The sequence below is a fragment of the Priestia sp. JNUCC 25 genome (assembly GCF_053667915.1).
The window spans coordinates 2,088,884-2,319,569 of record NZ_CM132211.1 but is presented as its reverse complement, the minus strand read 5'-3'; the positions used below and the strand labels follow the sequence as shown (position 1 = coordinate 2,319,569).

Here is a 230,686-nt window from a genome sequence, read left to right as displayed (position 1 = left end):
GAAACGTTGGATTTGCTTGATGCACAGCCTCAAACATTGGCTGTAAGCCTCCGTAGTAATGAAACGGCATATATATTCCTAAAAATAAGACGACAATAAAAATCATAATATCTTTAACAATAGCCGTCCACGCGGAACCATGTATGCCTGATATCATTAAGTAAACCGTTAGTGATATGGCTCCAATCCAAATGGCTGCGGTTGAAGAGATAGAGCCATAAGAAGCTTCAGATACAATAATACCTAAGCCTTTGAATTGTAAAATAATATAAGGAACAATTGCCAGCACCCCTGCGCATGAAACAACGATGCCTAGAAACGGGCTTTTGTATTTTGAAACAAAAAAATCCGGCTGAGACATGAGCTTATGTTTCTTCGCATATCGCCATATTTGCGGGCCGATCCAATACCCTAACACGTACGCTAAAGAAATATAGGCTAAAATATAAAACGCCGGCCCTCCTTTTCCATATGCCCAAGCGCTTCCTCCTAGAAACGTAAAAGTAGTATAGATTTCACCCGCCATCAAAAAGAAGACAAAAACAGTTCCAAAACCTCTGCCGCCTACGCTCCACTGTTCTAAATCCATTTTTTTGCCCCGCGTAGCTCGAATTCCAAGATAAATAGCTAAAAGTAAAAAACCAAAAATAATAATCAGAGCGGTATTCATTATTTATCTCCTCCTTTAACAGCAGGATCGAGCTTGTACACAATACCCATAATAAAAGACGTAAGGATTACCCACATAACAATCCAAAAGAGAAAAAAGGGCATCCCTAAAATAAACGGCTTCACTTTGTTAACAAAAGGCAATAAACCTAATATTCCTACAAACGGAAGCAGGCAAAGAAGATAAATTATTTTCATAGAACTCCTCCTTAATCAAACGGCTTAACAGTACTTATCTAAGGCTTCAACCATCTCATTATGTACTTCTCTTATTCTTCTCTTTACACCTCCATTCTTAAGCTAAACGAGACGTTTGGCATAGAAAACCGCCGTTTATTTGCTTCTTAGTATCTTCCATTTGTCCCCATGTGGAAAGAAGTTTGTAAGGCATGCTTACAAGATTTTGAATGCAGCAGAATATTATTTCATATACAGAATATAGACAAACAAAAAGAAACGGAACTGAGAGTAAAGGTCTCAGTTCCGTTTCGATCTAGCATTTCTATACTTTATTCTTCTTCTTTTTTCTTTACACCAAGCGAAGAGAGAGCTTGTTTTAAATGCCCAAACGTTTCAATTTTATTAAAACTAATTCCTACATTAACAGCTGTCTGAGCCATGTCAAGACTCACTCCTGACATAATCGCATGGATGCCTAGCAGCTGCAAAATGTTAATCAAATCAAAAAATTTGTGAGCGACATACGTATCTACATAATTTACACCCGATAAGTCAATGACTAGATGCCTTATATGTTTTTCTGCACACCTTTTTGGAACAACCTCGATAATAGAATCACCTTTGATTTCATCAATAAGCCCTACCAAAGGCAAGACCGCGATGTGATCTACAATTGGAATGACAGGAAAACTCGTTTCGTCGATTAGCTCTTGCTGAAGACTTATTTTTTGCCTTGTGATTTTATAATACTGTTCGGAGAATTCATTAATGAGTTTATCAAATGTTGTATGATAAACTTCGCTCCAAGACAGTATATCTTCTTTTGTAATAGATGAATGTATCAGACTATATGTTTTGACATACGTCCAAATAATTTTTCTTGTTTTGCTTAGCGCTTCTACTACCTCGTAAATCGGCGTATCAAATTTAATTCTGCTGTTTACTACTTCCGTCGTCCATTTCACCATACGTTGTTTAAAAATCTCTTGATCGTCAAGAAAGCCGCTCGCAATTGTTTCGATCGTATAAAGATGCTGCTCGCGCAGCTTTTTCTCAACTGAAGCGTCTGCGTCCTTTGAGTAAATCGATCCTTTAATATTACTTCTTTGGCGCAGCCATTCTTCACTGATAGAGGCTGAATTCTCTAAAATATATTCAAAAAGACGTTGATTTTGTTCACTCACTACTGTTTAACCTCCGTTCACTTTCTCCTTCTGTCCAATTACTTACAAAACGTACCTTATGATAAATTCATGCTTCATATTTTTTCCTCGTCCATCTCTATCATACACGATAACCGCTTTGCATACTTATAGAGAATTAGATATAAACAAGCAGGTATTTGATTATCTACATAGATAAACTGCCGTGTATGATGCAACTATCATTTATTTTCACATGAAAGGATGTTAATTGTATTGAAAAAATCAATTATTTTGTTGGGGATTCTCGCTACAAGTATTGGATTATCCGCTTGTTCAAACAATACAACAACTTCTTCTGCCACAAACTCTTCTGCACATTCAGGTCATGAACATCATAAAGCTGCAGTTGCTGACATTCGCGAAGAGACTCCAGGAGCAGATGTTTTACCACAGTTTTTGAAGAACCAGCCTAAAGATATGAAACTAGTTTATCTATCCGTTGCTAAAAATCGTGAACTACTTGAAAAAATCCCTTGCTACTGCGGATGTGGCATGGAAGCGAATCACAAAAATAGCTATGACTGCTTTATTTTTAAAAACAAAAGAAACGGAGCAGTTGTCTGGGATGATCATGGAACAAAATGCGGATTGTGTATAGAAATTGCAGCTAAAGCTATGCTCGACTATAACCGAGGCAAATCAATAAAAGATATTCGCAAAGACATCGATGAAAAATATAAAGAAGGCTATGCACAACCCACTCCCACTCCTTCCCTGTAGAACATTGGCAGTTTTTAAGTAAACATTCGCGACAGGTATATGTAAAAGTAGAAAATATCAAAAGCACGTTTTTTTAGCGTTTTGAAAGCTGATTCATCTTTGAAACAGCAAAAAACACTCAAATAACTATTTGAGTGTTTTTTGTATACTATTCTTTCACAAACTCTTTTGTACTTCTTACTGTATCAATCGGACGCACGAGCTTCTCAATTTCTGCACGTTTTGGCTCTAAAAACGGAGGCAGTGATAATTTTTCTCCGAGCGTTTCGTAAGGTTCATCTCCCATAAATCCTGGTCCATCTGTCGCAAATTCAAATAAAATTTGCGGAGCCACTCTTGCATACAACGATTCAAAGAAGTGACGATTCACATAACCAGAAGTATGGAAACCGAAGCTTGGCATTCGGTTAATCCACTCTTCAAGAGCCTGTCGATTTTCTACGCGAAAAGCAACGTGATGAACCGTTCCAAAACCTTGCTGAGCCTGCGGAAGTTTTTCATTGTGTTCTACTACTACTTGCGCCCCGTTTCCTCCTTCTCCTACTTCAAATAGGTGAAGATCTCCTTCTTGAGCAATCTCTTTAAATAAAAGGACTTTTTCCATCATTTCTTTAAAGTAATTAAACTCGGCAATACGAATAAAGATAGGACCGAGTCCCGTAATAGCGTATTGAAGAGGAACAGGGCCTTTTTGCCAAGGAGTGCCTGATTCAACTCCTTGATTTCCTTCATCGGAAATTAACTGATACTGCTGATCATCAAAATCAACAAACGAAAGCGTCTTTTTCCCAAATAGCTCTTGAATCCCCGTATACTTTACTTCTAAGCGATCAAAGCGCTTTACCCAATAGTCTAAAGCCTCATCATTTGGAACGCGGAAAGATGTTTTTGAAATTTCATTTGTTCCGTGAAAACCTTTTGGAATACCTGGAAAATCAAAAAAAGTCATGTCCGTTCCAGCGCTTCCTTTATCATCTGCAAAAAACAAATGATACGTTTGAATATCATCTTGATTGACCGTTTTTTTAACTAAGCGCATGCCTAACACATATGTGAAAAATTCATAATTCTTTTCTGCACTGCTTGTAATAGCCGTTACGTGGTGTATTCCTTTTAAGTGGTTCATTCTACATTCCTCCGGATAAATCGTCTAGTTTATTATTCGTCATTTATCTTTAATTTAAATATCTTTAATTAAAGATAATATACCATGATTAATTTTCCTTTGTCAATAAAGTATGGATGATCTCGGAAGGAAATATGTATATTTTTACATTTAACCAAAACATTATAAATGAGGGCGAGCTAAATCGGCAATAAAACATCGTATAAACAAAGAGCTTTTACAATTCAAAAGCTCTTTGTTTATTCTTTAATTTTCAATATGCTTGATTATAACTGCAGGATTGCCTCCGACTACCACGTTATCAGGAACATTTTTTGTCACAACGGCACCCGAAGCAATTACCGCATTGTTGCCTATTTTCACTCCAGGATTAATAACGGCTCTTCCCCCAATCCAGACGTTATTTCCTATTTCTACGCGTTTTCCAAACTCAGCTCCTGAAATTCTTTCAAGAGCATGCAAAGGATGAGTTGCTGTATAGATATGTACACCTGGTGCAAGAAAACAATTATCACCTATTCTTATTTCACATACATCTAAAAGTACGCAATCAAAGTTAGCATAAAAATTTTCTCCAACATGAATGTTAGAACCGTAGTCACAGCGGAAAGTAGGCTCTATGCAAAGAGAATTCCCCGTAGATCCAAACAGTTCTTTTAATAAGTTTGTACGTCTTTCTTCTTCCCTTTCTGTTGTTTGGTTATAAAGCCTTGTTAATCTTCGAGCGTTTTCACGTTCTTTTATTAATTGCAGATCAGCGGAAAGATATAATTCTCCATCCAGCATTTTTTGTTTTTCTGTTTTCATTTTGCATCCCCTTTTTTGTAGTTCCTTCTCTAACCTATACTGATTTATTCTCTTACACGATATCATGTTTTTAAACCTTTGTCCGGTATTCGCTGAGATTATCACCCACCAGGCAAACATTAGTTAATTTGATAACTCCCGGAAGCTAATTTTTTAATCCTTTTATGTAAAAGGAATAGTAAGAGAAACCTTCATCACATATACTATATAAATTTATATAAAAGGCAGGGATATCATGAAAGCACAGCGCTTGGTAGATGACCAAAAAGGAACATACAGCAAGGAGGTTCAGAAGCACTTTAAACTAAAAATAAATGGAAAAATTTACACACAACCCTCACCACAATCACCTTCCTCCCGCCCTATACAGAAGAAAAATCTTAAATACAAACCTCAAAATAAAGTTCTACGCACATACGATAAAAAAGATAAAACATTAAATGATACACAAGAAAAGCTCATAAAATCTGCAAAAACTAGATTAACTAAATATGAAAAGCTTCTATTAAGCAATCAGCTTTCAGAATCTGCGGCTCTTTACTCACCTTTTGGGTTAGAAGAGCTCGTACGAATGGCTAGTAGAGAGGAGTGAACGATTTGTGTTGGGTGAAAAAGTAATCATTGATACAAACATTTGGGCTTCACATGCGCTTAATTATCCAGAAGTTGTGGAATATATTAATGAACTTATTTCAAATAATGCGGAATTTTTAATGCCTACCGTTGTACAAATGGAACTTCTGTCGCATTGGGAAGTAGAAACAAATCCTCAAGTCAAAGCAGTAAAAAATCATTATATTTACGATATGACAGATAAAATTGTAGACGTTACAAGTGAAATTGCACAGCTAGCAGCTCAAATTCGCAGAAAAGCCAAAATAGAATCCAATAAAAAAATTAAAGGCCCGGATGCGATGATTGCCGCATCTGCTTTTATACATAATGCGAAACTGATTTCCAACAATAATAAAGATTTTGCTTGGATTACATTTAATTTCAGCTATCGAGGTCAACCATTATCTTATGTAAATCCTATTAAAGACACGATTGCTTACGCTTCTTTTATTAAAAGCTTTGAACTTCTCAACCTTCCCGATGCTGATAACTTACAAGAAAACGAGAAGGAAAGCTGATTTGTTTTTATTTTCAAAATACTCTTTGTCTCCCGCCTTTTTCAAATTAAAAGCTTGATGGGTACATACTCCAATTCTTTTTATGTTGAATACAGTAAAAAGCATAAAAATTTAGGCGGTGAAAAGAGTGAATTATCAATATTACCCAGAACAAGCTTTAGAAGAGTACCAATATGGCTATGATTATTATTCGAATCCCCATGAAACTGACGAAAGATTCCCTTATGGTTATTATCCATACCCTCGCCCACGTCCATTTTATCCTTACCCTTATCCTCGTCCTATTTATTACCATCCCCCTTACTTTTACCCTCGTCCTCGTCCGTTTTACCCACACCCAGTGTATTGGAGATAAAAAAAGAAGAGCGATCAGCTCTTCTTTTTTGTTTCTTGATATTTAGACATCTCTTCTTTAATAATGGTCACAAACGCTTCATTTTGCTCAATTTCAAAAACAGTAATAGCTTTTTCTAAGTAAGCTATTCCTTCTTTAAGCTCACCAAGCTGACAGAGTGCTTCTCCAATTTGATAGTGCAGTTCTCCTAATAAATAAAGCGTCTCATGCTGAATACAAAGCTCTAGTCCTGCTTGTGCATATTTAACCGACTTTTCATAACGTTCCATTTGCAAAAGCGCACGCGATAATCCGTATAAAATTCGAATTTTGACTAAAGGATCTTTTAACTTAGGAAGCAAAGCAATATGCTGCAATCCTTCCATAAACGTACTGAACGCTTTTTTTAAATGACCTTCTTCTTCATAAATAATGGCAATACTATTTAAAATAGCAATCTCTTTTTCTGAATAGAACTGTTCGCTCGTACGCGTGAACGCAATGGCTTTTTCCAATTTACGAAGCGCTTGTTCAAATTTATTTCCAATATAATAATCACATATGGCTTCGTGCCATAGGAAAAATTGTGCGTGAAAAGGATCTTGAAACATAGGATTATCTTTTTCTTTGTTCACCATATGTAACACGGTTTCATAATCGCGTTTTCGTATATAATGCCTAATGGTCGATTTAATTTCTTTTGAATAATCGTTGGGCGTTAGCTCTCCTGCTTCAAAGAAATAATTCATCGGAACCCCTAAGCGTTTCGATAAATGATAGAGAACTTCACTGCTTGCATGAATTTCACCTTGTTCAAATCGATGTAGCTCTTCTTCTGTACAAATTCCTTTTGATAACTCGACAGTTGTCATTTCCGCAATCTTTCGCAGATCTTGAATCAGCTGACCTACTTGTTTTTTATCATTCAAAAAATCACCTTACTTAAAACGTACAAACCCCGTTAAAACAACGTTCCGTTATAATATTGTAAGCCTATTGTACATTTAGATAGTTTTTTTATCAATAGAAATAAGAAAAAAATTCCAAGAAAAATTCTTCTAATTATATTGACGTCACACCTAACCCACTTAACCTTTATAAAATATCACCTTGAATTGATAAATTAATTCGACTAACTAATTTTTCTAAGTCCTTGATTAATTCATTAGGGGTGCAAGTATTATTCATTACGTTATTACATATCTTTAGAAGCTCAAGTTTAACTTCTATGTTAATTTCCTTTGATTTCAATTGCTCTTCCACAACAAACAGCCCCTTAATAAGTACATATTATCATAAAAAAGGATTTTTTTGTTATTATTTCATTTGTTTTTGCTTCAAATTTCTTTCCCTAACTTAAAATAAATTTCTTTTTACCTATATTATTTTTATGTATACTGAAAAAGAACTATACATCCAGAAGGAGGAAATTTAATTACATTCTTTACCGTAGATGCACTTTTAGAAAATAACTCTCACGTACTACAATATTATCAAACTGCTAGTCGACTATGGGACGAAATTTGGAATGATCCTCAAAGTGAGACATCTGAAGGTTTATCTCGTATTTTATCTAACCGACAGCTTACTTTTGAAGAACGGTGTGGCGGAAGACCACTAGGTCAAGAAGTTATCGTTTAGGTAGGGTTTGGTCAGTTGTACAGTCCGTACAATGGTTATACAGATGATAGTAGAGCTAAAGCTCATTTATTAAAAGAAGCTTTTAGACTCAACTATTGTAGTTTTGAAGTTAAAAGTTTAGCAGATGATGCTTCCAGTTCTTATGATGATGTGCTTTACATACTGATTGTAGATTGTCTATTGATAAACGTTTACTCCAATCCTCTTTCACTTCTATAAGGTGATGGACTATTTCAACAGGAGTAAGACTGCCTTCTTCAAGACAGACCTCGCATAAAGAGTTTAACCTCTTCTTCCTATTGCGTAATTTAATCCATGAAATACTAGAATAAAAGGCTTGTTCTTTCTTATCTACTCGCTGTTCTTTATACTCTCGATGAGCATCTTCCCTACCCTTATCACAATATGTATCATAAGTTAATTCTCTACATTCATTCCTCCGTGTTACATATCTTAGGACTCTTGCGAGGCACGCTGTGTTTTAACCACCCTTCCTGTTCCTTTTATTATTTAGCACATATTTCAATTTATGTAATTTAGACATAATAAAAAGCCACCCAATTTGAGCAGCTTAAACTTATAAAAATATTAACTTTTATTTCAGCTCTAAAAGTAAATAACTTAGCGCCCTATCTAATGCTTCAGATATAGTTTCAACCTCTTCAATCAACTCTGCGCCAGATTTCAAATGATAAGATAAACCCGTATCAAAAATTTTAATTCCACCAGCAACCTGATAGTTAGATTTTAAAACTTTCCTCAAGCTCAATACAGATCCTTGGATTTTAAAAGAAACTAAACAGTCTGGAAATGAAATTTCATTTTCCTCTTTATTAAAATTGACTTTAGGCTGTTGATTATCATTTAGCTTTACATTTAACATCTCAATGAAAGAACCAATAATATCTTGAATCAGTACCAGTTCGAAATGTTTTCCTGAAATTTTAGAAACATAAGCATTAATCCAATTTTTATCGACCATATCTATTACCACCTTTTGTCTATTCTATTCGACAAAAAGTTATTTATTCTTACCTTATTATTATTTTTTTTCTTCTGTAACCATAAACTGCACCACATTATTTAAATTGATATGCACTAGCTCTTTTTCATTCGAAACAAATTTTTCATGTTTTGTTATATGACTAATGACTTCTTTCTTTGATGTGGCTTCAAATTTTAATTCCTTTGTCCTGCCGTTTATAAATTCAAAAACAACTTTAAATTTAAGCATATGTGTATCACCTCTTCACCTACTAGTTCGACAAAGAATGACAAATCATCTGTTTTTAATAAAAAAGGACACTGATGAATCAGTATCCTTATGCTTATTACTTCAATAATAACTCCTGAAACTGAAAGGTATGGCAGGTCCCGAAATAGGCGACTGTCCTCCACCCCCAAGTTTTGGAGCCTTAGCAGGATACCCCAATGGATAATTCCCCCACCAACTGTCAACCTCACCACTAGAATTCAGTACATATCCAGTAGGACGTCCAAAGGAAGGCATAAAATAGGGGTAAAAAGTATAGTTAAAAGGCGTATAGAAATTAGAATAAAACATTTAATCACCTACTTTGTTTCAATTTGTAAAAAAGCCTTCATTAAAATATGAAAGCTTTTCTTTTATTGTGAATCATCGTTTTCAACAACTTTTTATTACTCGAACAAAATAAAAAGCCACTCTAATTTTTAGAGCGACTTAACGTTAAGTATTAAAATGTTGAATGCGTAAGCTCATTGTAAAAAACAACAACTTTAATTGTTTTTTCCTTTCTGAGTAAGCTTGTTTTGAATGCATAAAAGCAATCCAATTATTACCCCAGCAAATATAGTTAAAGCAATATATGGAGTCCAATCTCCATTAAATAAGGCTTCCATTACTACGAATATTACTACACAAACTATTACACTTGCTAGAATGTACAATAGGTTCTTCATTACACCATTCCTATATAACAATAAAATTCTAATGAGCTATAACAATAGTCATAGCTCATTGACTAACTAATTAATAGTAAAATAAAATCATTGGGGGTGTCATCTCTTTTTTAGAAAGATTCCCTCCCACACTAATGCTACTTATCTATACAAGTAGTCTTACTGTATTTTTTCACTTTTCTCAATTTTCATTATAAAATTAGCTAATTCAATATCAATAAAGGTTCGATTTAGAGCTGGTATGTCCCAAAATTGTTGATGGTAATCTGGTATATATACACTCCCGTCATATTGTGCTTTAATAACCCGTCGGAAATTCTCGCTTAGGCATTGCACAATGTAGGACTTTATGCCGTTTTCTACTATAACATTTAGCACTTTAAAATCTAATTGAATTCTCATTTTCTAATCACCAACTTTCTGCCTATAATTTCGACAAAAAGTGTAATAACCCTTCTCGCTATATGACTATGAGAATATTTTTATTCCACGCACTTGAAAGCAATTTGATAAGCTTCATACTTGGTTAATCCTTGTAAACTCATTAAGTACTCAGCCAACATTATTCTTTGATTATGAGTTAAAGGTTCATCATCTTCTTCATTGATACGTAAGAACTCTTCGTTACTAATTTCTCCATCTAATATTTTTTGGTAAAGTTCATCGGTCATTATTTAATAGTCACCCTTTCTAAATTTGAACATACTAAAAAGCACCTGAATTGAAACGATACTTCCCTGATTTTATTAACTGTATCTATGATGTTCTAATTTAACAACATTATTAATATTATTTATGTAATTGATCTTAAAGGAGATGATATCAGTGATTGAATATACAGGCTGGCAATTTTATGATGACTATACAGAAATTTATGGTAGAAACTATTTAACTCATCATGTTGGCTCAATGCTGGTGCCGGTTTCAAGAATAAAAGGCTTAACTCATGACAACGTTTTGTCTGAAGAAAAGTTAAGTCGTCTTCTTAAATCAATAGAAACTCACGGATATGTAACAACTGGTTCCTCTCACATGGATATTAACCTAACATTATTTCCTAATGGTGAGTTTTGCGTTGGTAATGGAGGTAATCATAGACCATACTTAGCAAAAAAACTAGGTATAACTATTATTAGAGCAATTGTAGATGTATGTATCCCACTTGACCTTTTAACAGATGAACAAATTCTACATTTTGAGTCCCTAAATCCTTATGATTTACCTAATAACCCAGAATTAAAAGATGTAGCATATGCCCTAGAACTAATGCCTAGCCAACAACTTGCTAAACAAACTATTATTCATATTCGCTGAGCACCAAAACAAGTGATTTTTGTTGTTAAACAAAATAAAAAGCCACTCTAATTGAGTGACTCTTTACTTGTTATCATTTGTCTTTTACTTCCGTAGGCACATAATCTAAAAGTATTGATATTATCATATTGAAATGCCATGGAGTAAGGTTATCTCCATTATTATCTTTTAATTCGTTAGTTAATTTCTCTAAGGTTTCAGTCCACATCGGTGAATTATTCCTTTGCTTAGCCTCTTCTGCTAAGTGTTCTACAACATTTAGTGCTTTGTAATACTCATTATCCTTAGCACTGATATAATAATCCTTTTGTTCATAGGGCATTATCCTACACAACCCTTTCGTAATTTTTAATTATCTATGGGCATACCTAGGAAAATCGTTTAAAACTATGTAATCTCCACATTGCAATCAATTCTTAATTCTTCCACTGTAGCTTCTACTTCATCAATGTCATCAACATTATGATCATAATCCAAGCAAATCTCTCTTATCTGAAATTTACTAGCTAAAGCATCCATACTAGAATGTTGTCCTATAGTTTTTGGAGTTAATTCTACTAATCTAAATTTCTTCGATTTTGTATTTTGAAAAGTTACTGACCGCTTATCGAAATCAACGTCTCGTTTCTTCAAATATAAAGTTTCATCTACCCTTCCTAATGTGTCTAGCAATGTATGTAAAAGCACATATGATCTAAATTGAGCATAATAACTCTTATTAAAGGAATTAAAAATTCGCTTTATTTCATCTACCGTCAATGTTTCAACCTTATGTTTTTGGAACTTTACATTACGAATTTCATTAAAGACATTTTCTTTCAGCACTTCTTCACGTTTCAAAATATTAAAAGCAGCACGTGCTTTTTGAAGGTAGTTATTTACACTAGTTGGCTTCCCCCCCTTCTTTGCAACTTGCTTAAATTTACTACTTGTATCAGATTTTTCGTGAAGCAACCAATTAATAAAATCCCTAGCGTCATTTAAAGTGATATCATCTACTCTTGTATCTTTTTCAAAGAATGCAATTAAATCATTAAAAACGAGATTATATTGATTTAAAGTGGATTGAGCCATACCTTCTAAAGTTTTAATTTTAATAATTTTCTCTTTAGCTTCTTCAAGATTTATTTGAGCTACTTTTGCTCCCTTTCTTATTCGCTTTGCACACAAAAAGGCAACCCCCTTTGAATATGGAAGTTGCCTTAACAGTTTAGGTAGTTTTTTTATTATGGACAAATTTCAGTCTTAGTGACTATTTACTTACCCTCTAAAAACCCTATTATATCAACGTTTATCAAGTATTTTTTGAAAAGGAATCAGCTGACCTACTTGTTTTTTATCATTCGAAAAATCACCTTATTTAATGTAAACAAATGTTTTTATCCTACTTTTCTACTATACTCCAAACAAAATGACTTTAAAAGAGATAATGGGCTATTTTTTGAAACTATTGTCAATCTTTTCTCCCTATTAATAAAGAAAAACAGCACATCCATGTGCTGCTTCTCCCAAGTTCATATAATTTATGACACTATATATCTTTGCGCCTTAAATAGAGTCAAATACTTGACGCAGTTGAGCTGCGCTTTTATTGATCGCCTGCTGAGCGAGTGGGACAAATTCATGAAACCCTAAAAACCCGTGAATCATTGTTTCATAATTTTCATAGGTGACGGGGACACCGTGATTTTTTAATGCGTCCGCGTAGTCTTTTCCGCTATCTCTTAAAGGATCATACTGTGCTGTAATAATGGTAGCGCTTGGTAGACTCGATAAATCTTCTAGTAATACCGGAGCGTTATAAGGATGCTGTTCTTCTTCTTTATTATTTAAGTACTGAAGGCGAAACCAATCCATGAGATCTTTTGAAAGGAAATATCCTTCCGCATTTTCTTTCATAGAGGCAGGGTGCTGATTTTTAAATCCTAAAGATGGATAAATAAGCAGCTGATGAACAATGGATGGACCTTGTCTTTCTTTTGCTAAAATGCTCACAACCGCAGCAAGGTTGCCACCGGCACTGTCCCCACCGACGGCAATTTTATTTGAATCGATATTTAACTGAGACGCATGAGCTGAAATCCAATCCAAGGCTTCATAGGCATCGTTTACTGCAGCGGGAAATTTATCTTCAGGAGCAAGACGATAATCAACAGACACCACAATACAGTTTGCTCCATTTGCATACGACCTGCATATAGAGTCATGAGTATCCAAGCTTCCTAATACCCAGCCTCCTCCGTGATAATAAACAAGAGCGGGAAATGGCCCTGTTCCTTCAGGTTCATACACTCGTATAGTGAGCGTACGTTCATTTAATTCAATGTCTTTATTATAAACTTTTTTAACTGCTTCTTTGGAAGGAGTTAAAGACATCTTTTCCATTTCTCTCAGCTGCGGGGGTGTAACGTCCTCTAAAGAAGGACGGGGCATTTCATTATATTGATTTAGAAATATTTGAATATGCGGATCTAACGGCATTCTTCTTCTCTCTCCTTTCAAGGTAACTCTATATGTAATGATGAATGAAATTTCAGAAAAAATCCAATATATTGTCTTCTCGGCAGGCTTTTGTTTGTTTTAATTAAAAATGGGTATAACAATTAAATAAAGAGGATGATATTCGTATATATTTTATTCTCACCTATATAAATATAAATACGTACAAAGGAGGCACACTGATGATTATTGTTTATATAAGCTTAGCTGTTGTTTTGGCATCACTTGCGTATCTTATTTACGCAGGCGTATCATTTAATAAAAAAATCAAGCCAACTGTGAACTCTGTAAATGCCACTTCTCAACATCTGCAAAACGAAACTGATCATATCAAAGAAAAAACAAATCATTTAAAAGTAACACAAGCAGCTATTAAAACCGATGTACAGTACAAAAAAGATTCGGTCAAATATACAGCCAACTCATTTAAACAGCTTGTTAATAGCTTTAAACGTTGAAAAAGGAAACCTCTATAAAGGTTTCCTTTTTTATTACATCGCCTGAGACGTATCTTTAGGAGGTGCAGCCGTTTTGTTTCGGTGATAAATAGCGTTAATCTCTCCTCCAATAACGAGAATTAACCCCGTTAAAAATAGCCAAAGCATCAGAACAATCACGCCTCCTAAGCTTCCATAAGTAGCAGAATAATTGCCAAAGTTGCTTACGTAAAATGAGAACCCTAAAGATGTTAGCTGCCATAGTAGCGTAGCAGCGAGTGCTCCGGGCCATACATGAGCAAAAGGAAATGTTTTGTTTGGCGCTAATCTGTATAATACGGATAAAACAAGTACCATAATGCCGACACCAACAATCCAGCGTAGAATATTTAAAACCACTGTTGTACCTGAAGGGAGAGAAAACCATTCGCTTATCCAATTCAACAAAACTCCTCCGAACACTGGTAAAAGAAGCGATACAACAATTGTTACAATTAATCCAATTGTTAAAAGAATGGACAGACCTCTTACTTTAATAAACGAGCGCTGTTCTTTCACGTCGTAGGCTTGGTTCATTGCACGGATAAAGGCGTTCATACCGTTTGAAGCGGACCAAATGGTTCCTAAAATCCCTACAGTCAGTAACCCCCCGTTTGGTTGGCTTACAAATTGAGCTACGTTATCTTTAAAGATTGCAGCCGTTTCTCCCGGCATAACGCTTTGAAGAAGATCGATTGCCTCTTCCGGTTTAATAGATAGATACGGAACAATCGATATCAGTAAAATAAGCATAGGGAATAATGATAGCATATAATAATAGGCTTGCTCAGCCGCTAGTCCCGTTGCTTGGTCTTCTTGAATTTCTTTACCAAGACTTTTTCCAAATGATAATAGCTTTTTCATGATAAACCTCTACTTTCTCTTTTTTTGTTCTTTTCCCATTTTATGCACTTTTCAACCTTGAAAGTGGAGAATTTCAAGCAAAATCTCCACTCAAACGACCAAGAGAAAGTAGAATGATGTTTTCTACACAAAAAAAGTTCCAGCTCAAAAGAGCCAGAACTTTTCATCAAAGTGTTTATGTAGAGCAGACTAGCGAATGTGTCCTTGTGCACCGCTTAATTGCTGTTGCGCCATTGCAACAAGATGCTTCGTCATTTCTCCACCAACAGAACCATTTGCGCGAGCCGTTTGTTCCGCGCCAAGCTGAACGTTAAGTCTCCCCGCAATTTCCGTTTTTAATTGATCAAGAAGCTGTTCAGCACCTTGAACTAAAATAGGATTACGATTTGCCATGTTTATCACTCCTTTCCTTCAACAGCTTATATAGGTTAATGTTCCTTTCACTTGAAATTTTATACAACATTCCTCAAAAAAAGATCCCTGGCTATCGCCGAGATCTTTTTTCTTTTTAAGCTTTTTTACACTCGTTCCAGAGGCATTGTGCAGCAGCGGAAAGAACCGCCGGACTTAATAATTTCAGATATATCAACTTCAATTACTTCATAGCCTCGTTTCCTTAACTCTTCATTCACTTCTGTATTCATTGGCAGGCTGATCACCCGCTGATTACCGATTGATAATACATTGGTTCCCATCGTAAACTGCTCTTCTTCTGTTACTTCAATTAAGTCATATTTCATGCGAAGTAAATTTAATTCTTTCTCATGTAAAGCTGGTGAAAATACGAGCGCTTCTGTAGGTGATAAAATATTTAACACACAATCAAGATGAAGGTAAGATCGGTCAATAGGAATCGGAACAACCTCATACGTTGGAAGCAGCTCTTGGATATGCTCCACACCTTCTCTACTTGTACGGTCGCTGAGCGCAATAAAAATAGCTTGTCCATCAATCAGCACATCTCCACCTTCAATGGGATGGTCCGGTACCTGATGGGAAGGAATACCTTGCTGCTGCAGCCACTCTGCTAGCACTTGTTCTTCTCCACTTCGAATTTCGCTGCCCATTTTCGTGACAATAATGGTATCTCCGAGCGTATAGCCAATATCCCGCGTAAATACTTGTTCTGGAAATGGCTCTTGTGCAGATAGCCCGATGACTTCCACTCCTTCTTTTTGAAGACATTCGACAAATTGACGGTGTTGCTTTGAAGCCAAGCTCTCATCAATATTTTCGTCCGCATAGTGCTTTTGTGTTTCATTAATAATTTCTTCAATTTTCATATATGTAGGTGGGCAAACAATCACACGCTTTAATGTATCATACTCATTTTTACACCCATAACTATTCGTCATTTTAGCTGGCTGTTTCATGTGCATCTTTTTAAATCCCCCTTCGTGCATTTATGTACAGTGTTCCCTAAATCTCCTGAAACATAAACACGATTTTGCTGAGGAAACACCCCTGCTTCTCTGTATAAAAACTTTTTCAGGCAAGAAAAACAAAAAAACACAATACTTCTTCTAATTACAATAACTGTTAGTATAAAATAGTCTAGTAACTGTACAAAAAATTGGAGGTTAATATGAATAAAGTAGCGAACGCATTATATGCGAGCAGGAAAATTTTATTAATACTATGGATCATCCTAATTGTCGGATTTGGCTTTTATGCGGCTAAGCTTCCTTCTGTGCTGGGAGGAAACGGATTTGAAATGAAAGGAATCTATAAAGATACCGAGCAGCTTTTAGTTGATAAATTTGATGTTAGTGAAGCTCAGGTTATCGTTTTGTTTTTAAAAAAAGACGGAGTTTCTGACTCGAAATTCCAGCAAACGATCGCTCAGTATATGCAAAAGGCAAAGGACAAATCAGACGCGTCGAAAGTTGACATACCAACGGCTTCTAACAAGATGATAAAAGGAAGCACAGCGTATGGAATTATCCACTTTAATCACGATGATGGAACGATGGATAAACGAGTGGAAAAGATCAGAACTCTTTCGGCTGAAGAAAAAGAAGTTAGTGTAAAATTAACCGGTGGTCCTATTATTGAAAAAGATATGAATACAGCAAGCCAAGCTGATTTAGCAAAAGCGGAAGCCATTGGCATTCCTGTTGCTTTAGTTGTGCTTCTTCTAGCTTTTGGCGGCGTGGTAGCCGCTGCAATTCCTCTTATGATAGGAATTGTAACCGTTGTTACTACCATGGGCGTTGTCTATTTCTTTCATCCGTACACAGAGCTATCCATCTTTATTTTAAATGTGATTCCAATGATTGGATTAGCTCTTAGTATTGACTTTGCCCTTTTATTTATTAATCGCTTTAAAGAAGAAATTCAAACAAAATCGGTAGAACAAGCAATCAAAATTACCATTCAAACAGCGGGACGCTCGGTCATATTCTCAGGATTATGCGTATTTATTGGATTAGCGGGAATGCTGTTTATTCAAGTGGATATTTTCCAAAACGTCGCTCTTGGAGGAATGGCTGTTGTTTTTATTGCTGTGTTTTCAGCTCTTACGCTTCTTCCTTCCATATTGGCTATATTAGGTACACGCATTAATCGTTTACGCATCTTAAAAGTCAGTGAACAAGGCGGTCAGTCTAGGTGGCGTTCATTCGCTACATTTGTCATGAAAAAGCCTGTAACTATGACGATTGTTTCTCTTATCATTTTGTTAGTAGCACTTATTCCCGTTCGAGACATGCATCTAGAGATACCGTCTTCAGAAGCGCTCCCAACAAAATACGAGTCCCGTCAAGCTTTTGACACATATAACGATACGTTTATAAATAAAAATACGGCAGACATTTATTTTGTGCTAGAAGCTAAGCAAGATATGCTGAATGAAAAGCCTTTAACAAATGCCTTTACTTTTATAAAACAATTAAAAGAAGATTCGTTAGTTAAGCAAGTCGATTCTATTTCTACCGCTTTAAACGTAAAATCGAGTGATCAGCTTCAAGCTATGCTGGAAAACCCGCAGATAAGTGCGCAGACAAAGCCAGCTGTAGATTCGTTCATTAACGGACATTATATGCTCATAAAAGCTACGCTAGATACAGACCAAAATTCAGATCAAGCAAAAGATTTTGTTCGAAAATGGAAAGACAAACGTTCACCTTTCACCGTTCATATTGGCGGCTATCCAAAATTTGAACAAGAAATATTCGATGAAATTTATGAAAAAGCTCCCTATGGTTTGGCTCTTGTTTTATTTTCAACGTATGTCATTTTAATGATTGCTTTTCGTTCCGTACTCATTCCTTTAAAGGCTATCATTATGAATATTTTAAGCTTAACAGCTACGTTTGGTTTACTTGTATGGCTATTTCAAAATGGACATTTAGGTCTTACCGAATCTAATATTGCTTTAGTACTGCCAGTCTTTGTTTTCGGCCTTGTATTTGGGCTTAGCATGGACTACGAAGTCTTTTTAATTTCGCGCATTCACGAAGTGTACCATCAAACCCGCGATAATAATGTGGCAACCGTAGAAGGCTTAGCTTCCACTAGTAAAATCATTACGAGCGCTGCTTTAATCATGATTGTGATTACAGGAGCCTTTGCTTTTACAGACGTAACTCCTGTTAAACAAATGGGTGTAGGAATTGCTTTAGCTATATTTATCGATGCAACGATTGTCAGAATGCTTCTTGTCCCTTCTCTTATGAAATTGCTTGGAGATGCCAACTGGTGGTTTTTCACTAAAAAACGCGATAAGTCCAGTTCCAACGAACAGTTAAAATCCTAATAAAAAACCCGCTCACTTGAGCGGGCTTTTTATTGAAGATTTCTTTATCGACTTAATTTAGCAAAAGCGATAATACCTTCTTCGTCGTCTAATTCCAGTTCTAGTCCTGCTGCGTATGGGTCTACGTTCATTTCCGTATCCAGCCAAAAGCGCAGCGCTTCAATAATGTTCAAAGTAATATGAACCTGCTTACGATCATGTACGTATGACTCTGCTGAAAAACCGTAGTCATCATCATACATTAGCTCAATCTCTACTTCTTGAGGCTGAACTTGTTTTTTTTCCGCGATATACAAACACATCGCATTGATAATATCTTGTTCAGAAATTTTTATTGTCTCCAAGATTTCACTTCCTCATTTTTACGCTTGTTGCTACGTACGCTTTGGAATAACTTTACTACAAGAAGAATTAAAGCTACAATCACAAGCATGTTTACCATAAAGCCTAAAATTGGGCCTAATGGTCCTAAGCTAGATAGTAAGCTTCCGAATAATAAGCCCGCAATTCCTCCCATTAAAAGACCTTTCATTAAGCCGCCACGCTTTGAGCTAGCCGCTGTACTCTTAGATGATGAATTTTTAGACGTATTGTTTTGCTTAACTGAATTACTGTTATTGTTTTTAAATAAGCTTGATTGGTTATTGCTTCCGCTGTCAAAAGAGCGCTTTCCTGATTTATACCCTTTTGCGCTTGCTACGTTTGAACCGTCATGAATAAGTGATCCACCGACTGGTGAAAACACAACCGCTAATGCAATAAATGCGGCCAATAATTTTTTTACCATTGTTTTCCCTCCACTAAATGACTAACGTCACATATGTTTTTTCATATATGATTTCCATATATGTTCCTACGTTTCATCATACCAAAAGGTTTCACTTTTTTATATAAAAATGCATCAAGCTCCATCAAATGTTCATAGGATTAAACTTTTGCATGTATTTTGCTACCTTCGCCTTTATTACTAATTAAAGGATATAGGTGCTTATATGACGAATACCATACGAGAAACAGTGCCTCAAAGATATAATAAAATTCATTAAAAATTGGCTTTGGAAGCTTCTAACGCTGTACATTTGCAGTTAATTGATGGTCAATGCTTCACGTTATCTACTTGCCCTTTCATAAATAAGAGCTTTCTCTTATATGAATATGTATAGATAGACTAAAGTTAAAAAGGAGAGATACGATGTTGAATGAACAGCTCCCATTATCAACAGCAAATTTATCAGATGCAATGGAAGGTGCAAACCACTTAGACTTTTCTATTAAGCCATTGCAGCGTCATTACAAACTATTTGGGCCGGCTCTTACCGTAGATACGCCTGCTGGTAATAATTACTCAGTGCTTGAAGCGATTCGACTAGCGGAGCCCGGAAGCGTGCTCGTCATTGATGGAAAAAGCTACTGTAACCGTGCCTTAGCAGGAGATTTCGTAGTAGCCATGGCGAAGCTTGTTGGAATAAGCGGTATTGTACTAGATGGTGTTATACGAGATCAGGAAGACATGGAAAAGCTTAATTTCCCTGTATTTTGTAAGGGCTCTACGATCGCAGCAAGCAGCAAAAAAGAAAAAGGAAAGGTAAACGAGATCATTTCCTGCGGGGGCGTGAAGATCCGTCCTGGGGATCTTATTGCAGGTGACGACGGTGGAGTCATTGTCATTCCAAAGGAGGAAGTCGAAGAAGTATTAGCAAAAGCACAGGAAAAGTGGCAAAAAGATAAAGACAGAGAAAATGAAGTATTAGTTAGCAAAGAAACGGTATATACGTATTTAGATAACGCCTTAAAATAAAAGACCTCCGCTTGGAGGTCTTTTATTTGTCATATTGTAAAAATTCTAATCGATTTCCGAACGGGTCGTGGACAAAAAAACGCTCTCTCCCTGCAATAGGCTCTTCTTCAGAAAGAACGCAGCCCGAATGTGCCAACTTACGTCTAAGCGTCTTGATATCTTCCACGACAAAAGCTGGATGCGCTTTTTTAGCAGGTATGTAGTCATCTTGAATACTGATATGCACTTCTTGAGTTCCACATTGAAACCATATGCCGCCTCTGTGCCTTAAATTTTCCGGCTTAAGAACAGTTTTCATTCCTAAAAGATTTTCATAAAAATTTCTTGCTTCTTGCTCGCATCCTTCTGGACCAAGAAGCTGAACATGATCAATTCCTAGAAACATCCACAAACCCCTTTCAAAAAACGTCTTCCTAAAAGTTATTAATCAATGACTCTAGGATTATGAATAACCTGCAGTTCTTTTACAGCTTGCTTCATTTCGCTTTTGCAAATTGGACAAGTTGGCTGATCTCCGCTTTTAAAGTTATCTCGAACCCAGCAATTACACGTATCTGATGTACATTCCCAAACTTTTGTTTCTTCAATAACAGCCGGCTCTAAATTTTTACGATTATACATACACATCGTCTCCTTTAAACAGTACTTTTTAAGTGGATAATAAATGAAGATTAACTTAGCGTGTAAATGTGGTAAATGGTGCAAGATAAAGTGATACTATACATCCGTAAATCAATCTTTGAGGAATACATACGGCGTCTTGAAAGACTAAAATAAAAATGAAGTTATAACAAAGCAGATAGCAGTTGCTTTTCTTAAAACAACGGGATAGTCTGAAAAGAACAAAAATGAAGATCACAAAAATTATATATTTTACTATTATAACAGAGTTTATATTTTTTTACAAATCAGCTTCCATTTACTTATTTTGCTTTTCATAAAAAAAAGCGAGCACATGATTAGGCTCGCTTTTTTTCTTATCGAGTTTGTCCGTTTCCACTCATAATGTATTTAATTGTCGTAAGCGCAGGAAGTCCCATTGGACCGCGTGCATGAAGCTTTTGAGTTGAGATCCCAATTTCAGCTCCAAATCCTAAAGCTCCTCCGTCAGTAAAACGCGTAGATGCATTATGATACAGTGCCGCTGCATCCACTAAAGACATGAAGCGTGAAACGGCTTGTTCATCTTCTGAAATGATGGCTTCAGAGTGTTTTGTTCCATATGTTTCGATATGGTCAATCGCTTCATCCACACTCTCTACTACTTTCATTGCGATTGCTAAGCGCAAATACTCTTCAGCCCAGTCTTTTTCAGCCGCTGGTTTTGCTCCAGGAATTTCACCTACTGTCGCTTTGTCACCATATACTTCAATATTATGATCATTGAATGCTTGAATCAATTCTTCTTTATGAGAATCGAGCCAGTTCTTGTGTACAAGAACCGTTTCTGCTGCGTTACACACCGCTGGTCGATCTGTTTTTGCATTAATCAGAATCGGAATAGCCTTCTTAACGTCAGCTTGTTCATCGATATAAATATGGCAGTTTCCGACTCCCGTTTCTAACACGGGAACCGTTGCGTTATTGACCACCGCTTGAATCAATGAAGCCCCTCCGCGCGGAATTAGCACGTCAATATGCTCTTTCATTGTAAATAATTCTTGCGTAGCCGCACGATCTGTACTTGAAATAAACTGTACCGCTTCTTTAGGAATTGGCGTTTCATCAAGAGCTTTATGAATAATGTCCACGATAGCTTGGTTAGATGAAATAGCTGAAGAGCCGCCTTTTAACACAATGGCATTTCCAGATTTCAACGCTAGCCCTGTTGCATCTACCGTGACGTTTGGACGTGCTTCATAAATCATTCCGATAACGCCAAGAGGCACGCGTACTTGCTTTACATCTAGACCGTTATCCAATTTCCAGCTTGATAAGATATCTCCTGTTGGATCGTCTAGCTCAGCAACTTCACGAAGGCCATTAGCAAATTCTTTTACACGTTCCGCTGAAAGAGCAAGGCGATCCATCAGCGCTTCGTCAAACCCTTTTTCTTTACCGTTTTTTAAGTCTACTTCATTTGCTTTTAAAATATACTCCGTGTTGTTTTCAAGTGTAGAGGCAATCGTTAACAGCGCATCATTTTTTTGTTCTGTTGTTAGTAAACTTAATTTCTTAGCTGCTTTTTTTGCTGAAATAGCTTGTTCTTCTACTGAATACTTTTCATTTGTTTGTAACACCAAATCACTCCTGGATTCGTTTTAGTTTTGTTTGATTTTAAAGTGTGAGGCATAAGAGGTAAATGCAATCATGCAAAGAAAAGGAAGGGCTCCTTTTCTTTACAGCATGTTTGCTTACAAACCGACCGGTACTGGAATTTCTAAGTGACACACTAGACCTTCGCTGTCTACAATCGGTTGATCAATTGGCTCATTCAGTGCAAGTTCATCAGATGAATAATTTGTCACGCCAAGAGCCAGCTCATTTTCGTCTTTATCTAGAATACGTACAACTGCTCGTTCACTAAAGTGGCCTTTAATATATTTAACATGCTCGCGAAGTAAAGGCTCTTTATCTTCAATAATTGCACGTTTCGCCGCATCTTCGACTACTATTTCCCCTTCAGGACCAGAGTTAAACGCAATCCACTGCTTTTTCTGATTAAGGTTCGCAGAATCATCTTCAGATTCAAAATACGTTCCTGTTGCATCTCCGTCAACCGCTTGTGTTAAAATGTTTGGCACGCCGGCTCTTCCTAAAAATGCTGGAATTCCTGACGCCATAGCGATTTTGAACGCGTCAATTTTCGAGCGCATACCGCCTGTTCCAACTGAACTTCCTGAATCTCCTGCAGATTCTTCGATTTCTTGCGTGATTTCCCCTACGTGAGGAACTAATTTTGCATTTGGATCCTGGCGAGGGTCCGCGCTGTATAAGCCATCGATATCCGATAAAATAATAAGCAGGTCGGAATCTACTAGTCCAGCAACTTTAGCTGAAAGTGTATCATTATCGCCAAATTTTAATCGATTGATGGTTACCGTGTCGTTTTCATTGACAATTGGCACAATGCCGCGTTCTAACAGCACGTTAATTGTATTTCGTGCATTGTTGTAACGATTTTCGTCTGAAAAATCGTCTCTTGTAATTAAGATTTGAGAAGCAACGTATCCATGTGATAGAAACAGTTCTGAATAAGCTTCCATTAACAGTCCTTGACCGATTGAGGCAGCTGCTTGTTTTTCAGGTAAAGAGCTAGGTCGCTCTAAGCAGCCAAGCTTGCGGTACCCTGCAGCTACAGCTCCTGATGAAACCAACAGCACTTCATGACCGCTATCTTTTAAGTCTACGACTTGATCGACAAGGCGCTCGAGCTTCCGTCTGCTGATTTCGCCGTGTGAACTTGTTAATGAACTACTTCCAATTTTAATTACAACCCGCTTCTTATTGTCGGGACTCATCAAATCACTCCTAGTGTGTTCTGTATGTTTTCTTGTTTATGATTTATTTTTTGTGGTGAGGAATTCACGAAGAAGATAAGTGACGAATTAATTAGTACTTGCCACTTTTTGTAGTTGAGCACTCATTTCTTTTGAACGCTTTGATGCTCCTTTGACTGCTTGCATCATTGCTTCTCCGCCGCCGTGTTTAGCTAAGGCGTCTAAACCAGCTGCTGTTGTACCGTTTGGAGACGTCACATTTTCACGAAGCTCCGTCGGCGTTTCATCTCTTTCCATCATCATTCTTGCTGCACCGTAAATGGTTTGGGCGCCAATTTCACGTGCTAGCTCAGGATCGAGACCTTCTTCTTTAGCTGCTTTTTCGATATGCTCCATAAGGAAATAAAAATAAGCGGGTCCACTTCCGGCAATTCCTGTGAAAATGTCCATTTGTGGCTCATCAATCACGTATACTTTTCCGATTGCAGAAAGCAGCTCTTTTGCTGTTAGCACAGCATCCATTGCAGCATATTGACCTGGAGATATAGCCGTTGCTGATTGCTGAATCATACTTGATGTATTCGGCATCACTCGAATGACCTGCTGTTCATCATGCAATAACTCTTCCATGTAAGAAGACGAAATCCCTGCAAGAACAGATAGGACAAGCTGGTCTTTGTTGATTTGAGGCTTTAATTCGTTTAATGCCTCTTCAGCGCCTTTTGGCTTCATCGCTAGAATAAAAACATCAATGTCATCTGTTTTCAGCTCGCTGCGCTTTACTGCTGTGATACCATATCTATTTTCAAGTTCATGCAGTCGCGCATCATTGCTTCGATTTGTTACGATAATATTTTCAGCAGGTAATTTCTTTGCATTGACCATACCGGAAATCATCGCTTCAGCCATTGATCCAGCACCTAAAAAAGCAACTTTTTGTTTTTGATCCATCAAATCTCCCCTGTCATTTGTTCGTATTTTTGTTCTCGTTTCTTTCAACGGTTCCTATAGTAACATGCTGAAAAAGAGTGTCAAGTTGGATTTAACCGTTTTTTTCCTCCTTGAGCGTATAACGTTATGCATATGTAAGCGTAAACAAAACTTTTTTAAATATTTTTTTCTGCAAAAAAAAACGATTTTTTTTATAAAAATACGTTTATATAAAGAAAATCGGGGCATATTATATAGTTTGGACTTTTAAATTTTTTTGCAAAAAATAGAGGAATTTTGAAAACGTTATTTGAACAATATAATAGGTTTGCTAAAATGAACCTATGTACCAGCATCTTGGTTTTTTTTGAAAAAATTTACTTTTGATGTAAACCACGCTGTGCTGTCGACATTAAAATAGACAAAACGACATACAATCTAATCTACGAAGTGTCTAAACATTATTGGAGGTTCTATTATGAAGAACAACTCGTTTTCTACAGTTCCATCGTCTACAGAAGGAATAGAGAAACAGGATTTACACGTTGTGGGAATTGGCGCTTCTGCCGGAGGGTTAGAAGCTATTGAGCAGTTTTTCGCTAATATGCCTTCACCAAATGGAATGGCGTTTATTATTGTGCAGCACCTTTCCTCTAAATATAAAAGCTTTATGCCAGAACTTTTAGCAAAAAAAACAGGAATGAATATCAAACTGACACAAGACGGGATGACTTTACAAGAAGACACAATTTATTTAAATCCTCCCCATCATTATGTGACCGTTGTTGATCATACTCTTCGCCTTCGTCCTTATGAAGAAAATGATCAGGTAAAGTATCCGATTGACGCCTTTTTTCATTCTCTGGCTGCTGCAAAAAAACACCGGTGCACAGCCATTATTTTATCGGGAAAAGGAAATGATGGAACAGGAGGAGCAAAAACGATACGAGAGTATGGCGGAACTGTACTTGTACAAGATGAAAGCACAGCAAAGTACAGAGATATGCCCCTAAGCGCTATTGATGCACACCTTGCTGATTATATTCTATCTCCTGCTGATATGCCTGACCTTGTGCAAACGCATGTCAGCCAAACTGAATTTACATATAATGAAGAAACGCTGCAATACATTTATTCATTAATAAAGAAGAAAACAGGCATCGACTTCTCTATGTACAAAAAAAACACGGTGCTGCGACGACTTGAAAAGAGAATGGCTTTACTCGATCCGCCCTCTCAAACGATGGAAGAATACCGGGACTATTTATGTAAAGAAGCCGAAGAAATCGTCGAACTGCAGCGAGACTTGCTGATTGGAGTGACACAATTTCTTAGAGATAAAGAAGCATTCTCTATTATTGAAGAACAAGTCATCCCTCAATTAGTTGAAAGAAAGATTCATAGTCAAGAAGATGAAATCCGCATCTGGGTAGCAGGTTGTTCTACTGGTCAAGAAGCATATACATTAGCTATTTTGCTTCATGACTACTTATCAACAATCAACCGTTATTTCGATGTCCGAATCTTTGCTACGGACATCGATCGTCATGCAATCAAAAGAGCTAGTCAAGGTATTTATGAAGAAGCGGAAGTTCATTCCTTCTCAGCAGCTCAGATTAATGAATATTTTGAGCAAACAAAACACGGGAGTTATCAAGTAAAAAAAACAATCCGCAAAATGATTGTTTTTGCCCCCCATAATATAGGAAAAGACTCGCCTTTTGTAAACGTTGATTTAATTAGCTGCCGAAATATGATGATTTACTTCCAAGCTGAACTGCAGCAGCGCATTCTGTCTCTTTTTCATTTTTCTTTGACAGAAGAAGGCGTACTTTTTTTAGGCCCTAGCGAAACAACGGGAAACTTGTCTGATTTGTTCCGCCCTATCAACAGTAAGTGGAAAATATTTAAGCGTTCCGGACAGCCCAGCCGACAAATTACGGGAGCTTTTAATCTTTCAAAATCCAACTTGCATGAAGGTGATTTTTCTAGCGTGCCGCTGCCAAGTCAACTTTATAAGCCTCTTCCTTCGCTTAAATTAGATGAGATGTATCAGTCAATGATTGATCACTTTATGAGCCCTTGTCTCGTATTAAATGAATACAACGAAGTAATATTTTGTTCAAAAGAAGCGACTCAGCTTATTAACGTTCCTGTAGGGAAAATTAATTATACAATTTTCAAAATGGTTCCTGTTCACGTCTCTTTAGCCATTGGAGCAGCTATTAAACGCGTAAAAGAGCAAGGTATGAGCGTATGCTGTCAGCACATTGAGTTTGTCATAAACAACGTGCAGCGCCGCTTTAATATTACGATATCTGCTCTTCCAACAAATCACTCTCTTTACTTACTTATGTTTGATGAACAGACAGATAGTGCCATTATTGATAAGGGAGAGCCCATGTTTCTTAATCAAACAAGCTCTATTAGTGAGCTTGTAGTAGATTTAGAGCAAGAGCTTCATTATACGCAGCAGCATTTGCAAACGACGATTGAAGAGCTAGAAACAGCAAATGAGGAGCTAAAGTCCACGAATGAAGAACTGATTGCTTCCAACGAAGAGCTGCAGTCCACAAATGAAGAATTGCAGTCTGTTAATGAAGAGTTAATTAGTGTTAACAACCAGTATGAGCGAAAGATTGAAGAATTAACGGACTTAAACAACGATATCGATAATTTATTAATCAGCACAACTATTGCTACCATCTTTTTAGACGAGCAGCTGAATATTAAATTATTTACGCCGGAAACGAAAACAGTGATCAACGTTCTTCATCAAGATATCGGAAGACCTTTCTTTCATATTTCGCATAACTTTAGATATGACCATCTAATCGAGGACGCAATGCATGTTTTAAGAACAAATAACACCCTTCAAAAAGAAATTCAAAGCTACGATAACCAATGGTACAGCATGAAAATGATGCCTTATCGTACAAATGAGAATTTAATTAACGGTGTAGTTATTACGTTTATTAATATTACAGAAATTAAACGGTCAAATGAAGAATTGGCTATTACATCATTTGCAGTTGCTCACAGTCCTACGGGCATTTTTATTACCGATCATCAAGGTAAAATTAAGTACATTAATCAAAAGTTCATGGAACAAAAGCATGCGCCGCAGGAAGTATTTGGTTTACACCTTTATGACTTATATACAAAAAAGCTGGGGGTTAAAAGATTCCCTAAGATTTGGAATGAAGTATACAGAGGAGAAAAATGGAACGGAGAAATTTCCTACGTTCAAGAAGGCGGAGAAACCGTTTGGGAACAGTTAGCCTTAATGCCTGTTAAAAATGATCAGGATGAAATCATCCATTACATTGGGTTAAGCGAAGACATTTCACAGCGCAAACAGTCGGAAATGATGCTCAAAAATTCAGAGATGCTGTCAGCACTTGGACAGCTGGCTGCTGGCATTGCCCATGAAATACGAAACCCTCTTACATCATTAAAGGGCTTTTTACAGCTTATGATGCAAGAAGAAACGTATAAAAAAGAATATATGGATGTCATGATGTCCGAGTTTAACCGCTTAGAACTGATCATTAGCGAACTGCTCATTCTAGCCAAACCCGAAGTCGTAAAATATGAAAATAAACAGATAAATTTAATTCTTCAGGACGTATGTACGCTGCTGCATACACAGGCCATTCTTAAAAACATTACTATTTCAACAGATTTTGAAGAAAAATTACCTGTTGTTCATTGTATTGAAAAAGATATGAAACAAGTATTTATCAACATGGTGAAAAATTCTATTGAAGCGATGGATGACCCCGGGTCTATTCTGGTGGTATCTAAATTTGATCCAGATACAAATCAAGTAGTCGTCCAAGTGATAGATGAAGGAAAAGGCATGCCGAAAGATCGATTAACACGAATTAGCGAGCCTTTCTATACAACAAAAGAAAAAGGAACAGGATTAGGATTGATGGTGAGTCACAAAATCATTAGTAATCATAAAGGAAGCATTTCGTATGATAGTGAAGAAGGAAAAGGAACAACGGTAGAAATCCGATTGCCGCTTTCTTAATGTACTTTGTTCTTCTGCCTTAAACATTCAAGCTCCTGATTAATTACATCTTGGATGTCAAACAAATGTGTAGAGACCAATTCAATATATTCTCCTTTTCCTGCTTCAATTACGTCGGAGCGGATAATACTTAGGAGGTCTTGAATGGTTAGCACATTTGTTTTCATTTCTCGAAAATGACGCTGAAGATCAACTAGTTGCATTTTTTTCGCCGTTTCTACATCTGTTTCCCTGACTGAAAAATCTTGGTTCACTTGTGATGAGTCTTGCATAAGCATAGAGCGAAACTGTTGAAGAGTTGATTGAACACTCGTCATATGCTCATGAATAGGATAGCAGAAAACAGCGTGCAGCGAATGATAGGCTTCAGGCTTAAAATGAAAATCAAAAAGAGCAACCGGGTTAGAAAACGTGCGCATATTTACTTCGATTTGCACTTCTTCCTTTCCCTGGAGTGCTCTTTTTACTTTTTCTTGGCTGTCTTCATCAACTAGATCTAAAAAGTTCTGAACAGGCGGGAAATTTTTCGTGACGCTTGGTGTAAATTCAATTATTTCGTTGTCTTTATTGAGTAAAAACATTGGAACCGGAATGTGTTGAATCGGCAAACTGATCATATTTCTTCCCCCATTGCTAACATTTTATCTTGCGTCGAACTTTCTTTATTGTTGATTAGAAGCCAGTCTTTAAAAGCTTGAATATGATTAATGAATATGGTTCTTGAAGATCCTGAAGCCGACAAATCGTGCTTGTTGAGAAGCCTGCTGCCCACTAATACAAGAGGACTTTGCGGCATGTTTTCAATCTCAGCAATGTATTTTTGTAAATCAGGCAGCAAATGCACTTGTGAGACAGATAAGCACACTACATCAGGGTCCCTTCTTTCAATGCTTTTTAGAGCAAACGGCAGCGGCAAGTTTGCTCCTAAATTTTTAACTTCCCATCCCTGTTCTCTCATAAGTCCTGCAATCATTTTAATACCTAAGTAATGCTCTTCTCCTTCAATGCAAAAAAGAAGTGCTCGATGGCGCTGAAGCAATTGATGCTGTGACAGCTGAAAGCGAGTTAACACATAGTCACAGGTTGCAGTAGCCAGATGCTCGTCCGCGACTGAAATTTTATTTTCTTGCCACCTTTTCCCTATCTCGTACATTGCTTCTGTCAGAAACGTGTATACGTCAGTTGAAGAATGGCCTTCTTCTATATATATAGCAATGAGCAACCAGCTTTTTTGAACGTTTCCTTCTAGCAAACAATCAGCTAAAGCCGCTATATTACGAGAATAAACGATAAGATCACGCCCTTTTCCTAAAGTTACAATAAATCTCTAGGCAAAACTTCCTTTTTGCACGATGGACAACATGCGTAGACGCCTTTATTTTCATCATACTCTACGTTCATTGGCTGCTTGCATGCTTTACATACAGCATGTACGTAGTTTAAATATTTTTCCACTAATAAACGTGTTGCCCCACTTGTTTTCCCGCAATAATAGCAAATAAACCTTACTTTTCCTTTTTTTGTTATCTCTACTTCTCGCATATGCTGACAAGATTCACAGCGATCCCAGCTGCGAAGGTAATTGTTCAAAGAATATTGTGGTTTATTTGTTTCTATATACATTTTCGTTTCTTGATTTCTTGTTTTATCTTCGGTAAAGTCAATTGACCGAATAAGCTGTTTAGCGCCTAGCTTTGATTCAATTCTAGCTGCCATAAATGCTTCATTCTTTCCGCCATAAGGCATATTGATCCATATAGTGGATTCATCGATGATAAGCAGTGACATCGGAACAGCAGATGAAATGACATGAGCACCGTCAATTCGAACTTCTGTTGGTTCACGAGTAAGAACGGTCACTTCACCTTTAAACGAATTTAACACATCCCGTATTTCTTGAGGAACGAGGGAAGCATAAGGAATACACAACAAAATCTGCTGCCGAGCTTGATATAAGTCTTTTTTTAACTGATTGCTGTTCGATGGATGGTACCAAATCAATTTAGGATGCTGAATGACTTCTTTTAAAAACTGCTGAGGTTGGTATACTTTTTGATTTTCGTTAAAGTGGTTGACCAACTTCCATAACGCTCGCTCCTTTGGTACACGCTGCTGGGCAAACGACTCGTCTGAAAGCATAATAAATTTTCCTTTTGAACGCGTCACCGCCACATTTACCAATCGATCGCTATTTTCATTTGTTAAAAGTAACCCTGGTTTTGACTGCGGCTTTGTATCGACCGTATCAAAAATCATGATATCTCGTTCCGCGCCTTGAAATTTGTGTACGGTTGCTGCAATTATACCGCTAGCTGGTTCAATATCTTGAAGAAATGCGTTGATCAATTTAGCTTGGGACTTATAAGGAGTTACATAGCCAAGAGTAGCTGAAGAAGCTTTGCGTGCCCGCAGCATCAAACTTACCGCCAAAACAGCCGTTATCACATTGTAACGTGAGCCGGAAGTGACATCTCGCATAGCGGAAGAATGCAAATGACCAATGTTAAGCATAAACGCTGCTTCATGAGCAAACGGCCGGCTGCCTGCTACCACTTCTCGACTTGTTGTGACAGATGGATGATCTGCTACTCGATTGCCGTAAATATAGCGATTTGTAAAAGCTGAGATATCTTTATGCATTCTTCTTTGCTTCGTCAGCATAAAAAGATGCGGGTGTATCTCACCGCTTTCTACTTGCTCTACAAGACCCGTCTGCTCAAATAAATCTCGCTGCAGCCACTTCTTCACTTCAGCATGAGAAGATTGAGATACCGGGGGAAGCTGTTTAAAATCGCCGCATACGACAATTCGTTTTCCTAACGTAGCTGCAAAAGCAATTTGCGGTGCATATGCCATGCTAATTTCATCTACCACAACCATATCAAATTCACTTTGATAAAGTAATCGGTCAATAGCCGCTTTTGATAAAGTAGTGCCTACAATATACGCTTGATCAAAAACATTTTTCTCCGCTTCAATCCACTTGTTACGAAGGGCGTTTAGCTTTTTGTTAACTTGCTGAAGCTGGTGAGCTCTATTGGGATACCTGCTTAAGTAAACTCGTTCTTCTTGTAGATCACGCATCTCCTGAGCTAAATCCGGATCATCTTCTCCAATGACTTCTTCTACTTTTATATTTTCTAAGCCGCTGCTTTTTGTTGCTCCGTATCGAATGAGTTTTCCTTTTTTCCAAGCTTCTTTCTTTTTTAACTGACGCGCAGTTTCTTGCAGCAAACCGTCCACCGCTGCATTACTGTGAGATAATAAAAGGATCCGCTTTGATTTCCGGTAATAGCTTGCCGCGATTTTGGATAGCGTATATGTTTTTCCAGTTCCAGGAGGACCCCAAATATACGTAGTACGGTTATAACGTGCTCGCAGCAACACTTCATGAAGAGCGTTCTTAGACGTATACTCCTTATGACGAACAGGACTATCACCTCCCATAAGACGTTTGATTCTTACTATTTTTTGCTTGTAATCTTTTGCTTCCGTGAGTCTATCAATGAGAGCCTGCAATAATTCCCATGGTTCGTTATATATATCGAGTTCGTCTACTTCTTGTCCAATAAATGCATCTATTTTAAGGTACAAATCAAATCCTTCTGTTCCGATAACTTCTCCTTTACTTTCTTTATGCTGGTGGACAAGGCGTACCTGAGCTCCATCAAAAAGGTATAAATCGGCTGTGCGTTCAAACCGGTAAAGATACGCATCTCCCTGCTGCCCTAAGTACTCTCCTTTTCCTACCGTATACTTTTCTCCGCCGTGTTTCTTCATATAATTAATCTCAATTGAAAGTGCGCGCACCCATGCTTTTAAATATGAAGAGATAGAGCGTTTTTCCATAGATGTCTAACTCCCTTTTTATCCGTTCATTTCTAACTTGTCTATTCTATCATGTCATTTGAATATAGCATAGCTTCTTTCCTTTTCATTTTTATAAAAGTAGAATACCTTTTTTACTATTCTATCTCTATAGACAAATTAAGACTTTTTTCATCATAATCGTAAAAAAAACGCGTTTTTTCTATATCTTTAGACGTATTGTTACAAACTTGTAATATAAAACCCACCATTTTGTCATGAGTTTGTTACATATTGCTGATAGAATAAGAGACAACTATTGGAAATAAAGGAGAAATATTAGATGAAAAAACACATTTTTACATTAGGGGCCACAGCTTTAGTATCAATTGGAATTGCAGACGCAGCATCTGCTGACACAGACACGCATAAAGTAAAAGCTGGAGAAACGTTATTCAGCATCTCACAGCAGCATAATGTAACAGTTGAAGACTTAAAAAAGTGGAACGGTCTTTCTTCCACATTAATTTATGCAAACCAAACATTACAAATTGGATCTACATCTACTGACTCTCCATCTAGTTCAACTCCAACTACGACATCTTCAAATCATACATATACAGTAAAATCAGGCGACACGCTTTATCGTATCGCTAAAAACAACGGTACTTCTGTACAGCAGCTAAAAGAGTGGAATAACTTATCTAGTCATTTAATTTATGTGAATCAAGTACTAAAAATAAGCGGAACAGGAACTGTTTCATCATCACCTTCAGCACCTGTACAAGAAAAAACAAACGAAACGCAAGCATCCCCGGCTCCCAGTAAAAGTTACAAAGTTCAGCCTGGAGATACAATGTGGAGCATAGCACAGCGCCACGGCATTTCAATTTCTCAATTAAAACAATGGAATAACTTATCGTCTAATACGATTTACATTAATCAAGTGCTACAAGTAGGCGGACAAGCTGCAGCTCAGGCGAAACCATCAACACCGTCAACTTCAGCACCGTCAACTTCAACGCCGGCACCTGCTCCAGCGCAAGAAAGCAAGTCGGTTTCAAAAGAGATTACGGTTGAAGCAACAGCTTATACTGCTTACTGTGCGGGCTGCAGTGGAATCACTGCTACAGGCATCGACCTAAGGTCAAATCCTAATCGAAAAGTAATTGCAGTGGATCCTCGCGTGATTCCATTAGGTTCTCGCGTATACGTAGAAGGTTACGGAGAAGCAATTGCTGGAGATACTGGTGGTGCCATTAAAGGTACTCGCGTTGATTTATTTATGGCATCTCAAAGCTCAGCTTTAAATTGGGGACGCAAAACGGTAAAACTTCAAATTTTAGATTAATCCCTAAAAGCAGAAGCGTGTTAGTCGCTTCTGCTTTTTAATTTTTTTTCAAACATAATCATATCGATAGCTTGCAAGCCATTCTCGTAAATGGGTGGAACGTACTGCAAAAAGAAATTCTTTTTGACACCACTTTGATAAAAGCCTGCCTTTTTATAAAATGCTATGTTTTCAAGGCTGGAGTCCGCTGTTCCTACAATCATTTTAGAATAATGGTTACACTCATACAATGCTTCTAACTTTTTAATGACTTTGCTGCCGATTCCTTTTCCTCTGTATGCTTTTTTTAAACCAATATTCTTTACTTCTACTGCCGATTCCTCTTCATCGGTGAGGCACTGCACAACCCCTATCTCCTTCTTTTCATACACAATGGTAAATAAGGAACCTTCATTTATATACGACTTCACTACTTTTTCGTCTTCATCCCCTATTAATAGCAGGTTCAAATAGGAAGCGCGCCTGTCTTTGTGGATTTCAATAAGGTCGATACTCATTTTCATCCTCCAAAAAATAAGTCAATAATATTGCTGCCTCTTGAAGATGATTTATTATATAGCTCTGAATACCCGCAGCTCGTGCAATATACCACCGTAAATTGATTGTGCTGAACGTCTAAGTATCTAGACAGCCCCGTTCCCGTTGTAGCAATTTCTTTTGTTTTTGCTTCTGTATGTCCGCATTTTACACAACCGTTTTTCCCCATTGTCATACTCCTTTATAAATAAAATAATTTCTTATTTATATAAACGGACAGAAAAGGAAAAAGTTTCATTTAATTGATAAATAAAGGAAAGTAAGAAACCGCATCTCCAACAGAAGATGCGGTTTCTTACTTTTAATATCAACGTTCTAACTGTACACTCGATTTCTATGACAGCATTTCTCTTTTCATAATTTCAACGTTTTTTTGATGACATTGTGCGGTGAAATCAGAGGGAAACGCCAGTTTATCATTTAGCTTATCGAGCGCTTCTTTACTGTTTTCTTTCACTGCCGCTTGCAGTTCATCTAAATAAGAGCTGGCCATCTCCACTCGTCTTTGAATTTCAACTCGGTGATGTGTCGTTTTCCCGTGCCCGGGAACTAGCGTTAGATTTTGGTAATTAGCTAAAATGTGTCGCGCAGTGGCAAGCGTGTCGCGGTAATCTTTTACACTTTCATATATGTACGGATATTCAAAATCCGATAAATAATCCCCTGCAATCCATATCGAATCATCGACAATCATAAATAGGCCATCGTTTGTATGACCTTTTGCAAAATAACAGGTAATGGATGTTTCGCCTAAAGTAATATGCTGTTCATTTTCGGTTACAACAATATCTAACTCTGGGAATATAATATCATGAGATCTTTTTATATAATAGTCATGATCAAACTGCTTAATCATTTGAACTTTTTCTTCTTTGTCCGGGTGATGTTCTAAAAATTTGCTGCCGATAAAGGTGGCATTTAATTCTAAGAAAGCGCCATACCCAATGACGTGATCAAAATCTCCGTGAGTAAAAAACACATACAGTTTGCGATGATTTAAGATCTCTTGAACATGCTGCTTAATTTCATTAATTTCGTGAGGAAGCCATGTTGGATCAACAACAATGACACAGTTTTTTGTTTCGATTACTGCAGATGTTGTTTGAAATAGCGCGCTTTCAAAAACCGTCATTTGCTCCGTTTTATATTGAATCATGAGAACAGCTCCTTATTTTTTCTATCACCTTTATTATAGCGGAAATAGAAAGATAAGGGCGCGTATGACGGTTTATAAAACGAAACTATGCAAGATGTGATAAAATGCGGAACCAGCCAAACAATGAAATCCAAATAGGAATACTAAATAAGGTTCCCCAAAATAAACCTTTCAAAAAGTTCCCTTGATTCATTCTGATATTCCTCACCTTCATCGTATGTTGGTTCTTAGTCTAGCGCAGCTTAATGAAATTTTAGTGAAAAATAAAAAAAGAAGCAGTTGCTTCTTTTTTTATTTATTATAAAATTGATGATCGTACTTAATTTTCGGCAGCTCGCGTACTTCCTGCGACATTTCTGTTCCGCACATCGGACAGTTATAATCAACTGTAACAAAATCTTCTCTCATCCACCCATTACATGATTCAGATTGACACGCATATACAGTCGTATCCATCATTTGATCTACTTCTTCTTCTACGGCTTTTTTTGCAAAATACATGTACACAGCTCCCTTTTTTTCTTAGTATATGTAAAATTCCCATTTTTTATTTACAGCTTGATTACTTTTTCATCCGGCGTTATTGGACACCACTATTTAATTGTGTATAATTGAATAAAAAGCAATAGACTGGAGGCAACATGAATGGAACAACTTTATAAGCAGCTGCAGCTGGAAAATCAGCTTTGTTTCTCAATTTACGCCACGTCTCGAGAAATTACAAAGGTTTACAAGCCGCTGCTCGATAAATTAGGAGTAACCTATCCGCAGTATTTAGCCCTTCTTGTTTTATGGGAACATGAAACACTCAGCGTGAAAAAAATGGGCGAACTTCTGTATTTGGATTCAGGCACCCTTACTCCTATGCTAAAAAGAATGCAGGATCAAGAATTAGTGATTCGTCAGCGTTCTCATGAAGATGAACGCGTTGTTTTTATTAGTTTAACCGAAAAAGGAAAAAAATTACGTGATAAAGCTTGTCATATTCCAGAAGAAGTTTTTAGTATGACGAATAAGTCACAGAGAGAATTAGAAAAGCTGAAAGAAACGCTGCAGGAGTTATTGCAATCACTGCATACGTACAATCAAAAATAGACCATATAAAATTGCACATAAAAAAAACGCCTGGATTCAAGAGAAATCCAGGCGTTTTTTATTTACTCAGCCGTTGTATTTAACGTTACGTTAACATTTCCACGCGTTGCTTTAGAATACGGGCAGAATTGATGTGCATCTTCTACTAGCTTCTCAGCTACTTCTTGTGAAACGCCTTTAATATGAGCGTTTAACACCACTCCAATTTTAAAGCCATCATCAGTGTGGTCTTTTAGTAGACTTACCTCTGCAGTAATAGACGAATCAATGTCTTTTTTTTGTTTCTTAGCAATTAAATTTAAAGCACCGTCAAAACAAGCAGAATATCCTGCTGCAAACAGCTGCTCGGGATTTGTTCCTTCTTCTTTGTTATTTGGAGAAGGATTTACAAGGGTTAAATCAATAATACCATCATCTGATTTGACTCGACCATCTCGGCCTCCTACCGCTGTTGCTTTAGATGTAAATAGTACGTCTGACATAAGATCACCTCATAGATTATTATATGTAATTTCATTGCAGACAATCAAAAAAGTCGCAATCAAATTCATTTTGTAATCACTTTGATTACCGTGATAGTAATGTATTCCCCCTTCTATAATGAGTGTAAACCTATTATTTTATACAAAAAAAGAGAGTTACCTCTCTTTTTTTCCTCTTTGTTTTTTTAAACCGCTTTGAATAATGTTATCTCCATATTTTTCACGCAAACTTTCGACCGCTTTGTATAAAGGCTCTTTTTTTGCTTGCTCTCCATATGTAAACAAATCTAACTGTTCTTCTTCCTGAACATGTTGGCTCACTTGAAGAGCAGCTACGCCTAATAAACGAATTGGTTCTCCGTTCCAATGCTTTTGAAATAATACCCCACTGTAATGAAAAAGATCATTTGGCTCGCTAATTGCTTTTGAAATAGTTTGGCTTCGAGTAATGGTTTTAAAATCACTGTATCGTATCGTTAGTTGAATCGTTTTGCTTACAACTTTTTTCGCTTTCATACGAGAGCTTACAGAATGCGATAGTTTATTTAAAATAGGGAGAACTTCATGTTCATCTACTGCATTTTGAGATAGCGTCGTAGAGTTTCCAATAGATTTAAACTGTGATTGGCGATCAGGGTTCACCTGTCGATCATCTTGGCCCCATGCTCGTTCTTTCATAACTTCTCCTTTTATTCCGAGAGTTTGTTTAAGAAGACCGGGAGCGGCTTTTGCTAGATCACCGATGGTCACGATCTTAATCGCATTTAGCTTCTCAGCTGTTTTTTTACCGATTCCGTGCATTTCCTCTACGGCTTTTGGCCAAAGAACTGTTTGGACATCTCTTTTTCGAAGGACGGTAATCCCTAAAGGTTTTTGCATATCACTTGCCGTTTTGGCTAAAAATTTATTCGGCGCGATTCCAATTGACACAGGAATTTGCAGCGTCTGTATTAAATGCTGCTGAATGGACTTTGCTATGTCAAGAGGAGAGCCTAATTCAGCACAGTTTGTAATATCCAAATAGCCTTCATCAATTGAAGCGGGCTCTAAAAGAGGTGAAATGGTTACTAAATAATCAAACATGTTTTTGGACATTTGGCGATATAATGGAAAATTAGGTTTTATAACAACCAGCTCGGGGCATTTTCTTTTCGCTTCCCAAAGAGGCATAGGCGCATATACTCCGCGTTTACGAGCAATATAGTTACAGGTTACAACAATTCCTCTTCGTTCCTTTGGATTGCCAGCAATAGCAAGAGGCTTATCTTTGAGCGTATGATCATGTGCGGTTTCAACAGATGCATAAAAAGCATTGGCATCAATATGAAGAATAACTTTGCCGTTTTTAGGGTACATCATTTTCATACTATCACCTCTTTCTGTATAATTAATCCCCGAAAGAAGAACGTACATTCTTATTTATTATAACTCTTTTTTCCTAAATTGTGCGCACCTATACTTTATTTTTATTTTGAGCGAACACTGTGTGTCACTCTCTCGTATTCTAATGAAGAAAGGAGGAAGAAAACGTGATTGATCAGCTTATCGGAGCCATTAACCAATTAGGCTACGGATATTTCTTTTTTATCATTTTAGTCGGAGCCAACCTTACTCCTATTCCTGACCCGGTATATATTATGCTTGCAGGCAGCCAGGCTACGTCTCCATCCGTTCAGTATATTCCAGCTTTTATACTTACCTACAGCGGCATGATGATTAGCTTGTATCTTAAGTTTTTGATAGCCAGTCTTTTTTCAGCTCAGGCGCTTGCGCTATTAAAACGCCCGCGATGGGAAAAGAATGTCATGAAAGTTGAGCGAACGATTCAAGAATATGGATCTCACGCCATCATCGCAAGCTACTTTTTACCAGGAATGCGACATGTGATGCCTTTTTTTCTCGGAGCAAGCGGAATGAAGCATCGGCATTATATTAAAGTCTCATTTTCCTTCGGTTTTATTTGGACGCTCGCTTTATTTATTTTCGGTTCCTTTTTTAATACGACATCTTCTTATACTGATGTGATTGAGATCACTTTAGCTTTTTGTGCGATCAGTTTGATTATCTATGCCGTCCAAAGAAGAAAAATACGAAAAAAACAGCAGTAGTTTGTGTAAAAAGTGCTTTTTCACAAACTGCTGCTGTTTCATTTATATTAAATGACTTCATTATACCCCTTTACAAAGTACTTGCGCGCGCGGTAAAGAGCTGATTTTAACGTAGTCATCTGCATATTTAATAACTCGGCAATTTCTTCATATTTAAACCCTAATCCGTATTTTAATAGAAGCAAATTGCGATACTTAGGATTCAATTGATTTAAAATCGCCTGACATTCAGCCGCTTCTTCATTTCTGAGCACCTGCTGAATAGGCGTATACATAACGGGTTCTTCTTTGTAAGAAGACGTATAGCGGTCTTTCACTATTTTACGCCTTCCTAAATCACACCGTTTATTTAATGCGACGCGAAACATCCAAGCTTTTATTTTTTCAGGATCGACCATTTCTTGTTTTTCTAAATATTTTAATGCTACTTCTTGCGTAATATCTTCGGCGTCTTGTCTATTCACACCATTTTTTAATAAATAAGCCAGCACCTGATTTAAATAATCTTGCAATTCCTCGCCGCACATAATAAGTTCTCCCTTGCTATTTTAGTTTTTCTTTTAGTTCTGTTGGAATCGTGTTAGCATCAAACATTTGAACTTCAGGACTTGAATTTTTATAACGGAAAACAACTATATAATCCCCTTGTTCTTGAATGGTTGTATGCGAAAGAAAATGATCGATTTGTTTGGAATCTTTAATAGTTAACGCACCTTTTCTTTTAGTTAGAATAGAGGGCATGTCTACCCATGCGTTCTGAAGAATTTCGTGATCTTTATTCTTTAAAACTACAATATTTGAAACGTCTTCTGGCATCACTCGAGCACTTTCAAACATTTTTTCATGCTTGAGCCACTTTTCAACTTCTTTATATGATTTCTCAAAAGGTATGGAGTCTACACTTCGTCCATTTCCATCCATAAAGTCAATGCTAGACCAGCTTTGTTGGTTACTCTGAGTATGCTCATACGTTTGATTTTGTATGGATTTTCTTATTGCCTGTTTCAAATCTTCAATTTTGTTTGGATCTTTAATTACAATAGGTTCGCCGCTTTTATACATCACATTAATTTGAACTTCTTTTACATACCTCATATTTTTATTATCACGTTCTAAAATATAAAAAGAATGATTTTTGTACTCAGGTGTTTCTATAATTCGTTTATAAAAAGCTTTATAATCAGCTTCCCTTACCGCATATTGTCGAACAACTTTTTTATCATTTTTTAAATTATAAGCAAAAGTTATTTCACGAGCATCTCCAGACTGTATTTCTCTTTTAGAAATATTAGGCTGATCTTTTATAATTTGTTTATGCAATGCTCGTATAAAATTAACGGTATTTTTATCAGAATAATAGTAAGGTGGTCTATAATAGTCACCATTCTCTGGATCATGACTTTTAGGGTTATCTGTCAAGGAGTAATCATCTTCATCAAAATATACAGATTGAATATTTTCTTGATTTGGTAAGTAACTAGAGTAACCAAAAACATCCACTTTCAAGCCTATACCTATAATGATGGCTGCTGCCACAAACAATAAGTAGCCCTTCCATTTATCAAACACACGCCATGTTTTAGCTAAAATCATATGTCCAAGGATATACCCTAATAAAGATCCAAAAACATAACCAAAAATAAGCCATTTAAAAGAATCCTTGATCTCTCCGAAGTACATCCCCCATAATAATAATGAGCACGTCGTCAGTCCATAGATAAAGATAGGTTTTAACCAATTAAAAGCGATTGCATGCGTAGCGATTTCTAAACTTCTCTTTTGATATGCAATAAATGCAATAAAACAAAGTGCACAAGCTACAATTGCATATATTACTAGACTTAGATAACTTTCTTTTCCACTATCTAACAGATCCATAATATGGATAAAAGGAACCAAATCTTGTAAATTTCTCCCTGAATAATATGTTGTAGCAAACCCATACCAATAAAACTTAACATTCATAATAAAAAACTGAATGAGCGCAGCCGGAAGAATGAATAATATATATATAAACGCACCTTGCAGTATTGACATACCTGTGAACATACCTGCAAATACGGCTCCAGAAAAAACAAAGATATTCAAAATAATAGTATCAATAGCCCATCGTAGAATTAATTTTAGCGTATATAAATCGTCAACATTTACTGAATCTTTAATAAGAAAAAGAACGATGGCTGAAATAATAACAGGTAAAACTAATGATACAATTCCTAATAATACGTTTTGCCAAAATAGCACACCTCTGCTTATTGGTAAGCTATGAATATAATCAGCGGCTGATTTTGTTTGGATATATCTAAATAAAAAGATAGCTAGCACCACAGGAACAGTAAACATAAACAAAAATTGAAGGCTTCCAACAACTTCAAAAAGAGTCTTTAACTTTTCTGTATACATTCCATTTTCGTTAACTTCACCTGTATACCTCAGAACAATTTGAAGTGGCAAAATAAATAAAAGAACAAGTGTATATAAAGCACCAATCCATCCCACGTTTCTCATGGATTGAATCCACATGCCGCGGTTAAACGATGATGTTTTCGATTGCATAACCCACATCCCCCATTTCATAAATAAAGATTTCTTCTAGCGTAAGTGGCAAGATGTCAAAAATTAAAGGCTTATACGATCGAACTTTGTTGACTAAATGATTTTCTTTTCCTCGAACAATACAAAGCAAGACGCTTCCTCGTTTTTCTTGATATAAAATGTCTAGCGTGTCATAAAGCGCTAGCGGCACATCTCCTTCAAATGCAACTTGAATTTTGTGCACGTCTGATTTTAAATCATCCAGCTCTTTTTCAATTAATAATTGACCGTGATGCAAAATGCCTACATGATCACAAAGATCTTCCACTTCTCGCAAGTTATGTGATGAAATTAAGATCGTCATTTCCCGTTCTGCCACGTCTTGAACAAGAAGGTTTTTAATTTTTTGACGCATTACCGCATCTAACCCATCGAGCGGCTCATCTAAGATAAGTACATCAGGCATAGCAGACAGCGCTAACCAAAAACCTACTTGACGCTGCATTCCCTTGGACATTCTGTGTACCTTTTTATGTAATTGAATTGGGAAAGCTTCTTTTAATTTTTGAAACCGCTCTTCGTTCCAAGTCGGGTAGACACTTCTATAAAAAGACGCTAATTGCTTAATCGTTGTTTGAGGGAAAAAATAAAGAGAATCTGGCATAAAAATAAGACGTTCTTTTAAGCCAACGTTTTCAAATACTTCCTCGCCGTCTATTGCGATTTTCCCGTGATCTTGCTTGTAAATACCTGCAATGATTTTTAATAGCGTTGTTTTCCCTGCCCCGTTGGAGCCAAGCAGTCCGTAAATAGATCCTTTTTTTATAGAAAGCGTGACGTCCCTTAGAGCTTCCATTTCTTCAAACTCTTTTTTTATCGCCTTCAGTTCAATCACTATCGCTTCCCCCTTTTACTGCTTTTTCAGCCTGTGAGATAAGTGATAGAATTTCATCTTTATCCATCCCTAAATACATAGCTTCTGCCAACAGCCTTACTAATTCTTCTTTCATCTTTTTCACCTTCTCGTTATTTAGTGTATCAACTTGAGGCGTTACAAAACTTCCTTTGCCTGGAACTGAATAAATATAATTTTGATGTTCTAGTTCACGATATGCTTTTTGAATTGTATTTGGATTAATTGTTAATTCTTTTGCTAGCAGTCGAACAGATGGAAGCTTTTGATCGGCCTTAAAGACTTCATGAATAATAAGTTCTTTCAATTTATCTACTAATTGCTCGTATATCGGCTTGCGACTACGAATATCTAAATCAAACATAGTCTGCCTCCCTTCATTTACCAAAAATCATGATGTGTGTACTATGTGTATTAACTGTATTACTTATCGTATTACAGTTAATATTATAATATGTTTTTTGGAAAAAACAAGTACTTTTTTTACTTTTGTTACAAAAAGATGACAAAAAAGTGTTTAGTAGCTTTATAGATGAAATGTAAATAACTAGATTAACTTCTGAAAATAGCTTGTACTGCTTTCGTTATAAATCTTTAAGCCAGCACCTTATTTTACTGTTTTAACCAAGTGCCTCTAGTTATTACAATAGCAATGTTTTATAATGTTTATAATTAATTTTTTTAATATAAAAGGAGCCATACTCTATGTACTATGATGCGTTAAAGACGTTTGTTTCTGTTGTAGAAGAGCAAAGCTTTACAAAAGCTGCGGAAAAGTTAATGATTTCACAGCCAAGCGTAAGCGTACACATCAAAAATCTTGAAAAAGAATTTCAAACTTCCCTGTTCCTGCGTTCACCTAAAATGTTAAAAATCACACCCAGCGGCGAAATTTTATACGATCGTGCTAAACAAATGATTCAGATATATGAGCATACGAAACGAGATATTTATGAACATCATCACCGTGTCAAAGGAATGCTAACGATTGGCGCCAGTTTCACGATTGGCGAATATATTCTCCCTTCATTTTTAGCAAAGCTTCGTGAACAATATCCTGATATTGATGTAGAAGTGACTATCGGTAATACAAAGGAAATCGCTCAGCTTGTTCGTCATTTCAAAGTAGATGTAGGGCTTATTGAAGGACACACGGAAGAATCCGACTTACATATTCAGTCCTTTATGGACGATGAACTTGCTATCGTTGCGTCAGTGGATCACCCTTTAGCTCAGCTTAAAAAAGTAGAAATTGATGATTTACAAAATCAGCGGTGGGTAGCGCGTGAAAAAGGCTCTGGAACAAGAGAATATTTAGATCACGTTCTAATGTCCAACGGTTTAAAAATGAAAAGCATGCTAACGATCAGCAGCAATCAAGGAATTAAAGAAGCCATTGTTCACGATTTAGGAATGTCTGTGCTGTCACTTTGCGCTATTAAAGAAGATGTAGAACAAAAGCACCTATCGATTCTCAACGTTAACACCGCTCCTTTTAAGCGCCGTTTCTCTTATATCTATCCTGCTAACAGTGCTCATAAAAAAGTAGCCGAGCTTTTTATTCAGCTTTTAAACTAAAAAAAGACTTTCCACGCTGAGTGGAAAGTCTTTTTAAATCAATAGCCATACATGTCTTTGCATTCTTTTTTAGTGAACATGCGTCTGCTGAGCCGGCATTTTTGACAAACGAACAGCTAGGAAAAAGGCTGTTGTAAGAAACACACCAATTAAAGCAATAACACCTTTCCAGCCGTACGCACTCCAGCATAATCCAGCCACTGTCCCGCCAACACTTGATCCTGCATAGTAAAAAAACAAATACAAAGACGAAGCCTGAGCCTTGTCATGAGTGGCTCTTCTTCCCACCCAGCTGCTTGCGATGGAATGACTTCCGAAAAAGCCAAAAGTCAGCAGCAATAGCCCGGTAATTTTTATCCATAAAACTGGATGCAGCGTAACGATGGAACCTATAAGCGTAACAGCAATCGTACATAACAGCACTTTTTTCCGGCCGTATCGATCCGCCAGCGTCCCCATCCAGACCGAGCTGAATACTCCCACAAAAAAAATAACAAAAATAAAACTTACAAGCGTATGATTCCAAGAATACGGAGGAGCGGATAAAGCGTATCCAATATAATTGTATAAAGCTACGTTACTCCCAAGCAGCGCAAAACCAATAGCAAAAAGACAAAGCATCCCTTTATCTTGAAGATGACTGCGAAGAGAGCCGGTAAGCTGACGAAGTTCAAAAGATCGTGAAGTGAAGTTTTGTGAATCTGGCAAGTTCATAAAAAAAACAAAGGTGGCTAATAAACTGATTGCGCTTACAACATCAAGAGCTACGGACCAGTTGAAATATTCCGTGAGCACCCCTGTCATAAGCCTTCCCGCCACGCCTCCAAAGGCGTTGCCGCTTATATAAATCCCCATCGCTTTTCCTAAACTCCCTGGTTCAATTTCTTCTCCTAAGTAAGCCATGGCCACGGAAGGCAGCCCTGCTAAAACGATTCCTTGAATGACGCGAAAGACTAACAGCGTTTCAAAGGTAGAGCTAAATGCTGTCATGATGCATAGCAATGACGCAAAAATTAACGATAGACCCATCAGTTTCTTTCGTCCCCACACTTCTGATAAAGAACCTAAAAAAAGCATACTAACCGCTAGCGTAATGGTTGTTAACGAAAGCGACAAGCTGGCAAACGCCGGGGATATCCCGAATTCTCTAGAAAATTCGGGTAAAATGGCCTGTGTACAATATAAAATCGAAAATGTGTTGAAGCCTGCTGCAAAAAGCGCAACATTTGTTTTGCGAAAAGCTGATGTTCCAATTACGGTATAACTCACAGTTGGTCACTTCCTTTTTTCTCTAAAAAAAGCATATCACGGTTTTTTTATTCTGTATAATTCATTATGTAAATCGTTTTCATGCATTTCGGTAATGAGTAAAGTGAAAATAGGAATGGACAACAGCCTGAGTATTTTCAAACGACTGTATGCAAGACTGTTATACTTTCTCGTTTTACACACATTAAAAAAGTTGAGCCAGTTTTTCATGGCTCAACTTTTTTAATCTAACACATAAGATGCTAATACTTTTTGCACGTCGTAAATGTTTTTATCTTTACGAAATTCTTTTGAAATCGGTGCACTAGAACCCGATACCCAAATATTTAATTCCGCATCTAAATCAAATGTTCCAGCCGTTTCTACGCTAAAATGGGTAATCGTCTTATAAGGAATGGAATGATAATCTGTTTTCTTTCCCGTCACTCCTTGCTTATCAACGATAATTAAGCGTTTCGTCGTAAACACCATTAAATCGCGAATGACTTTATACGCTTGTTCCACTCGCTCGTTGGCAATTAAGATATTTTGTAAGTCTTTTTCAGTGCCTCTTATATCTGCTTCTGATGCATTTCCTAATAGTCCATCTAATATACCCATGCTGATCACTCCTTTATATCTACACTACCGCATTTTGTTCTGTCTGGAAACCCAAAACGTTTTTTTAATGAATTAATTTACTTTCACGCGCTTTTTTTGTTAATTTTGCACTCGTTTTACTAAGAGGCTTATGAAGAAAAATGCCAACGAGCAGCACGCCTAGCCAAATGCAAAGAAGCACCGTAACGTCTTTTCTGACAATATCCGCTAACATGCCTCCTACAACTTCTCTCATCATGCTTATTGCATACGTAAATGGTAAAAATGGATTGATTGCTTGAAAAAAAGCAGGCACGACTTGAATCGGAAATGTACCGCCTGCAGCGGAAAGCTGAAGCACAAGTAAAACAATCGCCATTGCTTTTCCTGCATTGCCAAATATCGCAACAAGCGTATATACAATCGTCATAAATACGAAGCTGCACAGCAAGCCTAAAAAGATAAAAGGTACTTTATCTACGACATACGTTTTGATTAAAAATAAATCCCCTAGCGTCACAATAAAAGCTTGCACGAGAGCAATAGACAAAAACGTTAAAAGTCTTCCAAGATAGACCTCATAGCTTTTGAATCGCTCTTCATCCGCTACTTCTACGCTTAAAATCGAAACTAACAGCAAAGCTCCGACCCACAAGCAAAGCGTTGTATAAAACGGCGACATAGCTGAGCCGTAGTTCGGAATCGGGTAAAGTCTTTCTTCTTTTAAAAGAACCGGCTTAGCAAAAAAGTCACTTTCTTTTTGCACATCATTCTTTAGCAAATTAATAATATCTTCAATATTTTCTTTTTGCTGAAATTCTCGTATTTTATCCGCTATATTGTGCACGTTTTGTTCGATTCGCGGAAAGTCTTTTGCTATTTTCCCAAGCTCCTGTTGTCCAAGCAAAATGCCACTGGCTGTTTTAGACAGGACGTTAGAAACATCCGGCATGCTTTTATTGGCTTCATCAAGCAGTGAGTTTGCGCTTGCCGTTTTATCCTTTCCTTCTTTGATTGCTTGTTCAACAGCAGGCACAATCGTAGAAGAATATGAGTTCGTTAACGCATTTAATCTAGAAACAGCTTGATCGGTGCGAGAGCTGAACCTATCAAGTACGCTTTGATTTGGAACATCCCCATTCTTTGTTTGTTGCTGCAGACTGTTTACATCCGAAAGCTGCTGCTGTAAAAGCGTATTTACATCCTTTACGTCATTAATAACAGGTGAAAGAACTTTTTGTTGAGATAACGCATTTAAATCTGTAAGAAGTGTAAGAATCTCTCCTGTGTCAGCAATTTGTTTTGTTAACTGCTCTTTTAGCTGTTCCGCTGCTGCGCTGACTTCAGCCGGTTTTATATCTTTTTCCATCAGCTGATTCTTCAATTCTTGAACCCGGAGAGCTCGTTGCTGAACCCGATGCAGCGTTTCGTTGATCGTTGGTTCAGCGTTTTTTAAAACTTCATCGCTTTTAGTTAAAAAAGTGTTTAGCTGCTGAGTCATCTGTGCGCCGTCAGCTGTTAATCTCTCTACTTCAGGAAGAGCAGCCTGGGCTTTTGATACAATAGCTCCAGCTTTTTGAGTGGTGTCATTCGCTTCATTAATTACTTTTTTGATTTCAGGAAGACGATTTTCAAGTTCAAAAATCCGCTGTTCAACTTGTTGAATGGTCGGCAAATCCCGCTGCAGTGTAATACCTAGTTCGTTAAACACTGAAAAAATGGCTCCATTCGCTGTTTTGACGAATTTTTCACTGATCTGTTGTGTTAAGCTGCTGGCTCCTTTGCTTGTAATTTTAGGCGCCACTGCGTTTATTTTTTCGTTCACTTTGTAAATAATGACCGGTTTTTCCAAACGATCTTGAAGAACGGTACCAAGCTTTTGTGAAAAATCTTTTGGAATAACAATACTTGCATAATAGTCACCGTGCTTTACTCCGTGATCAGCTTTTTCTTTGGAGACAAACGTCCATCCAAGCGTTTTATTTTTTTTTAATGTTGCAATAATATCTTTTCCCACATTTACGTGCTGCCCTCTTATCGTAGAACCTTCGTCTTCGCTTGTTACTGCAATGGCAATACCTTCAGTCCGCCCGTATGGATCCCAAGATGCTTTTATATTAAACCATGCGTAAAAAGACGGCAGAATCATAAGCGTCAGCACAATGATAATCATCGCCCAATTGGTGAAAATTCTTTTTAAATCCCTTGTATAAATATAAACAGTATTTTTCATATGTCCCACCCAGTTTTATTGTTACAAGTTAGCTTATCCATGTTCGAAGAAACATATTTCTGATACTATAGAAAAAGTTAGATATGGTTTTACTAGAAAGGATGATGAACATGACAGAAAGACTTTATTATAGCAACCCCTACATAAAAACGTGGAAAACTGAAGTGATAGAGACACGCTCTCTTTCAAATGGCTACGCATTAACGTTAAAACAAACCGCTTTTTATCCAGAAGGCGGCGGACAGCCGTCTGACTACGGTAATATTGCCGGAATCGACGTGAAAGATGTGTATGAAGAAAATGGAGAAGTATATCATATCGTCAATACGCTCCCTGCACAAACGAACGTCACATGTGAAATTAACTGGCATCGCCGCTTTGATCACATGCAGCAGCATAGCGGCCAGCACTTACTTTCGGCTCTATTAATCGATACATATGATATTCACACCGTTAGCTTTCATTTAGGTAACGAAGCAGTCTCTATCGATCTGAATGTACCTCAATTATCTCATGAGCAGTTATTACACATTGAAAAAGTTTTAAATGACGCTATTTACAGCAACCGTCACATTAAAACGTACGAAGTGAAGAAAGAAGAGTTACATACTCTTGCGCTTCGCAAAGTGCCCGATCTAGAAGACGAAGTGGTACGCATCGTGGAAATTGAAGGCATTGATGTTTCTGCCTGCTGCGGTACTCATGTAAACCAAATTGGAGAGCTTGGCCTTATTAAACTTACGAAAACAGAAAAGCAGCGCGGTAATACACGCCTCTTTTTTAAATGCGGTATGCGTGCATTAGCTGATTATCAGCAGTCTCAAGAAATCGTAGCAGAACTTAGCAATAAATTCAGCACAAGCCGTGAATTAGTTGTAGAACGCATTAAAAAATTGGAGACTGAACAAAAAGAGCTGCAAAAACAACTAGAAGAATTAAAAAATGAAAATGCAGCTTATTTAGCAAGTGAATTAGAAAGCAAAAAAGAAGGTTCATTTCTGTACCATCACTTTGAAAACCGCACACTAAAAGATGTGCAAGCCTTGACAAAGCAGCTTCTTCAAACACCTGATACGACGCTTCTTTTTTCTTTTTCAAGTGATCAAAAAGTTTTGCTGGCTCACAGCGGCAGTGGGGTCAAATGCGGAGAACTTTATAAAGAGCTGCTTCCACTTTACCATGGAAAAGGCGGCGGCGGACCAAAACAAGCCCAAGCCAGCTTTTCATCTTCTGAAAATATGAACGCATTTATTAGCGCAGTAAAAGAAAAAATAACTGAAGCATAACAAAAAGCCTGTCTTTAAAAAGACAGGCTTTTTCCACTTAATCAGCTTACTAAATAGCCAATTAATAAGCCAATTGATAAAGTAAATCCAAAAAACGTATTTGTTTGCGCGGTTGCTTTCATCGCAATAAGCTCTCCGCGTACAAATGCTTGTACGGCTTGAATTGGCTTAGGTGCACTAAGAAACACTAAGAAAATCCAAGGGCTAATATCGAAGAATACCACTAATGCAACGGTCCAAATATACGCAATGCCAAACAAAGCAGCTAAAAATCTAATCGCATTTTTAGAACCTAATAAAATTGCTAGGGTACGTCGTCCGCCTTTTGTATCTTCTTCTATATCACGAATGTTGTTAGACAAATTAATCGCACCTACTAAAATCGCAATCGGAAGTGATACAAAGATGCTTTCAGACGTTACAGTATTAGTTTGAATAAAAAATGAAATCAATACGAACATGGCGCCCATGCAAAGACCTGAAAATAATTCTCCAAACGGCGTATACGCAATCGGAAGCGGTCCGCCCGTATACAAATAACCAATCGCCATACCTACTAATCCAACTAAAGCAAGCCACCAGCTGCTGTTTGCACATATATATACACCTAAAATAAGAGCAATTCCATAAGAAATCAGTGCTAAATTTAATACCGTTTTCGGTTTCATGCCGTGTCTGACGATGGCTCCTCCGATACCTACAGAGTCTTCTGTGTCTAAGCCGCGTTTAAAATCATAGTACTCGTTAAATAAGTTCGTCGCAATTTGAATCCACAAACATGAAAAAAGCATCGCAAGAAACATCCAAACGTTCACATGGCCATAAAACATGGCTAGAACTGTTCCAATTAAAACCGGTACAAACGATGCTGTTAGCGTATGAGGACGGGTTAATTGCCACAAAATCTTCCCTTTACTGTACTGCTCGGCTGCAGCTTTGTTTTCTTTGTTATGACTTGTCATCATCCTCTTCCCTTCTATTACGAACCGTATCTCTATTTAAAAGTGCTGCTTTTAACATAACGAATGATAGCAAACTTACTCTAATACAATACACGTCCGCCCAACAAAAAAAATCACGGAACTCTTTAAAATATCAGTTCCACTCTATATGATAATAATTTATTGCTCTTTTTACAAGATGACCGCTTATACATTTCCGATTTTTTTCTACAAAAATCTGCTTTGACGCAGAAATTCATAAGAAAAAGATAAAAAGCCTATCCGAAAAATAAGGTTGAGACATAAAGAAATGAATCTAATCTAAAGACGAGTAAATGGGATGCATGAGCTGAACCGCTTGTTACACCGCAGTTGATTTCCATGCAAGGCTTCGCTTTCCGCGGGCGGCCGCTGAGCCTCCTCGCCACTTATGCTTTTCCCGCACGAGCCTTAGCCTTGCCCTCCAATCAACTGCTAGAAGAAACGAAACAGATGAAACCTACGTTCACCATAATAAAAAAACGAATCACTAATCAAACATGTTGATCAATGGTTCGTTTTTCACTTCGGCTAAAATACTTTTGTCCCAGCCTCTTCCTTCAACTAACATACGTTTATACAAGCCTCTTTTTTATCACTACATCTTATTAATTAAAATCGTCGTCTCCATACCTTCTGCGGAATCTTTTATGAAAACACGAATCGCATATCGCATGATCATGATTCCAAGGAAGGTCTTTAGAACACGCACTGCATGTTCTTTTAAATTTTTTCATATCTTTTCTTAATACGTTATGGATTTTATCTGTAAGCTCTTCTCGGACACGTTCCCAGTAAATAGCTTCTGGCCTTCTGTCCATTCGATATAGAAATAAAAGATGCAGGCCAATTGCTTTATAAGACAGCTCTAATTTTTCCAGTGAACCTTCTATCATCCGTGGTTCAGGTAACTCTTCTCTGTTAACAATCGCATTCATGCTGGCAACCCACTGCTTTTTCAAGGAGCTTTCTTTTGCTGAAAACGGCAGCTGCAAGTAGCCGTATAAATCAACAATGGGCATTTTCGCCTCAATCAGCGTGTCTTTCACTTCCTCATAAAGCTCACGTTCTTGTGCCAGGTTTGATTTTTGTGTACCTTTTGGATTTTTAAATTTAGCCCACATGTCAAAAAACGTTCCGAGGTCATGATAATATTCTTTAAATCTTCTTAGCATATCTGAAGTAGGCGCAATTGAAAATTTACTGATTTGCTCGTCTGTTGAAAATAACAGTTCTCTCATTTGCTTTGCATCTTTAGCGAATGCAACTTCTCCTACATTATAGAGACCCTTCCTTCCAGCACGACCTGCAATCTGCTTTAACTCTTGAGAAGTCAACAATCTCCTCTTTTGTCCGTCAAACTTCATGTTTTCTAAAAGGACAATTCGTCTAATTGGAAGATTTAACCCCATTCCAATCGCATCTGTAGACACAATGACATTTGTTTCTCTATTAATGAACTGCTCAATTTGTTTTCTTCTCGTTTCAGGCGGCATACTTCCATAAATCACGCTAACTTTGTGACCATCTTTTTCTAGCTTAGCCGCTGTCTGGAGCACTTTCTTACGCGAGAAAACAATTAAAGCATCTGCGGGTTTTACTTGTTCAATTTTGAACCTTCGAAGATCTACTTTTAAAGGTATATCTCTTTCGTACTCATGAATTTCTGAGATCACACCGTCTAACATCTCTTCTAACATACTTCGAATACTTAAACTCCCGATAACATGAACTTGTTTGGCATTGGCTCGAGTGATGGCTTTATACCATGAAAATCCTCGGTCTCTGTCTTGAATCATTTGTGCTTCATCAATTACGGTTACATCGCCATGTTCTAATTCACTAAACATCTCTACGGTACCGGCCATATGCTGAGCGTCTTCAACAATCTTTTCTTCTTCACCTGTTTTTAACGAACAAGGGACTCTGTCTTTGTTCAGCTTTTCAAAAACTTCTAAAGCTAACAGGCGAAGCGGCGCTAAGTAACTACCCGAAGCAGCTTTTTTTAATGATTTTAATGCCGTATACGTTTTTCCTGTGTTTGTATCACCGAGATGAAGGATGTATTCCGTTTCTTTTCTTGGGTCCATTTCGTATTCTGCACCAAAAATATAATTTAACTGTCGCTGTTCTTCTTCGATAAGCTTTTTCTTTTCCTCACGTTCACGTTCTTGTTGTAATCGTCTTTCTTCCAGTTGCTGTTGATATCTCTCTTGATGCTCTTCAATCGTCAAGTTGTGATCTGAAATTTCTAGTACATCAGAAAGCTTTTCTTCTACAAGCATTTTTTTATATTCATAGACCAAATCCGATAAATCACTTCTAAGTGCTTTTATAATATCCATTCGTGTTACCGAAGCATTTGTATAAGATTTATATTCTTCTTTAAATGAAGCAGGAAGGTCATCCATAATCATAGTTGGAATAATTTCATAAATCTTATCGGTGATAAATACCTCGTATACATCTTCATACGTTTCAAACAAGATAATCGTTGAATATCTGTCTAATTCTGAGCTTACGCCGCCGGTGAGCTCTTGAAAAAAGTCATTAACCGTTTCATAATCATGACGTGTTAAATCGCCGTTTGCTATTAATTCATCTTCAAGCTCAGTATGCGGCGCATAGTTTTCAATATACTTTGAGTTTGTTTTAATGTCTTTTGACAGCTGATGGGAAAGCTGTTCTCTTATATGTAGGTAATACAGCCCTTTGTTTACTTCCAAAATAGGAGCTGCTTCTAAGTTTAACTGTAATTGATATCTAGCTTTTCGATCATTAATACTTTGCTGTCGTTCCTTCTCTTTTCTTTCTTCTTCTTTTTCGGCAAATTCAGCTCTTGCTTCTCCGTATAGAGATAGCCACTCCGCTTTATTGCCCTTTCCGTATTGCTCTTCTAGCCAAGAAAAAGCATTAAACTCTATACCTTTTCTCGTTTCTTTAGCAAATAACTTATCTATAGCTTGAGGTTTATACCCTTTCACCTCGAAGCCTTTCTCTGTTAAATATGACTTTCTGCTTTTTTTAGATACAGAAGAAACAACTGCTTTTCTCCACGTAGTCCCCCAGGCCTTTTTAATAAAAGAGTGCCTGTCTGTTAAATAAGTCTCAAAATCCGGACATTCGTCTTGTTCACCTATTACGTTTTTTATATCCTTTAGTAATGTATGTTTAGTTTTTTCAATGGCACTGCTTTGAATAGTCTCTAATTCGAGCATAAAATTCTCCTTTGGAAAGTTTTCCTACATTTATTATAGGAAAGACCCCTGACAGAATCAAATACATGTTATTACTTTATTTTAGCTAGATCAAGAACCTCTCTTCTTCCTGCTTTTGCTTATTTCTTAGCTATTTTTAACACAAAAAGCTCCTTTAAATAGGAGCTTTTTGATTATTTTTGATAATTCAGTCTATTTAAAATTATATTAAGCATTTCTGTCGATTCCCTTTGAGTAAGGGATTGAGAGCTGCGAAAGTTTGGTTAACAATACATGCAAAACACCTGTAAATAAAAAAGCTAAGATTGTTGCGCCTGTGGCTAGCGGGTGAACGTACGTAAAATAGTAGGCAAATACAGCCCCCACTATGTAAGATACATACACACGAAGGTTAAAGCCTTTTGTATACCAGTATAGTTTATTTTCTTTTTCTAAAATAGCTGAAACGTCATAGTGTTTTCGGCAAATGATATAATAATCAACAAGAACAATCGCAATAATAGGAATAAATAATACGCCGATCATAAGCAAAAAGCTTTGAAAATTTGTCATTAACCATTCTTTTAATAAAGAACCTAGAACTGTGACAACTCCCATGGTTAGTGCCGGTATCCAGAACCTCTGCTTTGGAAAAATAGATAAATAAGACATTGTCGCGCTATACAATACCATTACGTTGGTTGACAGCACCGATAAAAAAATTACGATGGCAGCTACTAACCCTAACAGCGGGCTATATGCACCAATTAAATTTACCGGGTCATACGTTTGCGTCATATTTCCGAGAATTGAAAAGCCAGAAACCGTTGCCCCTAACCCCATCGCAATTAGAGTTGCGACGTTATACCCTAAATAAGTTCCCGCAATGCCCGTTTTTTCAGATTTACAGTTTCGGTTATAATCGCAAACAATGGGAATCCACGTAAAAGCTGTAGCTACTACAATATCAAAAGCTAACATTCCTGTAATACCAGGATTTTCGCTTGCTTTCATTTGAATTAATTTTGCTGCATCAAATTCGATAAACAAATAGCTAAACACAACGGTTGCTAAAATGACCATAAGCGTAGCTACTAATTTTTCCGTTGCTTCAATGCCTTTATGTCCGTATATAGAAATAGCTACTACCAACACTTGAGTAAGAATTGTAAATAGATTGATATTGCTGTAACCTGTCAAAAAGGTAACGGCATGATTTAAACTTAGCCCTGCCATGTAGGCTTGAATCCAGGCCCAGCCGATTAATGTAATAAGATTAACAGCAGCAGGAAGCATAGCTCCTCTTTGCCCAAAAGCTGGTCTCATCAAAACCATGGTTGGAAGACCGGTTCGAGTTCCGATATTCCCCATCAACACGAGCGGTATGGCACCAACTAAAGAGCCAAGCACAATAATAAATAATGCCTTTAAAAAGGTCATATCGGGTACAAACAGCATTCCGGTAAAAACGGTCGTTACTACCACATTGGCTCCTATCCACATGGAAAATGTAGAGAAGAAGCCCATACTTCTTTTATTCATTGCAATCGGCTGCACATCATCATGGGCGAGACCACTTTTTGTTGTCATTCCTTTTCCACCTTTCACTTTTATTGATACCAATTGGCTCGAGCTAGCTTGGAGTTTGTATTCACATGTTTTGTTTCAGTAAAAGCAGCTAATCCTGATGGACCTAACTCCCGCCCAATGCCGCTTTCTTTAAAGCCGCCCCACGCCGTTTCAATATGAGGCGTATGGTAGCCGTTGATCCAAATCGTTCCCGCTTGAAGATGTTCAGCAACTCGCTCTGCTTTCATTAAATCATTCGTTAAAATTCCTGCAGCTAAACCAAATCTCGTGCCGTTGGCAAGTACTATGGCTTCTTCTTCACTTGAAAAAGATTGAACGGTAATGACGGGACCGAATATTTCTTCTTGTACGACTTTCATATGCTGCTCCACATCGACGAGCACAGCCGGCTTTATATAGTTTCCACCTTCGCAGTCAATTAACGTTCCTCCTGTTAATAAATTCGCTCCTTCTTCTTGACCTAACTTGATAAAATCCTGTATTTTGTTCAGATGCTCCGTGCTAATAACCGGACCCATCTCCGTTTCTTCTCTTAAGGGGTTACCAATTTTTATAGCAGCAACAGCCTCCATAAGAGCAGAAAGAAACGGCTTATAAATAGCTTCATCTACGAGTATACGCGATGAAGCTACACACACTTGTCCTTGGTTAAAAAATGAGCCAAATATTGTCCAGTCTACTGCAATATCAATTTCACTGTCTTCAAAAATAAGAAGCGGAGATTTCCCTCCCAGTTCAAGCGAAACTCTTTTCATCTCTTTTGCGCACTGCTGATAAATACGTTTGCCTGTTTCTGATCCTCCTGTAAAAGAGACTTTAGCTACGTCTTTGTGTTCAACCAACGCACTTCCCACTTCACCGTCTCCTGTAAGTAAATTAAACACACCTTCTGGTATACCAGCTTTTTCACATAATGAAGCTAACTTTAAAAAAGAAAGTGGCGTTAATTCTGAAGGCTTAAACACCACCGTGTTTCCAGCTGCTAAGGCAGGAGCCAGCTTCCACATGCCAAGCAGCAAAGGGAAATTCCAAGGAACGATTAGCGCGCATACGCCGATAGGTTCTTGAATGATTTTACTGTTTGTATCGTCGAACATGTCCTTTGTCCACGGCTGATTTTCTTCTATTAAATTTGCGTAATATTTTAAACAATTAATCGTATCTTCAATATCTAACTGCGCTTCTTTTATCGGTTTGCCAGTATTTAATGTTTCTGTTTCAGCGAATATATTCGCTTCATTTTCTAATAGATTTGCTAGTTTCGTAAGCACCTCTACACGCAGTGACTTATTTTTCTTCCATTCACTCTGTTCAAAAGCCTGTTTCGCTTTACCTACCGCTTCCTCTACTTGTTGAAGCGACGAATCAAACACTTCCGCTATGATCTTATTGGTCGCTGGATTGAATATTTCTCTTTTACATGGTTTTGCTCGCTTTTTATCTACTGTTACATTTACTTGCTCGTTCATAGTCAAACACTCCCTATAGAGAACTCTTATATAAAAGTGGGAAGATAATAGTACCTTCCCACTTTTACTGTCTTCTTTATATTCAGTCGCGTGCTTTTACTAACAGCGCTTCTTCTTCTTTTGCTTTTTTTCTTAACGCAATAAGCGTGATAAATTCATAAACAATATTAGCGGCCGCTGCTGCTGTAATTTGTCCATGGTCATAAGCTGGCAGTACTTCTACTAAATCAAACCCGACAAAATTAATATTTGTTAACCCACGAACGAATTGAAGCGCATCGTCAATACTTGCACCCGATACTTCAGGCGTTCCTGTTCCCGGCGCGTAAACTGGATCTAAAAAGTCAATGTCAAACGATAAAAATACGGGTCCTTCTCCTACACGCTCATGAATAATTTCTAGCATTTTTTCAACGCCCAGTTTTTTATATTCATTTGTCGTATACAGAGCTAGACCTAAGTTCTTTGCATCTTCTAAATCTTCAATTCCGTACAGACCGCCTCGCATACCGATTTGAATCGAACGCGACACGTTAATTAGCCCTTCTTCAATTGCTCGTCTAAATACCGTACCGTGATTGTATTTTTGTTCAAAATAGCTATCCCACGTATCAGAATGAGCATCAAACTGTAAAAGCGCTACCGGCCCGTGCTTTTTCGCGATGGCACGAAGTTCGCCGAGCGTCATCGAATGATCACCGCCTAGTGAAATAGGAATAATTCCTTCATTCACAACCGGCGTTAACCCTTCTTCAATTTTTTTATATGTTTCTAAAATATATCCCGGAACAACTGACAAATCGCCGTAGTCAACGCCTGAAATGTAATCAAAAATATTAATCTTTTGTTCTGGGTTATACGGGCGAAGCAAAATGGAGAAATCTCGAATAGCTTCCGGTCCAAAACGTGCTCCTGTTCGAAAAGATTGACCTGAATCAAACGGAATACCCGTGACAATAAAATCCATTTCCGAATTTACTTGTTCTACATACGGAAGTCTCATAAATGTTCGAGGTCCGCAAAAACGCGGAGATTCAAATGAATTTTTCGGCTGATATTTTGGCATGATTTATTCCTCCTAATGGGTTTCATTCATTAGCGCCGTGTCAACATGTTAGATACTGACGCTTTTTATTTAGATACTTTTTATTAATGCAAAATGCATGCCAATTTTTATCGTCTTATTTCGTGCAATTATGGACGATTTTTAATTCATAATAGAATCAAAACAAAAAAACTGATTCAGTACGGAATCAGTTAATTCATTTTGAATTAAATTTTCTTTATTTAATATTGTACTTTCGTAAACGTCTTACAACCGTAGGCTGACTAATTCCTAATGCATTTGCCATTTCATACGTTGTTTGACACTGTCGATAAGCACGAATCAGCCAGTTTTTCTCCACTTCTGCAAGTGCTTGCTGAAGGGTCATTCCCTGAGAGGTTAACGTATCAAGAGTCTCCCATTCTTCTTTATCACTTTTGATCTTTTCTGTATAAAACGGCACGTCTTTAGGCGAGATGCTGTTTTCATCCGTTGTTAACACAAGGCGTTCAATTGTATTTTCTAGCTCGCGCACATTTCCGGGCCACGGATGTTCAACCAATATATCTAATGCTTCTGCATGAAAAAATTTCTTCATTTTATATTTTTCATTTTGTTTATGTAACACATGATAAAGCAGTGCCGCGATGTCTTCTTTTCGCTCGCGAAGCGGAGGAATAGTAATCGGAATAACGTGTAACCGATAAAATAAATCTTCGCGAAATGTTCCTTTTTTGACCATTTCCTCAAGCGGCTGATTTGTTGCTACAATCAGCCTGAAGTTTACGTATTTGGCTCGTTCACTTCCAATTTTGGTGACTGTTTTTTCTTGTAGCACTTTTAACAGCTTCACTTGCATATCAAGAGGCAGCTCTCCTATTTCATCTAAAAAAAGCGTGCCGTTATGAGCTAATTCAACCTTTCCTATTTTCCCTTTTGTACTTGCACCTGTAAAAGATCCTGCTTCGTATCCAAACATTTCAGATTCAAACAAACTAGCTGGAATGGCTCCGCAGTTGATTTCAATAAACGGCTCTTCTTTTCGTTCACTTCCATAATGTAAAGCACGCGCAAAAGCCGTTTTACCAACACCCGATTCACCTAGCAACACAACCGTTGCATCGCTGTCTGCCACGCGATTAATAATGGACCATACCTTTTTCATCGCTTGACTTCGTATGACCATCTCATTTGACTGCTGTTCCCGAAGCTCTTCCATTTCTAGCTGATATGTTTTCATTTTCACTTCGAGCTGCTGATAATCTTCTTTTAAGCGCTGAAGCTCTGTTAAATCATGTGAAAAGCTAATTACTCTTTTCATACACTGATATTCATCATACACGGGAATACCGGTTGCCATTACAACTTTACCCGTTTCTGTTTTTTGCATCAGCTGTACTTCTTTCTTTTTCTTTAACACTTCAATCGTAACGGAAGGTGAAAATATCCCGCGGTCTTGCAATTCGTATACTGTTTGTCCGACCAACTCTGGCACGTCATACCCGTATATATCACGGCAGTTTTGACTCGCTCGTAAAATACACCCTTTTTCATCAGTGATAACGATATTGTCGTTAGAAGCATGCAAAATAGCTTCAAGCTCTCGTTCAATCATCTCAGTGCAGTACTCCTTTTTATTTAATCTGATTTTTCAAATATTTATATCTTCTATTTTATCAGTAAACTCCCTTATTCAACATAAAAAAGCTCCTTAAATAGGAGCTTTTTGTTTAAGACAGCTGCTTCATTTTTTGTTTAAACAGCGCTACTTTAATCATAAAATAGGTAATGTTTTCAGGTAATTCTTCTTTGATTGGTTTTAACTTTTCATCGCCTACTGAGAAAGCAGCTTCTAAAATAAGCTGTTCGTCCTCCTCTGAAAGAAAAGGTGACCAGTCAATTTCTTTTTCTTCTTCTGCGCATTTAAACAAATGATTTTCAATGGTAATGCGGCTCAATTCACGTTCTGCAGCAATTTCATCTAACGATTTTCCTTGCTGAAATAGCTCATACGTCATTAAGTGAGAGCCTTCTTTTGATGAAGCTCTTGCTTTTTTCGGAGCAGGGGAAGATACTTCTCGCTTTCGATCTGGATGTTTCTCACAAAACTGTTTGATTTCAGTCGTGAATCGTTCTCCGTATCGCTCTTGTTTTTGTTCTCCGACTCCTTTTACAGTGGCGAACTGTTCAAGAGTTACCGGAAGTTTTGCGCACATATCATGAAGAGTATCGTCTGAGAAAATAACAAAAGGAGGCACGCCCGCTTCGTCTGCCAGCTGCTTTCGAACGGAACGCAAATGAGCAAACAGCTCGTCGTCTTGGACAATTTGCTTCACTTCCATTTGTTCTTTTCTCATCACTTTTTCCGTGCCGAGAAGCACACCTTTTCCTTTCGCTGCTACTGATAAAGTAGGAAATGATCCTTGTCCTACTAAAATAAACTGCTCTGAAATCAAATACTCAATAAAATCGCTCACTTCTTTAGCCGACCGGTCGCTCATGACGCCGTACGTTTTCAGCTTGTCAAAACCAAAATCAACTACTTTTTTATTTCGTGAACCCGTTAATACTTGAGCAATCATCATTTTACCGAAACGTTCGCCCATACGAATCATACAAGATAATACTTTTTGCGTATCGACCGTTACGTCTATTTCCACACGATCATCCGTACAGTTGCTGCAGCGGCCGCACTCATGCGCTTCACTTTCTCCAAAATAATGAAGAATATACGCTTGCAAGCAGCCTTCTGTATGACAGTAGTTCACCATATTTTGCAGCTTTTCAAGATCTTGAATCTGCTTTTTAGGATTTGACGTTGACTGTTCAATCAAAAAGCGCTGCACGCGAATATCTTGAGGAGAATAAAGGACGATACACTCACTTGGAAGTCCGTCACGACCAGCACGTCCTGCTTCTTGATAATAGCTTTCCATATTTTTCGGAAGCTGATAGTGAAGAACAAAGCGAATATTTGATTTGTCAATCCCCATTCCGAAGGCAGAGGTAGCCACCATCACCTGCACATCATCTTGCAGAAAGCGGTTCTGCTCTTCGTCACGGCTGTTCCCATTCATACCAGCATGATATTTTGATACATTAACTCCTGACTTTTGTAATCTAGCATGAAGCTCTTCAACATCTTTACGCGTAGCGGCATAAATGATTCCTGCTTCTTGGTCATTTTTACGGATATACTGCTCGATATAGCTGATTCGATCCTGGCCTTTTACCACAGCGAACGATAAATTTTCACGTTCAAATCCCGTCATCACCGTGTACTCTTCATTAATATGAAGAGCTCGACAAATATCTTCACGCACTTGAGGCGTCGCCGTAGCCGTCAGCCCCATCACAATCGGAGCGTTAGACAGCTTGCTGATCAGTTCGTTGATGCGTAAGTAACTCGGTCTAAAATCATGACCCCACTGTGAAATACAGTGCGCTTCATCTACCGCTACAAGCGGGATAGGAAGCATTTGAAGCTGCTCTAAAAACTGCGGAGACTCCAGTCGTTCCGGCGCTACATAAAGCAACTTATATTCGCCAAGTGCGACTTCTTCTAAGCGCTGCTGTACCTCCGTGTGAGTCAGCGAGCTGTTAATATACGTGGCCGGAATACCAGCTGCATTCAGCGTGTCCACTTGGTCTTTCATCAAGGAAATTAACGGAGAAATCACCAGTGTTGTACCTTCTAATAATAATGAAGGGATTTGATAACAAAGTGATTTTCCTCCTCCTGTTGGCATAATACAAGCGGTATTGTGCCCTTCTAAAACATAACGAATCGACTCTTCCTGTCCTTTTCGAAACGAATCATAGCCAAAATAGGACTGTAAATGTGTTAAAGCTTGTTCAAACTGCAAAATAGCGTCCTCCTTTAAAATAAGTAGAAATAGTAGTTGAGGGATCTATCGGAAGGAATTAAAACGTAGGGTTTTATTTTACCAAATCTTAAAAGAAGTTGCACAGAATTCGTTGATTTAAGGTTATAGCAAAAATGATAAGCGAAAAGCCCTCAATTTATAACTCTCTTTCCTATTACAAACAGTTTACAAACAGTCTTTTTATGTATGTCAGGACTCCTTTCCTAAAAATCTTTCCCCATTCCATTCTTTTTTCCTGTATACTTAAGAATAGGAAAGAGGTGCTTATCACGAGACATCCTGTAGAAACGATTTATTATTTAGAAAATCCACAGCGTAATATTTCAACATATGCTTCCACAACTCAGTTAACGGTTGAGTCTGTTGTGAAAGATGTGTTTGGTGTTGCTTGCGTAGCAGATATTAAAATTATGCTCCAATATAATAAAGAATTCCGCAAAAGTATTAGTCAATTACACAATGCAATGGACGATGATCTTACGTTAGAAATGGTTTTTCGAGTTGCTTCAAAAGAAGATTTGCTTCGTTTTAAAAAAAGTTTACTTGAAAGTAGTTTAGATGACGCAGAAACGTCAATAGACTGTCCATTCAGCGCAACCATTCAATTACAAGATGGTCGATATACATGGAACGAGTCTACTTCTGTTTATGAAAAACAAAAAGAACGTCTTTCATCTTAAATTTCTCATGTATGCAAAAAGCCTGGATCTTAGCTGTTTAAGATCCAGGCTTTTTGCAGTTTGTACTGTACCTTAAAAGGTCAAAAAAAAAAAAACGATGCAGGAAAAAGGCTAACTAAAGCTTCTTCCCGCTTATCCTTCACCAGATTCTCCTTAAAAATAAAAGCGTTTTTCCTTGTTCTTCTATATTAGGCTTTTTAACTCAATTTCATGAAATAGGTTTTATCTCTTCCAATAACGTGTATACACAAAACAAGGAGATAAGTTACTTAAGCTTCTCTTCATTACTCAACGTATTCAAGAAAGTTGTCTATCATACAAGGAGGTTTTTTGAAATGGTAAATGTAAAAGTAGTTGAAAATGGCGTACAGGCAAAAGATACAATTGAACAATTTTTGCGTGAAGGATTTACAAAAGACGAAGTTTATTTACTTGCACACCATCAAGATCGCTCCGAGGATTTAACAGCTGCAACAAATACAAACAACATCGGTCTTTCTGAACAAGGTGTTTTTGATGCGATTGCGAATGTATTTCGTTCTCGAGGAGACGAGCTTCGTGCCAAGATGCGTTCATTAGGATTATCACAGCCGGAAGCTGAACGCTATGAAGAAGAATTAGATCACGGTAAAGTCATCGTCGTTGCATCAAAAGTTGCTTAATCTAAAAGCCCTACAGCAGGGCTTTTTTATTTTTGTCTTCCTCCCTTTTACCCTTTCATTAAAGAAGTCATTCATACATATGATTATGAAGATAAGAGCTACTGTGAGGAGTGATATATTGATTATAGGAATTGAGTACACAAAACGTGTGAAAAATGGATTAGTCGTTAAAAATATTCCTTACAAGATACACGATAAACCCTGTGATGAAGGCTGCTGTAAAAACGATAAAACGATAGGCGTCAGAGACAAATTAAGGGTTAATTGGCTGTTGAATGTTTTTATGCCTAGCAAAAATATAACGGTATTTGATTATAAATATTGGTCAGAGGATTTAACTTCTTTATGGAGAGAGCATCGGAGAAAAACGATATAACACATCTGATAAAAAAATCTCCTTAATGAGCAAGGAGATTTTTCTCTATTTACTTCATGTTCTAGCCCTAACATATTTAGTACGCATTGCCGCAATTTTTATACCTTTAGATGTGGTGACAGTAAATGTACTGTCATCATTATAAATGGCTGCGTGAGATGCTTTTTCTTCCACTCATCATAATCAATTTTATATGTAGCATTTCTTAGCTGTGTTTATCCTTTTCTGCTGAAGGTAATAATGGAGATGGATAAACTATATAAAGGGTGAAAAGTTATGATTAACGTCATTGAGACACTACTTGATTATATAAAGAACTTTTCTACAGATGATTCGCCCCCTCCCCCACATATTGGTGAGGCTATGGGATGCTGGTTATATTTCACTGCTTTAGCGGAAGAAGTACCTGCCTTAGAAACCTGTCTTAATACAACAACCAACAGTGAACTGCTTAAGCTTATTCAAGACTCAAAAAACCTGGCTGAATCTCAGATTGATACCCTAAAGAAATTAATGGTTAAAGAAGGAATCCTGCTTCCTGAAATACCGGCTACCAATCCCAAATCCGACCCTAACAGCATTCCATTAGGAGCAAAAGCAACGGATTCTGAAATCGCTAACTTAATATCTGTAAAAGTTGCCTCTAATATCGTCATGTGCAGCACAAATATGGGACAGTCTATTAGAATCGATATTGGATTGATGTGGCTAAAATTCCACACTGAAAAGGTCATATTAGGATCAAAAGTGAAAAGTCTGATGCAGCAAAAAGGCTGGCTTAAAATTCCACCTTATTATTATTCACCTGGAGCACCTCATAACTAACTGAAGTGTTTTAAGGTAAGCAGCATAGATAACTTTACATCTAACACATTTAACGAGGTGCTTGAATATGGATTTCCCTACAATTCATACAAATTTTTGGGACGCAGTCATTGGCGTTCCTATCGTATTAATCGTGACGCAGCTGATCAAATGGCTTTTCCATCCTAAAAAGCAATATGTTCCGACTATTGCTTTAGCTGTTGGCGTGCTTTTTTCAGTATTTATCAGTCATCCTCATCATATTATTGCCGGCTTGTTTATGGGATATTTTTATGGATACGCTGCAATTGGCAGCTATGCCGGTCTTAAAACAACGTGGAGAACGATTAGAAAAGATACGTCTCCTTATTCATCAGACTAAAAATCAGCGAAATATTCGCTGGTTTTTAGTCTTCACTACTTATTTCTTCTGCCCCTAGCTCTTTGGCTAAGTGAACAACCGATTGATTGATTTTCCATACGTAATAAATGTTATGCAGCAGCTGAAGATGCTGTAAATTTCTTGATTGAACGGACGTATCAAAATAATCTAAAGATTGTTCAATCTTCTGTCTTACATCTTCAAGCGTGTATACATACGTTCCTCTTTCTCCTCGTAACGCTTTTTCAAGCTGAGTGAAGTTGCTTGCTACTTTCTCTTCCACTTCCTTTACTACGCCATGAAATTCTGCTTCCTTATAAAAAGCCCCGTTTCTAGTAGAAGAAGCTACCAAATGCTTGGCGTAATAATTAATGGCGGTAAAGACGGTCAAAAATTGCTGAAGACGTGAACGGCCAACGAAACCTTTGATAATAGGATCTGAATCGACATGAAGCTGTTTTAGCTTTTTTTCTAATTCCATTCCTTTATCAGCTAAATTGGCCAACGCATACTGCTTCGTAAAACGATGCAAATAAGTGTGAACAAATTCTTTTAAAGCCGCTACGTATTCTACTGAGGTGTCGGTTATTTTATCTCTTGTTCTTTTAGGAAACACAAGAGCAGATACGGCTAAACCAATTCCAACTCCTACAACTGTATCTAATACGCGAGCTAGTAATAAACTCTCTGAAATCCCCCCAAGAAGCATGTCATACATAAAGGCGAGCATCATCGTAATCCAAAAGCTCATAAACGAATACGTAATAGGAAAGAAATAAAAAGCCATAAATACACAGATAAAAAGCAGCGTTATTTCAAGTATCCCGGGTGAGACAAAGCTTGCGACAACAAAGCCAACAGCTGCTCCTAAAAGCGTTCCTACGCTTCGCTGCACGGCTTTTACAAACGTACTTCCTATCGTTTCTGTACCAAGAAGCACTAGATAGCCTGCTAACAGCGCCCAATATTGATGCGATGGAGATAAAAAAGAGCCAAATATTAATGTGGCAACAGCGGTGATGACCGCTTGAATAGACTTTTTCGTAGATGGTTTTAATCCTTTTTCTTCATCATTGTCCTCTTCGCCTTCTTTTTCTTCCGCTTCTTTTTGAGGCTGTTTTTCTTGTTTCACAATTGCTTGCTGCAGCTCATAGGCTTCATCAATCACGTGATTTGATATCGTTTCGATACGGCGGATTAAGTAAAGCCAGTCTTTATACCTTTTATCTTGAGGTTCGAGTTCACTTAATTTTTGGCGCAGCTCTTGCAGATGCTGAGCTGCATCCGTTAAGGAATGAGTAGGATTTTCATTTAATACTTCTGCTTCGCGAATCGATTCCACTAGCTTTAACAGCAGCTGCTGAATGTCAAAATGATTAAATGCTTTTAATTCACTGAGCTTTCGAATCGCCGGGGAATATGTCTGAAGCAGCATAACTGTATCAAATACATAAAGGCGCATCTGTTCAGCTGTTACGCCAGGCCATATGTCGTGGGGATCTGTATTTCCAAGCTCTTCTGATGCTACACGGGCATACTCTGCTAGTTTTTTAATATTACGGTTATATTGTTTGATTTGAGCCGGTTCAATTTGTTTCTTTTGAATTAACTCAATAATTAAATCAAGCACCAAATTCACTTGAATATGAAATGATTTCATTGAAGACCTCAGCACGTTGGCAGGCCGGTCTTTAAAGATAACAAAATTATAGATAAATGCACAGCAAGCTCCTACTACAACGCCAGCTAACAGCCACGGCAGCTGAGAAAATGTGACGTGTAAAATAGAAGCAAAATAAAACGACATAAATGCTACCATCGACAGGGAAAAATAGCGAATACCAAATTTCTGTAAATAAAAAGACAAAAACACCAACAGAACAAGAAAAATATTTTCTGCTTGTCCATATCTTGATAAAAACGAGCCAATTCCGAGAGAAAGGGCGCTGGAAAGTGCTACTAAGCCTGTTGTCACTTTTTTGCTTTTGTTGTTTCATCATTCACGACCAATATACCCATCAGGCCGATTACACCTGCTAAAATAGCAGCGGTAATTTGTGAGCTTCCCGCTGCTTTTAATACGATCAGCATAATAACGACCGCTGTAATGACGCTGATCGTAGCTTTAGAAGCTGTTTTGAGCCTTTTTCGTCCAGGGTCTGCAGCAACTAAGCGGCTAAACCAATATGAAAAAATAAACACCCTCTCCTTTCTTGCTGTAGAGTTCTTTGTAGAAAGAGTAATATTATTACTTATACCCTTTTTTATTCTTTTCTATCGTATGTAAGCACGTTTTTACACTATAACATTGCGAAGGACTAAAGAGCTAAACAAATGCTTAAAAACACATCTGTTTTCTGTCAGATGTGTTTTTAAGCATTAATCAGTACTTACAATGTAAGTGAAGAAATTTCCCACCCGTTTGTTAACGGGTTTCTTTTTAAAGTAAAAACCATCGTGGTCTTTTGAGCCCCTTTATCTTCGTAATAAATAAGGCAATCTACGGCGATTTTCTCTTTTGTTTTATACTTTTTTGCATGAAATAAGTCCGTTTTATAATAAATAGTGGAGATACTATGCAGTTTTGTCCATAGCTTATGCTCTTGCTTCACGCGCAAAACCGGCTGCATTAAGGCATCGTCATCTTGCTTTAATCCTGTTAAAAATATATTTACGACTTCTGCCGGCTCAGCTTTTAATGCATATTCATCAAGCTTTCCTCCTGCTTTTAATACCATTAACTGATGACCTGGATCCACATTTTGAGACTTGTGAGTCGTACTTCCTGCAAAATGAATGCAAAAATGACCGGGGAACCCATTGTCAAGCGCACCGGCTCCGTGAGGCATTCCGTTCATGGAAGCTGCAAGCATTTGACCTTTAAACGGAATGAGAACAGCTCTTCGGTTCCAGCTCCATTTCCCATTATATAAGTGCTTCATTATTTTTGTATCTTGGCGTGTAAGCGGCTGAACATCTGCATGGTGTGAGCCTGCTCTTCGCTGCACATAAAAGTAAAAACCAGTTTCTACATCGATCACTTTAAATTTTTTCCCCTTTGGCAGTAAGCTTTCTACACGTTTCCACTTTAATACTTTTCCTGTGTCACTTACGGGAAAGTACGTAAGGTTTTCTTCTGCTTTCATCTTTTGGGGATGCACAAAAAAACTAATAAGCATAAAGACTAAAATCATTAATTTTGTCATTGTCTACCCTCATTACCTTGTAGTTTCTCTATGTAATATGCGAAAGTACACTTACAATTATAAATAGAAATTTTTACACGCTAAACTCATGGAAAATAATACAAAAAAGAGCTTATGAATCTTATACATTAAACGGTTCATTTTATTCATACTAACAGGTGAAAGCGAGGTATATGATATGAATTTCACTTGGATGGTTGGACTTTTAATGCTCATTCAACCTCTTTCTACACAAGACCACCTATCTATTACTCATGACGGTAACCCAATTGAACGGATTGAACGGGACAAAGTGGCCGTGCCTCTTCTTCCTGTACCTATGGTTGATCTTGATCGATACAATCTTCTTCTAAAAGAATTGGATAAAAAAACATATAGAGAGCCCATAAATGCCCGCATTGATAAAAGCGGACAAATTGTTCCTGAGCAAGCGGGTGTCAAACTATATCATAAAGATTTTGCGAAGAAATTTTATACTTATTTTTTTAAAGGCGGTACGTCAACATTAGAAATCCCGACGCTTCCTGTTCCGCCTCGCGTGGATAAGGAGCTGCTTGCAACGATTCGAATTAAGCAAATCGGTCATTATCATACGTTATTTAACCCTCATAATAAAAATCGTTCTCACAATATTTCCCTTGCGGCTGAATCACTAGACAGCAGCGTCATATTTCCTGGGGAAGTTTTCTCGTTTAATCAAACCGTCGGAAAAAGAACGGCAGCCAAAGGGTATATGCGTGCGCCAATCATTGTAAAAGGAGAGTATTCTGAAGGAGTTGGAGGAGGAATTTGCCAAGTTTCTTCTACCTTATTTAACGCCGTCGATAACGCTGGCGTAACAATTACGCAGCGTTACTCACATAGCCGCAGTGTTTCCTACGTACCTCCTGGGCGAGATGCTACCGTGAGCTGGTATGGACCTGACTTTCATTTTAAAAATACGTATAGTGATCCTTTGTTGATTCGAGCGCAGGTGCACGGCGGAGTCGTAAGCGTAGCCGTTTATTCTACCGATGCGATTGAATACAAGCCTCGCCGCGTACCTTGGGCTTCTATTAATCAATTGCAGAAAGAGAAAAAAATTGAATCACATGTTGATACTGAGCCTGCCGATTAATCATCTCTTCCAGCTTTTTATAATGAACATAAAAAAGCCTAAAGGGTATCCTTTAGGCTATTCAGTGATATAATTAGCAGCCGTAGCCGCCACCGTAACCACCGCTATAACAACTACATCCGATAATTACTAATAGAATAAATAATACAACTAATAAAGCGAAACCAGAACCAAATCCACATCCAGCATTAGACATACAAGCACTCCCTTTCAACGTAATTTTCTGTTGCTAAAACAAAGAAGGTTCAAACATGGGGTGTTTCTCATGGATAGGTTATTGTATGTCTGCCTAGACGTTTTGGTTTGCTGTTCTGCTCATTTTTTTTAAATTGGGCTTGTTTTCGTCTTTATAACTCGGAAAATGCAATTCCGTAAAAGTAAAGCTCATTTCCACTCTTCCTTTAAAATCGCGTAATAATATTCATCCCACCATCCTTTTTCAGTTGGAATACATTTTTTAAAATACCCTTCTCTTCTCATCCCGATCTTCTCCATAACACGATAAGAAGACGTATTCTCAGGTTGACAAGTAGCAATAATCCGATGCAGTTTCATTGTGTTAAAGCCATAGTCCACTATTGCTTTTGCCGCTTCTGAAGCATATCCTTTCTGATGATAGAGAGAATTAAATACCCAGCCAATTTCATAAGTATGGTTGCCAAAATAGTTAAAAAAGACGATATGGCCAATTAGAATTTTTTTGTTTTTTAATACAACTGGAAAATTTTTAACATTTTCTTTCATATTTTCATTTAAAAATTTCTTCGCATCAGTCTTACTAAAAACACCTTCTGGTATATACTTCATGACATTAGCATCAGATGTATATGCGTAGACATCTTGCCAATCTTCATATTTAAATTTGCGTATTAGTAATCTTTTAGTCTCAATGTTCATTTGGTTCTCCCCTATCTCAAAGCTATCTTTCTATACGCTTGTTTCGATAGTGAAGATATAAAAACCTCTTTGCACCAAGTTACTATTGCTTTTGTTGACGCTTCTTTAAAACAAGATAAAGTGACTCTGCGAAAAAGAAAAACAAAAGAGAAAAAAGGACAAATAATTCGGCCACTTCCATTACACGAAACGGGCTTAAAGCATTGTATAGTGCCTGCAGTACGTTTGTTCCTTGAAAAAGATCAATTCCTACAGAAAGAGCGATCACAGATCCAAATAGCAGCAGGCTAACTCCAATAATTTTCATCATTTTCTCTCCTCACCTAATCATTACTTACCTCATAGGGTCGTCATTTTTATTTACCGTCATGCAAAAGATATTTTGTTAAAAATTACATAATTATACGGTTTTTGGTCAAATTAATAAAAACTATAGTAAGGGTGCTTTCATTTATGCCTTCGTTCTTTAAAAATCAAAAATCTAAAAATAAACTTCAACCTCAGGCAGATCAAACAAAAAACGAACAAACAGTGTCTTCTCTTAAGAATCTGCTGTCTGAAAACCTTACCCTCATTAAAGAGAAAACTGGAAACAGCTGAGATATTGTGATTCGTCATTTTAAAATAGGCGTCAATAACAGCTTGGCTGCTGCTATCGTCTACATAGAAGGGATTGTAGATAATCAGGCTATTCAAGATTACTTACTGCAGTCTCTTATGAAAGATAATCAAAAAAACGACCTAAACAATCAAAATGCATTAGAGTTAATTTCCGAAGACATCGTAACAATGGGTAACGTATCGTTTGCAGACAACTGGAATGATTTATTTTCTTCTTTAATGTCCGGTGACAGCCTTCTTATTGTCGACGGCATAAACCGCGTACTCAGCGTGAGTACACAAGGCGGTGAAAAGCGTGCCATTGCAGAATCTACTACCCAAATGGTAGTGCGGGGACCAAAAGGTGCCTTCACTGAGTCTATTGGCACAAACTTAGCCATGGTGCGCCGAATTATTAAAACACCCGACTTATGGCTAGAGTCGATGAAGATTGGCCAGGTAACTAAAACGGATGTCACTCTTATGTATATTCATGGCATCGCAAACGATAAAGTTGTAAAAGAAATTCGAAAGCGATTAAAAAACATTGATATTGATAGTGTTTTGGAATCAGGTTATGTTGAGCAGCTAATTGAAGAGCAAACGGTCACTCCTTTTCCAACTATTTATAATACAGAAAGACCCGATGTGGTGGCGGGTAACCTTTTGGAAGGAAGAATTGCTATTTTTGTGGATGGAACTCCTTTTGTACTTATCGCTCCAGCTTTGTTCATTCAATTTTTCCAATCGGCTGAAGATTACTACGCACGCTTTGATATTGCGACGTCCATTCGTCTTTTGCGGGTGTTTATGTTTATGATTTCACTTATCGCTCCTGCTATGTATGTGGCGGTTACGACATTTCATCAAGAGATGGTACCCACAACGCTTATTGTAGCTCTTGCGGCACAGCGAGAATCCGTTCCATTTCCCGCGTTCGTGGAAGCTTTTTTTATGGAAGTCACCTTTGAAATTTTGCGTGAAGCAGGGATTCGTTTACCAAAAGCTATCGGCTCTGCTGTATCGATCGTTGGAGCTCTTGTTATTGGGCAAGCAGCGGTCCAAGCAGGGATCGTCTCACCAGCTATGGTTATTATTGTATCGATTACAGCCATTGCTAGCTTTGCCACACCGTCTTTCGATATGGCTATTTCAGCGCGTTTAATTCGTTTTTTATTTATATTAGGAGCGGCTACATTCGGTTTCTATGGCATTATCCTTATTCTTTTAATGGGGGTTGGACACCTGTGCAGCTTACGTTCATTTGGTGTTCCTTACATGACGCCATTAGCACCCTTTATTCCTGTAAGCAATGAAGATACATTGCTTCGGTTACCTTGGTGGACGATGAGAAGAAGACCTAAATTAATTAGTGATAACAAAGTTCGTCAAAGCAAACATCAAAAGCCTGAGCCTCCTTCTTCAAGAGGCATGATTAATCAGGAAATGGAAGAAGATGATCAAAATGAAACGTAAAAGTTTATTTTTACTGGTAATGACCATAATGATGGTATTGCTTACTAGCTGCTGGAGTAAAAAAGAGTTAACGGACCTTTCATTTGTATCGGCAATGGGCAGTGATAAAATGAAAGACGGGCGGTATGAGCTTACCTTTCAAATTATTAACCCGGGAAATGTAGCTGGCTTACAAGGGGGCGGCGGTACTCAAAGTCCGCCTGTTACGATCTATTCCGCTTCCGGTGATAATTTAGTTGAAGCAAGCAGACGCGCTTCAGCTAGAATTTCCCGAAGACTTTATTATGCCCATACCAACTTAGTCGTGATCGGAGAAAAACTAGCGCGTGAAGAAGGAATTAACATTCTTATTGATTCTATTGATCGCGATCCTGAGTTTCGAATTACGACTTCCTTAGTAATCGCAAACCAATCAAGTGCTGCTGATTTGGTAAAAGCACTAACGCCTGTCGATAAAATTCCAGCAAACAAAATTATGAAAACGCTGGAGTTCACTCAAAGAAAATGGGGAGAAAACCTAAAGGTTTCCTTTCAAGAAGTGATGAGATCTCTCGAATCTCCCGGAGGAGAAGCGCTAGTATCGGGTTTTCGTTTAGTTGGAAATCCTCAACAAGCAGAAAAATTAGATAATCTCCAGCAAAGCGCACCAGAAGCTACCCTTCGTGCTTCTGGCATTGCTGTTTTTAAAAATGGAAAGTTAATCGACTGGTTGTACAATAGTCCAGCCAGAGGCAGTGTTTGGATCCTTGATAAAATACAAGGAACCGATATTAATGTAGATTGGAAAGGAAAAAAAGAAGCGCTTGCCTATCAAACAGTTCGTCAAAAAACGGATGTATCTGTAAAAATGATAAAAGGAAAACCTTATGCGTCCGTTCATACTCGTGTAGAAGGCGATCTTGGAGAAGTGGAGGTCCCTGTTGATACACGTCAACCTGCTGTAATCAAAAAAATGGAAAAAGCTGCAGGTAAAGAAATAAAAAAAGAATTACAAACGGCTATTAAACAAGCTCAGACAGACAAAGTTGATATCTTTGGATTTGGAGAAGCGCTGGAACGCACGCGCCCCAATCAGTGGGAAAAACTCAAATCAGAATGGGATGACGTTTACTTTCCAAAATTAGATGTAGACGTTACGGTAGAAGCTTATATTCGCCGAACAGGTCTGCGCAATAAATCATTTCTTTCTAGCGTAAAAGAAAAACAACACTAAGACAAGGAGGTACTGGGTATATGGAAAAAGCAAAAATTAGCGCCACTCAATTATTTATTCTCATGGTTTTATTTGAACTGGGAAGCGCTCTATTAGTCCCTCTTGCAATGGGAGCGAAACAAGATGCGTGGCTAGCTATTTTAATTGGAATGCTGTGCAGCTTTTTTTCTTCTTAATCTATCATAAACTCTATTCCTACTATCCGGACCTCCTGCCTACAGAGTATATGCAGAAAATTTTAGGTAAGGTACTGGGAACACTTCTTGCCTTCATATATATTGTGTATTTTTTATACGATGCATCGCGAGTTCTGAGAGATTTCGGAGAGATGCTTCTTACTTTTGCTTATCCGGATACGCCTTTATTTATTGCCAATGCTTTATTGATGCTGGTCATTATCTATATAACCCGAAAAGGAATTGAAGCAATAGCGAGGTCAGGAGAGCTTCTGTTTATTTTTATGTATTTTCTGGCTATTGCAGGCTTCATCTTAATTATTAGCTCAGGATTAATTGATTTTAAGAACTTACAGCCGGTATTAAAAGAAGGAATACTTCCTGTTGCCAAAGTTGCTTTAACCGAAACGCTGTATTTCCCTTTCACAGAAGCTATTGTATTTACCATGCTTCTGCCTTATTTAAGCAACCCTAAAAAAGCAAATGTCACCATGCTATGCGCAACGGGATTAAGCGGAATTAATCTAATTATTACGATGATCATTAACATTAGCGTGCTTGGAGTTGATTTGACGACAAGATCACAGTTCCCTCTTCTGAGTACTGTCCAAACAATCCAAGTAGCTGATTTTTTAGAGCGTCTAGATGTATTTTTTATGTTCGCTATGGTTATTGGGATTTATTTTAAAGTTAGCATCTTGTTTTATGCTTCTATAATAAGTACAGCTACTTTATTTAAAATTAAATCTCCTTCACGTCTGGCATATCCTTTAGGCATCATTGTGTTGTTTTTGTCGATTACGATCGCTAGTAATTTTCAAGAGCATCTTTATGAAGGATTGCACGTAGCAAGATTGCTTTTACATATGCCACTTTTTGCTGTCGTACCTATACTGCTTCTGCTTATCGCATTTTTTAAGAATAGGAAGCGGCAGCAGAGACAATAACAATAAATTTGCAGTTAGTGAGGTGATTTTCGTGTATATATGGTTTTATGATCATTTTGTTAATACCATCTTATTTCCGCTTACTTGTATCATACTAGTGTGCCTATCATTAGGACTGTATGCATACGTTAAGCTGAAAAAACTAAAAAATTGATACTAGATGGCTATTTCTCTCATTCAAAACAAGAAAGATACAACGAGATAAAAAGCAACTGTTATTCCTGCTGCAATTAAAGCTGGTTTTAATTTATACTTAGCATATTCAATAACAGATAAATCTAATATTTTGGCGATGGTATTCGTATCGTCGCTTAAAGGTGAAGAAAACGCTCCAAATGAACCGCTCGCAAATACCGCACCGATAATCAACGGTAAAGAAAGGTCTGCAGAACTTGCAAGCGATACGCCAAGCGGCATTAAAATCCCCCACGTCCCCCAAGCAGACCCGATAAAGTAAGAAATAGCAGCTCCAAACACAAACATAAAAGGAGTGACAAACATTTGAGGAATCCACTTAGAATGTGCCGTCACGAAATTCGAAAAACCCAAGTCTTCTGTAACAGCGGATAATCCCCATACTACCGATAACAACAGAATAACGGACATTAAGTCATTGCCTCCTGTGATAAAACCATTAAGCAAATTCTGTAATGTAAAGCGCTGAAATAAGAAAAAAATGAGGGTAATTAACGTAGTCATAATCAAAGCTACTACCATCGCTTCTAGTACGTCTGCTTTAATAAATGCTTCAAAAAAGGTGTGACTTTTATGATGTCCACTCCACCATGTTAAAAGTAAGGTGAGTGAGATCACGACAAGTAAAGGCACTAAGAGATTCCAAGGCTTAGAAGGCAAATCCTTCGATACGCAAGGATGACAATCATGCCAATCTTTTTCGTCTTCTTCCTCAAGCTTCATAGGAGCCGTAGATGTTGAATGATGAAAAAAGCTTAAATAAATCCCTACTAAAATAATTACAATCGAAAAGAAATTATAAGGAATACTTTGAATGAACAAAGAATAAGCGTCTTGTTTTATGCCTTGATGATCAATCGCCATTTGAATGATTGATACCATATATCCTACAAATGCCGTTGCCACAGGAATTAAGACGATAACAGGAGTAGCAGTTGTTTCAATAACAAAACCTAGCTCTGCTGTCGTCATTTTCACTTTTTTCAGCAGCGCTCTCATGATGGGCGCGATCGTAACAAAACGAAATGTCGGAGCACTGAATGTCCCAATGGTTGAAACATAGGTTAAAATAAGGGCTTTTTTTCTTGTATCAATTCTTTCTGCAGCAGTTTCCACAAACCCCTTAACTCCTCCAGCCATCTTAATCATTCCGATAAGCCCTGAAAACGCGTATAAAAAGACGACGATTTCTATATTACTTTTATTTCTAAGAGCTTGTACAACGTAGTGAAGTAGCTTTTCAACACCTCCAATAATCGAATGATCAATCAAATAAGCGCCTACTAATAAGCCCAAAAACAACCCTGGCAGCACTTGTTTGGTGAAAATAGCTATTGGAATAACAATTAAAAACGGTATAATGGAAAACCAACTAGATTCCATAGGACTCTCCCCTATCTTAAAAACCATATTAGATGTCTTCACGTATCGTTCATTAGCTTTTAATGTAACCCCAATATTATGTGTATATTCACGAAAACAACACGTATAAGCAGTACTGCTTTAATAAAATATTTCTGATTAAAAACAGCATAATAAAACTCTTTATTTCTACAACAAAAAAAGCAGTTTGCACATGCAAACTGCTTTTGAAAAGAAGCGGAAGACGAGGTTCGAACTCGCGACCCCCACCTTGGCAAGGTGGTGTTCTACCACTGAACTACTTCCGCGCATATATGAAAGTAAAGATGCGGGTGAAGGGACTTGAACCCCCACGTCATAAGACACTAGATCCTAAGTCTAGCGCGTCTGCCAATTCCGCCACACCCGCGTGTGAACTAAAAGATAACTTCAAAATGGCAGGGGCAGTAGGAATTGAACCCACACTGACGGTTTTGGAGACCGTAGTTCTACCTTTAAACTATGCCCCTAGAAATGATTTCTTCAAAAGAACCTCGTTTATTAACGACGCTATATCATAATAAAACATATATGGAATTTCGTCAATAGGTCTTTTGATAAATCATAACTAGTACTAGCAGTTTCAAAAAAACTGTGAGGCATATCACAGCTTTTTACACATTCCCTTCACCAGCTGCAGTCTTCTTTAATCTCCGCTATTTGTTTTTAGAGACTCTACTGTAACACAGTACTATACAAAATGTCTCCAAAATCGCGTAAAGACCGAAAGAATATGTAGAAGTGCAGATTTTACAGGAGGCGCGTTTTTTTGAGAATCCGTATTAAAATCCACAGGTTCTCCCTCATTTCCCACAAGCATACTGTGAGAAATTTTAGTTTCAATAGCTCCTGTTAACTCGGCTGCAAATTCTTTACTATCTATCATAACCATGGATTCAGTATTTAAAAATGCAGAGCGGGAATCTAAGTTAAAAGAACCAACTGCACTTAAACGCTGATCATAAACAACAGATTTCCCGTGAATTGAATAGGGCTTTTGATATTCATAAAGCTTTGAACCAGCTTTTATGACGTGATTCTTCACTCCCAAGTATGCAGAAAAAGCCATAGCATTTGGAGTGGATGTAATAGAATTAGTTAAAATAATTCTTTGTACTTTGGGTTTTACCCGCTTATCTATATACCGTTCCATCTCTTTTGTTGGTACGATATAAGGGCTTTGAACAACAATGGATTTTTCAGCTTGTTGGGAAAGCTTAATAAATGTTTTCCATATAAAAGGGCTTTTATTAATTCTCTGAATAGGATTTGTAATAAAAGAAACCTTTCTTGTAGGCATCGTTGATTCTCTCCATACAATATAAGGATGGACAAAAGGTTCGTTTGCTTTTTTTGCCTTTTCGTATTGATCTATCAACAATTTTTTTCCTGAAAGACCACGAAATTGTTTAGTCTTCTTGAGCTTTTGAAAAGCTTTGCGTGTATACGGATGAGTCCATAATTTCTCTACATACTTCTCCATTGAGAGAATGACACTATGACTTTCTTGCTTTGTGTTATAAATCAGCACATCACGGTCATAGACAAAATTTTTATCTGGTTGACTGGCCAAGTATTTATCTCCAATATTTCGTCCTCCAATAATACCTAATTGGCCATCGACTACTATTATTTTATCGTGAAGACGATTATGCCAGGTCCAAGGTTTAAAAATAGTGAAGGGCTCATAGTACTTTAATTCTATATTATTGTGGAAAGCTAGAGCATAAAGAACATTTTTTCTCTTGCCTTTTAATCCATGAGAGATCCCGTCTAATAGCACTCGAATACGTATACCTCGATCCGCAGCTTCGAATAAAGCGCCCATAAGTAAATCCGAAGAACGACCTTTACCGATGGAAAAGTAAGCAATATCAATTGTATGCCTCGCTTCTTGAATCATCTGCATCCGAACAAGCCCTGAAAAATAACCGTTTTCCAAAAGCATAACCCGGTCTGTGGATTCTTCCTTTCCGTAAAAATTCTCAGTATTCATTACTTTTAAGTCTTTTCCCTTGTGCAAAGGGACATAAAACAGTACCACTGCAGTTACGAATACATATATGAAGTACAATACGACAATCATTATTAGTATATTTATTAGCATGTTCCTGTCACAATCCCTTTCCATTCTTATCGTTCTGTTTTTATTAGGATTCTTACTTTTTTAACTTCTATACCTTTTAAAATAAGAATGGAATGATGGATTATTTGTTACACCACTGTTGATTTCCGTGCAAGTCTTCGCCTTTCCCCCAAACAATAGCCAGAAGCAATTATATACACGAAACCTACGTTCACACTACCAATAAAAAAAGCAGAAGTTCATTATCTTCTGCTTTTACAATTTATACCCTATTGTGAACCTGTTCTAAGTAAAACAGCGGCTCTTTTATTGATTAAGGTTGTTCTCCATATCTTTTATATCTTGCTGAAACTCTGTTAAACGCTGACGCTGTGTTTCAGAAGCATTTTCAAGCGCATTCTCAATTTGCTGAGAGGCTTCATTCACTTCACCTATCGCTTGCTTCGCTTCATGGCCGTACGATGCATCATTTTTAGCTTCATTTGCCTGTTCATATGCATCTACTGCTTCTTTATGCCCCTGCTGTGCTGCTTGAAACGATTGTTGTTTATCTTTATTGTATGGGAATTTTTTCATCATAGTGCTCCTTTCCATTTGTTCACTCTTTAGTGTGGCATTTTTCTACATATTCATACAACGCTTCAATAGGTTAAAGCTAAGTGTATATTCCTCATAACAAACCCCTCAATCATATAAGAGCCCTAGAAAATATCTTCTATCTCCTGAAATACTTTCTATATTCTACAGAAATGTATAATGACTTTCTGTAGCGGACATCATACGAATAGCTTATCTGAACGAAAAAATGTATTGGGGTTGACTGCATGCACTTGTTTCTTTCCTTTTTGATCATTTGTGCAGGGATTATATGGATGGAAATAAAAAGATTACCTCAACACTCTCATAAAAAGGAACGGAACATTTTTATTGTGTTCATGACAATCAGTATCATAATCGCTCTTGCAAAAATCTTTCGGCTGCCTCTACCGAACCCTTCTGATTGGGTAGAAGTAATGTTTCAACCTTTAAGTCACTTATTATTCCGTTGGATCACTTAATTAGTGTATATGGCAAAAGGATGTGCTCATTTTGCTTAATGAAATCAATATTTCAGCTGCGCAGTTTCGCAAATTAGTAACTTTGTATAGCATCGGAAGCACAATTATTGTTGTACCTGCCGCTATTACAGCTGATGCTCATCAAGATGCCTGGATTGCCGCACTCGTCGGTGTTGCATTAGGAATTGGCTTAGTTTTGCTTTTTACCTCACTAGGAAAAATGTTTCCAACGCTTACGCTGATGGAAATGAACGAAAAAATTTTTGGCAAACTATTTGGAAAGATTGTTTCTGCTGTTTTTGTGTTATCCAATTTATTTATCAGCAGTCAAGTTCTTTACTATGTAGGGAATTTTCTCACTACACAAATTCTTCCCTACACCCCGCTTACAGCCATCCACATTGCATTTATGGGTGTGGTCATCGTAGGAGTACGCCTAGGAATAGAGGTTATTGCACGAAGTGCCGAGATTTTATTCCCTTGGTTTGTCGGATTATTCGGGCTTCTCATTGTGTCTATGATCCCTCAAATTAAAATAGAGCATCTTCAGCCTGTGTTCGAAATCCATCCAAAAGCTTTTATTCGTGCTGTTTTAACGTTTTTAAGCATAAGTTCTTTGACTTATACGATTCTGCTTATGATTTTCCCTTCCCATACACCAGACACGAAAAAGGCAACTCAATCTTTTTATATAGGTAATGTAGCCGGTGGACTAGTGATGGTTACGTTAATCTTACTCGGAATTTTAGTACTTGGTCCTTATTACTCCCAAATCACCATGTTTCCAAGCTATGAATTAGGAAGAAGAATTGATGTAGGAAACTTTCTTCAAGGAATTGAAGTAGTCATTGCTATTTTGTGGTTTATTACTCTCTTTTTTAAGCTTTGCATTTACTTTTACGCTACTCTTTTGGGGTTTGCCAATGTATTTCATATAAAGGATTACAAGCTATTTTCTTTTCCAGTCGCACTCATCATGATTACCCTTTCCCTTATTGTGTATCCAAGCGTTTCTTATCAAAAGGATTGGGATACAAAAACGTGGATTCCCTACAGCTTACTTGTAGGCATCTTATATCCACTTTTCCTTTTAATTGCAGGGTTTATTCAAAACAAAAAGCGGCGTTCTAGCAATGGATAGAAACTCAAAAACCTTTAATAAAGAATGCACCTTCAGTATAAGTAATTATTTTTCAGGAAAATATAACACTAATTATTCATGTATAGGAGCTAGTGTATGCTAGGGGTATTGGGTTTACTTATCGTTTGCACGCTCGTCATTTGGTTTGAAGTACCTAAACTACGGCATAAAAAAGCGAAGAAAGAACTGTGGCTATTCTATACAGTTCTTGCAATCGGAATGGTGGTAAGCATCTGTAAAGCACTTGGTTTAAATGTTCCAAATCCTTCTGATTTATCAGCTGCTATCTTCAAGCCAATCAGCATATTTTTATTTCATTTATTATCTTAATACGTTAAGACGAGGAAGTGAATACAGTGAAACCTGTAGTTAAAATTTCAACGATTCAATTTCGCATGCTCGTTATGCTTTATACAATTGGAAGCACAATTGTTATTGCTCCAGCAGCTATGACTGTAGATTCCAAACAAACCGCTTGGATTCCAGCTATCCTTGGAGTAGTATGCGGATTTGTATTAGTAAAAGTATATATAGCTCTCGGACTGTTATTTAAAGATAAAAATCTGATAGAAATCAATGAAGCAGTGTTTGGAAAATATCTAGGAAAAGGTGTATCTTGTTTATTTGTCACGTCTACTGTCATAACATGCAGCCGCATTGTATACTACGTGGGGAGTTTTTTAAATACACATATTATGATGGAAACGCCGCTGATTGCTATTCACATTATTTTTATGCTTGTGGTTGTGTTCGGAGCAAGACTCGGACTAGAAACCATCGCACGCTGCTGTGAAATATTTTTCCCTTGGTTTATTGGCCTTCTCGGAATTTTCATCTTCTCACTGACTCCTCAAATGAAAGTCCAAAACCTTATGCCTTTATTAGATATTCACTTAAAGCCGCTGACTCATTCGGTTTTCATCTTTCTTAGCATCACTTATTTTACTTTTGCTCCTTTAATGATGGTATTTCCTCTTCATTTAAGAAAACCTGAAAAAGGTGCTAAAGCTTTAATGAGCGGAAGTCTGTTAGGTGGATTTATTATGGTAGCGATCATTCTCTTTTGTATAATGGTTATTGGCTCTTATCATTCTTCAACTACCATGTTTCCTGTATACGAAATGGCTAAGCGAATTGAGCTGGGGAATTTTTTGCAAGGAATTGAAGTAATTATTGCTATTATATGGTTTCTTACTCTTTTCTTTAAAGTTTCTCTTTATTTTCATGCTTCTATCGCTGGGCTTTGCCACATTTTTAACGTTAACGAAACTCGATTTCTAACGTTACCGATGGGGTTAATCGTTACAACTTTTTCTATTATCGTTTATCCAACTATTATCTATCAAAAAACATGGTTAGCCGAAACGTGGATTCCCTATAGTTTTTTCGTAGGGGCTTTTTATCCTTTTATTCTTCTTATTATAGGCTGGATCCGCTTTAGACCTGCTAAAATAAAAAAGATAATAAAATCTACATAAAAAAAGCAGGTAGTCACCTGCTTTTTTTATGCTTGAAGCGCTTGAAGTCCTGCTTGGTTTAAGAAATGCCAAGGCTTATTAAAGTGCGGTTGAAAGAAAAAGTCCATAAAGCCAAGCTCATCGATGGTCATTTCCTGCTGTACACATACAGACAATGTATTGATTGCTTGAGTAGCATCAATTTTAGAAATAACCTGTGCGCCTACAATTCGTCTTGTTTCTTCTTCAAATACTACTTTCAACGTAATATTTTCGTACGTTGGCATGAATTCAGGTCGGTTATTCTCTGATATTGTGATACTTTTCACATTCATATCAAAAAGAGAAGCTGCTGTTTCAGTTATGCCGGTAGATGCAACATTGTAATCGTAAATATGCAGACCTGACGTTCCTTGTGTTCCCATATACTTAATCGTTGACTTAACAAGGTTTTGAGCTACTAATGTTCCCATTCTAACTGCATTTGTAGCAAGCGGAATATAGGCATGTTTCTTAATCGGATTATAGTAAATGGCACAGCTATCTCCGGCAGCAAATATATCTTTTTTGCTTGTTTGCATATATTCATCAACCACAATTGCGCCGTTTGGAAGCATGTCTACTTGTCCTTTTACTAAGTCTGTATTTGGACGGAAGCCAACACACAGAATAACAAGATCCGCTTCGTATTCGCCTTCAGTTGTCACTACTTTTTCAACAGATCCCTCACTGCCTACAAATTTAGTAACCGCTTGGTTTAATGCTAATTTAACTCCTCGATTTTCAAACTCAGTTTCCATTAGATTCGTAAATTCTGGATCAAGATATTTATTTAAAATGCGATCAGCACTATCAATAAACGTGACTTCTTTTCCATACACTTCGAATGCTTCTACTAATTCTGCACCAATATAGCCCGCACCAATTACGGCTATTTTCTTCGCTTGCTTCGCTTTTTCAATAATGTGATTAGCATGCTGATAGTTTTTACAAAGCACAACATTATTTAAATCGATGCCTTCAAGGTTTGGAATGATCGGCCATGATCCAGTTGTCATCACTAATTTATCAAATGTATCTTCAAATTCTTCGTTGGTTTCTAAATTTCGTACAGCTATTTTTTTACCATCTGTATCAATATTCGTAACTTCATGTTTCATTTTCATATTTACACCCATCTCTTGCAATTCAGACGGTGAAGAGTAAAATAAGCCATTTGCATCTTTTACGACCCCGCCTACATAGAGCGCAATTCCACAAGACAAAAATGAAACATTATCATTTCGCTCATAAACTGTAATTTTAGCTTCTGGATAAAGTTCTGCCATATTTTTTACTGCTGCCGTTCCTGCATGTGTACACCCTACTACTGCAATTTTCATAGATGATATCCCCCTTAGGATTATAGAAAATATGATATTGTGAATTTATTCACATATATTGTGAAATGTTTCACATATCTTTTACAATTCTTATTATACAAACATGTTTGTCCTTTTTCAAGAGGTATGTGAAAAAAATCACATACTTTTTTTAAAAAAATATGTTACAGGGTTCTTTAAATAGCTTTGAAGCTTGATATGATGCGCTTTTCTTGCTGATGCGCTGTTGATGAAAAACTTCATCAGCTTGTTTTTTTACGTAGAAACTTACTATCCAATGCACTCTCCATCCAAAAAAATAAGACGGATAAAAGAATCATCGCTAAAATAGATAAACGAATTCCGCTCACAAGCAAGTCTGCTATGTAAACTGATAGAAAAGTAAAAAATATATCTACAGAAGCTGCAAATGTTACAAATAGTACTCTATTCAGTCTGGCATTCTTCATTAAAAAAATGAGTGTCTTTGAAAAAAGCTATAAAGCCAAATACAAAAATAAAAAATAGAAATAAATATATGGCCCAGTAGGACTCATATTCCACTCCTATTACTTTAAGGAAGCCTATAAAACCAAAAAAATAGCTTCCCATTAGTATCGCTAAAATGATTAGTACCATCGCTCCTACTATAAAGAACGCGATTAAACGATCCATTCCCCTGCTTTTTCTTTTCATTGTTCCACTCCACCTTACTTACTCATCACTTAATCCATATTATACGAAAAAAGTGCGATACCGTGGTATCGCACTTTTCTAGATTATTTATCTTTTTTATCTTGAAGGGCTTGTTTTAAAGCATCACCCAAGCTTGAACCAAATGCTCCGTCATCATTATATTTGTTAAGAAGCTTTCGTTCTTCTCGTTTTGAAATCTTTTTCTTTTTGTCCTCAGCTTTCTCCACTACTTGACATGAACGGCATTGGAAATACGTGCCCGCTTTTCCTGAATGAATTTCCATTCGCTTGTGACACTGCGGACAGCGTCGATTCGATAGTTTAGGGTCTTTTGCGCGTCTATAGCTGCACTCAAGGCTTGAACAAACGAGCACTCTTCCTTGCTTTGTTTTCTTTTCTTTCAAGAAAGAACCGCATTCCGGACATTTAGAGCCCGTTAAATTATGAGGTTTGTACGTTTGATTACTCGTTTTTACTTGCTTAACTAGCTTTTCTGTTTGTTCGCGAATATTTGTTAAGAACTCTTTTGCATTTCCTTTTCCTTTAGCAATTGCTTCTAAGTCACGTTCCCACTTAGCCGTAAGCTCAGGCGACTTTAACTCATCTGCTACTAGGTCAATCAGCTGCTTTCCTTTTTTGGTTGCGTGCAGACGATTGTTTTGGCGATCAATGGACTCATTTTGCAGAAGTTTTTCAATAATATCTGCACGTGTTGCCGGAGTACCTAAATTATGTTTTTCCATTTGTCCAAGAAGATCCGCTTCTGTATAGCGCTGCGGCGGCTCTGTAAATGCACTTTTCATCGTTACATCTTGAATGAGCAGCTTGCTGCCTTCTTCCATATCAGGCAGCTTCACCGTTGCTTCTGAGTCTCCACCAGAAACTTTTTTGAAGCCTGCATTCACGACTTGCTTTCCGCTTGCTACTAACTGTTCCCCATTTACTTCAAGCTCTGCTTTAACCACTTCATACTCATATTCAGGATAAAATAATGAAATAAATCGCTTTGCAATTAAGTCATACAGCTTTCGTTCATCAGCTGATAAGTCCTGTAGAAACACGGGCTGATCCGTTACGATAATAGCATGGTGATCACTTACTTTTTCGTTATTAACCACTCGCTTTGGCAACTGTGCATTTCTTAAAATTGAACGAACCTCTTCTTTATATACAGCAGAGATGCTTTCCAAACGCTCTTTCATAGTAGAAACCATATCTGTTGTTAAATAACGGGAATCTGTACGTGGATATGTGACTAACTTATGCTGTTCATATAACTTTTGAAGTACATTCAATGTCTTCTTAGCAGAGAAGTTAAAGCGTTTGTTAGCATCCCGCTGCAGTTCGTTTAAGTCATAAGGAAGCGGCTGCGCTTCTTTATGCATTTTGCGCTTAATTGTTTTTACAACTGCCTCACCTGATAATTTTGAGTGCAGCTCTTTTGCGCGTTTTTCATCAAAAATGCGCTTTTCATTGCCCTTTTGCCAAGCCGCTTCAAAAGATGAAAACTGAGCTGTAAGCGTCCAATATTCACTAGGTTTGAATGTGTTAATTACTTGTTCACGCTCAATTATCATCGCAAGCGTCGGAGTTTGTACCCTTCCTGCCGACAATGGTTCTTCGTATTTAGTCGTTAACGCTCTCGTCACGTTTAAACCGATAAGCCAATCAGCTTCTGAACGGCAAACGGCTGAATCATACAAGCGATTAAACTCTGTTCCTGGTTTTAACTGTTTAAACCCGTCACGAATTGCTTTATCCGTTTGAGACGAAATCCAAAGGCGTTTAAACGGCTTGTTCCAGCGTACCTTTTCCATAATCCAGCGTGCTACAAGTTCTCCTTCACGCCCTGCATCAGTCGCAATAATTAACTCTCCAATATCCTTTCTTTTTGCTAGATCGGATACTGTGCGAAACTGAGAACTCACTTTACGAATTACTTTTAATTTCATTTTCTCAGGCATGATTGGCAGATCTTCTAATCGCCACGTTTTATATTGGTTATCATAATCCTCTGGTGTTTGTAATTCAACTAAATGACCGAGTGCCCATGTTACGACATACTTTGGTCCTTCAATATACCCTTTTTTTGTTTGGGTGCTGCCAAGTACGCGCGCAAGATCACGTGCTACACTTGGCTTTTCTGCTAATACAAGTGATTTCATTTTATGTATACCTCCAATTCACTTGTTCCATTATACATGATTGTATACTTTTTGTACGACTTCAAGATTAAGTTTACATAATAATATTATAATAAATAAAGCTGAAGAATTTCTCTTCAGCTTCTAGCTACTTCTTTTTATAAAATAGTCGCGAGATAATTAAACCGATAGCTCCTAAGACGATAAATAACAAGGCCCGTATAGCCATTGGGATAAAAGGTAAATCGTATAAAACAAGTTTAAAAAGTGTTAAGAACAAAATGCCCACACCGATATACGTTGCTGTTTTAAACGTTTTAAGTGATCCTATTACAAATGCTGCAATGGACAGTCCTAACCAAACGGCCGTCATAATAAGCGTTTGCGGATTAGCGGAAAGATGATTGGTGCCAGCGGCCGTAACTTCCGTTGCAAAAATTAAAGAAAGAATAGAAAAAACAATACTTCCTCCAATTTTGAACGTATCGTGCTCATCCTGTTCTGTTTTTTGAATGCTGATCCATATAAATACTAGAATAGAAGCTAACACAACAAGCCAATTTAATGTCGGAAGAGACAGCACTTGTTCGATTGGTGTAACTAAGATATACGTTGCACTCAGTATATAAATTGTATAAGAAAATAGTTGATGAAGTAGATTTTTATACGTCTTGGCGATATAGTAAACAGCAAGTCCTTGAATCACATATAAAATGACTCCTTCTCTTAAATCGACGAGCTGATGAATAAAAAACGCTACTGCAACAATTAAATAGGTAATAAAAAATTCAAATTTCTCTTTAGAACTTCTTACTGCGTAAACACCTACTGCGTAAATAATAACTAGCGCAAGCAGCACCATTGTGGTCGTGCCATCGTCAAGAACGGCGAGCAGCCAGCCGTACGTAACTGCTAAACTCGATAGAAGGGTAAACGCATATACTTGGAGTACGGACTGTGATAGAAAAAAACTAGAAATTAAGCATAAATGCTGAATAAGAATCGCCATACCTAATAACTCTTTTACACCATTATCACCAACAAACGAGTAATAAATGAGTAGCGTAAGATTTAATAGTACCGCGGAAAGAACATATAAAATTGAATATTTTTGTTTGATTGCCACATATAAAAAGGCAATATACAGAAGCATTTCATAGCCAATGAAAACGAGCGCATTAGGCGAATTACTTTCAATAAGAAAAGGAACTAGTACGCCTCCAACCGCGCTAATAATACCTAATGCCTGTGAACGATAAAAGACTGTCGCGATAATCCCTAGGATAATCCAGCTCGCATTTAGTATAAAAGCAAGCGTTGGTCCCGCTAAATGATACAGGCTATGCATCGCAAACGTCGTTAACATGAGAATAGGAATAGCTCCTCCTACAAGTACTCGCCCGAGCACCAACCTGCCCTTTTTAATTTGGAAATGACCTGTCACAGCAAAACCTATTGAAACAACGAAACCGAGAACAACTTTTGCTTTTTCATTCATTAACCCATAGTCAGAGGCTGCTTTAAACCCCCATAATACGCCAATAATAAATACAAAAATAAAAATTCTCGGCAGCCATGTTTGAAAAAGGACTTTTTCCCAATCAACAGGTTCTTCTATTGCCTGTGAGCTTTTAGCTCCTGTTTGAGCAGGACGTTTAGTGGTCTCCTCGCGCTGCTTGGGAGGAGCGTGAACTGTTTTTGATCTTGGAGAATTTGTTTCATATACGAGCGACTTTAGCCTAGCTACGTCTTCTTCTAAACTGCTTATTTTTCGTTCAAGTTCTTCTATTCTTTCTTTTTCCATATTTCCTCACCCTTTCTCTTTAAAGTATTTGTGATGTTTATATGTATATCTTACAGCGATTAACTATTATACCATTAAAAGGAATATCCCTTAGAAACATTCTATTTTTAGCAAAAAAAAATACAGCGCCCTTTTCAAAAGAAAAGTTCGTTGTATAGGATGTGCTGCATTTTTTATGTCACTTTCTCGCTGTATGTACTATGAAATCCCGCTTCGATGTGGGCTACTTGAAAGCTATGGTGACCAATTAAATATTTAACAATATCCACACGGTCAATTTTACCGGGCTTATTGTTCATTGCTTCTCGCACCATAGATTGAAATGTTTCTTTGCAAAACTTCTTTTCATGAAGCAGAATCGTTTCACAATACTCTTCATGGTCTCCCTCTGAAATACGATAATAATGCATTTCTTTCACCCCTTTTTAATGGTATACCTATTACATACCCCAAATATTGCTATTTTAACAAATTAATTTTATTATTCTTTATTTTTCTATATACATGGTTTATAGGGCAACATTTCGAAACTCGTCGTTATAAATGCTAATTTGAAGCCGCTGAGAAAAACGTTCTTGTTCGATATATGTTTCAGGCATTAATCCAACAGGATATACCTTAGGGTTTTCGCCACTGCCTAATATGTATACATACATCTTTCCTTCACTTGTATATCGAACCTTCGTCGAAATACCCCCTTGCCCTTGAAGAGGCGCATAAACAGCTCTTACATTATCTCTTATTTCTTGTACAAACCCATGTAGTTCAATATCAGAATCATAATAATGGTTTGCTTCATACAAGCCGTAAATACGAGACTTATCGATATCACATAATATGTTCCAAAATTCAGATAAATTTTCTTGGAACAACACTTGAATAAAATTTCGTGCAGCTTCTTGCTGTTCGTTTGTTAATTCTTTTGTTAGCGCAAACTCTTCATTTTTTAACATCTCAGTCACCTCCCTTTTGTATGTAATACGACAAGAGATAAAAATAACCTCTTTTTTTCAACTTATTAGCAAGCAATTTATTTTTTTACATTAAAAATTGAAAAGTTATTTTGACTAAGGCGTCAGAATAACTTTTCAATTACTGTAGAATAATTACGTAAAGTATTCGATTTTTGCATTCGGAAAATACTGATCAATGTAATATTCCAACGTCTCTCTTAATTCTTGTTCTTCATCTTTTGCGTATACATATTTTCCAATTCCGTAACGCCCCCATTTATAGCGGCGCTCCTCTTCATTCATCTCAAGCTTTGTTTTCGGATAATTTTTCTCGATTACCCGCTTGGCCGGTTTGGTAAAGCGATGCTGAATCATTTCAAACGTAATATCATCTCTTGACTCCTCAGGTATAGAGGCGTCAAGCTTTTCAAACAACTGACGGTATCCCTCTTGCCAACCTTCATGAATGTAAATAGGCGCCACAATAAAGCCAAGTGGATATCCGGCTTTTGCAACTTTATTAGCAGCTTCAATCCGGTAATCAAGAGGAGATGTACCAGGTTCAAAGTTTTTTATAACATAATCTGCATTTATGCTAAAGCGGAAGCGCGTGCGACCATTATGTTTAGCATCCAATAAATGATCCACGTGATGAAATTTAGTCACAAAGCGCAGTTGACCTAGTTCACTTTCCCCAAAATATTCAATCGCGCGCTTTAATGAATGTGTCAAATGGTCAATTCCTACGATATCAGATGTACAAGCCGCTTCAAATCGCGTTATTTGAGGGGCTCTCTCCTGCATATATTGCTCTGCTTGACCTAATATTTCTTCAACATTCACGTACGTGCGAATATATGGTTTGCTTCCCATTGTTGTCTGCAAATAACAATAGTGACAGTGCCCCATACACCCTGTTGCAAACGGTATTGCATATTCAGCTGACGGTTTAGATGTATCAAATTTCAATGTTTTACGCACGCCAACTACTAAAGTCGACTTAGCATTGCGGTATTTTTGCAAATCATTTTTTCCCGGTATATTACGCACTTGATTATGAGAAGTTGTTTGACGAATCTCAATTCCCATCTTCTCAAATTTTTCTTTTAATTGAACACCAAGCGGGTACTCCATTGCCCCTGGCTCAATATATACTAATTGAGGTACAAAAGGTTTTATCATCATGTACACTTCCTTTTTTCTAATACTAATAGCGTTTGAAAAATAAAACGACTCTATCCTTGGTAATTATTTTTCAAACAAAAAAGACTCTCCGTTTAAGAGAGCCTTGCGTCAGTCATATTGTTCATAATCAAATATCTTATTATACATTTTTTCAGCTTCTTCATATGTTGAATACACGGCATCATCTTCAGCTAACAAATGATAAGACTCATGTAAAAACAGCGCCTTTTCACCTTTGTTTTCAGGATGTTCAACAATTTCAGCTTGATTAATATTGGCAACGTTTGCCGTATGAGGATTTCGGTAAATAACAAATACTTGATCTCCCACTTGATATTCTTTTTTCTCCACGATCATCATCCTTTTCTTTTTTCTTTACTCGTATGATGTCCGCTTTTGCTCATTTTATCCGGTAAAAACCCTCATAGCATCATCAAGAATTCATACGCTTTTACGCTCAATAAACCGAAAAGGGAGCTCAATTTTCTGAGGAACCTTGCTTCCCACTAATGTAAAAAGCGTTTCGCCCATTTCCTTAAGAGGAAGTTCTATCGTTGTTATTTGTAAATAAGAAGAAAGCGGATGATTATCAAAACCAATGATAGCTAACTCACCAGGAACTGAAATACCCGCTTGTTCGCACTGAGCTTTTATTCCAATAGCTACTTGATCGTTTGTTACTAAAAGCGCCTGAGGCCGATTTTTCATCTGCACTAGTTTTTCCACCACTTTTTCACCATCTGTCACGTTCAAACAGCCTTGAAAAACCCATTCCGGATGATAAGGCTGATTTATTCTTTCTACATATTCTTTGTATGCTTGTTGCCGCTGCAGGCTATTTGTACCCGTCATTCTTCCAATACAGTAGCCAATATCCGTATATCCTTTTTCTTTTAAATACATAAGCGCCTGCTTAAAAGCTGCATAATGATCAACGTATACGGAGCGAATAGAACGATTCTGTACGTTTTCGCACACGGCTATCGGCCCGTGCTGCTGATAATATTCAATCGTGCTCCAGCTGCTTGCTCTAGAACAAACAATCACTCCATCAACTTGCTTTGTTTTCAGCATATGAAGCGCTTCTTCTTCTTTTTTCACATCATAGTTCGTCTGACAAATAACAAGCTGATACTGCTTTTCTAACGCTTTAGATGCCACTCCTTCTAAAAGCAGACTAAAATACGGATGATTAATAAAAGGCAAGACGACGGCAATCATATTTGTTTTCCCTTTTGATAAGTGAACGGCATTAATGTTTTGTTCATAATTAAGTTCGTGAATAACCTGCTCTACCAGCCGGCGTTTCTCTTCTTTTACATACGGATGATGATTTAGCACCCGGGATACAGTCGAAACAGATACACCCGCTTTTTTTGCGATATCTCGGATATTTGTCATGTTTTCACCTTTTTCTCTTGCGCTGAAACGCGTTTCATACTTTATTCTCATTATAAAGTGAAACAGCAAGAAGCTAAACCCGTTACCATCGTGTTTTTATTCATTTACGTAAGGAGGTCATTTCATGGGTATTTTATTATTTATTTTATTATGCGGAATTGAAATTGTAGGAGCGGCTTATGCACTTAAACAAAATGAGACGCTTTGGAAGGAGTTAGATGAAGAAAAGCCGACTGATTTTTTCAAACAGTAAAAAACCCTTAAAAAGAACATTCTTTTTAAGGGTTTCATATTACGCAGCTTCTTTAGATGACTTAGACTTTTTATTTAAACGAGGAAATCCAATTACAATCGCAATGATTCCGCAAACCGCTGTTAACATTGGATAGAATGTAAATGGAATAATCTCAATCGGTGAAACTTTAGCAAATCCTGCTGCGAGAAGCATTTGTGCGCCGTAAGGGATAAGCCCTTGAACGCTGCATGAAAACAAGTCCAGCAGACTGGCTGATTTACGATTATCAATTGAATACTTATCAGAGATTTCTTTTGCTAACGGACCTGCTGTAATAATTGAAATCGTGTTATTAGCCGTCGCTAAATTAGTTAAACTTACCAATCCGGCGATGCTGAATTCTCCGCCTTTTTTTGTTTGAATGCGTCGTGTTAATAAATTCAATAAGAACTGAATACCGCCATTATAGCGAATAAGCTCAACCATTCCGCCAATTAACAGAGATAAAATAATTAACTCTGACATTCCGCCAATACCTTCTGTCACAGTTTTAGCAAGAGAAGAAAGCGTGTAGCTTCCGTCAGCTAATCCAATCACGCCGGCTAGCACAATTCCTCCGGTTAAAATGCTTAATACGTTTGCACCAAATACTGCAGCAATGAGTACGCCGATATAAGGCAAGATTTTAAACCAGCTGAAATCTTTAATTTCTACTGATGACGTGTTTCCTAGCGTCATTACAAGCAATAGAATCACTGTAACAATCGCTGCAGGAAGTACGATAAAAAAGTTTACTTTCAATTTATCTGTCATATTTGTTTTTTGCGTACGAACTGCCGCGATCGTTGTATCAGAGACAACAGATAAATTATCACCAAACATTGCACCGCCAATCACACCGGCTATTGCCAATGTAACAGAAACATGCGCTTGCTCACTGATTCCTACAGCGATAGGTCCCAGCGCAGCAATTGTTCCCATTGATGTTCCCATCGAAATTGAAATGAATGCGCCAATAACAAAGATTCCTGCTACGACTAAGCTTTGCGGAAGCACAGAAAGCGCTAAGTTTACCGTTGAATCCACAGCTCCCATGCCTTTAGCGACTTCAGAAAAAGCACCTGCTAAAATAAAAATAAGCACCATAATAATGATATCAGGATGTCCTGCTCCTTTAGCAAAACGCTCCACTTTTACATTAAGTGAATCTTTGCGGTTCATAGCCAGCGCCACAATGGCTGCAATGATAATGGCTACTAATACAGGCAGCTTATAAAAGTCTCCCGTTATAATTCCTGATCCGACAAACAGGACTAAAAAGACGCCCAGCGGTAACAGCGCCCAGCCGTTTCCTTTTTGTTGTTCCATTCTTAACACCTCTTGTTTACGTAATAAAAAAAGACCTCTTCTTATTGATAAGAAGAGGTCTCTTATTTTGTATCATAAGATTACCCTTCTCATCTTCCAAACGAAACATCGTCTGCTGGATTTGGCACCGCACTGCGTACAGCCAGTTGCCGAGACATCATAGGGCCAGTCCCTCCGTCTCTCTTGATAAGAAGTTTATAGTTGTTTTAAAAATAGTCTTTCACTACTGTAATCTCTTTTTATTTAATTGTCAAATGCTATTTCAGAAAAATATATAGTGCGAAAATTCTCACATCAATTAGCTACGTCTCGTTTTAAAAACGCTGCCCAAGCTACGCCCATAAAGAAGACAAAATGCGCGACTAAGACGAAGATTGAAAATGGAATCGTCATGCCGTCAAACATCGTCTTCATTCCGTCCATATACTGCACAAAGTTTGTGTTGGCGAACAGTAAAAATTTCCCCCACCATAAACCAAACTCTGATACTAGTCCTGTTACAGCTTTTGCCCCGATACTTACGACAATAGCTAGACTTGAAGCAAGCGCGCTGTTTCTAAATAAAGACGACAGCATGAATGCGAACGTCATCATCATAAACGTTTCCATATACGCACTATCATACGTACGCGTAATGTTTTTAAGCAGCTGCGCATCTCCTTCTAGACTGGTAAAGCCAAAGAACAATGCTCCCCATACAAACGAAAAAAGCAAATAGCTCAGTAAATAATACAAGCTAATTAAAATGAGGGTTAGGTACTTGGATGCTAAAATCGTTGAACGTCTAGCAGGACGAATTAAAAGAAGCTTAATGGTACCTGCTTCAAACTCTTTTGCAACCATTGACCCTCCAACAGCAAGAGCAAAAAATTGAACAAGAATGAGCATACCTGAACTAAATGACAGGAAGTTCAAAATGTTGTCTTCTGTTCCTGCACTGTTTGCTACTTTCTTCATTAAAAGAGCCATACAAAGAGTTAAAATACCGATTGTAATAAACGTGACTTTTGTACTTCTTTTATGAAACCATTTCATATGTTCATTTTGAATTAACTTAAGCATGGTGCTCTCCTTCCGTAACGGACATAAACGAATCTTCAAGCGTCTCATACACAGGAGTGATTCGGTAGACTAAAATATTGCTGTCCACTAATTTTTTATTCACAGCTGGAATTTGTTCTTTTACAATCGCCACGTCGATACTATGTGATCTCATCGTTACTTCAAATTCTTGTGATAAAAGATCCGCTGCTTTTTGCGCATCAGACACTTCAAATTCTACGTACATTCCTTGATCTTGACGATTTGGAGATAGATCTTGAATGGCTTTTAACTCACCGTCTTGAATAATGCCAACGCGGTCACATAGTGCTTCTACTTCTTTTAATAAGTGGCTCGCGATTAAGATTGAAATTCCTTCTTCCCTGCAAAGCGTTTGTAAATATGTACGAAATTCTCTCATTCCCGCTGGGTCTAGACCATTTGTTGGTTCGTCTAATAAAAGCAATGCAGGCTTATGTAAAATAGCTTGAGCCACTCCTAAACGCTGTCTCATCCCAAGAGAATACGTCTTCACTTTTGCATGAATGCTGTTTTCAAGCTTTACTAAAGCAATCACTTCATCCAAGCGTTCTGATGTGATCCCTTCATGCATATTCGCAAAGTGTTTTAAATTTTGATAGCCCGTCAGATAATCATAAAACTCAGGGTTTTCAATAATCGCTCCAATTGATTTCATAGCTGATGTAAACTGTTCTTTTAAAGGAAAGCCGTTAACGGTAATCGTGCCCTCTGTTTCTTTAATGAGTCCTACGACGGTACGAATTAGCGTTGTCTTTCCAGAACCATTTGGACCAAGCAATCCGAAAATCTCACCGCGCTCAACCGATAAGGATACATCATGCAAAATGGTTTTCTTCCCAATTACTTTACTGACATGATCTACTTGTAGCACTGTTTCTGTCATCATGTACATCCTTTCTTTAATTAGCAATACGCCTTCTATTGTTTCTCTTTTTTAGCTATTTGTCTACTATAACCTTATTTTTGGAAAAGTAGCCCATTCAAATCATTCGTATTATCCGCTTACATTTGATAAAATAAAACAAACTTTAGTTAGAGGAGGACTTCTACATAATGAACTTAACCGTATACCTTGCCGGGCAAATTCACGATAATTGGCGGGACGAAATTAAAAACCAAGCAGAACAATTAAACCTTCCCCTTACCTTTGTCGGTCCCATGACAGACCATGACCGCTCCGACAACATTGGAGAAGAAATTTTAGGAAAACAGCCTAACGCTGTCTTAAAAGATGAAGCTGCTTCTCAAATTAATAATTTACGTACACAGGTGCTCCTTAAAAAATCTGATGTGGTTATTGCTTTATTTGGCGAAAAATACAAGCAGTGGAACAGCGCAATGGATGCGGCAACAGCCATTGCATTAGATAAACCGTTAATTTTGGTTCGCCCTGAAAAACTGCATCACCCGCTTAAAGAACTGTCAAACAAAGCGCAGGTTGTAGTCGAAACGCCAGAACAGGCTCTTCAAGCATTAGCTTATATTTTTGAATAGCAAATAAGAGCTGTCGGTTCTGGACAGCTCTTATTTTTCATTTATCCCTCAAGCTCATTACTAGGGGAAATATTTTTTCAGCAAGCTCTAAGGCTATTTCCTTTTAGCTTCTTTCATTTTCAACATCAAAACAAGCAAAATTGTACTTAGCTACTCATTTTTTTGATCCTGACGTTCCATAATCTTTAATCATTAATTTTACATCATAGTTAATTGGAACTTCACTAAATGTTTGATCCCAATTGTCTTTAACCCTCATCCATACTCTGGGCCTCTTAATTCTCAATTGGTTTCCGAACCCGGCTACATCGACTTTATATTCTTTTTGCATTTTTTCTACCGTGTTTCTTACGAGGTGCTTCACTTTTTTTTCTGAGTTTTTTTGCACCTTATGTAAAAATTGATTTTCTAAAGGATTTCCTGAGACCACCCAATTTTCAGATAGCCTTCCCTCGGATTCAATATGCACATTGAAGGAGATGCTATTTCCTTTAACATGAGGTTCAATATGACTTTTCATGGATTCTATTTCGTATACAATCAGCTGACCGGTCTTTTTATCAAAGCTTTTCACTAGCCCGCCTTTCCCTTTTCCTGTGATCCAAGTCAGACCATCTAGTTCTTCTTCATTCAAAAAACCGATCATTTTGTTTGTTTTCCCTTTAATTATGGCAGCACCAGCAAATTTGATTTCCCCATTTGCCGATAATACATTTTGCAATAGAAAACTAGTCCCTGATTCAATATTGCTCTCTAATTTAATGAGCGAAGTGGGAGGTAAAATTCTTGTTGTTCGATAGGCATTTTCCACCATTCCAGCCAAACGAAATGCCGGGATCTCTCCTGCTGTCTTCGATTCTAGCCCGTCGCTAGCTCTCCCTTTACTAATAAGTACAAGACAGCTTGGTCTAATCTCATTATCACGAAGAAACTCATTCACTAATTTTCCTAAGCTATACGTTCTTGCAAGAGCCTCGCCAATAATAATTACTTTTAGATGTTGGCTGGCAATCGAAGTCTCTCTTCTCAATGATAATTCACGGGTCATTTGATGAATAGAATCTCCCGTTTCAGCCATATTCACGTAAGCCTTCTGCTGAGATCCTCCTTGGACAGTTGTTGAACTTGCCACTTGCGGGGTGATCAGTTGGTAGGTTGACGTAATCAAGTTCCTTTTGGGATACTCTTCTTGTTCATCAAATTCTTTTTCAGTCATGGACTTGTTAGCTTTATCAAGAGCCATACCTACTCCTAAACTTCGTTCTTCAATTTCATGACTGCTCCAACAGCCCGCCAGAGGAACGAGCAAAAAAACAGAAAGCAAAACCGATAAGAAGAACCGTACGTGATTAGAGGCTTGTCTCATACTTTTTCCCCTTTATTTTTGAAATGATAAGAAGCAGTACCGGTAAAAAGCCAAATAAAATCAGGGCAGCATTGCCAACCATATCTCCTAATTTAAATACATCATTGATATTTCTAGGAACCATGGAAATGAGATAAATAACCGGAAGCACACCATACATAAATGGATGGATATTTTTTTTAAAAAGCTGAGACAGTCCTAATGAAGCAGCGTAATGGTTAACAGTAAAAGAAGTAAACATTTGCATAATCCATACCACCAGCAGCAAGGAATCAAATCGTTCAAAGATTAACCCAGTTAATTCATAACTTCTTATCAAATCAAGCGTAGGCCACGTTCTCGTAACCACTCCACCCACTGAGAACGCTCCGATAACCATCACGACGGTAATAACATAAAGAAGCAAAGGAATCGCAGTACCAACTAGTACAGCTTTTACTGCTTTGTTTGGTTCTTTCATAAATGCCAATATTAAAAGCATGAATTCAGGCCCAGTAAACGCAAGAGCTGTTGTCCTTATCCCTTTTAACACCGGCGTAATACCTGAACCTAGTACCGGGCGCAGATTATCCACTTCAAATATTTTGATACTCATAAAGGCAACAAGTAAAAAAAGAATAACCGTAATAGGTAATATAATTTCAAATATACGGGCAATTGGATTTATTCCCCCTCTTATCAGATAGAGACTTGCCCACATAAATGGCATGATTATAGCCCATTTAGGAGTTCCTTCCAACAACAGATATCCAGTTACCTCTGCCAATGAACGAGCATGAAACCCACCCAGCGCCAAAAAATAACCTATCATGAGGAAACTAAATAACTTGCCTATCCATTTCCCTACAATTTCTTGGCTGTATTGATAAAAGGTTTTTTCAGGGAAACGTTGACTTAATTTCACCATGATTACCCCTGCTATCATGGTGATTATCCCCCCTAAAATAACAGTTAGCCAAACATCTGGTGTTTTCACTTTTTCCGCAGCTGCCCGGGGCAAGGTAAGAATCCCTGTTCCAAGGATAAAGTTGGTAATAATAATAGTTGTTTGAGGCGTCGTAATACGATCTTTTGAATTTATCATTTCTAACGGCCCATTTCCTTTCATCATAAGCTACCCTTTTCGCAGAGGATCTTTGGTGTGCATCATCTTTGGACGTCGTTTCATCATCATCAGAGGCATACGGACTACCAAGTCTTTCCATTCACTTAAACGATAAGGAACAGCTGGACTCATATAAGGCACGCCGAAACTTTTTAGTTTCACTAAATGGCTCATCATAAAAAGAAAAAATAAGATGACGCCATATAATCCAAGTATGGCAGCACAAAGCATGGCTACAAAACGAAGAATACGCAATGTGATTCCTACACTATATTGCGGAATAGAAAACGATGAAATGGCAGTTAACGCCACTACAATCACCAAAATAGGGCTAACGATTCCTGCCTGCACCGCAGCTTCTCCAATGATTAACCCACCGACAATGCCCATTGCTGGACCAATTGGTTTCGGCAACCGGAGTCCGGCTTCTCTCAAAATTTCGATCGATAGTTCCATAAATAAGGCTTCGATAAGGGCGGGAAACGGAACACCAGATCTTGATCCTATAATAGAAATAGCTAACTTAGTCGGAATTAATCCTGGATGAAATGAAATAAACGCAATATACAAAGCCGGTGTAAAAAGGGAAAGAACCACTGCAATATAACGAAGAAAACGAATGAATGTACCGGGAATCCACCTTTCATAATAATCTTCCGGCGACTGTAACATCATGCTAAACGTAACGGGAGCAATCAAAGCAAAAGGCGTCCCGTCTAATAAAATGGCTACTCTCCCTTCCATCAAAGCAGCAATTACACGATCGGGACGCTCCGTATTCTGTACCTGAGGAAAGGGACTAAGGTAATTATCTTCAATGAGTTGTTCAACATATCCAGACTCCGGTACATTATCAAGGTCAATTTTTTTAATTCGTTTTTCTACTTCTTCAACTAGTTCTGGATCAACAATTTCCTTTATGTAAGCAACAATTAAATCTTTTTTGGAACGCTTTCCTACTTGAAATTTCACCAGCGACAAATTTTCAATATCTCCGCTTCCTCTTAATAAAGAAGTATTATCACTTAAAGATTCAGTGAAGCCTACTCTTGGCCCTCTCACTAATGCTTCTGATACGGGCTCTTCAATCGTCCTTGTTTTTAATTTGCTTGTACCAAGAATTAAGGCAAGTGATAACCCGTCAATTAAAAGAGCCGTAGATCCTGTTAAGACTTTTGATATTACTTCTTTAATAGAATGGACCTCTTCTACATCACTAATTGATAATACTTGGCTTTTAATACACTGTTTTGAAAGGCTTCCCTTTACGTAAAGCTGATCCTGTTGATATTCTTTTGAAAAATCAGCCATCAATGATGACAAAATATGTTTTTCAATAAGATCTTTATCTGAGAGCCCCTCTACAAAAATAATAGCTGCGTGAATGCCGGTGCGTCCTATAATAAACTCACGAAAATGAACGTCGGAATTATGACCAATTTCATTTTTAATTACTTCTAGAGTTAAAGCTAAATGATCCGTAACATGATTAGGTGAATCTTGATGTATAGATTCCTGTTTGTTTTCCTTCTCGTTCGCATGGTTACCTATTTTTTTCACTGCCGATTTCCATTTTTTCACTTCCATCACTCTTCCTCTGAATTACGAATCCCGCTTAATAACTTGTAGATTATATATGGGATGAAAAAAACCAGAACTGCTTGTATAAAAACTGGCCCTTCTGGAAGATAGGAAACAACTAATTTCCACATGATAATCACCCTATTTATGTCTATGTCAAACCAATTTTAGAAATAAGCACCCGTAAAATATCAGTGTTTACTTTATAAAAATTCTTTTATTTACCAGGTAGTATTATTCTTCTTTTTGTTTCTTATACAAAGGAATACAACATCCATCTTAAAAATGAAAAAGAGCTGATTACTGAAGGATTATACATGCTGGTTTGCCGCTCAATGTTTTGGTGAATGCTAGAATAATCAAGTTTTACCGCTCAAAAAATCCCTTAAATGGTTGACGCGTGCTTAAAGTGTCGGTTACACTTTATGTTTGAAATATTGTATTCATATCGCTCTTATCTCAAAAGAATGGTATAATTTTATAGATATTGAATTTGGAGGACTGCTCATACATGATTACAGTTAGTAATGTAAGTTTACGATTTGGCGACCGAAAGTTATTTGAAGATGTGAATATTAAATTCACGCCTGGTAACTGTTATGGATTAATCGGCGCAAACGGTGCTGGAAAATCAACGTTTTTAAAAATTTTATCTGGTGAAATTGAATCTCAAACTGGTGATGTACATATGGGCCCTGGCGAACGCCTTGCTGTCTTAAAACAGAACCACTTCGAATATGAAGATCAAGAAGTTATGAAAACCGTTATTATGGGGCACGCTCGCCTTTATGAAGTAATGCAAGAAAAAGATGCTATTTATATGAAAGCAGACTTCACAGATGAAGACGGAATGAAAGCAGCTGAGCTTGAAGGTGAATTTGCTGAATTAAACGGTTGGGAAGCAGAATCAGAAGCAGCTATTCTTTTAAAAGGATTAGGTATTTCTGAAGATCTTCACGCAAAAAAAATGGCTGAACTAACGGGTAGTGAAAAAGTAAAAGTGCTTCTTGCACAAGCTTTATTCGGAAAACCTGATGTATTACTTTTAGATGAGCCTACGAATAACTTGGATATTCAAGCAATTCAATGGTTAGAAGAGTTCTTAATTAACTTTGAAAACACAGTCATTGTTGTATCTCATGACCGTCACTTCTTAAACAAAGTATGTACGCACATTGCTGACCTTGACTTCAGTAAAATCCAAGTCTACGTTGGTAACTATGATTTCTGGTATGAATCAAGTCAATTAGCACAAAAAATGGCGTCAGATGCGAACAAGAAAAAAGAAGAAAAAATTAAAGAGCTTCAAGCCTTTATCGCTCGCTTTAGCGCAAATGCATCGAAATCAAAACAAGCAACGTCTCGTAAAAAATTGCTTGATAAAATTTCATTAGATGACATCCGCCCTTCTTCTCGTCGCTATCCGTACGTGAACTTCACGCCGGAACGTGAGATTGGAAATGACGTACTTCGCGTGGAAGGTCTAACAAAAACAATTGACGGCGTAAAAGTGCTTGATAACGTAAGCTTTATTATGAATAAAGATGACAAAATCGCTCTTGTAGGCCGCAACGAACTTGCAAATTCAACATTAATGAAGATTTTAATGGGTGAAATGGAAGCAGACAGCGGTACGTACAAATGGGGTGTGACAACGTCTCAAGCCTTTTTCCCAAAAGACAACTCCGAGTACTTTGAAAACGGAGATTTAAACTTAGTAGACTGGCTGCGTCAGTATTCACCTAATGACCAAAGCGAAAGCTTCTTACGCGGTTTCTTAGGCAGAATGCTATTCTCTGGTGAAGAAGTGTTGAAAAAAGCCAACGTTCTTTCCGGAGGAGAAAAAGTTCGCTGTATGCTTTCTAAAATGATGCTAAGCGGTTCAAACGTTCTTTTACTAGACGATCCTACGAATCACCTTGACTTAGAATCAATCACAGCGCTAAACAATGGACTTATCAGCTACAAAGGTTCAATGATTTTCACATCTCATGACCATCAGTTCGTTGAAACGATTGCGAATCGTGTAATTGAAATTACGCCAAACGGAGTAGTTGACAAGCAAATGACATACGATGAGTATTTAGAAGACAGCAACCTACAAAAACAAGTAGCAGGCATGTACGCTTAATAAAAAAACCCCTTTCTTTAAAGAAAGGGGTTTTTTTTATATATGCACCTCCTGATTTAGCGATGACTTCGGAGAATACGTTAAAAACGCTAAGCTAACAAACACTAGTGCTGCTCCGCATATGTTCACCAAAGTGAGGGATTCCCCCAACAAAAATACGCCCAGTAAAAAAGCGGTAACGGGCTCTGCTAACGATAACGTCACCGCGGTAGACGCATGCACCGACTTAAGCGCTGTAGAAAATAATACATAAGCAAGAGCAGTCGTAAGTATTCCTAAGTGAAGAGCAATGCCTATTCCATTTAAAGAAACTAGCCAGCTCATATCATACATAAACCAGCATGGGATTAGTAGAACAGCTGCTGTTGTGAACACAAGAGAAGCGCCTACTTGCGGATCAACATACTGAACAATTTTTTTATTAACAGTCGTATAGCAAGCAAAAGACGCCCCTGCTCCTATCGCCATACCCAAACCTATCACGTCGATTTGACTATCTTTTTTTAACAACAAGCAGCAGCACCCTAGAATACCCGTAAACGTGGCAAGCAGCCATTTTTTTGTAGGTTTCTTGCTGTACACTATGTAATCTAACACTCCTGACAAAAGCGGCGCACTCCCAATTGCAACCATTGTTCCTACTGCAACACCCGTTTTGATAACAGCTGAAAAAAACAGCGGCTGATAAGCGGCCATACTTGCTGCAGCAACCGTAAGAGGCAGAATAGGAAGGTGTCTTACGTTCACTTTCTTTTTTTGAATAAGACAAGCTGCAAGAAGCGACAGTCCCCCTACAGCTAATCGCACGGCTCCAATCGCCACAGAATGCGCTTCAGCAGATGCTAAAGCTTGGGCAGTCCCTGTTGTTCCCCATAGTACAGCTGCACATAATATAAGTATTTTTGATAATGAAGTATTCATATTTCCATCTCCTTTCTTTTATCATAGCTAAAAGAAAGAAAAAAGTTTTTCCGCTTTTATGATATTATTTGTCTGTTTTTAAGATACTTCGATATTGTGTGGGTGAGACTCCTTCTTGTTTTGCAAACCATTTAGTGAATGAAGACAAGCTGTGATAGCCGACTTCATGCGCAATATACGTTACCGAATAGCTGCTCTCTTTTAACAATTCTTTTGCTTTATTTAAACGTATACGCGCTACATAGCTTTGAGGCGAATAGCCCGTTTTTTGTTTAAACCAAGCGGAAAAATAAACGGGATGATAATTTTCCAGCTTGGCAAGACTTTCTATGTTTAGCTCTTGATTAAAGTTAGCATGAAGATAATCAATGGATTTAAACGTTTGTTTCTTTGGCAAATAATGCTGAACGTAACGGACTAAATCTTCAAGCGCCCCCCTGTCAGTGCTTTTTTGAAGCCCATCAAGTAAAAGGTAGCGAATTGCTTTCCACGTTGAATCCCATTGAATAAAAGCGGCTTGTTGAGAAAGATGCGCACTTTCTGTAAATTTCAACGGAATATCAACAACTAAACATTCATTTGTATTTTTAGCTTGATACGTATGAAGCTGACGAGGCGGAATGTAAAAGCATCCTTCTTGCAGCGTTAAGTGCTGCTCACTTGCTTGAATATCAAGAGCACCTGCTAGCGGAAACAAAAGCTGACTGTAGTTATGATCATGAGTATGAGGTGAATAGCTGTAGGCTCTTTTTTCGCAAATAATTTCACGTAGCGTATCCATTTTGTACTCCTTTCCTTATTTCCTATCTCATAAAAGCTGTTCTATGCCATTCAAAACGGTTTCCAGCGCCTTTAACGATTCCGTGGGAGTATACAAAACGTCCAATGAATGATCGGCATTTTCAATCACTTGAATATTCATTGTGTTTGTTTTTAATTGATAAACTTCTTCAGTATAATAGTGATCACGAGTTCCTATTACAAGAAGACCTTTATGAGTGCATTCTAGTAAACTTTCAAACAGTTCTGTTCTTGTTAAAAGCGGGGTCAGTAAAAGCATCACTGCATCTTTGTAGACTTCATCTTTCATAATTCGCTGAATCAGCGGAATTGTGCCAATCGATTTTCCTGCAAATATGATATTTTTATAGTCATTGTGAGATAAAACGTCTTGCAGCACGAGATCAATGTCTTTCATCATAGCGTCTGCAATCTCATCTGTAGACTTTGTCATGAGCTCTTTTGGATATGTATAGTGAATATGAACAACGTCAATTCCGTGTTTTAGCATCAGCATTGTTACATAATACAATAGCGGCTTTTCATATGTATAACCCAAGCCTGAAAACATAAAGCAAATTTGACTAGACCCTTCCGTTTTAATATGTGTATAGGTAATCCTATGAGTTTGGTTGCTTACGCTTTTCTGATTTACGTGCATGTCAATCCTCCTTTTTAAATATTCTAACATTTAATTCCGTAAAAAAACCCCATCTTTTTCTTAAAAAAATGAGGGTTGAGGAAATAGCTCTGCAAGCAATTCATAGGACTTCTTTTTCGCTTCATAATCATGGATATTTGTAATAATTAAAAATTCGTCGTTATCGTATTTTTTCTGCAGCTGAGTTAATCCTTGTTTTACTTCAACTGGATTTCCTACGATCATACGAGGACGATTGGTGCTTATTTTTTTTAGCTCTTCTTCTGAATAAGAACGATTGTGCACTTCTTCTATCGATGAAATTGTTGTATCTCCGCCTTTAGCTACTTTCAATAGCCAATCATCTAGCGTTTTGGCATGCTGCTCGGCTTCTTCTGTTGTTTCTGCACATACAACAAATACGCATACGTTGGTTTTAGGCTTTGATTGATACGAAGAAGGGATAAATTCTTGTTTATAATGACGAATGGCTTCTTGTCCTCCAACTGAATAAATAAAGTGTCCAAATGTAAAAGAGATGCCTAGCTCAGCAGCCGACCTTGCTCCTCTTTTATTAATGCCAAGATGCCACAGTTCCGGCTTTGTTTCACTTAACGGATAAGCTGTCACGCCGTAATACGGATGATCCGACGGCAAATTATGCTCAAGGTGTCCTTTTAACGCTTGAATTTGCCGCGGGAATTCATTGAGGCTTTTACGGACTCCATCTGTCAGCGCAAGCCGAGTCAGCGCATCTCCTCCCGGTGACCGTCCAAGACCTAAATCAATTCGATTAGGAAACAGATTTTCAAGCAGCTGAGCATCTTCTGCTACTTTATACGGACTGTATTGAGGAAGAAGGACTCCTCCAGACCCAATTCGGATTCGGCTCGTGTGAGAAGCTAAGTGCGTCATTAAAAGTGTCGGAGATGAGCCTGCAAGACCGTTAGTATTATGATGTTCCGCTACCCAAAAGCGGTGGTAGCCTAACTCTTCCGTTAATTTAGCCAGCTCTACCGTACGTTTCAACGCTTCCTTTGGTGTTGATCCGCTTGAAACAGGAGACTGATCCAATACGCTTAGCTTAATCATAGGTGATTCTTCCTTTCGATTTTCAATTTCTATTGTCTCTATTGTAGGAGAAAAATATGAATTCGTCTTGAAATTTGCTTCACGCTCATAGAAAAAGCAAACGCTAAGGCGCGTTTGCTTTTTCTTTTTCTTATTTTGCTTCGTGTATTTCTTTCACACGCTTATCGCTCGGTAACAGCCATGTTAACAGCCCTAGAATTGGAAGATAGCTGCAAAACAGCATAATAAACTGAAGGCTGAAGACATCGGCTAATTTACCGAATACAACAGCTCCCAAAGCTCCCATTCCAAAAGCAAGCCCTACAATTAAGCCGGAAACCAAGCCAATTTTCCCTGGCATCAGCTCCTGAGCATAGACGACCGTGACGCTGAAACTTGACTGAAGAATAAAGCCGATTAGTACTAAAAGAGGTGCTGCCACTCCTAGAGAAACGTGAGGCAGTAATAAAGTAAAAGGGACTGACCCTAACATAGAAAACAATAAAATATTTCGCTTTCCGAAACGATCGGCAAGCGGACCTCCAAAGAATGTTCCAAATACCCCTGCAATCATAAATAAAAAGACGTAAAGCTGAGCGCTTTTGATAGGCAAATTGAATTTTTCAATGATATAAAACTGAAAGAAATTAAGGATACCTGCTCCGTACCATGAACGTGCAAAAACAAGAAAAATTAAAAGTCCAATCGCAAAAATAATTTGCTTGTTCATCGTAAATGAAACATCTGACTGCTTTTTCTTCAAGCGTTGATGAGTAGCTAACTCCGATTTGTACCATTTAGAGACGCTATACAAAACCACTACGCCGATACCTGCAATTAACGTAAACCAAATCGTTCCAAACTGACCAAGTCCGATAAAGATAAATGCCGTAAATAGCGGAGCCATCGACTGTCCTGTATTTCCGCCAACTTGATAAATAGACTGCGCCAGCCCCCGTTTTCCTCCTGCTGCCATATACGCTACGCGAGAACCTTCCGGATGAAAAATAGCTGAGCCAAATCCTACAAATAAGACAGATATAATCACAAAATAAAAATTTGGCGCTAAAGCGAGTCCAACCATACCAATCATGCTTAAACACATTGCAATTGGCAATAAAAATGGCGAGGGACGCTTATCGGCAAATACGCCGAATACCGGCTGCATAATCGATGACGTCATGTTTAAAGCAAAGGCAATCCAGCCGATTTGCGTGTAGTTTAAATTCATCGATTTTTCAAGGACAGGAAAAAGTGCCGGTATAACGGACTGCATACAATCATTTAGGAAATGTCCTAAACTAATAGCAAATAAAATACGATAAATCGTTGCCGACTGCGCTTGCTGCGTTCGTGCTGCTGCTTGCATTCATAACCCTTCTTTCTTAATTTAATCTACATTATAATTGTTAAAGTCTTACAATGTCTTTTTCTATTATACAGTGAAAGTTAAGATTGTAGTTGTTTTCTTTTTTATAAAAAAGGGAAAATTGCCTGTGAGGTGAGAACAGTGAAAAAACATGTGCATATGATCGTAGACGGACGCGTTCAAGGGGTTGGGTTCCGTCACTATACGCAGCTAAAAGCAATGGAATGCTCTATTAACGGATGGGTACGAAATCGAGACGATCAAAAAGTGGAAATTGATGCTGAAGGTGAAGAAAGTAATATCCAAAAATTTATTGAAAAAATTAAAAAAGGTCCCTCGCCGTTCGCTTCTGTTAGCAATGTGGAAGTAAAGGTAGTAAACACCCCTTCCCACACCCATTCTTTTCGCGTAAAGTACAGTTAAAAAACTCGCTAAATCAAGATATTTTTTGATAAAATGGAAAAGTAAGCGATTTTATATCATCTACATATAAGGGGGAAAAAACGATGGTTGAAAACAAAATTGTGTTAATTACAGGTGCAGCTCAAGGTATTGGTTATCAAATTGGTGAGCGCTTCGCTGAAGACGGAGCGACTGTTGTCTTAACTGACTTGAATGAAGATGGAGTTAAGAAAGCAGCAGACAAATTGAAGACAAAAGGCTACGAAGCATTAGGCATTAAAGCAGATGTGACAAATGAAAGTGATATTGAACAAATGATTGCTCAAACGGTTGAAACATATGGCCGCCTTGATGTATTGATTAACAATGCCGGCATGCAATTTGTTTCCCCGCTCGAAGAATTTCCTACTGAAAAATTTGAACTTTTAACGAAAATTATGCTTGTTGCACCTTTTGTTGCGACTAAGCATGCGTTTCCTATTATGAAAAAGCAAAAATTCGGCCGCATTTTGAACATGTCCTCCATTAACGGATTGATCGGTTTCTCAGGAAAAGCGGCATACAACAGCGCTAAGCACGGCGTGATTGGCTTAACGAAAGTGGCTGCTCTTGAAGGTGCGGAGCACGGCATTACGGTAAATGCGATTTGCCCTGGTTATGTTGATACACCGCTTGTTCAAAATCAATTAAAAGATTTGGCACGTACGCGAAATGTAGCGCTTGAAAAAGTACTAGAAGAAGTCATTTATCCTCTTGTTCCTCAAAAACGTTTGCTTGCTGTCGATGAAATTGCAGATTATGCAATGTTTTTAGCAAGTGATTTAGCAAAAGGCGTAACCGGCCAAGCTGCTGTGATCGATGGTGGATATACGGCTCAATAAGAAAAGAGTGTCAGTTAGAGACTGGCACTCTTTTTTTATTTATTTAATTTCGAATTCTCCTAAAGAACCTGTCGTCTGACCTGCTTTTACTGCTTCTGCGTATAAATAATATGTTCCCGCTGGAAGAGCTTCACCATTAATCTTTCCGTCCCACGTTGCGCTAGAGAATCCTTTTTCTACATTCGTATACGAACCTAACAATTCCCCTTTTTCTAACGTTGCATCGTAAATGTAATAGCTAAGCTTCTCTGCTCCTCCTGGTAAATAACTGCCGTATTCAAATGATCCATTTCCAAGTACATCTACATACGCAGCAGTAACGCGCGGGTAATCCGGCTCTTTTACAAATAAGATGGTTGGAACATCGTACGTTTCTTTATTGTTACTTACGGTAATTGTCCCTTCGTAATAGCCAGGAGATAATTTCCCTGCATCTACTTTTACATTCAGGTTTACTTTTTGCGTTTTTCCTGCATTAACAACTAAATCGTTTGTTGATTTAACGTCAATTGCCTGATGGCTTTTCTTAAATTTTACTTTGACCGAGTATTTTTGACTGTGATTTGATAGATTTTTAATCTTAAAGCTTTGTTTTTCTACTTGTTTCCCTTTATCTTTATAAAAGACACCGTACGAGTGACTTCCTGGTGTAATAAGCGTTTTTGCTTTAATTGCATCTACTACGCGCATGCTTCCTGCACCTTGCGTATTATGAGGATAAACCAGCCCGTTGCGGTCACGAAGCAATTCCGTTGTATTCATTAAAGATGCTTTTACGTCTTCTACTTTATAATTTGGATGCGCCTGTAAAATTAACGCTGCTGCTCCTGCTACGTGCGGCGCGGCCATACTTGTTCCTTGTTTTGACCCATATCCATGAGGGTTGCTTGGATCATTTGTTGGCACTGTGCTGATAATATCTACTCCAGGTGCTGAAATGTCTGGCTTAATCATCCACGTATCCACAACCGGTCCGCGAGATGAAAAATCAGCCATTGTTTCATCAACTGTCTGATCAAATGTTGCAGTAAAAGAGCCCGTGACGGATCCTTTTGCTAAAGAAGCTACCAAAGCTTGTCCATCGGCTTTTGATAGGCGAATACTTGGCAGAGATGTACCTGGAATATCAGGAATTGTCCCTTCTACGTTGTTGTAAATCACCGTTGCAACAGCACCGGCTTTTTTCGCATTATCAACTTTATCTACAAACGCAATGTCGCCGCGAGAAATAACCGCTACTTTTCCTTTTACATCCTTTCCTTCAAAGTCTTCTGGTTTACCGAGTCCGACAGGTACAAATTCATACTTTTTACCGCTTGCATCTAGTAATGCCTTGTCATTTGGAAAGCCCATTACTTCAGCTGAAGCATAGCTTGCGTTATCTACAGTTAATGTCGTTTTATACAAATTGTAAGGAAGCTGAGTTGCACCAACTGAAATAGCTTCACGAGACGTCCCTGGAGAGCCTACTGTCCAGTTAGCTGGTCCACTGTTTCCATTTGATGTAACAGCTACTACTCCTTCTTCCATTGCCCAATCTAACGCAATACTCGTTGCCAGGTCAGGATTATTAATTGTGTCTCCAAGCGACAGGTTCATTACATCCGCTCCGTCTTCTACCGCACGTTCAATACCGGCGATCACGTCTTCCGTTGTACCCGTTCCTCCTGGGCCTAATACACGATAAGCAAGTAAATGGGCATCAGGAGCTACCCCTTTAATTTTCCCGTCCGCTGCAATTGTTCCTGCTACGTGGGTTCCGTGCGTTGTTGCTTCTCCTTTTGGATCTCCAGCCGGCGTTTCTTGAGGATCTTTGTCATCATCTACAAAATCCCATCCTTTATATTTCTCAAACGCTGACTTTAAATCCGGGTGGTCGTAATCAACGCCTGTATCGATAACGGCTACGGTCATATTTTTACCTGTATATCCTGACTTCCACGCTTGATCTGCTCCCACATAGTAAATGCTTTTATCCATTTCAGAACCGTATTCTTCGGCGCTCACTTCTTTCGATTTCACTTCTGTTGTATGATATTCAACGCTTGGATAAATAGCTTTTACTCCAGGTAAACTTGCTACTTTTTCAAGGTCATTAGCCGGAAGTTCCGCTGAAAATCCGGAAAACACTTGGTCATATTCACGTTTTACTTTTGAAGTTTTAGAAGCTTTTGAAAGCTCTTTTTTCACTTCGTCACGCGCTTTTTTAATCTTTCCTTTACTTTGCGCTACTCCCTTTTTCTTTGCTTCCGCTACAGACTCTTCATTTAACTCTACAATAACTTTTACTTTTTTAGCCGACTTTAAGTTATAGTCTCCTTGAATTTTAACTAAAGACGGTTCAAGCGCTGGTTTTGAATTTCCGTTAGCGGATGCTCCCATTGCAAAAGAAGATAAAGCAACCGAAAATGCTACTGTACTCAATACAGCCCGAATTGATACTTTTTTCATCGTTTTCCCCTCTCCATTTCTCTCTATAATTCATGCAACTATGTATGTCTTCATCCCCAGAACATACGCATCTTTTACTTAGCTTGCGAGCTAAAAATTAGAATAGTATGGAAGTTCTATATATTACTATAAAATCCTTGAGTCTATGGAATCATTTTATATATCCCTAAAAATTAAGCACTAATGCTCAAAAAATGAAGAATTTTGTCTATTTCTCGTCTTTCTGTAACTTTTTTATTCCTAAAATTATGAAGAGATTAGATGAATATACAAGAATACTGACGAATTTCTGTTAATTTAGCTATTTTTATCAGGGACTCATCCCTACTTTCCCTTCGTTTACTTATAAGGTTTTTTATTATTTTAAGAAAATTGTTCTTATAAGCGCTTTTTATTTTATAAATTATTATTTAGAACATAGTTTAATTTAATATAAAATATCGCACTTAATTAAATGAAATTTTAAAAGATTACGAATAATAAAGGGAGGTCTTGCAGATACTAACGTCAACGCTCGCACAAAGGGAGGCATGATTATGATAGATTTAAATTTCATCCTACTCATCCTTGATCTTCTCTCATCTCTTGTCACTATTGGCATCTACTTTACAACCAAGTAAGTACCTAACCTTCTCTTTACTCTTCTAGCGCATGTACTTAAGCTATTACAAAAAAGAAGCAAGCCAATTTTTACTGGCTTGCTTCAGCTATATAATAAAGTAGTTAAAGTGGAAGGGGTTTATCCGCGTCTTCCGCCTCTGCCACCTCGTTTTGATTCAGTGCTGCGTTTTAGTGTAGATAAATTATCTTCACTATCCTTTAAGAAACGCGCCATTTTTTGTTCGAAGTTTTCCTTTGGTTGGAAGTTGCTTTTAGAACGATTATCATTATTTCTTGCCTGACGTGGCGGGCGTTGTGAATAAGAAGATGAGGGTCTTTCAGGTTTATCTATCGCTTTTTTAATCGATAATCCAATTTTTCCATCTTTCTCATTAACGACTTTCACTTCAATTTCTTGACCAACTTTAAGATGGTCATTAATGTCTTTTACATAGCTGTCAGCTACCTCACTAATATGTACAAGCCCAGTTTGACCTCCAGGTAATTCTACAAATGCTCCAAAATTAGTAATACCTGTTACTTTACCTTGTACCTTGCTACCTACTTCAACTGCCATAAAAAATGTTCCTCCTCAATAATATTAAAAGCACTTCATTATACCAAAGTGCGTAAGAATAACAAAGTGTGTATGAGAAAACAATTCGTTAATTTACACTTTTTCCGCCACTTTTTTGTTTTATGAAAGAAATCAGTCAAAATAATGCCCATATTAGATATACCTAATATGGGCATTTCTCTCATTTCCACCATTCATCAAACATGCTAGCCGGTAACTGACGCTTATGTTCAGTAATACGATAGCGCTGTTCAATTTTTTCAGCGGCTTCTTGTGATACTTCTTTTCCTTCCAAATAATCGTCTAGTTCATCATAAGAAATTCCTAGTTCCGTTTCATCAGATTGACCAGGACTATTATCTAACAAGTCAGCTGTTGGTACTTTTTCGTACAATCGTTTATCTGCACCTAATTCTTTTAGCAATGCTTTTCCTTGACGTTTTGTTAATCCCGTTAGAGGCAGCACGTCTGCTCCGCCATCCCCGTATTTCGTAAAAAAGCCTGTTACTGCTTCTGCTGCATGATCGGTTCCGATAACTAAAAGGCCGTTTTCTCCCCCGATTGCATACTGTACAATCATACGTGTACGTGCTTTGACATTTCCTTTATGAAAATCAGACAGCGCTATATCTGTCGCGCCTGTAAACGAACTTTCAAATGCTTCCACCGTGTTTTTAATATTAAACGTATATGTTTCATTAGGTTTAATAAATTCTAGTGACGCCTTCGCATCTGCTTCATCATGCTGCGTGCCATGAGGCAAGCGAACGGCTACAAATTTTGCTTCATATTCTTCTTTTCGCAATTCGTCTACAGCAATCTGCGCTAATCGCCCAGCTAAGCTAGAGTCCTGCCCCCCGCTTATACCTAATACAAAGCCTTTTGCATTTGCTGACTTTAGGTAGCTTTTCAGAAAATCAACGCGGGCACGAATTTCTTGTGCTGGATCAATTTCAGATTTCACATGTAGCTCTTTTCTTATTTTTTCTTGCATGTCTGACATGATACATGCTCTCCTTCCATTATATGTAGATTTGTTACTGATACAGTCCATGTTTTTTACTATAAAAATAACAGAGATCAGGCATTAAATATCTTGGTTCTCCGCCCCGGGCAAATTCTTGACGAATATAAGTAGAACTGATTTCCATCGCCAGCCCTTTATCAAGAAGCTGAAACCGGCCGTCGTCATAATTTCGAAGCAATGGAGAATGACTAATAGCTTTCAACATGTCTATTCCCTCTCTTGCCATGATGATAAACTGGTTTTTACTAATAAGTTCATCTGCTTTCTTCCACTTGCCTTCACCAATATCTTGCAGTAAGTCGGCTCCCATAATAAAAAATAAATCAGCGTGTGGAAGCAATTTTTTAAAGTGCTCCATAGTGTAGTATGTGTAATGATAGCCGGGCAATACGTCTAGCTCATACGTATCGAGTAAAAATTTTGGGTTATCTTTAATCGCTAAGCTAACCATATTTACACGGTGCTCATCCGACGTCTGGAGCTTTTTATCTGTTCGTTTGTGCGATGAAGGCAAAAAGATAATAGCATCTAACTTCTTTCGATGCGCAACCGTTGATGCCGTCCAAAGATGAACATTGGTAACCGGATCAAAAGAAGAACCATAAATACCAATTTTCGCTCCTTTTTCTAAAAGCTTATCTATTTTTTTATCAGGGTTTAGCTGTTGAAAATAAGCAAGCGTATCTGACATGTCTCCAGCTCCCTACTATTTTTTATTTAGGGCTTCCGCTACTTTTTGTTTTACGTACGCAATTTGACGGGTTTTATTTCCCCAACATTTCTCGCTTAAATCTACTGGATATTCTTCAGGATTGCGCGTACGCTTATATTCATCCCAAAGCAGCTCTAAATTATCTTTTACGTACTGCTGAATTTCCTGAAGTTCTTCTGTTTCATACACAAGCTTTCCGTTTACAAAGATATCATGATGGAGTTCTTTTGCCTCAAAATTTGTGACGAATTTACTGATAAACGTATGAACAGGATGGAACATTTTTAAACGTTCTTCGCTTTGAGGATCTTCATCTTCCATCGTGATATAATCCCCTTCAGATTTTCCATTCAAATTATTAATAATACGATATACGCGCTTCAACCCTGGTGTACTCACTTTTTCAGGATTGGCGCTAATCTTAATCGTATCCATCATCTCGCCATTTTCTCCTTCAATAGAGACGAGTTTATATACTGCTCCAAGCGCCGGCTGATCATATGCAGTAATGAGCTTAGTGCCAATTCCCCACATGTCTATTCGTGCCCCTTGCGACTTTAAATGCATAATCGTATCTTCATCTAAATCGTTGGAAGCAACAATTTTTGTGTCTGTAAACCCTGCTTCATCTAACATTTGACGAGCTTTTTTAGACAAATATGTTAAATCGCCGCTGTCTAAGCGAATCGCTGTAAAATTAATTTTATCGCCTAATTCTTTTGCTACTTTAATGGCGTTGGGAACTCCTGATTTTAACGTATCGTACGTATCAACTAGAAACACGCAGTTTTTATGGCGACGAGCATATTTATGAAATGCAATATATTCGTCTTTATAAGCCTGCACCATGGCATGAGCATGCGTTCCTGCAACTGGAATTCCAAATTTCTTTCCTGCTCGCACGTTAGAAGTAGCACCAAATCCGCCAATATAGGCTGCTCTTGTTCCCCAAATAGCAGCGTCCATTTCTTGAGCGCGGCGTGTTCCAAATTCCATTGCCACTTGATCTCCCACTACATGTTTGATTCGAGCTGCTTTCGTCGCAATCAGCGTTTGGTAATTCACAATATTCAAAATAGCTGTTTCTACGAGCTGAGCTTCAATTAATGGTGCTTCTACACGTAAAATTGGTTCATTATGAAACACAAGCTCACCTTCACGCATACATCGAATCGTTCCAGTAAACGTAAGGTCTTTTAAGTAAGCTAAATAATCTTCTTTAAAACCTAATTCTTCGTGCAAGTAGGTTAAATCTGATTCGCTAAATTTAAATGCTTTAATATATTCAATAATTCTTTCTAATCCGGCAAAAACAGCATAGCCATTTCCAAAAGGAAGTTTGCGGAAGAAAACTTCAAAAACAGCTCTCTTTTGATGAATATTATCTTCCCAGTACGTTTCTCCCATATTAATTTGATATAAATCAGTGTGTAGCATTACGCTGTCATCTGTAAACATATTCATTGATTTCCTCCACTTTTATGTCCTTAAATAATTTCTGCTCCGAGGCAAGATTTAAAATGTTCAAGCGCCCACTCATGACCTTTTTGATTAAAGCTTGCTACGGCTTTTTCATAAATATAAATAGCAAATCCTTTATTATAGGCATCTACTGCTGTATGAAGTACACAAATATCCGTGCATACACCTGCTAAGTAGACATCGGTAATTTGTCTTTCTCTCAGTTTAATCTCCAGATCCGTTCCAGCAAATGCGCTGTATCTCGTCTTATTCATCCATTCTACATTTGCCTTTGATTGATACACATTATATAAATCATTTAACTTTCCGTATAGCTCTCTTCCTGCAGAACCTTCAACATTATGAGGCGGAAACAGCGCTGATTCTGGATGCAAGGAATCATTTTCTTTATGAAAATCAATGGCGAACACGACATACTCGTTTTGCTCAATAAATTGACGTGTAATATCGCTTATGGATGTTTCAATGTGTCTCCCTGGTTCTCCGCATGTCAAAGCTCCGTTTTCAGCTACAAAATCATTTGTATAATCGATGTTAATCAGTGCTTTTTTCATTATGTTTCCCCCTCATACGTAAAAATTAACAGTTAACATATTGTTAATTATTTGAATTGAAAGTTTTTCTTTTAGTAGCGTGCTGTATAGATTGGCTTCATCACATTCATTTCAACAAACCGGTAGAGCTTTGTTGGTTTTTTAGACGTTCTCGTCGTTGTTTTTCCATCTACTTCTTCAATAAATGGCAGCATTCTTATTTTTCGTGCAAAGGCCTGATCACTTTTAATCGCTGCATCATCCGTTACGGTAAGCAGCACAGCCTGCAGCTCAGAGTATGTAAACTGAGAAGGCAGAAACTTCTGGGCAATGGTCGTTTGCAATAAATCTTTCTTAATTTCCTTGATTGCATCTCGAATGATGATTTCATGATCAAATGCTAAAGGCAATGAAAAGATTTCATCTATTTTAAATAATTCAACTCGAGCAGCATCATCCTTCGCTTTTCGCTTTATTAGACTATCTTCTGGGACGATTGCATAATGTGCGTTTGTAATGACCCATCCTCTATCGTCCCTGCCAGGCTCATCATAGACACCATAGTGTTTTAAATGAATATCTTTTACGCCCGTTTCTTCTTCGAGCTCTCTTTTAGCCGCTTCAAAAGCTGATTCATCAGGATGGACAAATCCGCCGGGAAGCGCCCACTTTCCTGCTTCGCTGTTCTTTTCTCCTTCTGCATTCACCATTGCTCGTTGGATAAGCATTAATTTCAAACTCATTTTAGGTGGTTTGTATGGTTCTTTTTCTTCCGTCACAATCGTAAATACAGCAATATCTGACGTATAGCCATAGGGTTTAGGGTATTCTTTTTTCGTTTGATTCGTCACTGCTTTATTGTTCGACATTCATCATTTCTCCTGATCGCTCTTTTTACAATTAACAATATGATTAATGTTAATTATATTTGTTTTATGGAAAATGTCAATACTTTTCCTACTAATTATAAAGAGAAGGTAATTTATGTTGTAAATAACGTTATGTTTCGTATTTTTTAGATTTTATATGCATAAAAAGCTGAGTGAAGAGGTTCTAATTCGCCTCCTCCCTCAGCTTTTTTTCCTTTTAATTAACGTGCTGCTAAACCAATCATCATTTTACCGTCTTTAAAATACTCAATTACATAGTCAACAGACGGACAGTAAATAAATGCTTCTTCTGTAAGATCAGCTGTTTGTTGAAAAAATAGTAAAGCCTGAGCTAAATCGACGCTTACAGCTTTAGTTGCTCGTTTCCAAAATAAAACAACCTGATGTTCTTTTATATTCATCTCTTGAAGCCATTTTTTGATTTCTTCAATATGCCGGGTGGACTTTTTAATTAATACTTTTCTCCAATTAATTTGCATGATTGTTAAAAAAGGAAAGGTGTTTGAAAGTTTTTCGAAGTAAATGCTTGTCTGCCTTTTTGTTAGCAAATCTGCACTGTTACCCAATGTTTGAATATAATGTTCTACTTTTGTCATAATCATCCTCCAGTCGAAATTGGAGTTTGCTAGAATTTTCAGAAACGATCTCTACTCTTCTTGCTAAAAATCCTGCAGCTTTCCAACCGTGCTTTTTCTCAACAATTTTGAAATTTCACCTTTTTATACAAATTATTCAAAATAATTTGTGTATTTTAGTTTATCATAAAACTTAATCTTTGACTTTGATTATGTAGAACCTTATTTGTGTTTTGTCCAAAGAGCGAATTTCATAGAAGAAAAGCTATAAAAAAGTTGACATTAACATTTATAAAAGTTAATATACTTACTAAAAGTAACTTAATTGCATATAACAAACAAGGTGAAGAAAATGAACTATCAAACAGATGTGTGTATAATAGGAGCCGGACCAGGCGGTGCTCTACTGGCCTATCTACTGGCTAAACAAAATATATCAACTATACTGATAGAGAGATCTGATGAGCTTGGAAAAGAATTTCGAGGCGAACATTTAAATGAAGATGGAGAAATGATTCTTAAGAAACATCATATATTTGAAGAAATTGAAAGCTTAGGCCTCCTTCGAATGTCTAGGGTCGAATACTGGAAGGATGGACATGTATTCAAAACGATAGAATCTGAACTTGGACATGCAGGAATTCATGTTCCACAGCAGCATCTCCTTCAGTCTATAAATAACCAAGCAAGCATCCATCTCTCCTACAAGCTTATGCTGGGCACAAAAGTAACGGAGCTAATGCAGAATGAAAAAGGACAATATACTGGAATAAAAGCTCAGCAAAAAGGCCGGGGTGAAATAATAGTTGAAAGTAAAATCATTATTGGAGCAGATGGTCGATATTCAACTGTTCGCAAACTTGCGCACATAAAAAACAATATCCACAATCATGGATACGATTTGCTTTGGGCGAAAATTCCTGCACCTGCCAATTGGGAGCCTTCTATTAAATTTTCACTTGTGAAGCAGCAGCAGGTGGCGCTTTTTTCTCAAGCAAAAGGCTTTGTTCAAATCGGATGGAATATTGAAAAAGGCAGCTATCCTGCTCTTCGAAAGCAATCGTTTAGACCGTTTATTCAGCGTTTAATAGACGCTTTCCCTAGCTTAAACCTTTCAATAGAAAGGTTTATTACGTCGTGGTCAGACTTTACACTTCTTTCTGTGCAAAGCAGCATAAGCGAAGTATGGTCAAAGCATCACCTGTTATTATTAGGGGATGCTGCTCATACGATGACTCCCACTGGCGCTTTTGGATTAAACGAGTCATTAAAAGATGCTGACTTACTGTCTGACTTACTGCATCAAGTTTTTTATCAAAACAAAAAGATTTCAGAAACATTGAGACAGTTTGAACAGAAAAGAAAGCCTGAATTAATAACTCTTGAACGTATTCAGTTTCAGCGAGAAAAAGAATTCTCGTCCCATTTTATTTCTTCTTAAGCCTAAAAAAGAGATTCCATAGATAAATGGAATCTCTTTTTTACAATCATGATTTTTCAGCAGTTGTTCTATGTAAGTTCTCTTTTATGTATATTCCACGAAGTTAATCTTGCTTTGCCCGCTGCCATTTTTGAAATTCAAGAAATTGTTTAAACTGCTCTTTGCTTATTCCTGACTCCGCTGCTTCTTTTGCTAACTCAAGCCACTCATCATCAATATCCAACGATTCAGATTTATCCATAGGCTCATGAATCAATCTATCAATACTGACGTTCAATGAGGTAGAAATTTTGTTTAGAAATTGAATAGATGGGTTGAGCTGAATTCCTCTTTCTACTGAAGATATGTACGATTTAGCAACACCCGCTCGGTTTGCAAGTTCTGTTAGCGATATTCCCTGTTTCGTTCTGAGATCTCGAATACGTTGGCCAATTGTCATTTTAATCACCCTTACTAATGCTTACTTATCGATAATAATACCATAATTTCACTTTACCGTGCATTATAAATAAACGTTCTTACTGTAAAGGGATGATTATACATCTAGTAGACATAGCTTGAGACTCGCTATAAAGGTTATCTATGCTTAGAAAATTCTTTATTTTCTTACTAGTGTATTGACTAAGAATTTGAGCTAATACTTTGTAAAAATTGTCTAACTTCCTCGATGCTTATACCTGTTTGTTTTGCTTCCATTATGAGCATAACCCATTCTAAGTCTAACGCATTTTCGTCTTTAAAATTCATAATTCTCCTCCTTTCTTCTTTTTTCGAAATTGATAACGTTTTCTTTTTGCTGTTTTTGGGCATTCTCCCTTATTTTTCACTATGGTTTTACAGTATAATGGATATTACTAGAACATTAGACATTTTTTAATTACTAAAAAGTACCCTTTTTTTGAATTTTTTGTCTATTCTTATCATAATAATTTTACCGTTACACAAACGCTACAGTTAGACACTAGGAGGATTGTTTTTATGCCTTTTCTGCATACGGCGACAGAAAAAATTTACTATGAAGTTCATTCGCCCGTATTCACTGACAAGACAGAAACCATTGTGATGGTTCATTCTGTTATCACTGATCATACGCTTTTTGATTCTATTACTGCAGAATTAACCCAACATTATTGTGTTATTCAATACGATTTGAGAGAGACAGGAAATAGCGCCTCCGCTACAGGGGAGATATCGTTTGAGGCTCATATTGAAGATCTTTTCCACTTATTACATACGTTACATATAAAGAAATGTTACTTAGTTGGCGTGGGATTTGGAGGACAAATCGCTGTTAAATTTGCTGCCCGCTATGAATTTCTTATTGAGGGACTGATACTATTGTCTCTTCCTTTTTATTCAGATAGCACCCTTCAAAAGATTAAGAGATGTTACAACGAAGAAAGTAAAAACCAAATACCGGTAGATAAAATTTTCGAATTAGGCAAACTAGAGAGTCTGGAACCTACAAACATACAACAGGTAATTGAAAGACTAAAAAAAATGGATCCCGGTGTATATTTCCGCTTTCTTAAACTATCTATTACAGACAATCTATTTCAAGAGTTGACTAGCATTTCACTTCCTGTACTCACTTTATCTGGTCAACATGATTTTCTGTTTTCATCTCAGTATCTCATTTCAAAGACGATGTTTTTAAAAAACTACAGTCATATGACCATACCTAACGCACATTCTTTATTTTTGGTAAAAGAAAAAACAACTTTACTCAAAGAAATTGCCGTAGATTTTATTAAAAGTAACAAAACTCAGCCGTCTTCTTTAAGAAATGACTCTATGAAAATACTTAAAAACTGGGAAAGTGATACGGCTATAGACATACAAAAAGACTTCCATGCCCACACACCCTCTCTTAAAGTAGATTTCTTGTACTCTTTTTCCGTCTATGTAAATGGCCAGCTTATTACAGAGGGCTGGAATAAGCGCTTTGCTCAAGAAATTTTACTATATCTTATTTTTCATCATTCTATCAGCAGAGAACAGCTATGCGAAGCGTTGTGGCCTGACATACCTTTAAGCAATGCCAAAAAGAATTTACGCGTCTACTTGTCTCATTTAAAAAAGTTATTGAATGCAGAAAAGGAAGAGCCAGTTTTACTTGTTAACAGGCAGCTCATTTCTTTAAACGCAGATGTATCAAGCGATGGATTAGATTTATTAACTGACCTTCAGTGGATTACCGAACAGTCTGATCCGACGTTGAAATTCAAGGAAGCTGAACAGCGACTGCACCAATTAGTTCCTCATTATTTAACAACGATTTATGACGACTGGTTCCTTGATATCCGAGTAAAAATAGAGATTATTCTTCTTGACTTATTAATCTGGATGAAAGAATGGCTTTGTGAGAATGGAAAAGTTTCAAAAGCCGTATTTTTACTCATTAAATTTATTGATTTAGTAGAAGAAAAGGAATTCATTTATGATGAAATTGTCGATTGCTATATTAAGCTCGATAACAATGAAAAATCAGAGTACTGGCTGGATCAAAAAATGCGGTATTTAGTTGAATAAAAAGGATGTGAATACATGAATTCGTACTGTGAGATGGTGTTTAATCAAATAAACGTTAACATCCATTCCCTAACCGCAATCATTAATGACGTTACAGAAGAAGAGCTTGCTTATCGTCCCCTCCCTCACAAGCGGTCTATTCAAGAGCTGCTGCAGCATTTATGTCTCATTTGTAGTGCAGACTATTATATTTCCTTAGGCTACTCTGCAGATAAAATGAATGACTTTTATCTGCAGCATCCAGCTTATACAAAGCTTGAACTCAAAGCTGCTTTAGTAGAGGGCTTCAATCAGCTAAAAGCAGCCTACTCTTCTTTTGACGAACAAAAGCTATTTTCACTGCAGACATCCTATTGGGGATGCACGTATACACGTTTTGAGTGGCTACTTGAAATTCAATCTCATTTATACCATCACCGTGCAGAACTGTACACGCTTCTAACCTGTTACCGCAGAAACGGATTGGATGTAGTGCTTTTTGAGTAATATCATTTTGAAATAGAAAAAAGCAGTGAAGCTAAAGCTTCACTGCTTTTTCTTACTATTTATATTAGATAACCTTTATTTTTGTTTTAATTGTATAATATGTATCTGCTACTAGTCCTACTGCAAGTCCGCTAATCATCCCGTACGGCAATACGCCAGGTACATTTTGATAAAAAGTTCCGATGAACATTGCAGCTAGTATGCCGAAAAGTACGCCTATTACAATATGCGAACCAAACTTCACCTGTTTTGCGGTATACATTCTTCCTCCTCCTCACTTTTTTTCCATTATATCACAACAGTATCGTTTGTTTAATGATAAATGCAAGAAGAAGGCGAATGTAATAGAATTATAACCTCATGTAACTATTTTAGTACTACTCTTTTAGCGAATAAAACTTCATATGTGGCTTTTCATCTTGGTAATACGCTAAACGGTCTTGGAGCGTACCGGTATGAAATTCAAATTTATGCCCATCTGGATCCGTAAAATAAAGAGATTTTTTGTCTCTCTCGTCACGGCTTCTTCCCGGTAAGATTGTTACATTATGCTGTTTTAACAATTCTTTTGCTTCGTCAAAGCTTTCAATGGTAATAGAAAACGCTAAATGAGTATACGAATACTGAATTTCTGATCTAGGTACATTTTTTTCTTCGTTTAACGCCAGCCACAATCCATTAAGATTAAAATAAGCGGTGGATTTTCCTTTCACTAAAAGTTCCGCTCCTAACACTTTCTGATAAAAGGTGATGGACTGTTCTAAATTTGACACGGAAAAGCACATATGATTAATTCCTTGAATCATTTTTTACCCTCGCTTTCTAGAAAAAAGCATTTTTATATTACATAACTTTCCTTTCAACGTTTATTCTAATGAAAAAGAATGCTTTTTGCCATGTAAAGAGCCACTCCCCAAATCATACATGCAGAAACCTTATTCACCCAAATCATTATTTTCCCATTTGTATCCATTTCCCCTATCACTTTTCCTGCAAAAGCTAAAAATAAAAACCATATCCACGAAACAGATATCGTAACCAGCGTAAAAATCCATTTTTCCTTTCCGCTGTACAGTAGAGAATTTGTTCCGATTACGCCTATAATATCCATCAGCGCGTGGGGATTTAGCAGAGATACAGAAGCAGCAAATAGAATCTGCGCTTTTACCGTCATTCCTTCCTTTAATGACGTTTTCGAAGGTTCGCTCTTCCATGTTACAAAGCCCATATACGCTAAAAAAAGAAAACCTATTCCAAAAATAAGCGTTTGAAAAAACGAAAAAGCAGCAACTACTGCTGAAACTCCCAGCACTGCGACTATAATTAAAATCGTATCACAAACAGAAGCCGTCACCACTACGGGAAGCGCCTGTTTGAACATCCGTTGATTTGCTCCTTGATTAAAAACAAACACATTTTGTACTCCTAAAGGTAAAATCAAACCGAATGCTAACAACAAAGCGTGTATAACCACTGTAAACATGTTACTCTCTCCTTTCACTTTCATCTTACAATTGACATCCCCTGTTGTCTCCATCCAAGTTTTGATTTATAATACCAACCAAATTACAAAAAGGTGGTCTCACATGAATTGGACTCCAAATCCGGCTGATAAAAAGCCAATGCACAAACAAATTCAAGAGTATATGAAAGAGAAAATTACAAATGGAGAATGGCCTATTGGAACTAAAATTCCTTCGCAGCGCCATTTGGCTGCTGCCTTTTCTGTAAATAGAAGCACAGTGGTAACAGCAACTGAAAACTTAATTGCTGAAGGACTGCTTAGTGGAAACAAAGGTGGTGGAACCAAAGTCATTAACAATACGTGGAGCTTACTAGCAGCAGGTTCTCACATGAACTGGAGTTCTTATGTAGAGGCAGGAATATACCAACCAAATTCTTCGACTATCCGCCATATTAACGAAGCTGAATTTCAACGGGGCATTATTCGTTTGGGAACTGGAGAGTTAGCACCTGACCTGCTCCCTTCTGATCAGCTTTCCGAGCTGTTTAGCGGAATGAAACATAGAAGCGTACACTTGGGGTACGAGCACCCAAAAGGTAACGGTGAACTGCGACAAGAGTTAGCGAAGCATGTAAAAAAACGAGGCATTGAAACGTCTCCTTCATCTATTTTAATTGTATCTGGTTCACTTCAAGCGCTTCAATTAATTTCAATCGGCCTGCTGCCTCCAGGTGCCAATATTTTAGCTGAAAAGCCATCTTATCTTTATTCTCTGCCCTTGTTTCAGTCCGCACAAATGAAAATAACGGGCGTTTCATTAGATAAAGAAGGAATTCAATTATCTTCATTAAAAGACCAGCATGAAAAAGAAAAAGGCACAGTCTTATATACGATACCCAACTTTCATAACCCGACCAATGTGACGATGAGCGAACAAAGGCGTCAAGAGCTACTTCATCGGTGTGAAATGATGCATTTGCCTATTATTGAAGATGATGCTTACGGAGAGCTTTGGTTTCATTCACCCCCTCCGCTTTCATTAAAAGCTCAAGATAAAAACGGAATGGTTCTTTATTTAGGAACGCTCTCTAAAACCTTCAGCCCAGGATTTCGAATTGGATGGGTTGTCGGGCCAGAACATGTGATTGAGCGATTGGCCGATCTTAAAATGCAAGTTGACTACGGAGCTAGTTCCTTATCTCAATGGGCTGCTGCTGAAGCTCTTAAGACAGGAATTTATGACAATCACGTTGCCAGCGTACGGTACAAATTAAAAGAAAAATCTCAGAAAGCACAGGCTATTTTAGAGAAGCATTTGGAAAGTCTCGCTACATGGAATGTTCCGAGCGGAGGTTTTTATTTTTGGCTTACGCTGCATAAGCCTGTTTCGATGCGTAAATTATTTAAGCACTGTCTAGATCAAGGCGTCCTTTTAAATCCAGGCGCATTATATGATCATGAAACATCGCAGCATATCAGAATATCCTTTGCTTATGCGACGCTTCCAGAATTTGAATACGGTATTAAAATAGTAGCAAAAAGCCTTAAGAATCTTTACTTATGATTCTCAAGGCTTTCTTGTGTTAGCGGCAGCTTTATAAAAAAAGTGAGCTTATTACGCTGAAGCTCCGCTCGTATATCTCCTTGATGAAGCAGGATGATTTGTTTAGCAATAGCCAGTCCTAAGCCTGAACCATTCGCATCCGTTCTTGATTCATCACCTCGATAAAATCGATCAAATAACTTTTCTACCTCAAGTTTTTCACTGATGTTAATGCTGTTCCTAAAGGAAATAACCAACGAATCCTCATCAATTTCCTGATTCACCTCTAATACGGAAGGCTTTTCGCTGTACTTTTTGGCATTTTCGAGCAAATTTTGAAATACTCTTACCATTTTCTCTACATCAATCAATACAACCGATTCACTAGCAAAACTAGTCTGAACGTCAATGCCTTCTCTTTTTAAAATCGGCTCGTACTCTCCTATCACCTGCTGAAGCAAACGTTTCATATCCACTTCATTTCGTTGAAGCTGAAAATCGGGACTCGTTAATTTTGTATAGTCAAACAACTCTTCAATTAAATCCGTTAAATAATTTGCTTTTGAATCGACAATATATAAATAGCTATCTAATGTTTCATCATCTAAATTTGCTCTTTTTTTAATTAAATCGAGGTACCCCACAATGGAGGTTAGCGGCGTGCGCAGATCGTGAGACACACTGGATATTAGCTCATTTTTTGCTTGTTCGATTTCTCGTTCGCGATTAAATTTTGTACGAAGCTGAGCAGACATTTTGTTAATATTTTGACTTAACTCAGCCAGTTCATCTTTTCCTCGCACATGGATGGTTGCTCCTAAATCTCCATTTGATATTTTTTGAACCTGTTCAGAAATTTCTTTCAGGTAACGAATATGGGAACGAATAAGTACTAAAAAAACAAATATAAAGACCACAACCGCCATAGAAATAAGCCCAAACGCCAATAGATTATATGCAGAAACATTCATTTTCTCTTCTTGTATATACCTGCTTAAAACAAGCCTAGAAATTAAAATAAAAATTAAATTAGTAGCCAAAAAGCTTATAATGACAGCAAAAAGAAGCTTTACACTTATTCTTCTCATATCCTGTATCCTACGCCCCATATTGTTTTAATATAAATGGGCTTTTTCGGATTATCCTCAATTTTTTCGCGGATTTTTGTAATATGAACCATTACGGTACTATCCGATTTAAGCGCGTCTGCTTGCCAAACGGCTTCATATATTTTCCCCATACTCATCACCGTCCCCTTATGGCGTGCAAGCAGCTCTAAAATATCAAACTCTTTTGGCGTTAAGCGAATCTCTTGGCCGCGTACAAAGACGAGTCGGGTGCTGCGGTTAATTTCCAAATCGCCAATTTGAATAATTTCATGCTCAGCACGTTGATTGTATTTTTTATAGCGTCTAATTTGTGATTTAACCCGCGCGATGAGCTCGAGAGGATTAAATGGCTTTGTTAAGTAATCATCTGCGCCTGCTGTTAAGCCAGATATCTTGTCCATATCTTCTGACTTAGCTGACAGCATGATAATGGGCATGTTTTTTTCTTCACGTATTTTAAAAGCAGCCTCAATTCCATTCATCTGCGGCATCATAATATCTAATATAATTAAATCTACCTCTTGTTCTTCTAAAAGCGCTAACCCAGATACAGCATTAGAAACTTTCAGCGCTTCAAATCCTTCATTTTCTAAGTAAATAGCAATTAAATTACGAATTTGCTCATCGTCATCCATAATTAAAATTCTGTCTTTCATTTACAAACTCCTTATATCTCATTCTTTTCACATGTAAAAATGTATGCAGGCGGAACATTTCTCCACTCTTTTTCTACTTTAAACTTCGGGAAAAACGTACGAATCAACTCTTTTTTTAAATTCGTATACTGAAGCGTAATAAATTTCCCTTCATCAGCTAATACGCTGCGCGTGTTTTGCAGAATACAGTCCGACACTTCAGACGGCAACGAGGCAAAAGGAAGACCTGATAATACGTAATCTATTTTTGTAATACCATACTGTATCAAGTACTTTTGAACATTTTCAGCGGATCCGTTTATCATGTACACATTTTTTTCATTCCTTACTTGTTCCTTTACTTTTTCGTAAAAATGCCGATTATATTCGATAAGAAGCAAAGTTGTACAAGCGCTTCGTCTTCTTATTAATTCACGGGTGAAAGCTCCGGTTCCTGGTCCGTACTCTACTATACAGGCTGCATGTTCAAAATCAATCCCTTTTATCATCTTTTTCGCTAAGTGCTTAGAGCTTGGCAAAAGTGCTCCTACCGTTCGCGGCTGGTGAAAATATTGATACATAAAAGCTAAATTCATTTTCTATTCCTTCTTTCTACTCTTTCTTTCTAGAATAGAAAAAAATCTAAAGAAACGTTAAGTAAATTTCTTAAGAATTCTTAAGAAAACAAAAAGGAGGATGGGACAGACGTATTTTAGTTGAAGGAAGATCCGAACTATGAATTAAAATCCTTTATTGAGAATTAAGTGCATTCGAATTTTTTATGGTGATAGTCAACGTAGGTTTCATGTATGTAGGTGCTTCTAGCTGTTGATTGGAGGGCAAGGCGAAGACTCCTGCCGGAAAAGCGGAACAGATGAGACCCCGCAGGAGCGCATGCGACGAGGAGGCTCATCGGCCGCCCGCGGAAAGCAAAGTCTGGCATGGAGATCAACAGCGGTGTAACACGCGCCATACTGAATTATTTATCCCATTTGTTCGTCTTTGGATTGATGTAGTTAATGTCTCAATTCCTTTTGAAAGAGTATTCAGCGTAAATAACATCCGCTATTAAGATCAAAGGTGGCTCCTGTATAATGTTTTGCTTGAGGGCTTAATAAAAACAGGACCGTATCTGCCACGTCTTGAGGCGTAACAAAGCTTGGAATCAGCTGATGAGCGATGTATTCATTTTTGCGCCACTCTGGAATATTTTTCATCATATCGGTATTTACCATTGTAGGTGCTACTGCATTCACCCGCATATAAGGAGAAAAATTCATCGCACAGCTCTTGGTTAATCCTAATACTGCTGCTTTAGACATTCCATATATAGCATCGGAGCTTCCTTCCATTCCTGACACGGACGATATATTAATAATCGCCCCTTCTGTTTCCTTTTTCATTAATAATTCGCCAAAGTACTTGGAGAAATAAACATATCCTTTAATATTAATATCCATCACAAAATCTATTTCGTTTTCTTCATAATCCAATAAATTTTTCCCTAAATACACGCCTGCATTATTAACTAACCCATACAAATTTTTATCTTTTATTTGATAAAAAAGATCTTTTACATCCTTTCCATTTTTAACATCTACTACATGCGTTTCAATATGGCCCTTTGTATCTTCAGCTAGTTGTCTCAAAGCTTCATCATTAATATCACAAGCAATAACTGAATAGCACTTTGACACACACTCTTTTACAATTTCTTTGCCAATTCCAGAACCTGCACCCGTAACTATTATCCATTTTCCTTTCATCTCGACACCTCTTATTTACTTCTGTTACACATACTTGTTATATAAATATTCAAATATTTATTATACCATTATTTTCTATATAAAAGTTCTTTTCATATGCTCTTTTTCAACTTACTGAACAAAGTGCGTATAGTTTTTTATACGAGTGATAACGATAAGACAGTACATTATTTCAAACAAGAAAGAGATGATAAGACGTGGCAAAAGTACTTTATATTACAGCTCATCCTCACGATGAGTCTCAATCATTCAGTATGGCAACTGGAAAAGCATTTATCGATGCTTACAAAGAGCACAATTCAAGTGACGAAGTTGTACATATTGACCTTTATAAAGAAAATATCCCTCATATTGATGCGGATGTATTTAGCGGCTGGGGCAAACTTCAGTCTGGCTCTGAACTTTCTTCTCATGAACAGGAAAAGGTCAATCGTCTTGCAGAACTGAGCGAACAGTTTGTAACCGCGGACAAATATGTTTTTGTAACGCCTATGTGGAACTTTTCATTTCCACCGGTTATGAAAGCTTATTTAGACTCTGTAGCCGTAGCCGGTAAGTCATTTAAATACACGGCAGAAGGTCCTGTTGGGCTATTAACGGATAAAAAAGCGCTTCATATTCAAGCGCGCGGAGGCATTTATTCTGAAGGTCCCGCAGCTGATATGGAAATGGGGCATCGTTATATTGGAATTATGATGAATTTCTTCGGAGTACCTTCGTTAGACGGCATTTTTGTCGAAGGGCATAACGCAATGCCAGATAAAGCGCAGGAAATTAAAGAAAAGGGAATAGCCGAAGCCAAAAAACTTGCGCAAACTTTTTAATACAAAAACCCGCATAAAGCGGGTTTTTCTACGCAAAAAAACTTTCTCTTTCCCTTTCGATCCATCTGTCCATTTCCTGATCACTTTTTTCTACAAGTCTGTTAACGAGAATATCATGCCAAATATAGTTTTCAAGTAAATTAATGTTGACTGCGTTATTTGTATAGTAAGCCATTTCTTTATGACCATAAATCATTTCACTGCTGTCAACAGATATAATAAACCAGTTTTGATTCCCAATGTTTTCGGTATAGCTTGTATGACGGTGCCGGTCAAATTCCTCCATCGCTTCATCTTGTTCAAACACAATTCCTTTTAGTTTGACACTCTCCCTTAGCTGTAATAAAAGGGGCTTCAACTCATTATAAATATCGGGCCAAAGCGAGATGACAATTTTATTTTTTGCTTTTAACAATAGCGACTCACAAAAAGCAAGAATCGCTCTTTCCCCTTTCATCGTCATAACCCGGCTTTCTTCTATAGACTCTGCAGCTTCAAGACGTTTAAGCGTTTCGCTAACGTCTTCATACGTTTCGTTCCATTTTTTCTGCAGCGAATGCAAAAAAGCATCGACGGGCAACGACGTGTACTGGGTGCCATCATTACTCTCTTCTTTTAACACCATGCCTTTTTCCTCTAGTGTTTGTAAAATATCGTATACACGCGCTCTTGGCACACCTGAATGTTTACTAATACTATAAGCAGTGGAAGATCCTTTTTTGACAAGCGTCACGTATACTTTTGATTCGTACTGATTAAATCCAAGCGACTGCAGCTGCTGAATAATATTTTCCATAAAGGAAACCTCCCTGTTTTTTAAGTTATTTGAAATTTTCATCATTTACATATTTACAACTGCTTTTTATATAGTTACTATTTAAGTAGTCACTATATATTATGACATGAGGAAGGTGCTTTATGGAAGAATTAAGTTTACAGATTGTTCTTTTGCTTTTACTATTTGGTTTTTTAGCTGCATTCATCGACTCTGTAGTTGGCGGAGGGGGTTTAATTTCAACGCCTGCCCTTTTATTTTTAGGCCTGCCTCCCGCTGCTGCCTTAGCTACAAATAAATTAGCCGGAACGATGGGCGTATTAACGAGTACCATTCGATTTGTTAAATCCGGAAAAGTCGATTTTCGCGTCGTAGGTAAATGGTTTCCTTTTGTATTTATTGGTTCTTTAGGAGGTTCAATCACCGTTCATTTTCTATCCTCTGCTTTTTTGAAACCTGTTATTTTGATTCTCCTTGTTTTAGTTGCTATTTATACAATCTTCAAAAAAAACTGGGGCACCACGTCCACGTATAAGCCGCTGTCTATTAAGAAACTTATTTTCTTTACTGCACTTATTTTTATTATTGGCTTTTACGATGGTTTTTTAGGAGCAGGCACAGGTTCATTTATTTTATTTGCTTTTTTATTTATGGGATTTGATTTCCTGCAGTCAGCAGGCAGTGCAAAATTTTTAAATTTCGGCAGTAACTTAGGTGCTTTGCTTGTGTTTTTATATTTCGATTCTGTTGTATTTTCTTACGGATTAATTATGGGGTTTGCGATGATCGTGGGTTCTTTTGTCGGGTCAAATGTCGCTCTATCAAAAGGCGTGACGTACGTCCGAACGCTTTTTATCCTTGTCACTTTAAGCCTTATTAGCAAAAACATATTCGATTATGTGAATCAGTACAAATAGATCAATGGTTTCTTTAGAACCATAACAATGAACCTATATATCTATTAGATTAATAAAACCACCTCTTACTATTTTCTTATTTTTGGGTAAATGTGTAAAAAAACACTAAAATTGCTGTATACTGGTCCATGTTGTTTTACATAATTTAGAAATATTATACAGAGGTGAACATTTTGTTTAAGAAATTCAGGTTTTTATGGTTTATTCTGCTGATCTTTGCACTTATTTTTGTCAAAAATACGTTCTTTTCTTCTTCAGAGAACGCCGCTGAGACTCTAGCAACGTCAGATGTTCCACAAGCCGCAGATACTTTCAAAGATGGAAACAATCAGCAGGACGGAGTCATTATTCAAAAATATCGCAAACAGCTAGATGCAGCACAGAAAAAAAATGACGAAAAAGCTACTAAAGAAATACAAGAAAAAATTTATGAAGACGGAAGACAGACGGCACTAAACTTTTTACCGCGCAATAAATTTCAAAGAGCTTTTTCTCAGCCTTCGAAAAAATCGGCCGATGACATTTATAACTTTCTAATTGCCCAAGTAGGGTTTGGAGGATATGATTCTCTTTATCAAGAAGCAATAGCCGCAAAAAAAGAAGCAGCTTCTTCTACTGATGAATTAAATATGAGTGGCATTCAAGCTAAAACCGCTGCACTTACATACGGCACACTCGCACAAAGAGAGCAGCTGCTTGTTACAAGTCTTGCCTATGACTTAAGCAGCGTAGGCGTCATTTCTTCCGATACAGCTAAAGGTATTGATAAAAAAGCTACTCATATGCTAGAAGTTAGAAAAGAAGGAATAAATGCCGCGATGCAAGAATAAGCGAAACAGCTCTTTTCTTCTTCCTAATAAAAACGTGTCCGCCTGTTTGGCGAACACGTTTTTTTGTTTAATAAATAATAGCCTGTACGCTCATTATTGTAACGGTTAAAATAAGAATCACGTTTCCTATAATTAACCACGGCTTTGCGCTTCCTCTTCTACCTTTAATAGCCGTGATTAGTCCAGCAATGGGCAATAAAGCCATAATGATGACCCAAATTTTACGAAGAATGCTGGAATCCAAATAAAAACCAAACTGCATCATCGCAAATAACACGACTGTAATAAGGAAGAAAAGTGTAGGCACAGCTAAATGAATGCCTCTTGGTCTCATTGAGTAGTACACAACATCACTTTCTTTCTATGTAAAATCTTACGTAAAATAACGTTATCATTTACACAGAGTTTTGACAACTTTTTGAAGGATTTTGTCAACAAATTTTAATAATCCAGAAGAAATCACTTCTCATTCAGCTGCCCGAAGACTGCCGGAAGTGCAGAAATAACGTCACTTGCTAACATATCTATCATTGTATGCCCCTGATCGAGCAGCACATCCGCTGCTTTTCCATGAACATATACCGCATTGCTGATTGCTTCTTGAAGAGAATCATGCTGCATAATAAAAGCGAGGATGATTCCGGTTAACGTGTCACCCGTTCCACCTTTTGCAAGTCCTGCGTTTCCAGTGGTATTTACGTATTGTTTTCCATCCGGCGTTGTAACGATCGTGTTTGGGCCTTTTAATACAAGATACACACCATTTTCCACTGCGTATTGGCTAGATATCGAAAATCGATTTGCTTCTACTTCTGCGATTGTTGTATCCACGAGTCTAGCCATTTCTCCGGGATGAGGTGTTAAAATCGTTGCGTGTTCTCTTTCTTTTACTTCTTTCATCAAATCCGGCAGATGAAAAAGAGCATCTGCGTCGATTACAACAGAAACGGGCTGTTGAAGTACTTGTTCGACAACTTTCTTTGTTTCTTCCGTTCTCCCAAGCCCTGGTCCAACTGCAATTGCATCGTACTTTGCTTCTTCTAAAGGAATCTCGCCTGCAAAAAAGCCATCTTTGCTTGGGCATGGCTTATACATCACTTCTAACATGTGAGCAGCTGCAATCGCATGAATATCATTCGGAAGCGCAAGCGTTAAGAGCCCTGCTCCGCTTGTGAGTGCTGCTTTTGACGTTAGCATCGGCGCTCCGGGTGTTTGAAGTGAACCTCCTATTACGATTCCTTTTCCATGTGTACCTTTATTGGACGAAGCATTCCGAATGGGAAAAGATTGTTTAATATGCTGAGTTGACCATACCTCTTTAAGGGATGAGCTTTTTCCAATTGCTAGCGGTGGGATACCGATATCTACTACAATCAATTCACCATAGCTTTCTTTGCTCGGGTATGTAAATGCCGTGATCTTTGGCTGCTGAAGCGTAATCGTAGCATCTGCACGTACCGTAAGCTCTTGCTTCTGTTCCATTACTCCACTTGGGACATCGATGCTGTATATGTAAGCCTTAGAGTCGTTTATTTTTTTTATAATGTTATCATAAGGAGATTTGATGCTGCCTTTTACGCCTATACCTAATAAACAATCAATAAGGACCGTATACTTTTTTACAGAGAAGTTGTCTCCCGCCGATTGCCACGCGAATTCAGCATTTTCATAGATGATCATGGCTTTTTTAGCTGCGCCTTTTATTTTTTCCCGTGCAGGAACTACCCAGACGTCAACTTCATAGCCTTTTGACTTCAAAGCACGGGCAATAACAAAGCCGTCTCCTCCGTTGTTTCCCGTTCCTATAAGCAGCCCTATTTTTTCATATTTTTCGATTCGCTCACTCAGCGCGTTTGCAGCAGCCTGTCCGGCATTTTCCATAAGGGACTCTTCACTCATCCCAATTGTATTCGTCATATAATCATCTACTTGATACATCTCTTGATTCGTTACAATTCTCATTATGCTGCTCCTTACTGAAACGGAAATGGTTCGTCTGTATTTACCGTTCCTTTTATTTTCGTTATAGTTAATTGTTCTCCTTTCACCCAATCCTCAAACGAGAAAATAAGAGGTTTTGCTTTTCGTCCAATTCCCACAATGACTTGCAGCGTCTCCGGTACATATGCCACTGTATGAAGCGTTCCAGCAGAATTCCGGTAATCTTCTTTAAAAATACCGTATTCATCTTCATTAAATAAAGAAAAAGCTTCAAGAGGCGATAGCTTTTTTTCAATATGATCTCGAATATGATCGAGCCTTTCCTTTGACTCTACCAAATGATGACGATTTTCTTCGACCAGCTGATTAAAATGGTTCGTACACCCCATCATCGTTCCTCTTTGTACATGAACGCCTCGTCCAGATGCTTCGACTACTGCTCCCTGTCCGCTGCGGTCGTAAATGGAATAATTAAACGCATGACGGTGCGGTGCTCTTTCTAAAATAGCAACAGCCTCTTCTGTCGTTTCACATGTTTCTAAAATAAACCGAGCAAGCGTACAGCAAATAAATCCGTTCGTTTGACGGCGGCGATTAACAAAATGATAGCCAATTGCTAATCCTTTTTCGTTCATTCCATCCATTCGCCCAATCATTCTTGTTCCAAACCCGACGCTTGCATATCCTTCATTTGGCTGAAAAAGCAAAAATCGACCTTCGTACGTTTTCGGATGATAATCGTAATTCCGCACATACACACCGTGCTGCATAAGAGCAGAACATCCCGTTTTCTTCCACTCTTGCTGATACCCGCTGTACTCATGTATGACGTCTTCAAGAGGCCAATCTAAGCCTTCTGCTAAGCCCAATAGCTCGTCCCACAGTCCGGGAGCAAATAAGTCGTAATAATGACGAGCTTCTTTTGCTATCGTTTGATAGCTTCGTAATGAACGTTTTCTTCTTTTTTGATGATTTTCAAACAGCTTTGTTCCTTTATGTGATTCCCCTTGCATTTTACCAAGCTCTCGGTAAGAGCCTCGCCCTTGAATAACTTCTACCTGTATTTCTTTCACTTCTATCACTCCAATTTTCCAGTACCTTTATTGTGCAGCAAGCGCTCTATTCTTTGCAACTTTCTCCTCTCATAGAACGCTCTTCCTTTGAATACAGTTATAAAGAAACAGGTCGAAAGATTGAAAAGCATTATCATAAGAGGTGATCATATTGCTAAAGGAAGTTCAGCTAGAGATTCAGCGAAGAATCGCCTATCTGCGCCCAACACAAAAAAATGACGGGTCATTTCGCTACTGTTTTGAAACAGGCGTTATGCCTGATGCGTTTTTAATTATGCTTCTTCGCACCTTTGATTTAGATAAAGAAGTGTTGATTAAACAATTAACCGAACGGATCGTTTCCCTTCAAAATGAAGATGGTCTTTGGACGTTGTTTGATGATGAAGAACACAACTTATCCGCTACTATTCAAGCTTATACAGCTCTTTTATATTCAGGCTATTACCAAAAAAATGACCGGATTTTGCGAAAAGCAGAAAGATATATTATAGATTCAGGAGGCATTTCTCGCGCTCATTTTCTCACAAGATGGATGCTTTGTGTTAACGGCTTATACGAGTGGCCAAAGCTATTTTACCTCCCGCTTTCTCTTTTGCTCGTGCCTACCTATGTACCGCTTAACTTTTATGAACTAAGCACCTATGCCAGAATTCACTTCGTCCCGATGATGGTAGCTGGAAACAAAAAATTTTCACTTACTTCTAGGCATACACCTTCTCTTTCTCATTTAGATGTAAGAGAGCAGAAACAGGAAGCGGATGAAGCTGCTCAAGAATCACGCGCTTCTATTTTTTTAGTCGACCATTTAAAACAGCTGGCTTCTTTACCTTCTTACATCCACAAGCTTGGTTATCAAGCAGCCGAGCGTTACATGCTAGAAAGACTTGAAAAAGATGGAACACTCTACAGCTACGCAACCTCTACTTTTTTTATGATTTACGGTCTTTTGGCTCTTGGCTATAAAAAAGATTCGTTTGTGGTTCAAAAAGCAATTGACGGTATTTGTTCACTACTTAGTACATGCAGCGGTCACACGCACGTAGAAAACTCCACGTCAACCGTTTGGGATACCGCCCTGCTATCTTACGCTCTACAAGAAGCAGGTGTACCGCAGCAAGATCCCATGATTAAAGGCACAACTCGTTACTTAAAGAAAAGACAGCATACAAAGCTTGGAGACTGGCAGTTTCATAACCCAAATACAGCGCCTGGAGGCTGGGGATTCTCCGATATTAATACGAATAACCCTGACTTAGACGATACGTCTGCTGCTATTAGAGCTCTTTCTAGAAGAGCGCAAACCGATACAGATTATTTGGAGTCTTGGCAAAGAGGCATTAACTGGCTGCTGTCCATGCAAAACAAAGACGGGGGTTTTGCTGCATTTGAAAAAAATACTGACTCTATTTTATTTACTTATCTCCCGCTTGAAAATGCAAAAGATGCAGCGACGGATCCGGCTACTGCCGATTTAACCGGTCGAGTGCTTGAGTGCCTCGGAAACTTTGCTGGTATGAATAAATCCCACCCTTCGATTAAAGCTGCAGTAAAATGGCTGTTTGATCATCAGTTGGATAACGGGAGCTGGTACGGCCGGTGGGGAGTTTGCTACATTTACGGAACGTGGGCCGCTATTACAGGACTTCGTGCTGTAGGGGTTTCTGCTTCTGATCCGCGTATCATCAAAGCTATCAACTGGCTCAAAAGCATTCAACAAGAAGACGGTGGATTCGGAGAATCATGCTATAGCGCTTCTTTAAAAAAATATGTGCCACTATCGTTTAGCACCCCTTCTCAAACGGCTTGGGCTCTCGATGCTTTAATGACAATATGTCCATTAAAAGATCGAGCCGTTGAAAAAGGAATTAAATTTTTACTGAATCCAAATCTTACAGAGCAGCAAACTCATTACCCCACGGGAATTGGTCTTCCTGGACAATTTTATATTCAGTACCACAGCTACAATGATATTTTTCCTCTTCTTGCACTTGCTCACTACGCAAAAAAACATTCTTCGTAAAGAGGCTGGGAGAAAAGTAGTTTAGCTGAAGGAAGATCCGAACGATGAATCGAGATTCTTGCTTGAGAATCCAACTCGTTCGGATTTTTTCATTTGTAGAATGAACGTAGGCTTCATGTATGTAGAGCAGTTAATGGAAAGCCAAGGCTTGCACGGAAGTCAACCGCGGTGTAACAAGCACTCCATACTAGCGTATCGATCCCATTTGTTTTAAGATTCGATGGACATAGTTATGTCTGAATTTCTTTTATACATAAAAGCAGGTTTTTTAGGAGACAAGTGGAATACCTTTTTAAATGTTAGAAAAGAAAGGATGCATCAAATGAATAATGTTTCACCACTTTTAAAAGGAAAAAACGTGATACTAAGAAAACCAAAAGACAGCGATGTAAATGACTATCTAGCATGCAAACAAACAAAAGAACTTATTCGCATGTACGGAGGCGATACCCGAAACTTAAAACCTCTTACATTACAAGATGCCAAGCGGCACGTCGAGTACATAAAGTCTCAAAAGCTGAATTGGTGTATTGAATATGAGCAGCGTTTTGTTGGAGAAGCACGGCTGACCGTTAACGAGCACGACCGGCGCGCACGGTATGCAATTGGTTTATTTGATTCTTCCGTCTGGAATCAAGGGCTAGGCACCGAAGTTACAAAATTGGTACTTGCGTACGCATTTGAACACCTTCACTTGCACAGAGTCGATTTACGAGTGCTCGAATACAACCATAGAGCCATTGCTTGTTATGAAAAATGCGGTTTTGTAAAAGAAGGAATAGAGCGTGAAGGTGCTTTTATTGAAGAAGCATTTCAGACAGATCTTATCATGAGTATACTCGAACAAGAATATTATCAGCTGTAGAAAAGAGAATCAGCTGTCGTCATCCTACTTCTTTAAAAGTTCGTATAGCCCAAGCCTTTTGTGAATAAAGTAACATAACGATATAATCAAAGGAGCCAACGATGACAGCTTATGATTCCTCTTCTTTTGTATTTGTAACCATTGATAAACATGACATTGCTGCTTTTTTACTAATTGATATTATTTGCAGCACCACTATTTATGTAGCATGTAAACATTATCTCCACAATGAGCTTGTTTCCATTGCAAGCAGCGCTCTTTTTCCCATGGTATGTAAGAAGGTTTCTCGACGCTAGCTCAGCTTTTTACCGGTTCTTTTAATGACAGCCAAGTGCGTTCCTTCTGCTGCTGAATCTCTACGGAGTGATTAAAAAATTTAGAAAGATGCGGCTCAGTGAGCTGGTCTTTCGTTTTTCCAGAAGAAAACACTTCTCCTTGGCGCATACAAAGCGTATGGGTAAAGCACGGCAAAATTTCTTCTACATGGTGAGTAACATAAATAAGCGTAGGCGCTTTTGGCTGCTCTGCCATTTTTGCAATCAGCTGAAGAAGCTGTTCTCGGGCCATTATATCTAGTCCTGTACATGGCTCATCAAGTATTAAAAGCTTTGGTGAAGCCATAAGAGCTCGGGCAATTAGCACTCGCTGGCGCTCTCCTTGAGAAAGTGTTCCGTACGCCTGATTTTGTAAATCTTCGCAATTTAGCAGCTTCATTAATTCTATAGCTTGGTTCATATCTTTTTGCTCCACTTGTTCATACAAACCAATAGATGCAAATTTGCCGCTTAAAATCATTTCTAAAACCGTATCGTCATCTTGAAACCGCTGCTGAAGCGAAGAACTTACCCACCCGATTTCTTTTCTGAGCTCAGACAGATTTGTTTCTCCAAATTTCCTTGAGAGAACTTCTACTTGGCCTTTTGTAGGCCAGATATATCCGTTGATTATATTTAAAAGCGTCGTTTTTCCGGAACCATTTAACCCAAGCAAACACCAATGTTCCCCTTTTTTCACTAACCACGACACGTTTTTTAAAATTTCTTTTTCTGCTCGTTTTACCGAAACGTTCTTAATTTTGATCATGCTAACACTCCTATACTCTCATTTTTCATTATATATACTATAAAAGAATAATGATTTGTCCCATTTGTTAACTTGCTTTTCTTTTTTCATGCCAATTCTTTCAGCCACTTTAATCGATGGGTAATTGTCAGGATCTATCAATGATGTAATTTTCTGAAATTTCAGCGTATGAAGTCCATAATCTAAGCAAGCTTTTGCTGCTTCACTCGCATAGCCCTTCCCCCAGCGGCTGCGTAAGAATAAATAACCAAGTTCTGGATCTACCTTTCCGTCTACTTTTTGAAGAACCATGCCGCACTGCCCTAGAAACTCTCCTTTCTGTTTATCCTCAGCGATCCACATGCTAATGCCGTACGTTTGATAATGCTGCTTCATCCATTGAATCCAGCGGCGTGTGTCTTGTTCGCTTTTAGTAGAAGAATAATACTTCATTGCTTCAGCATCCTCAAAGATTTTCAGTAAATTTTCTGCATCGCTTTCGGCCATGGCTCGCAGCGTCATTCGTTCTGTCTCAATAATCGTATGAATCCTCTCCTTTCTTACATTCCAACATCTACTATCTTTATTATCCGCTACTATTTTCTTTTCGTAAAGTTTTCCTTTTTTTATTTAAATGAACGAGAAAAAACGCACCAAAAAAGGCTGCTACACACAGCCCTTTAATCTGGATCACACGTTTTCCCGTACCGTAATACGTTATATATAGCACGTCCATCACTTGCAGATGTCTCTGTATATTGAATTGGCAGCAGTGAGAAAATAACATAATAGACTGAAAAATAAACAAATTGATAGCAAAATATATCTTCAGGCAGAATATTAGCCATAATTAATCCATTTATTATAAAAATAGTAAGCACATTAAACAGTACACCACCCGCATACACCACTGCATGAGAAATGCGACTGTCATTCTTAAGATTTTCATATTTACAAAACGAGTCTAAAAAATAGACTGACTTAATTTTAAACTTCCCCATTTTAAGAATCGTTTTCCCTCGCCCAATAGTAAAATCGACCTTCCCTCCGAAAATAATTGCCATGACGGAATGCCCCAGCTGATGAACAAATGATACAAGTGGCAATACAAGACAGAATGACCACACAAACTTTGGAAGATCATTTAACCCAAACACGTTTATCCCTCCTTTTTGTTTCTTCTCTCTACTTTTCCTCCCCGTTTTCACTTAAAACTACATTTAATTTCTTTTTTAAAACTCATACGGAATAACTAGCATACACTTCGTGTCTTATGACCTAGATAAACCCTGATGTATGTAGCTTATGAAAAATACATTTTTCGAAAAATAGTTGGCGTAACGTTTTCCTGTTCTTTGAAACGCTTGATAAAGTAGCTTGGATGTTCATACCCTACTTGTCTTGCTATATCTTGTACAGAGATTTGGTTGTTTTTAAGCAGCAGTTTCTTTGCTTTTTGAATCCGCACGCGCGTTACGTATTCAAATGGCCGGATGCCAAGAGATTGTTGAAAAAGCAAACACGTATACTGCTCCGTTACGTTGAGCTGCTGCGCCAGTACTTCTAGCGTTAACGGCTGATGATAATATTCCTCGATATAACGAAGGACTGGGTTTAGCTGAGTAATTTGCTGCAGGCGACTTTTGCTTTCTATATATACGCTGTCTTGGCGAAGTTTTAAAATGACGCTATATAGTAGTTCAGAGCACTGCATGGTGCTAGAGGTATGATTTTCTTCTAACCGATCCATTAGTTCTTGAAGCATCCTGTAAAGACTTTCAGCATTTGTAAGGACGATTTTTCCCGAATTAATAAATTGAAGAGAAAGCATGATATCATCAATCACACTTCCGTTAAAAGAAACCCAGCATACTTGCCATTCGCTCGTAACGGGATAGTATTCGTGCGGAACGTGCGGCGTCAGAAACATCCCTTCATTTTCTTTTATAATATAAACCTCATCATTTACACGAAGCTCGCCTCTTCCTTTTATGCATTGAATCCATTGATAATCAGGAAACTCTCCCTGACGCTTAATATGCTTTTGGTGTCTCCAGCTTCCAGCGCTTGTAACATAGAATGGCAGTTTCATATCTTCATCTGAAAGGGCCGGAAAGTACATACGGTCCACATTACTTCCCCCTTTTTATGTGAATATAGTTATATTATCATGAAAATAATTGGATTGATAAGGTTTTCAGAAAACGTTATCATTTTCATATAAACTAATAACCTAGTACTTTAGAAATGAGGGATCGACGTGTTAAAAACCGGCAAGAAATTTCATTATACAGCACCTGCAAACGGATACCCTGAATGGAATAACAACCCTGAAATTTTTCAATTGAACCGTTCAAAAGCACACGCTTTACTTATGCCTTATCAAACGGTCGAAGAGGCCTTAAAAAATGATAGAAAATCTTCTGTTTACTATCAAAGCTTAAATGGCAGCTGGTATTTTCATTTTGCTGAAAATGCAGATGCCCGCGTCAAAAACTTTTTCGCACCTGAGTTTTCATATGAGAAATGGGACTCTATTTCAGTTCCTTCACATTGGCAGCTGCAAGGATATGACTATCCTCAATATACAAACGTGACATACCCTTGGGTTGAAAATGAAGAGCTCGAACCTCCTTTTGCACCGACTAAATATAACCCTGTCGGTCAGTACATCCGTACTTTTACATCTAAACCAGAATGGAAAGATCAGCCGGTGTACGTCAGCTTCCAAGGCGTCGAATCTGCTTTTTACGTATGGATTAACGGTGAGTTTGTTGGATACAGCGAAGACAGCTTTACTCCAGCTGAATTTGATATAACTTCTTACCTTCAAGAAGATGAAAATACGATAGCAGTAGAAGTATATCGCTGGAGTGATGCAAGCTGGCTTGAAGACCAAGATTTTTGGCGAATGAGCGGCATCTTCCGAGATGTGTATCTCTATTCTACTCCACCAGTTCACATCTATGACTTTAGCGTTCGTTCGTCGCTTGATAACAACTACCAAGATGGTGAACTTATCGTTTCAGCTGATATCTTAAACTACTTTGAGCACGATACTCAAGGTCTAACATTTGAAGCCACGCTGTATGACGCGAATGGCCAAGAAGTACTACAAGCTCCGCTGCAAATAAATTTAAGTGTGAGCGATCAACGTACAGTCTCCTTGCGTACACACATTAAAAGCCCTAAAAAATGGAGTGCAGAAAGCCCTCATTTGTATACGCTTGTACTCAGCTTAAAGAATTCTGCTGGTTCTATTATTGAAACAGAAAGCTGTAAAGTCGGCTTCCGTACATTTGAACTAAAGAACGGTCTTATGACAATCAACGGCAAACGTATTGTACTTCGAGGAGTGAATCGCCACGAATTTGATTCAGTAAAAGGCCGGGCAGGCATCACGCGCGAAGACATGCTTCACGACATTTTGCTGATGAAACAGCATAATATTAACGCCGTGCGTACATCCCATTATCCTAACGATTCAGTATGGTATGAACTGTGTGATGAATACGGACTGTACGTTATTGATGAAACCAATTTAGAAACGCACGGAACGTGGACTTATTTACAAGAAGGTGAGCAAAAAGCCGTTCCAGGAAGCAAGCCAGAATGGAAAGAAAACGTATTGGATCGCTGTCGTTCGATGTACGAACGTGACAAAAACCACCCTTCTATCATTATTTGGTCGCTTGGAAACGAATCATTTGGCGGAGAAAACTTTCACCATATGTATACCTTTTTTAAAGAAAAAGATTCCACACGACTTGTTCATTACGAAGGAATCTTCCATCATCGCGACTATGATGCTTCAGATATAGAAAGCACGATGTACGTTAAGCCAGCAGATGTAGAGCGCTATGCATTAATGAATCCGAAAAAACCTTACATCTTATGTGAATACGGTCATGCAATGGGCAATTCATGCGGGAATTTATACAAATACTGGGAGCTGTTCGATCAATATCCGATCTTGCAAGGCGGTTTTATATGGGACTGGAAAGATCAAGCTCTTCAAACAACAGCAGAAGACGGTACTTCTTACTTAGCTTACGGGGGAGATTTTGGTGATACGCCTAACGATGGTAACTTCTGCGGAAACGGCTTAATCTTTGCTGATGGGACAGCTAGCCCTAAAATTGCAGAAGTAAAAAAATGCTATCAGCCCGTAAAGTGGACAGCAGTCGACGCTGCTAAAGGAAAGTTTTCCGTTCAAAACAAACACTTGTTTACAAACTTGAACGCCTATGATTTTGTTTGGACTGTTGAAAAAAACGGTGAACTCGTTGAAAAGCATGCGTCTCTTTTAAATGTAGCTCCTGATGGTACAGAAGAACTGACGCTTTCTTATCCTCTTTATGAGCAAGAAAATGAAACTGATGAATTTGTTTTAACTCTTTCTCTCAGATTGTCCAAAGATACAGCTTGGGCTTCAGCTGGATATGAAGTGGCATACGAACAGTTTGTACTGCCTGCCAAACCCGCTGTACCTTCAGTAAAAGCTGCTCATCCTGCTTTAACCGTTGACCAAAATGAACAAACGCTTACGGTTACAGGAACTAACTTCACGGCTATTTTTGATAAGCGAAAAGGACAGTTTATTTCTTACAACTATGAGCACACCGAGCTGCTTGCGTCGGGTTTCCGTCCGAATTTTTGGCGTGCAGTAACCGATAATGACCTCGGTAATAAACTGCATGAAAGATGTCAAACGTGGCGTCAAGCAAGCTTAGAGCAGCATGTGCAAAACATAAGTGTTCAGCCGCAAATTGACTTTGTTATCATTTCGGTTGAACTAGCTTTAGACAACTCTCTTGCTTCTTGCTATGTAACGTATACGCTATATAACGATGGTGAAATGAAGATTGAACAATCTTTAGCACCTTCTGAGACAATGCCTGAAATTCCTGAAATCGGCATGCTGTTTACGATGAATGCGGCTTTTGATTCTTTAACGTGGTACGGAAGAGGACCTCATGAAAATTATTGGGACCGTAAAACTGGCGCTAAGCTGGCCCTTCATAAAGGCAGTGTAAAAGAGCAAGTTACACCATATTTACGCCCTCAAGAATGCGGAAATAAAACGGACGTTCGATGGGCCACTATTACAAACGATCAAGGACGGGGCTTTTTGATAAAAGGTTTGCCAACAGTCGAGCTGAACGCTTTACCTTACTCACCTTTTGAACTGGAGGCTTACGATCATTTTTACAAATTGCCGTCAAGCGATTCAGTAACCGTGCGGGTTAACTACAAGCAAATGGGCGTTGGCGGAGACGACAGCTGGGGAGCTAAAACACATCCTGATTACACACTATATGCTAACCGCTCGTATACAAACACGTTTACATTAAAACCTCTATAAAAGTAAAAAGGACTTTCAAATGAAAGTCCTTTTTACTTATGACGTCACCTCTGGCTTTCGCTGAGAAAGTAAAAATACCGTAGCGATAATAAGAATCGTACCTAACCACTCCGTCCATCCAAAGGTCACATGAAGCCATAGAACAGAGAGCGCCGCTGCTGATAAAGGCTCTGCTGACGCAAGAACAATGGCTTCAGAAGCGCTAATATGCTTCAAACTTTCCAAATAGCAATAAAATGCAATAAGCGTTCCAAAGATGACTACAAATAACACCGCACACAGCGACAATAGCGACCACTCACCTGCTATATGCCACGGCGGGTGAATAAATGAAAAACTTACTCCACCTATCACCATTCCCCAGCCTACTACTTCAATTGAGCTCCATTTCGCAAGAAGGCGTTTAGGCTGAAGCGTATAAAAAGCAGACGTCACAGCTGCCCCAATCCCCCAAAACAACGCCCATCCTGTAATAGACAGCTCGTTAAAATTTCCGCTTGTTGCAAGAAAAAATGTCCCCGTTATGACGAGCGCAACAGAAATCATTTCTACTTTCACCGGCCACTTTCTTGCTTGCACAGCTAAATAGCCAATAATAAATATTGGCGACGTATATTGAAGCACTGTAGCTGTAGCAGCGTTTCCTGCTTCAATAGCTGCAAAATATGTATACTGCACGCCGAGCATACCGATTACACCAAACAAAAGCAGCGAAGTCCTCTCTTCTTTTGTTTTCCAAATTGCAAAAATATTGCGCTGCTTAGAGGCTATTGCCAAAAGCAGCAATCCGGATACTAACATACGAACGACGACCAGCCATTCTGCGTTAAAACTTTTATGCTGAAATAAATATTGAGCCACCGTGCCAGATACTCCCCACATTGTGGCACCAATGATTACAAGCAGCAGCCCCCATGCTCTTCTAGATGACGTTTGAACTCCTTCCACTTGCCATTCCTTCTCTCTTTTTCATATATATTTAACTTACCTCGCTCCTCTTTAACGGTCAATAGCAAAAAAAGTCGAAGCAATATGCTTCGACTTTTTTAAATGCTTTTATGAAGTAATTTCTTCAGTAAAGGAAATAGCACATCGGGAAGTTCTTCGATGTTTGGTACTAGAATACTATATTTCCCGTACATATTTTGAATGGTTTTCTTTTGTCCTTCATCAATTTCTCCGTTGGATAAAAAGACGTTGATGACTTCAATTCCGTGCTTGCGTGCTTCTAATACCGCTTCGTGCGTATCTACAATACCATTTTGTTCATATCCCATAGCGGCTGGTTCACCGTCTGAAAACACAAGTAAAAACTTCTGCTGTTCAGAGCGCTGAAGCAAACGGCGTGTCATATGGCGAATAGCAAATCCATCACGGTTGTCTTCTTCAGGCTCAAGCTGCATAATTTCAGGACCGCTTTTACGCTTTAACGATGCTTGAAAGTCCATAACCGTCTGCAGGTAGTTAGGCTGGCTCGTTTCGGTGGCATCATTTGTATCTTCCCAAAACCCTACAATTTGATGAGGCACCATAACAGACTTTAACGCTTCATGAAATAGCGTAATCCCAAGCTTCGTTTCATCCATTTTGTCGTACATCGATGCGGAACAGTCAACTAAAAGAGAAAAGACGGCATCAATTTGCGCAGAATCTTCATCTTTTTTATAAAACAAACGAGGATTGTCATCTGTCCATAGTTTTAGAAGCTTTTTATTCAATCGGCCAAAGTGCAGCTCGCTTCTAGGAAGCGTTTTTTTATGTTCAAGCGTTTTTTCAATCATTTGCTTTAATTTCTTTTGATACGATGCAATAATTTTTTTATTCTCATCATACTGAACAACGTGATCGTCGTTCGGAAGTTTAGAATCTATAAAAACAGCATAGGCATGCTTATTTTCTTTCCCATACTCATAATCCGCTTCCCCGTCTTTTTCCGGATGCGTTTGCTCCATGGCTTCGATTTGAGAATAATCGTTGCGCGATGTTTTTTGAGAAGACCCTTGCACCATGCCCATTGCTTGATCTCCATCGTCGCCTTCACGAACACCATCGCCTAGCATGTCTGTTTTTGAGCCTTGATCCATATCAAACTGTAGAAAACTTTGCGTCGCTTCGCTTGTCTCTCGATGCCACATTTCCATTTTCTCTTCGTGAATGTCTTCATCCCCGTCTTTTTCATGCTCTAAAATATCATCGTTCACTAATGAATCTTTGCGCTTTAAATCTTCAAATGTTAACCCTTCTTCTAACTGATCATACTGGAGTTCAGCCAAGAAGAAATAGGTATTAAGCATATCTTTTTCAATAATATCATCAAAAACATCTACAAGTTCAAGACAGATGCGCGATACATCTTTTGTTGTTTTAGCTTCATATACATTTGTTAGCTGTCTGCGAATAAAAGGCATCGCTAAATTAATCGATTCACTCATTGAAGGAATTTCTTCAAATGGATTTTCGGCCGTCAATAGCAAGTAGATGCCGTTAAAAAGTGCATCCGTATACACGCTTTTTGTTAAATTTGCGCTCATTTGTGTAGCAAAATATTTTCTATAGAGCTGTCTTCTGACGGCGAAGGCTTTTTTCGTTCCAGAACGTTCGCGTTTGCATACTTCTTCTAAACGAATATCTTCAAACAGCATAAACAGCTGCTTAGCTAAGCTAGGTACCGAGGTTTTATTTATTTTCTTTAAATATGCATTAATTTCTTTGAAGTTTGAATGCTTATAGCTTCCAATACTTCTTAAAAATACATCACTTTTTAAGCCGTACACTTTGTCTTGTTCTGGACGGTTATCCCAAAAGTGACTGAGATAAATAATGCCGTGTACAGGATCATAATAAGACGAAACGCGATACTCTACTTCAATTTCATCATTTTTTGTTAATGTTTTCGTTAAATCTGCCAGCTCCATATAGAGAAAGGAATCTACATTTTTGTCGTTAAATTTAATAAATCGCATAGCGCCACTCCTTACTCAAATAATGTTTCAGCAATATTTTGAATGGCGGCTTTTTCCCTTTCATCTTCTAGCTTTTCAATAATACCGCGTTTAATCGCGCGAAGAGGCGGCATATAAAGAGCTAAATCACACGTATCGATAAGCGCACGAATAGACGCAGCTTCTTCTGATACATGGCCGCTTTGAACTTGAGTAATTAAATCTGCAGAGAGCGTGACAAATTTATCAATTAATTTTTCGTCTTTTAACTGAGACTGAGACATCAGAACTTGCTTTAAGCTGCCTCCTTGAATATACGGAACTTCAATAACAACAAAACGATTTTTTAATGCTTCGTTTAATGGAACAGTACCAACATACCCCTCATTAATAGCCGCTACTACGCCGAACGTTTGCTGACCGCGTACTACATCTCCAGTGAATGGGTTCGTAATCATTTTCCGGTAATCAAGAACCCCGTTTAAAATAGGAAGCGTTTCAGGTTTAGCCATGTTAATTTCATCAATATATAATAAATGGCCTTTTTTCATTGCCTGAATAACAGGTCCTTCCACAAACTCAATACCTGTTTTCCCTTCTTGTTCAGCAATTGTTTTAAAACCAAGCAGCGCTTCTGCATCTAAGTCAACCGAGCAGTTAACGCTATGCATCGGCTGAGAAAATAAATGCGACAGCGTTTCAGCCAGCTTTGTTTTACCTGAACCTGTTGGCCCCTTTAAAAGTACATTTTTCCCTAGTGACAAGGCAATAATGGCATCTTCTAAAATATCTGCTTCTTCTGCTGTATAGCCGCCTTTTCCAATTAATAGCTGATCAGCATCGGACAAATTTTCATATTTACGATTCGCTAAAAGCGAAAGAACCTCTTGCGGTAATGATAATTGTGATAGTTGAATTGACATAACAAAAATCCTTTCTTTCTGCATACTTTCTATAGTTTACTAAAAAACATTGTTCATCTCAAAGAATTGCTTTACCTACGCTTTTCTCTAAGGTTTCCGATAGAAAAATCGCAGCCTTTAAACATATATTCAGTAAAAAAAAGTAGGTTATTCACCTACTTTTTTACGATTTTATAGTTTTTATGATTAACAACTGTTTTCATGGATTCGCCCGTTTCAGCATCTTTCCCAAAATCTACGATAACCGAATTGTCTCGCACTACCATAACAATTCCTTTAAATCCTTTATAGTCGCCTTTTTTTGGCTGAATCGTATCGCCAACTTTAGCTGCTTTGACTTTAGGTGCTTGTTCTTCTGTACCTTGTGTATTTTCTACGTCCATCATGACCCCACCTTTTCCAATTTACCGTGTTTTTTATAAGTGAAAACACAATTTAATTTACTTTTTGTTGAAAATACTTAGTTCATTTTCCCACAAACATCCATGGTTAAACAACATGTGTTTGTCCATTTTTATTTTGCAAACAAACGCTGTATTTTTTATTATGTATGTAGCTGTTTTTTGTAAGAGCACATCCTTGTTCTATCATAACATTTTCTGTTTCCTTCGAACACCAATTACCCTTTAGTTTTTTAAAAAAATGACAAATTACACGGAATTATGTCGAATTTCATATGGTTTTCTTTTTAGTATGATAAGCTATATATCGTATTTTAAGCATCTTTTATCTATTACATACGATTTTTGATAAAAAAACCGAAACTTTTATCCACAAATTGCGTTGATTAAATGAAAGGGGGAGAAAATGGCACAACAGCATAACTTTGAACACATTTATAAACAGCACATGCATGATTTGCTGCGCTATCTTCTCTCTCTTACTCGCAGAAAAGAATCAGCGGAAGATTTAATGCAGGAGACCTTTTACCGGGCACTTTTACACTTAGAAACATATAAAGGCGAGGAAGTGAAGCCTTGGCTGTTCAAAATTGCTTATCACGCCTTTATTGACTGGTATCGAAAAGAAAAAAAACGCCCTACTGTCGAAATAGAAGAATGGCACTTTACTCCTCAGCCAAGTGCTGAAGAACAAGTGATGATTCAAAGTGAAATCGACGGCTGGCTTTCTGATGTATCTGCTTTGCCTCCGGCTAAGCAGAATATTGTACTGTTACGAGATTATCACGGCTTCACATATGAAGAGATTGCAGAAATGACTGGCTTTACTCTGTCAAAAGTGAAAATGGACTTGTATCGTGGTCGTCAACAATTGAAAAAAAGAAAGGAAGAGGACGGATGAGCTGTCAAGATATGAAGCATCAATGGGAAAAATATAAAAACGGCACTTTGACAGACAAAGAAGCAGAAACACTTGAAGAACATACGGAAAATTGTGAAGCATGCTCAGCTCATTTGGAGCACTTGCTAACCGAAGATGAACCGTTATCGCCAACTGCATCAGCTACTTCATTAAGTGACGATACGATGTTGGATAATAAAAAAGTTAAAAAGTCCATTTATATCGCCAAATGGAAGCAGCGCCTTTCAAATGTGACAACTGTCATTGGCTCTGTCGTTCTGCTATGGATAATCGGCAGCTTTTTATCTATTGTATATTATCATCAATCAAAAACCGAATACATAAACAGCGTGAATCAAGCGGCTATCGAATCTGCTTTTCCGAACGTTCATATACGTGAAACCACTTCTGATACACAGTCCTTTTTCCGCATGCAGTCGCAAATGGAAGCTTATAAGCAAATTGGACGTGAAGAGCAGGCCATTGGGACGTTTACATTTCATCAGCTGTTTGATAAAACAAGCGGTGTAGAAAAAGAATTTCCTGGCGGCAAATACGATCTTAACCTTTCTTTTGTCTATCCTGATCCAAAAAAACTAAGGCTACATACAAAAGAGTATAAGGAATGGACGAATGAAACATGGAAAGCATTAGAAAATCTACCAAAAGGAACGGTAAGCGAAGTGGCTATTTCTTTTGATGATACGTACTCGCTAAAAGAAGTTCAGCAAAAAATGAACGCCATCGACAGCCGTGATTTTTCTACCTCTTGGTACGCGCTTAATACAGGGCACGAACAAAAAACAAGTACAAAAGACGAGCCATTAATTGACTTAACATCAACATTTGGCTTTCCAGAGTTTCTAGACTTACCTTACGAACACAAAGGAAATCAAACCCACTCTACTAGCAAGTCGAACGTTTTAAATATGATGAAACTATTAGCTGATAATGAAGAAACGGTCCAAAAAGTTCGTCAGCTAGACCATTCGGATCTGTTGCTAAAGCAGCGATATTCTTATGTGAAAAAACATGGCGTCGGTGTGTACGGCGTTGTGATTACAGGGCCTACAAAAAAGCTTCTGAAATTAAAAAATGATCCGTCGATCACATATGCGTCACTTGGAGATGTAGAGCTATGGAATTGGTTCAGTCGTCCCTCATCAGGTACCTTAATGAATCAGTAGAAGCTGAGACAAAAGTATAGCAATGGAAGAAAAATCCGAACGATGAATCAAGACTCTTGATGGAGAATCAAACTCGTTCGGATTTTTTTATGGATAGGGTGAACGTAGGTTTCATATATGCAGTGATTTCGTTACGTCTCGGCCTCTTTTTTATTCATTCGTTAATTCTTCAAACCTTTTTACCGCTTCGCTTTTATCAAATGAACTAAACCATCGATAGTCTTGGTCATCTAAAATGCGATAGTGCTGACTAATCATATTTTGCTGCAGACGAAAAGAGCCTTCTTTTTGAATTTCTTTCCACCATACTCTTCCTCCGAGCGTTTTATCTTTTGGAGAAGATACGCCGTTATGAGCAATGATTTCTACTACTTCTAAAGGAACGTCTCCTAAAACCGATTGAAGGATTTCACTGTCACCAAACAAACCGCATACTGCAACAGTGGTCGTCCACCCTGCTTCCGTGCGCCCTTTTTCAATTTGAACCAATGTTTTTTTGGAAATACCAATGACTTCAGCCATTCTGTCTTGTGAATAGTTTCTTTCTAAACGAATTAATCGTATTTTATCCGATACTGATTTAATTACTTCTTGTTTATTCATTTTCACAGCCCTTTCTTTCTATACACGTACATTTCTTTAGTGTAATATTACACCTAATTAAAGAAGAGTTTCAAGCGTTTCCCTTCGTCACAAGACGGGGAAATATACTGAAATGGTTTTTGTACACTAAAACAAGTAAAAGGAGTTGAGAATATGTATATCATTGTATGGGCTATGCTTGTACTATACGCCTTGCTGCTAGCTCCGGGAGCAAGCGCCGCTAATGATTTGCTGTTTAAAAATCTTATCACGGGAAATTTTCAACAGGTAGATCCGCTCGTGGTTATGGTATTCTCTTTTTTAGGACTTTTCCCAGTATTGTTTATGATAATGATCTGTAAAAAAGATACATACAAACTGCCTGGATGGCCATTTTCTCTTCTATCATTTGCGCTTGGAGCTTTTTCTCTTTTGTTCTATTATCATTGGAAAGGACAAAAAGTTCGAACACGTTCGCGTGTTTCTTCACGCTTCATTGCTATCATTTCTTCTCGTCTATGGATTGGACTGTGCTTAGCGCTCACGATTTCAGGTTACGTATACGGACTATCCGTAGGTTCAATAAAAGCTTATGGAGATGCTTTTATGCAGTCACAGCTTGTTAGCGTGATGACCGCTGATTTTTTTGTTTTAACGTGGCTTTCTTACTCCGTTATGACAAAAGAAAGGATTGCATCCCGGCCTTACCTTCTTTTATGTTTCATTCCAGTTGCGGGCCCTTTTCTTATTTTGTTACGGCATAACCGCCAAGATGTTAGAGAAGAAAAACTTTAAATAAAAGTCTTGCGTTCCATTCATTATTCCGTTATAATCATTTCTTGTACGATGAAAGTTGATTAATTAGAAAACATTTATATATCGGCATCTTATTTACATTTGTTATACATACCTGCGCTGTGCGTATACTCATGTTGTCTTAAACCTTTGAGTGTTAAAAGGGAGCTCAAAATTTAGCTGCAGATAGCACGCCCTTCTTGGGACGCTAAACCCGGCTATGAGGGCACCCACCTAGTAGATCTGGGTATTTAAGACACTTAGGGTTACGGCAGTGCGGGCTTATTTTTTAGTTAGCTGTAGCTAGCTTTTTTTATTTTTCATTTTATTAGTTTACATAACTATTTTATTGTTAACTTATATTTTTTTTTAGACATGTATGTTTTATTTATCTTCGATTGAGGAACATAAAAAGTAATAAAGGAGATGGATAAAATGAATGAACAAAAAATTGCTAAAAAAGTAAACGAAGTATTAGAAGGAAATCGTGTAGGAACATTAGCCACAGTTGTAAACAACAAACCCCATTCTCGCTATATGACATTCTTTAGCGACGAAGAGGGTATCGCTCTTTACACACCAACAAATATCAATACACATAAGGCAGAAGAAATCGAAGCCAATCCGAACGTGCACGTACTATTGGGCTACAGCGGTGAAGGATATGGCGATCAATACTTAGAATTATCTGGTACAGCTGTTCTTCGTACTGGTGATCAATTAAAAGAGCGTATATGGAACGATCACATGAAAGAATGGTTTGACGGTCCAAATGACCCTGAGTATGTTGTTCTTGAAATTACGCCGAACGAAATTCGCTTCATGAATGAAGGCGAAGAAACTCCTCAAACTGTTCAGCTATAATAAAAAAAGCGCACAGTGTGCGCTTTTTTTATTTTCCTACCGCTTCTTTCAATTGAGCTGCTTTTTCTTTTGGAGACGCTGCTAAGCTAATCGCGGTAATAATAGAAACGCCATCTGCACCTGCTTCTACTACTTGTTTGGCATTTTCAGGCGTGATACCACCGATTCCTACAATTGGAAAGTCAATATTCTGGTTTCGCACTTCTTCAATTAATTTTGTACCTTGCACTGCTTTTGCGTCTTTTTTTGTAGAAGTAGGAAAAACAGGTCCCATTCCTACATAATCCGCCCCGTCTTTTATCGCTTGCTGCAGCTCTTGTACATTATGAACAGAGACGCCCACAATCCCTTTTCCTATTTTCTCTCGAACAATATGAGCTTTTTCATCTTCTTGTCCAATATGAACGCCATCTGCTTGTAAGCGGATCGCTAAGTCAAGATCATCATTCACAACAAAAGGAACGCTGTGCTGCTGACAAATTTGCTGAAGTTCCTTCGCCAGCTGATATTTCGCTTCTCCTGTTAAGGCACCTTCGCCTTTTTCACGAAATTGAAACACGGTAACGCCGCCTTCAATTGCTTCTTTCAACACTTCTTTCGGATCTTTTTTACAGTTATTGCTGCCCATTATAAAATAAACTTGCAGCAGCTTTTTGATTTCTTCGTTTGTCATTTTCCGGCTCCTTTTAACGTTGATGTACTCTTGCATATGATTCAATATCCTGCCCAGATAAAAGATGAAGTTGGTTTAACAGCTCAATTTGAAAGCTTCCCGGCCCTTCTTCACCTTTTTTCGCTGCGGCGATCTCACCTGCCACTCCGTAAAAACTTAAAGCAGCAACGCTTGCCTCGACATATTCTTTTTCTACAGCAGCGAAAGCTCCTATAATTGATGTCAGCAGACACCCAGTACCCGTCACTTTCGTAAATAACGGGTGACCGTTGTCTACTGTATACGTTGTGTTTCCATCCGTGATTACATCTTGTTTACCCGTGATAACAATCACTGTATCTAATTTGTTCGCTGCTTTCTCAGCAAGTTCAATGACGTCTCCTTGCCCTTCTAATGAATCAACGCCTTTAATGAGCCATGACTCGCCTACTACATTCGCAACTTCAGCAGCGTTACCACGAATAACTGCAATATTTAATTCTTCTACAAGCTGACGTGCTACTTCTGTACGAAACGGTGTCGCTCCGGCTCCTACAGGATCGAAAATAACCGGCACGCCATTTTCATTTGCTGATTTTCCTGCTATTCTCATCGCTTCTACTTCTTGAGCCGTCAGTGTACCCATATTTAAAACAAGCGCTCCGGCGATTCGTGCCATGTCAGCCACTTCTTCCTTCGCATAAGCCATAACAGGTGAAGCTCCTAGTGCAAGCAGTCCATTTGCAGTAAAATTGGTTACCACAACATTCGTAATATTATGAACAAGCGGACTTGTATCTCTTACTTTTTCTAATTGAGCTGAAATTTTACTAATATCCATATTCTCTCACTCTTTTCATTTAGTTTTAACACTGCAAAAAAAAGACAAAAAAGCACCTTGCATGCGCAAAGTGCTTTGGTATGTACTCACATTCCCTGCGCTGGCATTATCCAACAGGTTCAAATGGTCAACAGGCGTCCCTGTACTCTCAGCCTGCCCCGCGCAAGCTCCCATACTATTCTTGTTACGTTTAAAGTTTACTATTAACCTTTTTTATTTGCAACCATTTCACTGTTTTGCCGATAAAATAAAGCTTCTCTATAGGCTGAGTGGCGTTGTAAACCTTACACCTTTACTAAAAGAATAATCAAAAGACCTCCAGTAAGCTACTAGAGGTCTTCTATTCCCTAAGAATTCTATCATTTTTTCCTTATGGTTATTTCTCTTGAACCGCTTGATTTCTCACAGCTGTTTTTCTGTCCTTCCCTGCTCTTAAAGATAAAAGAAAACAAAGCAGCAGTACAAGTGCAGCTGATACGTACGGATAATTAATGTTTATATCAAAGAGAAAGCCTGCTACAACTGGTCCAATAATATTCCCAAGACTTGTATAAGCAGAATTTAGTCCGGCTACATACCCTTGGTCGTCTTGTGCCATCATCGACATTTGCGTGCTGATTGCCGGACGTAAAATATCTGTTGCTAAAAAGACGATGAATGTCACAACAATAATAAGCCAGTACGTGTGCACAAATAGCGTAAGTAAAATAAAAAGTCCCGTCATCATCAAGCAAAACGAAATCACTCTTTTTTCACCAAACTTATTTAAAATCCAGCCAAAAATCGTAACCTGCACTACAGCCCCCGCAATAGAGCCAAACGTAATAACAAACGCAATATCTTTTGGCGTAAAGCTAAATTTATGATCAACAAATAGTGAAAAAATCGTTTCATAATTGGATAATCCAAACGATGTCACAAAAACAATAATTAAACTTAGAAAATAAGGTTCTTTATAGGAATTCATAAGCTGCAGTAGCAGCCGATCTTCTTTTGGATTCTCATTGTTTGAAACAGCATGATTTTGTACAGGACGAGACTCTGGCAAAACAAAAAGCGTAATCACTGCAGCCAAGCCTCCTGCTACTGCGGCCATATAAAATGGTACACGCATGCCGTATTCAGCTAAAAAGCCTCCGATACCGGGCCCAATAATAAATCCTGTTGTAATCGCCGCCGTCACATAGCCCATTCCTTTAGCGCGTTCTTTAGCAGACGTCACGTCCGCTGTATAAGCCATAACAGCAGGCATAATAAGCGCGGCCCCGACCCCTCCTAACATTCTCGATACAAATAATAAAAGAGGTGTACTCACTGAACCAAAGAACCATTCAGATAAGGCAAAAACAATCATTCCCGCTACAATAATTTTCTTTCTCCCTAACGAATCTGATAACCGACCCGCTAAAGGTGAAAACAGAAATTGAGTTAGTGAAAACACCGCTACTAAAAGCCCCATCACGCTGCCGTTGATATGAAGCTCCGTCATATATGTTGGCATAATTGGAATAACGAGACCGATTCCTGTAAAAATAATAAAAATATTTAGCATGAGCAGCAAAATCGCCGCTCGATTTCTTAACAATAATGACATATAAACCTCCTGATTACAAAAATACTGAACGTTCGGTCTATAAAAATACAAAATAATGAGGGATTACTCATTACCGCAATAAGCATCCCCGATTATTTAAGAAGACCTTGCTATAATTCCGTTTAAAAATACATCGATTGCTGAATGGTAAAGCTGCAGGGCATTTTCCGTGTTCGTTTTTCGAGACATACGGCTCATTCCAACAAACAGCCCTTCTAAAATCACTGCAAGCTGTTCTGCATTTTTAGGAGAAAACTCTCCTTCATCAATGCCTTTTTGCAAAAGTTCCCGGTTAAACTCCACGTGTCGTTTCACCATCTCATCAATTCGCTCTTCGATGTCGCTGCCCTTTTCCTCGTTGTTAAAAAACTCATCGGCGGCTTTCGTAAGAGGATGATTTAAATCATCTAAAATAATTTGCTCCGCAATTCCAAAAAGCTTATCTCTTGTTGTATTGTAAAGAGACTCTCTTTCTTTCCAGTTTCGTTCCCACTCGAGATCCCATTCGTCTATTAAATAGAGAAAAAGCCCTTCTTTACTTTTAAAGTGATAATAAATATTCCCTTTACTGCTTCCCGTAGCCTCTACAATTTCCTCAATAGATGTAGCTTTATAGCCTTTTTGAGAAAACAATGCTTTAGCGGCATCTGCCACTTTTCTTTTGGTTTGTTCACTTTGAAGCTTTTTTTTATTCAAGCTATTTCCACCGCCCCGCACATTTATTATTTATACTGAACATTCGTTTTGTATTATCTGATACCTATACTACTTAGGAAAAACCTTTTTGTCTAGTAAGAAAACCTAGTTTATACCTTTTTATATGAATTATGACAAAACAAAAAACAAAGAGGTTGAGACATAACTAAATCAATTCAATCTAAAGACACACAAACGGGATAAATGATCAGGTATGAATCATTTGTTACACCGCTGTCGATTACCATGAAAAAATCCGAACGAGTTGGATTCTCCCTCAAGAATCTCGATTCCTCTTTCGGATTTTCCTTCAACTAAAATACTTTTGTCCCATCCTCTTTTAATCATTCAATTTCTTTGTCATAAATACACTGTATGGATCTTCTTTGTAGGTAGAAAACGGTTCGCACTCGTAAAATCCAAAACTGGCGTACAGCTTTCTAGCCGGTTCAAAAGCAGACGCGGATCCTGTTTCTAAGCTTAAGCGTCGGTACCCTCGTTTTTGTGCTTCGTTTATTATGTACTGCAGCAGCTCTTTAGCGATTCCTTTCCGCAAATGGGCGGTAGCTGTTCGCATCGATTTAATTTCTCCGTGATGCTCATCTAACTCTTTTAAAGCCCCGCACCCTGCTAGCTGACTGTCTTCCCACACGCTCCAAAACGTAATATCACGTTGCTTTAAGTTTTCAATATTTAGAGCATGAATACTTTCAGGGGGTGAATGTAAGTTCATTCCTTGAAGGTGAGAACTTACCAGTTCAATAACTTCATTGTTCATTAAGTGGTCTCTTTTTATTTTAATCATTTTCTCTTCCTTCCTGCTACTAAGGGGTGGTCAACTACAAACCGACTTATGAATAAATTCACTGTCGACCTTTAAAAATCCTTTTATACACTCCCTTCTTTTTCTCCAGTTATTAAAACCGACTTTGCCAAGCAGATGTTTCATACATTGTTAAACGGAGGTGAAATTCATTGAAGAAGGTTTTATTTTGTCTTATTCCTCTTTTGTTTTTATTATCCGCCTGCTTTAGTGATCCTGTTCAAGATGATTTAATCGACTATAACAATCAAGATTTAAAAAAAGCGGCTCAGCTTGAAAAAGAAGCGATTGACGCATACGATTCTGTTACAGGCGCTAACTACACAAGTGACGCAGTGATGTATGATACGATGACGAGTGAAGTCATTCCTACCTATCGTAAATTTGTTGACGAACTGGAAAACATCGATGTAGAAACCGACGATCTTCGAAAGATTCATGAAAGCTATATAAAGGCTGCCAATACCCAGTATAATGCTTTCATTAAAATTGTCAGCGCTTTAGAAAAGCAGGACCGCAACCTTATTGCTGAGGCAAACGCTATGCTTGATGAAGCACGAAAAGGCATACGCGATTACAATGCAGCTATTAAAAAGCTGGCTAAAGAACATGATGTAAAAATTGAAGAACCAAAAACACAGCGAGAAAACAGCCTATAGTTTTGATGCAAAAAGAAGGTCTCTAAAAATAGTAAGAGACCTTCTTTCGTATGCTGTTTCAATTTCTACACGTTCGTTCGATAGATAAATGAAGAAGAGTATTAGGAAATATTGCTTAACGATGCATAATAAGAAGCAATAATTTCTTCATCGGAATGCGGAATTTCGTTTCCTTTTACAAGCTGAGCGCCGTTAATACAGCCGCTTGTAAGTAAGATAATATCATTCGGCTTTCCTAAAGAAAGCGACTTTAATACTCCTTCTGTTCGAGTAGGGGCGCGGTGAATATTATTTGCGCTCGGATTTGAAAAACCCGTCATCACTTGATCTACAATTACGTTCGGATCATGATGACCTGGATGATCAACCGTTACGATTATTTCATCCGCTTTTCCTTCAATGACACGTGCCATTTTAGGCATTTTATTAAAATCTCGAATGCCGATTCCTGCAATCATGACAATTAGCTGGTTATACTCCATCTTTTTTACTTCTTCTACTAGACGCGTAAGGGCAACAGGCGTATGGGCATAGTCTAAAATCACTTTTTGGTTATTGGGACCTTCTACCACTTGAAAGCGCCCTTCTGGACTTTCCAATTGAGGAAGCACGCTAATAATATCCTCAATGTGGTATTCAAAATGAAGAGCTGTACCAATGGCCGCTAGCACGTTAGCAATGTTGTAATCGCCATATACAGGCACTGCTACTTTGTATGACTGTCCTTTATACAGTAAATCAAAGAAAGAGCCCCCTTCTTTGACAGTAATGTTTTTTGCTTGCAGAGTTGCCTCCGCATTATTTAATAAGCTATACGTGACTTTAGGTCCTTCAAATAGCCTGCTCAAGTCTTTACCCATGTCCTGATCATCTATATTAATAACAGCATGTTTTGCCTGCTGAAATAATTTCATCTTGCATTTTTTATAGTGCTCAAACGTTTTATGATACTCTAAGTGCTCTTCTGAAAGATTTGTGTGAATGGCTACATCAAAATAAATATCTTCTACTCGCTGCTGATCAATCGCAATTGAAGATACTTCCATCACTGCCGCTTCATCGCCTCTTGTATACAAATCATAAAAAATTTTATGTAAGTCTACCGATTCAGGTGTTGTAGGCGTACTTTTTTTATAAACTAACTTCTTCTTTGATGACCAAATGCCGGTCGTTCCAATCGATCCTGTCGGCAATTTTAAAAGAGTTAAAAGCGACCTTACGTAAGCTGCTACGGTTGTTTTACCATTTGTACCTGTAACGCCAATTGTCTCAATTTTTTCATTCGTATAATCAAAATACATTTTAGAAAAAGACGCCATTACTTTGCGAACGTCATCAACAGCTAAAAACGTACAGTGAGAATACTGAGTGCTCAAAAGACGCAGCTCCTCAATGCTTGTCCCAAAGACTGCTACGGCTCCTCTAGTTATAGCTTCTTTGATATATTGATGTCCATCTTCATTTTCACCTTTTATACTAAAAAATACTGATCCGTCGTGAACCTGCTTTGAATGATATGTCAGATGGTTGATCGTTTGAGATGCAGGCCCAAAAATATGTTTAATTGATAAGTTCATTAATGTATCAAAGTGGATGTTCATAGCTATTCCTCACAGTGTATAAATTTTATTTTTAATATGTTCTAAAATCCCTTAAATACTCTTTGAAGGATATTTTTCTTTATTTCCATTTATAAAGAACTTTCTACAATTCAATCTTTTTATTTTGCTTTCATGTGTAGAACGAAAATAAAGAAAAGACGGATCACTATTTTTTAAAACTAAAAGCATGTAAAATATGGATGAACTGTGTATATCATACCAGCAGCAAAAGCGAAGTATTGTAGTAAAATATTCCCCCTATACGTGCAAAACGAAACCATTCTTTAAAATAAAATAATTTCATAGAGTGAGTTGAATCATGATAAATACTTGAACGTGGGATAAGAAAGATTACTGTATTAATCAGTGCCTCCCTTTGCAAAATAACAAAGAAAACATCATAATAAAAGATGCGCATAACAGCGTGAATGACTCTGTTTTGAAAGGATGGACTACAGCAAATGACGCGTTCTCTTTTAGCGATTGAACCACTTCCTCTTTTATTTTACCAACAGCCTACACTTGAATTAGCTCAGTCGCTGTTAGGATGTCTTCTTGTTCACGAAACGGCAGAAGGAACTGCATCTGGTTTTATTGTAGAAACAGAGGCTTATAAAGGGCCTTTCGACCGAGCAGCTCATAGCTTTAATAACCGGCGCACAAAAAGAACGGAGGTAATGTTCGGTCCTCCTGGTCATGCCTATACGCATACAATGCATACACATTGTTTACTCAATGTTGTAAGCAGCGACATCGATTGTCCAGAAGGCGTCCTCATTCGAGCTATTGAGCCATTTAGCGGAAAAAATTTGATGAAAAATAGACGTCGAGGGATGGAAAATGAAATAAATTGGACAAACGGTCCTGGGAAACTAACAAAAGCACTAGGGGTTTCAATGGATTTGTACGGTCATGATTTAACCAGCCCTCCTCTTTATATTGCTCGTGGCTTCACTCCTTCAGAGATTTCCGCCGGACCTCGCGTTGGCATTGATAATTCTGGTGAAGCGAAGGATTACCCTTGGCGCTTTTGGGTTGCCAATCACCCTTTTGTATCGAAATTCAGGTGAACCAAAGGCGAATTGATTTACTAACGAAAATAAAAGAAGCACCTCTTTTTAGAGATGCTTCTTTTTGCTTACGCCCACCACATTTGTGAGGGAGTTTCTTCAATTAATACACTTTGTAAGTTTGTAACCGCGCGTTTAAATCCTTCTTCAATCGACATGATTGGATCTTCGTGCTCAATGCTGACTACATAATCGTATCCGTATGTGCGAAGTGCACTCATCATATCAGACCACTCTTTTACATCATGTCCGCACCCTACGGATCTAAACGTCCATGCACGCGTTTGGACTTCTCCGTATGGCTGCATATCCGTCAGGCCATACATGTTAATATTATCCTGGTCCAAGTACGTATCCTTTGCATGGAAATGATGAATCGCATTTTCTTTTGCTAAAATTTTAATAGCTCCTACCGGATCAATTCCTTGCCACCATAAATGACTTGGATCAAGGTTAGCGCCAATCGCTGGACTTGTTTTTTCGCGAAGCTTTAGGAGCGTATACGGAGTATGAACTAAAAATCCGCCGTGAAGTTCTAAACCAATTTTCACATTATGCTCCTCGGCTAGTTCTCCAATTTCTTTCCAATAAGGAACAAGCTTATTTTCCCATTGCCAATTCAATACGTCTCCATACTCGTTAGGCCAAGGAGTAACAGGCCAGTTTGGGTACTTGGCTTCTTCGTGATCTCCTGCTGTTCCAGAGAAACAGTTCACCACTGGAACATCTACTAATGATGCTAGTTGGATGGTCTTGCGAAGCGTTTCGTCAGATTCTTTTGCAAAACTTGCCTCAGGTGAAATAGGATTGCCGTGGCAGCTAAATGCGCTGATTGTAAGTCCGCGGTCTTTTATCTGCTTCATATAGGCTTCTCTTTTTTCTTTATCTTCAAGCAGCTCATCTAGCGGACAATGGCTGTTTCCCGGATAGCCGCCCGTTCCGATTTCAACAGCATGAAGACCTGCTGCTTTTACTTTATCTAACATCTCTTCAAAAGAAAGATCCGCAAATAAGACCGTGAATACTCCAAGTTTCATTTTAATTTCCCCCTGTGCGATATATTTCGTCAATAATAGCTGAGACTTGAAGCGCTTCTTGTGGCTTTACCACTAATTCAGCATTTCCTTTACACGCTTCAACGAAATTTTTAGCCTGACTTAGGCTGTAATCATCTTCTCCATCTATCCAAGGTGACGTACTGTTCATGAGCATACCGTTTTTAGACGTGTATAGTTCAAACGGAAACACACTTAAACCGCCCTCTACCCCTGATATGCTTACGTGCTCTTCATCATCTTCGATATTAGCTGCCCAAGAAGTTTCTAAAAGAAGCGACGCTCCATTTTCAAATTTAATATAGGCCGTTACATGATCATCCACGCTGAATGTTTCATGATCAAATGCTCCCCATTGATTTAATTGGTTAGGCGTTTTACTCAGGTCATTATATGTACTTCCCAGCACTTCAGTATGCTTTGGGTTTCCCATCAGCCAAAGCGTTAAATCAAGCAAATGGCAGCCGTAATCAATTAAGCTGCCTCCTCCTTGAAGATCTTTGTTCGTAAATACCCCCCAACCGGGAACCTTTCGGCGACGCATTGCTCTGACACGTGCAACTAATGGGCGCCCTACCTCTGTCATCATTTTTTTCGCAGCCTGCGCTTCTTTCATGAATCGGTAATGATACGCAATCGCTAACTGCTTACCTGATTCTCTAGCAGCAGCAAGCATTTCTTCACCTTGCTCTTTAGACATCGCCATTGGCTTTTCACATAGGACGTGAACGCCTGCTTTTAGCGCTTCTACTGCAAACTCGGCGTGAAATTTATTCGGTGTACAAATACATACAGCGTCCACTTCTTTAAACATATCTTTGTAATCAACAAATACGTGAGGGATATTATGCTCATTGGCTACCTCTGTGGCTCTTTCACTATTAATATCGCTAAGCCCCCAAATCACACATTCATCACCCAGTTGTTTGAATGCTGGGATATGCCTGCTTACAGCAATCCCTCCTGCTCCGATTATGCCAATTCTCACGTTTTTCACCTCTTACACGCGCGTAATTTGTTTCGTTTGACTTGATTTTAAAGCTGCTAAAATAACAGCAAGTGATTTTAATCCTTCTTCACCAGGAACAGGAGATTCTTTATCTTCTGCAACTGCATCTACAAATTGTTCAATGACGTGAGAATTACTTTGTCCGCCTTCATCGTTCGACTGGATTTTTCCTAACTCATAGTTCACCACTTCACCTGTTGCATATTGGGCAACTAATGAATACGTCGGATCGTCCTCTAAACGAAGAATCCCTTTCTCGCCGTAAACAATCGTGGAGTTGTCTTCTTTTCCATTGTAAGCCCAGCTTGCCGCAAGCGTACCGATAATCCCGCTTTCCGTTTTTAATACGCACACAGCATTGTCGTCTACATTTGCAAAGTCTTTTGCATTGCTTTCTACAAATGCACCGACTTCTACAATTTCTTCATTTAATATGTAGCGGAGCATATCGGTTTTATGAACGCCTAAATCCCCCATAGCACCAATAAACGCTTCGTCTTTTTTAAAGAACCAGCTGTCTTTTCCGTCCACGCTCCAACCTTCAGGACCACCGTGGCCAAAAGCCGTACGGAAACTGTAAATTTTACCGATTTCCCCTTTTCCAATAAGTTCACGAGCTTTTTGATGAGAAGCTACAAAGCGCTGATTATGTCCGATCATTAGTTTTTTACCGTTTGTTTTTGCTGCTTCAATCATTGCTTTCGCTTCTTCTTCTGATGTTGCCATCGGCTTTTCACACAGGACATGAACTCCGCTGTTTAACGCTGCCACCGAAATAGGCGCATGAAGATAATTGGGCGTACATACGCTCACTGCTTCCACTGTACCGCTTGCTAAAAGTTCTTCGTAGTTTGTGTAAGCTTTTACACCGTACTGCTGCGCTACGCTGTTTGCACGTTCTGTGTTTATATCGCAAACGGCTACTAATTCTACTTGTTCATTCATCTTATATTCTGGTAAGTGACGGTGTTGCGCAATGCTTCCGCACCCAATAACGCCAATTTTTACTTTTTCCATCTTTCCTATCCCCTTTGCTTAAGCATTATTAATTAGTTTTTAACAGCGATTGATTCAAGCGGTTGCGCATTGCCGTAAACAGGACGTTTTCTCTCTGCTGGCTTCGCCCATTTAATAGCATTCATAATGACACGCTGAATGTCTTTGTTATGGTATGTTGGATATGTTTCATGTCCAGGTCTGAAATAAAATACTTTTCCGTTTCCGCGTTTGTATGTGCAGCCGCTTCTGAAAATTTCTCCGCCTTCAAACCAGCTCGTGAAAATCAGTTCATCAGGTGCTGGAATATCAAAGTGCTCTCCATACATTTCTTCGCGCTCAAGCTCGATAAATTCACCAATACCTTCCACAATCGGATGACTCGGTTCTACTACCCACAAGCGCTCTTTTTCATCTGCTTCACGCCATTTTAAGTCGCAGCTTGTGCCCATTAACGTTTTGAAAATTTTAGAAAAGTGACCTGAGTGTAAGACAATAAGCCCCATACCGTCTAGCACGCGCTGCTTTACTTTCTCAACGATGTCATCTTTCACTTCGTCATGTGCTAAATGACCCCACCATACTAAAACATCCGTTTGATTTAATACTTCTTCAGTCAACCCGTGTTCTACTTCGTCTAATGTTGCGGTGTGTGTACGAAACCCTCCTTCTTCTAAAAAAGAAGCGATGGCACCGTGAATGCCTTCAGGGTAAATTTCTCTTACAACCGGATTTTTCTGTTCATGACGATTTTCATTCCATACTGTAACATTAATCATTTTCATATCCCCTTTTTTTGTGAATGCTAACTTATATCCCCTTTTTTCATAAATGCTAAACTTTGGTTAACCGGTTAACTTACTCTGATTCACCCGCGCTTAGCAGTCGAATCTCGAATAATAAGTTCAACCGATAATTTCACATGCTGCAGCGTGCTGAAACGGTGTTCAATTGCTTGAATAACAGACGTCGCGGCGACGACTCCTTTGTTAAATACATCTTGACGAATGGTTGTTAGACTTGGAGATGCATAGCTACTAAACGTTATGTCATCGAACCCTACGATTGAGTAGTCCTGCGGAATTTTTTTCCCCTTTTCTTGCAGTGCTTTCATAATTCCAAGCGCCAGCGTATCAGAGGATGCAAAAACCGCCCGAATATCCTTATGATCTTGCAGCAGCTTGTTCCCTAAATTGTAACCGTTATCAAACGAACTTTCGTTCACTTCAAAAACAAACGTCTTTGATGGTGTAATGCCCGCTTCTTTTAATGCTTTCTCGTAGCCTATATACCTCTTTTTATCCACTGGACTATTGACGAGGTGATGAGCAACAAAGGCAATTTCTTTGTGACCCAAATTCACTAAATGTGTTGTAGCTAGATATCCTCCATACTCATCGTCTACAGAAATATGATGATAATCGCGTTCGTACCTTTCGTATGTATCTACTAGCACAATCGGATTCGATAACGCTTTCATTTTCTCATACAATCGATGCGGGAAGGCTCCTAAAAACAGAAGACCATCAATATTTCTCGTTCGAATCCATTTTAGGCAATCAGCTGGGCTACTCGCTCCAGATATGACTAGATCATAACCATGCTTACGGATTACATATTCAATTCCACTAATCATTTCACTGTAATAATGGTTATCTTTAAATATAGTAGAAAGTGAATCATCTGTAAGCGGGAACATAACGCCAATCATATTTGACTTTTGTTTCGAAAGACTAACGGCGGTTAAATTTGGTTCGTAGTTTAATTCTTTTACCGCTGTTAAAATTCGCTCTTTTGTTTCATCGGATACTTTGTTAATTCCGTTTAAGACGTAAGATACTGAAGCTGCAGACACCCCTGCATGCTTTGCTACATCACGAATCGTTATCTTTTCTCCCATAAAATCTCTCCAGTTAAACGGTTAACTATTTACTCGTTCATTATAATTCACTCCTTTATTATCAGTCAACGTATTTTTCAAATTATCTGTTAACTATTATAATATCTTCCTAGATTGGTATGTTTTAAGCAGTGACAAGATGTATTGACACCTGTTAATCTTTGAAACGTACATATAAAGTTCGGTGCACAGCACGCACCGATCCGTGATAAAAGGGGCGTTCAAAAGGATTTCAGGAGGTACTTACTTTATGTTTAAGAAACTAGCAATTATTGGAGCACTAGCAGTTCCTATGTTCGGCATGAGTCACGGGGCAAATGCCGCTGAAACAACCCATCGCGTAAAAGCCGGAGAGACTCTTTACAAGATTGGCGCTGAATACGGCGTTACGGTTAAACAGTTAAAAGAAGCGAATCACAAATCTACCGACTCTATTAATGCAAATGAAACATTAACAATCCCTAACTCTATTAGCGAAAGTGATAAAGAATTGTTAGCTCGCCTTGTACAAGCTGAAGCAAAAGGCGAACCTTACGCTGGCAAAGTGGCTGTAGCAACAGTCGTTTTAAACCGCGTGGATAGCGATTCTTTCCCAAACTCTATTCATGATGTCATTTATCAAGGTACACAGTTTACACCTGTACAAAACGGTGAAATTAATAAAGCAGCGGATGCTGACGCAAAAAAAGCTGTAAATGAAGCACTAGCTTTTAGAGGTCAAGGAAAAGGTTCGTTATTCTTCTTTAATCCAGATAAAACAAGCGACCAATGGCTTCGTCAAAAACAGGTTACGATTACGATCGGAAATCACGTTTTTGCAAAATAAACAAAAGATTGAGACATAAAAAATTGCTCCAATCTAAAGGCGAACAAATGGCGTAAAGGAGCTCGTATGGATTGCTTGTGACACCGCTGTTGATTTCCGTGCAAGTCTTCGCTTTCCGCGGGCGGCCGGTGAGCCTCCTCGTTGCTTACGCTCCTGCGGGGTCTCACCTGTTCCGCTTTTCCCGCAGGAGTCTTGGTCTTGCGCTCCAATCAACAGCTAGAAGCAATTAAATCGATTAAACTTACCTTCACTATCACAATAAAAAGCTCCGAACGATTCATCGTTCGGAGCTTTCTTCAACTAACATATTTTTTGTCTCAGCCTATTTAATATGCAACAAGTAAGCTTAATAGAACAACTATAATTATAATAGGCAATACGCATTTAACTAGAAAGAACCATGCATTGAATAATTTAGCGCCTTTTGTACTTCCTGAAATAAACTCTTCATACACGGCTTCTTTTTTCATTTTAAATGTCACAAAAATCGCAATGGCTAAACTTCCAAGAGGCAGCATTAAGTTGCTCACAAAAAAGTCAGCTACGTCAAATATACTTCTGCCAAAAAGTGAGACATGTTTTAGTACACCAAACGAAAGCGCTGATGGGATACCTACCACAAACACAAGAATCCCTGATAAAGAAGCGTAGCGAGTTCGTTTTGTCTGATCGTCTTTGGTTAAAGCAGCTACGATAATTTCCAGCAGTGAGAAAGCAGAGGTAAGCGTAGCGAATAGAAATAAAATTAAAAACAGTGCTAAAAAGACGGTACCAAACGGCATTTTCTCAAATACTGTTGGCAAGACCACAAACAAAAGTCCAGGTCCTTCAGTTGGCTTTAATCCAAATGAAAAAACGGCTGGAAAAATAGCCAAGCCCGCCAGCAGCGAAACAAACAAGTTCAAAATAGCAATAGTGCCAGCTGAACGCGTCAAGCTTACTTTTTTCCCTAAATAAGAGCTATATGTCACCATGCAGGATAATCCCACGCAAAGCGAGAAAAACGACTGACCGAGCGCATAGAGAACAGATGACCCTGTAATGGCTGAAAAATCTGGTTTCAAAAAGAACTTTACTCCGTCCATTGCTCCGTCTAATGTTAAAGAACGCACCACGATAATGATAAAACAAATAAATAACAGCGGCATCATGTATTTATTAGCACGCTCTATTCCTTTTTGTACGCCTTTTGAAATAACAAACACTGTAATTAATAAAAACAGCGCCTGCGCACCTAATACTACATAAGGCTGGCTAATGACGGCATTGAACAACGGGCCGTACTCTTTTCCGCTTAGCATACCGGTTACGCTCATAATCGTATATAAAATCACCCAGCCGCCAACGACGCTGTAAAAGGAAAGCAAAACGACACAGCTTAGTACTCCCAGCCTGCCAATCCATACCCAAGCGGATTTTGGAGCAATTGCCTTATAAGCACTAATCGCTTCTTTTCCCGTATGTCTTCCAATGATAAATTCTGCCAACAGAAGCGGCAATCCAATAAAAATCGTAAATAAAATAAACAACGCAAAAAACGCTCCACCGCCACTGGTTCCCGTTACGTATGGAAACTTCCATATCGCTCCTAGACCAATTGCTGCCCCAGCAGATGCTAAAATAAAACCGAGGCGTGAAGACCACTGATTTCCTTTACTCATATAATGTTACTCTCTCCTCTTCTAAACTCAAAACTCACCTGATTAGTACTGTACCATAAATGCAGAAGAAAATCATTCCCGTTTTACTTTTTTCTATAAAACGATATCTATATAGAATAGAAAAATGAAGAAGCAGCTGCTTCTTCATTTTAAGGTTGGTGTTTCTATTCAAAATTTATTCTCTGTACGATGATTCATCTCCCCGGTAGGCTTCTTGATTTGAAATTTCTTCAATATGCATATGCCCTTCTCTCTCTAAACGAAGGACCGTACGCTCTGCATCTTCATAACTCTCGCACGTCACTTGTTTATATTCCATATCATCTTTATCTGTGTAAGCGACTAAATATGTTTCCATTTTAACTCCTCCTAATACAACCTGTATGTAACGTATGTTGCCTTTTTCGTTTATTTCTAAACATATAGGCTCCAAACATAAAGCCTAGCATACTATAATAGCGGAACTTCAATTTAAAAAAGTTGAATTTTTCATTATGCACCGATGCAACATGGAGGTTACACTTATGACATTTATTTTATCATTCGTACCAATTGTTGTTCCTTTTGGTATTTTAATTAGCTTAATTGCTTTTACAGCTGCTTTTTTACAATCAAAAGAGCATCATAAAAAGCTCTAGCTTACAAAAGCTAGAGCTTCTTTTTAAAAACGTCTATAGCGTTTAATCAATCCCACAATAATGGCAATTGCTAATAAAACAACTGAAATGATGACAGTAATGACAATTGGCTGATTTCCACTTTGCTTCACTGCAATGGCAATATAAGCCCAAATAAAAACAAGCGGATAAACAGCGTCTCGGTTTTTTAATGTAAACATAATGCCCAGCGCAGCTCCTACCAGCAGCATAATAATCGTCCATGCTAACTCGCTCAGGCCAAGCAAATGCTGTATTCCATTTGCTTGAAATACGACAAACACATTGACAATAGTCGCAACAGAAATCCATCCAAGATAAAGCGAAATCGGCAGACGCATAAACCATGTCGTCATCCGAGAATGCTGAATAATGGAATATACAATCATTAATGTGCCTAGAATAAAGAGCATAACTAAAAGAGATAACTTATAGTAATCGTTTTGGAAAATAAAGATCCACGCACTATTTAACAAACAGTTTAGAAAAAACCAAATGCCGATACGTGCATATATTTCCTTTTGATCTTCTCTTGCAAAAAATTGGCGTATAACCCAAATGGTTAATAATAAATAAATAACGCCCCAGATAGCAAAGGCATAACCCGCTGGTGTAAACAACGTAGGAACTTGCGCAGAAGCTTCTCCGGTTGTTTTGCCTCCTATTGGAATGGCATTTGCTAAATAATTCACAAGCAGTGTAATAGCCAAGCCTACTGTATTTAATACAGCATACAAACGAAATTTCGCCATTTTGTTCTCTCCTTTCTTCTATTTATATGGGAGTGTTTCGGAGACGAAAACGGCTCTTCCCTTCATTAATACCTCTTCTTCCCTAAAAATATGCATTTTTAAACAAAAATGATTAAAAATAGCTTTAAGAAATTTCCTCTTTAAGAAAGAAAAGCGGTTAGCACACAATTTCCCATAACGCTTTCTATTTTTCAGAATATATGGTAAGTTAAACATAGATTAATAGGAAGTCCACTAGGGGTGCCCACCGGCTGAGACAAGTTTTCTTGATCCCTTTGAACCTGATCTGGCTCATACCAGCGTAGGAAAGTGGCAATGTTCAGTTTTTTACTGTCCTTTGCCACTCCGTTTATAAACGGAGTGTTTTTTATTTCCTTTATGTGCTTGTTTGTGACTTCCTCATATTAAAGGAGGATTTTGATGTCATTTTCATCTCAATTAAGACAAGAAGCAAACTATATTTACGAAGCCATTTTTAACCATCCTTTTATTAAAGGAATTGCTGAAGGAAACGTGCCAAAAGAAGCGCTTATTCACTACGTTTCTCAAGATTACGAATACTTAACAGCATTTGTTCGCATTTACGGCGCTGCTTTAACGAAATGCCGCACGCGTACCGAAATGGAAGCCTTTAATGCCGGCATTTCTACGGTATTACATAGTGAAGTACACCCTCACAATAATTTTTGTGAAGTAGCAGGCGTACGTTATGAAGACCTTCACACTGAGACGCTTTCACCGACAGCCAGCCACTACATTAACCATATGACAAGCGTTGCGCATACAGGCAGCTTAGCAGAAATCATTGCAGTGCTTCTTCCATGTCCATGGACGTACGTTGAAATTGGGCAGCGCATTACAGAACAAGTAAATCCATCTCCTTCTCATCCTTTTTATGAATGGATTCAGTTTTATAATAATGAAGAAATGAATGGCACAACACAATGGTTTTGTAACAAGCTCGATGAACTCGCCGAACAAGCGACTGAAGAAGAACGTAACCGTATGAAAGATCACTTCATCAAAAGCTGTGAACTCGAGTATTTATTTTGGGAAATGGCATATACCCAAGAAAAATGGCCGCTTTCTCAGCTTTCACTTTCAAAATAACGAAAAAGCCTCCTATCAGGAGGCTCTTTTATTTCAGTAATTTTTTGATCATTTTCAAGCTTTGTTTTTCCGAAGGATAGCGGAATGACAAATCAAACTTGGTTGTTTGAGACAGCATGCTTTTAAAATGAGTAAATGTCTGAAAGCTGTCTTTTCCATGATATTGACCCGTGCCGCTTTCTCCCACTCCGCCAAACGGTAAATATGGCGTAGCGATATGCATAAGCGTATCGTTTATACAGCCTCCTCCAAATGAAAGACGCTCCGTTATGGCGTTTTGCACATCTTCACTTTCTGTAAATAAGTAAAGAGCTAACGGCTTAGCTTTTTCTTGAACTTTATGAATGACTTCGTCTAGTGTTTCATATTCAATCATAGGAAGAATAGGCCCAAAGATTTCTTCTTGCATGACATCTGAGGTCCAGCTTACTTCACTTAACACCGTAGGTTCTATTGTTAGCGTGTTTTTATTGTACCCGCCTCCAACTATAGCATTTCCGTCTTTTAAAAACTCAACTAGCCGAGTAAAATGGCGCTCACTGACAATACGGCCATAGCGGTCGCTTTCAAGCGGATTACTACCGTAAAATTGAGAAATCGCTTCGCGAAGTTTCTCTACAAGCTGCGCTTTTACCTTTTTATGCACGAGCAAATAATCAGGAGCAACGCACGTTTGGCCTGCATTCATCCCTTTACCAAACATAATTCGCTTCGCTGCAAGATCTAGGTTTGCGTCTTCATGTACAATGCACGGACTTTTTCCGCCTAGCTCAAGCGTGACGGGAATAAGCTGCTTCCCTGCTTCTTGCATAATAATTTTCCCTACATTTACACTTCCCGTAAAGAAAATATAATCAACGGGCTGTTTTAAAAGCAGACTTGTAGTGTCTACAGCCCCTTCAACCACCGTCACAAATGCTGGGTCAAAAGCTTCAGCTAGTAATTCTTGTATAACGCGAGATACGCTAGGCGTTAATTCAGAAGGTTTTATAATCGCCGTGTTTCCAGCGGCAATCGCTCCTACTAAAGGAGACAGTGCTAATTGAAACGGATAGTTCCACGGAGCAATAATTAACGCGACTCCATACGGTTCAGGAACAATTTTCCCTTTAGAGCCCACATGTGTTAAAGCGGTTTTTACTTTTTTAGGCTTCATCCATTTTGCTAAATGTTTAAGCGTAAATCGAATTTCCTCTAGTAAAATCCCAATTTCCGACGTGTAGGCCTCTACTTCAGATTTATTTAAATCTTGTTTTAAAGCATCCATAATTCTCTGCTCGTTTTGTTTGACTGCGTCTCTTAGCTTATTCAGCGCTTGAATACGGCTGTTGATACTCTTTGTCTTTTGCGCATAGAAATACTGCTTTTGTGTAGAGACAATATGTTCAATGACCGTTTCATCTGTGATATAAAATCGCTCGTGGTTCATCTCTTTCATCTCCCTATAAACATTCGGCTTCAACTGTAGCAAGCAAGCTTTTTAATAGCTCAACTGCCTCACTTAAAGCTAGTGAATAATATCTCTGCGTCCCTTTTTGCTCAATTTGCACAAGCTTTTGATCGCGTAAAATTTTTAAATGATGAGAAATTGCCGGTCGTGATAGAGTAGACTCGTTTGCAATTTCATTAACGGTTAAAGGCTCTTTTTCGGCGAGCAGCAAAATAATATCTTGTCTTGCTGAATCACTTAGAGCCTGAAAAACAGGAATGCTGGCACGAAATAACTCGACTGCTTTTTCACTCATATATATTCTCCTTTATTTAATTTCTTGTGTTCTTCGGACAACGGATGTAAGCCACTTTCTTGGCACGAAGCGCGGGATGAACGTAGCAAGATGAAACTGTACTCCTGGTACGATAACCGTCTGCCCTTTCATAAATTTTTTATAGCCAACTTTCGTTACTGTTTCTACATCCATTGCACCGCTTTGAAAAAGCTTGGAGTTGCTTAGCTGGGCTCGGTCGCTAAAACCAGTTTTAGTTGGACCCGGGCATAGAGCACTTACCGTTACATTGGTACCTTTTAATTCATTTTCAAGGGCCTCTGTGAAAGATAACACGTACGCTTTCGTTGCGTAATATACCGTCATAAGCGGACCTGGCATAAATGCAGCAACAGATGCAATGTTTAAAATTTTTCCGCGATTTCTTTTGACCATATCCGGTAAAAATAATTTTGTTAAATGAGTTAATGCTCGAATATTTAAATCAATCATGTTTAACTCTTCATCTAAAGCTGTTTCAATAAATTTGCCGTATAGTCCAAAACCAGCATTGTTCACTAAATAATCAACGTGCATTTTTTTATTTTTAAGTTCTTCATATAATGACTGTATCTCTTCTTCTCTTGATAAATCCTTAACAACCGTTATCACTTCAATATTATAAGTAGATTTTAAATTCTCTCCAATCGCTGTTAGTTTATCAGCGCTTCTGGCAACTAAAATTACAGGATGCCCATCCTTTGCGAATTGATAAGCTAACTCTTTACCTATTCCTCCCGACGCACCGGTGATGAGCGCATAATGCTGTGACATAGTGTTCACTCCTTATGTTTATATGTTCAAGAACTTAAACATTTAAACTTATCTTATAGGATTCATTTTTTCCCGTCAACTGTTTTCTATACTCTCCTTTTCTTTTATATTTTCCATTTTTGCCATTTGCGCATTTCTGTACATTTTTTTACAAAATATGCGTTTTCTTTACATAGAAGGCTAATGTCGTCTAGTTTTGACAACCTTTGTCACCTAGCAGGAAAACAAGTGAAGATATGGTGAATACAACATACAACAAATAATCCATTACATAGTTGGATGAAAATAGATAAGGGAGGAAATGAAAAATGATGGAGACATATACAATTAAAAAAGTAAGTGATCAATTAGAGGTAGAAAAGAAAACGCTAAAACAATGGGAAAAATTATTGGGCAGCTATTTAACAATTGAACGAGTAGATGGGGCTCGTGTCTATACAGAGGAACAAATTGAATTATTTAATGATATTAAACAGCTGTTTGATGAACAATGTACGTTAGATGAAGTCAAAGAATATGTTCAGCTGCTGATAAAGGAACAAGAAGAACAGGAGCATTTAGTGATGGAATCAGAGGCAGCGGTTTCAAAAGAAGAGGAACCAGCAAAGTTGAAAACTTCTAAAAAAGAAAACGTCATTGATTTTCAAGAACATTCCAACAAACAAATAAAGCAAGAAAAGAAAAAAGCTGCTGAAAAGCAGGAAAGCATTTCAGAAAATAAGCAAGAGAAGACCCCTCCTATACCTGAAGCACGATTAGCTACTGAAGAAGAAAAGCAGGCTATTTCTGCTTCTATTGAAGAGCCAAAACCAAACGACCTTGTTGTGAATGAAAAAGAACTGCTTCAAGGGGAATTAGTAGAAGCTGTTCGCCGCTATGAAGATGTGTTTGAGGTACTTGATACATTTAAAGCTGATTTGTTAAAAGAAATGCGAGAAGGTATGCGAAATGAAGTTCGCGAAGAAATTGTCGGAGAAGTAAAAAGAGAGCTTGAAAAAAGTGCTACCCAAACTGTAGAAATGGTGGAGTCGGTCGGGGCATACATTTCTGAGTCTTCAGAACGCAGCGCAAGAGATGTAGAAAATATGTCTAAAAAAATTATCCGTTCTAACGAAAAATCGTTTGATGAAGTCACTTCTTTGATTGAAGATTATTCAACAATCGCTGAAGAGAAAACCGAGGATATGCGCCTGTTCATGAAAGATGTCATGGAGAATGCGGATGAATCCTCTAAAGAAATGCAGTATTTATTAGACCGATTCTCAAGCAACTCCACCGTTGCGATGAATCAAGTAAAATTTATGGTTGAAAAATTAAATAATTCTTCAACTAATACGACAGAAGAGCTTCGTGATTTAATTGATTCAATGAATGAGGAACGAGTCTATTATTTAAAAGAAATGGAGAAAGAACGTAAGCTTCATCGTCAAAGCGTAGCTGAACGCGAAGAGATGTTTAGTGATTTCGTCCAAACCTTTAGACAAACCGCCGCTGCTGATATGAAGCGAAAACGGAAGTGGTGGAAGCTGTTTCTCTCCTGAAAACACCGGCCCTATGGTAATGGGGCCGGTGTTTTTAATGGTATGAACAATAGTAGTTTGTATGTAAGAAATGTTAAGGTAACGTATGGCGGTGAGACGTTATACTTTGAAACACATGATAGCCGCTTACCGATACGCCTATAGTTCCCGCTCCTGGAAACACTGTATCTCCGCATAACCACAGTCCTTGTAAGCCAGATCGATGCGAAATGCTGTTGAACAAGGCATGATCTAACGTTTGCGGAAAGCCTCCCACTCCGCCGTTTGGGCGAGAAGTGAACCTTTCCCATGCTTTAGGAGCTCCCGAAATTTGATGCTCTGCTTTTTCAATGCTAGGAATAATGGTTTTAATGCCTGCTACCATTTTTTTCTCAAGAACTTGTTTTTGAAGGTCATAGGCTTCTTTGTTACTCCACTTGCTAAGATCAATGTGAGTAGATGCTGTAATTGTACGCTTGCCTTCAGGCGCTCGAAAACGATCATCAGGATGAGAGACTGAGATAAATAAATGATTTCCTTCTGTCATTTCCCCTTGTTCGGATTGAAGTACTTGCTGAAACAACTCTACCTTTTGCGGCAGATCTCTTTCATCAATGGCAAAATACATCGAAAACGTTCCCCACTGCGGAAGCTCGCTTTTTTCTTTTGCCCGCTTATGAATATGTTGGTAATCTTCATCATGCAGCAAAGACTTTAAGCTTTGAACCGGGGCGTTGCATACAACGTCTGATGCACGGTAACGGTTACCTCTATGATCATGCACGATCCACCCGTCATTATCACGCTCTATCTTTACTACTTTCCTTCCTAGAGTCGTTTTTCCTCCGTTGGCTTTAATCGATTTTTGCAGCGCTTCTGCGACTTTGTATAAGCCGCCATTCACATAAAAAGCTCCTTCGTGATAAATATCCAACGCTAAACATCCAATAAGCATTGAACAGTTCTCACTCGTTGTCTGCATGCTGTCTATTAATTGACCATCAACAAAATGAAGAAAGTCCGCTTCGTCTAACAAGCTGTGTTTTTTTAGTAAATAACTAAACGATTGATGAAAATAAGGCAACAGCTTCAAAGAACCAAAATTCAACGAACTTACCAGCCTGCTCCACTCACCGACTGTCAGAGGAGGAAGAACCGGCAGAGACTGCATAAGCTTGCGAATTTCTTTTGCAATTCTAAAAACATTTTCATAAAAGCTCCTAATATTTTTTGCTTTATGAGGAAATTGTTTTTGAAGATAGGAAATATGCTGATACCGGTCTTGATAATAAATCAGTGTACGATGAGGAAGATGAACTTTCATGATTTTCTCAAGAGAAACCTTTTCAATTTCTAGGCCAAGGTACATGCTGATTCGCTCATGTATCCCTCCGTGCTCAAATCCCATTCCAAGCGTCGCTCCAACAGGAAACGTATACAAATGGCGCTGAAATTTCCCTGCACAGCCTCCCCATTCTCGAGAAGCTTCTAAAACCGTCACTTCATAGTCATGTTTAGCTAAAAGCGCTCCCGCTGTTAACCCACCTACTCCTCCGCCTATTACGACAACTTGCTTATGCATGTTTTCACCTTCTTTGCTCTTTCTTCTATTGTGCAAAAAAAAGAAGCTCACCGCAATTTAGAAGCGGCTCGTTACTGAAATAAAAAAGCCGTGAATGATTTCACAGCTTTTTGGCTTATTTTGTAACCACTCCACAAACAATCCGATCTCCTGAGTTTCCTGAAGGATCCGTTGTGTAATCGTCGACTTTATCATGTATCACTAATGCCGATCCATCCATATCCAAAAGAGAATTCGGCTTTCCTTCTTGCAGCGTGACAAGAGAAGCAAAAATTTCTGTATCTACTTTGCCATTTGGAGCAACTTCTAGATTGGGCAAATCACCTGCATGCGGACCTTTTGTATTTTTAAAACCGTGTTCACGTTTAAAAGGATTAAAATGGGCACCCGCTGTTTTAAAATCCGGCACCTCACATTTTCCTATTTCATGAATATGAAATCCATGTCTTCCCGGTGAAAGACCTTGAGCAGTTAATTTAATTTGCACGCCGTTCTTTGCTTCTGACAGGGTAGCCTCTCCTACTTTTTTGCCCGATGTATTCGTTAAATCCACTTTAACAGGTTCTACCGATACTTCGCTTGTTTCTTTCGCTTCCTCTGTTTTCAAGTGGTTTTCATGAGCGTTATTTTGCTCTTTTACCATGCTGCATGCTCCTAACAATAACAGAACAAAGACTACACATCCGTTCATTATTAACTTTTGCATCCGTGATTCCTCCTTTTTCTTATTTATCACCATCCTTTCACTATTTTCCTTTTTTTAGACATCAAAAATAAGATTGAGACATACGTTCACCTTACCAATGAAAAAATCCGAACGAGTTGGATTCTTAATGAAGAACCTCAATTCATCGTTCGGATTTTCCTTCAACTAAAATATTTTGCTTTAACGTCTTACTTTTGTTTAAAGTTGTATTCTTTTTCCGTTCCGTTTGAAAAACGAACTTCTAATTCAAACGACTGAAAATCTTTTTTTAGGCCAAACGCATCGATTACTTCCTTTTTTACATCTTCATCGGGGGTGCGCTGATCAAAATTTAACTTTTTAAATTTTGAAGATAATTTATTAAAAGCTTTGTCTCCGTTCAAGTGCTCATCGTTAATATTATCATCCACTTTGGCTTCTATCTCATCATTTTCATTTTCGTAGTCGGCTTCATAATCATTGTTGAGCCCCTTATAGTCTACTTCTAAATCAAATTTTGAAAAGTTAAAAGATGTGTTTTCGCTTTGATTATCATAGCTCATCGGCGTTCCGCCATTCGTCACACCTTGTTTATTTTGAGCTTCTTTTGCCGGTGCTGCATCATCATTGTGGCATGCTGAAAGTACGCTAATACCTATAAGGGAAAAGAATATGAAAAAGGGTCGTTTCTTCACTATATTTCCTCCTTTGACTTCACTCTTCCTTCCCTTTATGTCCACAAATTTGATTTTTATACGCCTTCACTAGAAAACCCCGCTCTCTAAAAAGAAAGCGGGGTTTTTCGTCTTGTTTATTTTATATTCGAATAAGAAATACTGTACATGCTGTTAAAATACGTATTGTATAGAGCTTGAACAGCACGGTCTAAAGCATCTGCTTTCACACCAAACATCATGCTCACCTCAGAAGAACCTTGGTTGATCATTTCAAGATTCACTTCAGCACGAGCAAAAGCTTCTGTAGCTTTTGCAGCAATTCCTACTGTGCTATTCATTCCTTCTCCTACTACCATAACCATAGCAAGATCACGTTCAATAAAGATTTCATCCACTTCAAGTTCTTTTTCAATTCGAGCAAATACACGCTTTTCCACATCTGGCGTAAGCTGATGCTCGCGCATGATGACAGAGATATTATCAATTCCTGAAGGGGTATGTTCGTATGAAATACCTTCATCCTCTAAAATTTCAAGCAATCTTCTGCCAAAACCAATTTCACGGTTTAATAAGTATTTGCTCACGTGAATGTTGCAAAAACCTTTGTCCCCAGCGATTCCAACCACCGGCGTATCTCCGTGAGGACGCTCAGCTACAATGAATGTACCCTTTGCTTCAGGATTATTTGTATTCTTTACACATACAGGAATGCCTAGTTTATAAACCGGCTCTAGCGCTTCATCATGGAAGACAGAAAAACCTGCATAGGATAGTTCACGCATTTCTCTGTATGTTACCTCTTTCATTTCATGAGGCTTTTCCACAAGTCTTGGATCTACGCTATAAATAGCATCTACGTCGGTAAAGTTTTCATACAAATCAGCTTTTACTCCCGCTGCTACAATTGAGCCTGTGATATCTGAACCACCGCGCGAGAACGTAACCATGTTCCCTTCTTCGGAGTAGCCAAAGAATCCTGGGATCACTAGAATACCCGAACGCTCTCTTAGCTTCGGCAATTTTTCATAAGACAGTGGGAGCACTCTTGCTCTTCCGGGTTCATCAGAAACAAAAATACCTGCTTCTTTTGGATTTACATAATGAGCTTCAAACCCTAAATGGTTTAAATAAGCAGCCATTACCTTTGCGTTATTATCTTCTCCACTTGCTTTTAGACAGTCTAATAAGCGAAATGGATCGTTTTTATGTAAATCAATAAGTGATTGTAAATTCGTAATAATGTCAGTAATAATCGTTTCTGGGATAGACAAGTCCACAACGATTTCACGATAGCGATCAATTACTTGCCCAAACTCATCGACGTAATCTTCTCCAAGCTGTATTTTGGCAGAAAGTGCGATTAGCAAATCTGTCATTTTTGTATCTTCTCCGTATCGCTTGCCCGGAGCTGATACAACCACCAGCTTTCTCTCTTTATCAGACGTTACAATATGCGCAACCTGTTTAAATTTCTCTGCGCTTGCAACTGAACTCCCGCCAAACTTCGCAACCTTCATGTTTGAGACACTTCCTTACTTTGTTTTTAATATTCGATTATTGTACCATATTTTATCAAGTAGAAAAGCTTATCTATCTAACTTTTCTAAAAATTAAAGGAATACTACCGTAATTGTACTCTCATAAAGAACAAATGTCTACCACAAAAACACAAAAAGACTGATTTTACATCATGTAAAATCAGTCTTTATTTGTTATTCTGCTTTTGGCTTTTTTAATACACCTACAAGGACCGCTGTTACAATTGCACCAATTAAAATTGCTAGTGCATATAAAAGAGGATTTCCTTGTACAATTCCGATAACGAATACGCCGCCGTGTGGTGCTGGTAAACCGATGTGGAACATCATTGTTAAAGCACCTGCTACTGCAGCACCGATAACCGATGCGGGAATCACACGTCCTGGGTCAGCTGCTGCGAATGGAATCGCACCTTCTGTGATAAATGAAAGACCCATTACATAACACGTTTTACCTGTTTCGCGCTCTTGGCGAGTAAATTTGTTTTTGAACAAAGTTGTCGCAATAGCCATACCTAATGGTGGAACCATACCGCCTGCCATAATCGCTGCGTGTGGTGCATAGTTTCCAGCATCAATCATTGCAATACCAAATGTAAAGGCTGCTTTATTGATAGGGCCACCCATATCAATCGCCATCATACCGCCTAAGATAATACCTAATAATACTAAGTTACCTGTACCAAATCCACTTAACCAGTGCGTTAATCCTTTGTTAATTGCACTAACTGGCTCATTTACAACATAAAGCATAATCAATCCTGAGATAAAAATCCCAAATAGCGGATAAAGAAGAACTGGCTTAATTCCATCAAGCGCTTGCGGTAAACCGCTGAATAATTTCTTTAACCCCACTACTACATAACCTGCTAAGAAACCAGCGATTAAACCACCTAAGAAACCGCCTCCGCCAGAAGCTGCTAAAAGACCTGCAACCATACCGGGAGCTAAACCAGGACGATCAGCAATACTCATTGCAATAAACCCTGCTAGTACTGGTACTAGTAAGAAGAATGCATTATCTCCGCCAATTGTTTTTAGCGCCGCTGCAAATGCATTGTACGTTGGATCTTTCGGCTCTGCTGAGTGAATGCCAAACATAAATGAAATGGCAATTAAGATCCCGCCCCCTACAACAAACGGAAGCATTGCGGATACACCGCTCATTAGGTGCTTGTAAAACCCTGTACGCTCTGATCCTTTACTTTCTCCGCCTTCTTTGCTGCCACCGCCGCCGCTGTATACAGGAGCGTCTCCTTTTAACGCGCGGTTAATTAATTCTTCCGGCTTGCGAATTCCTTCAGCTACTGGAACTTGAATGACTTTTTTACCTGCAAAACGTTCCATTTCTACTTGCTTGTCCGCTGCAACGATAATAGCGGTAGCGTTTTCAATTTCTTCCTTCGTCAACGCGTTTTTAACTCCGCTGGAACCGTTTGTTTCAACTTTGAGCGTCACATTCATGTCTTTCGCTTTTGCTTTTAAGCTGTCCGCTGCCATATATGTGTGAGCAATTCCCGTTGGACAAGCCGTTACAGCAAGCACTAATTGATCTGAAGCTGTATCTACTTCCTCTTCCGGCGCTTCATTTTCAGTTTCTTTATCATCAATTGCTTTAATGACTTCATCAATTGATGATGCTGTTAGCAACGTTTTTCGGAACGATTCATCCATTAATAACGTAGACAAACGAGATAGTGTTTCTAAGTGAGCATTATTCGCTCCTTCACTCGCTGCAATCATGAAGAATAAGTGTGCAGGCTGTCCGTCTAAAGATTCATAATCAATACCTTCTGTTGAGCGTCCAAATGCAATGGCCGGTGTTTTTACCGAGCTTGTTTTTGCATGCGGAATGGCAATGCCTTCCCCAATTCCCGTTGTGCTTTGAGATTCACGATTTAAAATTGCTTCTTTATAGCCAGCTCGGTCGCTTAAGCGACCAGCTTCGTCTAATTTCCCAACTAATTCATCAATAACATCAGCTTTTGATGTGCTTTTTAAATCAAGAATGATTGTATCTTTTTTTAATAGTTCTGTAATTCTCATTCTCGGTTCCCCCTACTCTACCTTTGTGATTGACACTTGTTCACGAAGCGTCTTTACATCTTCTGCTGTACATAATTCAAGTGAGAATGCTGTGGCACTTCCTGAAGCTACTCCTGTTTGAAAAGCTTCTAATAAATCTCCTTGTTTTACATAAGAAGCAATAAATCCAGCTACAAGTGAATCGCCAGCTCCAACAGAATTTTTCACCGTTCCTTTAGGGACTGTGGCACTGTAGACACCGCTTTCGTTAATAAGAAGTGCTCCATCACCTGCCATAGACACAACGACGTTTTGCGCTCCTTGTTCCACGAGCTTCTTACCGTATACTAGCGCATCTTCTGCACTTTTTACTTCTACATCAAACAATTCTGCAAGTTCATGATGATTGGGTTTGATAAAAAACGGCTTGTGGGACACGACGTCTAGCAAAGTTTTTCCACTTGCATCTACTACAACTTTTACTCCGTTCGCTGATGCTAGTTCAGTTAACGTTTTATACACAGAACTTGGAAGCGTTTTCGGTATACTCCCTGCTAATACGAAGATATCGCCTTCAGTCATTTGCTTTACTTGAGTCAATAAAGACTGAAGCGCTTCGTCTGTAATAGCAGGTCCTTGACCGTTAATTTCTGTTTCTTTTTCTGTTTTTAACTTTACGTTAATACGGGTATCTCCCTCAACTCTTGTAAAAGCTGTTTCGATATTCTCCGCTTTTAAGTAGTCTTCGATATAGGTTCCTGTAAAGCCGGCTACAAAACCGAGGGCTTTATTATCAACACCTAATCTCTTTAAAACGCGAGAGACGTTAATGCCTTTTCCTCCTGGAAACTTGGCTTCATTCGTTGTGCGGTTAAGCCCGCCTTCTTCGAATGCTGAAACATGTACTACGTAATCAACGGATGGGTTCAACGTACATGTATAAATCATGATTTCACAACCTTTATGTCTGTTTTGTTTGCATACTGTATAAGTACATCGCTAGGTACGTCATTTGTTATAATTTTTGCTTCATGTAAATCGGCTATTTTCGCAAAGCTTGTTTCAAAAAACTTAGTGGAATCTGATAAAATATAAGATTCTCTAGACAGCTTCATTGCCGTTTGCTTGATCAATGCTTCTTCTGGATCAGGAGTTGTATATCCATATTGATGATGAATCCCATTCGCTCCCATAAAGCACTTATCAAAACGATATTGCTCAAGACTTAAAAGAGCTCCATTGCCAATTAAAGCGCCCGTTTTATGTTTAACAGATCCCCCAATTAAATAGAGGGTGATACCTTGTTCTAGCATCGGGTTTAAATGCATTAAACCATTTGTCACGACAACTACATCTTTTTGCTTTAAAAAAGGAATCATTTCATACGTTGTAGTTCCTGCATCTAAAAAAATACAGTCACCTTCATTTATAATGGAAGCCGCATACTCTGCAATGTTTCGTTTATCTTGAACATTTTTAGCAGATTTTTCGATAACGCTCAGTTCGATTCGTTTACTGCGAATAAGCGAAGCGCCACCGTGAACACGTTTGAGCATTTGCTCTTCTTCTAGTTGACTTAAGTCTCTTCTAATGGTGGATTCCGAAGCGCCTGTAACTTCGATAAACTCTTGCACTTTTACAAGTTCTTTCTCTTTTAAAAGTTTTAAGATTAGTTGATGTCTCTCCGGCGTTAACATGTTCTAGCTCCTTTTTCAAAAAAGCGTTTTCATTTATTTCATGTACTTACTTTATCACGGTTTACATTCAAAATCAATCATAAAAAATCAAAAACATTCATTTTTTTAATTACAAAATAAAGTTTTTTGAACGAACAATTAGATTTGTATTTGGTTTAATAATAGTTCGTACAAAAGGAAATATGCTGGTAATTCAAGAATTTGTCTACTTTTCTCATTATATGTAAAGGTTTTCTTCTACTCAATTAGCTATGACTGTTTTTGACTATTTCTTGACCGATTGAATTTTTCTGACTGAATCGAGTATAGCTTATCCTGATTTCATAAAAGCCTACACACAAAAAAAGTTGTCCACCTTTTTGGACAACTCAAAGTGACCCATCATTTAAATAAAAACAGAAGCATATATAATATGGAAGCAAGGGCAGAAGAAATAGCTAAACTTGAGATAAAACGAACGAGTCTTTTTTTAATGAACTGCGTTAATTCGATTTCTCTTACTTGAGTTTTTTCATTTTGCATACAATAATCCCTTCTTTAATTAAAATTTCCTAGTAGCTAGAAGTTACTACTCGCAGAATATGCTTTTATGTATTGTATGCATGCGTTAAAAAAAAGATACAAAACGAACAAAAAAGCTACTCTTAGCTAGAGTAGCTTTCATCTTTCCATACATCTGCTTCAATTACTGCATCCGCTCGAATCGAATATGTATAATAAGGGCCTGTAACCATCAGCGTATTCGACTGCAGTGAGACTTTATCAATCGTCACTCGTTCATACCTTTGAATATGTCCTGCTTCATAGACGTGAAGCGTTACTGGATGATGCTCCGAGTAACTGTTCATAATGACATTTTCAATATGCTCAATCTTTTCTTTTTTCAACCCTAAAGACTGCTTATGCGCCTCGGGACTGTACATTTTCTTCATTTTCTCTAAATGCTCGGGCATTACTAACTTTGCATACTGTTTTAGTTCATCTTGATACACGTTCATTCTCCCCCTTGACTCTTGCTTCTATTTTACCGAACGAACATTCTCATTGCAAAACTTTTTAATCAAAATAAAAGCAAACAATTCATTTTTTCATACTCCATAAAAACTGTCAAAAGATTTTATGTTAATAGCAGAAACTGATTTTTAAAAAAATAATAATATCCCATCTTTAATTCGCTCTCTAGAGTTGGTATAATACATTGTCATGACTGTGTTTTCGGAGTTTTTGATGATTGGAGGTAACGTTCATGATTAATAAAATAAAAGAAATTATCCTCATTATTCTAGGGAGCCTCATTTTTGCACTGGCCATTAATTACTTTGCCATTCCAAATGAATTAGCTGAAGGCGGTGTAACCGGTGTAACAATGATTACCTATTATGTATTAGGCTGGTCTCCCGGTATCACAAACTTTATATTAAACGGTTTGCTGGTACTGATCGGATACAAACTGCTTCACAAACGTGTTATTGCTTACACAATTATATGTATTATTTTCACGTCTCTATTCCTACATATAACTGAAGGACTGGGAAATCCTCTTGACGATACGTTACTGGGGGCTATTTTTGCTGGTATTTTAGCTGGTGTAGGACTTGGACTTGTGTTTAGAGGAGGCGGAACTTCCGGAGGCTCTGCAGTTATTGCCCGTTTAGCTAATCAATATCTAGACTGGAATATTAGCAAAACGATGCTGGCAATTGACTTATTAGTTGTAGCAAGCGCTTATTTTGTTATCGGTGGAGAAAAGACGATGTATACGGTTATTTCTCTTTACATCGGAACAAAGGTGCTTGATTATATCATTGAAGGACTCAACCCTCGCAAAGCAATCACCATTATTTCACACCGTTCAGCTGAAGTAGCCGAACAAGTCAATAAAAAGATGGAGCGCGGAGTCACCGTCTTTTCTGCTCATGGAAGCTATACAAAAGAAGCAAAAGACGTATTGTACGTCGTTGTGAACAAACAAGAACTTCTGGAGTTGAAGCGCATTATTCATAAAGTTGACGAACAGGCTTTTGTGGTCGTCCACGATGTGCGCGACGTCTTTGGAGTAGGTTTTACCATTCCAAAAGCCAGCTGAAAACCCGCTATAAAAAAGCGGGTTTTTTCTATTATATATGTTTGCGCTGAAAATACAGTAAACCTGCTGCTACAAAAAGCAGAAAACTGCTTATAATAACCACTAAGAAATTCTGTGTAGTCAGCATCAACCCCCATGATGCTTTTCCGGTTACACCTAACATTCCATACATTGGCTGAGTCCATGGGTACCAGGGGCCAAATCGTTCAGAATTAGCAACGAATAAATTCGGTAGTGTTAAAATGACGTTGACTGTTAAAGATGCTCCAAAGCTAGAAAGTGCCATTGACACAGCTAGCATAAACGCTAGAATTGGCAACACTGCAACCCAGCCGCCTAGCATATTTCCAGCTATCATTTTTAGTGGAATAGCATTCGGATAGTCTTTCAACATGCCAACTCCTAATAAAACAACAAATACAAGCACTTGAAGAATTCCCATGAAAGCTGCTGCTGTGATCAATTTTGCTCCGTACACTGATGTCCTTGTCACAGGAAGAGATAATAATTGCTTCCACCCTCCCGCTTCGTGTTCATATCGACAGATGAACGATGTTACTAACCCGCCGATTAACGGATAAAACAGTAAGCCGTGAACATTGGCAATCAAAGCATCTGCCATTAACCATTTCATCCTCCCGCTTGGCATTGCCTGATCACCTACAAAAAGGATAGCAGCGATAAGAATGGGACTAACAAAAAGGTAAGTCCAGGCTTTTGTTTTAAACAATTTAAACCATTCTATCTTGCATAATTGCCACAACATTTAGGCCACATCCTTTTTGATAAAGTGAAGAGCACCTGCAGCATATAAAAAAACGCCGATAATTACACCTGTTATCATATATGTATTCCGATAATCGGAAAACACTAGCATTGGCCATTGCCAGAAAAACCAGCTCGGCAATTCTCTCATACCACTCATTGTCACACTCATAACAATACCTAGTGCAAGAGAACGACTTTGATTTTTAAAAAGCATAGACAGCCATATTTGAATAGCTACAAACGGAATGGCTGAAAAGAACGGATAAAAGGTATAAACAAAAAGAGTTTTCCAAGAAGGAGGCAGACCAAATCCTAACCACCACCCTAGCCCAATTATACCGATTAATAGAACAGCAGAAGCGATAAGTAGCATAAACATAACTACTACAAATTTTGCTGTATAAACACTCAGTCTGCTCACAGGTAAGCTCAGCAGCTGCTTCCATGAGCTTCTATGATATTCAATATGCGCTACATTTGAAGCAAGAATTGTTCCTCCCAGTAAAAAAGCTATTGGAAGCGTGATGTTTAGTTCATGCAAAAGACCTTCCCACACATTCGGATTTTGCTGAATTAAATATTCATATCGAACGCTATAATCAACTAGCGTTAAGCCAATCACACCCGCTGGACCTAAAAATAGTAAAAACCAGATCCATTTTCTTTTTAACTTTATACACTCAGCCTGCAGTATTTTTGTGAACATATCCATTCTCCTCGCTCGTCAGCTTTAAAAAGATATCTTCTAATGATTTCGATTTTTCTTCAACTCGGTAGATTGAGACATTTTCTTGCACAAGCTGATAAACAAGATGTGCCACTTGCTCATGATCAATATAATCTAAAAGAAGACTGTTTTTATCGATAGTAGGTACAAACCCGTTTGCTAATAGTATTGTTTTAGACTTTTCTATCTCTCCTGTTGTAAATGCCACTTGATGCTTAGCCTTTTTGCGAAGCGATTCAATCGATCCATTAAATAGCATCTTTCCTTTTGTAATAATGCCTACTTGAGTCGCTAAATGGTCAATTTCATAGAGCAAATGACTTGAAATCAATACGGTAACTCCGTTTTTTCCTGGCATTTCTTTAATTAATGAACGAATTTCTTGAATTCCTGCAGGATCCAGTCCGTTGGTTGGTTCGTCTAAGATTAATAAACGAGGATTTCCGAGGAGTGCAGAAGCAATACCAAGCCGCTGTTTCATCCCAAGAGAAAAGCCTTTGACTGGACGATTTGCTTCTTTCGCTAATTTTACAATATCTAGTACTTCATCCACTCTGCTTTTAGATACACCTAGTATTTTGCGAAGTACCTCTAGGTTTTCTCTTGCAGTTAAATGCGCATAGTAGGAAGGGCTCTCTACAAGCGAACCTATCTTTTTTAAGGCTTGAATATGCTGCCTGTGATTTTTTATTCTTTCTCCAAACAGCTCGATTTTCCCGCTCGTTGGCTTCATTAGCCCAAGCAGCATTCGAATCGTTGTCGTCTTCCCTGCTCCATTAGGTCCTAAAAACCCGTAGATTTCTCCTTCTTTAATGGATAAATTCACTTCATTTACAGCTTCTGCTCCTTTAAATACTTTTATCAGCTGAGTCGTTTTAACAATTTCCACTTTTATCACCTCTCTTTTACTATAAACAGCCAAAGTTAAGCGGAAGGAAAAGAAAGGTTAAAATTCGTTTAAAAAAGCGAGTGAATTAATCACTCGCTTTGTACACAATTTGAATATCCGTTCCATGTTTTGTAGAATGAATTGACCACGTTAACCCCATTTCTTTAATCATCGCATCCACAATCGCTAGACCTACACCGTTTTGCTTCGTACCGCTATTCTTTTTAAAGCCTGACCCTTTATCAGAAATGGTGAGAGATGATAAACCATGCTCTTGAACAAGGCGAAAGCCAATAAAGTTACCTTCTTTGGCATGACGAACGACATTTTGACATAAATTATCTATTATTCTTTCTAACCACTGAACATCTCCGCGCCAATATATGGACTGAGAAGGGAGTTGAATATCCACTTCCATATTCCGTTCTTCAAATAGTGGATACCATTGTGCAATGCTTTTTCTAAGAAATCGAGCCATATTAACTTCCTCTTCCCGATACGGATATTTTCCATTTAACAGCAGAGTATAGGAAAATAAATTATCTATTAAATCACTAACAAATTCTACTTTCGTATCAATTACCTCAAGAGATTGTTGAACGTTCAAGGCGATTTTTTGGTTTTTCAGGTGATAAATATGAGTTCGAACAGTCGTGAGCGGTGTTCTTAAGTCATGCGATAGACTCATAATTAAGTCTTGCCGCAGCTGTTCTTCTTGCTGCTCTCGGTTCCGGCTTTCATGAAGCTGTTTAACCATTTGATTAAACGATTGTTCTAGCTGACCAATTTCATCCGTAGACCCAGATACAACAGGTAAAGGAATTCCTTGCTCGTCTTTGTTGTTCATAGCAGCTTGTAACGCTCGCAGCCTTTTTCGAATTCGAAGAAAAAAGAATAGAGAAAGTACAATAAAAGAAAGCACAATGATAAAAACAAATCCTAAATAAATATTATAGTAGGCTGGGTCTAGCCTTTGAATAGGAAGCTCAACGGCTTTTTCTGGCACTTCAATGACCATAAAACCTTGCTTTTTATCTGTTCCAATAAAGGTAATAACCGTATACGGATCGTTTCCGTATCGTTTTTTTATAAATTCAGCCGTATAAGACGATGACCATTGCTTCGGAAGGGATTCATGGTAAGGAAGCGGAAGCTGTGTTTGTCCATCTTCGTTTACCCAGAACATTGAAGCTTCAGGGTATTTTTCTTTTAATAATTTTAGCTTTTGATTAATTGTTTTCTCACTTGCTCCTTCTAGCTTTCGGGCTTCTTCATTCCACATTTGTTCGTAGTAGCTTTTTCCTTTATACTCTTCATTTAATAATCCTTGAATATGCATAAAAGGAACGGTGATCAGCCATGAGCCTGCAAAAAATGATACCGGTATAATTAGTACAGCTGCAATCATAATTAAGATATACTTCGTGATAAGAGACTGTGTAACGTTCATTGCTTCACCCTGTACCCAATCCCTCGTATTGTTTCAATAATTTCAGGCTTAGCTGCATTTTTCTCCAATTTTTCTCGCAAATAGCGAATATGTACCATTAATGTTTTATCTCCTTCTATATAACGCTCTTTCCACACCCCTTCATAAATTTGTTCTTTTGTTAAAATTTGATTCAAATGCTGAAGGAAATAAGTAAAAATATGAAATTGCTTACCTGTTAAACTAATTTCTTCACTTGTCTCTCTGTTCATCACGCGATAGTCTCTCATCGAAATATGCAAATGTTTTAAAATAAGCTCTTCTTTCTTTCTTGAAAATCTTCTTAACAGTACTTCAAGCCTTGCAAGCAGCTCTTCTGGATGAAACGGCTTTGTGACATAGTCATCGGCAAACTCTAGCCCCATGATTTTATCTTCTAGAGCTGTACGAGCTGAAAGCATTAAAATTGGGACATCAGGTGCTAGTTTTTTAAGCTTTTTTCCCACTGTAAATCCATCTAACCCAGGAAGCATTACATCTAAAATGACAATATCCGCTTGTTTAATAAACTGACTGGCGATATCTCCTGATTGTAACCAAGTAACTTCATAGTTTTGCTTTTTAAGCTCATTTTGAATCATTAATCCAATTTCTTTATTGTCTTCAATGTATAAAACGTGATTCATATGCACACCCCTTTACTTCTTTTTCCATTTTATCGAATTCTTCTTAGCAGTAAAAGACAAAAAAGCTAAAAGGCGACGCCTTTTAGCTTTTTTCTTTACACGTCCATTTGATTAACAGACCGCAGTGCGTTAATCCTCCTCCAAACCCATAGAGAATAAGGAGGTCATTATCCTGTACTTTTCCTGTCATTATTCCTTCGTTTAAAGCAAGCGGAATAGAAGCTGAAGATGTATTTCCGCAGTATTGCACACTCGTTAACGTTTTATCCATTGAAACATCTGTTTTAGCACAAATAGCTTCGATCATTCGAAGGTTTGCACTGTGCGGAATAAACCAATTTACATCAGAAAGAGAAATGGAAGTATCCTTTAATAATGCTTCTACTCCTTTTGGAATCGTTCGTACAGCAAAGCGATATACTTCACGTCCGTTTTGAACTAAATTTCCACTCGAGTTAATTTCTTTTCCTGAAAGAGTATTAGATAAATTAGAACGATATAAATTTCCCCCTCCGCTCCCGTCCGTTCCGTAGTGACATCCTAAGAAACTTGGGTTATGCTCGTCGTATTCTACAAGCATCGCTCCCGCTCCGTCACCGAACAGCACGCATGTTGCACGGTCCGTATAATCTGTAATTCTCGACATTACTTCGGCACCAATAACTAAAATCTTTTTATGCAATCCCGACGTCACTAAGCCGTTCGCCACATGAAGTCCATATGTAAAACCGGCGCATGCGGCACTTAAATCAAATGCAGCAGCTTGATCAATATGAAAGTAATCTTGAACCTGACATGCTACGCTAGGAAAAAAGTGATCAGGCGTTGTTGTCGAAACAATAATTGCATCTACATCTTCTATTTTTACATCATATCGGTTAAGCAAATTTTCAACGGCTTGAATGGCAAGCGTGGACGTGTATTCGCCTTCTCCTGCAATTCGTCGTTCTTTCATTCCCGTACGCTGTACAATCCATTCGTCACTTGTATCAACCATTTCTTTTAAATGGTCATTCGTTAATTTTTGCTTTGGTGTATATATCCCCATTCCCGTGATTCTAGCTTTTGATTGTATCATTTCTCCACCTCAAATCAGTTGATACTTAATTATAACATCTGCCTTTAATATCTGGTACTAATTTATTGTTAGATAAAAAGCGCAAAGGCATACCCTTTACGCTTTTTATCAAATAGAATAATCTTCTGGAATAAATACTTTTAGCTGCTTAGGCTTTACATACACCTGATCTCCGACTTGAAGGCTGAGTGTTTTATAATGCTCTTTGCTTAATTCAGCTTCTAAAAATTCTTCTGCATCTTCTCTTTTTAATTCAATTTGCACGATAGGTCCTATCACATGAATATGGCTAACGGTTGCAGAAACGGCATCTGCGCTTGTGTTTACCTTTTCAAGGTGAATATCATGAGGTCGCACATAACCAACAGCTGCTTCTTCATTTCTTCCGCTAAATTCTGGAACATCCATTTCAAAGCTTCCTTGTTTTAGTCTGCCTTTATGAATGCGGCCCTTGAATAAATTGACGTTCCCTAAAAAATCGTACACAAACGGACTGTTAGGATGATCATATACTTCCTCAGGACTTCCAATCTGCTCAATTTTTCCGTTGTTCATCACAACAATACGATCGGCCACATCTAAAGCTTCTTCTTGATCATGCGTAACGAATATACTCGTAATATGAAAGTCATTATGCAATTTACGCAGCCACCTGCGCAAATCTTTGCGAACTTTTGCATCCAAAGCTCCAAAAGGTTCGTCTAATAGCAGTACTTTAGGTTCCACTGCTAACGCTCGAGCAAGCGCCACTCGCTGCCGCTGTCCGCCGGATAATTGAGAGGGATAGCGATTTGCAAGCGGCTCTAGTTTCACAAGCTGCAGCAGCTCGGCTACTTTCTTGTTAATGTCCGCTTTAGAAGGTCGTGTTTTTTTAGGTCGTACTTTTAAACCATACGCAACGTTATCAAATACAGTCATATGTCTGAACAAAGCATAGTGTTGAAAAACAAACCCTACATTCCGCTCCTTTGGATTTACGTGCGTAATTTCCTTTCCATCAAATAAAATAGCTCCTTGATCAAGGTGTTCAAGACCGGCAATGATGCGAAGCAAAGATGTTTTTCCAGAACCGGACGGACCGAGTAAAGCTACTAATTCACCCGTTTGAATATCAATGTTAATAGAATCCAGCGCTTTAAAATCACCAAAGTTCTTTGATACGTGCTTAATATGGATACTCATCTCATAAGCTCCTTCCTATTTAAATATGCTTGGCTTTCCACTCGATAATGTTTTTCACAATTAAGGTAAAAATAGCTAAAACTGACATTAAAGAAGCTACCGCAAATGCGGCTGCAAATTGATATTCATTGTAGAGAATTTCAATATGAAGAGGCATCGTATTTGTCATTCCTCGAATGTGCCCAGACACAACGGAAACAGCTCCAAACTCCCCAATCGCCCGCGCATTACATAAAATAATGCCATATAATAAGCCCCATTTAATATTAGGTAACGTCACTAGAAAAAAAGTTTTGAAACCGCTGGCTCCTAACGTTAACGATGCTTCTTCTTCTGCTGATCCTTGAGCTTGCATAAGTGGAATTAATTCTTTAGCAACAAACGGCAGCGTTACAAAAAGCGTAGCTAAAATAATACCGGGAATAGCAAATACAATTTTAATATCTTGATTAAACAGCCATTCTCCGAATAACCCTTGTGCACCAAATAATAAAATAAAAACCAATCCAGCAATAACAGGCGAAACGGCAAACGGTAAATCAATAAGCGTAATTAAAAGATTTTTCCCTTTAAAATCAAACTTCGTAATTAACCATGCAGCTACTACGCCAAAAACGGCATTTAAAGGAACGGTAATAAGCACAACGATTAACGTTAGTTTAATAGCAGCCAAAGCATCCGGATTCGTAATCGCAGCTAGATACGTTTCCCACCCTTTTTGAAAAGCTGTCATAAAAATGGTGATGAGCGGAAGCACTAAGAATAGAGCTAAAAAAGCCAGCGCAATAAATGTAAGCAGCCATCGGACGACTTTGGGCTCTTTTAAACTAGAATGATTAAGTTCCACATTCGTTTTTGCATGCTGCATTGGAACATGTCCTGTCAATGCCATCCCTCCTTAACTATGTACAAATTTACGATTTGTCCACCATTGAATAATATTAATAAGTAATAACAGAAAAAATGATACAACGAGCATGACTGATGCAATAGCAGTAGCGCCCGCATAATCGTACTGCTCGAGTTTTGTCATAATAATAAGCGGCGTAATTTCAGTTTTCATCGGCATATTTCCAGCAATAAAAACAACTGACCCGTATTCTCCAAGCGCTCTTGCGAATGAAAGAGAAAAGCCTGTTAAAATAGCAGGCACCAGCTCTGGAAAAATAACTTTTCTGAACGTTTGCATTCGGCTGGCTCCTAAACTAGCAGATGCTTCTTCAATCTCTGCATTAAAGTTTTGCAATACTGGCTGCACCATTCGGACAACAAACGGCAGACCAATAAACGTCAGAGCGATAATAATTCCGATAGGCGTAAATGCGATTTTAAACGTAAATAATTGACCAATCCATCCTTTTGGGACGTAAAGAGTGGTCAAGGCAATGCCGGCAACAGCCGTTGGTAAAGCAAACGGCAAATCTACAAGTCCATCAATAAACCTCTTTCCTGGAAAATGATATCTCACTAATACCCATGCAATAATGGTTCCAAAAATAACATTAATAATGCCTGCTGCAAATGCTGCTCCAAAACTTAATTTATATGATGCTACTACTCTAGAGTCTGTAACAGTTTTAATAAAGTCGCTCCATCCCATAGATGCCGTATTTAAAAAAATCATAGCTAACGGAAAAAGCACAAGGATACTTGCATAAAACATCGTAAAACCTAAAGAAAGCCCAAATCCAGGTAAGATGCTTTTCTTTTTCTTCTGTCGTTGTAACACGCTCACGTCTTACACCTCTCTCTGCTTTCAAGATACATGTACACAGAAGATACGAATTACCATTCGTATCTTCCTCATTTACTTTTTTTAATGCATCATATTACTTTGGCTGATAAATCTGATCGAATGTTCCTCCATCGTTAAAATGGGTTTCTTGAGCTTTTTTCCAGCCGCCAAAATCTTTAATGGTGACTAGGTTAAGAGAAGGAAATTGATCTTTGTGTTTCTCTAATACTTTTTCATTTCGAGGACGATAGTAGTTTTCCGCTGCGATTTCCTGACCTTTTTCTGTATATAGATATTTCAAGTATGCTTTTGCTACCTTTGTTGTGCCTTTCTTTTCAGCTACTTTATCTACTACAGCAACAGGCGGTTCTGCTAAAATACTCAATGACGGTGTTACAATTTCAAATTTATCTTTTCCTAGCTCATTTAACGATAAGTAAGCTTCATTTTCCCATGCAATTAACACGTCTCCAATGCCCCGTTCTACAAACGTAGTTGTCGCTCCGCGTGCGCCTGAGTCTAACACTTCGACATTTCCATAAAGTTTACTCATGAAGTCTTCAATCTTTTTGTTATCTCCGTTATATTTATTCTTCGCGTATGCCCAAGCCGCTAAATAATTCCAGCGTGCGCCTCCAGAAGTTTTTGGATTTGGCGTAATAACGGATGTACCTTTTTTCGTTAAATCATCCCAATCTTTAATTCCCTTTGGATTTCCTTTACGAACTAAAAAAACAATTGTTGATGTGTATGGTGTAGAATTATGAGCCAATTCTTTTTCCCAGTCTTTGTTTAATAATTGGCGAGTTTGAGCGATTTCATCAATATCGTAAGCAAGCGCCAGCGTTACTACATCCGCTTCCAAACCGTCAATAACTGCTCGGCCTTGCTTACCAGAGCCACCGTGTGATTGCTTGATAGTAACGTCTTGCCCTGTTTTATCTTTCCAATAAGATGCAAAGCTCTTATTGAACTCCTGATAAAGCTCACGTGTAGGATCATATGAAACGTTTAAAAGCTCTACTGATTTTTTTGAATCGTTTTTACTCACAGAACTATCTTTCCCTGCTGTTTCAGTAGATTTCCCATTGCCGCAACCTGCTAGCACGACGAGCAATGCTGTTAGCACCATTAAAAACTGAACTGCTTTTTTCTTCATGTTTTACTCCCCTTTTTATAAAAAAATACAAAAAGGCTGCTATCTCTTTGAAAAGAGAAGCAGCCTTCAGTTAGTCTGATCAGCGTATATGCTCTTAAATTATTCTTATTAAATTTATTCGTAAGAATAAAAAGAAGATACTTTCTGAAAAGACAATTTATTCTTGTTTTTATAATAAACACACTTTACCTATTAGTCAACTAGGTTTTTAATCTTTTTTACACTTATTTTAGTTCTTTTTACGTGTTTTCCTTATTTACTGCGTGCCTGATACTCTTTTTCTAAGTCAGAGAGTGTGAGTTCAAAAAGATGATGGTTTTCTTTTTTGTAAATCCCTTTTTTCAGTAACTCTTCAATGAGGTATTGTTTTCTTTGCCGCACCGCTGCTCGTAATAAATTTTCCATCTTTTCTCCTCCTATTATATTAATTTAAGAATAAAAAAAAGACTTCTAACACAGGTCAGAAGCCTTCGGTAATCCGGTCAGCACAGGAATGAAACTGTCAGATTTTCATAATTTTAAAAAGTATAAAGCTGCTGCTTTAGCAGCTTTACACTTCTCATCGTCATACTCGTACAACCTATAATTTTAATTCAAAAAATTCTAAATCTTCGACCGGAAAAAAAGTCAATTTTTCTTCGAATACGCACGTTTTCTATATTTAATAAAGTACTTGCTTGCCCCGCCGTCAAGCATTCGCTAGCTAGGCTGTCCCTTCAGTTTCTCTAAATACGTATTTAAATAGGCTTATTTGTGGCTTGCTACTTTGCTTTTAGCTAAAAAGCGGTTTTTTTCCGTGCTGTCCACTTGAGTAATTTGTCCGTCGTGAAGAGTAATTAGTACAGATCCATAGTTGATTTCAGTTAGTAATTTAACAATATAATCTAATTTTTCTTGTGTAATTGAAGCCATTTTATCATTCTCCTATTCATAGATAAATTTATATTTTAGTTGCAGTTGAATAAACAAAGCGAACAACATCTATAAGTACTTGTATAATGTGCAGAAGATAAATACATGGTAATCCTCCCCATATGTTCAGTTGAAGATTGAGATTTTAATGACCACAACCAATGTACAGAAAAGGCCCACACTAGTAGCGAACAAGTATGAGCCTTCGGTTGACCGATCAGCTTCTTTAGCATCCCAATTTTTTCAAAAGATTTATACTATCTATATTATTTACACTTTACCTATATGTCAAGTAGGGATTAAAAAAATAAATAGATATTATTAAATTTTTTTATATCTTTGACCTAATAAAAAAGACTCATCTGCATGAACTTACACAGACGAGTCTTTTTTAGTCCTATTTTTTTGGATAGGCAGGGTTACCGTAAAAATGCTTCCTTGTTCTTTTTTGCTTTCAACACGTATTGCGCCCTCATGCAGCCGAACAATTTTTTTTGTAATGGCTAGACCGAGGCCGCTTCCTTTTAACGTTCTGGATTTATCTACTTTATAAAAGCTTTCAAAAATATATTTTTGATCTTCTTCGGCAATACCAATTCCATTATCCTTTATTTCCACGTCTATCTCTTCGTTTTTTTGATGAATGGATATTTTCACCAATCCATTTTCAGGCGTATATTTAATAGCATTTGTTACTAAATTCAGCCAAACTTGCTCCAACAAATCTTTATCTGCTTCCATTTGAACATTGGATAAATCAAGGTCAATTTCTATGTTCTTTTTTGTCCACTGAGGTTCTAAAGCCATGACCACATGCCTGATTTGTTCATCTAACCGGTATTGCTGCAGCGTTAGCGTTTGATGTTCAGAGTCTAGAGAAGCAAGCTTTAGCAAATTGGAACTAAGCTGAGAAAGTCTTGTACTTTCTTTTTCAATAATCGTTAAATATTGTATCTTTTTATCTTCACTGACGATATCATCTTTAAGTGCCGCTGAAAAACCACGAATAGAGGTCAGCGGTGATTGAATCTCATGCGAAACGCTAGCAATGAACTCTTGCCTCATCGTTTCTATTTTGTTTAATTCTTTAGTCATTTGATTAAAGTTTTTAGTTAACAAACCAATTTCATCATTTGTCGCGTGCTCGACTTGCACATTGTATTCGCCTTGTCCGACAACTTTCATCGCTGTACTGAGACGCTTAATCGGTTTAATAATAATCGTTGAAACATATGCAAATAATACAATACCTACTAATAAAATTGTAATAAGCTGGATATTTTGAACATCTTGAATAACTGAAAATTGCCGCTGTGGATGTGACTGAATAAATAGAGCATACGACCGTCCATTTTCTTTAAAAGGAAGACCCACTACGTTTGGCTGTGGACGATCACCTTTCTCCTCGTTTAAATTAGAATAACGCTTCCCGTCTAATACTTGATCTACTTCTTGCGGTGTAATTGGAATAGGCGGTCCTGGCTGTCCTAATACTTTTTCTTCATGCTGATCATCAATAATAATAAACGAAAAATGAATGAATGATGAATTAGATAAAAACCTTGCAGCTTTGTCGGAGTCTTCTGCTCCGTACAAATCGATAAAATCTTCTCCCATCTTCACCATATCCTGACCTAATCGCATTTCGAGCTTCTGCTTGCTAAGAAACGTCGTGACGACAACGGTAATCACAACGCTCAATAAAATTGTAATGATGAACGACAGAACCAGCTTTACATAAATTGATTTCACGTTAACACCCTTCTGCTCTATAGCCTAGTCCGCGAATTGTTTTGATTTCCATACCGACGTTTTTCATATGATTAAGCCTCTCTCGCAGACGTTTTATGTGAACGTCTACCGTGCGCTCATCGCCTTCATAATCATATCCCCAAATTAATTGAATAAGCTGATCACGAGTAAAAATCTTTCCTGGAGAACTAACTAACGTGAACAGTAATTCAAACTCTTTTAACGGCAGCTGTTCGCTTGTTTCTCCTGCACTCATCTCTAATTTGGTACGGTCTAGTTTTATATTCCCCATATAGATTACATTGTTAGCTTCTACTCGATACCTGCGTAAAAGAGCCTTTACACGAGCAACCATTTCCTGAGGATCAAAAGGTTTCACGACATAGTCGTCTGTTCCGATATCAAATCCTTTTAGCTTATCATGCGATTCGCCTCTAGCTGTTACCATTAAAACCGGTATATCAAAATACTCCTTAATTTCCTTTGTTAGTTCCCATCCGTCTTTAAATGGCATCATGATATCAACGACCGCTAGATCAATTCGAAACTCTTCCATTTTCGCCCACGCTTCTTCACCATCTGCTGCTTTTATAATTTTAAATCCTTGATTTTCTAAATATAATGATATCAGCTCTCGAATATGTTGATCATCATCTGCAACTAATATTTGAATCATACATGTCTCTCCCTATTCCTAAGTTTGTCCAGCTTTTACGCACAGTAAGCTCTCTGTTTATCGTAAACAGAGAGCCACATAAGATCATACAATGATTTTATACTTCAAATATGAACTGAATATGAACAAACTGATTAACTCTTATTAGCTGAAGTTGTTTGCTCGTTCTTTTTCTACAATTCCTTCCAAATACGATAAAAACGTTTGACGTAAATCTTTACGCTTTAACGCCACTTCTACCATTGCTTTCATATAGCCTATCTTATCTCCAATGTCAAAGCGCTGTCCTTCCAGTTCAAGAGCAAACAGCCGCTCTTTTTCACATACTACACGCAGTGCATCTGTTAATTGTAATTCATTTCCTACCCCTCTTTCAATGGTTTTTAGATAAGAAAAAATAGAAGGGTTTAAAATGTAGCGGCCCATAACGGCAATAGTTGACGGAGCTTGTTCTATCGATGGTTTTTCGATCAAGTCACTCACTTCATGAAGGCTGCCGGATTTATTTTTTGGCTGAATGATTCCGTATTTCGATACCTCTTCAACATCCACTTTTTGAACTCCGATAACTGATTGATTAGTCGTTTCATACGCTTGGATCATCTGTTTGAGCGCAGGTTCTTCAGAAGTCATAATATCATCTCCAAGAAGAACGGCAAACGGCTCATCTCCAATAAACTGCTCAGCACAAAGAATAGCATGACCGAGTCCTAACGGCTCTTTTTGACGAATATAGTGAATGCTGGCCATTGATGAGATCGTTTGTACTTCTTTTAACATGTCAAACTTGTGTTTTTCTTCAAGCATTTGCTCTAACTCAATTGATTTATCAAAATGGTCTTCAATTGATTTTTTGTTTCGTCCTGTAATAAAAATAATACTTTCAATGCCTGATTTCACAGCTTCTTCTACAATATATTGTACAGCAGGCTTATCGACAATTGGCAGCATTTCTTTCGGCTGCGCTTTTGTCGCTGGCAAAAATCGAGTTCCTAAACCGCCTACTGGAATAACTGCTTTTTTTATCGTCATATATGAATCCCTCTTTCTTTTTTAGTAGTAAATACAAATAATTTAGTACCAATAAAGTTGATACCGACACTTGCGATTGTAATTAAAAGTTTACTGATTAGCAGCGGTATACCCCATTTATTATATAGAACAGTCAACAGAAATGATGTTAGGGATAAAGTGATCAAATTTACGATCACAAATGAAATCACTTCACGCTTACTGCTTTTTTCTTTTCTCTCAAACGTCCATTTGCGATTCATGACATAACTGTTTAAAATGCCCACACTGTATGAAATCCACTGCGCTAGTATGTAGTTAACACCGATTGTTGTTAAAAGTGCGTATACTACAAAATCAATCAGTGTATTTACAACTCCTACTAACGCAAATTTAATAAAAGATATCCATTTGTTAGTCACGAAGTGATACTTCCTCGCGTGTTTCAAGCTGATACTTTTCACGGACGATATAGAGTGGACGATTTTTTGTTTCATCGTAGATGCGGCCAATATATTCTCCAATCATCCCAAGAATAATTAAAATGATGCCGCTAAAGAATAGCTGAATGACAATTAATGACGACCACCCGGTGATGGTGCTGTCTGTAAATAACTTCAAATACATCACCACTAAAAGATAAATAAAACCGATACCAGATAGAGTTACACCAGCATAGCTAGCTAGCTTTAGCGGTTTATAGGAAAAAGATGTAATGCCATCCATTGAAAGCTTCAGCATCTTTTTCAAAGGGTATTTCGACTCCCCGGCCAAACGCTCGTCTCGCTCATATTCTACTGCTATTTGCTTAAAGCCAACCCAGCTTACTAATCCGCGAACAAAGCGATTTTTTTCTTGAATGCTATTCATTTGATCGCACACTTTGCGATCTAGCAAACGGAAATCCCCTGTATCAAGCGGAATATCAATATCGGTCATCGCACGTAAGAAGCGATAAAACATAGCAGCCGTTTGTTTTTTAAAGTATGTTTCTCCTTTTCGCTTTGTACGCTTAGCATATACAACGTCAAACCCTTGCTTCCATTTTTCAATCATCTCTAAAATCAATTCGGGCGGATCTTGCAAATCAGCATCAATCACAACGACCGCCTCTCCTCTTGCATAATCCATACCAGCTGTAATAGCAATTTGATGACCAAAGTTACGGGCAAAATCTAATAAAACAACCGCTGGGTCTTGCTCACTGTACTCTTTAATGATTTCTGCTGTTCGATCTTTACTGCCGTCGTTCACGAAAAGAAGCTCGTAAGCTTCTTTCGTTGAACGCATCACTTCTGTGAGACGGCGGTAGGTTTCATGAATCACTTCTTCTTCGTTGTAGACAGGAACAACAATAGAATATTTAACAATGGAACTCATGTTCATGCCCTCCTTATTTAAGCGTTATTTCGTATAGTGTTCCGTTTCCAGATGGCCCTTGCTGAGCACTTGATGAAGTAGACTGCCACTTGGAAGAAGGAATCTCCTTACTATTTTCTTTAATCCACGTGATAACGTCAGATTGACCTCCCTTGCCCATTCCAGACAAGTAGAAATATTTCACTTCACCTTTTTTAATCATGGCTTTTAATTTACTTACCGTTAAAATTGGATCTGAACCGCTAAATCCACCCATTGCCATTACTGGCTTGCCCGTTTTGATAATGTAAGGCGCAGCTGAAGTTGAATCCGTTGTGGCAAATAAATATTTTTCACCTGTATTATTTTTTGTTAAATAGTTTAGTAGCTTTTGGTTTACTTCTGCGTTCATCCCTCCACTTTTTCGTTTTGAAGATGATGATTTGCTTGAAAAGCTATTTGGCATTTGACTATTATTGGATGAACCGCCTGGCATTTGCATTTGACCACTGTTTGAAGAACCGCTTGGCGGCTGCATTTGACCATTATTGGACGAACCGCCCGGCATTTGACCGCCGTTCGATGAACCGCTTGGCGGCTGCATTTGATTGTTCGATGATGAATTGCCGCTAGAGATTCCTGGAGGTTGCATGCCGTTAAAGCCAGACTGTTTGCTATTTGTAGCTGTGCTTGGAGGTCCTCCCATACCGCTTGAAGAATCAGGACCTGCTGATGGAAGCATGCTATTTCCACCATAAATAATTGGTGTCATCGCCCAGTACGCCGGCATCGCAAGTAAGACAACCATCGCTGCGGCTCCTAGGTAGTTCGTCAACGAATTTTTACGCTGTTTACGAATAGCTAAAACAAGAGCTAAAATGACGCCCAGTGCTCCTACACCTGCAATTGGCGCTACGCCGATTGAGCTGACATAAGGAGACATAATATATACTTGAAGTGCTGCTGTCGTTAAAATACCACCTGGTAGCAGCCATGATTTCCAGTCATTATGCTGTTTGTACATGCTCCATAAAGCTACTGCTCCCGCTCCGGCAAATGCAGCGATTGGAGGTGCCAGCATAATTAAATAATACTGATGGAAAAATCCTGCGATACTAAAGAAGACCGCTACTGGTAGCAGCCACGCTAACCAAAATAAACTTTCTTTTTGTTTTGCCGTGTAAGGCCCTTTAAATTTTACTCCGGCAAATAAACCCACGATTGAAAAGATTACAAATGGTAATAACCAGCTGATTTGATCTGATAAACCTTTTTGGAATAGTCGGAAGGGACCAGGATTCCCCGTGTTAAACATTCCGTTTTGATTCCCTCCGCCTGGAGCCTGCATCTTTTGAGAAAAGCTGCTCTTTCTTTGATTTGAGCTTTGTGAAGAATCAGCACTTGAATTACTATTTTGTTTTGTTTCACTGCTTGCTGTTTGCTGCTCAGTTTGAGCAGGCTGTTTATGACTGCTTCCCGTCACGCTTGTATTTCCAGTTAAACGATTGATACCGTTATATCCAAAAGCAAGCTCTAGAACTGAATTTGTTTGACTGCTTCCCATATAAGGTCGCTTATCAGCAGAAGTTGAATCTACTACAACTGCCCATGAGACAGAAACGGCAAGCATCAGTGCAGTTGCTGTTGTTAAGAAAGCAATTTTCTTTTTCCACGTGATTTTGGTTGCCACTACATAGAAAACATAAAATGCTGGTAAAACCATGTATGCTTGAAGCATTTTCATGTTAAATGCAACACCAATCATCGCAAAAGCCGCTAACACCCAGCCAAATTTAACCGTACGCACAGCACGAAACAACATCCATGTTGCTAATAATAATGTAAATACAAGCATACTATCGATATTATTTGTTCGGCTTACCGCCGGTACGATTGGCGTCAGGGCCATGGCAAGAGCAGCAAACCTCCCAGCCCATACGCCAAACGTACGTTTTATGAGTACGTATAGTAAAAGGACTGAACCGATGCCCGCTAAGGCTTGCGGTAAAATGACGCTCCACCCGTGAAATCCAAATATTTTGGCGCTAATTGTCTGAATCCAAAACACAACCGGCGGCTTATCAATCGTTACGTAGCCTCCTGGATCAAAAGATGCGTAAAAGAAATTATGAAAACTTTGAAGCATACTTTTGACAGCTGCCGTGTAATAAGCGTTGGCGTATTCATCTGTCCAAATTTTAAATAAGTTCAAAAACGCTGCAATTAAAACGATTGGAACTAAAAATAAGTCTATTCTTTTTTTATTTGAAGTTCGTTCTTCTTTCACTTCACTGTTCATGTGTTTCATTTCACTCCTTCGTAATTTCTGACTTTAGTCTAACAAGCATCTGTGAACTGATTATGAACAGCAAAAATAATTTTTATTTTTTAAAAATCCATTTGACCTCTTACGCTCACCAATGAAATATTTTACAATTAAAGAATCAAGCACATGAAATAGAGAGCGGATTCTTGGAATGCTGCAGCTTCTATGAAACATTATTATCAACACTTCATCCACTTCTTGCTGAGAAAGGAGACAACTTTATGATTCAAGTAAAAGATATATACGGAAATTTACCCACACTAGAAACAGAAAGACTCCGCTTGCGGAAAGCTACCAAAAAAGATGTGCGTGACATGTTTGAATATGCCTCAAATGAAAAGGTAAGCAGATATGTAAATTGGGAAAAGCACCGAAAGCTTCAAGATACAAAAGAGTTTGTTTCCTTCGTTTTAAAACAGTACAGCAACCAATCCATTTCTCCTTGGGCTATGGAAATCAAAGCCTTGAAAAAATGTATTGGCACCATTGACTTTGTCACTTGGAACCCTACCCATCGCATTGCGGAAATTGGCTATGCGATTTCTGAAGCATATTGGAATAAGGGATTTGTTACGGAAGCAGCTGAAAAAGTAATTGCGTTTGGATTTGAAGAAATGGATTTAGTCCGCATTCAGGCGAGGTGCTTTATTGAAAACGCTGCATCTGAGAAAGTGATGAAAAAAATCGGTATGTCTTATGAAGGAACGATTCGAAAAGCCATGTTTATTAAGGGAGCTCATCAAGACTTAAAGTTATATTCAATCTTGCGAGAAGAATATACACGCAACGCGTAGAAAATGCATAAAATACTTTCCATAACATAGGCTAACTTCAACACTAACTCTTCCTTTTGAGGTGAACAATGTTGGAGCAAGCAATTCAGCATTTAGACTTATCTGCACATGGTTTGTGGTTTCCGATTACCGCTAGTTTATGTTTATTTATTCTTGCCTTTGTTTTATTTAAACGAAAGCTAACTTGGCGAGATTTTTATATCACGTTTAGCGTAGTTGGATTTGTTGGATGGCTTTGTGATGTTATCATCACACGTGTTTTCAACGTGATTGATTTGGGAGATCCAAAAGTTACAGGACTTGGAGATATTCTAAGCTATACATTTATTCCACCTTCCCTTTCCGTTTTATTTTTGACTTACTTAACAGCTAAAAATAAATGGGTTTTATCACTTCTCTTTTGCGCTGGTTCACTACTCATAGAATACGGAATGATTAAAAGTGGCTATATGCATTTAAACGGCTGGTTTTTTATCTATTCAATAGTGGTATACTTACTCGTTTATGCTTTTGTGCTACCATGGCATATCGCATTTATTAAGTAAAAAAGCGGATGTTGATTAACATCCGCTTTTTTACTATACACTTACTTCCTACCCACTGAAATTCGTATTTCACAGCGAGTTTTAAAAGAATTGGAATAGTTACGTGTATAAAATGCATTTCTAATTCTGGTGTCCCTGCATGTTCATAGTCTGTCATTTTATGCGACGTGATGACAGGTGCGTGGGTCTATGTTCTTCAGAACGTCTAAATCCAATTTTTAAAAGCGCTGCTTCTAAATTAGCTTCTGTTTTAATTTGATTAAAATTAATTCCTAATTTCACTACCGTTTGGGCAATTTCCGGTCGTATTCCCGTTATAATAGCTTCCACTCCTACCAATTTAAGAGCTTGATGAATTTTGAAAAGATTGTCTGCGACCATTGTATCGATAATTACAACACCTGAAATATCCAAAATAAGATAAGCTAATTGAAGACTTGTCCCTTTTTTCAAGCAGGTCTCCATAATAACCTGCGAGCGATGAGTATCAATTTCCCCAATAATCGGCATAATAGCGATGCCTTTGGTAACGGGTACAAGCGGAACTGAAAGTTCTTCTAATGACGTATAAGCTAAATTCATCATATATCGATTATGCTCATCGTAAATTTGACCAAAAATACATGTTACCGTATCTAAAAGCGGATCGATTCGCTCACTGACGTGCAGCATAGTAATTGCGGCAAACTGATGCTCCTCTAGTTCTCTTGTAAATACATCCCAAATAACACTGCGATAGATTGGCAAGGTACCTAGCGCTTTTTCTAAAGGAATATTTTTTTCTACCGCATATTTACCAGTAGCAAGCGCCCACTCTTTAACAAGTTTAAGTACAGCCTCTTGCTCTTCAAATAGTACTCTTCCAAAATACTCCATAATGGACACTCGCCACTTCAAAATTTTCTTTTCTTTTAATTCCTCTGTACTTAAAGGATGTGTAGCATCTAAACGTTCTGCTAATTTTTCTGACAAGTTGTATTTATGTTCAATAATCTTTTTTCCTATATACACGAGCTCCTCTTTCATAAAATACGCTCAGCTCCTCTTTTTTGCTATTTTTACTGCGTATATAACCTTGACTAAGCCTTCTTACCCATCCGACAATTGACTAGCCTTCCTAAAAATAACAAAAAAGCGGTTATTTTATGAATTTTCTTTCTTCTTATTATAGTACCAGAAAAAGAGGCATACAACTTAAAATTTGCTGCGGATAAAACTTATGCTTTCGTATAAAAAAACAATCCTGTTCCAATTGGAACAAGATTGTTTTTTTATATTCACTTTCTTTTACCTCACCTTACACTTGGAATAACCAGACAACAATAGGCCCAAAAACCGAGCCTAGTACAGCGCTTAACGTCATTGATACTGAACTCATCGATACCGTTAATTCACCGTATTCAAATGCTTTAGAAGTTCCTAAGGCATGAGAAGCGCTGCCTAGGGCAATGCCTTTTCCTAAAGAACTCTTAATACGAATCCACTTTAAAAGTAAAGGTCCAAGGATTACTCCCGAAAAACCTGCAATCATAACAAATACTACGGTCATGGATGGAACGCCCCCTAATCCCGTAGCAATTTGAATCGCAACCGGAGTAGTAATGGACTTAGGAATAATGGATAAAATCAGACTTCGATCAATGCCGAATACTTCAGCGAACACAAGTCCGCTAATCATACCTGCAAATAACCCTACAAATACCCCTCCAATAATAGGAACGCTGTATTTCACCAGCATCTCACGCTGTTTATAGAGTGGATACGCTAATGCGACAACGGCTGGTCCTAGAAGTGAATTAATCCATTTGCCTCCAATCATATACTCATCATAGGAAACATGAAAAGTAAGCAAAAGAAGAATAACGAATATGGTTGTAGTTAAAACTGGAATAAGAATTGGATAGGAGAACCGTACATATACTTTTGCCATGACTAGGTACAAAGCAACTGTAGCTACGATTATAAAGACCGCGATAAAGAATTCTTGCACTGTTGTTTCTCCTTTCGTTTGTTCGCTTTCTTTTCTAAAAGTTGGCTGGCAATCCCTGCGGCGGCCATCGTAACAATCGTACTAAGTACAATAATTAAAAACAAAACCGCTCCGCTGCTTGAAAGAAGCGAAGGATAATTCATCACACCCGCCATAGCTGGTATAAATAATAGCGGTAAAAAAGATAACAAGAAACTCGCTCCGTCTTCAATCACTTTGATGGGAACAATTTTGCACATTAAGCAAATAAGCATTAAGATTAAGCCTATAATACTTCCTGGAATAGGCAGGTGCAGCATATGGTGAACAGCTTCGCCAATCATAGAAAAAGCATAAAGAATCGCAATTTGTAGAATAATTCGTATCACTTTCATTATAGGTCACTGTCCTACAGATAAAGAACAGCTGTCCTCCTCTCTTTCTTTTGTCATGTTGTCTAACATTTTACTATATAAACATACTTTACTTTACCTACTTTTACTTGTACTATACAACTATATATATACATTTGTATTATACAAGTATATATTTCTTTGTCAATGAATGATTTTGTAAGGAGCGATTATGATGCAAGAAAAGAATTCAATTGAATTGATTGAATATGAACTTACTACCTTTATTAGACGAGCCGTCTATCTTGATAATTCCGAAAATAAAATAGGAAACCTAGAAAGATCAGCGTATTTATTATTACGCCAGTTAGATGAATTTGGACCAGCTCGTGTAAAAGAACTAGCTGAAGCATTTAAACTCGACATTTCAACTCTTTCTAGACAAGCTGCTGCTTTAGAAAATAAACAGCTGATTTCCCGCTCCTCTGATCCTTCGGATGGACGCGTCAGTCTATTTGATATCACAGCACGCGGAAAACGAATGCTGCAAAGTGATAAACAAATGCGCCTTGAACGCTATCATAGTATGTTGAAGAAATGGTCCAGTGAAGAAAAAGAGCTGTTTGGCAAACTATTAATGCGGATGAATGACGCATTTATCGATTAAATAGAAAGCCCTAAAAAATTAGGCTGCTGCTGCAAGGTGTTTGTCCCTGTCTCTTTTCCGTTTCTTGCATTTACTGTAAAGAGACTATTGAAAAGGATGTATGATTATGTCTGTTCCGAACAAAAGGAAAGCCACGCCCTGCCTTTTCCCCGGCTATAAATGGTGCGGCCCCGGATGCAGTGGTCCAGGATGCCCAGTAAATGATGTAGACTGCTGCTGTAAATACCACGATTTATGCTATGAAGATTACGGTTCATGCCGCTCATGTGATGAGCAATTTCTTAACTGTCTTTGCTCCAAAGCAAATCCATACAGCTTGAAAGGAAGACAGGCATACGCTATGTATACCTATATGCGACTGAAATTAGCTTTAAAACAATATGACTAAGCATAAAAGAGGTGAATTTAAAAATTCACCTCTTTTTTATACTATTTTATCCGTATGAATCCAAAAGCGCTGAACAACAGCTCCGTTTTCTTCTATATAATCCTCGTCTTGTATACCACCGTTTGCCAAAATAGTTTGACGAGAAGCGATGTTCCAATCATCGCACACTACTAATGCCCGTTGAACTCCTAGCTTTCTGATCTCTTGAAGAGATAACTTTAATAGCAGCTTTGCATACCCTTTTTTTCTTTCGCTTGGCCGAATACCATAACCTATATGCCCTCCGCTATTTCGAAGCAATTCACTTAGTTCATGACGGATATTAACTACGCCTATTACTCTTTCGTTATGCATTAGCCAATAGGTAGAATCGGGTACATATCCTTTTTTTAATCCAATACCTTTTTCTGCATTTATTAACTCTTGAATCATTTCTTCAAAGTGAGTAGGGTCTTTAGCAATTACCCACGGAATCATTTTTTCTCCGCTTGCTTTCCATTCATGATAAAAGCTCATATAAGCCTTTTTATAGGCTGCGTCTGGTTTCATTAAAACGGCGGCTTCCACGTACCTTCCTCCCTTTTTATTTATTATGTTTATACTACCGATTTTTCCCAATAAATAAAAGAGGATAATTTACGTGATGTGTAAACTGTCCACTGTTTAAATAAATTCCTTAAAAAACCTTGTTACTTTTGCAAGGGCGTACAGGAAGGTTCGCTTCATGACAGGTTCTTCTTTCCTTTGGACGTCGGGAGATTTAATCCATCGCTTATGGTTGGCAACAAGGATACTTTTATCTATTTTGTTTTCCATCGCCATCGTTAATTCTTTTGCAAATTTTTGACTATCGATAATGACCATTGATTCATTATTCAAAAATGTAGAACGGGAATCTAAATTAAAAGAGCCTACGGCACTGAGTCTTTGATCATAAATTACGGATTTTGCATGGATCGAATAAGGTCCTTGGTATTCGTAAAGCTTTACACCTGTCTTCATAATCGTATCCCGCATACTTATATACCCAGAAAAAGCTAACACATTGGGCGTAGATGTAACTGAGTTTGTGAGTAGCGTCCATTGAACGTCTCGCTTCTTTTTTATGGCTGTATACTTGCTCATCGCATTAGTTGGCACAACATAAGGGCTTTGAATAAGAACAGACCGGTTAGCTCCTTCTGCCAGATTAATAAGCGTTTTCCACATAAAAGGTCTTTTATTAAATCGTTCAATTGGATTATGAATAAAAGAAACACACTTTGTAGAAACGGTGGAAGCATTCCAATTAATCTTAGGAGTTGCAAACGTTTCTCCTACTTGCTTAGCTTTACCGTATTGCTGCAGCAGCAAAGCTTTCATCCTCTTTCCCTGATCGACCTGGTACTGTGTGAGATGATAAAAAGCTTTTTTAGTGTAAGGATGAGCCCATAATTCATTTATATAATTCTGCATTTGAACGATGACGCTATCTTGTTTATGTTTGCTGTTTGTAATAAAGACATCACGATCATAGACGAAGTCTGGAGGAGGCTTGTTGGCCAAATACTTGTCCCCTATATTCCGTCCCCCTATTATGCCTAGCTGTCCGTCTACAATCATTATTTTGTCATGCATACGATTTTGCCACGCCCAAGGTTTAAACAATTGAAACGGTTCATAATACTTCACTTCAATATTAGGATGTGAAGCTAATGCGTAGAGCACGCCTCTTCGATTCCCTCGTAAGCCGTTAGCTATCCCATCTAAAAGAACGCGAGTATAGACGCCTCGATCAGCTGCTTTAAAAAGAGCGGCCATAATTAAATCAGTTGACTCTCCTTTTCCTATTGAGTAATATGCAATATCAATCGATTTCTCAGCTTCTTGAATCATTTGAATACGAACTCTTCCTGCCTCATATCCATCTTCGAGAAGTCTCACCCGGTCCGTAGACTCACTGTGACCAAAAAAGCTATCCGGTTTAATTGAGGTCGTTTCCTCTCCTGTTTTTAAAGGTACATAAAAGAGAACCACCGCCGCTATAACCACATACAGAATATATAAAGATAAAATAATAAGTAATCCTTTGAATGCTATTTTTATCATCGCAACTCCAGCTTTTTGTCTTTTTCTGTTATCGTTCACAAATAATGATCATTACATGCAAGAAACTGCTTCCTTGATTGTTTTGCGCTTTGTCTTTTTGACACATTTATTTTTTCTGATTCACTATTTGTATAGTATGCTAGTACATATCATAGAAAAAAGGATGATGGTGATGGAGGAATATTCTTTTCGTTTTCATATTACAGATTCTTACCCTTTGCACAATGAAAACGATAAAATAGAAGCTGTTGTACGCACCAAAATCAAGCATGCGGACCGAGGATGCTTGTATGAGGGTTATCTTCGTGTTCATATCACTAAAGTCGGGGTATTTCCAGTAGCAAAAGATATTGCTGAAGCAATTAGCGTTCGTTCGCTTCGTCAGCAGTTAGCGGCCGAATTAAAAAGATACGTACGACCGCACCGCAATTTTTTATAACTTTATCCAAACATTTGTCCAAGTGGACTTTCATCTTCAATAATATCTTGAATAGTATAGATAGAAATGGGAAAGTGAGGAATTCCATATACGTAAGGAGCCAGGTCATACAGCTGATAAAAGAGCACAAGTGATTTATCGGCGATATAAAAATCTTGATCTGGTTTAATTCCTTTATATTCTCCAAGAACCATAATATCGCGCTCTTTTATTTGCTCTCCTACTATTTTAGAAAGAATGCTCACGTAATTACTGTCTTTTTTAAATAGATCTTTGAGTTGATACGTTTTTCCAGTCAGCACATTAAACGTTAACGGAACGACCACGGTCAATCCGTGCGCTCCCCCGGAATAAGCAAAATTGACAAGTGTTAAGCTGAGCACATTTCGCTCGTTTGTTTTCAACTCATAGTAACCCGTTTCTTCTGTATCCGGATTTTCTCCATATCCCTGCTGACGAATTAATTCATTCGTGCGCTGCAAAATTTTACTGTTCATGCTGTGCTGAACAGCTTGATTAGTCAAATGTACAACTGGATAATAAACGTTTAACTTTTTCTTCACCATTTGTTGAGAATATACGGTTGCAGGTAACGTAACCATCGCTTCCTCCTCTTTGTATACAGGTTGTTACATTCTATTCTTTTAGCATTCATTCCATTACTAAAGCAAAAAAAGATTCAGACATAACGAAATCACTCCAACCTAAAGACGAACAAACTGGATAAATGCTCTAGTATGGATCGCTTTTGATACCGCTATTAATTTCCGTGCAAGATTTCGCTTTCCGCGGAAATCTTCGCCTTGCCCTCCAATCAACAGCTAGAAGCACCTCCATACATGAAACCTATGTTGACTCTATCAATGAAAAAATCCGAACGAGTTTGATTCTCCATCAAGAATCAAACTCGTTCGGATCTTCCTTCAACGAAAATACCTTTGTCTCAGCCTCTTTTTAACTTCTTATTATTTTACGTTGTTAATTGTTTTAGCAGCGTCTACCGTATTTTTTAATAACATTGTGATGGTCATCGGACCAACTCCGCCTGGTACTGGTGTAATATAACCTGCAACTTCTAAAGCCGCTTCGTAATCAACATCACCAACGAGTTTACCATTTTCCATTGTGTTACCTACATCAATTACAATGGCACCCGGCTTAATATCATCTGCTTTGATAAGTCTAGGTTGTCCTACAGCTGACACAAGAATATCAGCTTGTTTTGTTAAAGCAGATAAATCTTTTGTGCGAGAGTGAGCAATTGTTACCGTTGCACTTTCTTGAAGTAACAGCATGGATACTGGTTTACCAACAATATTGCTTCGTCCAATTACTACCGCATGTTTACCTGAAATCTCTTCACCTGAACGTTTAATTAACTCAACGATACCATGTGGTGTACATGGTAAATAGCACTCATCGCCAATAACCATATTCCCTACGCTTACTGGGTGGAAGCCATCTACATCTTTTTTAGGAGATACAGCATTTAATACTGCCTTTTCATCAATATGTTTTGGTAATGGAAGTTGAATAAGAATACCATGAACAGATGGATTTCCATTCAAATGATGGATTTCGTTTAAAAGCTCTTCTTCAGTAATCGTTACGTCACGTTTGATAATTTCAGATGCAACACCGATTTCTTCACAAGCCTTTGCTTTCGCTCTTACATATGATTGCGAAGCAGGATTTTCTCCTACTAAAATCACGGTTAAACCAGGAACGATACCTTTTGTTTTTAATTGAGCTACCTCTTCTTTTAATGCGGCGCGCAGTTCTTGCGCTACTTCTTTTCCTTTAATTACTTTCGCTGTCATGATGTTTTTTGCTCCTTTCAACTGTAGCCATTTAATAAATGTACGAATTATAGTTATTAATCTAACACAAAAGTTCGGTTTTGTTCAATGTTTTTATTATTTTTATTTTAAATAGATGAAAATAAATAACAAATAACGTATATTCCATTCTTATCGTACTATAATATTTTGTATTCACCAAAGCTGTTTTTATTCAAACGTTGCTTTTCCAAATTAAAAACCGCACCTTCGGCACGGTTTTCGGCGATTTATTTTTCTGTTGATATGCTTTTCTTTGTAGTCAACGGCAGCACGTCTTCCTCTGTTTTTAGATCCTTTACATGCATTTCCTTGAGAGGCGCACTTATTTTCTTATTTTTCGGAGGTTCTTCAAAATTCTCCACCCAATCACATAGCAATTCAAATCCTTGATACACATAAGGCAGGAGAGGCTGAAGCTTTCGATCTGGGTCAATTTGATGATTCCATACTAAGCTATCAATGTGGTTTCCATTTTCAACTACATAGTGACGATGAAGGTGCTGCTTACCAGAATCTTTTACCAGTTGTTCATAAGGATAAGCATGAATATCCGGAAAAATAAGAGCATCTAACGACCCTGTAATGCTTATCAACGGAACGGAAATATCACCTGTATTTTCAATTTCACGAACTCTTCGCTTTACATCTTGGGGTCTTTCTTGATAATCATACTTTTCAAAAATAGAATCTAACGAACGATCTCTAACTCCATTTTCAAAAAGCGTCAAGTATTTTTGCCATGGAATGCTTCCAGGTGCTTGACTGTCAAACTCATCTCTATATATATTAAGCGTTAAAAACCAATAATACTGGTCATGATATGGCCATAAAAACTCAGATCCTTTTGGCAACCCTGCCTGATACAAACGGTGCAAAGCTTCTTTTTGCGATTCACCTACCGTGTACAGTGCTTCTTCGGCATAATTTACAACAGGTGTTAAGGAAGTAATTAAGTTATCGTGATCAGCTCGCCACATAACCCCTTCCCATTCAACACCCCCATTAAAAAGCTGAGGCTCTCCATTTTTTCCATCGTTTTCTAAAGCATAACGAACAACATAACCCCCGTTAGAAATACCTAACGCATACGTTTTTATATCAAAATATTCTGTCACTTCTTTTTGAAGTTTGTGACGATAATTTTCAAACAAAAATCTCTGAGCTATTTTTGTCACTTCTCGGTATTGAATATGCCATTTTCTAATGGAGTCTTCTTCTTTGACTAGAGCGTTCTTTGCTTTAGCAAATGGATCATCTCGCACTTCTTCTCCCTGAGTTCCTTTATCAGAAGCAGCAAACGCAAACCCTTTTGCCAACACATAGTCGCTGAACAGTAAATCCGTTGATTTCTCATCCCTGGTAGCTGGAACTCCTGACATAACTAACTTTCCATTCCAGTCATCAGGAATTCGAATGAGAAACTTACCACCATCAACTTCACCTTCTACTTGAACACCCGTTATTTCTTCAGGCTGATACATGTAATACCATCCATTTTTTTCTTCTTTTGTTCCCCAATAGATAGGAGCCAGCCCAATGTTCCCATAGGCAGTCGCTGCTTGAAATTGAAGAGGGTTTTTAGTCGTTAGCCAGTTTCCATACCTACCGTCAAACGTTGTGATATTCAAGTGATAACCTCCATTCACATTTGCTTTTGAAGACACTCTTGGGGACTGTACACGCATAATTTTAGTTAAATATTACCATCGATTTCTCAAAAAGTACACCAAAACGCCTTTATTACAGAAAGAAAGTAGACATTTATCACAACTGAGCCCATAGCGCCGTATAATATTGAAATTTATTCAAAAAAAGGAGTGTCAATGACTATGAGTTCGTTTAATTCTTCAAAACTTTCTACGACTCTTATTCCCCCTGCTACTTCCTCCTATCCGGTTTCCGGAAGAAAATATACTCTTACTCATTCTGATACAACCGATCAGTTTTTTTTAAGCATCGGATGCTCATATAACAACAAGGAGATAGATGAAAATATGCGTGATGAAGTACTGGCTGCTCTTCACGTAACAGATCGACAGGCAGTTATTCAAGGCGAAGTTTTTGTTAGCGGAGGCGAGTTCAGCCGCGAGCAAGCACAGCTTCGTTATCAGATTTTCCGTCGTGAACTCCCCCTTGCTTTAGAAGCAATGTTTTACGGAGACCAAGCGTTTTTTCAACATTATCCAGACTTGCTAAATACGCCGATTTACATTTATTTTGTATCGACTTATCAAGAATTTAGAGGGTGGTCCTATTATCAAACTCCTAAATTTTATTTAAAACAAACATGCAGCAGCTAGCACGCTAGTGCATAAACTAATGGGAAATGAACGAGGAAGGTGTGAATGTTTCATGTACAGTCAATGGGTTTACCCCTATATGCCGCGCTATTACCATCCAGTGGTTCCTACTACGAATGAAAATTATTTAGAACCTTATAGATACAATGAAGACTTATTTTCTTATATCCTGCATGAGGAAGAGGAAGTTAGATCTACACGCGATGTAGACAGAGTGATGAAAATTTTAAAACGCCAGTATCAGTCTATCTACAGAGATGCTCAACGAGGCGGGATGGATAGCAAACTAACAGAATACTTATTTCGTTCCATTGTAAGATTTGTTGATGATAACTATAACAGTTACAGCGGATCTATTAACGAACGCGTCGAAAAAGCCGCGCGACAGCTGAAAAAACGTGACCCCTGGATATTTGAACTTTTTAACTTATACAGCGTTTCCCCCGCTTCACAAGTTCGAATTACCAACACGATTTTAACCGTTTCATTTGAAAATTTACGTAGAGGAAATGAAGTACCAAATCCTAGATAAACAAAAAACCGCCACAATTGTGACGGTTTTTTGTTATGGTAATACAGTTGCTCCCATTAGATGGCTATCAACTTGTTTAGCTACTTCACGACCTTCATGAATAGCCCATACGATTAAACTTTGCCCACGACGAGCGTCACCAGCAGCAAAAACACCTTCAACATTTGTTTTGTAATTTCCATACGCTGCATCTACGCGACGATTTTTCGTTTCAACACCAAACGCTGATAGAACCGGATGCTCTGGACCTTCAAACCCAATCGCAATAAAGACAAGCTGAGCTGGCCATACTTTTTCTGTTCCTGGAATTTCGGTAAAGATGTACTGTCCATTTTCACCTTTTACTTTTTCCATTTGAACTGTATGAAGTTCCTTTAGATTGCCTTGCTCATCTGCCACGATTTTTTTCGTTTGAATTGAATATTCACGTGGATCGTCCCCAAATTTTGCCTGTGCTTCTTCATAAGCATATTCAAGATTAAATACATGTGGATATTCAGGCCACATATTATCTGCCGTACGCTCAGCAGGAAGCTGAGGATGTTTACCAAACTGAACAACGCTGCGGCATTTTTGACGAAGAGCAGTAGCTACACAGTCAGCTCCCGTGTCTCCGCCTCCAATAACAATAACGTCTTTTCCTTCAGCATCAATAAATTGACCATCTTTGAAGTTAGAGTCTAAAAGGCTTTTTGTTGAAGTTGTTAAGTAGTCCATTGCAAAGTGAACTCCTTTTGCTTCACGACCTTCTAATACTAGATCTCTTTGCTTCTGAGCTCCTGTACACAAAATTACAGCATCATATTGTTCTTTTAACTCTTCAGCAGTAATGTCTTTTCCAACTTCCGTATTCGTTATAAAATCAATACCTTCTTGCGTCAATAAGCGAACACGTCTTTCCACTACTTCTTTATCTAGCTTCATATTTGGGATTCCATATGTTAATAAACCGCCAGCACGATCTGCTCTTTCATATACCGTTATTGAATGACCCGCTTGGTTCAGCTGATCTGCGCTTGCTAAGCCTGCTGGCCCAGAGCCAATAACAGCAATTTTTTTGCCTGTTCTCTTCTCCGGAATACGCGGAGTAATCCACCCATTCTCAAAGCCTTTATCAATAATAGCGCGTTCGATATTCTTAATCGAAACCGCTGGATCTGAAATAGCAAGCGTACAGGAACCTTCACACGGAGCAGGACAAACTCGTCCTGTAAACTCCGGGAAGTTGTTTGTTTTCATTAAACGCTCTAAAGCTTCTTTCCAGCGTCCTTTATAAACTAAATCATTCCACTCTGGAATTAAGTTATAGATTGGACATCCAGAAGTAAAAGCATTAATATCCATTCCCATGTGGCAAAAAGGTGTGCCACAATCCATACATCGTGCCCCTTGACGGCTTAGCGCTTCATCAGATAAAGGAGCAGCATACTCTTTCCAATCACCTAAACGTTTTAACGGGTCACGTTCCTTCCCTTTTTCACGTTTGATTTCCATAAATCCTGTTGGTTTTCCCATCGTACTCTCCCCTTTCTTACTGAGCTACCGCTTCTTGTTGTTTTGCCGATGCTTTCTTTTCTTGTTTTGCATTTTCCTCAAACGCACTCATAGCTGCTTCTTCTTCCGTTAGTCCAGCTGCTTTTTGCTCTTCAATGCGATTCATCATGCGTTTATAATCATTCGGAATCACTTTTACAAATTTTGAAAGTGATTGTTCCCAATTTTCCAAGACAAATGCTGCTTTATGACTGTTCGTATATTTCAGATGATTTGAAACCATCTCTTTTACTTCTTCTGCTTCTTCGCCTTTTAAGCCCTCAAACCCAATCATGTCTTTATTACAAAGGTTTTTGAATGCTTCTTGATCATCAGCAAATACGTAAGCAATACCGCCTGACATTCCTGCACCAAAGTTTTTACCTACATCGCCTAATACGACAACACGTCCGCCAGTCATATATTCACAGCCATGATCGCCAATTCCTTCAACCACTACGTTCACACCGCTGTTACGAACTGCAAAACGTTCCCCTGCTAGCCCGCTAACATAGGCTTCACCGCTTGTTGCACCGTAAAATGCAACGTTCCCGACGATAACATTCTCACCTGACACAGCTGTTGTTTCCTTAGGTGGAGCAACAATGATTTTACCTCCTGATAAACCTTTTCCGATATAATCATTTGCATCTCCAGTTAGATACATAGACATTCCTTTTGGAACAAACGCACCAAAACTTTGTCCTGCAGAGCCAGTGAATCGAAGAGTAATCGTATCTTCTGGCAAACCTTTCTCACCGTAACGTTTTGTAACTTCACTTCCCACAATTGTTCCAGCTACACGGTTAATATTAGAAATTGGAAGTTCTAACTCGACTTGATACTTATGCTCGATTGCTTGCTGTACCGCAGGCAAAATCTTTTGCATATCAAGAGATTCGTCAATTTTATGATTTTGAGGTGTTTTAAAGGTACGTACACCTTCAGCTTGATATAAAAGAGTTGTTAAGTCTAAGTGCTGAGCCTTCCAGTGATTTTTTGCACGTTCGCTAACGCTTAATACGTCTGTACGTCCAACCATTTCATCCACTGTTTTAAATCCAAGTTCAGCCATAATTTCGCGCACTTCTTGTGCAACAAATTTCATATAGTTAACGATGTGGTCCGCTTCTCCCAGGAACTTTTTACGAAGCTCTGGATTTTGCGTTGCCACTCCAACTGGGCATGTATCTAAGTGACACGCACGCATCATGATACAGCCTAAAACAATTAAAGGCGCCGTAGCAAAACCAAACTCTTCTGCTCCTAGAAGTGCTGCCATGACTACATCTTTACCCGTCATTAATTTCCCGTCTGTTTCAAGCACTACTTTTTCACGAAGACCGTTTAACATAAGCGTTTGATGAGCTTCTGATAAGCCAAGTTCCCACGGTAGTCCAGTATGTTTAATACTTGTTTTTGGAGATGCTCCCGTACCTCCGTCGTAACCGCTAATGACAATAACATCCGCTACTCCTTTTGCTACTCCGGCAGCAATCGTTCCTACACCTGCTTTTGAAACGAGTTTGACGCTGATTCGTGCATCACGGTTTATATTTTTTAAGTCATGAATAAGCTGCGCTAAATCTTCAATCGAATAAATATCGTGGTGTGGAGGAGGTGAAATTAAGCCTACTCCTGGCGTTGATCCACGCACATCTGCCACCCATGGATATACTTTGTTTCCTGGAAGCTGACCGCCTTCTCCAGGTTTTGCACCTTGTGCCATTTTAATTTGAAGCTCATCCGCATTCACAAGGTAGTGACTTTTCACCCCAAAACGCCCAGAAGCGATTTGTTTAATCGCACTGCGGCGATTATCTCCATTCTCATCCAGAGTGTAGCGGCTAGGATGCTCGCCACCTTCTCCACTGTTGCTGCGTGCCCCTAAACGGTTCATCGCAATCGCTAATGTTTCATGAGCTTCTTGACTTAAAGATCCAAACGACATAGCACCTGATTTAAAACGTTTTACAATCGAATCAACTGATTCTACTTCATCAATGGAGATAGATGAACGCGATCCATTAAACGAGAACAGATTGCGCAAGAAACCGATGCGTTCTTCATTAGCCGATTCAGAGAATTTTTTAAATAAGCTGTAATCTCCCTTACGGCAAGCCCACTGCAGCGTGTGAATTGTTTTTGGATTAAACGCATGATGCTCGCCCGTGTGTCTCCACTGGAAGTCACTTCCTGATTCTAACGTTTGCTCAATTGTTTCAACATAAGCATTGTCATGACGCGTTTTTGCTTCTTTTGCAATAACATCTAAACCGATACCGCCAAGCTGCGAGGCAGTACCTGTAAAATATTGCTCGATAACCTCTGCACTGATTCCAACTGCTTCAAAAATTTGTGCGCCCCGATAACTTTGCACCGTTGAAATACCCATTTTAGACATTACTTTTACGACACCTTCAGTAACGGCTTTTACATATTTCTCAACAGCATAATCATACGATACGTTCAACGTACCTGCGTTAATTTCATTTTGATATGTTGCAAAAGTAAGATATGGATTAATTGCGTCTGCGCCGTAACCAATCAGCGCTGCAAAATGATGCACTTCACGCGCTTCTCCCGTTTCCACTACAATGCTCGCCTTTGTACGGTTTCCTTTTCGCACTAGGTGCTGGTGCAGCCCGCTGACCGCTAATAAAGCTGGAATAGCTACGGATTGAGCTCCCGCTTCACGGTCTGTCAGAACAAGAATGCTAGCACCTGCGTTAATTGCCGCTTCAGCTTCAGCAAATACGCGATCAAGATCTGCTTTTAAATCATTTGTAAATACAGCAGATATAACGGCACTTTTGAAATCTGGATGAATGGCAGACTTCAGCTGATCAGTTTGATCGTTTGTTAAAACCGGCGTCTCAAGCTGAATTCGATGAATGTTTTCTTTGGTTGGATGCAGTAGATTCCCTTCTGCACCAAGCAATGTCATTGTCGATGTAACCAACTGTTCACGAATAGCATCAATCGGTGGATTCGTTACTTGAGCAAATAGCTGCTTAAAGTAATTGAACAGCGATTGAGGACGATCAGACAACACGGCTAATGGAGTATCGTTCCCCATTGAACCAAGCGGATCTTTTCCTTCTGTAATAACTGGAACTAAATATTTATGAATATCTTCATACGTGTAGCCAAATGACTTCTGGCGAATGACCAAATCATCGAAGTATTCAGATTTTTCTTCTTGCACTTCTGGCAACGTTACCAGCTGTTCATCTAACCACTCTTGATAAGGCTCAGCCTGTGCCATTTCAGATTTAATTTCTTCGTCTGAAATAATTCGGCCCTCCTCTAAATCGATTAGAAGCATTTTACCTGGGCTTAAACGATCTTTATATAATACATTTTCATCTTCAACATCAATGACACCTACTTCTGATGAAAGTATGATGTAATCATCTTTTGTAACATAATAGCGAGCTGGACGTAAACCGTTACGGTCTAGAATAGCACCGATTTGCTTTCCATCCGTAAACGAAATAGCAGTCGGACCATCCCATGGCTCCATTAATGCGCTATGATACTCATAGAAAGCACGTTTTTCTTTTGACATGTGCGGATTCTCAGACCAAGGCTCTGGAATAAGCATCATCGCTGCATGCGCTGGCTTGCGGCCGGCCAATACAAAGAACTCTAGCGCATTATCTAACATGGATGAGTCGCTTCCTTCAGCATCTAAAATTGGAAGAACCTTCGGCAAATCCTTACCGAATGCGTCCGAAACAAACTGCTGTTCACGTGCTCTCATCCAGTTTTGATTACCGCGAAGCGTATTGATTTCACCGTTATGAATTAAATAACGGTTTGGATGTGCTCTTTCCCAGCTTGGGAACGTGTTTGTGCTAAAGCGAGAATGCACTAAAGCAAACGCTGAAGTAAAGTCTTCATCTTGTAGGTCAAGATAAAAAGCATCAACTTGCTCAGGCGTTAATAACCCTTTGTACACAATTGTTCTACTTGAAAGACTCGTAAAATAAAAACGGTTTTGACGCGCCTGCGCCCAATTTTCCGCTTGCTTACGAATAACATATAGCTTGCGTTCAAACGCTAAGTCATCTTGAATACTGTCATTTGCCCCAACAAATACTTGTCGTACGTACGGACAGCTTTCTTTTGCGACTTTTCCGATTTTTCCGACATTTACAGGTACAGTTCTCCAACCTAGTAACGTTTGTCCCTCTTCTTCAATTAATTTATTAATATAAGCTTCGATTTCTCGACGCTCGTCTTCATTATTTGAGAAAAAGATCATTCCAACTCCATAACGACCTTTTTCTGGAAAGTTCAATTCAGCGCATGTCTTTTTAAAGAACGCGTGTGGAATTTGTACCATTAATCCAGCTCCATCTCCTGTTAGCGGATCGCTTCCCTGTCCGCCTCGATGGTCAAGCTGGCAAAGCATATTTAGTCCTTTTTTAACGATATCATGTGACGCTACGCCTTTCAATTGAGCGTATAGTCCGATTCCACATGCATCGTGCTCAAATTCAGGACGGTAGAGACCTTGAGCTTTTGGCATTTGATTGTATGTCATCTTCTTCTCCCCCGTTCGTTTTCTTTATCTTTTTAAGATCACCTGTTTACATTGTAAGTTTTCAAATCAATATAAACAATATATAATTTAGATAAAACTAATCTAATTTTGATATATATAGATGGAGGATGCCTATGGAACTGCGTCAATTACGCTATTTTATGGAAGTTGCAAAAAGAGAACACGTATCTGAGGCGGCAGAATATCTGCATGTAGCTCAATCAGCGATCAGCCGTCAAATCGCGAACCTGGAGTCTGAGCTAGGTGTTAGTTTATTCAAACGCGAAGGAAGAAATGTCAAGTTAACAGCAATAGGAAAAGTCTTTCTTGAGCATACGGAGACGGCTATGAAAGCTATTGACTATGCGAAAGAACAAATTGATGAATACCTGGATCCTGAAAGAGGAACGATTAAAATCGGATTTCCAACAAGCCTTGCCAGTCACCTTCTTCCTACTATTATATCAGCCTTTAAAGAAGAACACCCAAATGTTGCTTTTCATCTTAGACAAGGTTCGTATAAATTTTTAATTGAATCGGTTAAAAAAAGAGATATTAATATCGCTTTTTTAGGCCCTGTACCTGTAGAGGACCAGAGTATAGAAGGGCATATTTTATTCACTGAAAATCTTTTAGCCCTTGTTCCTTCTCATCATCCGCTCGCTGAACGGGATAACATTCGGCTGCGGGATTTAAGAAATGAAGATTTTGTGCTATTTCCAAAAGGATTCATTTTACATAAAATGGCCTTTGACGCTTGCAAACAAGCAGGATTCATGCCCAATATTTCATCTGAAGGAGAAGATTTAGATGCGATTAAAGGTCTTGTATCCGCAGGAATCGGCGTCACGCTTCTTCCTGAAAGCACAGTGTCTGAAACGACTCCTCGTTTTACGACTAAACTTCCTATTCATACGCCGCAGCTTCAGCGTACAGTCGGGATGATTATTCCTCGAAATCGTGATTTAGCACCTTCTGATAAAATTTTTTATAAGTTTGTCAAAACCTTTTTTGAACGGTTGGAGCAGTATAAATAAGAGAGGCCCCCTGCCTCTCTTATTCTTTGCTTTATACACTATTCCTCAGCAGATCAATTGTATAAATAGATCTTCTTCCCCTAAAGCTAACAGGCATTGACGCTTACCGGACTCTTTCTTATACTGAAGTAACTGACTAAAAAGAAACAAGGTGACTGCTATGGATTTTAAAATTAATTTTTTATCATTTTACGTAATACAAGTAGAAGGAAAAGAAGAACAGGCCTCTAAACAATATAAGCATTTTCAAACGCTTGATACGGAAGAATATGAAGAAAGTTCGATTAAAGATTTTTTAGACGGTGAATTTAAAAAAATTGTAAAGCGTAAAGTAGAACGACACCCCAAAGCAGAACAAGTGCCTACAAAGCTCGGGTATTTTATAGTTGAACCAGGACACGCTCTCGACTCAAACCCTAATTATAATTTATTTCACCGCACTCGTTTTGCCACAACCAAAGAAGAATTTGAAGAAAATAGCGAACAGTTTATCAATGCATACCTTGATACTGCAGCCGTTCGAGGAGGAGCATTTTTAGTTGTATCCGCTGTTCCAAGAAAATATTTTGATCATGCTTTTGTGTTTATTTTAAAATGTGACTTCGAACCAAAAGTGGCTTCAATTTCAGATGAATCAACCCTTATTCGTCACGTAGAAATGGCAATTACTACTAAAAACATGAAATCTATTCAATACCCCTACATGCCTGAAGAAGGAATGGTCGAAGAAAGTGAACTTGTCATCCACCAAGCATCTCACGCCCGTTATTTTGAAGACTTCTTAAAATTCATTGACTACAACGAGCCGATGCCTGAGATTATGAAAACACAAGTGATGGATATGGTGCGTGAACACGTCAGCGAAACGTTTGAAGCAGAAAGCCTAGAACTTGAACAGTTTGAATCGGACATGGAACTGTGGGCAACAAGTGAAAAGCGTGAGCTTCAAGAACGTTTGGATACGCATCAAGTTATGGAAGCTGCTGCTCATATCGTCGAGCATACGCCTGATGCCGAGCTAAAAATGAAGCTTGGCGAAACAGAGATTAAAGGGCTGTTAGCTGATTTCGGGGAAAATATTCACTTAGCGAAAGTGAACGGACGCTACGTGGCTTTAATTGAAGCGGAATCGATTCTGTTTGAAAAAGGCGCTTCCCCGATTGAGTTTCATAAGCCCGATGATTTGCATGGAATTATTGAAAAGATCAGCAGTAAGAAATGGGAAGAATAAATAAAAGCCAGAGAGTAAAACATAGCGCTCTGGCTTTTATTTAACTGAAAAACCAGCTCTATTTATCCACCTTAATTCTCTACTAATTGGCTCACGGAAACATTTTGTTCATTTTCTGGCTGACCTAGCGGATAAATTCTTACCGTATCATTTTCTTCGCTTACATGTTGAATATAAACGGCCGTATCGTTATACGTAACGTTAGCCATAACGGGTGAATCAGCAATTTGTTTTGCTCGCTGCTTGTCCACGTTTCTTCCCCCCTCTATGCTGATATACATATAAGGTTTGCTCAAAGAATAGATGCTATTCGCCCCCTAGAGCAGTTCTACCGTTTTTTAGCGGTGCGGTAACCAAGGTAAAAAATGAAAGAAGTATAGGTAATGAATGCAGCTCCAGCCAGCAAGAGCATTTTGTGATGATGCCAAAGGGCCGCATATGTTTTGATGAAGATTCCCTTTGTAAGTAAAATATATTGATACACAATAAAAGCAACCACTAAAGCAAGAAACAGCACTCGAAACAAACGAATGAAATCAATGTTAGATAAAATGGAAGCAACTTTTACCCAGGGCGATGTAGGAGGCTGCGCTTTTTTAGCGCTTCGGCTCTTCGACTTTTGTTTCTTTGCAGGCGGAGCTTTTGATTCTTCTATTTTAGGTGCTGGTTTTTGTTTTCCTTGAGCCATTAGTCACTTTCCCTCTTTCTTAAATAAAGTGTCTAAAAAAGAAGCTTTTCTATTTTGCATATTCAAGAAAGGAGCGGCTATCTCCTTTTGACTTTTAAAAATACTTTCCTTTTCTAGATACAGAATGTCTTTAGGTATGTGCCTATAGCATTTTTCTTATCTTCGCATACGTTATATCGTGTTTGATTTGAAATTACTATTTAAAAGGAGCGATGCCCTAATGAACCCTTATTATTTCAACCCTGGATACATTCCTCAGCAAGTTGATTACTCAGTTCAACAATACTATCCCCCTTACGTACCACAGCATGAAGAATACGATGAAAGACAGCAGCTTCAAAATCTTGGAGGATTTGAACGAAGAATTCGTGCCCTTGAGAGACAAAATGAGGAGCAAGTCAGAGAAATTACTCGTTTAAATCGAGTTGTGGAGCGACATACTGATCGTATAAACAGATTAAATCAGCGCTTACGCAATGTAGAAAGAAGACTTAACATTCCATTTACAGCAAGCCAGGACGGATTTTAAACTCACCTTAAGCATTCCCGTTTCTTTTGAGCGAGAATGCTTTTTTACATGTCTTCCGTCGTTTTTGATAGCACAAAGGATATTTGATTAAACTTTACATAAAATAAAATTTGACTATAAAAAAGAAAAGGAGAAAATCACATGAAATCCCCTGTTGTTATTTGTCCTAACTGTCATTCTCAAAAAGAGCTTGCTACCGTTTTAACTGCTCAGTCCAATCAAAACGTTATCTATACATGCTCAGCTTGCGGATATAAGCTGACAAACATTAAAACAAGCAAAGGATAATAAGTATCTCTCACCTCACTTAGTACCTATACTCAATACGTTCCTTCTGTCCACATACAAAAATTAACGTTTACGTAAATGTTATTAATTTTGTATACTAATAGTATTATGGGAAAGGGAGTTGAAGAAGTTGAAGTTTAAAATGAAGGAACGCGGGCAGCTGCATTTGAGTCCCGAAGGAAAACAATTGATTTTAGACTTGTACGAATCAAATATGATGGAATCTGTAAATGAAGCTTTGGATGCTGAAACAAGAAGCTTTCACAGTGGAAAAGCCGATGGGATACAGGCTATTCTACTTCTTTTAGGAGTACAGCTAGAAGAAAACACTTCACAATCATAAATGAATGCCCTATAAAAACCGTAAAAGCAGACGCACTCTTCTGGTGAATGCGCCTGCTTTTTATGATTCTTCCTGCTCAAATTTTACAATTGCAGTCTTAGCACGATCTCTCAGTGACAGAAGATCAGACTCTACTTTTAAGATATTTTTCTTTTTCTGTTCAATCAGCTTGAGCTGCTCTTCTACCGTATGTAACACTTGCTCTAACTTTTCTTTTTGTTGACTTGTTCCTTTCACTTGCCTATAATCCATCTTTTGTATTTCAAGAGTATCACTTAAAGCAAGAAATTCCTGTAATTCTTGAAGCGAAAAACCCATGACTTCTTTGGCATTCGTAATTTTCTTTAAAAATTCTACATGTTCTTCGGTGTACAGACGAAATCCTCCTTCACTTCTTGGAGGTGCTGGCATCAGTCCAATTTGTTCATAATAACGAATTGTACGTTTTGTTAAACCGCTTTGCTTCGCTACATCATCTATTTTTAGTTCACTCATTTTTAAATCCCCTTTAATCAATTCACAATGTCAACTTTTCATACTTGTTACTATTATACACTAACGCTAGATATCTCAAAACAAATCTGAACAGCTGTACACTTATTTAAAAATAAATAAGCAATTTCTTTACCCTTTTTTAGAGTAAAAAAATTGCTTATACAATATATGCTGGGTTCTTTTCTCTGAAACCTTCTCATAAGTGCCGTTTTTGTTAATTTACGATTTAGCATACAAATTAATAAATTTGTTTTTGAGAGTTCTTATTTCTATCCACTAAATGTTTATTAACTTGTATGTAGCCTTCTCTTTCTGTACTAGCCCCGCCTGCGCTGAGTACACCGATAGCCACGCATGCTATCCAACCTAATTTCATTATAACAGAAAGCGCTTACATAATAAAGTGTTATGCTTTAATTTCTAAAAAGTTATAAATAAAAGCAGCAGATATTTTTCCACCTCCTGCTGACTTGTTAAATAGAACCGGCACGATACAGCTTTATCAAACAGTAAATACGTCGTCTTAATAAGCTACTTTATAAATCAAAAACCGTTCATATGGGTTTTTACGATCCAACTCTCGCAGCATTACCTCTTCTTTTAAAATGAAAGAAGGGTGTTTTTCGAGATGATGAAGATAATCCTCCGAACTATAATATAAAATCAAATCAATCTCGCGCTTATTCTCTTCCCACGAAAGCAAAATATTGTTCACTACTTGGATAAAAATTTGAACTGAAAAAGGATTAAAAAAATAAAAGCAGTTGTCTAGTGGATGAATCTTATATTCCTGGGCTAAACAACACTGAAAATGAATATGATGTTTGCGACCCTTGGCTTTTTTTAAATAGCGCCTCTGGTTATCTATGGCCTGCTCATAAAAGTGTTCATTCATTTCTACCCCTACAGCGGTGGCATTGCACAGGTAGTTCACATAAAAATTTAGCCTTCCTTTTCCACACCCGAAGTCGACAATTCTATCGCTGCTTGTTAGCTCATACCGAGTGAAAAGTGTTTCTAATGCACTATAAGGCGTGGGTTCATAACGGTGGTAATGAAATGAATCATTAAATCCCTTTTGTTCTCCCGTTGTTTTTATATTTAATAAAGCGTCATAATATTGCTCATTCATAGCTAATCTCCTGTTTATAGTTGTTGAAAAAGAGAAAGAAGGACAGATGTCCTTCTTTCTCTTTTTTCTCACTCTACTTTCACACGCATTTCTGATATTTTAAGACCAATCTCTTCGATTAACTGCACAGCTTCCGCTCGTTTTTGATCATCTAATGTGCTGATTCCCCGTACGTCTACGCTTTTTAAATATCGATAAGAGGCTTTAAGACGTTCTAGGGTATCTTCTTGGTCAAATGTTTTCATGATTATCTCCTCCAGTATATGTAGTTACTATATGTATACCACAAACATGTCCGTAATAAATCTAACCTGTTTAATAAATACTAAACGTGTCTGATTTATCTAAGAGGAAATGCACTTCTAATAGCTGATATATACTCAAAGAATTCCTGGGTTTTCGAATTTTTCCGTTCATTTCTCGTATTAGTTGCAAAAAAAGCTTCTCTTTGCGCTTTACTTATCTCAATTTGCACACCCATCCGCCTAGCTGTTTTATTGGTTATATTTCTAGGGCTTGTACCGGAAAAAGGGTCTTGATCTGATAAAATTTCTGTACTAAAACCTTTGGAAACAAGCGCTTCATGTACTTTGGACCTTAACGCTTTGTCAGCACCGCCGATTTTAGTGTGTTTTTCACTTTTATCATTGTATCCATGAAAAGATACTACATAGTCTTCTTTCGATATAATAGTTAGCGCATGAGGTTCATCAAAATGAGTGGATGTGATATGAAGATCGGCATTTCCTGCTTTCTTTAATCCTTCAAATATATAGTACGAGTATTCGTTTCCTGCTAGCCCAACAGCAAGTTCGGATGTTCCAGTTTCGATACCTCCGCCGTGTATCGCAAGCATAATAATGTTAGAAGGTCTGATTTCAAATTGAATTTTGTAGTCTTGGTTGTATACTTCATAAGAGGCAAGTTCAGAGAAGCTAGCATATTTATCTGGCATCATATATCCTCCTTGTGAATAAGACATAGTAAATAAACTTATTAGTTCTTTCTTTAATGTACCACATCTTTTCTTTCATCACATACTATGTGATTGCAATTACCAATAAATATGGTACGATTAAGTTCGAGTTTCTTGCTCGTTAAAAGTTCACCAGATAGTCAAAATTTTCATTTTTAAGCATTCCATTTTTATCTTATAATAAAGGATGTACTTATTTTTAATTGGTAATTCGACATTTTTCTTTGTTTTTTTAAAAAGTTCAAGGAATGTTAACAAATTTTACGAGCAACCTTGATGTAATTACGATATTTTTTTGTTAAAATAGTTTAGTTGATTAATAAAGATTAGGTTTATTCATGCAAGAATAAGCTCAAAAAGGAGAATTGCTGTGAAAAATACCGAAGTTATCACAAAGGAATCACTTCCTATCAATCAGTATTTTTCCCGGGAAGTAATCAGTGCTATTATAAAAACTGGGATTATTAAATCGAACTCACTAGGAATGGTTGCTGGGCTTTGTCTCGCAATTGCTGTTAATGACTTAAGCTTTGTGACACAAATTCCTATCATTATTTTGGCTTTAATTGGGACATCCTTTGTCGTAGGAGGAGCTGGGGCAGTTAATAACTTCTATGACCGTGATATTGATGCGATCATGAAACGTACGAAAGACAGACCGACGGTAACAGGAGCGGTCAACCCTAAATTTGCTCTATGGTTAGGACTGGCTTTATTTGTTATCGGTGTAGGTATTTTATTTTTAGTTTCTAACATGGCCGCCATTATGGGTATTTTAGGATTTTTCTTTTATGTAGTGCCTTACACTATGCTTACAAAACGTACAACCATTTATAATACCGAAGTCGGAAGTATTTCTGGAGCTATGCCTCCAATCATTGGCTGGGCCGCTATTTCACCAGACTTATTTCATCCGGTAGCAATTGGATTGTTTGTATTTATGTTTTTATGGCAGCCTCCTCACTTCTACGCTATTGCGATTAGAAGACTTGAGGAATATAAAGCCGCAGGTGTACCAATGCTTCCTGTAGTAAAAGGTATCCGTCGTTCCAAAGTCCAAACGCTTGTATACCTAGTTATTTTACTAGCGGCATCTTTCTTATTTTTGTCGTTTAGTAAAATTATCGCATTTACAATGTTCGGTTTAACATTAGTGTGGATGCTTCTTGGAATTGTTGGATTTAAAAAATTAGAAGATACAAAATGGGCTACTTTAATGTTTGTGTTCTCATTGAACCATCTTACGATTATTTTTGCCCTTATGATTATACTGTCATTTTTTAAATAATAAACTTTCAAAAGCAGGTAGCTATCAGCTACCTGCTTTTATACTAGATACATCTTTTGCTTTAAGCGAAATTATTCCTCCATACCTTGCCGAAACTGCTCCACCTAACGCGTTAGCAAAGGTTGTGTACTGCTTCTGTGACTCCTCACTTTCAGGTAATCCTTTTTCGTGAACGCACCATAAAATTCCTGCCATAAATGCATCACCCGCTCCCGTCGTGTCTATCGCCTGCACTTCTTTTGCACTCACATGAAGCGTTTGATTTGCAGTAACGGCTGCTGCGCCATTTTCTCCCTGAGTGACCCATACGTACGGAATATGATATGCTCTCAGTTTTTCTAGGCTTTCTGTCAGGTCTGCTGAATTCATCAAAAATAGGAGCTCATCTTGAGAGATTTTCAAAATGTCTGTTTCGGACAAAAACGGTGTCACGATATTTCTACATGCTGCTTCACTTTCCCATCTTTTCATTCGAATATTTGGATCAAACGCTACAAGCATACGATGTTTTTTTGCGAGCCTCACAGCTTCTTTTGTAGTTTCCTGAGAAATCGGATGAAACAACGTACCTGATCCAAAATAAAAAATCGCTGCCTGCTCAAATAAAGCTTCCTGCAGCTCATGTTTATACACTTGCTCATGAGGTGTAGAATCTATGTAGGAATGAAAGTAACGATCTCCTTCTTTACTTTTATGTACATACACTTCACAAACTTTTTTAGTCTCCGATATTACACAGCCGCTTTGATTCACTCCTTCAATTAAAAGGTTCTTTCTTACAAAATCACTTGTTTCATCACTGCCTAACTTGCAGATATAATATGCTTTTGCTCCTAACTTCTGAACTCCAACTGCTACATTAACGGTTGTGCCTCCCAAAAAAGGGTCAAAGCTAGTGTTAAATTCGTTTTTAGCAATATAATCAATAAAGGCCTCACCGTATGAAATAATTCCTTTTTTCAAGTTAATCCTCACCTTCTTTCTTCTGTCTCTCAACGCATTTGACACATACACACGCTTTTCCTCTGCTTTCTAAAGGAATTTGTTTAAACAGACCAGGAGTAAAAACTTTCTGCATACACCAACACTTTTCTATTTCTCTGCCTTGTACAGAAGCACAGTTATTTTTTTCTCCGCAGATAGGACATCTGCTATCATCGCCTGAAAATGGCATGAATTCCTCTCCTTTTTTTCTATGTAATTGTATAGATTATCTTTATTAGTATACAAGAGGTGGTTAAAATGTGCTTTCTGCTTTTTGATATTTTCGTTTTCAACTTCTTCTATTCTTGATACTATACATATAAAGGAAATAACATATTGCGAAAGGAGCCTTTATGACGACACATTTATTTCACCAAAAGCCCCTTGCTACATGGATGCATGAATATCCTTTATTAACACCTTTAATCAATAAACAGGAAATACTTTGGATAAATCCTTTTATAAAACCTGCTCAAGGAGAACTTTCTTCACTTTCTTTACATACCAAAGATATAAAAGATGCAAAAGAACGTCTTTCTCGCTTTTCTTCTTTTCTTCAAATCGCTTTTCCGGAGCTGAAAGCATCAAAAGGAATCATTGAATCACCTCTTCAAGAAATTGCATACATGAAAGACTATTTAAATCAACAAATGAATCACATGCTGCAAGGAAAATTACTGATGAAATGCGATCATGATCTTCCCATATCAGGTTCTATTAAAGCAAGAGGCGGCATTTATGAAGTATTAAAATTTGCTGAAAGTCTTGCTATCAAAGAAGGACTGCTTACCGAGGAAGACAGCTACGCTCTTCTAGCTGAAGAACGATGTAAAAAGTTATTTTCTTCTTATTCTATTGCAGTAGGATCTACCGGTAATTTAGGTTTAAGCATTGGTATTATGAGCGCTACTCTCGGCTTTAACGTCACCGTCCATATGTCAGCGGACGCTAAAAAATGGAAAAAAGATCTGCTTCGTTCTAAAGGTGTAACCGTTATTGAATATCAGTCTGACTACGGAAAAGCCGTGGAAGAAGGACGAAAGCAAGCCGAAGCAGACCCCGCCTGTCATTTTATTGACGATGAGCAGTCTAGAGATTTATTTCTTGGTTATTCCGTCGCTGCTTTACGTTTGAAAAAGCAGCTAGCCGAGCTGCGGATTCAAGTAGACGCCGAACACCCTTTATTTGTCTATTTACCTTGCGGAGTAGGCGGAGGTCCTGGCGGTATTACGTTTGGATTAAAAGCAATATACGGCGATCACGTTCACTGCTTTTTTGCTGAACCTACTCACTCTCCTTGCATGCTGCTTGGATTAATGACCGAGCTGCATGATGGCATTTCCGTTACGGATATTGGACTTGATAACGCAACAGCTGCCGATGGACTAGCTGTAGGAAGGCCATCTAGCTTTGTAGGCGAAACGATAAAATCGCTTATTAGCGGAATTTATACCGTAGAAGATGATCAGCTTTTCCGATTTATTTATGAGCTAGCCAATCGTGAAAATATGTATATAGAACCTTCAGCAGCGGCTGGTCTACAAGGACCTCTCCACCTGATGGAAAGCGGGTCTTCCTATATACAAGCGCAAGGACTAGAAAACGATATGTCAAAAGCTACTCACCTTGTATGGTCAACTGGAGGCAGTATGGTGCCAGTTGAGGTGATGAATAGCTATTACGAGCAAGGGAAAAAATTTAATGAATAGATAACGTCAAAAGGCATGGAGAACAATGATGTTCTTCATGCCTTTTTAGACGAAGTAGCTTGCAGAAAGATAGGATGCCAAATCTCAAATGGAAAATATCCCGACTTATAGCTGCCGCTTGTACCCATAGTTGCAATTTTTA

At 38.1% G+C, this 230,686-nt stretch carries 235 protein-coding genes, 3 tRNA genes, 1 other RNA gene, 2 pseudogenes and 3 riboswitches (2 of these 244 cut by a window edge); of the genes and pseudogenes, 67 read left to right on the top strand and 174 right to left on the bottom strand.

The window, feature by feature from the left end:
- From JNUCC25_RS11770 to JNUCC25_RS11760, 3 genes are all read right to left on the bottom strand, one after another.
- Nucleotides 1-670, bottom strand: partial view of a sodium:solute symporter family protein gene (locus JNUCC25_RS11770; protein ID WP_029321721.1) — the start only. Its footprint begins 824 nt before the window's first position; the window shows 670 of its 1,494 coding nt (coding positions 1-670); the start codon lies at nt 668-670; its stop codon lies beyond the left edge, outside the window.
- Nucleotides 670-867 carry a DUF3311 domain-containing protein gene (locus tag JNUCC25_RS11765; protein WP_029321718.1) on the bottom strand — a complete coding sequence of 66 codons (198 nt, stop codon included), beginning with the start codon at nt 865-867 and terminating at the stop codon, nt 670-672. Before JNUCC25_RS11765 ends, JNUCC25_RS11770 begins: the two co-directional genes overlap by 1 nt.
- 311 nt (nt 868-1,178) lie before the next feature.
- Nucleotides 1,179-2,033: an STAS domain-containing protein gene (locus JNUCC25_RS11760; protein WP_454223267.1), complete on the bottom strand. Its 855-nt coding sequence runs from the start codon at nt 2,031-2,033 to the stop codon at nt 1,179-1,181.
- Between the two features lie 234 nt (nt 2,034-2,267).
- On the opposite strand from JNUCC25_RS11760, the gene JNUCC25_RS11755 reads away from it, so the two are divergent.
- On the top strand, nt 2,268-2,774 hold the full coding sequence (locus tag JNUCC25_RS11755) for a PCYCGC motif-containing (lipo)protein (protein ID WP_013083117.1): 507 nt from the start codon (nt 2,268-2,270) through the stop codon (nt 2,772-2,774).
- 148 nt (nt 2,775-2,922) lie between these two features.
- Here JNUCC25_RS11755 and JNUCC25_RS11750 read toward each other — a convergent pair whose 3' ends face one another.
- Nucleotides 2,923-3,900 (bottom strand): ring-cleaving dioxygenase, encoded by a 978-nt coding sequence (locus JNUCC25_RS11750; protein ID WP_064471671.1) that lies wholly within the window; start codon nt 3,898-3,900, stop codon nt 2,923-2,925.
- A 246-nt stretch (nt 3,901-4,146) separates the two neighbouring features.
- Entirely contained in the window at nt 4,147-4,707 is a 561-nt protein-coding gene (locus JNUCC25_RS11745) for a maltose acetyltransferase domain-containing protein (RefSeq protein WP_064471670.1), read from the bottom strand.
- A gap of 235 nt (nt 4,708-4,942) precedes the next feature.
- Here JNUCC25_RS11745 and JNUCC25_RS11740 point away from each other — a divergent pair, with 235 nt between their 5' ends.
- The gene (locus JNUCC25_RS11740; RefSeq protein ID WP_016764073.1) at nt 4,943-5,299 is read left to right on the top strand and encodes a hypothetical protein; all 357 of its coding nucleotides are present in this window, start codon (nt 4,943-4,945) and stop codon (nt 5,297-5,299) included.
- A 7-nt stretch (nt 5,300-5,306) separates the two neighbouring features.
- Entirely contained in the window at nt 5,307-5,840 is a 534-nt protein-coding gene (locus tag JNUCC25_RS11735; RefSeq protein ID WP_013057005.1) for a PIN domain-containing protein, read from the top strand.
- Nucleotides 5,841-6,209: 369 nt separating this feature from the next.
- Here JNUCC25_RS11735 and JNUCC25_RS11730 read toward each other — a convergent pair whose 3' ends face one another.
- The 7 genes from JNUCC25_RS11730 to JNUCC25_RS11700 form a co-directional block, all read right to left on the bottom strand.
- Nucleotides 6,210-7,103 (bottom strand): helix-turn-helix domain-containing protein, encoded by an 894-nt coding sequence (locus tag JNUCC25_RS11730; protein WP_029321714.1) that lies wholly within the window; start codon nt 7,101-7,103, stop codon nt 6,210-6,212.
- Between the two features lie 166 nt (nt 7,104-7,269).
- Nucleotides 7,270-7,437, bottom strand: coding sequence for a hypothetical protein (locus tag JNUCC25_RS11725; RefSeq protein ID WP_155660336.1), 168 nt, complete (start codon nt 7,435-7,437; stop codon nt 7,270-7,272).
- A 487-nt stretch (nt 7,438-7,924) separates the two neighbouring features.
- On the bottom strand, nt 7,925-8,128 hold the full coding sequence (locus JNUCC25_RS11720) for an HNH endonuclease (protein WP_366557423.1): 204 nt from the start codon (nt 8,126-8,128) through the stop codon (nt 7,925-7,927).
- A gap of 282 nt (nt 8,129-8,410) precedes the next feature.
- Nucleotides 8,411-8,797 carry a hypothetical protein gene (locus tag JNUCC25_RS11715; RefSeq protein WP_013057003.1) on the bottom strand — a complete coding sequence of 129 codons (387 nt, stop codon included), beginning with the start codon at nt 8,795-8,797 and terminating at the stop codon, nt 8,411-8,413.
- 60 nt (nt 8,798-8,857) lie between these two features.
- Nucleotides 8,858-9,049 (bottom strand): hypothetical protein, encoded by a 192-nt coding sequence (locus tag JNUCC25_RS11710; RefSeq protein WP_013057002.1) that lies wholly within the window; start codon nt 9,047-9,049, stop codon nt 8,858-8,860.
- An 866-nt stretch (nt 9,050-9,915) separates the two neighbouring features.
- The gene (locus JNUCC25_RS11705; RefSeq protein ID WP_064471668.1) at nt 9,916-10,158 is read right to left on the bottom strand and encodes a hypothetical protein; all 243 of its coding nucleotides are present in this window, start codon (nt 10,156-10,158) and stop codon (nt 9,916-9,918) included.
- A gap of 80 nt (nt 10,159-10,238) precedes the next feature.
- On the bottom strand, nt 10,239-10,427 hold the full coding sequence (locus JNUCC25_RS11700; protein WP_064471667.1) for a hypothetical protein: 189 nt from the start codon (nt 10,425-10,427) through the stop codon (nt 10,239-10,241).
- A gap of 154 nt (nt 10,428-10,581) precedes the next feature.
- Here JNUCC25_RS11700 and JNUCC25_RS11695 point away from each other — a divergent pair, with 154 nt between their 5' ends.
- Nucleotides 10,582-11,070: a hypothetical protein gene (locus JNUCC25_RS11695; RefSeq protein WP_223272354.1), complete on the top strand. Its 489-nt coding sequence runs from the start codon at nt 10,582-10,584 to the stop codon at nt 11,068-11,070.
- Between the two features lie 73 nt (nt 11,071-11,143).
- Here the strand turns inward: JNUCC25_RS11695 and JNUCC25_RS11690 are convergent, their stop codons facing one another.
- The 3 genes from JNUCC25_RS11690 to JNUCC25_RS11680 form a co-directional block, all read right to left on the bottom strand.
- On the bottom strand, nt 11,144-11,392 hold the full coding sequence (locus JNUCC25_RS11690) for a hypothetical protein (RefSeq protein WP_029321696.1): 249 nt from the start codon (nt 11,390-11,392) through the stop codon (nt 11,144-11,146).
- Nucleotides 11,393-11,457: 65 nt separating this feature from the next.
- The gene (locus tag JNUCC25_RS11685) at nt 11,458-12,240 is read right to left on the bottom strand and encodes a tyrosine-type recombinase/integrase (RefSeq protein ID WP_407728376.1); all 783 of its coding nucleotides are present in this window, start codon (nt 12,238-12,240) and stop codon (nt 11,458-11,460) included.
- 378 nt (nt 12,241-12,618) lie between these two features.
- The gene (locus JNUCC25_RS11680) at nt 12,619-13,551 is read right to left on the bottom strand and encodes an alpha/beta hydrolase (protein ID WP_013057000.1); all 933 of its coding nucleotides are present in this window, start codon (nt 13,549-13,551) and stop codon (nt 12,619-12,621) included.
- 200 nt (nt 13,552-13,751) lie between these two features.
- On the opposite strand from JNUCC25_RS11680, the gene JNUCC25_RS11675 reads away from it, so the two are divergent.
- Entirely contained in the window at nt 13,752-14,027 is a 276-nt protein-coding gene (locus JNUCC25_RS11675; RefSeq protein WP_025752355.1) for a hypothetical protein, read from the top strand.
- A 33-nt stretch (nt 14,028-14,060) separates the two neighbouring features.
- Here JNUCC25_RS11675 and JNUCC25_RS11670 read toward each other — a convergent pair whose 3' ends face one another.
- The 3 genes from JNUCC25_RS11670 to JNUCC25_RS11660 all read right to left on the bottom strand — a co-directional run bounded on the left by JNUCC25_RS11670 (nt 14,061) and on the right by JNUCC25_RS11660 (nt 16,288).
- Nucleotides 14,061-14,909 carry a YihY/virulence factor BrkB family protein gene (locus tag JNUCC25_RS11670; RefSeq protein ID WP_013056998.1) on the bottom strand — a complete coding sequence of 283 codons (849 nt, stop codon included), beginning with the start codon at nt 14,907-14,909 and terminating at the stop codon, nt 14,061-14,063.
- Between the two features lie 189 nt (nt 14,910-15,098).
- A complete protein-coding gene (locus tag JNUCC25_RS11665; RefSeq protein WP_013056997.1) occupies nt 15,099-15,302 on the bottom strand; it encodes an alpha/beta-type small acid-soluble spore protein in 204 nt (67 codons plus the stop codon).
- 125 nt (nt 15,303-15,427) lie between these two features.
- On the bottom strand, nt 15,428-16,288 hold the full coding sequence (locus JNUCC25_RS11660; RefSeq protein ID WP_064471663.1) for a dimethylarginine dimethylaminohydrolase family protein: 861 nt from the start codon (nt 16,286-16,288) through the stop codon (nt 15,428-15,430).
- 206 nt (nt 16,289-16,494) lie between these two features.
- On the opposite strand from JNUCC25_RS11660, the gene JNUCC25_RS11655 reads away from it, so the two are divergent.
- Complete coding sequence (locus JNUCC25_RS11655) at nt 16,495-18,666, top strand: MMPL family transporter (RefSeq protein ID WP_407728375.1); 2,172 nt, start codon at nt 16,495-16,497, stop codon at nt 18,664-18,666.
- 44 nt (nt 18,667-18,710) lie between these two features.
- On the opposite strand, the gene JNUCC25_RS11650 is transcribed toward JNUCC25_RS11655, so the two are convergent.
- On the bottom strand, nt 18,711-19,010 hold the full coding sequence (locus tag JNUCC25_RS11650; RefSeq protein WP_013056994.1) for a YxcD family protein: 300 nt from the start codon (nt 19,008-19,010) through the stop codon (nt 18,711-18,713).
- Complete coding sequence (locus JNUCC25_RS11645) at nt 18,998-19,453, bottom strand: hypothetical protein (RefSeq protein WP_013056993.1); 456 nt, start codon at nt 19,451-19,453, stop codon at nt 18,998-19,000. Before JNUCC25_RS11645 ends, JNUCC25_RS11650 begins: the two co-directional genes overlap by 13 nt.
- Before the next feature lie 405 nt (nt 19,454-19,858).
- On the opposite strand from JNUCC25_RS11645, the gene JNUCC25_RS11640 reads away from it, so the two are divergent.
- Nucleotides 19,859-20,464, top strand: a complete 606-nt coding sequence (locus JNUCC25_RS11640) for an RraA family protein (protein ID WP_064471661.1) — start codon at nt 19,859-19,861, stop codon at nt 20,462-20,464.
- Nucleotides 20,465-20,486: 22 nt separating this feature from the next.
- On the opposite strand, the gene JNUCC25_RS11635 is transcribed toward JNUCC25_RS11640, so the two are convergent.
- The 5 genes from JNUCC25_RS11635 to proC all read right to left on the bottom strand — a co-directional run bounded on the left by JNUCC25_RS11635 (nt 20,487) and on the right by proC (nt 24,855).
- On the bottom strand, nt 20,487-20,849 hold the full coding sequence (locus JNUCC25_RS11635; RefSeq protein WP_013056991.1) for a VOC family protein: 363 nt from the start codon (nt 20,847-20,849) through the stop codon (nt 20,487-20,489).
- Nucleotides 20,850-20,887: 38 nt separating this feature from the next.
- Nucleotides 20,888-21,085 (bottom strand): cold-shock protein, encoded by a 198-nt coding sequence (locus tag JNUCC25_RS11630; protein WP_013056990.1) that lies wholly within the window; start codon nt 21,083-21,085, stop codon nt 20,888-20,890.
- Between the two features lie 356 nt (nt 21,086-21,441).
- The gene (locus tag JNUCC25_RS11625; RefSeq protein ID WP_064471660.1) at nt 21,442-22,704 is read right to left on the bottom strand and encodes a glutamate-5-semialdehyde dehydrogenase; all 1,263 of its coding nucleotides are present in this window, start codon (nt 22,702-22,704) and stop codon (nt 21,442-21,444) included.
- 114 nt (nt 22,705-22,818) lie between these two features.
- Nucleotides 22,819-23,925 (bottom strand): glutamate 5-kinase, encoded by a 1,107-nt coding sequence (proB, locus tag JNUCC25_RS11620; protein ID WP_013056988.1) that lies wholly within the window; start codon nt 23,923-23,925, stop codon nt 22,819-22,821.
- Nucleotides 23,926-24,012: 87 nt separating this feature from the next.
- Nucleotides 24,013-24,855: a pyrroline-5-carboxylate reductase gene (gene proC / locus JNUCC25_RS11615; protein ID WP_013056987.1), complete on the bottom strand. Its 843-nt coding sequence runs from the start codon at nt 24,853-24,855 to the stop codon at nt 24,013-24,015.
- 457 nt (nt 24,856-25,312) lie between these two features.
- Here proC and JNUCC25_RS11610 point away from each other — a divergent pair, with 457 nt between their 5' ends.
- Nucleotides 25,313-28,873 (top strand): CheR family methyltransferase, encoded by a 3,561-nt coding sequence (locus tag JNUCC25_RS11610; RefSeq protein ID WP_029321681.1) that lies wholly within the window; start codon nt 25,313-25,315, stop codon nt 28,871-28,873.
- Here JNUCC25_RS11610 and JNUCC25_RS11605 read toward each other — a convergent pair.
- From JNUCC25_RS11605 to JNUCC25_RS11595, 3 genes are read right to left on the bottom strand one after another with little or no spacing between them, the layout of a single operon-like run.
- Entirely contained in the window at nt 28,870-29,490 is a 621-nt protein-coding gene (locus JNUCC25_RS11605) for a hypothetical protein (RefSeq protein WP_013056985.1), read from the bottom strand. The genes JNUCC25_RS11610 and JNUCC25_RS11605 overlap by 4 nt on opposite strands.
- Complete coding sequence (locus JNUCC25_RS11600; protein ID WP_263033223.1) at nt 29,487-30,146, bottom strand: cobalamin B12-binding domain-containing protein; 660 nt, start codon at nt 30,144-30,146, stop codon at nt 29,487-29,489. The genes JNUCC25_RS11605 and JNUCC25_RS11600 overlap by 4 nt, the downstream gene beginning before the upstream one ends.
- 41 nt (nt 30,147-30,187) lie before the next feature.
- A complete protein-coding gene (locus JNUCC25_RS11595; RefSeq protein WP_029321677.1) occupies nt 30,188-32,722 on the bottom strand; it encodes an AAA domain-containing protein in 2,535 nt (844 codons plus the stop codon).
- A gap of 301 nt (nt 32,723-33,023) precedes the next feature.
- On the opposite strand from JNUCC25_RS11595, the gene JNUCC25_RS11590 reads away from it, so the two are divergent.
- Entirely contained in the window at nt 33,024-34,031 is a 1,008-nt protein-coding gene (locus JNUCC25_RS11590) for a LysM peptidoglycan-binding and 3D domain-containing protein (RefSeq protein ID WP_082888758.1), read from the top strand.
- 20 nt (nt 34,032-34,051) lie between these two features.
- Here JNUCC25_RS11590 and JNUCC25_RS11585 read toward each other — a convergent pair whose 3' ends face one another.
- The 4 genes from JNUCC25_RS11585 to JNUCC25_RS11570 form a co-directional block, all read right to left on the bottom strand.
- Nucleotides 34,052-34,528, bottom strand: coding sequence for a GNAT family N-acetyltransferase (locus JNUCC25_RS11585; RefSeq protein WP_029321673.1), 477 nt, complete (start codon nt 34,526-34,528; stop codon nt 34,052-34,054).
- Between the two features lie 2 nt (nt 34,529-34,530).
- Nucleotides 34,531-34,737 (bottom strand): zinc ribbon domain-containing protein, encoded by a 207-nt coding sequence (locus JNUCC25_RS11580; protein WP_016764047.1) that lies wholly within the window; start codon nt 34,735-34,737, stop codon nt 34,531-34,533.
- A gap of 165 nt (nt 34,738-34,902) precedes the next feature.
- Complete coding sequence (locus tag JNUCC25_RS11575) at nt 34,903-35,724, bottom strand: MBL fold metallo-hydrolase (protein WP_029321671.1); 822 nt, start codon at nt 35,722-35,724, stop codon at nt 34,903-34,905.
- Nucleotides 35,725-36,015: 291 nt separating this feature from the next.
- A complete protein-coding gene (locus tag JNUCC25_RS11570; protein ID WP_013056977.1) occupies nt 36,016-36,225 on the bottom strand; it encodes a cold-shock protein in 210 nt (69 codons plus the stop codon).
- A gap of 144 nt (nt 36,226-36,369) precedes the next feature.
- On the opposite strand from JNUCC25_RS11570, the gene JNUCC25_RS11565 reads away from it, so the two are divergent.
- Nucleotides 36,370-36,819, top strand: a complete 450-nt coding sequence (locus tag JNUCC25_RS11565; RefSeq protein ID WP_013056976.1) for a MarR family winged helix-turn-helix transcriptional regulator — start codon at nt 36,370-36,372, stop codon at nt 36,817-36,819.
- A 62-nt stretch (nt 36,820-36,881) separates the two neighbouring features.
- Here the strand turns inward: JNUCC25_RS11565 and JNUCC25_RS11560 are convergent, their stop codons facing one another.
- Both JNUCC25_RS11560 and JNUCC25_RS11555 read right to left on the bottom strand, forming a co-directional pair.
- Nucleotides 36,882-37,301 (bottom strand): organic hydroperoxide resistance protein, encoded by a 420-nt coding sequence (locus JNUCC25_RS11560; RefSeq protein WP_013056975.1) that lies wholly within the window; start codon nt 37,299-37,301, stop codon nt 36,882-36,884.
- Between the two features lie 156 nt (nt 37,302-37,457).
- Nucleotides 37,458-38,666, bottom strand: coding sequence for a DNA polymerase IV (locus JNUCC25_RS11555; protein ID WP_454223266.1), 1,209 nt, complete (start codon nt 38,664-38,666; stop codon nt 37,458-37,460).
- A gap of 164 nt (nt 38,667-38,830) precedes the next feature.
- Here JNUCC25_RS11555 and JNUCC25_RS11550 point away from each other — a divergent pair, with 164 nt between their 5' ends.
- Nucleotides 38,831-39,409 (top strand): DedA family protein, encoded by a 579-nt coding sequence (locus JNUCC25_RS11550; protein WP_013056973.1) that lies wholly within the window; start codon nt 38,831-38,833, stop codon nt 39,407-39,409.
- Nucleotides 39,410-39,456: 47 nt separating this feature from the next.
- Here JNUCC25_RS11550 and JNUCC25_RS11545 read toward each other — a convergent pair whose 3' ends face one another.
- Genes JNUCC25_RS11545 through JNUCC25_RS11530 form a run of 4 tightly spaced genes read right to left on the bottom strand, consistent with a single transcriptional unit; the run spans nt 39,457 to nt 43,221 of the window.
- Nucleotides 39,457-39,936 (bottom strand): RNA polymerase sigma factor, encoded by a 480-nt coding sequence (locus JNUCC25_RS11545; protein ID WP_028413409.1) that lies wholly within the window; start codon nt 39,934-39,936, stop codon nt 39,457-39,459.
- 16 nt (nt 39,937-39,952) lie between these two features.
- A complete protein-coding gene (locus JNUCC25_RS11540) occupies nt 39,953-41,965 on the bottom strand; it encodes a DUF6449 domain-containing protein (protein WP_140456806.1) in 2,013 nt (670 codons plus the stop codon).
- The gene (locus tag JNUCC25_RS11535; RefSeq protein WP_048020984.1) at nt 41,940-42,839 is read right to left on the bottom strand and encodes an ABC transporter ATP-binding protein; all 900 of its coding nucleotides are present in this window, start codon (nt 42,837-42,839) and stop codon (nt 41,940-41,942) included. Before JNUCC25_RS11535 ends, JNUCC25_RS11540 begins: the two co-directional genes overlap by 26 nt.
- Nucleotides 42,832-43,221 carry a GntR family transcriptional regulator gene (locus tag JNUCC25_RS11530; RefSeq protein WP_013056969.1) on the bottom strand — a complete coding sequence of 130 codons (390 nt, stop codon included), beginning with the start codon at nt 43,219-43,221 and terminating at the stop codon, nt 42,832-42,834. The genes JNUCC25_RS11535 and JNUCC25_RS11530 overlap by 8 nt, the downstream gene beginning before the upstream one ends.
- Before the next feature lie 341 nt (nt 43,222-43,562).
- Here JNUCC25_RS11530 and JNUCC25_RS11525 point away from each other — a divergent pair, with 341 nt between their 5' ends.
- Complete coding sequence (locus JNUCC25_RS11525; protein ID WP_013083080.1) at nt 43,563-44,435, top strand: selenium metabolism-associated LysR family transcriptional regulator; 873 nt, start codon at nt 43,563-43,565, stop codon at nt 44,433-44,435.
- A 69-nt stretch (nt 44,436-44,504) separates the two neighbouring features.
- On the opposite strand, the gene JNUCC25_RS11520 is transcribed toward JNUCC25_RS11525, so the two are convergent.
- From JNUCC25_RS11520 to JNUCC25_RS11510, 3 genes are all read right to left on the bottom strand, one after another.
- Nucleotides 44,505-45,704 carry an MFS transporter gene (locus JNUCC25_RS11520; protein WP_013056967.1) on the bottom strand — a complete coding sequence of 400 codons (1,200 nt, stop codon included), beginning with the start codon at nt 45,702-45,704 and terminating at the stop codon, nt 44,505-44,507.
- A 222-nt stretch (nt 45,705-45,926) separates the two neighbouring features.
- Nucleotides 45,927-46,304, bottom strand: a complete 378-nt coding sequence (locus JNUCC25_RS11515; protein WP_013056966.1) for a PH domain-containing protein — start codon at nt 46,302-46,304, stop codon at nt 45,927-45,929.
- A gap of 64 nt (nt 46,305-46,368) precedes the next feature.
- Entirely contained in the window at nt 46,369-48,516 is a 2,148-nt protein-coding gene (locus JNUCC25_RS11510) for a YhgE/Pip domain-containing protein (protein ID WP_140456805.1), read from the bottom strand.
- Between the two features lie 110 nt (nt 48,517-48,626).
- On the opposite strand from JNUCC25_RS11510, the gene JNUCC25_RS11505 reads away from it, so the two are divergent.
- Nucleotides 48,627-49,802 (top strand): alanyl-tRNA editing protein, encoded by a 1,176-nt coding sequence (locus tag JNUCC25_RS11505; protein ID WP_029321659.1) that lies wholly within the window; start codon nt 48,627-48,629, stop codon nt 49,800-49,802.
- 41 nt (nt 49,803-49,843) lie between these two features.
- Here JNUCC25_RS11505 and JNUCC25_RS11500 read toward each other — a convergent pair whose 3' ends face one another.
- The 7 genes from JNUCC25_RS11500 to recQ all read right to left on the bottom strand — a co-directional run bounded on the left by JNUCC25_RS11500 (nt 49,844) and on the right by recQ (nt 61,949).
- Nucleotides 49,844-50,764, bottom strand: a complete 921-nt coding sequence (locus tag JNUCC25_RS11500) for a 1,4-dihydroxy-2-naphthoate polyprenyltransferase (RefSeq protein WP_029321653.1) — start codon at nt 50,762-50,764, stop codon at nt 49,844-49,846.
- A gap of 626 nt (nt 50,765-51,390) precedes the next feature.
- Nucleotides 51,391-54,000, bottom strand: a complete 2,610-nt coding sequence (locus JNUCC25_RS11495; protein WP_064471655.1) for a helicase-related protein — start codon at nt 53,998-54,000, stop codon at nt 51,391-51,393.
- A gap of 207 nt (nt 54,001-54,207) precedes the next feature.
- Entirely contained in the window at nt 54,208-55,569 is a 1,362-nt protein-coding gene (locus JNUCC25_RS11490) for a purine-cytosine permease family protein (RefSeq protein ID WP_098277846.1), read from the bottom strand.
- 20 nt (nt 55,570-55,589) lie between these two features.
- Nucleotides 55,590-57,038 (bottom strand): aldehyde dehydrogenase family protein, encoded by a 1,449-nt coding sequence (locus JNUCC25_RS11485; protein WP_064471653.1) that lies wholly within the window; start codon nt 57,036-57,038, stop codon nt 55,590-55,592.
- Nucleotides 57,039-57,120: 82 nt separating this feature from the next.
- Entirely contained in the window at nt 57,121-58,104 is a 984-nt protein-coding gene (speB, locus tag JNUCC25_RS11480; RefSeq protein WP_029321646.1) for an agmatinase, read from the bottom strand.
- Nucleotides 58,105-58,321: 217 nt separating this feature from the next.
- Entirely contained in the window at nt 58,322-59,698 is a 1,377-nt protein-coding gene (locus tag JNUCC25_RS11475) for a sigma-54 interaction domain-containing protein (protein ID WP_454223265.1), read from the bottom strand.
- Between the two features lie 115 nt (nt 59,699-59,813).
- Nucleotides 59,814-61,949: a DNA helicase RecQ gene (gene recQ / locus JNUCC25_RS11470; RefSeq protein ID WP_013056957.1), complete on the bottom strand. Its 2,136-nt coding sequence runs from the start codon at nt 61,947-61,949 to the stop codon at nt 59,814-59,816.
- A 281-nt stretch (nt 61,950-62,230) separates the two neighbouring features.
- On the opposite strand from recQ, the gene JNUCC25_RS11465 reads away from it, so the two are divergent.
- The 5 genes from JNUCC25_RS11465 (at nt 62,231) to JNUCC25_RS11445 (ending at nt 64,874) form a co-directional block, all read left to right on the top strand.
- Nucleotides 62,231-62,650 (top strand): hypothetical protein, encoded by a 420-nt coding sequence (locus tag JNUCC25_RS11465; RefSeq protein ID WP_013056956.1) that lies wholly within the window; start codon nt 62,231-62,233, stop codon nt 62,648-62,650.
- A 335-nt stretch (nt 62,651-62,985) separates the two neighbouring features.
- Nucleotides 62,986-63,312, top strand: coding sequence for a general stress protein (locus tag JNUCC25_RS11460; protein WP_013056955.1), 327 nt, complete (start codon nt 62,986-62,988; stop codon nt 63,310-63,312).
- Nucleotides 63,313-63,430: 118 nt separating this feature from the next.
- Entirely contained in the window at nt 63,431-63,688 is a 258-nt protein-coding gene (locus JNUCC25_RS11455; protein WP_041816554.1) for a hypothetical protein, read from the top strand.
- A gap of 276 nt (nt 63,689-63,964) precedes the next feature.
- The gene (locus tag JNUCC25_RS11450; RefSeq protein WP_140456803.1) at nt 63,965-64,513 is read left to right on the top strand and encodes a DUF3231 family protein; all 549 of its coding nucleotides are present in this window, start codon (nt 63,965-63,967) and stop codon (nt 64,511-64,513) included.
- Nucleotides 64,514-64,580: 67 nt separating this feature from the next.
- Nucleotides 64,581-64,874 (top strand): hypothetical protein, encoded by a 294-nt coding sequence (locus JNUCC25_RS11445; RefSeq protein WP_013056952.1) that lies wholly within the window; start codon nt 64,581-64,583, stop codon nt 64,872-64,874.
- A 25-nt stretch (nt 64,875-64,899) separates the two neighbouring features.
- Here the strand turns inward: JNUCC25_RS11445 and JNUCC25_RS11440 are convergent, their stop codons facing one another.
- From JNUCC25_RS11440 to JNUCC25_RS11430, 3 genes are all read right to left on the bottom strand, one after another.
- Nucleotides 64,900-66,849, bottom strand: coding sequence for an FUSC family protein (locus JNUCC25_RS11440; protein ID WP_253880771.1), 1,950 nt, complete (start codon nt 66,847-66,849; stop codon nt 64,900-64,902).
- Entirely contained in the window at nt 66,846-67,076 is a 231-nt protein-coding gene (locus JNUCC25_RS11435; protein ID WP_253880770.1) for a hypothetical protein, read from the bottom strand. Before JNUCC25_RS11435 ends, JNUCC25_RS11440 begins: the two co-directional genes overlap by 4 nt.
- A gap of 188 nt (nt 67,077-67,264) precedes the next feature.
- A complete protein-coding gene (locus tag JNUCC25_RS11430; protein WP_064471651.1) occupies nt 67,265-68,080 on the bottom strand; it encodes a hypothetical protein in 816 nt (271 codons plus the stop codon).
- Between the two features lie 178 nt (nt 68,081-68,258).
- Here JNUCC25_RS11430 and JNUCC25_RS11425 point away from each other — a divergent pair, with 178 nt between their 5' ends.
- Nucleotides 68,259-69,197 carry a VanW family protein gene (locus tag JNUCC25_RS11425; protein ID WP_064471650.1) on the top strand — a complete coding sequence of 313 codons (939 nt, stop codon included), beginning with the start codon at nt 68,259-68,261 and terminating at the stop codon, nt 69,195-69,197.
- A gap of 73 nt (nt 69,198-69,270) precedes the next feature.
- Here the strand turns inward: JNUCC25_RS11425 and JNUCC25_RS11420 are convergent, their stop codons facing one another.
- From JNUCC25_RS11420 to JNUCC25_RS11410, 3 genes are all read right to left on the bottom strand, one after another.
- Nucleotides 69,271-69,393, bottom strand: coding sequence for a YjcZ family sporulation protein (locus JNUCC25_RS11420; protein WP_013056948.1), 123 nt, complete (start codon nt 69,391-69,393; stop codon nt 69,271-69,273).
- A 188-nt stretch (nt 69,394-69,581) separates the two neighbouring features.
- Nucleotides 69,582-70,094 carry a GNAT family N-acetyltransferase gene (locus tag JNUCC25_RS11415; RefSeq protein ID WP_013056947.1) on the bottom strand — a complete coding sequence of 171 codons (513 nt, stop codon included), beginning with the start codon at nt 70,092-70,094 and terminating at the stop codon, nt 69,582-69,584.
- Between the two features lie 82 nt (nt 70,095-70,176).
- Nucleotides 70,177-70,401 (bottom strand): hypothetical protein, encoded by a 225-nt coding sequence (locus JNUCC25_RS11410; protein WP_029321624.1) that lies wholly within the window; start codon nt 70,399-70,401, stop codon nt 70,177-70,179.
- Nucleotides 70,402-70,547: 146 nt separating this feature from the next.
- Here JNUCC25_RS11410 and JNUCC25_RS11405 point away from each other — a divergent pair.
- The 3 genes and pseudogenes from JNUCC25_RS11405 to JNUCC25_RS11395 all read left to right on the top strand — a co-directional run bounded on the left by JNUCC25_RS11405 (nt 70,548) and on the right by JNUCC25_RS11395 (nt 74,506).
- Nucleotides 70,548-72,170: pseudogene (locus tag JNUCC25_RS11405) on the top strand (spore germination protein).
- Nucleotides 72,160-73,383, top strand: coding sequence for a Ger(x)C family spore germination protein (locus JNUCC25_RS11400; RefSeq protein ID WP_454223264.1), 1,224 nt, complete (start codon nt 72,160-72,162; stop codon nt 73,381-73,383). Before JNUCC25_RS11405 ends, JNUCC25_RS11400 begins: the two are co-directional and overlap by 11 nt.
- A 20-nt stretch (nt 73,384-73,403) precedes the next feature.
- Nucleotides 73,404-74,506 (top strand): annotated as a pseudogene (locus JNUCC25_RS11395) (GerAB/ArcD/ProY family transporter).
- A gap of 177 nt (nt 74,507-74,683) precedes the next feature.
- Here the strand turns inward: JNUCC25_RS11395 and JNUCC25_RS11390 are convergent.
- The 6 genes from JNUCC25_RS11390 to JNUCC25_RS11365 all read right to left on the bottom strand — a co-directional run bounded on the left by JNUCC25_RS11390 (nt 74,684) and on the right by JNUCC25_RS11365 (nt 78,764).
- Nucleotides 74,684-76,084: a Na+/H+ antiporter NhaC family protein gene (locus JNUCC25_RS11390; protein ID WP_043982340.1), complete on the bottom strand. Its 1,401-nt coding sequence runs from the start codon at nt 76,082-76,084 to the stop codon at nt 74,684-74,686.
- Between the two features lie 215 nt (nt 76,085-76,299).
- Nucleotides 76,300-76,371, bottom strand: a tRNA-Gly gene (locus JNUCC25_RS11385).
- 19 nt (nt 76,372-76,390) lie between these two features.
- Nucleotides 76,391-76,472, bottom strand: a tRNA-Leu gene (locus JNUCC25_RS11380).
- Between the two features lie 26 nt (nt 76,473-76,498).
- A tRNA-Trp gene (locus JNUCC25_RS11375) sits at nt 76,499-76,572 on the bottom strand.
- Between the two features lie 221 nt (nt 76,573-76,793).
- A complete protein-coding gene (locus JNUCC25_RS11370; RefSeq protein ID WP_064471649.1) occupies nt 76,794-78,188 on the bottom strand; it encodes a phospholipase D-like domain-containing protein in 1,395 nt (464 codons plus the stop codon).
- 306 nt (nt 78,189-78,494) lie between these two features.
- Nucleotides 78,495-78,764: a hypothetical protein gene (locus tag JNUCC25_RS11365; RefSeq protein WP_013056940.1), complete on the bottom strand. Its 270-nt coding sequence runs from the start codon at nt 78,762-78,764 to the stop codon at nt 78,495-78,497.
- Between the two features lie 504 nt (nt 78,765-79,268).
- On the opposite strand from JNUCC25_RS11365, the gene JNUCC25_RS11360 reads away from it, so the two are divergent.
- The 3 genes from JNUCC25_RS11360 (at nt 79,269) to JNUCC25_RS11350 (ending at nt 81,865) form a co-directional block, all read left to right on the top strand.
- Complete coding sequence (locus JNUCC25_RS11360; protein WP_454223263.1) at nt 79,269-80,387, top strand: GerAB/ArcD/ProY family transporter; 1,119 nt, start codon at nt 79,269-79,271, stop codon at nt 80,385-80,387.
- Between the two features lie 96 nt (nt 80,388-80,483).
- A complete protein-coding gene (locus JNUCC25_RS11355; RefSeq protein ID WP_013056938.1) occupies nt 80,484-80,717 on the top strand; it encodes a hypothetical protein in 234 nt (77 codons plus the stop codon).
- 26 nt (nt 80,718-80,743) lie between these two features.
- Nucleotides 80,744-81,865, top strand: a complete 1,122-nt coding sequence (locus JNUCC25_RS11350; protein WP_013056937.1) for a GerAB/ArcD/ProY family transporter — start codon at nt 80,744-80,746, stop codon at nt 81,863-81,865.
- A 26-nt stretch (nt 81,866-81,891) separates the two neighbouring features.
- Here JNUCC25_RS11350 and JNUCC25_RS11345 read toward each other — a convergent pair whose 3' ends face one another.
- The 9 genes from JNUCC25_RS11345 to JNUCC25_RS11305 form a co-directional block, all read right to left on the bottom strand.
- Nucleotides 81,892-83,226, bottom strand: coding sequence for an FAD-dependent oxidoreductase (locus JNUCC25_RS11345; protein ID WP_013056936.1), 1,335 nt, complete (start codon nt 83,224-83,226; stop codon nt 81,892-81,894).
- 426 nt (nt 83,227-83,652) lie between these two features.
- Complete coding sequence (locus JNUCC25_RS11340) at nt 83,653-83,901, bottom strand: hypothetical protein (RefSeq protein WP_223272351.1); 249 nt, start codon at nt 83,899-83,901, stop codon at nt 83,653-83,655.
- An 83-nt stretch (nt 83,902-83,984) separates the two neighbouring features.
- Nucleotides 83,985-86,066 (bottom strand): DNA topoisomerase III, encoded by a 2,082-nt coding sequence (locus JNUCC25_RS11335; protein ID WP_029321603.1) that lies wholly within the window; start codon nt 86,064-86,066, stop codon nt 83,985-83,987.
- Nucleotides 86,067-86,193: 127 nt separating this feature from the next.
- The gene (locus JNUCC25_RS11330; protein WP_454223262.1) at nt 86,194-87,849 is read right to left on the bottom strand and encodes a DUF2339 domain-containing protein; all 1,656 of its coding nucleotides are present in this window, start codon (nt 87,847-87,849) and stop codon (nt 86,194-86,196) included.
- Nucleotides 87,850-88,022: 173 nt separating this feature from the next.
- Entirely contained in the window at nt 88,023-88,259 is a 237-nt protein-coding gene (locus JNUCC25_RS11325) for a hypothetical protein (RefSeq protein WP_013056931.1), read from the bottom strand.
- Nucleotides 88,260-88,358: 99 nt separating this feature from the next.
- On the bottom strand, nt 88,359-88,802 hold the full coding sequence (locus JNUCC25_RS11320; RefSeq protein ID WP_029321599.1) for a hypothetical protein: 444 nt from the start codon (nt 88,800-88,802) through the stop codon (nt 88,359-88,361).
- A 153-nt stretch (nt 88,803-88,955) separates the two neighbouring features.
- Nucleotides 88,956-89,984 (bottom strand): spore photoproduct lyase, encoded by a 1,029-nt coding sequence (gene splB / locus JNUCC25_RS11315; protein ID WP_025752275.1) that lies wholly within the window; start codon nt 89,982-89,984, stop codon nt 88,956-88,958.
- 111 nt (nt 89,985-90,095) lie between these two features.
- Complete coding sequence (locus JNUCC25_RS11310; RefSeq protein WP_016764006.1) at nt 90,096-90,344, bottom strand: transcriptional regulator SplA domain-containing protein; 249 nt, start codon at nt 90,342-90,344, stop codon at nt 90,096-90,098.
- Nucleotides 90,345-90,428: 84 nt separating this feature from the next.
- Nucleotides 90,429-91,388: a LacI family DNA-binding transcriptional regulator gene (locus JNUCC25_RS11305; RefSeq protein ID WP_029321597.1), complete on the bottom strand. Its 960-nt coding sequence runs from the start codon at nt 91,386-91,388 to the stop codon at nt 90,429-90,431.
- Between the two features lie 124 nt (nt 91,389-91,512).
- Here JNUCC25_RS11305 and JNUCC25_RS11300 point away from each other — a divergent pair, with 124 nt between their 5' ends.
- A complete protein-coding gene (locus tag JNUCC25_RS11300; protein ID WP_255292866.1) occupies nt 91,513-91,641 on the top strand; it encodes a hypothetical protein in 129 nt (42 codons plus the stop codon).
- A 39-nt stretch (nt 91,642-91,680) separates the two neighbouring features.
- Here JNUCC25_RS11300 and JNUCC25_RS11295 read toward each other — a convergent pair whose 3' ends face one another.
- The 3 genes from JNUCC25_RS11295 to JNUCC25_RS11285 form a co-directional block, all read right to left on the bottom strand.
- The gene (locus JNUCC25_RS11295) at nt 91,681-92,991 is read right to left on the bottom strand and encodes a Na+/H+ antiporter NhaC family protein (RefSeq protein ID WP_013056925.1); all 1,311 of its coding nucleotides are present in this window, start codon (nt 92,989-92,991) and stop codon (nt 91,681-91,683) included.
- Between the two features lie 86 nt (nt 92,992-93,077).
- Nucleotides 93,078-93,184: riboswitch (SAM riboswitch) on the bottom strand.
- Between the two features lie 101 nt (nt 93,185-93,285).
- Nucleotides 93,286-94,053: an ABC transporter permease gene (locus JNUCC25_RS11290; RefSeq protein WP_454223261.1), complete on the bottom strand. Its 768-nt coding sequence runs from the start codon at nt 94,051-94,053 to the stop codon at nt 93,286-93,288.
- Entirely contained in the window at nt 94,046-94,957 is a 912-nt protein-coding gene (locus tag JNUCC25_RS11285) for an ABC transporter ATP-binding protein (RefSeq protein ID WP_029321592.1), read from the bottom strand. Before JNUCC25_RS11285 ends, JNUCC25_RS11290 begins: the two co-directional genes overlap by 8 nt.
- Before the next feature lie 170 nt (nt 94,958-95,127).
- Between JNUCC25_RS11285 and JNUCC25_RS11280 the strand changes: the two genes are divergently transcribed.
- Nucleotides 95,128-95,568: a YtoQ family protein gene (locus JNUCC25_RS11280; protein WP_025752263.1), complete on the top strand. Its 441-nt coding sequence runs from the start codon at nt 95,128-95,130 to the stop codon at nt 95,566-95,568.
- A gap of 154 nt (nt 95,569-95,722) precedes the next feature.
- Here JNUCC25_RS11280 and JNUCC25_RS11275 read toward each other — a convergent pair whose 3' ends face one another.
- From JNUCC25_RS11275 to JNUCC25_RS11265, 3 genes are read right to left on the bottom strand one after another with little or no spacing between them, the layout of a single operon-like run.
- The gene (locus JNUCC25_RS11275; protein ID WP_029321589.1) at nt 95,723-96,934 is read right to left on the bottom strand and encodes a Ger(x)C family spore germination protein; all 1,212 of its coding nucleotides are present in this window, start codon (nt 96,932-96,934) and stop codon (nt 95,723-95,725) included.
- On the bottom strand, nt 96,918-98,045 hold the full coding sequence (locus tag JNUCC25_RS11270; protein WP_082888757.1) for a spore germination protein: 1,128 nt from the start codon (nt 98,043-98,045) through the stop codon (nt 96,918-96,920). The genes JNUCC25_RS11275 and JNUCC25_RS11270 overlap by 17 nt, the downstream gene beginning before the upstream one ends.
- 3 nt (nt 98,046-98,048) lie before the next feature.
- Entirely contained in the window at nt 98,049-99,626 is a 1,578-nt protein-coding gene (locus tag JNUCC25_RS11265) for a spore germination protein (protein ID WP_035438942.1), read from the bottom strand.
- Nucleotides 99,627-100,131: 505 nt separating this feature from the next.
- Here JNUCC25_RS11265 and JNUCC25_RS11260 point away from each other — a divergent pair.
- Nucleotides 100,132-101,751, top strand: a complete 1,620-nt coding sequence (locus JNUCC25_RS11260; protein WP_013056918.1) for an ABC-F family ATP-binding cassette domain-containing protein — start codon at nt 100,132-100,134, stop codon at nt 101,749-101,751.
- 36 nt (nt 101,752-101,787) lie between these two features.
- Here JNUCC25_RS11260 and JNUCC25_RS11255 read toward each other — a convergent pair whose 3' ends face one another.
- From JNUCC25_RS11255 to JNUCC25_RS11235, 5 genes are all read right to left on the bottom strand, one after another.
- A complete protein-coding gene (locus JNUCC25_RS11255) occupies nt 101,788-102,672 on the bottom strand; it encodes a DMT family transporter (RefSeq protein WP_029321582.1) in 885 nt (294 codons plus the stop codon).
- 64 nt (nt 102,673-102,736) lie between these two features.
- Nucleotides 102,737-103,453, bottom strand: a complete 717-nt coding sequence (locus tag JNUCC25_RS11250; protein WP_013056916.1) for a helix-turn-helix transcriptional regulator — start codon at nt 103,451-103,453, stop codon at nt 102,737-102,739.
- Nucleotides 103,454-103,480: 27 nt separating this feature from the next.
- Complete coding sequence (locus JNUCC25_RS11245; RefSeq protein WP_053487249.1) at nt 103,481-104,113, bottom strand: alpha/beta family hydrolase; 633 nt, start codon at nt 104,111-104,113, stop codon at nt 103,481-103,483.
- A gap of 60 nt (nt 104,114-104,173) precedes the next feature.
- On the bottom strand, nt 104,174-105,184 hold the full coding sequence (locus JNUCC25_RS11240) for an LLM class flavin-dependent oxidoreductase (protein ID WP_029321579.1): 1,011 nt from the start codon (nt 105,182-105,184) through the stop codon (nt 104,174-104,176).
- 130 nt (nt 105,185-105,314) lie between these two features.
- Nucleotides 105,315-106,532: an MFS transporter gene (locus tag JNUCC25_RS11235; protein ID WP_064471640.1), complete on the bottom strand. Its 1,218-nt coding sequence runs from the start codon at nt 106,530-106,532 to the stop codon at nt 105,315-105,317.
- A gap of 141 nt (nt 106,533-106,673) precedes the next feature.
- Between JNUCC25_RS11235 and JNUCC25_RS11230 the strand changes: the two genes are divergently transcribed.
- Nucleotides 106,674-106,955 carry an acylphosphatase gene (locus JNUCC25_RS11230; RefSeq protein ID WP_013056912.1) on the top strand — a complete coding sequence of 94 codons (282 nt, stop codon included), beginning with the start codon at nt 106,674-106,676 and terminating at the stop codon, nt 106,953-106,955.
- An 83-nt stretch (nt 106,956-107,038) separates the two neighbouring features.
- On the top strand, nt 107,039-107,815 hold the full coding sequence (locus JNUCC25_RS11225; protein ID WP_013056911.1) for a 3-hydroxybutyrate dehydrogenase: 777 nt from the start codon (nt 107,039-107,041) through the stop codon (nt 107,813-107,815).
- A 39-nt stretch (nt 107,816-107,854) separates the two neighbouring features.
- On the opposite strand, the gene JNUCC25_RS11220 is transcribed toward JNUCC25_RS11225, so the two are convergent.
- From JNUCC25_RS11220 to JNUCC25_RS11185, 8 genes are all read right to left on the bottom strand, one after another.
- The gene (locus JNUCC25_RS11220) at nt 107,855-110,266 is read right to left on the bottom strand and encodes a S8 family serine peptidase (RefSeq protein WP_064471639.1); all 2,412 of its coding nucleotides are present in this window, start codon (nt 110,264-110,266) and stop codon (nt 107,855-107,857) included.
- 739 nt (nt 110,267-111,005) lie between these two features.
- On the bottom strand, nt 111,006-111,443 hold the full coding sequence (locus JNUCC25_RS11215; RefSeq protein WP_013056909.1) for a S1 domain-containing RNA-binding protein: 438 nt from the start codon (nt 111,441-111,443) through the stop codon (nt 111,006-111,008).
- A 181-nt stretch (nt 111,444-111,624) separates the two neighbouring features.
- Nucleotides 111,625-112,446 carry an ammonia-dependent NAD(+) synthetase gene (gene nadE, locus JNUCC25_RS11210; protein WP_013083029.1) on the bottom strand — a complete coding sequence of 274 codons (822 nt, stop codon included), beginning with the start codon at nt 112,444-112,446 and terminating at the stop codon, nt 111,625-111,627.
- A gap of 34 nt (nt 112,447-112,480) precedes the next feature.
- Nucleotides 112,481-113,161 carry a nicotinate (nicotinamide) nucleotide adenylyltransferase gene (nadD, locus tag JNUCC25_RS11205; RefSeq protein ID WP_029321572.1) on the bottom strand — a complete coding sequence of 227 codons (681 nt, stop codon included), beginning with the start codon at nt 113,159-113,161 and terminating at the stop codon, nt 112,481-112,483.
- A gap of 15 nt (nt 113,162-113,176) precedes the next feature.
- Nucleotides 113,177-114,646 carry a nicotinate phosphoribosyltransferase gene (locus tag JNUCC25_RS11200; RefSeq protein ID WP_275764698.1) on the bottom strand — a complete coding sequence of 490 codons (1,470 nt, stop codon included), beginning with the start codon at nt 114,644-114,646 and terminating at the stop codon, nt 113,177-113,179.
- A 23-nt stretch (nt 114,647-114,669) separates the two neighbouring features.
- Entirely contained in the window at nt 114,670-115,218 is a 549-nt protein-coding gene (locus JNUCC25_RS11195) for a cysteine hydrolase family protein (protein WP_013056905.1), read from the bottom strand.
- Nucleotides 115,219-115,289: 71 nt separating this feature from the next.
- On the bottom strand, nt 115,290-116,066 hold the full coding sequence (locus JNUCC25_RS11190) for an NUDIX domain-containing protein (protein WP_029321567.1): 777 nt from the start codon (nt 116,064-116,066) through the stop codon (nt 115,290-115,292).
- A 221-nt stretch (nt 116,067-116,287) separates the two neighbouring features.
- Nucleotides 116,288-116,683 (bottom strand): CDI toxin immunity protein, encoded by a 396-nt coding sequence (locus JNUCC25_RS11185; RefSeq protein WP_013056903.1) that lies wholly within the window; start codon nt 116,681-116,683, stop codon nt 116,288-116,290.
- A gap of 331 nt (nt 116,684-117,014) precedes the next feature.
- Between JNUCC25_RS11185 and JNUCC25_RS11180 the strand changes: the two genes are divergently transcribed.
- Nucleotides 117,015-118,103, top strand: coding sequence for an FAD-dependent monooxygenase (locus JNUCC25_RS11180; protein WP_063671486.1), 1,089 nt, complete (start codon nt 117,015-117,017; stop codon nt 118,101-118,103).
- 103 nt (nt 118,104-118,206) lie between these two features.
- Here JNUCC25_RS11180 and JNUCC25_RS11175 read toward each other — a convergent pair whose 3' ends face one another.
- Nucleotides 118,207-118,542 (bottom strand): helix-turn-helix domain-containing protein, encoded by a 336-nt coding sequence (locus JNUCC25_RS11175; protein WP_013056901.1) that lies wholly within the window; start codon nt 118,540-118,542, stop codon nt 118,207-118,209.
- Between the two features lie 182 nt (nt 118,543-118,724).
- Nucleotides 118,725-118,850: an anti-repressor SinI family protein gene (locus JNUCC25_RS11170; RefSeq protein WP_013056900.1), complete on the bottom strand. Its 126-nt coding sequence runs from the start codon at nt 118,848-118,850 to the stop codon at nt 118,725-118,727.
- 231 nt (nt 118,851-119,081) lie between these two features.
- Between JNUCC25_RS11170 and JNUCC25_RS11165 the strand changes: the two genes are divergently transcribed.
- The gene (locus JNUCC25_RS11165; protein ID WP_063671484.1) at nt 119,082-120,635 is read left to right on the top strand and encodes an alpha/beta hydrolase; all 1,554 of its coding nucleotides are present in this window, start codon (nt 119,082-119,084) and stop codon (nt 120,633-120,635) included.
- A gap of 15 nt (nt 120,636-120,650) precedes the next feature.
- Entirely contained in the window at nt 120,651-121,121 is a 471-nt protein-coding gene (locus JNUCC25_RS11160) for a DinB family protein (protein WP_013056898.1), read from the top strand.
- 64 nt (nt 121,122-121,185) lie between these two features.
- Here the strand turns inward: JNUCC25_RS11160 and JNUCC25_RS11155 are convergent, their stop codons facing one another.
- The 3 genes from JNUCC25_RS11155 to JNUCC25_RS11145 form a co-directional block, all read right to left on the bottom strand.
- The gene (locus JNUCC25_RS11155; protein ID WP_013056897.1) at nt 121,186-121,383 is read right to left on the bottom strand and encodes a hypothetical protein; all 198 of its coding nucleotides are present in this window, start codon (nt 121,381-121,383) and stop codon (nt 121,186-121,188) included.
- A 115-nt stretch (nt 121,384-121,498) separates the two neighbouring features.
- The gene (gene fosB, locus JNUCC25_RS11150) at nt 121,499-121,927 is read right to left on the bottom strand and encodes a metallothiol transferase FosB (protein ID WP_013056896.1); all 429 of its coding nucleotides are present in this window, start codon (nt 121,925-121,927) and stop codon (nt 121,499-121,501) included.
- 65 nt (nt 121,928-121,992) lie between these two features.
- Nucleotides 121,993-122,604, bottom strand: coding sequence for a LysE/ArgO family amino acid transporter (locus tag JNUCC25_RS11145; protein ID WP_029321560.1), 612 nt, complete (start codon nt 122,602-122,604; stop codon nt 121,993-121,995).
- A gap of 103 nt (nt 122,605-122,707) precedes the next feature.
- On the opposite strand from JNUCC25_RS11145, the gene JNUCC25_RS11140 reads away from it, so the two are divergent.
- The gene (locus JNUCC25_RS11140; RefSeq protein WP_064471637.1) at nt 122,708-124,150 is read left to right on the top strand and encodes an aminotransferase-like domain-containing protein; all 1,443 of its coding nucleotides are present in this window, start codon (nt 122,708-122,710) and stop codon (nt 124,148-124,150) included.
- Here the strand turns inward: JNUCC25_RS11140 and JNUCC25_RS11135 are convergent.
- The 3 genes from JNUCC25_RS11135 to JNUCC25_RS11125 are packed head-to-tail and all read right to left on the bottom strand — an operon-like array spanning nt 124,141 to nt 126,469.
- On the bottom strand, nt 124,141-125,217 hold the full coding sequence (locus JNUCC25_RS11135; RefSeq protein ID WP_064471636.1) for a HAMP domain-containing sensor histidine kinase: 1,077 nt from the start codon (nt 125,215-125,217) through the stop codon (nt 124,141-124,143). The two genes, JNUCC25_RS11140 and JNUCC25_RS11135, sit on opposite strands and share 10 nt — an antisense overlap.
- On the bottom strand, nt 125,214-125,894 hold the full coding sequence (locus JNUCC25_RS11130; RefSeq protein WP_013056892.1) for a response regulator transcription factor: 681 nt from the start codon (nt 125,892-125,894) through the stop codon (nt 125,214-125,216). The genes JNUCC25_RS11135 and JNUCC25_RS11130 overlap by 4 nt, the downstream gene beginning before the upstream one ends.
- 11 nt (nt 125,895-125,905) lie before the next feature.
- Nucleotides 125,906-126,469 carry a class I SAM-dependent methyltransferase gene (locus JNUCC25_RS11125; RefSeq protein WP_064471635.1) on the bottom strand — a complete coding sequence of 188 codons (564 nt, stop codon included), beginning with the start codon at nt 126,467-126,469 and terminating at the stop codon, nt 125,906-125,908.
- 232 nt (nt 126,470-126,701) lie between these two features.
- Here JNUCC25_RS11125 and JNUCC25_RS11120 point away from each other — a divergent pair, with 232 nt between their 5' ends.
- Nucleotides 126,702-126,836 carry a hypothetical protein gene (locus JNUCC25_RS11120; protein ID WP_454223260.1) on the top strand — a complete coding sequence of 45 codons (135 nt, stop codon included), beginning with the start codon at nt 126,702-126,704 and terminating at the stop codon, nt 126,834-126,836.
- An 83-nt stretch (nt 126,837-126,919) separates the two neighbouring features.
- On the opposite strand, the gene JNUCC25_RS11115 is transcribed toward JNUCC25_RS11120, so the two are convergent.
- On the bottom strand, nt 126,920-127,639 hold the full coding sequence (locus JNUCC25_RS11115; protein ID WP_064471634.1) for an SDR family NAD(P)-dependent oxidoreductase: 720 nt from the start codon (nt 127,637-127,639) through the stop codon (nt 126,920-126,922).
- A 197-nt stretch (nt 127,640-127,836) separates the two neighbouring features.
- Between JNUCC25_RS11115 and JNUCC25_RS11110 the strand changes: the two genes are divergently transcribed.
- Complete coding sequence (locus JNUCC25_RS11110; RefSeq protein WP_013056890.1) at nt 127,837-128,463, top strand: FMN-dependent NADH-azoreductase; 627 nt, start codon at nt 127,837-127,839, stop codon at nt 128,461-128,463.
- A gap of 28 nt (nt 128,464-128,491) precedes the next feature.
- On the opposite strand, the gene JNUCC25_RS11105 is transcribed toward JNUCC25_RS11110, so the two are convergent.
- Entirely contained in the window at nt 128,492-129,259 is a 768-nt protein-coding gene (locus JNUCC25_RS11105) for a TrmB family transcriptional regulator (RefSeq protein ID WP_064471633.1), read from the bottom strand.
- Between the two features lie 122 nt (nt 129,260-129,381).
- On the opposite strand from JNUCC25_RS11105, the gene JNUCC25_RS11100 reads away from it, so the two are divergent.
- Together JNUCC25_RS11100 and JNUCC25_RS11095 are read left to right on the top strand one after the other, a co-directional pair.
- Nucleotides 129,382-130,155: a sulfite exporter TauE/SafE family protein gene (locus JNUCC25_RS11100; RefSeq protein ID WP_013056888.1), complete on the top strand. Its 774-nt coding sequence runs from the start codon at nt 129,382-129,384 to the stop codon at nt 130,153-130,155.
- 164 nt (nt 130,156-130,319) lie between these two features.
- The gene (locus JNUCC25_RS11095; protein WP_258198215.1) at nt 130,320-130,985 is read left to right on the top strand and encodes a hypothetical protein; all 666 of its coding nucleotides are present in this window, start codon (nt 130,320-130,322) and stop codon (nt 130,983-130,985) included.
- A 67-nt stretch (nt 130,986-131,052) separates the two neighbouring features.
- On the opposite strand, the gene JNUCC25_RS11090 is transcribed toward JNUCC25_RS11095, so the two are convergent.
- The 3 genes from JNUCC25_RS11090 to JNUCC25_RS11080 all read right to left on the bottom strand — a co-directional run bounded on the left by JNUCC25_RS11090 (nt 131,053) and on the right by JNUCC25_RS11080 (nt 133,999).
- Nucleotides 131,053-131,331 (bottom strand): hypothetical protein, encoded by a 279-nt coding sequence (locus tag JNUCC25_RS11090; protein WP_223260155.1) that lies wholly within the window; start codon nt 131,329-131,331, stop codon nt 131,053-131,055.
- Between the two features lie 113 nt (nt 131,332-131,444).
- The gene (locus JNUCC25_RS11085; protein WP_028413492.1) at nt 131,445-132,947 is read right to left on the bottom strand and encodes a bifunctional ADP-dependent NAD(P)H-hydrate dehydratase/NAD(P)H-hydrate epimerase; all 1,503 of its coding nucleotides are present in this window, start codon (nt 132,945-132,947) and stop codon (nt 131,445-131,447) included.
- Nucleotides 132,948-132,958: 11 nt separating this feature from the next.
- Nucleotides 132,959-133,999 (bottom strand): C45 family autoproteolytic acyltransferase/hydolase, encoded by a 1,041-nt coding sequence (locus JNUCC25_RS11080; RefSeq protein WP_098112557.1) that lies wholly within the window; start codon nt 133,997-133,999, stop codon nt 132,959-132,961.
- Nucleotides 134,000-134,141: 142 nt separating this feature from the next.
- On the opposite strand from JNUCC25_RS11080, the gene JNUCC25_RS11075 reads away from it, so the two are divergent.
- From JNUCC25_RS11075 to JNUCC25_RS11065, 3 genes are all read left to right on the top strand, one after another.
- Nucleotides 134,142-136,019 carry a terpene cyclase/mutase family protein gene (locus JNUCC25_RS11075; RefSeq protein WP_140456792.1) on the top strand — a complete coding sequence of 626 codons (1,878 nt, stop codon included), beginning with the start codon at nt 134,142-134,144 and terminating at the stop codon, nt 136,017-136,019.
- A 322-nt stretch (nt 136,020-136,341) separates the two neighbouring features.
- Nucleotides 136,342-136,884, top strand: coding sequence for a GNAT family N-acetyltransferase (locus JNUCC25_RS11070; RefSeq protein ID WP_029321532.1), 543 nt, complete (start codon nt 136,342-136,344; stop codon nt 136,882-136,884).
- 101 nt (nt 136,885-136,985) lie between these two features.
- Nucleotides 136,986-137,180: a hypothetical protein gene (locus JNUCC25_RS11065; protein ID WP_013056879.1), complete on the top strand. Its 195-nt coding sequence runs from the start codon at nt 136,986-136,988 to the stop codon at nt 137,178-137,180.
- A 1-nt stretch (nt 137,181) separates the two neighbouring features.
- On the opposite strand, the gene JNUCC25_RS11060 is transcribed toward JNUCC25_RS11065, so the two are convergent.
- The 4 genes from JNUCC25_RS11060 to JNUCC25_RS11045 all read right to left on the bottom strand — a co-directional run bounded on the left by JNUCC25_RS11060 (nt 137,182) and on the right by JNUCC25_RS11045 (nt 140,068).
- Nucleotides 137,182-137,967 (bottom strand): ABC transporter ATP-binding protein, encoded by a 786-nt coding sequence (locus tag JNUCC25_RS11060; protein WP_013056878.1) that lies wholly within the window; start codon nt 137,965-137,967, stop codon nt 137,182-137,184.
- An 18-nt stretch (nt 137,968-137,985) separates the two neighbouring features.
- The gene (locus JNUCC25_RS11055) at nt 137,986-138,468 is read right to left on the bottom strand and encodes a GNAT family N-acetyltransferase (RefSeq protein WP_013056877.1); all 483 of its coding nucleotides are present in this window, start codon (nt 138,466-138,468) and stop codon (nt 137,986-137,988) included.
- Between the two features lie 158 nt (nt 138,469-138,626).
- Nucleotides 138,627-139,103 (bottom strand): site-2 protease family protein, encoded by a 477-nt coding sequence (locus tag JNUCC25_RS11050; protein ID WP_013056875.1) that lies wholly within the window; start codon nt 139,101-139,103, stop codon nt 138,627-138,629.
- Between the two features lie 146 nt (nt 139,104-139,249).
- The gene (locus tag JNUCC25_RS11045) at nt 139,250-140,068 is read right to left on the bottom strand and encodes an AraC family transcriptional regulator (RefSeq protein ID WP_155660429.1); all 819 of its coding nucleotides are present in this window, start codon (nt 140,066-140,068) and stop codon (nt 139,250-139,252) included.
- 138 nt (nt 140,069-140,206) lie between these two features.
- Here JNUCC25_RS11045 and JNUCC25_RS11040 point away from each other — a divergent pair, with 138 nt between their 5' ends.
- Nucleotides 140,207-143,311, top strand: a complete 3,105-nt coding sequence (locus tag JNUCC25_RS11040) for a glycoside hydrolase family 2 TIM barrel-domain containing protein (protein WP_454223259.1) — start codon at nt 140,207-140,209, stop codon at nt 143,309-143,311.
- A 36-nt stretch (nt 143,312-143,347) separates the two neighbouring features.
- On the opposite strand, the gene JNUCC25_RS11035 is transcribed toward JNUCC25_RS11040, so the two are convergent.
- The 4 genes from JNUCC25_RS11035 to JNUCC25_RS11020 all read right to left on the bottom strand — a co-directional run bounded on the left by JNUCC25_RS11035 (nt 143,348) and on the right by JNUCC25_RS11020 (nt 147,562).
- Complete coding sequence (locus tag JNUCC25_RS11035; protein WP_013056872.1) at nt 143,348-144,259, bottom strand: EamA family transporter; 912 nt, start codon at nt 144,257-144,259, stop codon at nt 143,348-143,350.
- A 98-nt stretch (nt 144,260-144,357) separates the two neighbouring features.
- Nucleotides 144,358-146,274, bottom strand: coding sequence for a vWA domain-containing protein (locus JNUCC25_RS11030; protein ID WP_013056871.1), 1,917 nt, complete (start codon nt 146,272-146,274; stop codon nt 144,358-144,360).
- A gap of 11 nt (nt 146,275-146,285) precedes the next feature.
- On the bottom strand, nt 146,286-147,200 hold the full coding sequence (locus JNUCC25_RS11025) for an ATP-binding protein (protein WP_013056870.1): 915 nt from the start codon (nt 147,198-147,200) through the stop codon (nt 146,286-146,288).
- A gap of 131 nt (nt 147,201-147,331) precedes the next feature.
- Nucleotides 147,332-147,562 carry a YkvS family protein gene (locus tag JNUCC25_RS11020; RefSeq protein WP_013056869.1) on the bottom strand — a complete coding sequence of 77 codons (231 nt, stop codon included), beginning with the start codon at nt 147,560-147,562 and terminating at the stop codon, nt 147,332-147,334.
- Between the two features lie 421 nt (nt 147,563-147,983).
- Between JNUCC25_RS11020 and JNUCC25_RS11015 the strand changes: the two genes are divergently transcribed.
- Nucleotides 147,984-148,478, top strand: a complete 495-nt coding sequence (locus tag JNUCC25_RS11015) for an RNA polymerase sigma factor (protein ID WP_013056868.1) — start codon at nt 147,984-147,986, stop codon at nt 148,476-148,478.
- Nucleotides 148,475-149,665: an anti-sigma factor gene (locus JNUCC25_RS11010; protein ID WP_013056867.1), complete on the top strand. Its 1,191-nt coding sequence runs from the start codon at nt 148,475-148,477 to the stop codon at nt 149,663-149,665. The genes JNUCC25_RS11015 and JNUCC25_RS11010 overlap by 4 nt, the downstream gene beginning before the upstream one ends.
- A gap of 150 nt (nt 149,666-149,815) precedes the next feature.
- Here the strand turns inward: JNUCC25_RS11010 and JNUCC25_RS11005 are convergent, their stop codons facing one another.
- On the bottom strand, nt 149,816-150,268 hold the full coding sequence (locus JNUCC25_RS11005; protein WP_041816549.1) for a helix-turn-helix transcriptional regulator: 453 nt from the start codon (nt 150,266-150,268) through the stop codon (nt 149,816-149,818).
- A 153-nt stretch (nt 150,269-150,421) separates the two neighbouring features.
- On the opposite strand from JNUCC25_RS11005, the gene JNUCC25_RS11000 reads away from it, so the two are divergent.
- From JNUCC25_RS11000 to JNUCC25_RS10990, 3 genes are all read left to right on the top strand, one after another.
- On the top strand, nt 150,422-151,042 hold the full coding sequence (locus JNUCC25_RS11000; RefSeq protein ID WP_078081767.1) for a hypothetical protein: 621 nt from the start codon (nt 150,422-150,424) through the stop codon (nt 151,040-151,042).
- Between the two features lie 109 nt (nt 151,043-151,151).
- Nucleotides 151,152-151,329, top strand: a non-coding RNA gene (gene ssrS, locus JNUCC25_RS10995) — 6S RNA.
- Nucleotides 151,330-151,477: 148 nt separating this feature from the next.
- Entirely contained in the window at nt 151,478-151,906 is a 429-nt protein-coding gene (locus JNUCC25_RS10990; protein ID WP_063671472.1) for a pyridoxamine 5'-phosphate oxidase family protein, read from the top strand.
- 28 nt (nt 151,907-151,934) lie between these two features.
- On the opposite strand, the gene thiE is transcribed toward JNUCC25_RS10990, so the two are convergent.
- The 5 genes from thiE to JNUCC25_RS10965 form a co-directional block, all read right to left on the bottom strand.
- Nucleotides 151,935-152,579, bottom strand: coding sequence for a thiamine phosphate synthase (gene thiE / locus JNUCC25_RS10985; protein WP_013056863.1), 645 nt, complete (start codon nt 152,577-152,579; stop codon nt 151,935-151,937).
- 13 nt (nt 152,580-152,592) lie between these two features.
- Nucleotides 152,593-153,399, bottom strand: coding sequence for a hydroxyethylthiazole kinase (gene thiM / locus JNUCC25_RS10980; protein WP_013056862.1), 807 nt, complete (start codon nt 153,397-153,399; stop codon nt 152,593-152,595).
- Between the two features lie 75 nt (nt 153,400-153,474).
- Nucleotides 153,475-153,583, bottom strand: a riboswitch (TPP riboswitch).
- A 192-nt stretch (nt 153,584-153,775) separates the two neighbouring features.
- Nucleotides 153,776-154,993 carry an MFS transporter gene (locus tag JNUCC25_RS10975; protein ID WP_013056861.1) on the bottom strand — a complete coding sequence of 406 codons (1,218 nt, stop codon included), beginning with the start codon at nt 154,991-154,993 and terminating at the stop codon, nt 153,776-153,778.
- Nucleotides 154,994-155,089: 96 nt separating this feature from the next.
- On the bottom strand, nt 155,090-155,689 hold the full coding sequence (locus tag JNUCC25_RS10970) for a TetR/AcrR family transcriptional regulator (protein ID WP_454223258.1): 600 nt from the start codon (nt 155,687-155,689) through the stop codon (nt 155,090-155,092).
- Between the two features lie 340 nt (nt 155,690-156,029).
- Nucleotides 156,030-156,491, bottom strand: a complete 462-nt coding sequence (locus tag JNUCC25_RS10965; RefSeq protein WP_371388513.1) for a GNAT family N-acetyltransferase — start codon at nt 156,489-156,491, stop codon at nt 156,030-156,032.
- Nucleotides 156,492-156,664: 173 nt separating this feature from the next.
- Here JNUCC25_RS10965 and JNUCC25_RS10960 point away from each other — a divergent pair, with 173 nt between their 5' ends.
- Nucleotides 156,665-157,171 (top strand): hypothetical protein, encoded by a 507-nt coding sequence (locus tag JNUCC25_RS10960; protein WP_013056858.1) that lies wholly within the window; start codon nt 156,665-156,667, stop codon nt 157,169-157,171.
- A 101-nt stretch (nt 157,172-157,272) separates the two neighbouring features.
- On the opposite strand, the gene JNUCC25_RS10955 is transcribed toward JNUCC25_RS10960, so the two are convergent.
- Nucleotides 157,273-158,772, bottom strand: a complete 1,500-nt coding sequence (locus tag JNUCC25_RS10955; protein WP_063671468.1) for a UDP-N-acetylmuramoyl-L-alanyl-D-glutamate--2,6-diaminopimelate ligase — start codon at nt 158,770-158,772, stop codon at nt 157,273-157,275.
- Between the two features lie 461 nt (nt 158,773-159,233).
- Between JNUCC25_RS10955 and JNUCC25_RS10950 the strand changes: the two genes are divergently transcribed.
- Entirely contained in the window at nt 159,234-159,842 is a 609-nt protein-coding gene (locus tag JNUCC25_RS10950) for a DNA-3-methyladenine glycosylase (protein WP_013056855.1), read from the top strand.
- 68 nt (nt 159,843-159,910) lie between these two features.
- Here JNUCC25_RS10950 and JNUCC25_RS10945 read toward each other — a convergent pair whose 3' ends face one another.
- The 5 genes from JNUCC25_RS10945 to JNUCC25_RS10925 form a co-directional block, all read right to left on the bottom strand.
- Complete coding sequence (locus JNUCC25_RS10945) at nt 159,911-160,879, bottom strand: sugar phosphate isomerase/epimerase family protein (RefSeq protein WP_013056854.1); 969 nt, start codon at nt 160,877-160,879, stop codon at nt 159,911-159,913.
- A gap of 1 nt (nt 160,880) precedes the next feature.
- The gene (locus JNUCC25_RS10940) at nt 160,881-161,885 is read right to left on the bottom strand and encodes a Gfo/Idh/MocA family protein (protein WP_013056853.1); all 1,005 of its coding nucleotides are present in this window, start codon (nt 161,883-161,885) and stop codon (nt 160,881-160,883) included.
- Nucleotides 161,886-161,897: 12 nt separating this feature from the next.
- Nucleotides 161,898-162,923, bottom strand: coding sequence for a Gfo/Idh/MocA family protein (locus JNUCC25_RS10935; protein ID WP_013056852.1), 1,026 nt, complete (start codon nt 162,921-162,923; stop codon nt 161,898-161,900).
- A gap of 32 nt (nt 162,924-162,955) precedes the next feature.
- Nucleotides 162,956-163,681, bottom strand: coding sequence for a ThuA domain-containing protein (locus tag JNUCC25_RS10930; RefSeq protein WP_013056851.1), 726 nt, complete (start codon nt 163,679-163,681; stop codon nt 162,956-162,958).
- An 89-nt stretch (nt 163,682-163,770) separates the two neighbouring features.
- Nucleotides 163,771-164,802: a LacI family DNA-binding transcriptional regulator gene (locus JNUCC25_RS10925; protein ID WP_029321510.1), complete on the bottom strand. Its 1,032-nt coding sequence runs from the start codon at nt 164,800-164,802 to the stop codon at nt 163,771-163,773.
- A gap of 250 nt (nt 164,803-165,052) precedes the next feature.
- Between JNUCC25_RS10925 and JNUCC25_RS10920 the strand changes: the two genes are divergently transcribed.
- Nucleotides 165,053-165,628: a cell wall hydrolase gene (locus JNUCC25_RS10920; RefSeq protein ID WP_013056849.1), complete on the top strand. Its 576-nt coding sequence runs from the start codon at nt 165,053-165,055 to the stop codon at nt 165,626-165,628.
- A 33-nt stretch (nt 165,629-165,661) separates the two neighbouring features.
- Here the strand turns inward: JNUCC25_RS10920 and JNUCC25_RS10915 are convergent, their stop codons facing one another.
- The 4 genes from JNUCC25_RS10915 to JNUCC25_RS10900 all read right to left on the bottom strand — a co-directional run bounded on the left by JNUCC25_RS10915 (nt 165,662) and on the right by JNUCC25_RS10900 (nt 168,697).
- Complete coding sequence (locus JNUCC25_RS10915) at nt 165,662-165,841, bottom strand: hypothetical protein (RefSeq protein ID WP_055991262.1); 180 nt, start codon at nt 165,839-165,841, stop codon at nt 165,662-165,664.
- Between the two features lie 113 nt (nt 165,842-165,954).
- Nucleotides 165,955-167,289 carry a sodium-dependent transporter gene (locus JNUCC25_RS10910; RefSeq protein ID WP_064471623.1) on the bottom strand — a complete coding sequence of 445 codons (1,335 nt, stop codon included), beginning with the start codon at nt 167,287-167,289 and terminating at the stop codon, nt 165,955-165,957.
- 175 nt (nt 167,290-167,464) lie between these two features.
- Nucleotides 167,465-167,647, bottom strand: coding sequence for a hypothetical protein (locus JNUCC25_RS10905; RefSeq protein ID WP_013056847.1), 183 nt, complete (start codon nt 167,645-167,647; stop codon nt 167,465-167,467).
- 303 nt (nt 167,648-167,950) lie between these two features.
- The gene (locus tag JNUCC25_RS10900; RefSeq protein WP_013056846.1) at nt 167,951-168,697 is read right to left on the bottom strand and encodes a TspO/MBR family protein; all 747 of its coding nucleotides are present in this window, start codon (nt 168,695-168,697) and stop codon (nt 167,951-167,953) included.
- Nucleotides 168,698-168,923: 226 nt separating this feature from the next.
- A riboswitch (TPP riboswitch) is annotated at nt 168,924-169,022 on the top strand.
- 95 nt (nt 169,023-169,117) lie between these two features.
- Between JNUCC25_RS10900 and tenA the strand changes: the two genes are divergently transcribed.
- Nucleotides 169,118-169,807, top strand: coding sequence for a thiaminase II (gene tenA, locus JNUCC25_RS10895; RefSeq protein ID WP_013056845.1), 690 nt, complete (start codon nt 169,118-169,120; stop codon nt 169,805-169,807).
- Between the two features lie 28 nt (nt 169,808-169,835).
- On the opposite strand, the gene JNUCC25_RS10890 is transcribed toward tenA, so the two are convergent.
- The 3 genes from JNUCC25_RS10890 to JNUCC25_RS10880 are packed head-to-tail and all read right to left on the bottom strand — an operon-like array spanning nt 169,836 to nt 172,344.
- Nucleotides 169,836-171,236, bottom strand: a complete 1,401-nt coding sequence (locus JNUCC25_RS10890; protein WP_013056844.1) for an aldehyde dehydrogenase — start codon at nt 171,234-171,236, stop codon at nt 169,836-169,838.
- A gap of 13 nt (nt 171,237-171,249) precedes the next feature.
- Nucleotides 171,250-171,552: an ArsR/SmtB family transcription factor gene (locus JNUCC25_RS10885; RefSeq protein WP_013056843.1), complete on the bottom strand. Its 303-nt coding sequence runs from the start codon at nt 171,550-171,552 to the stop codon at nt 171,250-171,252.
- Between the two features lie 12 nt (nt 171,553-171,564).
- Entirely contained in the window at nt 171,565-172,344 is a 780-nt protein-coding gene (locus tag JNUCC25_RS10880; RefSeq protein WP_064471622.1) for an SDR family NAD(P)-dependent oxidoreductase, read from the bottom strand.
- A gap of 308 nt (nt 172,345-172,652) precedes the next feature.
- On the opposite strand from JNUCC25_RS10880, the gene JNUCC25_RS10875 reads away from it, so the two are divergent.
- Nucleotides 172,653-173,885: a helix-turn-helix domain-containing protein gene (locus JNUCC25_RS10875; protein WP_013056841.1), complete on the top strand. Its 1,233-nt coding sequence runs from the start codon at nt 172,653-172,655 to the stop codon at nt 173,883-173,885.
- A 73-nt stretch (nt 173,886-173,958) separates the two neighbouring features.
- On the opposite strand, the gene JNUCC25_RS10870 is transcribed toward JNUCC25_RS10875, so the two are convergent.
- From JNUCC25_RS10870 to JNUCC25_RS10830, 9 genes are all read right to left on the bottom strand, one after another.
- A complete protein-coding gene (locus tag JNUCC25_RS10870) occupies nt 173,959-175,446 on the bottom strand; it encodes an FAD-dependent oxidoreductase (RefSeq protein WP_078081762.1) in 1,488 nt (495 codons plus the stop codon).
- 115 nt (nt 175,447-175,561) lie between these two features.
- Nucleotides 175,562-176,152 (bottom strand): superoxide dismutase family protein, encoded by a 591-nt coding sequence (locus JNUCC25_RS10865; RefSeq protein WP_454223257.1) that lies wholly within the window; start codon nt 176,150-176,152, stop codon nt 175,562-175,564.
- 188 nt (nt 176,153-176,340) lie between these two features.
- A complete protein-coding gene (locus JNUCC25_RS10860; protein WP_013056838.1) occupies nt 176,341-176,826 on the bottom strand; it encodes a YusW family protein in 486 nt (161 codons plus the stop codon).
- Between the two features lie 116 nt (nt 176,827-176,942).
- Nucleotides 176,943-178,325 carry an aspartate kinase gene (locus JNUCC25_RS10855; RefSeq protein ID WP_013056837.1) on the bottom strand — a complete coding sequence of 461 codons (1,383 nt, stop codon included), beginning with the start codon at nt 178,323-178,325 and terminating at the stop codon, nt 176,943-176,945.
- Between the two features lie 195 nt (nt 178,326-178,520).
- Nucleotides 178,521-180,392 (bottom strand): PTS fructose transporter subunit IIABC, encoded by a 1,872-nt coding sequence (locus tag JNUCC25_RS10850; RefSeq protein ID WP_013056836.1) that lies wholly within the window; start codon nt 180,390-180,392, stop codon nt 178,521-178,523.
- 12 nt (nt 180,393-180,404) lie between these two features.
- Nucleotides 180,405-181,319: a 1-phosphofructokinase gene (gene pfkB, locus JNUCC25_RS10845; protein ID WP_029321497.1), complete on the bottom strand. Its 915-nt coding sequence runs from the start codon at nt 181,317-181,319 to the stop codon at nt 180,405-180,407.
- The gene (locus tag JNUCC25_RS10840) at nt 181,316-182,068 is read right to left on the bottom strand and encodes a DeoR/GlpR family DNA-binding transcription regulator (RefSeq protein WP_013056834.1); all 753 of its coding nucleotides are present in this window, start codon (nt 182,066-182,068) and stop codon (nt 181,316-181,318) included. The genes pfkB and JNUCC25_RS10840 overlap by 4 nt, the downstream gene beginning before the upstream one ends.
- 381 nt (nt 182,069-182,449) lie before the next feature.
- Nucleotides 182,450-182,590 (bottom strand): hypothetical protein, encoded by a 141-nt coding sequence (locus tag JNUCC25_RS10835; RefSeq protein WP_013056833.1) that lies wholly within the window; start codon nt 182,588-182,590, stop codon nt 182,450-182,452.
- Between the two features lie 122 nt (nt 182,591-182,712).
- Nucleotides 182,713-183,066, bottom strand: a complete 354-nt coding sequence (locus JNUCC25_RS10830; RefSeq protein ID WP_013056832.1) for a YolD-like family protein — start codon at nt 183,064-183,066, stop codon at nt 182,713-182,715.
- A 248-nt stretch (nt 183,067-183,314) separates the two neighbouring features.
- Between JNUCC25_RS10830 and JNUCC25_RS10825 the strand changes: the two genes are divergently transcribed.
- Nucleotides 183,315-184,154, top strand: coding sequence for a YitT family protein (locus tag JNUCC25_RS10825; RefSeq protein ID WP_013056831.1), 840 nt, complete (start codon nt 183,315-183,317; stop codon nt 184,152-184,154).
- A 31-nt stretch (nt 184,155-184,185) separates the two neighbouring features.
- Here the strand turns inward: JNUCC25_RS10825 and JNUCC25_RS10820 are convergent, their stop codons facing one another.
- The 18 genes from JNUCC25_RS10820 to JNUCC25_RS10735 form a co-directional block, all read right to left on the bottom strand.
- Complete coding sequence (locus tag JNUCC25_RS10820) at nt 184,186-184,920, bottom strand: ABC transporter permease (protein ID WP_064471620.1); 735 nt, start codon at nt 184,918-184,920, stop codon at nt 184,186-184,188.
- Nucleotides 184,921-185,628, bottom strand: a complete 708-nt coding sequence (locus tag JNUCC25_RS10815) for an ABC transporter permease (RefSeq protein WP_064471619.1) — start codon at nt 185,626-185,628, stop codon at nt 184,921-184,923.
- Nucleotides 185,603-186,538 carry an ABC transporter ATP-binding protein gene (locus tag JNUCC25_RS10810; protein WP_064471618.1) on the bottom strand — a complete coding sequence of 312 codons (936 nt, stop codon included), beginning with the start codon at nt 186,536-186,538 and terminating at the stop codon, nt 185,603-185,605. Before JNUCC25_RS10810 ends, JNUCC25_RS10815 begins: the two co-directional genes overlap by 26 nt.
- An 85-nt stretch (nt 186,539-186,623) precedes the next feature.
- Complete coding sequence (locus JNUCC25_RS10805; RefSeq protein ID WP_064471617.1) at nt 186,624-187,988, bottom strand: sensor histidine kinase; 1,365 nt, start codon at nt 187,986-187,988, stop codon at nt 186,624-186,626.
- A complete protein-coding gene (locus JNUCC25_RS10800; RefSeq protein ID WP_064471616.1) occupies nt 187,985-188,653 on the bottom strand; it encodes a response regulator transcription factor in 669 nt (222 codons plus the stop codon). Before JNUCC25_RS10800 ends, JNUCC25_RS10805 begins: the two co-directional genes overlap by 4 nt.
- Before the next feature lie 82 nt (nt 188,654-188,735).
- Nucleotides 188,736-189,731, bottom strand: a complete 996-nt coding sequence (locus JNUCC25_RS10795; protein WP_035438927.1) for a ketoacyl-ACP synthase III — start codon at nt 189,729-189,731, stop codon at nt 188,736-188,738.
- 108 nt (nt 189,732-189,839) lie between these two features.
- Nucleotides 189,840-190,913: a sulfate/molybdate ABC transporter ATP-binding protein gene (locus JNUCC25_RS10790; RefSeq protein ID WP_013056829.1), complete on the bottom strand. Its 1,074-nt coding sequence runs from the start codon at nt 190,911-190,913 to the stop codon at nt 189,840-189,842.
- A gap of 19 nt (nt 190,914-190,932) precedes the next feature.
- Nucleotides 190,933-191,799, bottom strand: coding sequence for a sulfate ABC transporter permease subunit CysW (gene cysW / locus JNUCC25_RS10785; RefSeq protein ID WP_078081759.1), 867 nt, complete (start codon nt 191,797-191,799; stop codon nt 190,933-190,935).
- A 12-nt stretch (nt 191,800-191,811) separates the two neighbouring features.
- Nucleotides 191,812-192,648: a sulfate ABC transporter permease subunit CysT gene (cysT, locus tag JNUCC25_RS10780; protein WP_013082952.1), complete on the bottom strand. Its 837-nt coding sequence runs from the start codon at nt 192,646-192,648 to the stop codon at nt 191,812-191,814.
- A gap of 94 nt (nt 192,649-192,742) precedes the next feature.
- Nucleotides 192,743-193,807 (bottom strand): sulfate ABC transporter substrate-binding protein, encoded by a 1,065-nt coding sequence (locus JNUCC25_RS10775; protein ID WP_013056826.1) that lies wholly within the window; start codon nt 193,805-193,807, stop codon nt 192,743-192,745.
- Between the two features lie 252 nt (nt 193,808-194,059).
- Nucleotides 194,060-194,212, bottom strand: coding sequence for a Fur-regulated basic protein FbpA (locus JNUCC25_RS10770; protein WP_013056825.1), 153 nt, complete (start codon nt 194,210-194,212; stop codon nt 194,060-194,062).
- A gap of 342 nt (nt 194,213-194,554) precedes the next feature.
- Entirely contained in the window at nt 194,555-194,719 is a 165-nt protein-coding gene (locus tag JNUCC25_RS10765) for a YezD family protein (protein ID WP_013056824.1), read from the bottom strand.
- 372 nt (nt 194,720-195,091) lie between these two features.
- Entirely contained in the window at nt 195,092-196,471 is a 1,380-nt protein-coding gene (locus JNUCC25_RS10760; protein ID WP_078081758.1) for a sensor histidine kinase, read from the bottom strand.
- Between the two features lies 1 nt (nt 196,472).
- Nucleotides 196,473-197,147 carry a response regulator transcription factor gene (locus JNUCC25_RS10755; protein WP_013056822.1) on the bottom strand — a complete coding sequence of 225 codons (675 nt, stop codon included), beginning with the start codon at nt 197,145-197,147 and terminating at the stop codon, nt 196,473-196,475.
- Between the two features lie 144 nt (nt 197,148-197,291).
- Nucleotides 197,292-198,179, bottom strand: a complete 888-nt coding sequence (gene galU, locus JNUCC25_RS10750; protein ID WP_013056821.1) for a UTP--glucose-1-phosphate uridylyltransferase GalU — start codon at nt 198,177-198,179, stop codon at nt 197,292-197,294.
- Nucleotides 198,176-198,580, bottom strand: coding sequence for a GtrA family protein (locus JNUCC25_RS10745; RefSeq protein WP_013056820.1), 405 nt, complete (start codon nt 198,578-198,580; stop codon nt 198,176-198,178). The genes galU and JNUCC25_RS10745 overlap by 4 nt, the downstream gene beginning before the upstream one ends.
- A complete protein-coding gene (locus JNUCC25_RS10740; RefSeq protein WP_029321473.1) occupies nt 198,573-199,538 on the bottom strand; it encodes a glycosyltransferase family 2 protein in 966 nt (321 codons plus the stop codon). Before JNUCC25_RS10740 ends, JNUCC25_RS10745 begins: the two co-directional genes overlap by 8 nt.
- Before the next feature lie 13 nt (nt 199,539-199,551).
- Nucleotides 199,552-201,825 (bottom strand): glycosyltransferase family 39 protein, encoded by a 2,274-nt coding sequence (locus tag JNUCC25_RS10735; RefSeq protein ID WP_029321471.1) that lies wholly within the window; start codon nt 201,823-201,825, stop codon nt 199,552-199,554.
- Between the two features lie 239 nt (nt 201,826-202,064).
- Between JNUCC25_RS10735 and JNUCC25_RS10730 the strand changes: the two genes are divergently transcribed.
- Nucleotides 202,065-202,637: a GNAT family N-acetyltransferase gene (locus JNUCC25_RS10730; RefSeq protein WP_454223256.1), complete on the top strand. Its 573-nt coding sequence runs from the start codon at nt 202,065-202,067 to the stop codon at nt 202,635-202,637.
- A gap of 68 nt (nt 202,638-202,705) precedes the next feature.
- Entirely contained in the window at nt 202,706-203,182 is a 477-nt protein-coding gene (locus JNUCC25_RS10725) for a hypothetical protein (RefSeq protein ID WP_029321467.1), read from the top strand.
- A 153-nt stretch (nt 203,183-203,335) separates the two neighbouring features.
- Here the strand turns inward: JNUCC25_RS10725 and JNUCC25_RS10720 are convergent, their stop codons facing one another.
- The 3 genes from JNUCC25_RS10720 to JNUCC25_RS10710 form a co-directional block, all read right to left on the bottom strand.
- On the bottom strand, nt 203,336-204,208 hold the full coding sequence (locus tag JNUCC25_RS10720) for an STAS domain-containing protein (protein WP_013056815.1): 873 nt from the start codon (nt 204,206-204,208) through the stop codon (nt 203,336-203,338).
- 271 nt (nt 204,209-204,479) lie between these two features.
- On the bottom strand, nt 204,480-205,112 hold the full coding sequence (locus JNUCC25_RS10715; protein ID WP_236019619.1) for an LrgB family protein: 633 nt from the start codon (nt 205,110-205,112) through the stop codon (nt 204,480-204,482).
- A 29-nt stretch (nt 205,113-205,141) separates the two neighbouring features.
- Complete coding sequence (locus JNUCC25_RS10710; protein WP_013056813.1) at nt 205,142-205,546, bottom strand: CidA/LrgA family protein; 405 nt, start codon at nt 205,544-205,546, stop codon at nt 205,142-205,144.
- A gap of 193 nt (nt 205,547-205,739) precedes the next feature.
- On the opposite strand from JNUCC25_RS10710, the gene JNUCC25_RS10705 reads away from it, so the two are divergent.
- Entirely contained in the window at nt 205,740-206,171 is a 432-nt protein-coding gene (locus JNUCC25_RS10705) for a MarR family winged helix-turn-helix transcriptional regulator (protein WP_029321464.1), read from the top strand.
- A 100-nt stretch (nt 206,172-206,271) separates the two neighbouring features.
- Nucleotides 206,272-206,559, top strand: a complete 288-nt coding sequence (locus JNUCC25_RS10700) for a phospholipase (RefSeq protein ID WP_306430524.1) — start codon at nt 206,272-206,274, stop codon at nt 206,557-206,559.
- A gap of 36 nt (nt 206,560-206,595) precedes the next feature.
- Here JNUCC25_RS10700 and JNUCC25_RS10695 read toward each other — a convergent pair whose 3' ends face one another.
- Nucleotides 206,596-207,108 carry a GNAT family N-acetyltransferase gene (locus tag JNUCC25_RS10695; protein WP_057274117.1) on the bottom strand — a complete coding sequence of 171 codons (513 nt, stop codon included), beginning with the start codon at nt 207,106-207,108 and terminating at the stop codon, nt 206,596-206,598.
- A 114-nt stretch (nt 207,109-207,222) separates the two neighbouring features.
- Complete coding sequence (locus JNUCC25_RS10690) at nt 207,223-208,647, bottom strand: phospholipase D-like domain-containing protein (RefSeq protein ID WP_029321460.1); 1,425 nt, start codon at nt 208,645-208,647, stop codon at nt 207,223-207,225.
- A gap of 172 nt (nt 208,648-208,819) precedes the next feature.
- Between JNUCC25_RS10690 and JNUCC25_RS10685 the strand changes: the two genes are divergently transcribed.
- Nucleotides 208,820-209,086: a hypothetical protein gene (locus tag JNUCC25_RS10685; protein ID WP_029321458.1), complete on the top strand. Its 267-nt coding sequence runs from the start codon at nt 208,820-208,822 to the stop codon at nt 209,084-209,086.
- A 2-nt stretch (nt 209,087-209,088) separates the two neighbouring features.
- Here the strand turns inward: JNUCC25_RS10685 and JNUCC25_RS10680 are convergent, their stop codons facing one another.
- From JNUCC25_RS10680 to JNUCC25_RS10670, 3 genes are all read right to left on the bottom strand, one after another.
- Nucleotides 209,089-209,688: a DUF3298 and DUF4163 domain-containing protein gene (locus tag JNUCC25_RS10680; RefSeq protein WP_013056809.1), complete on the bottom strand. Its 600-nt coding sequence runs from the start codon at nt 209,686-209,688 to the stop codon at nt 209,089-209,091.
- 363 nt (nt 209,689-210,051) lie between these two features.
- A complete protein-coding gene (gene folD / locus JNUCC25_RS10675) occupies nt 210,052-210,906 on the bottom strand; it encodes a bifunctional methylenetetrahydrofolate dehydrogenase/methenyltetrahydrofolate cyclohydrolase FolD (RefSeq protein WP_013056807.1) in 855 nt (284 codons plus the stop codon).
- Between the two features lie 248 nt (nt 210,907-211,154).
- Nucleotides 211,155-212,555 carry a tannase/feruloyl esterase family alpha/beta hydrolase gene (locus JNUCC25_RS10670; RefSeq protein ID WP_029321456.1) on the bottom strand — a complete coding sequence of 467 codons (1,401 nt, stop codon included), beginning with the start codon at nt 212,553-212,555 and terminating at the stop codon, nt 211,155-211,157.
- Nucleotides 212,556-212,756: 201 nt separating this feature from the next.
- On the opposite strand from JNUCC25_RS10670, the gene JNUCC25_RS10665 reads away from it, so the two are divergent.
- Together JNUCC25_RS10665 and JNUCC25_RS10660 are read left to right on the top strand one after the other, a co-directional pair.
- Entirely contained in the window at nt 212,757-213,227 is a 471-nt protein-coding gene (locus JNUCC25_RS10665; RefSeq protein ID WP_454223255.1) for a staygreen family protein, read from the top strand.
- A 52-nt stretch (nt 213,228-213,279) separates the two neighbouring features.
- Complete coding sequence (locus JNUCC25_RS10660) at nt 213,280-213,759, top strand: hypothetical protein (RefSeq protein WP_064471612.1); 480 nt, start codon at nt 213,280-213,282, stop codon at nt 213,757-213,759.
- A 33-nt stretch (nt 213,760-213,792) separates the two neighbouring features.
- On the opposite strand, the gene gltD is transcribed toward JNUCC25_RS10660, so the two are convergent.
- Nucleotides 213,793-215,274 (bottom strand): glutamate synthase small subunit, encoded by a 1,482-nt coding sequence (gene gltD, locus JNUCC25_RS10655; protein ID WP_454223254.1) that lies wholly within the window; start codon nt 215,272-215,274, stop codon nt 213,793-213,795.
- A gap of 16 nt (nt 215,275-215,290) precedes the next feature.
- The gene (gltB, locus tag JNUCC25_RS10650) at nt 215,291-219,844 is read right to left on the bottom strand and encodes a glutamate synthase large subunit (RefSeq protein ID WP_064471611.1); all 4,554 of its coding nucleotides are present in this window, start codon (nt 219,842-219,844) and stop codon (nt 215,291-215,293) included.
- A 134-nt stretch (nt 219,845-219,978) separates the two neighbouring features.
- Here gltB and JNUCC25_RS10645 point away from each other — a divergent pair, with 134 nt between their 5' ends.
- On the top strand, nt 219,979-220,881 hold the full coding sequence (locus JNUCC25_RS10645; protein WP_013056801.1) for a LysR family transcriptional regulator: 903 nt from the start codon (nt 219,979-219,981) through the stop codon (nt 220,879-220,881).
- Nucleotides 220,882-221,041: 160 nt separating this feature from the next.
- On the top strand, nt 221,042-222,112 hold the full coding sequence (locus tag JNUCC25_RS10640; RefSeq protein ID WP_064471610.1) for a DUF3900 domain-containing protein: 1,071 nt from the start codon (nt 221,042-221,044) through the stop codon (nt 222,110-222,112).
- A 71-nt stretch (nt 222,113-222,183) separates the two neighbouring features.
- Here JNUCC25_RS10640 and JNUCC25_RS10635 read toward each other — a convergent pair whose 3' ends face one another.
- On the bottom strand, nt 222,184-222,363 hold the full coding sequence (locus JNUCC25_RS10635) for an H-type small acid-soluble spore protein (protein ID WP_013056799.1): 180 nt from the start codon (nt 222,361-222,363) through the stop codon (nt 222,184-222,186).
- A 77-nt stretch (nt 222,364-222,440) separates the two neighbouring features.
- Nucleotides 222,441-222,800 carry a hypothetical protein gene (locus JNUCC25_RS10630; protein WP_029321442.1) on the bottom strand — a complete coding sequence of 120 codons (360 nt, stop codon included), beginning with the start codon at nt 222,798-222,800 and terminating at the stop codon, nt 222,441-222,443.
- A 220-nt stretch (nt 222,801-223,020) separates the two neighbouring features.
- On the opposite strand from JNUCC25_RS10630, the gene JNUCC25_RS10625 reads away from it, so the two are divergent.
- From JNUCC25_RS10625 to JNUCC25_RS10615, 3 genes are all read left to right on the top strand, one after another.
- Entirely contained in the window at nt 223,021-223,329 is a 309-nt protein-coding gene (locus JNUCC25_RS10625) for a flagellar hook-associated protein FlgK (RefSeq protein WP_013056797.1), read from the top strand.
- Between the two features lie 141 nt (nt 223,330-223,470).
- Entirely contained in the window at nt 223,471-223,617 is a 147-nt protein-coding gene (locus JNUCC25_RS10620) for a hypothetical protein (protein WP_013056796.1), read from the top strand.
- 130 nt (nt 223,618-223,747) lie between these two features.
- Nucleotides 223,748-223,960 carry a hypothetical protein gene (locus JNUCC25_RS10615; protein WP_013056795.1) on the top strand — a complete coding sequence of 71 codons (213 nt, stop codon included), beginning with the start codon at nt 223,748-223,750 and terminating at the stop codon, nt 223,958-223,960.
- 60 nt (nt 223,961-224,020) lie between these two features.
- Here the strand turns inward: JNUCC25_RS10615 and JNUCC25_RS10610 are convergent, their stop codons facing one another.
- From JNUCC25_RS10610 to JNUCC25_RS10595, 4 genes are all read right to left on the bottom strand, one after another.
- Nucleotides 224,021-224,455: a MerR family transcriptional regulator gene (locus JNUCC25_RS10610; RefSeq protein WP_013056794.1), complete on the bottom strand. Its 435-nt coding sequence runs from the start codon at nt 224,453-224,455 to the stop codon at nt 224,021-224,023.
- Between the two features lie 523 nt (nt 224,456-224,978).
- Nucleotides 224,979-225,587, bottom strand: a complete 609-nt coding sequence (locus JNUCC25_RS10605) for a methyltransferase (protein ID WP_064471609.1) — start codon at nt 225,585-225,587, stop codon at nt 224,979-224,981.
- A 68-nt stretch (nt 225,588-225,655) separates the two neighbouring features.
- Nucleotides 225,656-225,832 carry a hypothetical protein gene (locus tag JNUCC25_RS10600; protein WP_013056791.1) on the bottom strand — a complete coding sequence of 59 codons (177 nt, stop codon included), beginning with the start codon at nt 225,830-225,832 and terminating at the stop codon, nt 225,656-225,658.
- Between the two features lie 95 nt (nt 225,833-225,927).
- Entirely contained in the window at nt 225,928-226,542 is a 615-nt protein-coding gene (locus JNUCC25_RS10595) for a poly-gamma-glutamate hydrolase family protein (RefSeq protein WP_029321439.1), read from the bottom strand.
- Nucleotides 226,543-226,933: 391 nt separating this feature from the next.
- Here JNUCC25_RS10595 and cyoE point away from each other — a divergent pair, with 391 nt between their 5' ends.
- Nucleotides 226,934-227,851 carry a heme o synthase gene (cyoE, locus tag JNUCC25_RS10590; RefSeq protein WP_013056789.1) on the top strand — a complete coding sequence of 306 codons (918 nt, stop codon included), beginning with the start codon at nt 226,934-226,936 and terminating at the stop codon, nt 227,849-227,851.
- Between the two features lie 24 nt (nt 227,852-227,875).
- Here cyoE and JNUCC25_RS10585 read toward each other — a convergent pair whose 3' ends face one another.
- Together JNUCC25_RS10585 and JNUCC25_RS10580 are read right to left on the bottom strand one after the other, a co-directional pair.
- The gene (locus tag JNUCC25_RS10585; RefSeq protein WP_041816544.1) at nt 227,876-228,814 is read right to left on the bottom strand and encodes a carbohydrate kinase family protein; all 939 of its coding nucleotides are present in this window, start codon (nt 228,812-228,814) and stop codon (nt 227,876-227,878) included.
- 1 nt (nt 228,815) lies between these two features.
- Entirely contained in the window at nt 228,816-229,025 is a 210-nt protein-coding gene (locus JNUCC25_RS10580) for a cysteine-rich CWC family protein (protein ID WP_064471608.1), read from the bottom strand.
- 163 nt (nt 229,026-229,188) lie between these two features.
- Here JNUCC25_RS10580 and JNUCC25_RS10575 point away from each other — a divergent pair, with 163 nt between their 5' ends.
- Nucleotides 229,189-230,544, top strand: a complete 1,356-nt coding sequence (locus tag JNUCC25_RS10575; RefSeq protein ID WP_064471607.1) for a D-serine ammonia-lyase — start codon at nt 229,189-229,191, stop codon at nt 230,542-230,544.
- Nucleotides 230,545-230,579: 35 nt separating this feature from the next.
- Here JNUCC25_RS10575 and JNUCC25_RS10570 read toward each other — a convergent pair whose 3' ends face one another.
- Nucleotides 230,580-230,686: the final stretch of a PH domain-containing protein gene (locus JNUCC25_RS10570; protein WP_263033021.1), read on the bottom strand. 1,276 nt of this gene lie beyond the right edge of the window; 107 of the gene's 1,383 nt are visible here — the last part of the coding sequence; its start codon lies beyond the right edge, outside the window; its stop codon occupies nt 230,580-230,582.

Bases quoted from the DNA above. Each gene is read 5' to 3' on its own strand.
- JNUCC25_RS11765 (WP_029321718.1), bottom strand. From the start codon at position 867: ATGAAAATAATTTATCTTCTTTGCCTGCTTCCGTTTGTAGGAATATTA.
- JNUCC25_RS11750 (WP_064471671.1), bottom strand. From the start codon at position 3,900: ATGAACCACTTAAAAGGAATACACCACGTAACGGCTATTACAAGCAGT.
- JNUCC25_RS11745 (WP_064471670.1), bottom strand. From the start codon at position 4,707: ATGAAAACAGAAAAACAAAAAATGCTGGATGGAGAATTATATCTTTCC.
- JNUCC25_RS11740 (WP_016764073.1), top strand. From the start codon at position 4,943: ATGAAAGCACAGCGCTTGGTAGATGACCAAAAAGGAACATACAGCAAG.
- JNUCC25_RS11715 (WP_013057003.1), bottom strand. From the start codon at position 8,797: ATGGTCGATAAAAATTGGATTAATGCTTATGTTTCTAAAATTTCAGGA.
- JNUCC25_RS11710 (WP_013057002.1), bottom strand. From the start codon at position 9,049: ATGCTTAAATTTAAAGTTGTTTTTGAATTTATAAACGGCAGGACAAAG.
- JNUCC25_RS11705 (WP_064471668.1), bottom strand. From the start codon at position 10,158: ATGAGAATTCAATTAGATTTTAAAGTGCTAAATGTTATAGTAGAAAAC.
- JNUCC25_RS11700 (WP_064471667.1), bottom strand. From the start codon at position 10,427: ATGACCGATGAACTTTACCAAAAAATATTAGATGGAGAAATTAGTAAC.
- JNUCC25_RS11690 (WP_029321696.1), bottom strand. From the start codon at position 11,392: ATGCCCTATGAACAAAAGGATTATTATATCAGTGCTAAGGATAATGAG.
- JNUCC25_RS11680 (WP_013057000.1), bottom strand. From the start codon at position 13,551: ATGCCGTTAGATCCGCATATTCAAATATTTCTAAATCAATATAATGAA.
- JNUCC25_RS11675 (WP_025752355.1), top strand. From the start codon at position 13,752: ATGATTATTGTTTATATAAGCTTAGCTGTTGTTTTGGCATCACTTGCG.
- JNUCC25_RS11670 (WP_013056998.1), bottom strand. From the start codon at position 14,909: ATGAAAAAGCTATTATCATTTGGAAAAAGTCTTGGTAAAGAAATTCAA.
- JNUCC25_RS11665 (WP_013056997.1), bottom strand. From the start codon at position 15,302: ATGGCAAATCGTAATCCTATTTTAGTTCAAGGTGCTGAACAGCTTCTT.
- JNUCC25_RS11660 (WP_064471663.1), bottom strand. From the start codon at position 16,288: ATGCACATGAAACAGCCAGCTAAAATGACGAATAGTTATGGGTGTAAA.
- JNUCC25_RS11655 (WP_407728375.1), top strand. From the start codon at position 16,495: ATGAATAAAGTAGCGAACGCATTATATGCGAGCAGGAAAATTTTATTA.
- JNUCC25_RS11645 (WP_013056993.1), bottom strand. From the start codon at position 19,453: ATGGTAAAAAAATTATTGGCCGCATTTATTGCATTAGCGGTTGTGTTT.
- JNUCC25_RS11640 (WP_064471661.1), top strand. From the start codon at position 19,859: ATGTTGAATGAACAGCTCCCATTATCAACAGCAAATTTATCAGATGCA.
- JNUCC25_RS11635 (WP_013056991.1), bottom strand. From the start codon at position 20,849: ATGTTTCTAGGAATTGATCATGTTCAGCTTCTTGGTCCAGAAGGATGC.
- JNUCC25_RS11630 (WP_013056990.1), bottom strand. From the start codon at position 21,085: ATGTATAATCGTAAAAATTTAGAGCCGGCTGTTATTGAAGAAACAAAA.
- proB (WP_013056988.1), bottom strand. From the start codon at position 23,925: ATGAGTCCCGACAATAAGAAGCGGGTTGTAATTAAAATTGGAAGTAGT.
- proC (WP_013056987.1), bottom strand. From the start codon at position 24,855: ATGGATCAAAAACAAAAAGTTGCTTTTTTAGGTGCTGGATCAATGGCT.
- JNUCC25_RS11610 (WP_029321681.1), top strand. From the start codon at position 25,313: ATGAAGAACAACTCGTTTTCTACAGTTCCATCGTCTACAGAAGGAATA.
- JNUCC25_RS11605 (WP_013056985.1), bottom strand. From the start codon at position 29,490: ATGATCAGTTTGCCGATTCAACACATTCCGGTTCCAATGTTTTTACTC.
- JNUCC25_RS11595 (WP_029321677.1), bottom strand. From the start codon at position 32,722: ATGGAAAAACGCTCTATCTCTTCATATTTAAAAGCATGGGTGCGCGCA.
- JNUCC25_RS11590 (WP_082888758.1), top strand. From the start codon at position 33,024: ATGAAAAAACACATTTTTACATTAGGGGCCACAGCTTTAGTATCAATT.
- JNUCC25_RS11585 (WP_029321673.1), bottom strand. From the start codon at position 34,528: ATGAGTATCGACCTTATTGAAATCCACAAAGACAGGCGCGCTTCCTAT.
- JNUCC25_RS11580 (WP_016764047.1), bottom strand. From the start codon at position 34,737: ATGGGGAAAAACGGTTGTGTAAAATGCGGACATACAGAAGCAAAAACA.
- JNUCC25_RS11575 (WP_029321671.1), bottom strand. From the start codon at position 35,724: ATGATTCAATATAAAACGGAGCAAATGACGGTTTTTGAAAGCGCGCTA.
- JNUCC25_RS11570 (WP_013056977.1), bottom strand. From the start codon at position 36,225: ATGTATTTTGCAAAAAAAGCCGTAGAAGAAGAAGTAGATCAAATGATG.
- JNUCC25_RS11565 (WP_013056976.1), top strand. From the start codon at position 36,370: ATGGAACAACTTTATAAGCAGCTGCAGCTGGAAAATCAGCTTTGTTTC.
- JNUCC25_RS11560 (WP_013056975.1), bottom strand. From the start codon at position 37,301: ATGTCAGACGTACTATTTACATCTAAAGCAACAGCGGTAGGAGGCCGA.
- JNUCC25_RS11555 (WP_454223266.1), bottom strand. From the start codon at position 38,666: ATGAAAATGATGTACCCTAAAAACGGCAAAGTTATTCTTCATATTGAT.
- JNUCC25_RS11545 (WP_028413409.1), bottom strand. From the start codon at position 39,936: ATGTGCGGCGAGGAATTGCAAGATTATTTAAATCAGGTGCTGGCTTAT.
- JNUCC25_RS11540 (WP_140456806.1), bottom strand. From the start codon at position 41,965: ATGCAATCGAAAACATCATCGTTTAACCGCGGCATGTGGATTCAATCC.
- JNUCC25_RS11530 (WP_013056969.1), bottom strand. From the start codon at position 43,221: ATGTTTGATTTAGATATTCGTAGTCGCAAGCCGATATACGAGCAATTA.
- JNUCC25_RS11525 (WP_013083080.1), top strand. From the start codon at position 43,563: ATGTACTATGATGCGTTAAAGACGTTTGTTTCTGTTGTAGAAGAGCAA.
- JNUCC25_RS11515 (WP_013056966.1), bottom strand. From the start codon at position 46,304: ATGGGTATATTAGATGGACTATTAGGAAATGCATCAGAAGCAGATATA.
- JNUCC25_RS11510 (WP_140456805.1), bottom strand. From the start codon at position 48,516: ATGAAAAATACTGTTTATATTTATACAAGGGATTTAAAAAGAATTTTC.
- JNUCC25_RS11505 (WP_029321659.1), top strand. From the start codon at position 48,627: ATGACAGAAAGACTTTATTATAGCAACCCCTACATAAAAACGTGGAAA.
- JNUCC25_RS11500 (WP_029321653.1), bottom strand. From the start codon at position 50,764: ATGACAAGTCATAACAAAGAAAACAAAGCTGCAGCCGAGCAGTACAGT.
- JNUCC25_RS11495 (WP_064471655.1), bottom strand. From the start codon at position 54,000: ATGCTCGAATTAGAGACTATTCAAAGCAGTGCCATTGAAAAAACTAAA.
- JNUCC25_RS11490 (WP_098277846.1), bottom strand. From the start codon at position 55,569: ATGACAACAAAAAGTGGTCTCGCCCATGATGATGTGCAGCCGATTGCA.
- JNUCC25_RS11485 (WP_064471653.1), bottom strand. From the start codon at position 57,038: ATGAACGAGCAAGTAAATGTAACAGTAGATAAAAAGCGAGCAAAACCA.
- speB (WP_029321646.1), bottom strand. From the start codon at position 58,104: ATGCCAAAATATCAGCCGAAAAATTCATTTGAATCTCCGCGTTTTTGC.
- JNUCC25_RS11475 (WP_454223265.1), bottom strand. From the start codon at position 59,698: ATGATTGAACGAGAGCTTGAAGCTATTTTGCATGCTTCTAACGACAAT.
- JNUCC25_RS11460 (WP_013056955.1), top strand. From the start codon at position 62,986: ATGGTAAATGTAAAAGTAGTTGAAAATGGCGTACAGGCAAAAGATACA.
- JNUCC25_RS11450 (WP_140456803.1), top strand. From the start codon at position 63,965: ATGATTAACGTCATTGAGACACTACTTGATTATATAAAGAACTTTTCT.
- JNUCC25_RS11445 (WP_013056952.1), top strand. From the start codon at position 64,581: ATGGATTTCCCTACAATTCATACAAATTTTTGGGACGCAGTCATTGGC.
- JNUCC25_RS11430 (WP_064471651.1), bottom strand. From the start codon at position 68,080: ATGACAAAATTAATGATTTTAGTCTTTATGCTTATTAGTTTTTTTGTG.
- JNUCC25_RS11425 (WP_064471650.1), top strand. From the start codon at position 68,259: ATGAATTTCACTTGGATGGTTGGACTTTTAATGCTCATTCAACCTCTT.
- JNUCC25_RS11420 (WP_013056948.1), bottom strand. From the start codon at position 69,393: ATGTCTAATGCTGGATGTGGATTTGGTTCTGGTTTCGCTTTATTAGTT.
- JNUCC25_RS11415 (WP_013056947.1), bottom strand. From the start codon at position 70,094: ATGAACATTGAGACTAAAAGATTACTAATACGCAAATTTAAATATGAA.
- JNUCC25_RS11410 (WP_029321624.1), bottom strand. From the start codon at position 70,401: ATGAAAATTATTGGAGTTAGCCTGCTGCTATTTGGATCTGTGATCGCT.
- JNUCC25_RS11400 (WP_454223264.1), top strand. From the start codon at position 72,160: ATGAAACGTAAAAGTTTATTTTTACTGGTAATGACCATAATGATGGTA.
- JNUCC25_RS11390 (WP_043982340.1), bottom strand. From the start codon at position 76,084: ATGGAATCTAGTTGGTTTTCCATTATACCGTTTTTAATTGTTATTCCA.
- JNUCC25_RS11370 (WP_064471649.1), bottom strand. From the start codon at position 78,188: ATGATTGTCGTATTGTACTTCATATATGTATTCGTAACTGCAGTGGTA.
- JNUCC25_RS11365 (WP_013056940.1), bottom strand. From the start codon at position 78,764: ATGAAAAAATTCCCATACAATAAAGATAAACAACAATCGTTTCAAGCA.
- JNUCC25_RS11355 (WP_013056938.1), top strand. From the start codon at position 80,484: ATGCTAGGGGTATTGGGTTTACTTATCGTTTGCACGCTCGTCATTTGG.
- JNUCC25_RS11345 (WP_013056936.1), bottom strand. From the start codon at position 83,226: ATGAAAATTGCAGTAGTAGGGTGTACACATGCAGGAACGGCAGCAGTA.
- JNUCC25_RS11340 (WP_223272351.1), bottom strand. From the start codon at position 83,901: ATGAAAAGAAAAAGCAGGGGAATGGATCGTTTAATCGCGTTCTTTATA.
- JNUCC25_RS11335 (WP_029321603.1), bottom strand. From the start codon at position 86,066: ATGAAATCACTTGTATTAGCAGAAAAGCCAAGTGTAGCACGTGATCTT.
- JNUCC25_RS11330 (WP_454223262.1), bottom strand. From the start codon at position 87,849: ATGGAAAAAGAAAGAATAGAAGAACTTGAACGAAAAATAAGCAGTTTA.
- JNUCC25_RS11325 (WP_013056931.1), bottom strand. From the start codon at position 88,259: ATGCATTATTATCGTATTTCAGAGGGAGACCATGAAGAGTATTGTGAA.
- JNUCC25_RS11320 (WP_029321599.1), bottom strand. From the start codon at position 88,802: ATGTTAAAAAATGAAGAGTTTGCGCTAACAAAAGAATTAACAAACGAA.
- splB (WP_025752275.1), bottom strand. From the start codon at position 89,984: ATGATAAAACCTTTTGTACCTCAATTAGTATATATTGAGCCAGGGGCA.
- JNUCC25_RS11310 (WP_016764006.1), bottom strand. From the start codon at position 90,344: ATGATCGTGGAGAAAAAAGAATATCAAGTGGGAGATCAAGTATTTGTT.
- JNUCC25_RS11305 (WP_029321597.1), bottom strand. From the start codon at position 91,388: ATGACAAATATCCGAGATATCGCAAAAAAAGCGGGTGTATCTGTTTCG.
- JNUCC25_RS11300 (WP_255292866.1), top strand. From the start codon at position 91,513: ATGGGTATTTTATTATTTATTTTATTATGCGGAATTGAAATTGTAGGA.
- JNUCC25_RS11295 (WP_013056925.1), bottom strand. From the start codon at position 92,991: ATGGAACAACAAAAAGGAAACGGCTGGGCGCTGTTACCGCTGGGCGTC.
- JNUCC25_RS11290 (WP_454223261.1), bottom strand. From the start codon at position 94,053: ATGCTTAAGTTAATTCAAAATGAACATATGAAATGGTTTCATAAAAGA.
- JNUCC25_RS11285 (WP_029321592.1), bottom strand. From the start codon at position 94,957: ATGACAGAAACAGTGCTACAAGTAGATCATGTCAGTAAAGTAATTGGG.
- JNUCC25_RS11280 (WP_025752263.1), top strand. From the start codon at position 95,128: ATGAACTTAACCGTATACCTTGCCGGGCAAATTCACGATAATTGGCGG.
- JNUCC25_RS11275 (WP_029321589.1), bottom strand. From the start codon at position 96,934: ATGAGACAAGCCTCTAATCACGTACGGTTCTTCTTATCGGTTTTGCTT.
- JNUCC25_RS11270 (WP_082888757.1), bottom strand. From the start codon at position 98,045: ATGATGAAAGGAAATGGGCCGTTAGAAATGATAAATTCAAAAGATCGT.
- JNUCC25_RS11265 (WP_035438942.1), bottom strand. From the start codon at position 99,626: ATGGAAGTGAAAAAATGGAAATCGGCAGTGAAAAAAATAGGTAACCAT.
- JNUCC25_RS11260 (WP_013056918.1), top strand. From the start codon at position 100,132: ATGATTACAGTTAGTAATGTAAGTTTACGATTTGGCGACCGAAAGTTA.
- JNUCC25_RS11255 (WP_029321582.1), bottom strand. From the start codon at position 102,672: ATGAATACTTCATTATCAAAAATACTTATATTATGTGCAGCTGTACTA.
- JNUCC25_RS11250 (WP_013056916.1), bottom strand. From the start codon at position 103,453: ATGGATACGCTACGTGAAATTATTTGCGAAAAAAGAGCCTACAGCTAT.
- JNUCC25_RS11245 (WP_053487249.1), bottom strand. From the start codon at position 104,113: ATGCACGTAAATCAGAAAAGCGTAAGCAACCAAACTCATAGGATTACC.
- JNUCC25_RS11240 (WP_029321579.1), bottom strand. From the start codon at position 105,184: ATGATTAAGCTAAGCGTATTGGATCAGTCTCCTGTTTCAAGCGGATCA.
- JNUCC25_RS11235 (WP_064471640.1), bottom strand. From the start codon at position 106,532: ATGCAAGCAGCAGCACGAACGCAGCAAGCGCAGTCGGCAACGATTTAT.
- JNUCC25_RS11225 (WP_013056911.1), top strand. From the start codon at position 107,039: ATGGTTGAAAACAAAATTGTGTTAATTACAGGTGCAGCTCAAGGTATT.
- JNUCC25_RS11220 (WP_064471639.1), bottom strand. From the start codon at position 110,266: ATGAAAAAAGTATCAATTCGGGCTGTATTGAGTACAGTAGCATTTTCG.
- JNUCC25_RS11215 (WP_013056909.1), bottom strand. From the start codon at position 111,443: ATGGCAGTTGAAGTAGGTAGCAAGGTACAAGGTAAAGTAACAGGTATT.
- nadE (WP_013083029.1), bottom strand. From the start codon at position 112,446: ATGTCAGACATGCAAGAAAAAATAAGAAAAGAGCTACATGTGAAATCT.
- nadD (WP_029321572.1), bottom strand. From the start codon at position 113,161: ATGTCAGATACGCTTGCTTATTTTCAACAGCTAAACCCTGATAAAAAA.
- JNUCC25_RS11200 (WP_275764698.1), bottom strand. From the start codon at position 114,646: ATGAATATGTTTACAGATGACAGCGTAATGCTACACACTGATTTATAT.
- JNUCC25_RS11195 (WP_013056905.1), bottom strand. From the start codon at position 115,218: ATGAAAAAAGCACTGATTAACATCGATTATACAAATGATTTTGTAGCT.
- JNUCC25_RS11190 (WP_029321567.1), bottom strand. From the start codon at position 116,066: ATGTCGAACAATAAAGCAGTGACGAATCAAACGAAAAAAGAATACCCT.
- JNUCC25_RS11185 (WP_013056903.1), bottom strand. From the start codon at position 116,683: ATGACAAAAGTAGAACATTATATTCAAACATTGGGTAACAGTGCAGAT.
- JNUCC25_RS11180 (WP_063671486.1), top strand. From the start codon at position 117,015: ATGAACTATCAAACAGATGTGTGTATAATAGGAGCCGGACCAGGCGGT.
- JNUCC25_RS11175 (WP_013056901.1), bottom strand. From the start codon at position 118,542: ATGACAATTGGCCAACGTATTCGAGATCTCAGAACGAAACAGGGAATA.
- JNUCC25_RS11170 (WP_013056900.1), bottom strand. From the start codon at position 118,850: ATGAATTTTAAAGACGAAAATGCGTTAGACTTAGAATGGGTTATGCTC.
- JNUCC25_RS11165 (WP_063671484.1), top strand. From the start codon at position 119,082: ATGCCTTTTCTGCATACGGCGACAGAAAAAATTTACTATGAAGTTCAT.
- JNUCC25_RS11160 (WP_013056898.1), top strand. From the start codon at position 120,651: ATGAATTCGTACTGTGAGATGGTGTTTAATCAAATAAACGTTAACATC.
- JNUCC25_RS11155 (WP_013056897.1), bottom strand. From the start codon at position 121,383: ATGTATACCGCAAAACAGGTGAAGTTTGGTTCGCATATTGTAATAGGC.
- fosB (WP_013056896.1), bottom strand. From the start codon at position 121,927: ATGATTCAAGGAATTAATCATATGTGCTTTTCCGTGTCAAATTTAGAA.
- JNUCC25_RS11145 (WP_029321560.1), bottom strand. From the start codon at position 122,604: ATGTTTACAGTGGTTATACACGCTTTGTTGTTAGCATTCGGTTTGATT.
- JNUCC25_RS11140 (WP_064471637.1), top strand. From the start codon at position 122,708: ATGAATTGGACTCCAAATCCGGCTGATAAAAAGCCAATGCACAAACAA.
- JNUCC25_RS11135 (WP_064471636.1), bottom strand. From the start codon at position 125,217: ATGAGAAGAATAAGTGTAAAGCTTCTTTTTGCTGTCATTATAAGCTTT.
- JNUCC25_RS11130 (WP_013056892.1), bottom strand. From the start codon at position 125,894: ATGAAAGACAGAATTTTAATTATGGATGACGATGAGCAAATTCGTAAT.
- JNUCC25_RS11125 (WP_064471635.1), bottom strand. From the start codon at position 126,469: ATGAATTTAGCTTTTATGTATCAATATTTTCACCAGCCGCGAACGGTA.
- JNUCC25_RS11115 (WP_064471634.1), bottom strand. From the start codon at position 127,639: ATGAAAGGAAAATGGATAATAGTTACGGGTGCAGGTTCTGGAATTGGC.
- JNUCC25_RS11105 (WP_064471633.1), bottom strand. From the start codon at position 129,259: ATGGAAAATATTATTCAGCAGCTGCAGTCGCTTGGATTTAATCAGTAC.
- JNUCC25_RS11100 (WP_013056888.1), top strand. From the start codon at position 129,382: ATGGAAGAATTAAGTTTACAGATTGTTCTTTTGCTTTTACTATTTGGT.
- JNUCC25_RS11085 (WP_028413492.1), bottom strand. From the start codon at position 132,947: ATGAGAATTGTAACGAATCAAGAGATGTATCAAGTAGATGATTATATG.
- JNUCC25_RS11070 (WP_029321532.1), top strand. From the start codon at position 136,342: ATGAATAATGTTTCACCACTTTTAAAAGGAAAAAACGTGATACTAAGA.
- JNUCC25_RS11065 (WP_013056879.1), top strand. From the start codon at position 136,986: ATGACAGCTTATGATTCCTCTTCTTTTGTATTTGTAACCATTGATAAA.
- JNUCC25_RS11060 (WP_013056878.1), bottom strand. From the start codon at position 137,967: ATGATCAAAATTAAGAACGTTTCGGTAAAACGAGCAGAAAAAGAAATT.
- JNUCC25_RS11055 (WP_013056877.1), bottom strand. From the start codon at position 138,468: ATGACGCTGCGAGCCATGGCCGAAAGCGATGCAGAAAATTTACTGAAA.
- JNUCC25_RS11045 (WP_155660429.1), bottom strand. From the start codon at position 140,068: ATGTACTTTCCGGCCCTTTCAGATGAAGATATGAAACTGCCATTCTAT.
- JNUCC25_RS11030 (WP_013056871.1), bottom strand. From the start codon at position 146,274: ATGCGATTTATTAAATTTAACGACAAAAATGTAGATTCCTTTCTCTAT.
- JNUCC25_RS11025 (WP_013056870.1), bottom strand. From the start codon at position 147,200: ATGCAGAAAGAAAGGATTTTTGTTATGTCAATTCAACTATCACAATTA.
- JNUCC25_RS11020 (WP_013056869.1), bottom strand. From the start codon at position 147,562: ATGATGGACGTAGAAAATACACAAGGTACAGAAGAACAAGCACCTAAA.
- JNUCC25_RS11015 (WP_013056868.1), top strand. From the start codon at position 147,984: ATGGCACAACAGCATAACTTTGAACACATTTATAAACAGCACATGCAT.
- JNUCC25_RS11010 (WP_013056867.1), top strand. From the start codon at position 148,475: ATGAGCTGTCAAGATATGAAGCATCAATGGGAAAAATATAAAAACGGC.
- JNUCC25_RS11005 (WP_041816549.1), bottom strand. From the start codon at position 150,268: ATGAATAAACAAGAAGTAATTAAATCAGTATCGGATAAAATACGATTA.
- JNUCC25_RS11000 (WP_078081767.1), top strand. From the start codon at position 150,422: ATGTATATCATTGTATGGGCTATGCTTGTACTATACGCCTTGCTGCTA.
- JNUCC25_RS10990 (WP_063671472.1), top strand. From the start codon at position 151,478: ATGAATGAACAAAAAATTGCTAAAAAAGTAAACGAAGTATTAGAAGGA.
- thiE (WP_013056863.1), bottom strand. From the start codon at position 152,579: ATGACAAACGAAGAAATCAAAAAGCTGCTGCAAGTTTATTTTATAATG.
- thiM (WP_013056862.1), bottom strand. From the start codon at position 153,399: ATGGATATTAGTAAAATTTCAGCTCAATTAGAAAAAGTAAGAGATACA.
- JNUCC25_RS10975 (WP_013056861.1), bottom strand. From the start codon at position 154,993: ATGTCATTATTGTTAAGAAATCGAGCGGCGATTTTGCTGCTCATGCTA.
- JNUCC25_RS10955 (WP_063671468.1), bottom strand. From the start codon at position 158,772: ATGAACATCCACTTTGATACATTAATGAACTTATCAATTAAACATATT.
- JNUCC25_RS10950 (WP_013056855.1), top strand. From the start codon at position 159,234: ATGACGCGTTCTCTTTTAGCGATTGAACCACTTCCTCTTTTATTTTAC.
- JNUCC25_RS10945 (WP_013056854.1), bottom strand. From the start codon at position 160,879: ATGAAACTTGGAGTATTCACGGTCTTATTTGCGGATCTTTCTTTTGAA.
- JNUCC25_RS10935 (WP_013056852.1), bottom strand. From the start codon at position 162,923: ATGGAAAAAGTAAAAATTGGCGTTATTGGGTGCGGAAGCATTGCGCAA.
- JNUCC25_RS10930 (WP_013056851.1), bottom strand. From the start codon at position 163,681: ATGATTAATGTTACAGTATGGAATGAAAATCGTCATGAACAGAAAAAT.
- JNUCC25_RS10925 (WP_029321510.1), bottom strand. From the start codon at position 164,802: ATGGGAGAAAAGATAACGATTCGTGATGTAGCAAAGCATGCAGGGGTG.
- JNUCC25_RS10920 (WP_013056849.1), top strand. From the start codon at position 165,053: ATGTTTAAGAAACTAGCAATTATTGGAGCACTAGCAGTTCCTATGTTC.
- JNUCC25_RS10910 (WP_064471623.1), bottom strand. From the start codon at position 167,289: ATGAGTAAAGGAAATCAGTGGTCTTCACGCCTCGGTTTTATTTTAGCA.
- JNUCC25_RS10905 (WP_013056847.1), bottom strand. From the start codon at position 167,647: ATGGAAACATATTTAGTCGCTTACACAGATAAAGATGATATGGAATAT.
- JNUCC25_RS10900 (WP_013056846.1), bottom strand. From the start codon at position 168,697: ATGGCGAAATTTCGTTTGTATGCTGTATTAAATACAGTAGGCTTGGCT.
- tenA (WP_013056845.1), top strand. From the start codon at position 169,118: ATGTCATTTTCATCTCAATTAAGACAAGAAGCAAACTATATTTACGAA.
- JNUCC25_RS10890 (WP_013056844.1), bottom strand. From the start codon at position 171,236: ATGAACCACGAGCGATTTTATATCACAGATGAAACGGTCATTGAACAT.
- JNUCC25_RS10885 (WP_013056843.1), bottom strand. From the start codon at position 171,552: ATGAGTGAAAAAGCAGTCGAGTTATTTCGTGCCAGCATTCCTGTTTTT.
- JNUCC25_RS10880 (WP_064471622.1), bottom strand. From the start codon at position 172,344: ATGTCACAGCATTATGCGCTCATCACCGGTGCGTCGGGAGGAATAGGT.
- JNUCC25_RS10875 (WP_013056841.1), top strand. From the start codon at position 172,653: ATGATGGAGACATATACAATTAAAAAAGTAAGTGATCAATTAGAGGTA.
- JNUCC25_RS10870 (WP_078081762.1), bottom strand. From the start codon at position 175,446: ATGCATAAGCAAGTTGTCGTAATAGGCGGAGGAGTAGGTGGGTTAACA.
- JNUCC25_RS10865 (WP_454223257.1), bottom strand. From the start codon at position 176,152: ATGCAAAAGTTAATAATGAACGGATGTGTAGTCTTTGTTCTGTTATTG.
- JNUCC25_RS10855 (WP_013056837.1), bottom strand. From the start codon at position 178,325: ATGAAGGTTGCGAAGTTTGGCGGGAGTTCAGTTGCAAGCGCAGAGAAA.
- JNUCC25_RS10850 (WP_013056836.1), bottom strand. From the start codon at position 180,392: ATGAGAATTACAGAACTATTAAAAAAAGATACAATCATTCTTGATTTA.
- pfkB (WP_029321497.1), bottom strand. From the start codon at position 181,319: ATGATTTATACATGTACGTTGAACCCATCCGTTGATTACGTAGTACAT.
- JNUCC25_RS10840 (WP_013056834.1), bottom strand. From the start codon at position 182,068: ATGTTAACGCCGGAGAGACATCAACTAATCTTAAAACTTTTAAAAGAG.
- JNUCC25_RS10835 (WP_013056833.1), bottom strand. From the start codon at position 182,590: ATGCAAAATGAAAAAACTCAAGTAAGAGAAATCGAATTAACGCAGTTC.
- JNUCC25_RS10830 (WP_013056832.1), bottom strand. From the start codon at position 183,066: ATGAACGTGTATCAAGATGAACTAAAACAGTATGCAAAGTTAGTAATG.
- JNUCC25_RS10825 (WP_013056831.1), top strand. From the start codon at position 183,315: ATGATTAATAAAATAAAAGAAATTATCCTCATTATTCTAGGGAGCCTC.
- JNUCC25_RS10820 (WP_064471620.1), bottom strand. From the start codon at position 184,920: ATGTTGTGGCAATTATGCAAGATAGAATGGTTTAAATTGTTTAAAACA.
- JNUCC25_RS10815 (WP_064471619.1), bottom strand. From the start codon at position 185,628: ATGTTCACAAAAATACTGCAGGCTGAGTGTATAAAGTTAAAAAGAAAA.
- JNUCC25_RS10805 (WP_064471617.1), bottom strand. From the start codon at position 187,988: ATGAACGTTACACAGTCTCTTATCACGAAGTATATCTTAATTATGATT.
- JNUCC25_RS10800 (WP_064471616.1), bottom strand. From the start codon at position 188,653: ATGAATCACGTTTTATACATTGAAGACAATAAAGAAATTGGATTAATG.
- JNUCC25_RS10795 (WP_035438927.1), bottom strand. From the start codon at position 189,731: ATGATACAATCAAAAGCTAGAATCACGGGAATGGGGATATATACACCA.
- JNUCC25_RS10790 (WP_013056829.1), bottom strand. From the start codon at position 190,913: ATGAGTATCCATATTAAGCACGTATCAAAGAACTTTGGTGATTTTAAA.
- JNUCC25_RS10775 (WP_013056826.1), bottom strand. From the start codon at position 193,807: ATGAAGAAAAAAGCAGTTCAGTTTTTAATGGTGCTAACAGCATTGCTC.
- JNUCC25_RS10770 (WP_013056825.1), bottom strand. From the start codon at position 194,212: ATGGAAAATTTATTACGAGCAGCGGTGCGGCAAAGAAAACAATACCTC.
- JNUCC25_RS10765 (WP_013056824.1), bottom strand. From the start codon at position 194,719: ATGGCTTCAATTACACAAGAAAAATTAGATTATATTGTTAAATTACTA.
- JNUCC25_RS10755 (WP_013056822.1), bottom strand. From the start codon at position 197,147: ATGATTCAAATATTAGTTGCAGATGATGATCAACATATTCGAGAGCTG.
- galU (WP_013056821.1), bottom strand. From the start codon at position 198,179: ATGACGATAAAAAAAGCAGTTATTCCAGTAGGCGGTTTAGGAACTCGA.
- JNUCC25_RS10740 (WP_029321473.1), bottom strand. From the start codon at position 199,538: ATGAGTTCCATTGTTAAATATTCTATTGTTGTTCCTGTCTACAACGAA.
- JNUCC25_RS10735 (WP_029321471.1), bottom strand. From the start codon at position 201,825: ATGAAACACATGAACAGTGAAGTGAAAGAAGAACGAACTTCAAATAAA.
- JNUCC25_RS10730 (WP_454223256.1), top strand. From the start codon at position 202,065: ATGATTCAAGTAAAAGATATATACGGAAATTTACCCACACTAGAAACA.
- JNUCC25_RS10725 (WP_029321467.1), top strand. From the start codon at position 202,706: ATGTTGGAGCAAGCAATTCAGCATTTAGACTTATCTGCACATGGTTTG.
- JNUCC25_RS10720 (WP_013056815.1), bottom strand. From the start codon at position 204,208: ATGAAAGAGGAGCTCGTGTATATAGGAAAAAAGATTATTGAACATAAA.
- JNUCC25_RS10715 (WP_236019619.1), bottom strand. From the start codon at position 205,112: ATGGCAAAAGTATATGTACGGTTCTCCTATCCAATTCTTATTCCAGTT.
- JNUCC25_RS10710 (WP_013056813.1), bottom strand. From the start codon at position 205,546: ATGAAAGTGATACGAATTATTCTACAAATTGCGATTCTTTATGCTTTT.
- JNUCC25_RS10705 (WP_029321464.1), top strand. From the start codon at position 205,740: ATGCAAGAAAAGAATTCAATTGAATTGATTGAATATGAACTTACTACC.
- JNUCC25_RS10700 (WP_306430524.1), top strand. From the start codon at position 206,272: ATGATTATGTCTGTTCCGAACAAAAGGAAAGCCACGCCCTGCCTTTTC.
- JNUCC25_RS10695 (WP_057274117.1), bottom strand. From the start codon at position 207,108: ATGAAACCAGACGCAGCCTATAAAAAGGCTTATATGAGCTTTTATCAT.
- JNUCC25_RS10690 (WP_029321460.1), bottom strand. From the start codon at position 208,647: ATGATAAAAATAGCATTCAAAGGATTACTTATTATTTTATCTTTATAT.
- JNUCC25_RS10685 (WP_029321458.1), top strand. From the start codon at position 208,820: ATGGAGGAATATTCTTTTCGTTTTCATATTACAGATTCTTACCCTTTG.
- JNUCC25_RS10680 (WP_013056809.1), bottom strand. From the start codon at position 209,688: ATGGTTACGTTACCTGCAACCGTATATTCTCAACAAATGGTGAAGAAA.
- folD (WP_013056807.1), bottom strand. From the start codon at position 210,906: ATGACAGCGAAAGTAATTAAAGGAAAAGAAGTAGCGCAAGAACTGCGC.
- JNUCC25_RS10665 (WP_454223255.1), top strand. From the start codon at position 212,757: ATGAGTTCGTTTAATTCTTCAAAACTTTCTACGACTCTTATTCCCCCT.
- JNUCC25_RS10660 (WP_064471612.1), top strand. From the start codon at position 213,280: ATGTACAGTCAATGGGTTTACCCCTATATGCCGCGCTATTACCATCCA.
- gltD (WP_454223254.1), bottom strand. From the start codon at position 215,274: ATGGGAAAACCAACAGGATTTATGGAAATCAAACGTGAAAAAGGGAAG.
- gltB (WP_064471611.1), bottom strand. From the start codon at position 219,844: ATGACATACAATCAAATGCCAAAAGCTCAAGGTCTCTACCGTCCTGAA.
- JNUCC25_RS10645 (WP_013056801.1), top strand. From the start codon at position 219,979: ATGGAACTGCGTCAATTACGCTATTTTATGGAAGTTGCAAAAAGAGAA.
- JNUCC25_RS10640 (WP_064471610.1), top strand. From the start codon at position 221,042: ATGGATTTTAAAATTAATTTTTTATCATTTTACGTAATACAAGTAGAA.
- JNUCC25_RS10630 (WP_029321442.1), bottom strand. From the start codon at position 222,800: ATGGCTCAAGGAAAACAAAAACCAGCACCTAAAATAGAAGAATCAAAA.
- JNUCC25_RS10625 (WP_013056797.1), top strand. From the start codon at position 223,021: ATGAACCCTTATTATTTCAACCCTGGATACATTCCTCAGCAAGTTGAT.
- JNUCC25_RS10620 (WP_013056796.1), top strand. From the start codon at position 223,471: ATGAAATCCCCTGTTGTTATTTGTCCTAACTGTCATTCTCAAAAAGAG.
- JNUCC25_RS10610 (WP_013056794.1), bottom strand. From the start codon at position 224,455: ATGAGTGAACTAAAAATAGATGATGTAGCGAAGCAAAGCGGTTTAACA.
- JNUCC25_RS10605 (WP_064471609.1), bottom strand. From the start codon at position 225,587: ATGAATGAGCAATATTATGACGCTTTATTAAATATAAAAACAACGGGA.
- JNUCC25_RS10600 (WP_013056791.1), bottom strand. From the start codon at position 225,832: ATGAAAACATTTGACCAAGAAGATACCCTAGAACGTCTTAAAGCCTCT.
- JNUCC25_RS10595 (WP_029321439.1), bottom strand. From the start codon at position 226,542: ATGCCAGATAAATATGCTAGCTTCTCTGAACTTGCCTCTTATGAAGTA.
- JNUCC25_RS10580 (WP_064471608.1), bottom strand. From the start codon at position 229,025: ATGCCATTTTCAGGCGATGATAGCAGATGTCCTATCTGCGGAGAAAAA.
- JNUCC25_RS10575 (WP_064471607.1), top strand. From the start codon at position 229,189: ATGACGACACATTTATTTCACCAAAAGCCCCTTGCTACATGGATGCAT.